The sequence below is a fragment of the Rhodanobacter sp. OR92 genome (assembly GCF_000427545.1).
GTDB lineage: Bacteria > Pseudomonadota > Gammaproteobacteria > Xanthomonadales > Rhodanobacteraceae > Rhodanobacter > Rhodanobacter denitrificans.
Window position 1 is genome coordinate 222,795 of the sequence record NZ_KE386557.1, and the last position, 228,301, is coordinate 451,095.

194 protein-coding genes, 1 tRNA gene and 2 pseudogenes are annotated in these 228,301 nt (G+C 67.1%); 81 read left to right on the forward strand and 116 right to left on the reverse strand.

Annotated features, from left to right (window positions below):
• Positions 1-14: 14 nt before the first annotated feature.
• From fliP to RHOOR92_RS0115430, 30 genes are all read right to left on the reverse strand, one after another.
• Entirely contained in the window at positions 15-764 is a 750-nt protein-coding gene (fliP, locus tag RHOOR92_RS0115285; protein WP_027490649.1) for a flagellar type III secretion system pore protein FliP, read from the reverse strand.
• Positions 761-1,171, reverse strand: coding sequence for a flagellar biosynthetic protein FliO (gene fliO, locus RHOOR92_RS0115290; protein ID WP_231378404.1), 411 nt, complete (start codon positions 1,169-1,171; stop codon positions 761-763). The genes fliP and fliO overlap by 4 nt, the downstream gene beginning before the upstream one ends.
• Positions 1,172-1,175: 4 nt before the next feature.
• On the reverse strand, positions 1,176-1,523 hold the full coding sequence (gene fliN, locus RHOOR92_RS0115295) for a flagellar motor switch protein FliN (RefSeq protein WP_027490651.1): 348 nt from the start codon (positions 1,521-1,523) through the stop codon (positions 1,176-1,178).
• Complete coding sequence (gene fliM, locus RHOOR92_RS0115300; protein ID WP_007515028.1) at positions 1,520-2,536, reverse strand: flagellar motor switch protein FliM; 1,017 nt, start codon at positions 2,534-2,536, stop codon at positions 1,520-1,522. Before fliM ends, fliN begins: the two co-directional genes overlap by 4 nt.
• A 16-nt stretch (positions 2,537-2,552) precedes the next feature.
• Positions 2,553-3,053 (reverse strand): flagellar basal body-associated FliL family protein, encoded by a 501-nt coding sequence (locus RHOOR92_RS0115305; RefSeq protein ID WP_037115604.1) that lies wholly within the window; start codon positions 3,051-3,053, stop codon positions 2,553-2,555.
• Positions 3,054-3,317: 264 nt separating this feature from the next.
• The gene (locus tag RHOOR92_RS0115310) at positions 3,318-4,418 is read right to left on the reverse strand and encodes a flagellar hook-length control protein FliK (protein WP_037115561.1); all 1,101 of its coding nucleotides are present in this window, start codon (positions 4,416-4,418) and stop codon (positions 3,318-3,320) included.
• Between the two features lie 91 nt (positions 4,419-4,509).
• Positions 4,510-4,935, reverse strand: coding sequence for a flagellar export protein FliJ (fliJ, locus tag RHOOR92_RS0115315; RefSeq protein WP_015448501.1), 426 nt, complete (start codon positions 4,933-4,935; stop codon positions 4,510-4,512).
• Complete coding sequence (fliI, locus tag RHOOR92_RS0115320; RefSeq protein WP_027484467.1) at positions 4,932-6,299, reverse strand: flagellar protein export ATPase FliI; 1,368 nt, start codon at positions 6,297-6,299, stop codon at positions 4,932-4,934. The genes fliJ and fliI overlap by 4 nt, the downstream gene beginning before the upstream one ends.
• 115 nt (positions 6,300-6,414) lie before the next feature.
• Positions 6,415-7,035 carry a FliH/SctL family protein gene (locus RHOOR92_RS0115325; RefSeq protein ID WP_027484468.1) on the reverse strand — a complete coding sequence of 207 codons (621 nt, stop codon included), beginning with the start codon at positions 7,033-7,035 and terminating at the stop codon, positions 6,415-6,417.
• Positions 7,035-8,051 (reverse strand): flagellar motor switch protein FliG, encoded by a 1,017-nt coding sequence (fliG, locus tag RHOOR92_RS0115330; RefSeq protein WP_015448503.1) that lies wholly within the window; start codon positions 8,049-8,051, stop codon positions 7,035-7,037. The genes RHOOR92_RS0115325 and fliG overlap by 1 nt, the downstream gene beginning before the upstream one ends.
• Entirely contained in the window at positions 8,041-9,744 is a 1,704-nt protein-coding gene (gene fliF, locus RHOOR92_RS0115335; RefSeq protein ID WP_027484469.1) for a flagellar basal-body MS-ring/collar protein FliF, read from the reverse strand. Before fliF ends, fliG begins: the two co-directional genes overlap by 11 nt.
• A 47-nt stretch (positions 9,745-9,791) precedes the next feature.
• Positions 9,792-10,118, reverse strand: coding sequence for a flagellar hook-basal body complex protein FliE (gene fliE, locus RHOOR92_RS0115340; RefSeq protein WP_007511357.1), 327 nt, complete (start codon positions 10,116-10,118; stop codon positions 9,792-9,794).
• A gap of 161 nt (positions 10,119-10,279) precedes the next feature.
• A complete protein-coding gene (locus RHOOR92_RS0115345; protein WP_027484470.1) occupies positions 10,280-11,704 on the reverse strand; it encodes a sigma-54-dependent Fis family transcriptional regulator in 1,425 nt (474 codons plus the stop codon).
• Positions 11,705-12,054: 350 nt separating this feature from the next.
• Complete coding sequence (locus RHOOR92_RS0115350) at positions 12,055-12,669, reverse strand: PilZ domain-containing protein (RefSeq protein WP_015448506.1); 615 nt, start codon at positions 12,667-12,669, stop codon at positions 12,055-12,057.
• Positions 12,670-12,842: 173 nt separating this feature from the next.
• Positions 12,843-13,121, reverse strand: coding sequence for a flagellar protein FliT (fliT, locus tag RHOOR92_RS0115355; RefSeq protein ID WP_007511363.1), 279 nt, complete (start codon positions 13,119-13,121; stop codon positions 12,843-12,845).
• 2 nt (positions 13,122-13,123) lie between these two features.
• Entirely contained in the window at positions 13,124-13,531 is a 408-nt protein-coding gene (gene fliS, locus RHOOR92_RS0115360; RefSeq protein WP_027484471.1) for a flagellar export chaperone FliS, read from the reverse strand.
• 12 nt (positions 13,532-13,543) lie between these two features.
• Positions 13,544-14,938 carry a flagellar filament capping protein FliD gene (gene fliD / locus RHOOR92_RS0115365; RefSeq protein ID WP_027490654.1) on the reverse strand — a complete coding sequence of 465 codons (1,395 nt, stop codon included), beginning with the start codon at positions 14,936-14,938 and terminating at the stop codon, positions 13,544-13,546.
• 65 nt (positions 14,939-15,003) lie between these two features.
• The gene (locus tag RHOOR92_RS0115370; RefSeq protein WP_007511368.1) at positions 15,004-16,446 is read right to left on the reverse strand and encodes a flagellin; all 1,443 of its coding nucleotides are present in this window, start codon (positions 16,444-16,446) and stop codon (positions 15,004-15,006) included.
• Between the two features lie 123 nt (positions 16,447-16,569).
• Positions 16,570-17,772: a flagellar hook-associated protein FlgL gene (flgL, locus tag RHOOR92_RS0115375; protein ID WP_007511370.1), complete on the reverse strand. Its 1,203-nt coding sequence runs from the start codon at positions 17,770-17,772 to the stop codon at positions 16,570-16,572.
• A gap of 3 nt (positions 17,773-17,775) precedes the next feature.
• The gene (flgK, locus tag RHOOR92_RS0115380; RefSeq protein WP_027490655.1) at positions 17,776-19,650 is read right to left on the reverse strand and encodes a flagellar hook-associated protein FlgK; all 1,875 of its coding nucleotides are present in this window, start codon (positions 19,648-19,650) and stop codon (positions 17,776-17,778) included.
• Between the two features lie 72 nt (positions 19,651-19,722).
• Positions 19,723-20,799, reverse strand: coding sequence for a flagellar assembly peptidoglycan hydrolase FlgJ (gene flgJ / locus RHOOR92_RS0115385; protein WP_007511375.1), 1,077 nt, complete (start codon positions 20,797-20,799; stop codon positions 19,723-19,725).
• Between the two features lie 15 nt (positions 20,800-20,814).
• The gene (locus RHOOR92_RS0115390) at positions 20,815-22,038 is read right to left on the reverse strand and encodes a flagellar basal body P-ring protein FlgI (protein WP_231378406.1); all 1,224 of its coding nucleotides are present in this window, start codon (positions 22,036-22,038) and stop codon (positions 20,815-20,817) included.
• Entirely contained in the window at positions 22,038-22,718 is a 681-nt protein-coding gene (gene flgH, locus RHOOR92_RS0115395; RefSeq protein WP_007511379.1) for a flagellar basal body L-ring protein FlgH, read from the reverse strand. Before flgH ends, RHOOR92_RS0115390 begins: the two co-directional genes overlap by 1 nt.
• Before the next feature lie 11 nt (positions 22,719-22,729).
• Positions 22,730-23,515 carry a flagellar basal-body rod protein FlgG gene (gene flgG / locus RHOOR92_RS0115400; protein WP_007511381.1) on the reverse strand — a complete coding sequence of 262 codons (786 nt, stop codon included), beginning with the start codon at positions 23,513-23,515 and terminating at the stop codon, positions 22,730-22,732.
• 50 nt (positions 23,516-23,565) lie between these two features.
• Positions 23,566-24,306 (reverse strand): flagellar basal-body rod protein FlgF, encoded by a 741-nt coding sequence (gene flgF / locus RHOOR92_RS0115405; RefSeq protein ID WP_015448515.1) that lies wholly within the window; start codon positions 24,304-24,306, stop codon positions 23,566-23,568.
• A 146-nt stretch (positions 24,307-24,452) separates the two neighbouring features.
• Positions 24,453-25,676, reverse strand: coding sequence for a flagellar hook protein FlgE (gene flgE, locus RHOOR92_RS0115410; protein WP_007511386.1), 1,224 nt, complete (start codon positions 25,674-25,676; stop codon positions 24,453-24,455).
• 37 nt (positions 25,677-25,713) lie between these two features.
• The gene (locus RHOOR92_RS0115415; RefSeq protein WP_231378407.1) at positions 25,714-26,352 is read right to left on the reverse strand and encodes a flagellar hook capping FlgD N-terminal domain-containing protein; all 639 of its coding nucleotides are present in this window, start codon (positions 26,350-26,352) and stop codon (positions 25,714-25,716) included.
• A 34-nt stretch (positions 26,353-26,386) separates the two neighbouring features.
• Positions 26,387-26,803 (reverse strand): flagellar basal body rod protein FlgC, encoded by a 417-nt coding sequence (gene flgC / locus RHOOR92_RS0115420; protein WP_015448518.1) that lies wholly within the window; start codon positions 26,801-26,803, stop codon positions 26,387-26,389.
• Positions 26,803-27,207 (reverse strand): flagellar basal body rod protein FlgB, encoded by a 405-nt coding sequence (gene flgB, locus RHOOR92_RS0115425; protein WP_007511392.1) that lies wholly within the window; start codon positions 27,205-27,207, stop codon positions 26,803-26,805. The genes flgC and flgB overlap by 1 nt, the downstream gene beginning before the upstream one ends.
• Before the next feature lie 168 nt (positions 27,208-27,375).
• Positions 27,376-28,314, reverse strand: coding sequence for a chemotaxis protein (locus RHOOR92_RS0115430; RefSeq protein ID WP_007511394.1), 939 nt, complete (start codon positions 28,312-28,314; stop codon positions 27,376-27,378).
• Between the two features lie 196 nt (positions 28,315-28,510).
• Between RHOOR92_RS0115430 and RHOOR92_RS0115435 the strand changes: the two genes are divergently transcribed.
• The 5 genes from RHOOR92_RS0115435 (at position 28,511) to RHOOR92_RS0115455 (ending at position 32,808) form a co-directional block, all read left to right on the forward strand.
• Positions 28,511-29,815 carry a methyl-accepting chemotaxis protein gene (locus RHOOR92_RS0115435; RefSeq protein ID WP_007511396.1) on the forward strand — a complete coding sequence of 435 codons (1,305 nt, stop codon included), beginning with the start codon at positions 28,511-28,513 and terminating at the stop codon, positions 29,813-29,815.
• A complete protein-coding gene (gene flgA, locus RHOOR92_RS0115440; RefSeq protein WP_027490657.1) occupies positions 29,812-30,543 on the forward strand; it encodes a flagellar basal body P-ring formation chaperone FlgA in 732 nt (243 codons plus the stop codon). The genes RHOOR92_RS0115435 and flgA overlap by 4 nt, the downstream gene beginning before the upstream one ends.
• 109 nt (positions 30,544-30,652) lie before the next feature.
• Complete coding sequence (gene flgM / locus RHOOR92_RS0115445) at positions 30,653-30,976, forward strand: flagellar biosynthesis anti-sigma factor FlgM (RefSeq protein WP_007511401.1); 324 nt, start codon at positions 30,653-30,655, stop codon at positions 30,974-30,976.
• Positions 30,973-31,419, forward strand: coding sequence for a flagellar protein FlgN (locus RHOOR92_RS0115450; protein ID WP_027490658.1), 447 nt, complete (start codon positions 30,973-30,975; stop codon positions 31,417-31,419). The genes flgM and RHOOR92_RS0115450 overlap by 4 nt, the downstream gene beginning before the upstream one ends.
• Positions 31,420-31,524: 105 nt before the next feature.
• A complete protein-coding gene (locus tag RHOOR92_RS0115455) occupies positions 31,525-32,808 on the forward strand; it encodes an HDOD domain-containing protein (RefSeq protein ID WP_007511404.1) in 1,284 nt (427 codons plus the stop codon).
• A gap of 28 nt (positions 32,809-32,836) precedes the next feature.
• Here RHOOR92_RS0115455 and RHOOR92_RS0115460 read toward each other — a convergent pair whose 3' ends face one another.
• The 7 genes from RHOOR92_RS0115460 to rsmD all read right to left on the reverse strand — a co-directional run bounded on the left by RHOOR92_RS0115460 (position 32,837) and on the right by rsmD (position 38,646).
• Positions 32,837-33,871 carry a TMEM43 family protein gene (locus RHOOR92_RS0115460; RefSeq protein ID WP_027490659.1) on the reverse strand — a complete coding sequence of 345 codons (1,035 nt, stop codon included), beginning with the start codon at positions 33,869-33,871 and terminating at the stop codon, positions 32,837-32,839.
• Complete coding sequence (locus RHOOR92_RS0115465; protein WP_027490660.1) at positions 33,871-34,743, reverse strand: MBL fold metallo-hydrolase; 873 nt, start codon at positions 34,741-34,743, stop codon at positions 33,871-33,873. Before RHOOR92_RS0115465 ends, RHOOR92_RS0115460 begins: the two co-directional genes overlap by 1 nt.
• A gap of 166 nt (positions 34,744-34,909) precedes the next feature.
• A complete protein-coding gene (ggt, locus tag RHOOR92_RS0115470; RefSeq protein WP_027490661.1) occupies positions 34,910-36,634 on the reverse strand; it encodes a gamma-glutamyltransferase in 1,725 nt (574 codons plus the stop codon).
• Entirely contained in the window at positions 36,631-36,891 is a 261-nt protein-coding gene (locus tag RHOOR92_RS0115475; protein ID WP_007511409.1) for a YfhL family 4Fe-4S dicluster ferredoxin, read from the reverse strand. The genes ggt and RHOOR92_RS0115475 overlap by 4 nt, the downstream gene beginning before the upstream one ends.
• 94 nt (positions 36,892-36,985) lie before the next feature.
• The gene (locus RHOOR92_RS0115480) at positions 36,986-37,489 is read right to left on the reverse strand and encodes a hypothetical protein (protein WP_007511410.1); all 504 of its coding nucleotides are present in this window, start codon (positions 37,487-37,489) and stop codon (positions 36,986-36,988) included.
• Positions 37,482-38,021, reverse strand: a complete 540-nt coding sequence (gene coaD, locus RHOOR92_RS0115485; protein WP_015448529.1) for a pantetheine-phosphate adenylyltransferase — start codon at positions 38,019-38,021, stop codon at positions 37,482-37,484. The genes RHOOR92_RS0115480 and coaD overlap by 8 nt, the downstream gene beginning before the upstream one ends.
• A 43-nt stretch (positions 38,022-38,064) precedes the next feature.
• Entirely contained in the window at positions 38,065-38,646 is a 582-nt protein-coding gene (gene rsmD / locus RHOOR92_RS0115490) for a 16S rRNA (guanine(966)-N(2))-methyltransferase RsmD (protein WP_007511412.1), read from the reverse strand.
• An 89-nt stretch (positions 38,647-38,735) separates the two neighbouring features.
• Between rsmD and ftsY the strand changes: the two genes are divergently transcribed.
• From ftsY to RHOOR92_RS0115525, 7 genes are all read left to right on the forward strand, one after another.
• The gene (gene ftsY / locus RHOOR92_RS18855) at positions 38,736-39,890 is read left to right on the forward strand and encodes a signal recognition particle-docking protein FtsY (RefSeq protein ID WP_081660251.1); all 1,155 of its coding nucleotides are present in this window, start codon (positions 38,736-38,738) and stop codon (positions 39,888-39,890) included.
• A 23-nt stretch (positions 39,891-39,913) separates the two neighbouring features.
• Positions 39,914-40,981, forward strand: coding sequence for a hypothetical protein (locus tag RHOOR92_RS0115500; RefSeq protein WP_007511414.1), 1,068 nt, complete (start codon positions 39,914-39,916; stop codon positions 40,979-40,981).
• A complete protein-coding gene (mutY, locus tag RHOOR92_RS0115505) occupies positions 40,978-42,039 on the forward strand; it encodes an A/G-specific adenine glycosylase (protein WP_027490662.1) in 1,062 nt (353 codons plus the stop codon). The genes RHOOR92_RS0115500 and mutY overlap by 4 nt, the downstream gene beginning before the upstream one ends.
• Before the next feature lie 53 nt (positions 42,040-42,092).
• Complete coding sequence (locus RHOOR92_RS0115510; protein WP_015448534.1) at positions 42,093-42,371, forward strand: oxidative damage protection protein; 279 nt, start codon at positions 42,093-42,095, stop codon at positions 42,369-42,371.
• A gap of 81 nt (positions 42,372-42,452) precedes the next feature.
• A tRNA-Phe gene (locus RHOOR92_RS0115515) sits at positions 42,453-42,528 on the forward strand.
• A 423-nt stretch (positions 42,529-42,951) separates the two neighbouring features.
• Positions 42,952-43,692 carry a PEP-CTERM sorting domain-containing protein gene (locus RHOOR92_RS0115520; protein ID WP_027490663.1) on the forward strand — a complete coding sequence of 247 codons (741 nt, stop codon included), beginning with the start codon at positions 42,952-42,954 and terminating at the stop codon, positions 43,690-43,692.
• 425 nt (positions 43,693-44,117) lie between these two features.
• Entirely contained in the window at positions 44,118-44,825 is a 708-nt protein-coding gene (locus RHOOR92_RS0115525) for a hypothetical protein (protein WP_015448549.1), read from the forward strand.
• Between the two features lie 206 nt (positions 44,826-45,031).
• Here the strand turns inward: RHOOR92_RS0115525 and RHOOR92_RS0115530 are convergent, their stop codons facing one another.
• Positions 45,032-45,880, reverse strand: coding sequence for a hypothetical protein (locus RHOOR92_RS0115530; RefSeq protein WP_231378408.1), 849 nt, complete (start codon positions 45,878-45,880; stop codon positions 45,032-45,034).
• Positions 45,881-46,393: 513 nt separating this feature from the next.
• Here RHOOR92_RS0115530 and RHOOR92_RS0115535 point away from each other — a divergent pair.
• From RHOOR92_RS0115535 to prsT, 7 genes are all read left to right on the forward strand, one after another.
• Entirely contained in the window at positions 46,394-47,449 is a 1,056-nt protein-coding gene (locus RHOOR92_RS0115535) for a hypothetical protein (RefSeq protein ID WP_027490664.1), read from the forward strand.
• Between the two features lie 628 nt (positions 47,450-48,077).
• Positions 48,078-48,887: a PEP-CTERM sorting domain-containing protein gene (locus RHOOR92_RS0115540; RefSeq protein WP_027490665.1), complete on the forward strand. Its 810-nt coding sequence runs from the start codon at positions 48,078-48,080 to the stop codon at positions 48,885-48,887.
• 279 nt (positions 48,888-49,166) lie between these two features.
• On the forward strand, positions 49,167-50,093 hold the full coding sequence (locus RHOOR92_RS0115545) for a ThiF family adenylyltransferase (protein ID WP_231378409.1): 927 nt from the start codon (positions 49,167-49,169) through the stop codon (positions 50,091-50,093).
• Positions 50,094-50,214: 121 nt separating this feature from the next.
• Entirely contained in the window at positions 50,215-51,489 is a 1,275-nt protein-coding gene (wecB, locus tag RHOOR92_RS0115550) for a UDP-N-acetylglucosamine 2-epimerase (non-hydrolyzing) (protein WP_231378410.1), read from the forward strand.
• 67 nt (positions 51,490-51,556) lie between these two features.
• Complete coding sequence (prsK, locus tag RHOOR92_RS0115555) at positions 51,557-53,638, forward strand: XrtA/PEP-CTERM system histidine kinase PrsK (protein ID WP_015448555.1); 2,082 nt, start codon at positions 51,557-51,559, stop codon at positions 53,636-53,638.
• Entirely contained in the window at positions 53,635-54,996 is a 1,362-nt protein-coding gene (gene prsR / locus RHOOR92_RS0115560; protein ID WP_027490667.1) for a PEP-CTERM-box response regulator transcription factor, read from the forward strand. The genes prsK and prsR overlap by 4 nt, the downstream gene beginning before the upstream one ends.
• The gene (gene prsT, locus RHOOR92_RS0115565) at positions 54,986-57,841 is read left to right on the forward strand and encodes an XrtA/PEP-CTERM system TPR-repeat protein PrsT (RefSeq protein ID WP_231378411.1); all 2,856 of its coding nucleotides are present in this window, start codon (positions 54,986-54,988) and stop codon (positions 57,839-57,841) included. The genes prsR and prsT overlap by 11 nt, the downstream gene beginning before the upstream one ends.
• Before the next feature lie 27 nt (positions 57,842-57,868).
• Here prsT and RHOOR92_RS0115570 read toward each other — a convergent pair whose 3' ends face one another.
• Both RHOOR92_RS0115570 and RHOOR92_RS0115575 read right to left on the reverse strand, forming a co-directional pair.
• Positions 57,869-58,066 carry a hypothetical protein gene (locus RHOOR92_RS0115570; RefSeq protein ID WP_007511439.1) on the reverse strand — a complete coding sequence of 66 codons (198 nt, stop codon included), beginning with the start codon at positions 58,064-58,066 and terminating at the stop codon, positions 57,869-57,871.
• Positions 58,063-58,752 carry a phosphatidylserine decarboxylase gene (locus RHOOR92_RS0115575; RefSeq protein WP_007511440.1) on the reverse strand — a complete coding sequence of 230 codons (690 nt, stop codon included), beginning with the start codon at positions 58,750-58,752 and terminating at the stop codon, positions 58,063-58,065. Before RHOOR92_RS0115575 ends, RHOOR92_RS0115570 begins: the two co-directional genes overlap by 4 nt.
• 529 nt (positions 58,753-59,281) lie before the next feature.
• Here RHOOR92_RS0115575 and RHOOR92_RS0115580 point away from each other — a divergent pair.
• Positions 59,282-61,573 (forward strand): hypothetical protein, encoded by a 2,292-nt coding sequence (locus tag RHOOR92_RS0115580; RefSeq protein WP_081491647.1) that lies wholly within the window; start codon positions 59,282-59,284, stop codon positions 61,571-61,573.
• A gap of 145 nt (positions 61,574-61,718) precedes the next feature.
• Here RHOOR92_RS0115580 and RHOOR92_RS0115585 read toward each other — a convergent pair whose 3' ends face one another.
• A complete protein-coding gene (locus tag RHOOR92_RS0115585; RefSeq protein ID WP_027490668.1) occupies positions 61,719-63,446 on the reverse strand; it encodes a hypothetical protein in 1,728 nt (575 codons plus the stop codon).
• A 176-nt stretch (positions 63,447-63,622) separates the two neighbouring features.
• On the reverse strand, positions 63,623-64,486 hold the full coding sequence (locus RHOOR92_RS0115590) for a hypothetical protein (protein WP_027490669.1): 864 nt from the start codon (positions 64,484-64,486) through the stop codon (positions 63,623-63,625).
• 613 nt (positions 64,487-65,099) lie between these two features.
• Here RHOOR92_RS0115590 and RHOOR92_RS0115595 point away from each other — a divergent pair.
• Positions 65,100-66,002 carry a polysaccharide pyruvyl transferase family protein gene (locus tag RHOOR92_RS0115595; RefSeq protein ID WP_027484494.1) on the forward strand — a complete coding sequence of 301 codons (903 nt, stop codon included), beginning with the start codon at positions 65,100-65,102 and terminating at the stop codon, positions 66,000-66,002.
• Positions 66,003-66,116: 114 nt separating this feature from the next.
• Here RHOOR92_RS0115595 and RHOOR92_RS0115600 read toward each other — a convergent pair whose 3' ends face one another.
• From RHOOR92_RS0115600 to RHOOR92_RS0115705, 22 genes are all read right to left on the reverse strand, one after another.
• Positions 66,117-67,076 carry a glycosyltransferase family A protein gene (locus tag RHOOR92_RS0115600; protein WP_037115567.1) on the reverse strand — a complete coding sequence of 320 codons (960 nt, stop codon included), beginning with the start codon at positions 67,074-67,076 and terminating at the stop codon, positions 66,117-66,119.
• A 155-nt stretch (positions 67,077-67,231) separates the two neighbouring features.
• Positions 67,232-68,023 carry a phosphotransferase gene (locus RHOOR92_RS0115605; protein ID WP_231378412.1) on the reverse strand — a complete coding sequence of 264 codons (792 nt, stop codon included), beginning with the start codon at positions 68,021-68,023 and terminating at the stop codon, positions 67,232-67,234.
• Positions 68,024-68,206: 183 nt separating this feature from the next.
• Positions 68,207-69,688 (reverse strand): lipopolysaccharide biosynthesis protein, encoded by a 1,482-nt coding sequence (locus RHOOR92_RS0115610; RefSeq protein WP_027490671.1) that lies wholly within the window; start codon positions 69,686-69,688, stop codon positions 68,207-68,209.
• A gap of 347 nt (positions 69,689-70,035) precedes the next feature.
• A complete protein-coding gene (locus tag RHOOR92_RS0115615; RefSeq protein WP_027484978.1) occupies positions 70,036-70,680 on the reverse strand; it encodes a class I SAM-dependent methyltransferase in 645 nt (214 codons plus the stop codon).
• Positions 70,681-70,789: 109 nt separating this feature from the next.
• Positions 70,790-72,010, reverse strand: a complete 1,221-nt coding sequence (locus RHOOR92_RS0115620; protein WP_231378413.1) for a glycosyltransferase — start codon at positions 72,008-72,010, stop codon at positions 70,790-70,792.
• A gap of 32 nt (positions 72,011-72,042) precedes the next feature.
• Positions 72,043-73,368 carry a putative O-glycosylation ligase, exosortase A system-associated gene (locus RHOOR92_RS0115625; protein ID WP_007511461.1) on the reverse strand — a complete coding sequence of 442 codons (1,326 nt, stop codon included), beginning with the start codon at positions 73,366-73,368 and terminating at the stop codon, positions 72,043-72,045.
• 2 nt (positions 73,369-73,370) lie between these two features.
• The gene (locus RHOOR92_RS0115630) at positions 73,371-74,486 is read right to left on the reverse strand and encodes a beta-L-arabinofuranosidase domain-containing protein (protein WP_037115569.1); all 1,116 of its coding nucleotides are present in this window, start codon (positions 74,484-74,486) and stop codon (positions 73,371-73,373) included.
• Positions 74,483-75,688, reverse strand: a complete 1,206-nt coding sequence (locus RHOOR92_RS0115635; protein ID WP_027490673.1) for an FAD-dependent oxidoreductase — start codon at positions 75,686-75,688, stop codon at positions 74,483-74,485. Before RHOOR92_RS0115635 ends, RHOOR92_RS0115630 begins: the two co-directional genes overlap by 4 nt.
• The gene (locus tag RHOOR92_RS0115640) at positions 75,685-76,983 is read right to left on the reverse strand and encodes a TIGR04063 family PEP-CTERM/XrtA system glycosyltransferase (protein ID WP_027490674.1); all 1,299 of its coding nucleotides are present in this window, start codon (positions 76,981-76,983) and stop codon (positions 75,685-75,687) included. Before RHOOR92_RS0115640 ends, RHOOR92_RS0115635 begins: the two co-directional genes overlap by 4 nt.
• A complete protein-coding gene (locus tag RHOOR92_RS0115645; protein WP_027490675.1) occupies positions 76,980-78,299 on the reverse strand; it encodes a glycosyltransferase family 4 protein in 1,320 nt (439 codons plus the stop codon). Before RHOOR92_RS0115645 ends, RHOOR92_RS0115640 begins: the two co-directional genes overlap by 4 nt.
• Positions 78,296-80,245 (reverse strand): XrtA/PEP-CTERM system amidotransferase, encoded by a 1,950-nt coding sequence (locus RHOOR92_RS0115650; protein WP_027490676.1) that lies wholly within the window; start codon positions 80,243-80,245, stop codon positions 78,296-78,298. Before RHOOR92_RS0115650 ends, RHOOR92_RS0115645 begins: the two co-directional genes overlap by 4 nt.
• A gap of 1 nt (position 80,246) precedes the next feature.
• Positions 80,247-81,443: a TIGR03088 family PEP-CTERM/XrtA system glycosyltransferase gene (locus RHOOR92_RS0115655; protein ID WP_027490677.1), complete on the reverse strand. Its 1,197-nt coding sequence runs from the start codon at positions 81,441-81,443 to the stop codon at positions 80,247-80,249.
• Positions 81,440-83,074, reverse strand: coding sequence for an exosortase A (gene xrtA, locus RHOOR92_RS0115660; RefSeq protein WP_231378414.1), 1,635 nt, complete (start codon positions 83,072-83,074; stop codon positions 81,440-81,442). Before xrtA ends, RHOOR92_RS0115655 begins: the two co-directional genes overlap by 4 nt.
• Entirely contained in the window at positions 83,005-84,258 is a 1,254-nt protein-coding gene (locus tag RHOOR92_RS0115665; protein ID WP_027490679.1) for a TIGR03087 family PEP-CTERM/XrtA system glycosyltransferase, read from the reverse strand. Before RHOOR92_RS0115665 ends, xrtA begins: the two co-directional genes overlap by 70 nt.
• 3 nt (positions 84,259-84,261) lie before the next feature.
• On the reverse strand, positions 84,262-85,323 hold the full coding sequence (locus tag RHOOR92_RS0115670; protein WP_007511479.1) for a FemAB family XrtA/PEP-CTERM system-associated protein: 1,062 nt from the start codon (positions 85,321-85,323) through the stop codon (positions 84,262-84,264).
• Between the two features lie 13 nt (positions 85,324-85,336).
• Positions 85,337-86,248, reverse strand: a complete 912-nt coding sequence (locus tag RHOOR92_RS0115675) for an XrtA system polysaccharide deacetylase (RefSeq protein WP_007511481.1) — start codon at positions 86,246-86,248, stop codon at positions 85,337-85,339.
• Entirely contained in the window at positions 86,245-87,309 is a 1,065-nt protein-coding gene (locus tag RHOOR92_RS0115680) for an XrtA/PEP-CTERM system-associated ATPase (protein ID WP_015448572.1), read from the reverse strand. Before RHOOR92_RS0115680 ends, RHOOR92_RS0115675 begins: the two co-directional genes overlap by 4 nt.
• 7 nt (positions 87,310-87,316) lie before the next feature.
• Entirely contained in the window at positions 87,317-88,858 is a 1,542-nt protein-coding gene (locus RHOOR92_RS0115685) for a TIGR03016 family PEP-CTERM system-associated outer membrane protein (RefSeq protein WP_015448573.1), read from the reverse strand.
• Entirely contained in the window at positions 88,859-89,773 is a 915-nt protein-coding gene (locus RHOOR92_RS0115690) for an AAA family ATPase (RefSeq protein WP_027484989.1), read from the reverse strand.
• The gene (locus RHOOR92_RS0115695) at positions 89,770-91,359 is read right to left on the reverse strand and encodes an XrtA system polysaccharide chain length determinant (protein ID WP_027484990.1); all 1,590 of its coding nucleotides are present in this window, start codon (positions 91,357-91,359) and stop codon (positions 89,770-89,772) included. The genes RHOOR92_RS0115690 and RHOOR92_RS0115695 overlap by 4 nt, the downstream gene beginning before the upstream one ends.
• Before the next feature lie 55 nt (positions 91,360-91,414).
• Positions 91,415-92,077: an XrtA/PEP-CTERM system exopolysaccharide export protein gene (locus RHOOR92_RS0115700; protein ID WP_231378415.1), complete on the reverse strand. Its 663-nt coding sequence runs from the start codon at positions 92,075-92,077 to the stop codon at positions 91,415-91,417.
• Positions 92,067-93,467 (reverse strand): TIGR03013 family XrtA/PEP-CTERM system glycosyltransferase, encoded by a 1,401-nt coding sequence (locus tag RHOOR92_RS0115705; protein WP_027484992.1) that lies wholly within the window; start codon positions 93,465-93,467, stop codon positions 92,067-92,069. Before RHOOR92_RS0115705 ends, RHOOR92_RS0115700 begins: the two co-directional genes overlap by 11 nt.
• A 316-nt stretch (positions 93,468-93,783) precedes the next feature.
• Here RHOOR92_RS0115705 and RHOOR92_RS0115710 point away from each other — a divergent pair, with 316 nt between their 5' ends.
• Both RHOOR92_RS0115710 and RHOOR92_RS0115715 read left to right on the forward strand, forming a co-directional pair.
• Positions 93,784-94,059: a hypothetical protein gene (locus RHOOR92_RS0115710; RefSeq protein ID WP_015448576.1), complete on the forward strand. Its 276-nt coding sequence runs from the start codon at positions 93,784-93,786 to the stop codon at positions 94,057-94,059.
• Positions 94,060-94,998 (forward strand): LysM peptidoglycan-binding domain-containing protein, encoded by a 939-nt coding sequence (locus RHOOR92_RS0115715; RefSeq protein ID WP_027484993.1) that lies wholly within the window; start codon positions 94,060-94,062, stop codon positions 94,996-94,998. It begins immediately after the preceding gene.
• Positions 94,999-95,007: 9 nt separating this feature from the next.
• On the opposite strand, the gene RHOOR92_RS0115720 is transcribed toward RHOOR92_RS0115715, so the two are convergent.
• Positions 95,008-96,711, reverse strand: coding sequence for a protein kinase (locus RHOOR92_RS0115720; protein WP_027490680.1), 1,704 nt, complete (start codon positions 96,709-96,711; stop codon positions 95,008-95,010).
• Positions 96,708-97,214, reverse strand: coding sequence for an FHA domain-containing protein (locus RHOOR92_RS0115725; protein WP_027490681.1), 507 nt, complete (start codon positions 97,212-97,214; stop codon positions 96,708-96,710). Before RHOOR92_RS0115725 ends, RHOOR92_RS0115720 begins: the two co-directional genes overlap by 4 nt.
• Before the next feature lie 205 nt (positions 97,215-97,419).
• Here RHOOR92_RS0115725 and RHOOR92_RS0115730 point away from each other — a divergent pair, with 205 nt between their 5' ends.
• Positions 97,420-97,854 carry a PepSY domain-containing protein gene (locus RHOOR92_RS0115730; protein ID WP_007511504.1) on the forward strand — a complete coding sequence of 145 codons (435 nt, stop codon included), beginning with the start codon at positions 97,420-97,422 and terminating at the stop codon, positions 97,852-97,854.
• A gap of 83 nt (positions 97,855-97,937) precedes the next feature.
• Complete coding sequence (locus RHOOR92_RS0115735; RefSeq protein WP_015448580.1) at positions 97,938-99,590, forward strand: M28 family metallopeptidase; 1,653 nt, start codon at positions 97,938-97,940, stop codon at positions 99,588-99,590.
• 94 nt (positions 99,591-99,684) lie between these two features.
• Here RHOOR92_RS0115735 and RHOOR92_RS0115740 read toward each other — a convergent pair whose 3' ends face one another.
• Both RHOOR92_RS0115740 and RHOOR92_RS0115745 read right to left on the reverse strand, forming a co-directional pair.
• Complete coding sequence (locus RHOOR92_RS0115740; RefSeq protein ID WP_007511507.1) at positions 99,685-100,686, reverse strand: alpha/beta hydrolase-fold protein; 1,002 nt, start codon at positions 100,684-100,686, stop codon at positions 99,685-99,687.
• Positions 100,686-102,308 (reverse strand): alpha-glucosidase family protein, encoded by a 1,623-nt coding sequence (locus RHOOR92_RS0115745; RefSeq protein ID WP_007511509.1) that lies wholly within the window; start codon positions 102,306-102,308, stop codon positions 100,686-100,688. The genes RHOOR92_RS0115740 and RHOOR92_RS0115745 overlap by 1 nt, the downstream gene beginning before the upstream one ends.
• Positions 102,309-102,740: 432 nt before the next feature.
• Between RHOOR92_RS0115745 and RHOOR92_RS0115750 the strand changes: the two genes are divergently transcribed.
• The 13 genes from RHOOR92_RS0115750 (at position 102,741) to RHOOR92_RS0115810 (ending at position 122,781) form a co-directional block, all read left to right on the forward strand.
• Entirely contained in the window at positions 102,741-105,653 is a 2,913-nt protein-coding gene (locus RHOOR92_RS0115750; RefSeq protein WP_015448583.1) for a TonB-dependent receptor, read from the forward strand.
• 115 nt (positions 105,654-105,768) lie between these two features.
• On the forward strand, positions 105,769-107,316 hold the full coding sequence (locus RHOOR92_RS18860; RefSeq protein ID WP_015448584.1) for a tryptophan halogenase family protein: 1,548 nt from the start codon (positions 105,769-105,771) through the stop codon (positions 107,314-107,316).
• Complete coding sequence (locus tag RHOOR92_RS0115760) at positions 107,313-108,866, forward strand: alpha-amylase family glycosyl hydrolase (RefSeq protein WP_027490682.1); 1,554 nt, start codon at positions 107,313-107,315, stop codon at positions 108,864-108,866. The genes RHOOR92_RS18860 and RHOOR92_RS0115760 overlap by 4 nt, the downstream gene beginning before the upstream one ends.
• A 146-nt stretch (positions 108,867-109,012) precedes the next feature.
• Positions 109,013-111,262: a TIM-barrel domain-containing protein gene (locus RHOOR92_RS0115765; protein WP_037115573.1), complete on the forward strand. Its 2,250-nt coding sequence runs from the start codon at positions 109,013-109,015 to the stop codon at positions 111,260-111,262.
• 88 nt (positions 111,263-111,350) lie between these two features.
• Complete coding sequence (locus RHOOR92_RS0115770) at positions 111,351-113,378, forward strand: glycoside hydrolase family 13 protein (RefSeq protein ID WP_027490684.1); 2,028 nt, start codon at positions 111,351-111,353, stop codon at positions 113,376-113,378.
• Between the two features lie 163 nt (positions 113,379-113,541).
• Entirely contained in the window at positions 113,542-115,098 is a 1,557-nt protein-coding gene (locus tag RHOOR92_RS0115775) for a glycosyl hydrolase family 39 (RefSeq protein WP_027490685.1), read from the forward strand.
• 246 nt (positions 115,099-115,344) lie between these two features.
• A complete protein-coding gene (locus tag RHOOR92_RS0115780) occupies positions 115,345-117,534 on the forward strand; it encodes a hypothetical protein (protein WP_027490686.1) in 2,190 nt (729 codons plus the stop codon).
• Positions 117,531-119,048, forward strand: a complete 1,518-nt coding sequence (locus RHOOR92_RS18865) for an MFS transporter (RefSeq protein ID WP_037115575.1) — start codon at positions 117,531-117,533, stop codon at positions 119,046-119,048. The genes RHOOR92_RS0115780 and RHOOR92_RS18865 overlap by 4 nt, the downstream gene beginning before the upstream one ends.
• Positions 119,045-120,730 (forward strand): alpha-amylase family glycosyl hydrolase, encoded by a 1,686-nt coding sequence (locus tag RHOOR92_RS0115790; RefSeq protein WP_027490687.1) that lies wholly within the window; start codon positions 119,045-119,047, stop codon positions 120,728-120,730. Before RHOOR92_RS18865 ends, RHOOR92_RS0115790 begins: the two co-directional genes overlap by 4 nt.
• 418 nt (positions 120,731-121,148) lie before the next feature.
• Positions 121,149-121,715 (forward strand): GNAT family N-acetyltransferase, encoded by a 567-nt coding sequence (locus RHOOR92_RS0115795; protein ID WP_027490688.1) that lies wholly within the window; start codon positions 121,149-121,151, stop codon positions 121,713-121,715.
• Positions 121,712-122,059, forward strand: a complete 348-nt coding sequence (locus RHOOR92_RS0115800; protein WP_007511530.1) for a GFA family protein — start codon at positions 121,712-121,714, stop codon at positions 122,057-122,059. Before RHOOR92_RS0115795 ends, RHOOR92_RS0115800 begins: the two co-directional genes overlap by 4 nt.
• 80 nt (positions 122,060-122,139) lie before the next feature.
• Positions 122,140-122,313 (forward strand): hypothetical protein, encoded by a 174-nt coding sequence (locus RHOOR92_RS0115805; RefSeq protein ID WP_015448593.1) that lies wholly within the window; start codon positions 122,140-122,142, stop codon positions 122,311-122,313.
• A 57-nt stretch (positions 122,314-122,370) separates the two neighbouring features.
• Positions 122,371-122,781 carry an ACT domain-containing protein gene (locus RHOOR92_RS0115810; protein ID WP_027485001.1) on the forward strand — a complete coding sequence of 137 codons (411 nt, stop codon included), beginning with the start codon at positions 122,371-122,373 and terminating at the stop codon, positions 122,779-122,781.
• 18 nt (positions 122,782-122,799) lie between these two features.
• On the opposite strand, the gene RHOOR92_RS0115815 is transcribed toward RHOOR92_RS0115810, so the two are convergent.
• The 5 genes from RHOOR92_RS0115815 to RHOOR92_RS0115835 all read right to left on the reverse strand — a co-directional run bounded on the left by RHOOR92_RS0115815 (position 122,800) and on the right by RHOOR92_RS0115835 (position 130,344).
• On the reverse strand, positions 122,800-125,298 hold the full coding sequence (locus tag RHOOR92_RS0115815) for an EAL domain-containing protein (RefSeq protein WP_027490689.1): 2,499 nt from the start codon (positions 125,296-125,298) through the stop codon (positions 122,800-122,802).
• A 94-nt stretch (positions 125,299-125,392) separates the two neighbouring features.
• Positions 125,393-126,415 (reverse strand): LacI family DNA-binding transcriptional regulator, encoded by a 1,023-nt coding sequence (locus RHOOR92_RS0115820; protein WP_015448595.1) that lies wholly within the window; start codon positions 126,413-126,415, stop codon positions 125,393-125,395.
• A 144-nt stretch (positions 126,416-126,559) separates the two neighbouring features.
• Positions 126,560-127,984, reverse strand: coding sequence for a sugar porter family MFS transporter (locus RHOOR92_RS0115825; protein WP_015448596.1), 1,425 nt, complete (start codon positions 127,982-127,984; stop codon positions 126,560-126,562).
• Between the two features lie 114 nt (positions 127,985-128,098).
• Complete coding sequence (gene recQ, locus RHOOR92_RS0115830; RefSeq protein ID WP_027490690.1) at positions 128,099-129,928, reverse strand: DNA helicase RecQ; 1,830 nt, start codon at positions 129,926-129,928, stop codon at positions 128,099-128,101.
• A gap of 74 nt (positions 129,929-130,002) precedes the next feature.
• A complete protein-coding gene (locus RHOOR92_RS0115835) occupies positions 130,003-130,344 on the reverse strand; it encodes an MGMT family protein (protein WP_027490691.1) in 342 nt (113 codons plus the stop codon).
• A 69-nt stretch (positions 130,345-130,413) separates the two neighbouring features.
• Here RHOOR92_RS0115835 and RHOOR92_RS0115840 point away from each other — a divergent pair, with 69 nt between their 5' ends.
• A complete protein-coding gene (locus tag RHOOR92_RS0115840; protein ID WP_027490692.1) occupies positions 130,414-130,818 on the forward strand; it encodes a hypothetical protein in 405 nt (134 codons plus the stop codon).
• A 9-nt stretch (positions 130,819-130,827) separates the two neighbouring features.
• Here the strand turns inward: RHOOR92_RS0115840 and RHOOR92_RS0115845 are convergent, their stop codons facing one another.
• Positions 130,828-131,940 (reverse strand): inorganic phosphate transporter, encoded by a 1,113-nt coding sequence (locus RHOOR92_RS0115845; RefSeq protein WP_027490693.1) that lies wholly within the window; start codon positions 131,938-131,940, stop codon positions 130,828-130,830.
• Positions 131,941-132,018: 78 nt separating this feature from the next.
• A complete protein-coding gene (locus tag RHOOR92_RS0115850) occupies positions 132,019-132,648 on the reverse strand; it encodes a hypothetical protein (protein WP_007511546.1) in 630 nt (209 codons plus the stop codon).
• 145 nt (positions 132,649-132,793) lie between these two features.
• On the opposite strand from RHOOR92_RS0115850, the gene RHOOR92_RS0115855 reads away from it, so the two are divergent.
• Positions 132,794-134,116, forward strand: coding sequence for a hemolysin family protein (locus RHOOR92_RS0115855; RefSeq protein ID WP_007511548.1), 1,323 nt, complete (start codon positions 132,794-132,796; stop codon positions 134,114-134,116).
• A gap of 178 nt (positions 134,117-134,294) precedes the next feature.
• On the opposite strand, the gene RHOOR92_RS0115860 is transcribed toward RHOOR92_RS0115855, so the two are convergent.
• Positions 134,295-135,053, reverse strand: a complete 759-nt coding sequence (locus tag RHOOR92_RS0115860) for an RNA methyltransferase (protein WP_027490694.1) — start codon at positions 135,051-135,053, stop codon at positions 134,295-134,297.
• A 113-nt stretch (positions 135,054-135,166) separates the two neighbouring features.
• Here RHOOR92_RS0115860 and RHOOR92_RS0115865 point away from each other — a divergent pair, with 113 nt between their 5' ends.
• A complete protein-coding gene (locus tag RHOOR92_RS0115865) occupies positions 135,167-135,970 on the forward strand; it encodes an inositol monophosphatase family protein (RefSeq protein WP_007511552.1) in 804 nt (267 codons plus the stop codon).
• A 52-nt stretch (positions 135,971-136,022) separates the two neighbouring features.
• On the opposite strand, the gene hda is transcribed toward RHOOR92_RS0115865, so the two are convergent.
• The 3 genes from hda to RHOOR92_RS0115880 all read right to left on the reverse strand — a co-directional run bounded on the left by hda (position 136,023) and on the right by RHOOR92_RS0115880 (position 138,955).
• Positions 136,023-136,721: a DnaA regulatory inactivator Hda gene (gene hda / locus RHOOR92_RS0115870; protein WP_015448601.1), complete on the reverse strand. Its 699-nt coding sequence runs from the start codon at positions 136,719-136,721 to the stop codon at positions 136,023-136,025.
• Positions 136,718-137,887, reverse strand: coding sequence for an AI-2E family transporter (locus RHOOR92_RS0115875; protein WP_015448602.1), 1,170 nt, complete (start codon positions 137,885-137,887; stop codon positions 136,718-136,720). The genes hda and RHOOR92_RS0115875 overlap by 4 nt, the downstream gene beginning before the upstream one ends.
• An 87-nt stretch (positions 137,888-137,974) precedes the next feature.
• A complete protein-coding gene (locus RHOOR92_RS0115880; RefSeq protein ID WP_007511557.1) occupies positions 137,975-138,955 on the reverse strand; it encodes a DUF2066 domain-containing protein in 981 nt (326 codons plus the stop codon).
• Between the two features lie 167 nt (positions 138,956-139,122).
• Here RHOOR92_RS0115880 and purM point away from each other — a divergent pair, with 167 nt between their 5' ends.
• Genes purM through RHOOR92_RS0115895 form a run of 3 tightly spaced genes read left to right on the forward strand, consistent with a single transcriptional unit; the run spans position 139,123 to position 141,567 of the window.
• The gene (purM, locus tag RHOOR92_RS0115885; protein WP_015448603.1) at positions 139,123-140,151 is read left to right on the forward strand and encodes a phosphoribosylformylglycinamidine cyclo-ligase; all 1,029 of its coding nucleotides are present in this window, start codon (positions 139,123-139,125) and stop codon (positions 140,149-140,151) included.
• An 8-nt stretch (positions 140,152-140,159) separates the two neighbouring features.
• Positions 140,160-140,825: a phosphoribosylglycinamide formyltransferase gene (gene purN / locus RHOOR92_RS0115890; RefSeq protein WP_015448604.1), complete on the forward strand. Its 666-nt coding sequence runs from the start codon at positions 140,160-140,162 to the stop codon at positions 140,823-140,825.
• Positions 140,826-140,859: 34 nt separating this feature from the next.
• Positions 140,860-141,567 (forward strand): DUF3108 domain-containing protein, encoded by a 708-nt coding sequence (locus RHOOR92_RS0115895; protein ID WP_007511563.1) that lies wholly within the window; start codon positions 140,860-140,862, stop codon positions 141,565-141,567.
• A 46-nt stretch (positions 141,568-141,613) separates the two neighbouring features.
• Here RHOOR92_RS0115895 and RHOOR92_RS0115900 read toward each other — a convergent pair whose 3' ends face one another.
• The gene (locus RHOOR92_RS0115900) at positions 141,614-142,450 is read right to left on the reverse strand and encodes a DUF2182 domain-containing protein (protein WP_015448605.1); all 837 of its coding nucleotides are present in this window, start codon (positions 142,448-142,450) and stop codon (positions 141,614-141,616) included.
• Positions 142,447-143,355, reverse strand: coding sequence for a thioredoxin family protein (locus RHOOR92_RS0115905; RefSeq protein ID WP_231378416.1), 909 nt, complete (start codon positions 143,353-143,355; stop codon positions 142,447-142,449). The genes RHOOR92_RS0115900 and RHOOR92_RS0115905 overlap by 4 nt, the downstream gene beginning before the upstream one ends.
• A 102-nt stretch (positions 143,356-143,457) precedes the next feature.
• Between RHOOR92_RS0115905 and RHOOR92_RS0115910 the strand changes: the two genes are divergently transcribed.
• Both RHOOR92_RS0115910 and RHOOR92_RS0115915 read left to right on the forward strand, forming a co-directional pair.
• Positions 143,458-144,678, forward strand: a complete 1,221-nt coding sequence (locus RHOOR92_RS0115910) for a hypothetical protein (protein ID WP_015448607.1) — start codon at positions 143,458-143,460, stop codon at positions 144,676-144,678.
• Between the two features lie 31 nt (positions 144,679-144,709).
• Positions 144,710-145,393: a hypothetical protein gene (locus RHOOR92_RS0115915; RefSeq protein WP_027490695.1), complete on the forward strand. Its 684-nt coding sequence runs from the start codon at positions 144,710-144,712 to the stop codon at positions 145,391-145,393.
• 117 nt (positions 145,394-145,510) lie between these two features.
• Here RHOOR92_RS0115915 and murA read toward each other — a convergent pair whose 3' ends face one another.
• Positions 145,511-146,770 (reverse strand): UDP-N-acetylglucosamine 1-carboxyvinyltransferase, encoded by a 1,260-nt coding sequence (murA, locus tag RHOOR92_RS0115920; protein ID WP_007511573.1) that lies wholly within the window; start codon positions 146,768-146,770, stop codon positions 145,511-145,513.
• 84 nt (positions 146,771-146,854) lie between these two features.
• Entirely contained in the window at positions 146,855-147,094 is a 240-nt protein-coding gene (locus tag RHOOR92_RS0115925; protein WP_007511575.1) for a BolA/IbaG family iron-sulfur metabolism protein, read from the reverse strand.
• Positions 147,095-147,298: 204 nt separating this feature from the next.
• Here RHOOR92_RS0115925 and RHOOR92_RS0115930 point away from each other — a divergent pair, with 204 nt between their 5' ends.
• The 13 genes from RHOOR92_RS0115930 (at position 147,299) to RHOOR92_RS0115990 (ending at position 158,418) form a co-directional block, all read left to right on the forward strand.
• A complete protein-coding gene (locus RHOOR92_RS0115930; protein ID WP_007511577.1) occupies positions 147,299-148,309 on the forward strand; it encodes a KpsF/GutQ family sugar-phosphate isomerase in 1,011 nt (336 codons plus the stop codon).
• Positions 148,310-148,375: 66 nt separating this feature from the next.
• Positions 148,376-148,924, forward strand: coding sequence for an HAD hydrolase family protein (locus tag RHOOR92_RS0115935; RefSeq protein ID WP_007511579.1), 549 nt, complete (start codon positions 148,376-148,378; stop codon positions 148,922-148,924).
• Positions 148,921-149,517 carry an LPS export ABC transporter periplasmic protein LptC gene (lptC, locus tag RHOOR92_RS0115940; RefSeq protein ID WP_007511581.1) on the forward strand — a complete coding sequence of 199 codons (597 nt, stop codon included), beginning with the start codon at positions 148,921-148,923 and terminating at the stop codon, positions 149,515-149,517. The genes RHOOR92_RS0115935 and lptC overlap by 4 nt, the downstream gene beginning before the upstream one ends.
• Positions 149,480-150,058: a lipopolysaccharide transport periplasmic protein LptA gene (lptA, locus tag RHOOR92_RS0115945; protein ID WP_015448611.1), complete on the forward strand. Its 579-nt coding sequence runs from the start codon at positions 149,480-149,482 to the stop codon at positions 150,056-150,058. Before lptC ends, lptA begins: the two co-directional genes overlap by 38 nt.
• Positions 150,059-150,061: 3 nt before the next feature.
• Entirely contained in the window at positions 150,062-150,781 is a 720-nt protein-coding gene (gene lptB, locus RHOOR92_RS0115950; RefSeq protein WP_007511585.1) for an LPS export ABC transporter ATP-binding protein, read from the forward strand.
• A 96-nt stretch (positions 150,782-150,877) separates the two neighbouring features.
• Complete coding sequence (locus RHOOR92_RS0115955; RefSeq protein WP_007511587.1) at positions 150,878-152,341, forward strand: RNA polymerase factor sigma-54; 1,464 nt, start codon at positions 150,878-150,880, stop codon at positions 152,339-152,341.
• A gap of 150 nt (positions 152,342-152,491) precedes the next feature.
• Complete coding sequence (gene raiA, locus RHOOR92_RS0115960; RefSeq protein ID WP_027485014.1) at positions 152,492-152,815, forward strand: ribosome-associated translation inhibitor RaiA; 324 nt, start codon at positions 152,492-152,494, stop codon at positions 152,813-152,815.
• A 149-nt stretch (positions 152,816-152,964) separates the two neighbouring features.
• Positions 152,965-153,930 carry an HPr(Ser) kinase/phosphatase gene (hprK, locus tag RHOOR92_RS0115965; protein ID WP_027485015.1) on the forward strand — a complete coding sequence of 322 codons (966 nt, stop codon included), beginning with the start codon at positions 152,965-152,967 and terminating at the stop codon, positions 153,928-153,930.
• A gap of 4 nt (positions 153,931-153,934) precedes the next feature.
• The gene (gene rapZ, locus RHOOR92_RS0115970) at positions 153,935-154,840 is read left to right on the forward strand and encodes an RNase adapter RapZ (protein ID WP_007511593.1); all 906 of its coding nucleotides are present in this window, start codon (positions 153,935-153,937) and stop codon (positions 154,838-154,840) included.
• Between the two features lie 37 nt (positions 154,841-154,877).
• Positions 154,878-155,270, forward strand: a complete 393-nt coding sequence (locus tag RHOOR92_RS0115975) for a PTS fructose transporter subunit IIA (RefSeq protein ID WP_007511595.1) — start codon at positions 154,878-154,880, stop codon at positions 155,268-155,270.
• 8 nt (positions 155,271-155,278) lie between these two features.
• Positions 155,279-155,548, forward strand: coding sequence for an HPr family phosphocarrier protein (locus tag RHOOR92_RS0115980; protein WP_007511597.1), 270 nt, complete (start codon positions 155,279-155,281; stop codon positions 155,546-155,548).
• 150 nt (positions 155,549-155,698) lie between these two features.
• Positions 155,699-157,444 carry a phosphoenolpyruvate--protein phosphotransferase gene (gene ptsP, locus RHOOR92_RS0115985; protein WP_027485016.1) on the forward strand — a complete coding sequence of 582 codons (1,746 nt, stop codon included), beginning with the start codon at positions 155,699-155,701 and terminating at the stop codon, positions 157,442-157,444.
• 170 nt (positions 157,445-157,614) lie between these two features.
• Positions 157,615-158,418 (forward strand): hypothetical protein, encoded by an 804-nt coding sequence (locus tag RHOOR92_RS0115990; RefSeq protein WP_231378417.1) that lies wholly within the window; start codon positions 157,615-157,617, stop codon positions 158,416-158,418.
• Between the two features lie 39 nt (positions 158,419-158,457).
• Here the strand turns inward: RHOOR92_RS0115990 and RHOOR92_RS0115995 are convergent, their stop codons facing one another.
• The gene (locus RHOOR92_RS0115995; RefSeq protein WP_007511601.1) at positions 158,458-159,351 is read right to left on the reverse strand and encodes a LysR family transcriptional regulator; all 894 of its coding nucleotides are present in this window, start codon (positions 159,349-159,351) and stop codon (positions 158,458-158,460) included.
• 100 nt (positions 159,352-159,451) lie between these two features.
• On the opposite strand from RHOOR92_RS0115995, the gene RHOOR92_RS0116000 reads away from it, so the two are divergent.
• Positions 159,452-160,474: a YeiH family protein gene (locus RHOOR92_RS0116000; RefSeq protein ID WP_027490697.1), complete on the forward strand. Its 1,023-nt coding sequence runs from the start codon at positions 159,452-159,454 to the stop codon at positions 160,472-160,474.
• A gap of 100 nt (positions 160,475-160,574) precedes the next feature.
• Here the strand turns inward: RHOOR92_RS0116000 and RHOOR92_RS19735 are convergent, their stop codons facing one another.
• From RHOOR92_RS19735 to RHOOR92_RS0116035, 7 genes are all read right to left on the reverse strand, one after another.
• On the reverse strand, positions 160,575-160,892 hold the full coding sequence (locus RHOOR92_RS19735; RefSeq protein ID WP_155950260.1) for a hypothetical protein: 318 nt from the start codon (positions 160,890-160,892) through the stop codon (positions 160,575-160,577).
• Between the two features lie 271 nt (positions 160,893-161,163).
• A complete protein-coding gene (gene tsaB, locus RHOOR92_RS0116010; RefSeq protein ID WP_015448618.1) occupies positions 161,164-161,856 on the reverse strand; it encodes a tRNA (adenosine(37)-N6)-threonylcarbamoyltransferase complex dimerization subunit type 1 TsaB in 693 nt (230 codons plus the stop codon).
• Positions 161,853-163,208 carry a cell envelope integrity protein CreD gene (gene creD / locus RHOOR92_RS0116015; RefSeq protein ID WP_027490699.1) on the reverse strand — a complete coding sequence of 452 codons (1,356 nt, stop codon included), beginning with the start codon at positions 163,206-163,208 and terminating at the stop codon, positions 161,853-161,855. The genes tsaB and creD overlap by 4 nt, the downstream gene beginning before the upstream one ends.
• Before the next feature lie 160 nt (positions 163,209-163,368).
• On the reverse strand, positions 163,369-164,073 hold the full coding sequence (locus RHOOR92_RS0116020) for an alpha/beta fold hydrolase (protein WP_027490700.1): 705 nt from the start codon (positions 164,071-164,073) through the stop codon (positions 163,369-163,371).
• Positions 164,070-164,879: a class III extradiol ring-cleavage dioxygenase gene (locus RHOOR92_RS0116025; RefSeq protein ID WP_027490701.1), complete on the reverse strand. Its 810-nt coding sequence runs from the start codon at positions 164,877-164,879 to the stop codon at positions 164,070-164,072. The genes RHOOR92_RS0116020 and RHOOR92_RS0116025 overlap by 4 nt, the downstream gene beginning before the upstream one ends.
• 63 nt (positions 164,880-164,942) lie before the next feature.
• Positions 164,943-165,332 (reverse strand): DoxX family protein, encoded by a 390-nt coding sequence (locus tag RHOOR92_RS0116030; RefSeq protein ID WP_027490702.1) that lies wholly within the window; start codon positions 165,330-165,332, stop codon positions 164,943-164,945.
• A 33-nt stretch (positions 165,333-165,365) separates the two neighbouring features.
• A complete protein-coding gene (locus tag RHOOR92_RS0116035; RefSeq protein ID WP_027490703.1) occupies positions 165,366-165,998 on the reverse strand; it encodes an NAD(P)-binding domain-containing protein in 633 nt (210 codons plus the stop codon).
• Positions 165,999-166,122: 124 nt separating this feature from the next.
• On the opposite strand from RHOOR92_RS0116035, the gene RHOOR92_RS0116040 reads away from it, so the two are divergent.
• Positions 166,123-167,040 (forward strand): LysR family transcriptional regulator, encoded by a 918-nt coding sequence (locus RHOOR92_RS0116040; protein WP_027490704.1) that lies wholly within the window; start codon positions 166,123-166,125, stop codon positions 167,038-167,040.
• 26 nt (positions 167,041-167,066) lie between these two features.
• On the opposite strand, the gene RHOOR92_RS0116045 is transcribed toward RHOOR92_RS0116040, so the two are convergent.
• Positions 167,067-167,816, reverse strand: a complete 750-nt coding sequence (locus RHOOR92_RS0116045) for a methyltransferase domain-containing protein (protein ID WP_027490705.1) — start codon at positions 167,814-167,816, stop codon at positions 167,067-167,069.
• A gap of 383 nt (positions 167,817-168,199) precedes the next feature.
• Positions 168,200-168,469: a metal/formaldehyde-sensitive transcriptional repressor gene (locus RHOOR92_RS0116050; protein WP_007511623.1), complete on the reverse strand. Its 270-nt coding sequence runs from the start codon at positions 168,467-168,469 to the stop codon at positions 168,200-168,202.
• 55 nt (positions 168,470-168,524) lie between these two features.
• On the opposite strand from RHOOR92_RS0116050, the gene dmeF reads away from it, so the two are divergent.
• Positions 168,525-169,478: a CDF family Co(II)/Ni(II) efflux transporter DmeF gene (gene dmeF, locus RHOOR92_RS0116055; RefSeq protein WP_027490706.1), complete on the forward strand. Its 954-nt coding sequence runs from the start codon at positions 168,525-168,527 to the stop codon at positions 169,476-169,478.
• Positions 169,479-169,508: 30 nt separating this feature from the next.
• On the opposite strand, the gene RHOOR92_RS0116060 is transcribed toward dmeF, so the two are convergent.
• Both RHOOR92_RS0116060 and RHOOR92_RS0116065 read right to left on the reverse strand, forming a co-directional pair.
• Positions 169,509-169,877 (reverse strand): VOC family protein, encoded by a 369-nt coding sequence (locus RHOOR92_RS0116060; RefSeq protein ID WP_027490707.1) that lies wholly within the window; start codon positions 169,875-169,877, stop codon positions 169,509-169,511.
• A gap of 105 nt (positions 169,878-169,982) precedes the next feature.
• Positions 169,983-171,917 (reverse strand): ATP-dependent DNA helicase, encoded by a 1,935-nt coding sequence (locus RHOOR92_RS0116065; RefSeq protein ID WP_027490708.1) that lies wholly within the window; start codon positions 171,915-171,917, stop codon positions 169,983-169,985.
• Positions 171,918-172,028: 111 nt separating this feature from the next.
• Here RHOOR92_RS0116065 and RHOOR92_RS0116070 point away from each other — a divergent pair, with 111 nt between their 5' ends.
• From RHOOR92_RS0116070 to RHOOR92_RS0116080, 3 genes are all read left to right on the forward strand, one after another.
• On the forward strand, positions 172,029-172,577 hold the full coding sequence (locus tag RHOOR92_RS0116070; protein WP_027490709.1) for a redoxin domain-containing protein: 549 nt from the start codon (positions 172,029-172,031) through the stop codon (positions 172,575-172,577).
• A 72-nt stretch (positions 172,578-172,649) separates the two neighbouring features.
• Positions 172,650-173,039, forward strand: coding sequence for an MAPEG family protein (locus RHOOR92_RS0116075; protein WP_027490710.1), 390 nt, complete (start codon positions 172,650-172,652; stop codon positions 173,037-173,039).
• Positions 173,040-173,127: 88 nt separating this feature from the next.
• Positions 173,128-174,771, forward strand: a complete 1,644-nt coding sequence (locus tag RHOOR92_RS0116080) for a hypothetical protein (RefSeq protein WP_027490711.1) — start codon at positions 173,128-173,130, stop codon at positions 174,769-174,771.
• Here RHOOR92_RS0116080 and RHOOR92_RS0116085 read toward each other — a convergent pair.
• From RHOOR92_RS0116085 to RHOOR92_RS0116105, 5 genes are all read right to left on the reverse strand, one after another.
• A complete protein-coding gene (locus RHOOR92_RS0116085; RefSeq protein WP_027490712.1) occupies positions 174,765-175,298 on the reverse strand; it encodes a tetratricopeptide repeat protein in 534 nt (177 codons plus the stop codon). The genes RHOOR92_RS0116080 and RHOOR92_RS0116085 overlap by 7 nt on opposite strands.
• Before the next feature lie 2 nt (positions 175,299-175,300).
• Entirely contained in the window at positions 175,301-177,634 is a 2,334-nt protein-coding gene (gene mrcB, locus RHOOR92_RS0116090; RefSeq protein WP_007511637.1) for a penicillin-binding protein 1B, read from the reverse strand.
• Between the two features lie 211 nt (positions 177,635-177,845).
• Entirely contained in the window at positions 177,846-178,685 is an 840-nt protein-coding gene (locus RHOOR92_RS0116095; protein ID WP_027485020.1) for an NAD-dependent epimerase/dehydratase family protein, read from the reverse strand.
• Between the two features lie 7 nt (positions 178,686-178,692).
• A complete protein-coding gene (locus tag RHOOR92_RS0116100) occupies positions 178,693-180,381 on the reverse strand; it encodes a hypothetical protein (protein WP_027490713.1) in 1,689 nt (562 codons plus the stop codon).
• 86 nt (positions 180,382-180,467) lie between these two features.
• On the reverse strand, positions 180,468-182,600 hold the full coding sequence (locus tag RHOOR92_RS0116105) for a bifunctional (p)ppGpp synthetase/guanosine-3',5'-bis(diphosphate) 3'-pyrophosphohydrolase (protein ID WP_027490714.1): 2,133 nt from the start codon (positions 182,598-182,600) through the stop codon (positions 180,468-180,470).
• A 150-nt stretch (positions 182,601-182,750) separates the two neighbouring features.
• On the opposite strand from RHOOR92_RS0116105, the gene RHOOR92_RS0116110 reads away from it, so the two are divergent.
• On the forward strand, positions 182,751-183,230 hold the full coding sequence (locus RHOOR92_RS0116110) for a hypothetical protein (RefSeq protein WP_007512752.1): 480 nt from the start codon (positions 182,751-182,753) through the stop codon (positions 183,228-183,230).
• A 20-nt stretch (positions 183,231-183,250) separates the two neighbouring features.
• Here the strand turns inward: RHOOR92_RS0116110 and hrpA are convergent, their stop codons facing one another.
• Positions 183,251-187,321, reverse strand: a complete 4,071-nt coding sequence (gene hrpA / locus RHOOR92_RS0116115) for an ATP-dependent RNA helicase HrpA (RefSeq protein WP_027490715.1) — start codon at positions 187,319-187,321, stop codon at positions 183,251-183,253.
• Positions 187,322-187,457: 136 nt separating this feature from the next.
• Between hrpA and RHOOR92_RS0116120 the strand changes: the two genes are divergently transcribed.
• Entirely contained in the window at positions 187,458-187,925 is a 468-nt protein-coding gene (locus tag RHOOR92_RS0116120; protein ID WP_027490716.1) for a Dps family protein, read from the forward strand.
• A 93-nt stretch (positions 187,926-188,018) separates the two neighbouring features.
• Here RHOOR92_RS0116120 and RHOOR92_RS0116125 read toward each other — a convergent pair whose 3' ends face one another.
• From RHOOR92_RS0116125 to RHOOR92_RS0116140, 6 genes are all read right to left on the reverse strand, one after another.
• Entirely contained in the window at positions 188,019-190,682 is a 2,664-nt protein-coding gene (locus tag RHOOR92_RS0116125) for a pitrilysin family protein (protein ID WP_027490717.1), read from the reverse strand.
• A gap of 113 nt (positions 190,683-190,795) precedes the next feature.
• A complete protein-coding gene (locus RHOOR92_RS0116130) occupies positions 190,796-191,125 on the reverse strand; it encodes a hypothetical protein (RefSeq protein ID WP_027490718.1) in 330 nt (109 codons plus the stop codon).
• A 143-nt stretch (positions 191,126-191,268) separates the two neighbouring features.
• Positions 191,269-192,144, reverse strand: a complete 876-nt coding sequence (locus tag RHOOR92_RS19740; protein ID WP_155950261.1) for a glycosyltransferase family 2 protein — start codon at positions 192,142-192,144, stop codon at positions 191,269-191,271.
• Positions 192,145-192,561: 417 nt separating this feature from the next.
• A complete protein-coding gene (locus RHOOR92_RS19745) occupies positions 192,562-192,798 on the reverse strand; it encodes a hypothetical protein (RefSeq protein ID WP_155950262.1) in 237 nt (78 codons plus the stop codon).
• 326 nt (positions 192,799-193,124) lie between these two features.
• Positions 193,125-195,299, reverse strand: coding sequence for a peptidase domain-containing ABC transporter (locus tag RHOOR92_RS0116135; RefSeq protein ID WP_051281244.1), 2,175 nt, complete (start codon positions 195,297-195,299; stop codon positions 193,125-193,127).
• On the reverse strand, positions 195,292-196,560 hold the full coding sequence (locus tag RHOOR92_RS0116140; protein ID WP_231378418.1) for an HlyD family efflux transporter periplasmic adaptor subunit: 1,269 nt from the start codon (positions 196,558-196,560) through the stop codon (positions 195,292-195,294). Before RHOOR92_RS0116140 ends, RHOOR92_RS0116135 begins: the two co-directional genes overlap by 8 nt.
• 116 nt (positions 196,561-196,676) lie before the next feature.
• On the opposite strand from RHOOR92_RS0116140, the gene RHOOR92_RS0116145 reads away from it, so the two are divergent.
• The 5 genes from RHOOR92_RS0116145 to RHOOR92_RS0116165 all read left to right on the forward strand — a co-directional run bounded on the left by RHOOR92_RS0116145 (position 196,677) and on the right by RHOOR92_RS0116165 (position 207,956).
• Positions 196,677-197,090, forward strand: a complete 414-nt coding sequence (locus RHOOR92_RS0116145) for a hypothetical protein (protein ID WP_007512727.1) — start codon at positions 196,677-196,679, stop codon at positions 197,088-197,090.
• Positions 197,091-197,276: 186 nt separating this feature from the next.
• Entirely contained in the window at positions 197,277-199,898 is a 2,622-nt protein-coding gene (locus RHOOR92_RS0116150) for a glycosyltransferase family 2 protein (protein ID WP_027490721.1), read from the forward strand.
• Positions 199,899-200,056: 158 nt separating this feature from the next.
• Positions 200,057-201,829 carry an autotransporter assembly complex family protein gene (locus tag RHOOR92_RS0116155; RefSeq protein ID WP_027490722.1) on the forward strand — a complete coding sequence of 591 codons (1,773 nt, stop codon included), beginning with the start codon at positions 200,057-200,059 and terminating at the stop codon, positions 201,827-201,829.
• Positions 201,830-202,041: 212 nt separating this feature from the next.
• A complete protein-coding gene (locus tag RHOOR92_RS0116160; RefSeq protein ID WP_027490723.1) occupies positions 202,042-205,800 on the forward strand; it encodes a translocation/assembly module TamB domain-containing protein in 3,759 nt (1,252 codons plus the stop codon).
• A gap of 104 nt (positions 205,801-205,904) precedes the next feature.
• Positions 205,905-207,956, forward strand: coding sequence for a M13 family metallopeptidase (locus RHOOR92_RS0116165; protein ID WP_027490724.1), 2,052 nt, complete (start codon positions 205,905-205,907; stop codon positions 207,954-207,956).
• A 103-nt stretch (positions 207,957-208,059) separates the two neighbouring features.
• On the opposite strand, the gene RHOOR92_RS0116170 is transcribed toward RHOOR92_RS0116165, so the two are convergent.
• Positions 208,060-208,470, reverse strand: a complete 411-nt coding sequence (locus tag RHOOR92_RS0116170) for a DUF1801 domain-containing protein (protein WP_027490725.1) — start codon at positions 208,468-208,470, stop codon at positions 208,060-208,062.
• A gap of 132 nt (positions 208,471-208,602) precedes the next feature.
• On the opposite strand from RHOOR92_RS0116170, the pseudogene RHOOR92_RS19750 reads away from it, so the two are divergent.
• Positions 208,603-208,716 (forward strand): annotated as a pseudogene (locus RHOOR92_RS19750) (AbrB/MazE/SpoVT family DNA-binding domain-containing protein); the annotation flags it as partial.
• A 212-nt stretch (positions 208,717-208,928) separates the two neighbouring features.
• Here the strand turns inward: RHOOR92_RS19750 and murD are convergent.
• From murD to RHOOR92_RS0116205, 6 genes are all read right to left on the reverse strand, one after another.
• Entirely contained in the window at positions 208,929-210,302 is a 1,374-nt protein-coding gene (murD, locus tag RHOOR92_RS0116180; protein WP_027490727.1) for a UDP-N-acetylmuramoyl-L-alanine--D-glutamate ligase, read from the reverse strand.
• The gene (murL, locus tag RHOOR92_RS0116185; RefSeq protein ID WP_027490728.1) at positions 210,302-211,642 is read right to left on the reverse strand and encodes a UDP-N-acetyl-alpha-D-muramoyl-L-alanyl-L-glutamate epimerase; all 1,341 of its coding nucleotides are present in this window, start codon (positions 211,640-211,642) and stop codon (positions 210,302-210,304) included. Before murL ends, murD begins: the two co-directional genes overlap by 1 nt.
• Positions 211,639-212,043, reverse strand: a complete 405-nt coding sequence (locus RHOOR92_RS18870) for an endonuclease domain-containing protein (protein WP_037115585.1) — start codon at positions 212,041-212,043, stop codon at positions 211,639-211,641. The genes murL and RHOOR92_RS18870 overlap by 4 nt, the downstream gene beginning before the upstream one ends.
• Before the next feature lie 85 nt (positions 212,044-212,128).
• On the reverse strand, positions 212,129-214,690 hold the full coding sequence (locus RHOOR92_RS0116195; protein WP_027485032.1) for a bifunctional aspartate kinase/diaminopimelate decarboxylase: 2,562 nt from the start codon (positions 214,688-214,690) through the stop codon (positions 212,129-212,131).
• A 325-nt stretch (positions 214,691-215,015) separates the two neighbouring features.
• On the reverse strand, positions 215,016-216,533 hold the full coding sequence (locus RHOOR92_RS0116200) for a fumarate hydratase (RefSeq protein WP_015448656.1): 1,518 nt from the start codon (positions 216,531-216,533) through the stop codon (positions 215,016-215,018).
• Between the two features lie 215 nt (positions 216,534-216,748).
• Positions 216,749-217,420, reverse strand: coding sequence for an outer membrane beta-barrel protein (locus RHOOR92_RS0116205; protein WP_015448657.1), 672 nt, complete (start codon positions 217,418-217,420; stop codon positions 216,749-216,751).
• 113 nt (positions 217,421-217,533) lie between these two features.
• Between RHOOR92_RS0116205 and RHOOR92_RS0116210 the strand changes: the two genes are divergently transcribed.
• Positions 217,534-218,412 (forward strand): PhzF family phenazine biosynthesis isomerase, encoded by an 879-nt coding sequence (locus tag RHOOR92_RS0116210; RefSeq protein WP_015448658.1) that lies wholly within the window; start codon positions 217,534-217,536, stop codon positions 218,410-218,412.
• Positions 218,413-218,476: 64 nt separating this feature from the next.
• Here the strand turns inward: RHOOR92_RS0116210 and RHOOR92_RS0116215 are convergent, their stop codons facing one another.
• Positions 218,477-219,058: an outer membrane beta-barrel protein gene (locus tag RHOOR92_RS0116215; RefSeq protein WP_007512697.1), complete on the reverse strand. Its 582-nt coding sequence runs from the start codon at positions 219,056-219,058 to the stop codon at positions 218,477-218,479.
• Positions 219,059-219,268: 210 nt separating this feature from the next.
• Here RHOOR92_RS0116215 and RHOOR92_RS0116220 point away from each other — a divergent pair, with 210 nt between their 5' ends.
• The 3 genes from RHOOR92_RS0116220 to RHOOR92_RS0116230 are packed head-to-tail and all read left to right on the forward strand — an operon-like array spanning position 219,269 to position 223,476.
• Complete coding sequence (locus RHOOR92_RS0116220) at positions 219,269-220,636, forward strand: amino acid permease (RefSeq protein ID WP_027490729.1); 1,368 nt, start codon at positions 219,269-219,271, stop codon at positions 220,634-220,636.
• Between the two features lie 51 nt (positions 220,637-220,687).
• Positions 220,688-221,224: a (2Fe-2S)-binding protein gene (locus RHOOR92_RS0116225; protein WP_007512693.1), complete on the forward strand. Its 537-nt coding sequence runs from the start codon at positions 220,688-220,690 to the stop codon at positions 221,222-221,224.
• Positions 221,221-223,476: a molybdopterin cofactor-binding domain-containing protein gene (locus RHOOR92_RS0116230; RefSeq protein WP_027490730.1), complete on the forward strand. Its 2,256-nt coding sequence runs from the start codon at positions 221,221-221,223 to the stop codon at positions 223,474-223,476. Before RHOOR92_RS0116225 ends, RHOOR92_RS0116230 begins: the two co-directional genes overlap by 4 nt.
• A 58-nt stretch (positions 223,477-223,534) precedes the next feature.
• Here the strand turns inward: RHOOR92_RS0116230 and RHOOR92_RS20010 are convergent.
• Positions 223,535-223,803, reverse strand: a pseudogene (locus tag RHOOR92_RS20010) (hypothetical protein); the annotation flags it as partial.
• Between the two features lie 600 nt (positions 223,804-224,403).
• Between RHOOR92_RS20010 and RHOOR92_RS20015 the strand changes: the two are divergent.
• The 4 genes from RHOOR92_RS20015 to RHOOR92_RS0116250 all read left to right on the forward strand — a co-directional run bounded on the left by RHOOR92_RS20015 (position 224,404) and on the right by RHOOR92_RS0116250 (position 227,780).
• Entirely contained in the window at positions 224,404-224,730 is a 327-nt protein-coding gene (locus tag RHOOR92_RS20015; protein WP_231378419.1) for a hypothetical protein, read from the forward strand.
• A gap of 146 nt (positions 224,731-224,876) precedes the next feature.
• Entirely contained in the window at positions 224,877-225,932 is a 1,056-nt protein-coding gene (locus RHOOR92_RS0116240; RefSeq protein ID WP_027490731.1) for a carboxymuconolactone decarboxylase family protein, read from the forward strand.
• A gap of 43 nt (positions 225,933-225,975) precedes the next feature.
• The gene (locus RHOOR92_RS18880) at positions 225,976-227,073 is read left to right on the forward strand and encodes an NmrA family NAD(P)-binding protein (RefSeq protein WP_051281240.1); all 1,098 of its coding nucleotides are present in this window, start codon (positions 225,976-225,978) and stop codon (positions 227,071-227,073) included.
• Positions 227,070-227,780 (forward strand): hypothetical protein, encoded by a 711-nt coding sequence (locus RHOOR92_RS0116250; protein ID WP_051281242.1) that lies wholly within the window; start codon positions 227,070-227,072, stop codon positions 227,778-227,780. The genes RHOOR92_RS18880 and RHOOR92_RS0116250 overlap by 4 nt, the downstream gene beginning before the upstream one ends.
• The last annotated feature ends 521 nt before the right edge of the window (positions 227,781-228,301 follow it).

Genomic DNA, 228,301 nt, shown 5'->3' on the forward strand with positions numbered 1-228,301 from the left:
CAGCCGATGCGCGGTCACGTGTAGAAGCTCCCGGCCAGGGTTCCCAGCAGCAGCGTCCACCCATCCACCAACACGAACAGCATGATCTTGAACGGCAGCGAGATGATCATCGGCGAGACCATCATCATGCCCATCGACATCAGCACGCTGGCCACCACCAAGTCGATGATCAGGAACGGGATGAACAGCAGGAAGCCCATCTGGAACGCGGTCTTCAGCTCGCTGGTGAGGAACGCCGGCATCGCCACCTTGAACGGCACGTCCGCCTTGGCCGCATAGGGCTTCTCGCCAGCCAGCCGTGTGAACAGCGCCAGGTCCGCTTCGCGGGTCTGGTCGAGCATGAACTGCTTGAACGGCGCCGACGCCGCCGGCAGCGCCTGTTCGGCGGCCAACTGGCCGTCCATGTACGGCTTCACGCCGTCGGCGTAGGACTTGTTCAGCACCGGCGACATCACGAACAGGGTGAGGAACAGCGCCAGCCCCAGCAGCACCTGGTTCGGCGGGGTCGATTGCGTGCCCAGCGCCTGGCGCAAGAAGCCGAGCACGATGATGATGCGGGTGAACGAGGTCATCATCAGCGCGATCGCCGGCAGCAGGGTCAGCGCGGTCATCAGCGCCAGCACCTGCAGCGACAGCGTCCAGCTCTGTCCGCCGCCGGGCACGTTCTGCACGTTGACCAGCGGAATCCCCGGCGGCGGCGCCGCCAGCGCCGCCAGCGGCAACAGCAGCATCGACGCGGCCACGATCCAGCGCCAGGCCCTCATGCGCCGCGCTTCCAGCGTGCCAGCAGCTCGCCGAACGCGGGCAGCGGCGCCGGGGCGGGTTCGGCCGCCATCGGCTCGGCCGACGTGCCGTCGTAGACGTGCAGCGTGCGCATGCCGCCCGGGCCCACGCCGACCAGCAGGCGCTTGCCGTCGGCGTCGAGCAGCAGCACGCGCTCGCGCGCGCCCACCGCCATCGCCTCCACGCAGCGGATGCGCCGCCCGCCGGGCCGACTGCGCGCCTGCAGGCGCCGGCTCAGCCAGCCCGCCACGAAAATCAGCGCCACCACGGCGGCCAGGCTGAGCAGCACGCGCACCAGCTCGCCGCCCACGTTGACGTCGGCGGCGGGCAGCGCTACCGGCGCCAACGCCGCGACGATCCGGTTCCCTATTCCCGATTCCCTGTTCACGGCTTCAGCGCAACTTGCGCACGCGTTCGGCCGGGCTGATCACGTCGGTCAGGCGGATGCCGAACTTCTCGTTGATCACCACCACCTCGCCATGCGCGACCAGGGTGCCGTTGACGAACACGTCCAGCGGCTCGCCGGCGGCGCGATCGAGCTCCACCACCGAGCCCTGGTTCAGCTGCAGCAGGTTGCGGATGCTGATGCGGGTGCGCCCGACTTCCATCGCCAGGGTCACCGGCACATCCAGGATCATGTCGAGGTTGACCTCGCCGCTGCCGGCGGCGAGGCCATGCAGCGGATCGAACTCGACGCGTTCGCCGGCAATGGCGGAGGCAGCTTCTGTGGACTGGTTCATGCGGGAGTCTTCTCTTTGAAATGATCGCCGGCCGCGCGCTTTTCGCGGCGCCCGGCCTGGGCATGGAAACGCACGGCGTTGCGGCCGCCGGACTGGCCGTAGTGGCCGCGGAACACCGGCACGTCCTCGGCGTAGACGGTGGCCAGCTCCGGCAGCTGCACGGGAATCACGTCGCCCGGGCGCAGGTGCAGGAACTCGCCAAGGCTGAGCTGCACGTCGAGCAGCAGCGAACTCAGGTCCACCTCCGCGTCGAACACCTCCTCCTGCAGCATCTCCGCCCAGCGGTCGTCGCGGTCGGCGCGGTCGCTCTGCACGCCGGCGTCGAGCAGGGTGCGGATCGGTTCGACCATCGCGTACGGCAGGCTCAGGTGGATCTCGCCGCCGCCGCCGTCCAGTTCGACGTGGAAGCGCGACACCACCACCGTCTCGGTCGGGCTGACGATGTTGGCGAACTGCGGATTGATCTCGGAGTTCTGGTATTCGAACTGCAGTTCCAGCACCGGCGCCCACGCTTCGGTCATCGCGCCGAACAGCTCCTCCAGCATGATCTGGATCACGCGGTTCTCGGTGGCGGTGAAGTCGCGGCCCTCGATGCGCGCGTGGTAGCGGCCGTCGCCGCCAAAGAAATTGTCGATCACGGTGAACACCAGGCGCGGCTCGAACACCACCAGCGCGGTGCCGCGCAGCGGCTTGATGCGCACCAGGTTCAGGTTGCTCGGCACCGCCAGGCTGTGCACGTACTCGGCGAACTTGACCATCTTCACGCCCAGCACCGAGACCTCACAGGTCTTGCGCAGCACGTTGAACACGCCCAGCCGGAAGAACCGCGCGAAGCGCTCGTTGACCATTTCCAGCGTGGGCAACCGCCCGCGCACGATGCGGTCCTGCTGGGTGAAGTCGTACGCGATCACCGCATCGCTCGGCGGCGGCTGGTCGCCGCCGGTGGCCACCGCGCCGCCGCTGACGCCGTCCAGCAGCGCGTCGATCTCGTCCTGGGAAAGCAGATCGCTCATGCCTGCGGCCTCTTCGTTACTGCATCACGAAACTGGTGAAGTACAGCGCGTCGACGCCGGGCCGGCCGAGCCGAGCCTTGACGATCTTGCGCACGGCGGCCAGCGCATCGGCCTGCAGCTTCTGGCGTCCGGCGGCATCGCCGATGATCGCGAAGTCCTGGTTGCTGAACAGCGCCACCAGCGCGTCGCGGATCACCGGGTCGGCGGCCTTGGCCACCTCGATCGCCGCGGGGTCGTGCGACATCAGGGTGACTCCGACCTGCAGATAGCGCAGCGAACCCGCGTCGCGGAAATTCACCACGAAAGCCGGGTCCAGCGGCAGGTAGAGTTCGGCCTGGGCAACCTTCGGCGCCACCTTGCCGGCCTTGCCCGGCACGGACTGGCGCGATTGCCAGACATAGCCGCCGATGCCCAGCGCCAGCAGCAGCGCCACCGACACCGCGATCACCAGCGGCTTGCGGCTCTTGCGCTCGGGCGTGGCATCGGCCACCTCGCCAGCTTGTTCCTCGTCGACCATGGAAACCTCGATCTGCAGATAGTTGAAAGGCATGCGGTGCGCGTGCCCTGCAGCAAAAGCAAACCGCGTGCCATCGACGGAAAGCGTTGCCCCGGCTCGCCTGGCGGCGGACGCGCCAAGTGCGCGGCGCTTTCTTGACGCCCGCCGGCGCATCGACGCGACGCGATCACGGCGGACTTCTGCCGGGCGAAGATCCGCGCGCCCGTGCCGCGGCGAAGCCATGGCGCGGACGTCAGGCTGGCGAAGGAACGGGAGCGGGCGAACTCAGGCGAACGCGTCGAGCAGGCCGACCTTGCCCAGGATCACCGACACGCCGCCGTGGCTGTCGGCGACCTCGTCCAGCGCACCGGCGCCGCCACTGCCGGCCGGCCCGCGGCGGTCGCCGCGATCGCGCTGGCCGACTTCGGTGTGGCCGAGCGAGAGGCCGTGCCGCGCCAGCATCTGGTCCAGCTGCGGCAGGCTCTGCTGCACCGCCGGGATCGCCGCCGCGTGCTGCGCGCTGAACACCACGTCGACGCGCCCGTGCGTCACGCTGACGCTGACGTCGAGCGAACCCAGTTCCTCCGGATGCAGGCGGATTCGCGCCTGCTTGATGTTCTGCCCGCTCAGCCAGGCCACCTGCTGGCCCAGATCCTGGCCGAACGACGGACTTGCCGGCGGTGTGGGCAGTTGCAGCTGGTGCGCCGCGAGCGGCGCGGCAGCCGCAGGCGGCGCTGCCAGCACGGCGGCGGCCGCGGGCGCCTTCGATGCCTCCTTGTCGAGGAGGTTGGCGGCCGGTGGTGCCGCCTGCGCCGCGGCCAGCATGCTGGCCGCCAGCGGCACGACGTTGACGGGCGCGGCCGCCGGGCCGGCTGCCGCGGCGAGCTGGAGCATGGCGGCGGCCCCGGCGTTGACGGCCACGCCCTTGCCGGTCTGCGCCAGCGCGCCCCTGGCGCCGTCGGCGACGGGCGCCAGCACGCCGGCCACCGACGAGCCGAGCAGGGCGAACATGGCATCCACCACGGCGGTCGCCGGCTCGTCGCCCGGCTCGCGCCGTGGCGCCGGGGCGTCCGCTGCCGGCACGTCGACCGGCTCCGCTGGCGCGGCCGCGGATACCGGTGCAGCCGGCATGACGCCCGGCTTCGCCGCCGGCGCGGGATCCGTTGGCGGATCGAGTGGCGCGCGTGCTGCCGGCGTCGGCCGGTGCTCGTCCTTCGACCCGCTCGACGCGTCGTTCGCGCTGCTGGCGTCGTGCTGCTGGCGCGCGGCGTGCAGCTGGCTGTCGAAGCCGGCCGCCGCCGTGTCGTCGCGCGGCTCGGCCACGGCGCCGGGCCGCGCGGCGGACGGCACGGCAGCGTTGGATGCAGCAGGGACGGAAGCGGTCATGGGGTGGACAGTCCTTCGGCGAGGAATCCGCGCGGCTGGCGGCGGCACGGCCCGGCGACCCGGGCGGACAACGGCGGGGCGGGCGTGGCGCTCATCGCAGCCGCCGGTACTGCATGCGTTCGTCGAGCTCGGCCTGCTCGTGACGGTCGGCGGCGCGACGCTCTTCCTCGCGGTGCTGCGCGACCACGCTGCTCAGCGCGCTCTCGCGGGCATGTGCGCGCCGCCAGTGCTCGCGCAGCTGGGTGAGCTGGCGGTGCTGCCGGGCCAGCTCGGCCTGCTGCTGCACGATCGCCTGATCGATCCGTTCCACGAATTGCTGCCGGTTGAGCAGCGCCGTCACGCTCTGCGCCCCATCGGCGGCCGCCGCGTACTCCAGCCGGTAGCGCTGCAGTTCGCCGAGCTGGTGCTCGGCCCGGGCCAGCACCTGCTGCTGGGTCGCCAGCTGGGCCAGCGCATCCTCGCTGCGCTGCCGGGCCTGCTCCACTGCGGGCTCCAGTTGTTCGGCGCGCGAACTCATGCGGCCACCTGCTGGGCGAGGGCGTCGAGTTTCCCGACCGCCGCCTCGAGCGTCATCGGTTCGTCGACTTCCTGCTGCAGGAAGGCGCGCAGCTGCGGCCACAGCTCGATCGCCTGGTCGACCTGCGGGTCGGAGCCTTTCTGGTAGGCGCCCACCGCGATCAGGTCGCGCTGCTGGCGGTAGGCGGAATAGACCTGGCGGAAGCACTGCGCCGCACGCAGGTGTTCGCGCGCCACCACCGCCGGCATCACGCGGCTGATCGACGCCTCGATGTCGATCGCCGGGTAGTGGCCGGCTTCGGCCAGGTCGCGCGACAGCACGATATGGCCGTCCAGAATCGCGCGCGCGGCGTCGGCGATCGGGTCGTGGCGGTAGTCGTCGCCCTCGGTCAGCACGGTGTAGAACGCGGTGATCGAACCGCGGCCGTCGGCGTCGTTGCCGGCGCGCTCGACCAGCGCCGGCATCATCGCGAACACCGACGGCGGGTAACCCTTGGTCGCCGGCGGCTCGCCGATCGCCAGCGCGATCTCGCGCTGCGCCTGGGCGTAGCGGGTCAGCGAATCCATCAGCAGCAGCACGCGCTGGCCGCGGTCGCGGAACCATTCGGCGATGGCGGTGGCGTACTGGGCGCCGCGCAGGCGCTTGAGCGGCGGCGCGTCGGCCGGCGCGGCGACGATCACCGCGCGCCGCCGCCCTTCTTCGCCCAGCGTGTGCTCGACGAATTCCTTCACCTCGCGGCCGCGTTCGCCGATCAGCCCGACCACCACCACGTCGGCGTTGGTGTAGCGGGTCATCATGCCGAGCAGGGTCGATTTGCCCACGCCGGAACCGGCGAACAGGCCCAGCCGTTGGCCGCGGCCGACGGTGAGCAGCGCGTTGATCGCGCGCACGCCGACGTCCAGCGGCGCGTCGATCGGCTTGCGCGCCATCGGGTTGATCGGCTCGCGCTTGAGCGCGGCGTGTTCGTCCGCTTCCAGCGCGCCGAGTCCGTCCAGCGGCACGCCGTCGGCGCCAATCACGCGGCCGAGCAGGCCCATGCCGACCGGCAGGCCGCCGCTGCGCGCATACGGGCGCACCCGCGCGTTCGGCAGCACGCCGTGCATGTCGCCCACCGGCATCAGCAGCAGGCGCTCGTCGGCAAAGCCGACCACTTCGGTCTCCAGCGTGGCGCCGTCGGCGGTGTCGACCAGGCAGCGCGCGCCGAGCGCGGCCTCGCAGCCCTCCGCCTCCAGGGTCAGCCCGACCACCCGGCGCAGGCTGCCTTCCACCACCAGCGTGCGCGCCGCCTGCGCGCGCGCGCCCTGCCGCGCGAACTGGCGTTGCCAGTTAGCCTGCCGCGCGGCAATGAGCGCCTCGGTGTTCATTGCGCGACACCAACCGCTGCAGGAGCCCGCTGGCGGGCGATGCTCCTGCATATCCCGAGTCCCGGCCTTGAAAGCATCGCCCGCCAGCGGGCTCCTACGGGGGCGGTCGGGTGGATCATTCGGCGAGTCCCATGCTGTCGCCGAGCACGGCGTCGATCATCGCGGCCAGGCGGGTTTCCACCCGCGCGTCCAGCCGCGAACGTTCGCTTTCCAGGCGGCAGTCGCCGCGCGCGAGCGTCGCATCGGCCAGCAGCTGCCAATGCGTTTCGGCCACACCCGATTCGCGCAGCAAGGTCAGATCGGCCGGGTGCAGGTGCACGCGCAACTCGCGCGTGGCCGCCGGCAAGGCGTCAGCCGCGTGGCGCACCGCCTGGACGACCAGCGCCGGCGACAGCTGCAGTTCCTGCGCGATCACCCGCTGCGCCACGATCATGGCCAGCCGCGCCAGCTCCTGCCCGGTCTGCTCGTCGAAGGCCTGCAGCGGGCGCGCCGCCGCGTCGTACAGCGCGTCGAGCTCGGCCATGCGCTGACTCAGCAGTTGCTGCGCGGCGGCCGCGCCTTCGGCGTGGCCCGCCGCAAAACCTTCCTCGCGCGCCTGCTGCTCGAGCGCCGCCAGCTCGCGCACGGTCGGCTGCGGCGTCGCGTTGGCCGCCGGCGACGCCGCCGAGCGGGTGCCCACGTTCGGCAGCTCCCAGCGCTGGAACTCCGCCGCCACGTTGTGGATGGTGGCGGCCATCAGACGAACTCATCCCCGCTGGAGGCCAGGCTGAGCTGCCCGGCGTCGGAAAGCTTGCGCGCGATGCCCAGCACCTCCTTCTGCGCCGCGTCCACTTCACTCAGGCGCACCGGTCCCTTCACCTCGAGGTCGTCGCGCATCATGTCGGCGGCGCGCTTGGACATGTTGGCGAAGATCTTCTCGCGCACCGCCGGCTCGGCGCCCTTGAGCGCCGTGATCAAGGTGCCCGACGGCACTTCGCGCAGCAGGATCTGCATGCCGCGATCGTCCAGTTCGGCCAGATCCTCGAACACGAACATCAGGTCCTCGATGCGACCGCCCAGGGCCTCGTCCTGGCTGCGGATGGCGGTCATCAACTCGGTCTCGCGACTGGTTTCCATCGCGTTGAGGATGTCGGCGGCGGCCTTCAGCCCACCGACGCTGGCGGACTTGAGTTTCTTGGTATTGCCGGAGAACTGCCGCTCCATGATCTCGTCCAGTTCGTTCAGCGCGTGCGGCTGCACGCCGTCGAGCGTGGCGATGCGCATCACCGCGTCGGAGCGCACGCGCGGCGGCAGGTAGCCGATCACCTCGGCGGCCTGGTCGGGCTCCAGGTGCGCCAGCACCAGCGCGATGATCTGCGGGTGTTCCTGGTTGATCATCTCGGCGATCGCGCGGCTCTCCATCCACTTCAGCGATTCCAGCCCCTTGCTGGAGCGGCCAAGCAGGATGCGGTCGATCAACCCGCCGGCCTTGGTCTCGCCCAGCGCGTTGGTGAGGATCTTGCGGATGTATTCCTCGGTGCCGACGCCCAGCGAGGTCTGCTGGCCCATGTCCTGGTTGAGCCGGGCCAGTGCGAGCTCGACATGCTCGCGCGAGACGCTGGTGAGCCCGGCCATCGCCGTGCCGACCGCCTGCACGTCGCGGGCACTGAGGTGCTTGAGCACCTCGGCGGCGTCCTGCTCACCCAGCGTCAGCAGCAGGATTGCCGCGCGCTGCGCGCCGTTGATGGGCGCATCGGAACGATTAGTTGCCATCTTCGCTCACCCAGTTCCTCACCACTTGCGCCACCTGTTTGGAGTTTTCGCCGACCATCCGCCGGGCCTGGCCGACGCGCTGCTCGTACGAAAGCGTGGGCATGGCGCCGCCGAGCCGGGCCGGTTCGTTGGCCGCCAGCTCGTCATCCACGCGCACCGAGATCTGCGGCATCGGCGAAGGCAGCGCGCGCGCCGCCGGCTCGCCGCGCAGCAGGCCCTTCAGCAGCGGACGCAGCAGGCCGAACGCCACCAGCAGCGCGATCAGCACGCCGGCGCCCTGCTTGAGCAGGTCGAGCACGCCGGGCCGGCCCCACAGCGGGGTTTCCGGCAGCGCCTCAGGCGCCGCGCCACGCTGGAACGCCTGGTTGACCACGCTGACGCTGTCGCCGCGGGCGGCGTCGAAGCCGACCGCGTTCTTGGTCAGCTCGGTCAGATGCTGCAGTTCCTGCGCGCTGAACGGCACGCTCTTGGGCGCTGCCGTCGCATCGTCGGCGCCGGCGTCCGGGTTGGCCGGGACCGCCAGCTTGTCGTCCACCACCACCGCCACGGTCAGCCGGGCCAGCCGCCCCGCCGGGTCGCTGACGTGGCTGATGGTGCGGTCCAGTTCGTAGTTGCGGGTGGCGCTGCTGGAACTCTCGCCCGGGTTGGTCGCCGCCGCCGTGGCCGTCGCCGCGGCGGCCTTGCCGGCATCGGGCTTGGCCGCGGTGGGCTGCGCCACGGTGACCGGTGGCTGGTTGCTGAGCGCGCCGGGCACGCCGCCGCCGGCGGCATCCGCGCCACGTTGCTCGCTGCTGGTCTGCTCGCTGCGCAGCGCCGGGTGATCGTGGCCGAACGTCTCGGTCGCTTTCTCGGTGCGGCTGAAATCCAGGTCGGCATGCACCTGCGCGTGCACCCGGCCGGGGCCGACCAGCGGCATCAGCAATTCCTCGATGCGCTGGGCGTAGGTGTTCTCGATCCGCGTGGCGATGCGCAGGCGGTTGTCGCCCACCGCACCCGGGCTTTCCGGATCGGTGGTCAGCAATTGGCCCTGCTGGTCGATCACGGAAACCTGGCGCGCTTCCAGGTTCGGCACGCTGGCCGCCACCAGGTGCACGATCGCCGCCACCTGGCCGGCGTCCAGCTGGCGGCCCGGGTACAGCGTGACCAGCACCGAAGCGCTGGCTTCGCGACTGTCGCGGATGAAGGCGGAGGGTTTCGGCAGCGCCAGGTGCACGCGCGCGGCGCGCACCGACTGCAGCCCGCCGATGGTGGCGCCCAGGTCCGCTTCCAGCAGTTGCTGGTAGCGGGTGCGTTCGGCCAGGTCGCTCATGCCGAACGGCGAGTCGGCGGCCGGCAGCGCACTGCTGCTGGCGCTGCCCTGGGGCAGGCCCTTGGCCGCCAGCTTCAGGCGCAGCGCGGCCAGGTCGGCGGCCGGCGCCATGATCGACGAGCCGTCGCTGCTCAACTGGTAGGGCGTGTTGCCCGCCTGCAGTTCCTGCGTGATCGCCGAGGCGTCCTTCTGTTCCAGGCCGGCGTACAGCAGCCCGTAGTTCGGGCCGCGCGACCACAGCACCACGGCCACGCCCAGCGCCACCGCCGCGGCCACCGCCACCAGCAGCACCAGCTGCCGCGTCGCCGGGTTGCGGGCGAGCTGCTTGAAGGGGTCCAGGCGCGTACCGTTGTTGGCGGTCGTCGCGATGGCGTTGTCGGCCATGCTGCTGCTCTTTGGCTAGGGGACGGAACCGGCTCGGCGCATGCGCGTCAGACCGGCATGTTCATGATTTCCTTGTAGGCATCGACCAGCTTGTTGCGCACCTCGACCACCGTGCGCAGGGACAGGTCGGCCTTCTGCACCGCGATCATCGTGCGGCCGAGGTCGGCGCCGGGGTCGCCGCGCTCGAAGCTCGCCGCCAAGCGGCCGGCTTCCAGCTGGTTGCGGCCCACGGCGGACAACGACTGCTTGAGCACGTCGGAGAAATCCGCCTGCCCGACGGCGGCTGCCGGCTTCACCGCCGCTTCCGGCGCACGCACCTGCGCGGTCATCTGGCGCATCTGGGACAGCAGGTTGTTGACGTCGATGGTGCTCATCGCGATGCGTCCTCATGACGGATTCCCGACGCGTGACGGGGTTTCGAGTGAGTGGTTGCACGAGGCGTGCCAGTTTTTCCGGGCATAGGGAATGGGGAGCAGGGAATCGCAAATGCAAAGGCTGACGCGCTTCCCGACTCCTCATTCCCCATTCCCGGCCCTCACGCCGCCAGGCTGTTCTGCAAGCCGTACTTGCGCAGCTTTTCCACCAGCGTGGTGCGTTGCATGTGCAGCAGCCGCGCGGCATGCGCCACCACGCCGCCGGTGACGTCGAGCGCCTGGCGGATCAGCCCCACCTCGATGTCGGCCAGGTGGTCCTTCAGGTCCAGGCCCTGCTCCGGCAGCGTGCGCAGCGCCTCGGCTACCGGATGCACGCCGGCTTCGCACGGCGGCAGCTCGTCGTCCATCAGCGCCAGCAATGCCGCACCGTGCACTTCGTCGACGGCCTGCTGGCCGCGGTACTTCTTCGGCAGGTCGCTGCCGCGCACCTCGCCGTGCGGGAACAGGATCGCCATGCGCTCGACCAGGTTGGAAAGCTCGCGCACGTTGCCCGGCCAGGCATGCTCGCGCAGCGCCTGCATCGCGCCGGCGCTGAAGCGCACCACGCCGAGCCCGCGGCGGGCGAGGCGCTGGTTGAACTCGCCGATCAGCACCGGCAGGTCGTCCAGCCGCTCGCGCAGCGACGGCAGTTCGAGCGGGAACACGCTGAGCCGGTAGAACAGGTCCTCGCGGAAGCGGTCGCTGGCGATCGACTCTTCCAGGTTGCGGTGGGTGGCGGCGATGATGCGCACGTCGCAGCGCAGGGTCTTGCTGCCGCCGACCCGCTCGTAGGCACGCTCCTGCAGCACGCGCAGCAGCTTCACCTGCATCGGCAGGCTCATGTCGCCGACCTCGTCGAGGAACAGGGTGCCGCCTTCGGCCATTTCGAAGCGACCCTTGCGCGCGCTGATCGCACCGGTGAAGGAGCCCTTCTCGTGGCCGAACAATTCGCTCTCCAGCAGCTCCGCCGGAATCGCCCCGCAGTTGATCGCCACGAACGGCTTGTCGCGACGCGGCGAATGCTCGTGGATCGCCCGTGCCACCATTTCCTTGCCGGTGCCCGACTCGCCCAGCACCAGCACGGTGGAATCGAACGGCGCGACCTGGCGGATCAAGCCGTTGACGCGGATCATCGGTGCCGAGTTGCCGACGAAGCGCAGCGCGCCGGACTGGCCGCCGAGCAGGCGCGCATAGATGTTGCGCATGGCCTCGGCCATCTTCTCGTAGCGCAGCGGAAACTCCAGCGTGGCCATCCGCGCGGCAAACGGCGACGACGCCGTGCTGAAGCGCTCGACCCAAGGCGAATCGCCGGCCAGCAGCACCGGCACGTGCGACACGGCGGCGCCCAGCAGGGCGAACTGGCGCTCCGCCTCGGCGGCGTCGGCAACGCTGCCGATGTACACGGCGCGCCATGCGTGGGTGGATTCGTCCACCTCGCCGCAGGCGGCGCCGTGTTGCGGCCGGTAGCCCAGGAAGTGAAGTGCCGAGAGCACGAAATCCACACGCGCCTCATCGGATTCGATGACCAGGAAGTCGAATTTCTGCATCGCTCTCTCCTTATCCACACTGCTCGTTTTGGCGGCCCCATGCTTCCAGCGGGAGCGCTTTTTCATCGGTGCCGGGCTTCCGCTGCCGGCCTGATGAACCATGAGCAATTAGGAGGCCAATGTTTCCGGCCATCGCGACGACAAAATGTCACCTGTCGGAAAAACTGCCACCGCCGCGTCGACAAACATGCGTAACCGTGTTCCCTAACTGCATGAAACATGGACGATTTACACGACGTTCGCGGCATGGCCTGGCGCACATGCCAAATGTGACCGGCGTCGAGAGAAGCGCCAGCGGAGTTTCGCAATTGCGAACTGCATCACATCCGATGCATCGACCGGATCCCGCCTCACGCCACCGGCTGGCGCGCCCCTGCCACTTTGCGTCGGTGATGGCGGAAAACCAGACGCTCAATTGCGTCACTCAGTGCCTCGCCCAATGGCGCAAAAATCACGAACACTCGACCATCGTCGAATTGACGCTGCACCTGCGCGGCGAGTTCGAGCGGCAGGCTGCGGCACAGGTCGAAACGGATGCGCAGCAGCAGCCCGCCGCCGGCCGGCGCCAGGCCGGCGGGCAACAGCGCGCCGATCGCATTGAAGCGCAGCAGCTGCCGCGGCGGCAGCACGCTGTCGGGCACCAGCAGGCTGTTGACGATTTCCACCAGTACGTTGAGCTTGGCGTCCATCCGCAGGATTTCCTGCATCAGCGGGCTGTCGTCCTCGCCGCTGTCGGCGCGGCGCTCCTCCAGCGCGGCGATCGCCGCCAGCACGTTCGCGTTGCGTTCGGCCAGCTGCTGCAGCAACGCCGGCGAGGGCGGCCAGGCCAGCGGCTCGCCGTCGGCATGCAGGCTCTCCTCGCAGCTGACCCGTTGCTCGAAATCGTCCCAGCCGGCCACTGCCGCGCCGCCCGATGCCGTAATGCCGGAGGTCGTCTTGCCCGGGGACGTGCTGTCTGAGGTCATGGCGTGGCTCCGCGACGCGGTGAAGCCGAAACCGCCACGCCGGCGGCTTTCGGAAGGGGAAGCAAGGCGCTGATGAAAAAAACCGCTTCCTGCGGCCGTTTCCCTCGCCAGTCCGACACACGTCCGGACTGGCCCATGCGCCCGTTGCACAGACCCTCAGCCGCCGCCGGCGATCACGGCCGGGCGTAGGCGGCGATCGCGCGGGCGCGGTCGGTTTCCTGCTGCCATTGTTCGGCCGCCGAGTCCCGCGCGCGGCCGACGATGGCCTGCAGCTGGCGATCGTACGCCAGAATCTCGTCCAGCCGGGCCAGGCTGTCCGGGTCGGACGCGTGCCGGCGCAGCAGCAACGGTTCACGCTCGGCCTCCAGCTCGATCAGCCGCGGCCACTCCTGCGCCTGCGCAGCGGCCAGCATCGCGCGGGTCAGCCCGAGCGCGAGTTCGAGGACGTCCATGCTCACGCGCCTGCCACCCGCTGGCTGGCGGCCGGAGCGATCTGCACCCAGCTGTCGCGGACCGGCTGCAGCAGGTTGCTGACCTCGTCGATCAGGCTGGCGTCGTCGCGCAGGTTGGCCTGCAGCAGGCGGCGGCTCATGTAGTCGTAGAGCGAATCCAGCCGGCCGACCAGCACCGGGTCCGCCTTGGGATCGAGGCTGCCGCGCAGGCCGCCGATGATCTCGATGCAACGCGAGATCGCCTCGCCCTTCGCCGCGACCTCGCCGCGCAGCATGTGCGCGCGGGCCTTCACCAGGCGCTCCAGCGCGCCATCCATCAGCAGCGTGATCAGCCCGTGCGGATCGGCCGACTCCACCCCGCCGTGCGAGCGGACTTGCTGATAGGCGCCTGCGCCGTAGCCGAATCCCATGACCGTGTCCTCTTACTTCTTGCTGCTGTTGGTAAGCGCGTCGAACTGCTGCTGCAGGTAGGTGCTGGTGCTGTTGAGCTTGGACATCAACGTGTCGAGCGCGGTGAATTGCGCCTGGTAGAGCGCGGTGAGGCTGTCCATGCGGCTGTTCAGCGCGGTCTGCTGGTTGGCCAGGTCGCTCAGCTGCTGGCCGATGCTGCTGGTGCGGCTGGCCAGCACGCCCTGGCTGCCGACCCAGCTGGTCAGCGGAGCATTGAGCTTCGCCGCGAAACCGTTGGTGCCACCGAACAGGGCGCCCACCTGCTTGCCGCCGTCGCCGAGCGCGGTCGCCAGCTTGCCGCTGTCCAACTTCAGCGTGCCGTCCACCTGCAGCGAGATGCCGATCGAGGACAGCGAGGCGCCGTTGGCGGTGCCGCCGACGATGCTCGACAAGGTGTTGTTGATGCCGTTGAGCGTGGCGTCGCCGAGCAGTGCGCCGGCGGTGCCGCTGGTGGCGTCGTACCTGGTCAGGTTCTGGTAGATCCCGACGAAGCTGTTGTAGGTGTTGACCAGGTTGGTGAGTGCGCCGGTGGCCTTGCTGCTGTCGCTGCTCACGCTCAGCGTGCTGCTGCCGGCCTTGACCAGGTTCAGGGTGAGGCCGTCGATCGCGCTGCTGACGGTATTGCCGGCGCTGCTGGCGGCCAGGCCGTCGATGCTGTACTTCGCGTCGGCCGCCGCGGTGACCACGCTCAGCCCGTTGCCGGTGGTGGCCGCCGGATCGTATTTCAGCGCCGCCAGTCCGCCGTCGCCGCCGCTGCTCGATACCGAGAAGCCGTTGGCCGCGCCGGTACGGGTGCCGCTCAGCACCAGGTGCGCGCCGTCGGTGCCGGTGACGATGGTGGCGCTCACGCCGGGATTGCTGCTGGAGCCGTTGATCGCGTCGCGGATCGCCGCCAGCGAGTTGTTGGTGCTGTCGAGGGTGAGGCTCATCGACTGGCTGCCTACCGCGATGGTCAGCGTGCCGGTGCCGACCGCGGTGGTGCTGCTGGCGAATGCGCCGGACGACGCCTTCAGCGCGCTGGCCAGCTGCGTCACGACGATGTTGTAGCTGCCGTTGACGGGAGTGCCGGTGGCGCTGGCGCCGAGCACGGTGGTGTCGCTGCTGCCTACCGTGCGCGCGGTGAAGGCGCTGCCGTCGGTGAGCGGGGCCATCGCCGACTGCAAGGCGGAAAGCGCAGCGCTGACCTGACCCAGCGCCGAGAGCTGGGTGTTCGCCGCGTTGGCCTGGCTGGTGATCTGGTTCTGCTGCGGTGCTTTCTTCGCGGCGACCAGCTGGCTGACCAGGCTGGCCACGTCGAGCCCGGAACCCACACCCATGGAGGTCAGCAAACCCGAAGTGGGTGTGGTGGAGCCTACGGTGATCGCCATGGGTGTGGGTTCCTGAAATGAAGGGAACGGCCGCGAACTGCTCGCGGCCGTTCCGGGTTACCTCGTTACTGCAGCAGCTTGAGCACGCTCTGGGTGGAGGCGTTGGCCTGTGCCAGCACCGAGACGCCGGCCTGTTGCAGGATGTTTGCGCTGGACATGTTCGCGGTTTCCGCGGCGAAGTCGGCATCCTGGATCTGGCTGCGCGACGAGCTGAGGTTCTGCGAGATGGTCTGCAGATTGGCGATGGTGGACTGGAAGCGGTTCTGCACCGCGCCGAGGTCGCTGCGCATCGAACTGACCGTGCTCAGCGCGGCGTCGATGCGGCTGATGGTGTCGTTGGCGCCGGCCACCGTCTTCACATCGCTGCCGGACAGGCTGCCGCCGGTGGCGATCGCGGTGGCGCCCGCGCCGGTGAAGCCCAGGTTGCCTGCGCCCGCGCCGGACTTGGTGCCGTTCACGGTCAACGCCGACTGCGAGTTCAGGTGCACCATGTGGCTGGTGCTGTCGTAGTAGGCCGAGACGCCGGCGACGCCCTTGGCGTTGATCGCATCGACCAGGTTCTGCGCGCTGTTGTAGGTGCCGTTCATGTCGACGGCGGCGCCGCCACTTGCCGACTGGATCGTCAGGTCACCGGTGGCCAGCGTGAGGATGCCGGTGGAGGCCGGCGTCTGCGCGGCGACGCTGGTGGTGCTGAAATAGGTCGCCTGCTTGGTGCCGGCAATCGCCACCGCCGCCGCGGTGGTGTTGCTGATGGTGATCTTGTTGCTGGTGCCGTCGAAGGTCGCGGTGACGCCGGCGCCGCCCGCGGTCTGGATCGCGGCGGCGAACTGGGCACCGGTGTAGGTGCCGGCGGCCACGGCGGTGCCGCCGATGGACAGGTCGCCCGCGGCGACGGTGGTCGAGGCGCCGACCGCCAAGCTGACCGCCGTGCCCGGCGCCGCCGCACTGGCGGTGAACATCGCGCCCAGGTCGACGCTTTGCGTGTTCGCCATCTGGCCGACCTGTTTGGCGCCCGCGCCCTGGCTCAGGTTGACCGAGATCGTCTCGCCGACGTTGGCGCCGATCTGGAACGCGGCGCTGCCGAAGCTGCCGTCGAGCACGTGGCGGCCGTTGAACGTGGTCTGCTGCGAGATGCGGGTGATTTCCGACAGGCGCTGCTGCACTTCGGCATCCAGCGCGGCGCGGTCGCTGTCGGAGTTGGTGGCGTTGGCCGACTGCACCGCCAGCGTGCGGATGCGCTGCATGTTGTTGGTCACCTCGTTCAGCGCCGACTCGGTGGTCTGCGCCAGCGAGATGCCGTCGTTCGCGTTCGACACGGCCTGGTTCAGGCCGTTGATCTGGGTGGTGAAGCGGGTCGAGATGGCGAGGCCGGCAGCATCGTCCTTCGCGCTGTTGATGCGCATGCCCGAGGACAGGCGTTCGATCGCGGTGGCGAGTTTGCTCTGCGACTTGGCCAGGTTCTGCTGGGCATTCAGCGAGCTGATGTTGGTGTTGACGCTCATGACCATGGGAGTATCTCCAGAAGGGGTCGTAGGTGCCGGTGGCCGGCGGTGGTAGCCAGCGGGGATTCCGATGGGAACACCGCCGCCTCAGACACTGTTTCGACCCCCACCATGGAAACTTGAGCCTTGTCAACGCAAATAGTCGAACAATTTTGAACCCTGGATCTTGGTGAACGTCTGCTGTGACGCCTGCAACGCCGTGGTCTGCGCACCGAGCTGGCTGATCGCGTCGTAGTAGTTCAGGTCCTGCACGTCCGACAGCGCGCCCTTGTACTGCAGCGTGAGGTCGTCGTTGAGTCCGCGTTGCTGGTCGAGCGCGTTCATGCGCGCGCCGACCATGCCGCGCGTGCGGCTGATGTTGTCGATCGCCTGGTCGAGATTGGCGAACTGCGTGTTGATGCTGTTCTGCATGTCCGCGCCGCCGCCGTTGGGCTGGCGCAACGTGGCGATGATCTTGTCCAGCGTGGTGAACACGTCCTGCCTGGCTGAGGCGCCCAGCGCGAACGCGTCGCCCGCATTGGGCTTACCGCTGAACGCTACCTGCGCACCGCGAAAGTTGATGCTGCCGCCGATGGTGGCGTCGTAGCTGCCGCTGTCCAGCACCGTGCCGGCGCCATCGCGCACTTCATACGCATTGGCCGCGGTGAACACGATGCGATAGCTGCCGCCGCCCCACGCCGAGGGATTCGCGTTGGGGTTGCTGACGCTGCTGGCGCCGGCCACCGCGCCGCCCGTGTTGGCTGCAGCGGCACTGACCGCGAACGTGCCGTTGCCGGTGGGGATGTCGGCGAACACCGTGCTGCCCGGATCGCCGGTGGCCACCTGCAGGCCGGGGCCGGCTGCGACCATGCGCTGGCCGTCGTCGCCGACGTAACTCACGCCGTTCTGCGCGACGAACGGCATCGTGCCGGTGCGGTTGCCGGCGAACAGGTAGTCGCCCTGGCCGTCCTTGCTGTTGGCTTGGCCGAGCAGTTGCTGGCGCAGCTGCAGCATCTCGGCGGCGATGTCGCCGCGGGTCTGATCGGTCTGCGAACCGTTGGCGGCCTGCAGCAGCAGCGTGCGCACGCGGCCCAGCACGTTGCTGACGTTGGATAGGGTCTGGTCTTCCAGCCCCAGCCGCGCGTTGGCGCTGGTGATGTTGCGCTGGTACTGCGCGGCGTCGGCGGTGAGATGGGTCAGATCCAGTGCGCGCGCTGCACCTACCGGATCGTCGGACGGCTGGTTGATGCGCTTGCCGGTGCTCAACTGGATGTTGAGGTTGGACAGGTCGCTCTGCCGCTCCATCATGCTGCCGACGGACTGCTGCTGCATCCAGCTGGTGGAAACGCGCATGGCTTACCCCTTCACGGCGCTGAGCAGCGCGCCGAAGATGTTGTTGGCGGTGCTGATGACCTGCGCGGAAGCCTGGTAGGCCTGCTGGTAGCGCAGCAGGTTGGCGGCTTCCTCGTCCAGGTTCACGCCGGACACGCTCTGCTGCGAACTCATCGCCTGGTGGTACACCGCGGTCTGCGTGGTCAGGTCGTCCTTGGCCAGCGCGCCGGCGCTGCCGACCTGGCCGACCAGCTGGCTGTAGGCACGGCCGGCGCTGGTGACGCCGCCGTCGAGCACGCCGAGATTGGCCACCTTGCCCAGCATCAGCGCGTTGCTGTTGTCGCCCTGCGCGTTGCTGTTGGCCTGCACGCCGAAGCTGTCGCCGGCCTGCGGTGCGCCGCCGAACTGCAGGCTCCAGCCGTTGTGGACGATCGGCTGACCGGGGGTGAAGACCTGCGCCGGGCCGCCGTCGATGCTGTAGCTGGTGGTCGAGGCGAACACCACGGAGCTGCTGTTGAACAAGTTGGGGTTGCTGCCGTCGCTGACGCTGACTGCCGCTGCTGCGGTGCCGGTGTTGCCGGCCGCGGCAGTGGCCTTGAGCGGCGCGGCGGCGGCGACCTTGTCGGGGTCGTCGATTGCCATCGAGAAACTCGCAGCGGCGTTGCGGCTGGGCTGCACGCGGAAGCTGTCGCCGGCGTTCGCGCTGCCGCCCACCACCAGGCTCAGCCCGGCAGCGACGAACGGATCGGCGCTGGTGCCGCTGCCGCTCAACGCGACGCTGTTGCCGCTGGTGTCACGCATGCGCCAGCTGCTGCCGTCGTAGCTCAGCACGTAATCCTTGCCGGTCAGCGCGCCGATGGCGCCGATGGCGGCACCCAGCGTGCCGCTGCCGCTGTTGGTACTGGCCGCCTGCACGGTCGGGCCGGCCACGTCGAAGAAGGTGCCGCCGAGCTCGCCGCGCAGGTCCATGCCCTGCGCGTGCTGTGCGTTGAACGCACTGGCCAGCGCCTGTGCGGCACGGCCCAGCTGGTTCTGCGCGGGATCGAGCACGTTGCCGCGAAAATCCAGCAGCGCGCCCAAGGTGCCGCCGCCGATGCGCCCGCTAAGCACGGCGCCGGACGCCGCGCCCACCACTTCCAGCCGGGTGGCGTCGTACATGTTGGGCGCGGTGCCCAGCGCGTGCGCCTCGGTGCCGGTGACCAGCGCCTGGCCGTTGCCCACGAACACGCTGAGGGTGTTGTCGTTCTGCGGCACCACGCTGATGCCGACCTGGCCGGCCAGCTTCTTCACCAGCGCATCGCGCTGGTCGAGCAGGTCGGCCGGCGGCGTGCCGTCGGTGGCCTGCGAGGAACGGATCAGCCCGTTCAACCTGGCGATCGACTGGCTGTCGCTGTTGATCGCATCGACCGCCTCGCCGATCTGCTGCTGTACCTGGCCGGAAAGCTGATTGAACTGGCCGGACAGCGCCCTGAACGTGCTGGCCAGCCCGCCCGCGCGGGCCAGCAGCACCTGGCGCGAAGCCGCGTCCGACGGTGCGTTGGCCATGTCCTGCACGGCGCCGAAGAAGCTGTCCAGCGAGGTCTGCAGGTTGCTGTTGCCGGACAGCTGGTCGTTGAGCTGGCCGGTGAGGCTGGCCATGCTGCTGGCGCGGCCCTGCGCCGAGGTGGCCGACCACAGCGAGCTGTTCAGGAACTGGCTGTAGGCGCGCTGCACCGCCACGGTATTGACGCCGGTGCCGACGTAGTAGTTGGCCTGCCCCTCGGGCAGCCGCGCGGCGTACGACACCAGCTGGCGACTGTAGCCGTCGGTGTTCGCGTTGGCCACGTTGTGGCTGACCGTGCTGAGCCCGATCTGCGCGGCAAGCAGCCCGGACACGCCGGTCGAAAGCATGTCAGCCATGGATCATCCTCGACACCTGAAGCGCCGCCGGAACGGCACGGCACGTGATCACGGTAACGGCCGGGCCCGCGTTCACTTGAGTTCACCCGACGACCGCAGCGCCGCCAGCGCCTCGCGCATCTGCGGGCTGTTGGCGATCGCGGTGATCTTGGCCGCGTACGCCGGGTCGGTCGCGTAGCCGCCGCGCACCAGTGCACGCGCAAAGCCGGCGATGTTCTCGCCCTGGCCCAGCGCCTGCGCATAACGCGGGCTGTCGGTCAGCAGGCGGGCATAATCGGAGAACGATTCCGATGGCGAGTCGTAGGCACGGAACTGGTCGCGACGGCGCACCGCCACGCCGCCCTCGTACTCCAGCGTGGGCACGCTGACCTTGTCGCCATCCCAGCTGCCGCCGGCCTTGATGCCGAACAGGTTGAAGCTGCTGCTGCCGTCGCGGTGGCTGGGCAGGTGCTTGCCCCAGCCGGTTTCCAGCGCGGCCTGCGCCAGCAGCGCGCGCACCGACACGCCCAACTGCTTCGCCGCCTGCTCGGCGTGCGGCGCCAGCGCGCGGACGAAACCCACCGGGTCGCCGCCCGGCAGCAGCTGCGCCGCGCTGCCGGCCGCCTCGAGCGCGCCCTGCGCCATGCGGTCCAGTGCCTGGCGCCATGCCGAGCCGGCGTCGGCGGTCGAGGGCATGGCCATGATGCCGGTGCTGCCGGCCGCCTCGTCGGCCCCGTCAGCCGCGCCGCCACCGGCGCCCAGTTGCAGCAGCGCTCGCACGTTGGCGTTGGCCACATCGGCAGTGGGCGGCGGCAACCGCCCATGGGCATCGACGGCGGCCGTCGGCGGCTTGCCGCCCAGCTGGCGCACCAGCATCTTCGCGATGCCGAGGCCGTTGTTGCCGTTGGCCAGGCTCAGTGAGAGCTGCTGGTCGAACAGTTGGCGATAGGAGTCGACCTGCTCGCTACCGGCGAAGTCGCTGCCCATGCTGGCGTTGGCGTCGCGCATCGACTTCAGCATCATCTGGGTGAAGATCGCCTCGAACTGCTTCGCCACTGCCGGCAACGCACCCTTGCCGCCATCGCTGCGCGCTTGCGCGCGCAGTTGCTGGAAGCCGGACAGTTCGGTCCAGGTGTCGAGCGCGGGCGCGGGGCTGTTGGTCGGCGTCATGGTTCCGTCGCTCGGTCAGATCACCACGAGGTCTGCATGAAGCGCGCCAGCCTGCTTCAGCGCCTGCAGGATCGAGATCAGGTCGCTCGGCGTGGCGCCGACCTGGTTCACCGCGCGCACGATGGTGTCCAGGCTCACGCCCGGGCCGAACTTGAACATGTGCGCGCCCTCTTCGCTGACCTGCACGCTGCTGCTGGGCACCACCGCGGTCTGCCCGCGGCCGAACGGCGCCGGCTGGCTGACCTGGGGCTGCTCGCTGATGGTGACCTGGATTGCGCCGTGCGCCACCGCGGCGGCGCTGACCCGCACGTCGGAACCGATCACCACGGTGCCGGTGCGCGAGTTCACCACGATGCGCGCCGGGGCATCGCCCGGCTGCACGTCGAGGTTCTCGATCGCGCCCAGCCATGCCACTTTCTGCGCCGGATCCTGCGGCCCGCGCACGGATACCGAGCCGCCGTCGAGCGGCTGCGCGGTGCCGGCGCCGTAGGCCCGGTTGACCGCCGTGGCGATCCGCGTGGCGGTGGTGAAGTCGGCGGTGTTGAGGTTCAGCATCAGGTCGCCGCCGCCGGCGAACGACGAGGGCACGATGCGCTCCACCGAGGCGCCGTTGGGGATGCGCCCGCTGGCGGAGATGTTCACCTGCACGCTGGAGCCGCTCTTGCCCTGCGCGCTGATGCCGCCGACTACCACGCTGCCCTGCGCCACCGCGTAGACGTTGCCGTCGGCGCCGCGCAACGGCGCCATCAGCAACTGGCCGCCGCGGATGCTCTTGGCGTTGCCGATCGAGGCGACGGTGACGTCGATGGTCTGGCCCGGCTTGGCGAACGGCGGCAGATCCGCCGTCACCATCACCGCCGCGGCGTTCTTCAGCTGCGGCCGCGCGTTGGCCGGCACCGTGATGCCGAACTGCTGCAGCATGTTCTCCAGGCTCTGCGTGGTGAACGGCGCCTGCGTGGTCTGGTCGCCCGAGCCGTCCAGGCCCACCACCAGGCCGTAGCCGATCAACTGGTTGCTACGCACGCCCGCCACCTGCACCAGGTCGCGGATCTTGTCGGCATGGGCCGGGGCGATGGCGCCGAGCAGCAACACCAGTAATGCGGCGATAGCGCCCCTCCCCCTGCCTGCAGGGGGAGGCTGGGAGGGGGTAAAGCTTTTGATCTTCCGGCGAAGAGCACCCCACCCCAGCCCTCCCCTGCAAGCAGGGGAGGGAGCAGAAATGCGCGGTGTGGTATTCATCAGAACGGCATCCACTTGGAATTGAAGAAGCGCGACAGCCAGCCGCGCGTGTTCGCGTCGGCCAGGGTGCCGCGGCCGGTGTAGCTGATGCGCGCGTCGGCGACGCGGGTGGACGGCACCACGTTGTCCTGGCCGATGTCCTGCGGGCGCACGATGCCGGAGATGCGCACCAGCTCCTGGCCCTGGTTGATGGTCAGCCACTTCTCGCCGCGCACCAGCAGGTTGCCGTTGGCCAGGCGCTGCGCCACGGTGACGGTGATCTGCCCGGTGAGCTGGTTGCTCTGCGTGCTGGAACCGGCGCCGTCGAAGCTGCGTTCGCCGTCCAGCCCGATGTTCGCCGCCTTGCCGCCGATCGAAATGCCCTGGCCGAGGATGGTGGGCGACGCGATCTTCGCCTTGTCGGTCTTGCTGGTGGTGGTGGTGGCCTTCTTGCTGGCCTGGGTGCTTTCCACCAGCGCCACGGTGAGGATGTCGCCCACGCGGTGCGCGCGGGGGTCGGCGAACAGCTCCATGTTCTGCTGGTCGTGGTAGATCGAGCCGTCGGCCTGCCCCGGCGCGATCTGCGCCGCGGGCGGCGGCGTCGGCGCCCATTCGGCATCGTCGTGCGCGCGCGGGCCGCTGGCGCAACCGGCCAGCAGGGCCAGCGCGCACAACGCGAAGGGATAGCGACGAACGGACATCACGGCGCGCCTCAGGTCTTGTTGGTGAGGAACTGCAGCATCGAGTCGGCGGCGGACACCGCCTTGGAGTTCATCTCGTAGGTGCGCTGGGTCTCGATCATGTTGACCATCTGCTCCACCACGTTGACGTTGGAGCTTTCCAGCGCGCCCTGCGCCAGCGTGCCCAGGCCGTTCAGGCCAGGCTGGCCGATCTGCGGCGAGCCGCTGGAGGCGGTTTCCAGGTAGAGGTTGTCGCCGTTCGGCTGCAGGCCGGCGGGGTTGATGAAGTCGGCCAGCTGCACGGTGCCGATCTGCTGCGTCGCGGCCTGGCCCGGCACGCTCACGCTGATGGTGCCGTCGCTGCCGATGGTGATGCTCTGCGCGTTGGCCGGTACGCTGATGGCCGGATCCACCGCGTAGCCGTTGGCGGTGACGATCTGCCCGTTCTGGTCCATGTGCAGCGAGCCGTCGCGGGTATAGGCGATGCTGCCGTCGGGCATCGTCACCTGCAGGAAGCCGCGGCCTTGCACGGCCACGTCCAGCGAGTTGCCGGTCTGCTCGATGTTGCCCTGGGTGAACAGCTTCTCGCTGCCGGCCACGCGCACGCCGGTGCCCAGCATCAGGCCGGACGGCGCCTGGGTCTGCTCGGTGGTCTGGCCGCCGGGCTGGCGCAGGTTCTGGTAGACCAGGTCCTGGAACGAGGCGCGCGCGCTCTTGTAGCCGGTGGTGTTGGCGTTGGCGAGGTTGTTCGAGATCACGTCCATGCGCGTCTGCTGCGCATCGAGGCCGGTCTTGGCTACCCACAGGGATGAGAACATGTCGATGGACTCCGTCTGGACGTCTGGATGTCTTTATGAAATTCGTGTGATCAGGTCATCTGCAGCAATCGCGAGGCCGACTGCGCGTTTTCGTCGGCGCTGTGGATGGCGCGGATCTGCAGCTCGTACTGGCGCGAGAGCTGGATCATCTGCACCAGCGTCTGCGCCGGGTTGACGTTGCTGGATTCGAGCACGCCGGACTTCAGCGTCACCGCGGGGTCGGCATCCGCCGTGGCGCCGCCGGCCAGGTGCATCAACCCGTCGCTGCCCAGCGCGAGCTGGTCGGCGGCCGGGTTGACCAGCTTGATGCGGCCGACCGCGGCGATCGTCTCCGGACCCTGCCCCATCGGCACCACCGACACCGTGCCGTCGGCGCCGATGTTCACGTGCGCGCTCTGCGGCACGCTGATCGGGCCGCCGTCGCCGAGCACCAGGTTGCCGCGGGCGTCGGTGAGCAGGCCGTCGGGGGTCAGCCGCAGCTCGCCGGCACGGGTATAGCCTTCGCTGCCGTCGGCGCCCTGCACCGCGATCCAGCCGGCGCCCTGCACCGCCACGTCCAGCTCGCGGCCGGTCTCGATCTGGCCGCCCTCGCGCAGGTCCACGCCCAGCCCCTGCGCCACGCCGTTGATCCGCGTGGGCAGGCCCGGACCCTGCACCGCCAGCGGCTGGAACGCCGACAGCTGCGCCTTGAAGCCGACCGTGTCGGCGTTGGCCAGGTTGTGCGCCACCTCCGACTGCCCGCGCATCATCTGCGTGGCGCCGGTCATGGCTACATAGAGCGAACGATCCATGGAAAACCTCGAATGGTTTTAACTCGTCATTCCGGTGCAGGCGGAATCCAGCGTGTTGCCTTGACGTTGTGTCCCGGCTTCCGCCGGGACGGCTCTTTCACTGGATCCCGGCCTGCGCCGGGATGACCTCACGCATTCGCGTGAGGTCAGTTGCGGATGTTGATGATGGTCTGGGTCAGCTGGTTGTCGGTGGAGATCACCTGCGCGTTGGCCTGGTAGTTGCGCTGCGCCTTGATCATGTTGACCAGCTGCGCGGTGAGGTCGGCGGTGTTGGAGGCCTCCAGCGCACCGGCCTGCACGCTGCCGAAGGTGCCGTTGCCGGCCGCGCCCATCACCGGCGTACCGGAATCGTAGGAAGCGGCCCAGTTGGTGTTGTCCAGCTGGCGCAGGCCCTGTTCGTTGGAGAACTGCGCCAGCGCGAGCTGGCCGAGCGCGGTGGTCTGCCCGTTGGAATACTTGGCCTGCACCACGCCCTCGCGCGACACGTCGATGCTGGACAGGATGCCGGTCGGATAGCCGTCCGGATTGATCGCGCTGGCCGCGTAGGCGTTGCCGAACTGGGTGGCCTTGCTCATGTCCAGGCTGAGCTGCATCGGGTCGGCGCCTGGGCTGACCGACACCGCCGGGAAACTCAGCTTGCCGTTGGCTGGCGCGACCAGTGCGCCGCTGCTGTTGAAGGTCAGCTGCTGCGACGCGCCGGTCGACGTGCCGTCGATATACAGGCTCGCGTTCCACACGTTGGCAGCGGCACCCTTGACGAAATAGACCACGCCGTTGTGGGTGGCGCCGAGCGAATCGTAGGCCGTGAACGGCGTGGCCTGGTTGTAGCTGGCCGGATCGTTGAGCGGGTCGAACGCGGTGGCCGGCGGCGTGGCGTCCGACGGCAGGTTCAGCGACATCTGCACGGTGCCGGTGGCCTTGGCCGCGTTCTGCGAGGTGAGCAACTGAAGGTCGGTCAGCGTGCTGTTGTCGAAACCGCCGTTTGCGACCGGCGGAAACACCTGCAGGCGCTGGCCGTTGGCATTCATCACGTAGCCGTTCTGGTCCTTCTGGAACGCGCCGGCACGGGTGTAGGAATAACCCTTGCCGTCACGCATGGTGAAAAAGCCGTCGCCGCTGATGGCGAAATCCAGGCTGTTATTGGTGGTCTCGACGCTGCCGGCGGTGAATTGCTGCGCCACGTTGGTCAGCCGCACGCCGCTGCCGGTCTGGCTGGAGCTGAGGTTCGGGCCGGCGGCGTTGAACAGCTCGGCGAACTGGGTGCGCGAGCCCTTGAAGCCGGTGGTGGCGGTGTTGGCGATGTTGTTGGCGGTAACCTCCAGATCCTTCGAGGCCGCGTTGAGACCGCTCAAGGCAATGTTGAAAGCCATCGGATAATTCCTCTGTGTTGAAGCCCCCGCGGGGCCATCAGTTGATCTGCGCGACCTGGCTCAGCAGGGCACCGCCAAAACCGTCCACATCCAGATAGACACCGTCGCTGCCGGTCATGCCCACGCCGGTGACCTTGCCGCTCGCGTAGGTGGCCACGGCGGTATTGCCGGCCTGCGCCGCCAGGCCATAGGCTCCCGCCGGCAGCGCCTGGCCGTTGTCGCCCGTGCCGTCCCAGTGGAACCGCACCAGGCCCGCCGCCGGCGTGCCCAGGCTGATCGTGCGCAGCACGTTGCCGTGCGTGTCGCTGATCTTCACCAGCACCTGGCCGCCGCCGTCGGGCACGTTCACCGCGCCGTCCAGGCCGCCGTCGCGCAGCGTGCCGGCCGCGGACGGCACCACCACGTTGCGCCCCACCATGCCGCTGGCCTGCAGGATCTGATTGCCCTGCAGCGCGGCGCTGAGTCCGTCGAACGAGCTCTGCAGTGCCTGCGTCGCCGAGACCTGGCTGATCTGCGCCAGCTGGCTGACCATCTGCGAGGAATCCATCGGCTTGGTCGGATCCTGGTTGCGCATCTGCTGCGTCAGCAGGCTGAGGAAATCGGCCTGGCTCAGGGTCTTGTCCTTGCCCGCGCTGGCCGCCTGGCCGGCGCTGGCACCCACGTTGGAAACATTCATGCCGCTCATGCCGTCTGCCTCATGGTTCGCCGCCTCACTTGCCCAGGTCCAGCGTCTTCTGCATCAGCTGGCGGGTGGAATTCATCACCTCGACGTTGTTCTGGTACGAGCGCGAGGCGGAGATCATGTTGACCAGCTCGTCCACCGGGTTGACGTTGCTGCTGTAGACGTAGCCGTCGGCGTCGGCCAGCGGGTTGCCGGGTTCGTAGCGGCTGGGGATCGCCGCCTGGCTCTCGGTGACGCCGAGCACCTGCACGCCTTCGCCCGGCGCATCGCTGCCGTCCAGCCGGCTCTTCACCGCGGCGAACAGCGGTTCGCGCGCGCGATAGGCCGCTTCCGGCGTGGTCGCCACGCTGTCGGCGTTGGCGAGGTTGCTGGCTACCGTGTTCAGGCGCAACGACTGTGCCGCCATGCCGGAACCGGCGACGTTGAAGATCGAGAAGAGCGACATCAGCCCTGGCCTCCGGTGATGGCGGTGCGCAGCATGCGGATCTGTGCGGTGATGAAGGACAGGCTGGCCTGGTAGTGCACGCCGTTGGCGGCGAAGGCGGCCTGTTCGGCCTGCGCATCGACGGTGTTGCCGTCCATGCTCGGCTGGGTCGGCACGCGGTAGGCGAGCGCGCCGTCCGCCGCCGGCCCGGCCGTGCCGATCTGGCCGGCGGCCGTGGTCTGCAGCGGCAAACTGCCGGCGCCGCCGCTGGCGTCCGCCAGCACCTTGCGGAAGTCGACATCGCGGGCGAGATAGCCCGGCGTATCGGCATTGGCCAGGTTGTTGGCGAGCACTTCGGTACGGCGCTGCCACAGGTCCAGTGCCTGGGTATGTATGCCGAACAGGTTGTCAGTGGTCAGGGACATCGCTTCGCTCCGCGTGCAGTTGCCGCACGGAGCTGGAGGCAAATTGCATGCCACCCCGGGGGAAACCTTGCTGCGACTGGGCTGGCGAAGCCATGCCCGCGACGCCACGAAGGCGGCGTCGGCGAAAAGACGGATTGTTGACGCCCCTGCGCGCGAACCGCGCCGGAGTCAGCCCGCCGGCGTTTCCGCCGGCTCCGGCAACAGCTCCAGCACCGCCTGCGCCAGCAGGTCCGGCTGGAACTTGGCGACGAAACCGTCGGCCTTGACCTCTTTCACCATCGCCTCGTTGAAGATGCCGCTGAGCGAACTGTGCAGCACCACCTTGAGCTGGCGCAGGCCTGGCGCCTCGCGGATCGCGCGGGTCAGCGCGTAGCCGTCCAGCCGTGGCATCTCGATGTCCGACACCACCAGCCTGACGCCGTCGGCGGGGTCGCCCACGGCGAGTTCCTGCAGGCGCTCGAGCGCCTCGCGGCCATCCGTCGCCACCACGCACTCGATGTTCATCTGCTTGAACAGGCCGACCAGCCGACGGCGGGCGATCAGCGAATCGTCCACCACCATCACCCGCCGCGGCGACAGCGCGCGGGTGTCGGCGGCGCGCTGCATCTGCATGGACAGCTCGGCCGGCGCGGCGTCGATACTGGCCAGCACATGCTCCACGTCGACCACCGCCATCAGCGCGCCGTCGATGCGGGTTACCGCGTTGACCCGCGCGCCGAAGCCCAGGTTGCTCGGCGGCGCCACCAGCGTTTCGCCTGCGCACTGCACCATGCGCTGCAGGTCCGCCACCAGGAAGCCCTGCACCGAGCGGCTGAACTCGGTCACCATCAGGTGCGCCGATGCCACCTCGCGCAGCGGCGCGTAGCCCAGCGCGGCGGCCAGGTCGATTACCGGAATGGTCTGCCCGCGGTAGTCGCAGCTGCCGGCCAGCAAGGCGTGCACGCCCGGCATGCGCTCCAGCGGCGGCCGGCGCAACACCTCGCGCACCTTGAACACGTTGATGCCGAACAGCTGCTCGTCGCCCAGCCGGAACAGCAGCATCGCCACGCGGTTGTGCCCGGCCAGTCGGGTGTGCTGCTCCACTTTTTCCAGCAACGTGCCGCCCATGCGGTCTCCTCGGGTGGGTTGCCGCCGTGGCGGCCGTACGCGGTGGCTATCGGCCGCGGCCTGCCGAGCTTGAGCGGCGCCGGCGAAGGGGCCGCCCCGCCTCGGGCTGGCATGCGACTTGCTTCCTCAAGTTTCGAAGGTTGTTGTCGATGCAGCGACTGCACTCCCGCGCCATAACCAAGGTGATCTCCGCCCCATGAGCCTGATCTGGAACCAGCACCTCACTGCCCTGGTGGAGGCCGCCGCCGCCGGCGACGACGCGAAGGTCGCCGCGCTGCGGCGCCGCTACCCGCGCGCGGCGCAGGCGCTGGCGCCGCTGCTGGCCCGCGTCGTCGGCCGCCCGCCCGCCTCGGTGGCGCTGCAGACGGTGGAACAGCAGAGCCTGGTGCTCGGCGCAGTGCAGCAACTGTCGCGCGAACAGGCGGCGCTGGAGAAGGCCGCCAGCGAAGGCCGCGGCAGCGTCGATCGTTTGACGGATGGCAGCGCCGGTATCTCGACGGCGCTGCAGCAGATCGGCGCCGACCTGGACCGGGCCGGCCAGGCCGGGCAGGCCGGCGAACGCAGCGTCAGCGAACTCGACGGCCAGTTGCGGCTGCTGCGCAGCGCGCTGTCGGCGATGAACCGCAACCAGAGCAAGCTGGCCGAGCAGGTTGCGCAGATCCGCAAGCTGATCGGCGTGGTGCAGGAGATCGCGCACCAGACCAACCTGGTAGCGCTGAACGCGGCGATCGAGGCGGCGCGTGCCGGCGAGGCGGGCCGCGGCTTCGCCGTGGTCGCCGACGAGGTCAAGCAGCTGGCGGAGAAGACCACGGCGGCCACCGCCGAGATCGAGACCGTCACCGGTTCGATCGGCGACTTCTCGCTGCAGCTGGACGGCGACGTGCAACACGGACTGCAGCAGCTCGAGCGCGCGCAGGCCGGCGTCGGCCAGTCCGGCACTACCCTGCGCGAGGGCAGCGAAGTGCTGCAGGCCGCCAGCGGACGCATCCACAAGCTGCAGCAGAACCACGACGTGCAACACGCGCGCGCCACCGCGGCGCAGGCCGCGCTCGGTGCGCTGCAGCGCCGCGGCAACGAGGCGCGACGCCAGTCCGACTCGCTGCACCGCGCCGCCCTGCTGGCCCATCGGCTGGGGCTGGACTGGCTGGAAGGCGAAAGCGGCCGCGACCCGGCCAGCCTCAGCCTGACCCTGCGCGAAGCATCGCTGAGCCTGCGCCAGGCGGCGGAGCTGGCGCTGCTGGAACCGGGCGCGCTGGACCGGCGCTGGTTCGACACCCACGCAATCAACCGCAGCGTCGACCGGCTGGGCGCCCTGTACCAGGGCCACCCCGCCAGCGCCGGCCTGAGCGACAGCGGCAGCCGCCTGTGCGAACAGGGCAGCCGCTTCGTCTCGCTGCTGTGCGATGGCCAGCTCGAACAGGCCGCCGCGCTGTCACAGCAGATGGAATCCGGACGTGAAGCCCTGCTGGGGCAACTCGGCGCCCTGCTGGCGGACGCATGAGGAAACCCCGGCTCATCGCTCTCGGTGTGCTGGTCGCCGCGCTGGGCAGCGGTGCGGCGTGGCCGCAGCGGGCCCGTGCCGACACCGCGGCCACCGCGACGCAATCGCCCGACAGTGTGCGCAGCGCGGCCGAGCAGGCCGTGCGCGAGCACTACGCCCTGCCCGGCGGCCGCGTGGTGGTCAGCGCCGCGCCGCTCGACCTGCGCCTGCGCCTGGACGCCTGCCGCGAGCCGCTGCGCGCGGTGATCCCCGCCCACGCGGCAACCTCATCGCGCATGACGGTGCCGGTGCAGTGCCCGCAACCCGGGGGCTGGACCGTGCGGGTGCCGTTGCGGCTCGAGCTGTTCCGCCAGGTGCTGGTGACCAGCCGGCCGCTGCTGCGTGGCGACGGCCTGGGCGCGGCGGACGTGCACGCGGAAGAGCGCGACGTCACCCGGCTCGGCTACGGTTATATCGACAATCTCGCCCAGGTGGCTGGCCGTACGCTGACCCGCGCGCTGGCCAGCGGCAGCGTGCTTTCGCCCGGCGCGCTGGGTGGCCGCCGCATGGTACGCGCCGGCGATCGCGTGGAAATGGTGGCCCGGCTCGACGGCATCGAGGTGCGCGCAGCCGGCGTGGCGATGGGCAGCGGCGACAACGGTGCCCGCCTGCGGGTGCGCAACGAGAGCTCGGGCAAGGTGGTCGACGCAATGGTCAGCGCCCCCGGCGTGGTGGTCGCACTGCCATGAGCCGGACAAACCGGTGCCCACGCCGCTACGCTCGCCATTCACCCCTAAAGTTTCCGCGACAGCGGCCGATCTGACGGTTACAGGGCCACCCCCCAGCGAGCACGGACCCATGAATACGACCATTCCCAACAACGGCTTGCCGAAATTCACGCAGACCACCGGCAGCTCGGGCAACGGCCCGGCGGCGACGGCCAGCGGCCCGGCGGATGCCGCGGCGTCCGCGCCCAAGGCCGGCGACCAGCTCAAGCTGACCGATTCGGCCCTCGCGCTGCAGGAAGCCGCGCGCACCGGCGACAGCTCCGCGATCGACGCGCCGCGGGTGGAACGGCTGCGCCAGGCGCTGGCCGACGGCAGCTACACGATCGACGCCAACCGCATCGCCGAGCGCATGCTCGCGCTGGAACAGCAGCTCGGCGGCACGGGCAAGGCATGAACCGACGCCTGCAGCACGACCTGGACGATGCGCTGGCCGCGGTGCTGGGCGACATGCAGCAGGCGGTCGACCGGCTCGCGCAGGTACTCGAGTCCGAACGCTCGGCGCTGGACGCCAGCGACAGCGACGCGCTGGACCAGGCCGGCACGCGCAAGCAGGCGCTGATGCTGCAACTGGAGCAACTCGATGCCGAGCGCCAGCAGCTGGCGTCCGAACAGCCGGCCGTGGCAGCCGCGGCAGCGGCCGGCTGGAGCCGGATCGTGCAGCGCCTGCAGTATTGCCACCTGCTCAACCAGCGCAACGGCAGCGTGGTCAGCCAGCGGCTGAACCAGACGCGCCGGGCGCTGGCCGTCCTGACCGGGCATGCCGGCGACAACGAACTGTACGGCCGCTCCGGCGAACTGCAGGCCAGCCTGCGTTCGCAGGTACTGGCGGCGGTATGACAGCGCGATGAGAGGCGGCACCCCCAGCTGCCCACGCAGACGATCTTCCCACTGACCGCGAAGCAGCCTCCCCGGCATGCCCAGCGTTAACCACGACGACTGATCATGAGCCATCCGAACGCCTCCACCGCTGTCACCCCCACCATCGGCGCGCCGGGTCGCGACGGCGTGCCGACCTCGGTGCCGCTGCCGGTGTTGCGCGTACCCATGCTCGACCGCGAGCGCCAGCTGTTCGCCTACGAAATCGTCTTCCATCGCGAGCCCGGCGACGAACAGACCCTGCTGCAATGCGTGCTGTCGACCATCACCGACGGCGCACTGACCCGGCTGGTGCGCGGCAACCGCGCCTTCCTCAACATGCCGGCCGAGCTGCTGCCGGAAGACTCCGACGTGCTGCTGCACCAGCCCCGCCTCGGCGTGGTGCTGCAGCCCCACGTGGCCAGCGACACGGCGCTGATGAAGCGCCTGCAGCAGATGGCGCAACGCGGCTGCCAGTTCATGCTCGACGTGGCCGGCGCCGACCTGCAAAGCAGCCTGCCGCTCGAGACGCTGCTGCAGATGGTGCAACTGGTGCGGCTGGACGCCAGCCATCTGAGCCCCGAGCGGCTGAAGGAGCACGCCGAGCAACTGCACCTGCGCGGCATCCAGGTGGTGGCCGGCCACGTCAACGACCACCCCACCTACGAACGCTGCCTGCAACTGCCGCTGGAGGCGATCCAGGGCCGCTACCTGCTGATCCCGCAGCCGGTGGCCGTGCCCGTGCTCACCGCCAACCGGCTGAGCATGCTGCGCCTGATGCGCGTGCTGCAGGAAAGCAACCCCGGCCCGGTGGAACTGGGCAACATCGTGCGCGACGACGCGGTGCTCAGCTACAAGCTGCTGAGCTGCGTCAACTCGGCCTACTTCGCGCTGCCGCGGCAGCTGAAATCGGTGCAGCAGGCAGCGATCTTCTTCGGCGTCACGCGCATGCGCAACTGGATCGACACCATGTCCATGTGCGGCATGGACGACCGCCCGCCGGAGCTGCTGCGCGCCGCGCTGATCCGCGCCCACATGTGCGAGAAGCTGGCCACCGGCATGCCCAACGGCCATCCGGAGATGGCCTTCACCGTGGGCCTGTTCTCCCTGCTCGACACGCTGATGTGCGCGCCGATGGAGTTCCTGCTGACCCACCTGCGGCTGGTGCCGGAGATCAGCGACGCGCTGACCGGCCGCGGCGGCCCGTTCGCGCCGTTGCTGAAACAGATCCTCGCCTGGGAGGCCGGCGAGCTGACCAGCGAACACGCCGTGCCGCAGCGCATCCAGCGCATGGCCACGATCTACCTGGGCGCCACGCAGTGGGCCGATCAGGTGTTCGCCTCTGCCGGCGGCAAGTCGGCCACGGCGTAAGGAGTCCGCACGCAAGGAGCGCGCGCATTCAGCGCGCGCGGCGCAGCCGCCAGCCGGTGAGCAGCAGGCCGCACAGCGCCAGCGCCAGCCAGCCGAACATGGTGCGCGTATCGTCGCCGAGCCACAGCACGCTGGCCACGATGCCCACGACCAGGGCGCCCAGGCCCAGCGCCAGCAGCGGGTCGCGCCGGTCGCGCTGGGTCGCCAGCAGCACGAACGCCCCCAGCGAAGCCAGCAACACCGCCAGGACCCGCCAGCTCAGCACGAACTCCGGCGGCACCGGCAAGTCCGGAAAGATGTCCAGCACCGGCACGTCGCCGACCTGCACGACGTAACCCTTGCCGTCGGCGGCATCGGTGGCCGCCACCAACCGGTCGCCGTCGATGCGTCCGACCACGGTCAGCTGCTGCAGCGGCACCTCGTTCCAGCTCACCCGCACGTCGCCCAGGCGCGGGTCGCCCGGCCGCGCGCTGGTCACCAGGTAATCCTGGTAGCGGCTGAAACTGGCCGCCAGGTTCGCCGGCAGCGCGCCGGGATCGGGCGTGACCCGCTGCGTGCCCGGTATCGCATGCAGCAGCACCGGCCCCAGCTCGAACCCGCCCAGCCGCACCAGGCCGGCGTCGAACTGCTTGCCGCTGAGCGGGAAGCTGGCCGGGTTCGCATGGCCCTGCGGCTCCTCGAAATGGCCGGCATCGAGCAGGTGGTCGACCCAGTCCAGTTCGTAGTGCACGCCGCTGCCGACGCGCACCTCGCGCCACTGGAACATCTCCACGTGGCGCACCAGCACCGGGGTATCCGCCCGCAGGTTGAAATCCGGATCGCGCGGCGCCTCCACCACGGTCGGCGTGCCGACCACGCGCGCCATCGCGCCGTGCTGGCCGCCGCTCGGCGGCGAGTTCGTGCCGAGGTCAATCACCTCGCCGCCGTGCAGGCTGGCCACCGCGCGGTAGTTCAGCAGGCTGCGCGCGGTAGTCGCCACCAGGCCGATGCCGGCCAGCACCAGCAAGGCGCCGACGACGTTCAAGGCCAGCGCCTGCAGGGAGACCCCTTTGCGCCGTACCATCAGGCCGCTCCCGCCTGATGGTACGGCGGCATGCCGCGCACGACCTGCTGCTCGTCGGCCGTGCCGAAGCGGCCGCGCTCGTCGCGACTCACCCGTGCCAGCGCGCAATCGTGGTCGTGCGTGAAGAACAACCGCACGTCGCGCGCCAGCTTGTCTTCCAGGAACACGCGCTTCTCGTCGATCAGCTTCTCCGGCCAGCGGTCGTAGCCCATGGTGATCGGCAGATGCACCCAGAAGCGGCCCGGGATCAGGTCGGCGCAGAACACCACGCCGCCGACTTCGGCCAGCATCAAGCCCGGCGTATGGCCGTCCGAAAAGAAGAAGCGCACCGACTTGCCCAGCGTCCGCGAATATTCGCCCTCGACCAGCTCCAGCCGGCCGCTGGCCTGCAGCAGCGGCTGCAGCTCGGGCACGAACGAGGCGCGGTCGCGCGGGTGCGGGTGGGTGGCGCGATGCCAATGCTCCGCGCCCACCACGAAACGCGCGTTCGGGAACAGCAGCCGCGGCGGCTGGCCGTCCTCCCATGCCGCCAGCAGGCCGCCGGCATGGTCGAAGTGCAGGTGCGACAGCACCACCACGTCGATGTCTTGGTGAGAAAGACCCACTTCGGCCAGCGAATCCAGCAGCACATGCTGCGGCTCGACCACGCCATAACGTTCGCGCAGCGCCGGCTCGAAGAACGCGCCGATACCGGTCTCGAACAACACGTTGCGGCCGTCCAGGCCCTTCACCAGCAGACAGCGGCAGGCCAGCGGAATGCGGTTCTCTGCGTCCGGCGCGATCCAGCGCGACCACAGCGCCTTGGGAGCGTTGCCGAACATGGCGCCGCCGTCCAGTTGCTGCGAATTGCCGGGCAGGGACCAGAGTTCCATCTCAGATACCTCGCGTTGCCGACGGATTCGCCGGGAGCGAATCCGGACGCCGCAGGCGGCCCCGCGCAGCGCGCGGGGTGAGGCCCACGGATGGGCCGAACCACATGGCGCCGCCATCGAGTTGCTGCGAGTTGCCGAGTATCGAGAACAGTTCCATGGCCCGACCTTACTGCACCTTGCCCAGCCCCGACGGCCGCCGTGGGTCGCTGGCGGCGTCGAGCTTGTTGGCCTTGCGGTCCCAGGTCACCACGTTCATGAAGCCCCACGACTCGCGCGGCTTCAGCGTGTAGCCCATCTTCGTCAGCGCCTCGTCGGTGGCGGCGTCGAACGTGCCGTCCTCCACCATCACCACGTCCGGCAGGTACTGGTGGTGGAAGCGCTTGTGCGCGGCGATCTGCTGCGCGCTCTCGCCGTCGATGAAATGCAGGATACCTTCCAGCACCTGGGTAATGATGGTCGAGCCGCCGGGCGAGCCGATCACCGCGGTGCGCTCGGCACCGATCACGATGCTGGGCGACATCGACGACAGCATGCGCTTGCCGCCCCTGGGCGCATTCGCCGCGCTGCCAAGCAGGCCGTACACGTTGGGCTTGTTCGGCACCAGCGCGAAGTCGTCCATCTCGTCGTTGAGCAGCACGCCGGTGCCGGCGGCGACGAAGCCCGAACCCATCGTGTAGTTCACCGTGGAGGTCACCGCAGCCATGTTGCCGTCGGCGTCGATGATCGAGAAATGGGTGGTGTGCATGCCAGGCTCCGGCGCCTCGGCGCGCGGCAGCATCGACGACGGCGTGGCCTTGTCCGGCAGGATGCTCTGGCGCAGGCCGGCGGCGTAGTACGGCGACAGCAGCATGTCCAGCGGCATCTGCACGAAATCCGGGTCGCCCAGGTAGTCGTTGTGGTCGCGGAACGCGCGGCGCATCGCCTCGACGATGTAGTGCACGCGCGTGGCGGCATCCATCTTCGTCAGGTCGTAGCCGGACAGGATGTTGAGGATCTCGGCGATCGCCACGCCACCGGACGACGGCGGCGGTGCGGTGATGATCTGGTAGCCGCGATAGTCCACGCTGATCGGCGTGCGCTCCTTCGCCTGGTAGTTGGCCAGGTCGGCCAGCGTCCAGTTGCCGCCGGCGGCGTGCACCGCCTTGACCAGTTTCTGCGCGGTCTCGCCCCGGTAGAAGCCGTCGCGGCCGTGCGCAGCGAGCAGCTCCAGCGTGCGTGCCTGGTCCGGGTCGCGCCAGGTCGCGCCCTCCGCCGGCGGCTTGCCGCCCGGCAGGTACTTGGCGGCCGAGGCCGGCCAGCGCTTGAGGTCCTTCTGCGTGCCGGCGATCGCGCCGCGCAGGCGCTCGTCCGGCTGGAAGCCGTCGCGGGCGATGCGGATCGCCGGCGCCAGCGACTGTGCCAGCGGCAGCCGTCCGTAGCGGCTGGACAGCAGCACCAGTCCGGCCGGCTGCCCGGGAATGCCGGCCGACAGCGGCCCGCGCAACGCGGTGTCGCGGTTCGGGCTGCCGTCCGGGTTGAGGTAATCCTTCGGGTTCACCGCCGCCGGCGCGGTCTCGCGCGCGTCGATGAAGATGTTGCGGCCGTCCTTCGCCCGGTGCAGCACGGCCATGAAGCCGCCGCCGGTGCCGGAACTCTCCGGTTCCACGATCGACAGCGTGGAGGCGACCGCCACCGCCGCGTCGAACGCATTGCCGCCCTTGGCCAGCACTTCGAGGCCGGCTTCGGTGGCATGGAAATTCGCGCTGGCGACGGCCGCGTGGCCGGGGCGCAGTGGCGCGACAGGGGTCGCTGCGGTCGGCGCCGCCGACGGCGCGCCGTCGGCGGCGAACGCCGCGCTGCCGGCCAGCAGAAGGCTCAGCGAGAGCACTGCCCAGTTCAGGGAAAACCTCATGCCGCGGACTCCTTCGCCATCAGCTGGCGATACTTGAGTTCAAGCTGTTCACGCGATTCGACGTGGTCGGGGTCGCTGACGATGCATTCGACCGGGCACACCACCACGCACTGCGGCTCGTCATGATGACCGACGCACTCGGTGCACAACGCGGGGTCGATCACGTAGAACTCCTCGCCCAGCGAGATCGCCTTGTTCGGGCAGGCCGGTTCGCAGACGTCGCAATTGACGCAGGTGTCGAGGATCTTCAGGGACATGGGATCGAAACAGAAGCGAGGGAGCAGTAGCGGGAAAGGCGAGGAGGCGAAGCCGCCTCTCCCAGCCCACTGCTCTCCACTCGCTCCGGCTTTCTCACATCGCGACGAAACGCACCGTGGCGCCGGTCGGCTTCAGCACGGCATCGACGCGCTGCTGGTCAGCCTGGTCGCCGATGAACAGGATGATCACGTCCTTGAACGAACCGGGCTTGGCATCCTTGAACGCCGCGACCACCAAGTCGGCGGTCTTGGCCGAATCCGGACCGGCGAACACCAGCATGTTGCCCGGCAGCACGCCGCGCGCCACGGTGTCCTGCACGTTCGACAGCTGGCGGCCACGACCGGCCACCGCCTCCTCGGAATCGCCGGCCGGCACCAGGTACGGGTACGGACGGTCGGCCTTCATGCCCTGCATGTTGTTCTGCACGATCTGGCCGAGATAGGCGTTCCACGCCTTGGTGTCGTTCGGATCGGTCGGCTTGGTCGCCTGCTGGCTGGCCTGCTGGCCGGCCTGCTCGGCGGATTCGTGCTTGCCGCAGGCGCTCAAGGCCAGACTGGCGGTCAGCGCGAGGGCAGCGATGAGAACGAACTTACGCATGGTGGTCACCTTCCGTTTCGGGTTGCTTGTTGTGGCCGGTCCGGCCCTTCTGCCAGCGCTGCCGCATGGCCTGTTGTACCGCCGGATGCACGAAACCGGAGATATCGCCGCCGAGGCGGCCGATCTCGCGCACCAGCGAGGAGGAGATGAAACTGTATTGTTCCGCCGGCGTCAGGAACAGCGTCTCGGCCTGCGGAATCAGATGCCGGTTCATGCTGGCCAGTTGGAACTCGTATTCGAAGTCCGACACCGCGCGCAGCCCGCGGATGATCACGCCGGCGCCGATATCCTGCACGAAGGTGGCCAGCAGGCAGTCGAAGCCGCGCACCTCCACGTTCGGCAGGTCGGCCAGCGCCAGCCGCGCCAGGGTGATCCGCTCGCCGATGCTGAAGCCGGGCCCCTTGCTGGAACTGTCGGCCACCGCCACCACCACCTTGTCGAACAGCGGTGCCGCCCGCGTCACCAGGTCGGTATGGCCGTTGGTGATCGGATCGAAGGTGCCCGGATAGACGGCCAGGCGCGGATTGCCCAATGGTTTGCTCACAAGACGGAGGAAGGCGGTAGCGGAATTGACCCTAGCTTAACGGAAGCGCGCGCCGATAGAGCGCAAAGCGCACCTCGCCGGCCTGGCCTTCGCGATGCAACTGCCAGTTCGGCGGCAGCGCCGGTGCGGGGCCGCGCGGCGACTCCACGTAGATCCAGGCCCGCGCGGCGAGCCAGCCACCCTGCTCCAGCTGCCGCGCCAGCGCCGGCCACAGCTCCAGCGCGAACGGCGGATCGAGGAACACCAGGTCGCAGGGCTGTGCCGTGCCGCGCAGGAACGCCTCCGCCTCCAGTGCCGCCACCTGGCCGCCGTCGGCCTTGAGCCGCGCCAGATTCGCGCGCAACGCCTGCGCCGCGCGCGCATCGCGCTCGACGAACTGCACGGCGGCCGCGCCGCGCGACAGCGCCTCGATGCCGAGCGCGCCGGTACCCGCGCACAGGTCCAGGCAGCGCGCGCCGTCGATCACCGGCGCCAGCCAGTTGAACAGGGTTTCGCGCACCCGCTCGGCGGTGGGGCGCAGGCCGGGCAGGTTCGGCACCTCCAGCCGCGAATTGCGCAGGCTGCCGCCGATGATGCGGATGCGCCCCGGCGCGGCCCGGCGCATGTCGTTCATGCCGCCGTGCCCTCGGCGAACGGACCCTCAGCGGGCAGTACGGGTTGGGGTGTTAGCATGCCGCCCATTGTCTTCGAATCACGCCCGCAATGCTCAAGTTCTGGAAGAAAAAGCCCGCTGAAACGGGGCCTGCCGACAAGGAGGAGAAGCACGCCGTCGTCGTGACAACCGCCGACGCCGTCGCACCGGAGAGCGGCGATGGCCCCCTGCACGAAGCGCTGGCAGAAATCGCCGCGCCGGCGGAAACCCAGCTCGAAACCGAACGCTTCGCGGTGCCGGCCGGCGATGACGTCGCCGAAACGGCGACCCCGGCCAGGCGCAGCTGGCGCGAACGGCTGTCCGGCAGCGCCTTCGCGCGCAGCCTCGGCTCGCTGTTCGTGCGTCACCCGAAACTCGACGACGACCTGCTCGACGAACTGGAAACCGCCCTGATCAGCGCCGACGTCGGCATCGAGGCCAGCACCGAGCTGGTAGAGAGCCTGCGCAAACGCATGCACAAGCGCGAGTTTGCCGACGCCCCGACGCTGCTGGCTGCGCTGCGCGAGGCGTTGCTGGCCCTGCTCAGGCCGGTCGAGCAGCCGCTGCAGGTGGCCGGCCGGCAACCGTTCGTAGTGCTGGTGGTCGGCATCAACGGCGCCGGCAAGACCACCACCATCGGCAAGCTGGCGCGCCGCTGGAGCGATGAGAAACGCGCGGTGATGCTGGCCGCCGGCGACACCTTCCGCGCCGCCGCGGTCGAGCAGCTGAAGACCTGGGGCGAGCGCAACGCGGTGCCGGTGATCTCGCAGGGCCAGGATGCCGACGCCGCCAGCGTGATCTTCGACGCGCTGCAGGCGGCACGCTCGCGAGGTGCCGACGTGCTGATCGCCGACACCGCCGGCCGGCTGCACACCCAGGGCGGCCTGATGGACGAGCTGGGCAAGATCGCCCGCGTACTGAAGAAGCTCGATGCCGACGCGCCGCACGAGGTGCTGATGGTGATCGACGGCACCACCGGCCAGAACGCGGTCAGCCAGGTGCGCCAGTTCCGCCAGATCGTCGGCGTCACCGGGCTGGTGGTGACCAAGCTCGACGGCACCGCCAAGGGCGGCGTGGTGTTCGCGCTGGCGCGCGAGTTCGGCCTGCCGATCCGCTTCGTCGGCCTGGGCGAGAGCGCCACCGACCTGCGCGTGTTCGAAGCCGCGGCGTTCGTCGACGGCCTGCTGCCGGCCAGCCTCGGCGGCGAGGCGCCGGGCCATGACTGAACCGCAATGGCGGAGCTGAGCGCATGTCGCGCCGACTGCGGCTGACCCTGCTGGCCCTTGGCGGCGTCGCGCTGACGCTGCTGCTCGCCGCGGTGATCGCGGTCTACATCCTGCTGCAGCCGGAGCGCTTCACCCGCATGCTGCAGACCCAGGCGCGCAGCGCCGGGCTCGAACTGAACCTGGCCAGCCCGGCCAGCCCGACCCTGTTCCCGCGACCGGCACTGGACCTGGACGGCATCACGCTCAATGCCGCAGGCGCCGGCGCGCCGATCCTGCTGGCTGCGCACGGCCAGCTGGTGCTGCCGTGGCATACCGTGCTCGGCGGCCCCACGGTGATCTCGCAACTGCAGATCGAATCGCCGCGGGTCGACCTCGACGCGCTGCAGGACTGGCTCGCCGTGCTGCCCGCGCAAGCCGAGGGCGCGCCGCCGAACATCCCGCGCATCGACACCGGCGTCAGCATCAGCCGCGGCAGCGTGGTGCGCGGCAACCAGGTGCTGCTCGGCAATGTCTCGCTCGAAGCCGGTAGCCTGATTTCCGGCCAGCCGTTCCCGCTCGCGCTGTCCGCCGTCACCGCCGCCGGTACGCCGCTGCGGCTGCGGCTGTCCGCCACGCCGCGCATCGAGGGCAACGCGCTGCAGCTCAACAACATCACCCTGCACCTGTCGCAGGGCAGCACCACGACGCTCGCGCTCACCGGCCAGGCACGCTGGCACGGCGCCGCCGACGCCGCCGCCAGCCTTGCCGGCAAGCTCGACCAGGCCAGTGCCGGCCAGTACGACGTCTCGCTGCAGCTGACCCCCGCCGACCAGAGCAACCCACTGCTGCTCACGCTGAAACTCGACGGCCCCGCCAACCACGCCGATCTGCGCCTGCCGCCGCTGGCGCTGGCGCACTGGTGGAGCCAGCTGGGCGACCCGCAGGGGCCGCAATTGAGCGTGCCGCCGGGCAGCGGCCATGCCGAGATCGCGCAGCTCGACGCCGGCGGCATCCATATCGAGGGTCTCGCCATCCGCGCCGGCGACGCCGTGCCCGCGCCGGCCGGAACGGTAGCCGCACCGGCGAAACCCGCCGGCAAGAAGCAGCCATGAATGCATCCCTGGCCCCCCGCCTGCTGCGCTGGTTCGACCAGCACGGCCGCAAGGACCTGCCATGGCAACGCGCACTCGATGACGGCCGGCGCGACGCCTACCGCGTGTGGCTGTCCGAGGTGATGCTGCAGCAGACCCAGGTCGCCACCGTGCTCGGCTACTTCGAGCGCTTCGTCAACGCGCTGCCCACCCTGCGCGCACTGGCCGCTGCCGACGAGGACACCGTGCTGGCGCTGTGGTCGGGCCTCGGCTACTACCGCCGCGCGCGCTTCCTGCATCGCGCCGCGCAGCTCTGCGTCGAGCGGCACGGCGGCGAACTGCCGCGCGACTTCGACGCGCTGGCCGCGCTGCCCGGCATCGGCCGCTCCACCGCCGGTGCGATCCTGGCACAGGCGCACGGGCTGCGCTTCGCCATCCTCGACGGCAACGTCAAGCGCGTGCTGGCGCGCCACCACGGCATCCACGGCTACCCCGGCGACAGCGCAGTGGAAAAGCAGCTGTGGCAACACGCCGAGGCGCACACGCCGGCCGCGCGCGTCGCCGACTACACCCAGGCGATCATGGACCTGGGCGCCACCGTCTGCGTGCGCGCGCGCCCGCGCTGCGCGGACTGCCCGCTGGCCGCCGACTGCGTCGCCCGCCGCGACGGCCTCATCGCGCAGCTGCCCGGGCGCAAGCCGGCGAAATCCATCCCCACCCGCGCCACCGTGATGCTGGTCCTGCGCGACCGCCGCGGCCGCGTGCTGCTGGAGCGGCGCGGTCCGCAAGGCGTGTGGTCCGGCCTGTGGAGCCTGCCCGAAGCCAGCGACCCGGACGGCGCCTGGCGCCTCGCGCAGCAGCACGCGCGGATCGACGACGCGCAGGCGCTCGCCCCGTTCACCCACGTCTTCAGCCATTACAAGCTCGCCATCGAGCCGCTGCTGTTCGACCACGCGACAGCGCAGCGCGGCATCGCCGATAATCCGCAGCTGCGCTGGTGCGACGCCGACGAACTGGGCGCACTCGGTCTGCCCGCGCCGGTGCGCAGCCTCCTGCTGCAGATCAACGACAAGCCTTGAGCCGCCCCGCAAGCTGCACGCCGCATCGCGACCGCCCCATCAGGATCCGAACCATGAGCCGTACCATCCACTGCGCCAAGCTCGGCACCGACGCCGAAGGCCTCGACTTCGCCCCCTGGCCCGGGCCGCTCGGCCAGCGAATCTACGCCGAGATTTCCAAACCCGCCTGGCAGCAATGGCTGGCCCACCAGACCACCCTGATCAACGAATACCGGCTCAACCCGCTCGACCCGAAGGCTCGCAAGTACCTCGGCGAACAGATGGAGAAATTCCTGTTCGGCGGCGACTTCGACCATGCCGCCGGCTTTACCCCGCCCAACCTCGAGTCTTGACGAAAAGCCGTGCATTCGGTCTAATGCGCGGCTCCACGCATCATCGGCAAGCTTCATCGCTGCCCTGATTGCCAGGTTCCCGGCCGGGTAGCTCAGTTGGTAGAGCAGGGGATTGAAAATCCCCGTGTCGGCGGTTCGATTCCGTCCCCGGCCACCATTTCATGCGGGTTTCCAGCCATCGGCTGACGCGCTTCGCATCTGACTGGGCGCTGCCAGTCTCCCCCGCTGTTCCGCCAGCCCCCGGGCCCGTCCTCTTGGGGTACAAAAACCGGGCGTGCCCCACGTGCGCGATACCGACTGGGTCCGCCTGCCCCACCTGTTCCTCACTTCAGGAAGTTCCCCCCGCAACGGGCGGGATCGGGTCACGAGCGCACGCCAGATTCGGGTATTTCTCCGGCAGCAGGCGAAAGCAGCCATCGCCCATGCTGCGTCCGGAAAATCGTCGGAGAACCTTACATTTTTCGGCGTGTAACCCACTCGCGGACGATCAGCCCTCTGATCTACAAGCCATTTCGTTTTTGGCATAGGTCGTGCTCTCAAAACGTGCCGGGGGGCTTTCATTTCGACGGAGGCACTACACATGAACCTGCTGACAAGACGTTGGAGTACGGCAATCCTCGCGGGGCTGTTCGCTGCCGGAATGATCGGGGCCGCGCACGCTTCGACCACCACCTTCGCCGGGCAGGACGATGGTGCGCCCACGACCGGCCCATTCACCAACTCGGACGCCGCCCAGACCAGCTTCCTCGCCGCGGCATCCGTGTTCGGCCCCACCCACACGATCACCTATGAGAGCCTGGCCACCGGCTACTATTCACCCATCGCCGCCGCGCCGGGGGTGTCGATCACCCTGACCGGCCCGGATTTTGGGTCCGGGTTTTCGGGGATCAGCAACACCACGTTCGGCAACCTCTACGGCTTCAATACGACCTCCGCTGGCAGCCAGTGGCTCGGCTTTGCCGGAGGCTCGGCCACCTTCAACTTTGCCACGCCGACGTATTCCTTCGGGACGTTCCTGACCGGTCTGCAGACAACTTTCAGCGGCACCAACGCCCTCCAGGTCACCTTCAACGACGGCACCAGCCAACTCTTCACGCCGGCGATCAACGTGGACGGGGGAGCCGCGTATTTCGGCTTCACCGACACGTCGCCGTTCAGCTCCCTCACGCTGACCAACTTGACCACCGACGCCTGGGGTATCGACGACACGACATACAACGGGCGTTCGACCTCCGTGCCGGAGCCTGGCTCCCTTGGCCTGTTGGGCATTGGGGCGCTGCTGATCGGGGCGTTCGTGGCTTTGCGTCGCCGCTTTGCCTGAAGCGTTGCTGGGTTCGACTTGGATAAGCCCCCCGGCAACGGGGGGTGTGCTTTTGTGCGACGCGCAGTGCCGAGTCTGGTCGCATGCATGAGCAGGTGCGCAGGTGGCCCGTCCGGACACTGCATGGCGTCGCAACAGGGTCATATCCTGGTCGGCCGCCTCCATTTCCGGGTGATAGGGGAAAGGAGGGCGTTTCATGTCGCCAGCGGCGGGATTGTCGGAAAACCTTACAAAGCTACAGTATTTATGGATGGAAACTGATAAAAAACGCAATAAAATAAATAACTTGCGAGTTTGGCCCGAAGTGTGCTTATAAAAAACTGCTAGTGAGGTGTGCTTGCTGGTAGCGACGAATACCAGGCATTCGAAAAATCCCGGACTGCCTGGCTACGGATGATGACAAGTCTCGATGGGAGTCAAACAACATGAAAAGAATCCCGGCTCTGACAGGCATTGCCCTGGTAGCACTGACGGTGCTGCCCTTGCAGGTTGCCGCGACCCCCATCTCGACCACCATTGCCCTGAACACCGTTTTTTCTGGAAACACACCGGATGGCCCTGCGCCCTGGCTCATTGCCGAGTTCACGTCCTCGACGGGTTCGAACACGGGAACGCTGGTACTGTCCTCCCACACGACCGGCCCGGATTTCATACAGGGCCTGAGCAGTCAACAGTCCACCGTCGGCTGGGCCTTTTATCTCAATCAGGCGATCTCCCTCTCTGGCGCCACCTGCACCGCCGGTACTTGCGCGGACCAGGGCGCGTCGTACAAGGCCGGTGGTTTCAATACGGGCCCGGTGCCGGGCATGTTCAACCTTGCCTTCGGCTGGTCGCAGGGCAACCGGTTCATGATCGGGGATTCGGCGACCTATGCTTTGACGTTCACGAGCCCGCTGACCGGGAATCCGTTTGTGGAGAACGACAGCAATTGGTCATCGGTGGCGCACATCCAGGGCATCGCCAACAACTGCAGCGGCTGGATCGTGTCGGGGGACGGAACCGGCGCCGAGGGCAGCGGGCCCTGCGGCGACCCTCCGCCGGTGACGGTGGCGGAGCCCGGCGAGCTGGGCATGCTCAGCCTCGGCCTGTTGTTTGTCGGACTGTTGCTGGGTCTGCGTCGGCGTTACAGCTGACCGGCCCGCTTGTGTGAAGTCAGGCGCAGGCGACGCGAGAGCCTGCCGGGGCGTAGCGGGCCGATCATGGTCGCCGCGGCGGCGCCAGTCAGGCGCGGACGCCCCGTTCCTCGCCGGGCCACCGACTTCTGCGCGCAGGGCTCCTTCGCCGAGGGAACCCTACTTCCGATTGGCTCACATCCTCGCATCAGCGAGGACACCTCAACCTAGGCTGCCGACCAGGCGAGACCGCGGCCCGCCAGACCGGTGCCGGCCGTCCGGCACGGATCAATACCGTAGCTGGCTTTCAAAAGGCCCGCGATCAGGGAACCACGCAGCTGCTCGGGCTCAAACGCGAAGCGATGCGAGAACTTGCTGGCGGGCAGTGGATTGTCACGCGCATCAGCGAGACCTCGTGGCAACTCGTCTTTCGCCAGCCCCTCAATCAGGCGAAGGCGCAAGGGCACCACGGGATTGTTCCGCACCATGGGGTAGCTTGTCGGTGGCGCGAATTGCTCGAAGCCGTAACAACGCACGTAGAACTGGGCATGCCGCGGATGCACACCGATGACGATGTCAGTCACGCCGATGTGCAACCCATAGTGCACGGCCCAGCGCATCATGCTGAACAAGGCCGCGACACCACGTGATGCGCACTGGCGACGATCCGCCAGCATCCCCACCTCCAGCAGGCGACGCCCTTTTCGGCGCAGTTCACCCAGAGGTCCCGCATATACGCTGTCCAGCGCGAGCCCCTTGGGGTTGTCACGAAACAGCGTCATCGTATAGCCGACTTCCGCTCCTTCTGCTCCCCATATCACGCATGCATGCTGTCCCACGGCAGAGGGAGCGGCATGCAGGCCATACGGGTTTTCGTCAATCAGCCCCATTTGCGTATAGCGCTCATATACCAATCGCCAGGCCGATTCAACCTGTTCAAGACTGGTCGCGCAGGAACAAGGCTGTTCATTGCCGCGCACTGTTGAACGATTGAGACGCGCCGTAATGTCGACAACTGTCTCGGGCATTTCTGCCGATCTGATTATATTCATGTTCCAATCGCCGATCAGGGACACGTTGTTTCAAGGCATACTGCTTTCTTGGCAACACGGAGTTGGCTCCGTATTTGTCGACGTCGTCCCAGACGGGTATCGGTGCTGTGGGTGTGTCATCACCACGCAACCTGCAGCGCAGCGGCCGTTTAGATGCAACGTACCGCGGACTGGGTCCGATTGTACAACCTCGGGTACGATGGTTGTGTGAACGGCGTCGCCATATGCACAAGCCCCCAGGAGCCCGGATCGGCCCCAATCCACGTCGAAATCGGCAACGGGGCATCGACACGCCGGGCAGCCGCCACCAGCCCGCGTGCCCCGGCCTTGAGCTTGAAGCGCGGGTGGAAGCGGCAGTGGATTTCGGTGGCGAATCGACTTTCCGAGTCGAACTAGACTGGTTTCGCTTCTTGAAATGGCCTATTTTGGTACATGCTTTTATCCATGAATAATATGCTTGTGCGGGCAAGCTGATTGCCAGCCCCACAAAACCGTAATCGGCCGAAATCAGTTGCCATATCGGGACAGACGCGAACCGTGGACCGGTATACGAAAACTGGCATTCTTTGTGCAGGCATCGCCGCGCCCTCGGCAGATAATTCGCAGCCGTGGCGTTTCGAATGGCGCGGCGACGACCTGGACCTCCGAATCGACGCGAGCCGTAGCGGCCACGTATCCGATACCCGATATGTCCTCAGTGACCTGGCCGCCGGCGCGTGCCTGGAAAACATGATCATCCACGCCGGGTCGCTAGGTTATGTGGCGGACCTGCAGCCCTTCCCGCAACCCGACGACGAGCTGTGGGTCGCGCGCATCCGTTGGCGCCGCGACCGGGAGCGCGCCCTCCCCGAGCCGCTGGCTGCTGCCATCGAGCAGCGTCACACCGATCGCCGTTTCCCTTGGCGCGGCCCGATCACCACCGCTACCCAGGCGCGCCTGGACGCCCAAGCCCGGCTGATTCCAGGACAGCGGCTCTGGTGGCCACAGACAGCGCGTGAGCGAAATGCCGCACGAAGCGTCATCAGGCAGGCCGAGACGCTGCGTTTCAAGAGCCCGACGCTGCACGCGGAACTGTTTTCGAGTATCCGCTTTGCCGCTGGCTGGCACACCACCTGCGAGGAAGGCCTGGCCCCAATGACACTCGCCGTGGAGCCACCGTTGCGCCCGGCCTTTCAGGCGATGCGTCGCCCCGCGGTGATGAGCGTGCTCAATCGGCTGGGCGCGGCGTCGGTCCTAGGGTGGCGCTCGGCCTGGCTGCCCATCCGGCTGTCGCCGGGACTCTGTCTGCTCGTCATTCCGTCCACGGCGCGATCCGATGTACTCGCCGGTGGCCGCGCCTTGCAGCGCGTGTGGCTTCAGGCCACCCTCGATGGGCTGTCGGTCCAGCCGTATGCGGCGGCGGGAGTTCTCAGCCTGGCGTTCGTACCCGTCGAGCCGGCCTTTCAGCAGACGCTCTCGCGCCTGGGCTCGGCCCTGCACGACCTGCGCGCGCCGGGGTACGGCCTCGTGTTCCTGCGGCTTGGCCATGCGCAATCCGCACCGCGTGATCGTAGTGGGCGGCGAGCGCCCGCAAGTTTCGGCGCTTTCCCATAGGGGCCACGCGCGATATGCGTTTGTGCGCGATGGCCTCAGGCACTGCGCGACCTTGTTCCTCGCCATCCGCTACGGCCTGCCGCAGGCACCCGGCGATGGGGCGTCGAAACAAAAACACGCCGGCCGCGTCTTCCGTTGCCCTCGGGTTTCACATCCCGAGGGCAACGGACATGCCTGTGTCGAAATCCTTTACAAACGCGGCTTGCAGTCGGCACCACCGAATAAACTGTAACTGAAACAAATTGTTACAGTCATGCCGGGCTGCACGGACACCCGGCGGAACAGCCGAGAAACTGGTTCGGCGGTAGGCCCCAAGGGACGGCTTGCTACTTAAACCCGTTTTTATTCAAGAAGTTAAAGCCATGCTGATGAGGCGGACGCCGACGACACGATGGCGGAGACATCTGGTTGAAGCACACGTAGCCTTGTGCATGGGCTGGCGCGGCACAGCGCCGGAATGTCTTACAAATATTGAGTGAACTCGCCAGCTCTGAATAAATAACTAAATAAAAAACAGCATGTTATATCCATGGCATGCCTGTTGCTTTGAGAACCCTGCAGGGCAACGTCAATCGGGGCGCCACAGCCGTTGCGATTGTCTGGGTTGGTTCTCGATGGAGGAAAAATCATGTTGAAGAAGAAAAGCATCGGAGTCGCACTCGCATGCGCGCTGGCGCTGGGTGCATGGAGTGGGTCGACGCTGGCGACGCCCATCAACGTGAACGGCGTCCACTGGGATAGCAGCAATCAGTTCGACCTGACATTTCAGTCGCTCAATCTCCGCGAAACGCCGGTTTCGATAGTGGGCGACATGCTGCACGGCTACGGGCAGATCGGCTCGATCAACGGAGTCAACAGCTTTTGCACGGGTTGCGACCTCACCTTCACGTTCACCTACACGGTAAAAAGCATCATCGGCAACCAAGTCGCGTTCAACATGGGAAGCTTCCAATTTTACACGCAGGCTGCCGGTAGCTTCGACTTTGGTAACCCCACCTCGGTCGGCGGTACGCCGTGGCTGACCTTGATCGGCCATACCGCTCCGCGTGCGGGCTTTGCAGATCCCTCCGCGCAGCTTTACGCCATGGTTAACGGCACCATCAGCGCTCCGACGGCAGGCTCCGGCGGATTCGGCTTGGTCGATGCGACGGGAGGCCCGGCGAAGTTCTTTGTCAACACCAACAGCATTGCTGACGGCATCGGCGGTTTTGCGGATTTCAACCTCGCTTCGTCGTTTAGTTTCTTCCCGTCTAGCAACTGCTCAACCGTCACTACCAACTTGAGTCTCATCTGCAGCTATCCGATCGAGGGCAACGGTAGTTTGGTCGGCAGGTCCACAGTACCCGAGCCGAACGAGATGGGCCTGCTGGGCCTTGGCTTGGCCTTCTTGGGCTTGCTTGTCGGGCGGCGCCGCAAAGAGACTGAAGGGCGCGTATAGAGCACGCACTTCATGCATGCGGTTTAACGATTGATGGCGCCGCTTCTCGCGAAGCGGCGCCATTGTCCGTACGTTTGCGTTGAACCGGTTGGCTGGCCGCGTAGCGAGTTGTCCTTCAAGCGGCGACCGCCATTTGAGCCGCAAAACCAAGCCATGGGGTGGTTCGGGACCACCTGACCGGCACCACCTCCCGGCTCGGTCATTCCCTAATTTGTCCAACCAACGCCGCAGCCCGGCGCCCGGCAATGTTTCCAAGCGAGCTGGTGTTACCGTAATGGCTTGGCAACGGCTTTACGCAATCATGCCGAGGGCAGATGCCTCATGATGTCTGATGCACCGGACACAACTGGGCCGTTCGACTACGCCACGGCATTCAGCCGGACGATCGGCTGGATCACCAGGGCCGAGCAGGCGAAGCTTCGCTCCAGGCGCGTGGCGATCGCCGGACTCGGCGGCGTTGGCGGCAGCCATCTGCTGACCCTGACCCGACTCGGCATCCAGTCGTTCAACCTCGCCGATCTCGACCGATTCGGCACGGAAAATTTCAACCGCCAGGCCGGGGCGTTCCTGTCGACTGTGGGCCAGCCCAAGGTCGACGTGGTATCCCGGATGGCGCGGGACATCAATCCGGATCTGGACATCAACAAGTTCCCCGGCGGCGTCACCGTCGACAACATGGAGCAGTTCCTGTCGGGGGTGGATCTGTACGTCGACGGACTGGATTTTTTCGTGCTCGATATCCGCGCCAGGCTGTTTGCCCTGTGCGCCGAGCGCGGCATTCCGGCGATCACCGCGGCGCCGTTGGGCATGGGCGCCGCGGTACTGGTGTTCCTGCCGGGGCAGATGACATTCGAAGAGTATTTCCGGCTGGAAGGGAAAACACTCGACGAGCAATTGCTGCGCTTCATGGTGGGCTTGGCGCCCGCCGTGCTGCATCAAGGCTATCTGGTCGACCCGTCGGCGGTGGACCTGGTCAACCATCGGGGACCATCGACGCCCATGGCCTGCGAAATCTGCGCCGGGATAGCCGGCACCCAGGCGCTGAAGATCCTGCTGGGCAGGGGCAAGGTACTCGCGGCGCCCCACGGCCTGCACTTCGATGCCTACCGCAACAAGCTCGCCCGCACGTGGCGACCGGGGGGCAACAACAATCCGCTGCAACGCTTGCTCCTGTCCGTGGCGCGCCGCCGTTTCATGCGCCGGTAAGGGGCCCATTGGCGAGTCACTTTTTGGTTTTCCCGCATGACCCGATACAGGGGAATCTCCCCGATGGACTCGACCCGCCAGCGGCGAAGTTACGACGGCGTGAACGCCGAACAACGCGCAAATGCAGATACCCGCAAGCAAGCCGGTTTACTCACGCAAAACCACGCCGGCATGCGGCAACGTCTTGCTACACTCAAGCCACCACGGAACCGGGGGGTGTCCCGTCATGCAGCGGCTCAGGATTGATTTGATCGCCGCCGCGCGACCCAATTTCATGAAGGTCGCGCCGCTGTTCCACGTGCTGCACGAACAGCCGTGGTGCCGCCTGCGACTGGTACACACCGGCCAGCATTACGACCAGAACATGTCGGAGGCTTTTTTCCGTGACCTGAAGTTGCCGCCGCCGGACCTGCACCTGGGCGTGGGCAGCGGCAGCCACGCGAAACAGACCGCCGACGTGATGCTCGCCTACGAAGAGGCCTGCGCTGCGGATCGGCCGGACCTGGTCGTGGTGGTCGGAGACGTCAATTCAACGATGGCCTGCGCCCTGGTCGGCGCGAAGCTGCACATTCCGATCGCGCACCTGGAGGCCGGGTTGCGCAGCGGCGATCGCCGGATGCCCGAGGAAATCAACCGGCTGGTGACCGACACGCTGGCGGACATCCTGTGGACGCCGTCGCCGGACGCGGACGAACACCTCGCCGCCGAAGGCGTGCCACCGGAAAAGATCACCCGCGTCGGCAACATCATGATCGATTCCTACGAACTCATGCGTGAGCGCATCGACGCCAGTGGGGAGCGGCGCCGACTCGGGCTGGAGAACCATGCATACGCGGTGGTGACCCTGCACCGCCCCTCCAACGTGGACACGCCCACGCCGCTCACGGCGCTGGTCGACCAACTGATCCGCATGGCGGCCAGATTGCCGCTGGTGTTTCCGGTGCACCCGCGCACCCGCAAGAATCTGGAAGCCTTCGGCCTGTGCTCGAAACTGGCCGACGCGCCCAACCTGCAAGTCATCGAGCCGCTCGGTTACGTGGATTTCATGAACCTGGTCTGCGGTGCGCACCTGGCCATCACGGATTCGGGCGGCATCCAGGAGGAAACCACCTATCTCGGCATACCCTGCCTGACACTGCGCACCACGACCGAGCGGCCCATCACGATCACGGAGGGCACCAACCGGTTGGTGACTGCCGCCGGGCTGGTACCGGCGGTGGACGAGATTCTCGCCGGCCGCTGGCCGCAGGGACGCAAGCCCCGACTCTGGGACGGACATACCGCGGCACGCGTTGCGGCCGACATTCGCCGTCGCCTGCTGCGCGCACCGCCCCACGTCGCCGAAGCAACAGCAGTTCCCGCAACCGCCCACCAGCGTACGCGGGGCAATGCCTGAATCCGGGAGCGGACATATGCCCGATTGAGCGCAGACAACCGCGTTGCACGTCGGGGATCGTCCAGATATGCACGTCATCATCATCGCCAGTTACCTGACCGCCGCCGCCGCGTTTCTCGTCGGTACGGCACTGCTGGGCGCCGGTTGGCGCGGTCAGCGCACCGGGGCCTTGCTGGTCCTGGCCACGATGATCTCGATCCTGTGGGGCGTGTTTCTGGCTTACGCCGAGTGGCAGCGCACGGTGGCGGTCCACTGGATACTGCTGGCCGAGGTTCTGCACTACGGCGCCTGGATCGTCTTCGTAAGCGCCCTGTTCAGCACCTGGCCGATGTCCGGCATGCTGCGTGGCCTGCACGTCGTCGCGCATGCACTCTGGGTCGTGCTCGCGCTCTACTGCCTGGGGCCGCTGACGGGTTTGGCGCAGGCAGCCGGGTTGCCGTTCAGTGTCAACGTACCGCTGGTCGGCGTACTGGTGCTCGCCCTCACCGGATTGGTGTTCCTCGAACAGATCTACCGCAACGTGCAACGGGAACAACGCTGGGCGCTCAAGTTTCTGGTGATCGCGCTCGGCCTGCTGTTCGCCTACGGCATCTTCCTGTATTCCTACGCGGTGCTCTACCGGCAGTTCAACGCCAGCGCATGGGCGGCGCGCGGCTTCATCGATGCCCTGCTGGTGCCGCTGTTGCTGGTGGCGGCGGCGCGCAACCCGCAGTGGTCGCTGGATGTGGGGGTGTCGCGACGCGCGGTGTTCTATTCCACCAGCCTGCTGGTGGTCGCGCTGTACATCATCGCCACGGCGATCGGCGGTTATTACGTGCGCTTGTACGGGGGCGACTGGGGCCGGGTGGCGGAAATCACGCTGGTCTGCTTCGCGCTGTTGCTGGTGCTGTTGATCGCATTCTCCGGCCAGGCGCGCTCGCGTCTGCGGGTATTCCTGCACAAGAACTTCTTCAGCTTCCGCCACGACTATCGAGAGGAATGGCTGCGCCTGACCGCGACACTGTCCGCCGGCGACACGGAGTTGCCGCAGCGCGCGGTGCACGCGATCGCGCAGATCATGGACAGCCCGGCCGGCGCCCTGTTCACGCGCGACGACGCCGACGACTTCGTGGCGGAAGCGCGCTGGAACATGCCAACGCCAGCCGGCCTGAAGCTTCCGGCCAGCGTGCCGGCGTTCGGGCTCATGCAGACGCGCCGGTGGATTTACGACTTGAGCGAACCGCCGCCGCTGGGCGACGAACAACTGCGGGCGCCGGCCGAATTGACCGGCCTGCCGCACGCCTGGCTGCTGGTGCCACTGGTGCTGGAAGACCGGCTCGTCGGTTTCGTGGTGCTGGCGCATGCACGCGCGCGTCGCGCGTTCGATTGGGAGGACATCGACCTGCTGCGGGCAGCCGGCAGCCAGGTGGCCGGTATCCTGGCGCAGGCGGTCGATGCCCGGCGCCTTGCCGAGGCGCGCCAGTTCGAAGGCTTCAACCGGCTCACCGCGTTCCTGATGCATGACCTCAAGAACCTCGCGGCCCAGCAATCGTTGCTGCTGCAGAACGCCGAGCGCCACCGGCACAACCCGGCGTTCGTGGATGACATGCTCGCGACCGTAGCCAATTCGGTACAGCGCATCTCGCGCCTGCTCGAGCAGTTGCGCGGCGATGCAGCGCCGGCCAGACACGGCCGCGTGCCACTGGCGGCGGTGCTCGACAAGGCGCTCGACGAGTGCCACGCGCAGTCGCCACGGCCGCAGTACCTGCCGGCCACGGATGAGCTGTGGGTGCAGACAGATACCGATCAGCTGGCCACCGTGCTCGGGCACGTGATCCGCAACGCCCAGGATGCAGCGCAGGCCCACGGCCATGTCACGCTGAGAGTCAGGCACGAAACCGGGCATGCCACCATTGAAATCGAGGATGACGGAGCAGGCATGGACGAGGATTTCATCCACAACCGGTTATTCAAGCCGTTCTTCACCACCAAGGCCAGCAAGGGCATGGGCATCGGCGCCTATCAGGCTCGCGCTTACGTGCACTCATTGGGTGGAACGATGCGTGTGGACAGCACCCCCGGCCAAGGCAGCGTATTCACGATCCAGCTGCCGCTGGCCGAACCCGCCGGGGCCGCCGTGGTGACCGGCAAGCCGCAGGCCGCGCCATGAGTCAGAAGCAGCGCTGCCTGTTGATCGTCGAGGACGATGTCGGCCTGCAGCGCCAGCTGCGCTGGAGCTTCGAGGATTACGACGTGGTCATGGCCGGTGATCGGCCGACCGCGCTCGCCCTGCTGCGCCGCCATGAACCGGCGGTGGTGCTGCAGGACCTGGGCTTGCCTCCCGACGCCACCGGTACCACCGAGGGCTTCGCCACGATCGCGGAAATCCTGCAGGACGCACCGCACACCAAGATCGTCGTGGTCACCGGCAACGGCGACCGTGGCAACGCGGTCAAGTCCATCGGCTGCGGCGCCTACGATTTCTGCTCCAAGCCACTGGAACTGGAAGTCCTGCGCCTGATCGTGGATCGCGCCTTCCGGGTGCATGAGCTGGAGGCCGAGAACCGCAAGCTCAGAAGCCAGTCGTCCACGGTGCTCGAAGGCATCATCGGCAGCAGTGAAGCCATGCTCGACGCCTACCGGCTGATCGAGAAGGTCAGCCCTTCCAGCGCCACCGTCCTGCTGCTCGGCGAGACCGGCACCGGCAAGGAGGTGTTCGCGCGTGCGGTGCACCGCCTGAGTACGCGGCGCGACGGGCCGTTCGTGGCAATCAACTGCGCGGCCATTCCTGAAACCCTGCTGGAAGCCGAGCTGTTCGGCCACGAAAAAGGCGCCTACACCGGTGCGCACAAGCAGACCAGGGGCAAGATCGAACTGGCCGTCAACGGCACCCTGCTGCTCGACGAGATCGGCGACATGCCGTTTGCGCTGCAGGCCAAACTGCTGCGGTTTCTGGAGGAGCGGGTGGTCGAGCGCATCGGCGGCCGCGAACTGATTCCGGTGGATGTGCGCATCATCTGCGCGACGCACCAGGACCTGCCCGCGCTGATCAGCGCAGGGCGCTTCCGCGAGGATCTGTTCTACCGCGTCAGCGAAGTGACCATCCGGCTCCCGCCGCTGCGTGAACGCGCCGGCGACATAGCGCCCCTGGCACGGCATTTTCTCGAGCAGGCGGCCAGCCGCCACGGCCGCGCAGTCCATGGCTTTACTGCCAAGGCGCTCAGGGCCATCGAGGCGTGTCCGTGGCGCGGCAACGTGCGCGAGCTGGAGAACGCCGTCAACAGCGCCGTCATCATGGCGGACGGGAAGCAGATCGACCTGGAAGAGCTGCGTCTTGGCGCGGCCGGCAGTGATATTCTGGACCTGCGCCAGGTACGAAACGATGCCGAAAAACGGGCGATCCAGCGGGCCCTGACCCAGGCTGGCGGCAACCTCTCGCATGTCGCGGGCCTGCTCGGGATCAGCCGCCCGACGCTCTACGATCTTCTGGACAAGCATGGCTTGAAAAAGCCTGCCGATGCAGATTGACCCCGCGCGCCGCGCGTGGCGAACTGAGGGTGACGATATGCGCTTGATCAGGTTGAACACGCGGGTCGTTCGTTGCGCCCTGGCGCTGTTGTGCGCCGCCTTGTCACTGGGCGGCTGCGGCCTTGGCAGCCGACACGGCAGCGTCGAGGCCGGCGCCAGATACCAGGCCAACGGGGAATATCGCGCGGCGTACATCGAGGCCAAGAAGGTCCTGCAACGCGATGCCAAGAACGGCGAGGCCTGGCTGCTGCTCGGGCAAGCTTCGCTGATGCTCGGCAATCCAAAGGACGCCCTGAGCGAACTGCAGAACGCCGAGGCGAACGGGGTGCCGGCAGAACGTTGGGCGGTACCCATGGGCCGGGCGCTGCTGATGACACGCCAATACGACCAGTTACTCGCAACCCTGACTCCCGACAAGCCCTACGAGGCCGCCACCAAAGCGCGTGTAGCCGTGCTGCGGGGCGACGCCTATCGCGGACTCAGGCAGTTCGACCAGGCCCGGCAGGCGTACATGGCCGTGCTGTCGGGGGACCCGAAGAACCCGGGTGCGCTGGTGGGACTGGCCCAGTTGGCGGTCATCGCCGGCGATCCGGATGCCGCCGGCAAGTACGTGCAGCAGGCATTGGCCGCCGCGCCAGACAATCCGCAGGTCTGGGTGACGAAGGGCGATCTGGCGTTCGACAACGCCGATTTCGCCGGTGCCGAAGCGGATTACCAGAAGGTGATGGGCTTCAAGAACCCCGACTGGCTGCCGCAAGAGCGCTTCTACGCCTTGGCCCGGCTGGCCAACGCACAGGCGCAGCAAAGCCAGTTCGACAAGGCGCTGGCCAACATCCAGACGCTGGAAAAAATGTTGCCGCAGCACCCGTACCTGCACTACCTGCGCGCCGTGGTGCTGTACAAGCAGGGTCATCTGGACGACGCCGTTTCCGAGCTTCAGCAGGTGCTCAAGGTGTCCCCGGACAACGCCCAGGCGCAACTGCTCATGGGCGCGGTCAACTACGCGCAAGGCAACTACAGCCAGGCGGAAATGTACCTCAGCAACGCCATGGGCATGGACCAGAAAAACGTCAATGTGCGCAAGTTGCTGGCGCTCACGCTCTACCGTGAAGGCCGCTCGCGCCAGGCGCTGGACATGCTTCGACCGGCCGTAGCGGGCGCACCGTCCGACGCCGAGCTGCTGGCGCTGTTGCAGAAATCTGCCGCCACGAATGCCCGTTCACCGGGGACGGTAGCCGCCGCAACCAGTGCAGGCACTCCGTCCGACACCCTGTTTGCACGCGCCGGCAACGCCATCGCGGGCGGAAATGAAGCGGAAGCGATCAACCTGCTGCAGGATATTCCTGCGGGCAGTAGCTCCACCGAGGCGCGGCGCAACAGCCTGCTGGTCATGGCCTACGTGCGCGAGCAACGCCCGGCCGAAGCGGTCAAGGTGGCGGCCGCCTATGCGTCCAGCAATCCGCGCGACAGCGCCGCGCGCCTGCTGTACGGAACCGCGCTGGTCGCGGCCAGTCGGCGCCCCGAAGCACGCGCCCAGTACGCCGAGGCCTTGAAGCTGGACCCGGAAAATCTTGCCGCGCTCCTGAGCTTGGGTGGCCTGGATTCACTGGAGGGCCATCACGAAGCTGCTGCCAGCCGCTACGCAACGGTATTGAGAAAGGACCCGCGCAACGTGGCGGCGATGACCGCGCTCGGCCAGCTCGCCGCGCTGCAGGGTGACAGGGCGGAAGCCGCCAAGCGATTCAAGCAGGCCATCGACACGGCGCCGAAGTCCCCCACCGCGTATATCGCACTGGTGGTGCTATACGGCGAAGACGGCAAATACGACGAAGCAGTGAGCACGGCCAAACAGCTGGTAGCTGCCAGCCCCGACAACCCGGCGGCACTCAATGCCCTCGGGGCGGCGGAACTCAATGCCGGCCATCACGGCGAAGCGTTGAAAGTGCTGCAGCAAGCCGTGAACTTCGCGCCGCAGGTGCCGTTGTACCGCACCAATCTGGCGCGTGCACAGATCCTCGGCAAGGATACGAAGGCTGCCGCAGGCAATCTTGATGCGGTGATCAAGGCCGATCCGGGCCAAGTGACGGCGGTGGTCCTACGGGCGCTGCTGAAATCGCAGGACCATGATCTGGCGGGCGCCACTGCGCTCGCGCAAATGCTGCAGAAGCAACCTGCCACCAAGGCAGCGGGCTTCACGCTGGAAGGCGACTTGTACATGGCGAACAAGTCCTATCGCGAAGCCGCCCAGGCCTACCAGCAAGGACTGAAGCTGCAGTACGACCGGCCACTGGTGGTCAAGAGCTTCCTCGCGCTGAACGAAAGCGGCGCCAACGCTCCAGAAGGCGTACTGCGCGACTGGTTGGCCAAACATCCGGACGACAACGCCACCCACCTGCTGTTGGCCGACTACTACCTGAAGCACACGCAGAACGCGCTGGCTGCCGCGCAGTACGAGCAGGTGTTGAAGACCGATCCGTCCAGCATCGACGCACTCAACAACCTCGCCTGGATTTACACGGAGCAAAACAATCCCAAGGCGCTGGCACTGGCGGAGCGAGCCTACAAACTGGCGTCTGGCTCGCCGGGCATTGCGGACACCTATGCCTGGGCGCTGGTCGCGCACAACCAGCCAAGGACCGCGCTGCCGATCCTGCTGCAAGCGGCCAAGGCAGCGCCCAAGGCACCGGCGATCCAGTATCACCTGGCCGTGGCCCAGGCGCGCACCGGCGACCATGCCGGCGCGCGAAGCACGCTGGTGGCGCTGCAAAAATCCGGTGCCGATTTCCAGGGCAAGCCGGCCGCGGAGAAGTTGTATCGCGAGTTGACCGGCGCCAGCGCCAAGTAGGTGCAAGCTATCGGCGGCCTCGCACTCTTACTCGATACGAAAGCCGAGGAGAATCAGCCCGGCCCCGATAGCCCAGCCGATGGCCAGCGTAACCAGAAGCCGGCTGATCCGGATGTTTTGCAGGCGCCAGTACAGATCGCTCAGCAACCACCATAGGCCGGTGAAAACGGCAAGCGCAAAAACGCCCCAACCCAGATGACCGGACGACCACAGAAAGTCATTCATGGGCAGGTCGCGCCTTCTGCAACCGCCGTTTCGCCGGCCCAGACGCGATCGCCCGTATGCACCAGCAGGTTCACCGCAGCCGGCAGCTCGAGCACCACCGTGCTTCCCAGCAGGATCCGGCCGATCCGCTGGCCGCGCTTGATCTCCTCGCCCTCCTGGACCCAGGTCTCGATACGCCGCGCCGCCAGGCTGGTAATCAAGCGCACCGCAACTTGCCCGGCGCCCGTCCCAATCACCAGACGCTTTTGCACCGGGCAGGATTTCTCGCGCAGAAAAGCAAACTCCCTTCCCTCCCCGTCCATGAAGCCGTCGCCGTGCGACTCCACGGCGAGCACCCGACCGGACACCGGGCTGCGCTGCACATGCATGTCCCAGAAACTGAGCGCAATCACCAGATAGCGCACTCCGCCTTGTACCTGCGCACCGGTCACCAGCCCGTCTGCCGGAGCCAGCATGGCGTTGCCGGGAGGCGCGATGCGCTCCGGATCACTGTAAAAGTGGCGCAGAAACGCACGCTGAAATTCCCCCCGCTTCAGCCATGTGCGGATCTGCGTTTCCGGCCAGCGCTTGCGCGGCGGAAGCCAGCGCCGTATCAGCGGCGACGGGTACGGGAAATAAAACGCCCAGAGCACGATGGCCGCGGCCACCAGGCACAGGATCACGATCTGCAGGACAAGTATCGTCATTTCATTGCGAATCCTGATTGGCGACAACACTCAGCCATGAAAATTGTCGACGGCGCGCAACTAGGCCCTGACCAAGGCTTGCACAGGATCACGACGCGCGCCAGTCGCCGCCGCAGTTCGACCAGGCGAAAGCGGCAGCTGAAGCGGCACCTTGGCTTGAGGCGCGTGTCCCGGATTTTGTGCAAACCGGTCGCGATCAGGCCACTGCTGCCTGATCCGGAGACACGATGGGCCAAAGCAGGCGTGAGGCAACATGAGCCTGCGCAGCATCGGCAAGGAATGGGCGATGCCGATTCATGACTGGAAGGCAGCCTCGAACCACTTGCGATCCGGTCCGGGGAGCGACTTTCTCAACGGCAACTCACATCACGGTGACGCAAAATCATGTATATCCTCGCCCGGATCGGCGACATCGTGGGGGCAACCACATCGTCAGCCACAGGCCGCATATGTCGAGGCGGCCTGACTCGAATGCGGCCAGCACCGGGACATCCGGAGCGGCATCATAAGGTGGCAGGATCACAATCCCATGCATATAAGCGAGCAAGCCGGACGCTTCAACCAAGGCAGCTGGGTTGGCCAAGCCGCTGTGAAGATGCTGTGCGGGTGCGCAAGCTGCGTGCTGATGCTCGACGCGGCGCCGGCGCGAGCGGGAATGGTTGTGACAGACAACGTGATCAGCACAGTCGCGCAGGCGCAGACCCATGTTCCCGTCACTTTCGGCCAGGTCTTCAAGGCTGGCGACATACCCCGGGGCAGGACCGTCACGGTTACCGCCACCCTCAATGGGCAGCCGGTAGCCTTGCAGGTGGACAGCAAAGCTACTCATCCCGACGGCAGCTTGCGCCACGCGGTGCTGACGGCGATGGTTCCGGCACTGCCGGGCAATGCAACGTTGCCACTGACGCTTTCCACAAGCCCATCGCCAACGGTGACCGGACAGGACCAGCCCATCAGCTTGTCGCAACTGCTTGCGACAAACTACGACGCCGACGTATCGCTCGACATCGGCGGCCGCAGATACGCCGCAAATGCCCGCGCACTGTTGCAGACGGCCAACAACACGAATGCATGCAAGCCGTGGAACCGCCACTGCAATGTGTGGCTGTCGGGTCCGCTGGCGAGCGAGTGGGTAGTGAACGGCCCGGTGACGGCTTCCGACGGCACCACCAACCCCAGCCTGCAGATCTACTTTGCAGTCCGCGCATATGCGGGAACGGTACCAGGCAGTGTCGGGCTGGTGCGCACCGACATCATCGTCGAGAACTCCGATGCGTTTTCGCCACAGGCGCAGCCACAGTACACGGCAACCCTGACGTCGGGGAGTGCCAGCTACACCAGCCCCGCACTGACACAGTACGCCTACACGCGCTGGCACCAGGTACTGTGGTGGAACCATGTCCAGCCACAAGTCTATTTGCAGCAGGACACCGGATACATTCAGGCGAGCAAGGCAGTGTCCCGCTACATGCCACTGCAGCCTGACGAGAAGTTTTTGGCCAGTTTGCGCCAGACCTGCGCGCCGCTGGACCACTGTGATCAGACCCAGAAGATGCATATGACCGGGGCACAGGCAGCGATTGGGCCACTGCCGCGCTGGACCAGCGTGTACATCGTCGACCCGGATGTGCGGGCCTACAACTGGATGCTGGCCAACACAGATGCGCTCGGCGCCTATGGCATCCATTACCGGGACCAGGCGACCGGCTGGCCAGTCAGCATCCAGCAACATCCTAACGTCACGACAGTGGGCTGGACCTACGCAAATGGCGTTGCAAAGCAGGCGTTGACAGGGTCTGCGGCCCACCGGGACAAGGTTGCTGCCTACCGGCGGGATCTGCTGCCAACCTGCGTGAACAACACCGTGGTGACGAATTGCACATCGACCTCATATGGGACGGGTAACCCGAACCTGTGGGACAACGCGCACCAGCCGGCACAGTCCTACGTGCCATACATGGTGACCGGTTCGTACTACTACATGTCCGAGCTGGCGTTTGCGGCCTCGCTCAACGAAATCTGGTCAGGCGCGGAGTATCGCGATTATGCGAGGGGATTGATCGACAAAAGTCATAGTCAAGTGCGTGGCAAGGCATGGACGCTGCGCCAGATGGCGGATGCGGCGTGGCTGTTGCCCGATGACTACCCCTTGAAAGCCGAGTTCAAAGCGGATGTGGAGAACTCGCTGGCAGACTGGAACCAGAAGTACACCAACAATCCGAACGCCAATCCGCTGGGGCTGCTGGACAGTGGCCACAGCTACAGCATGCAAGGTGGCACCCGAAACGCGATGGCGCCATGGATGCACAGCTTCTTCACTTGGTCGGCAGGCCACGCGGCGGAGCTCGGTTTTGCGGGAGCCGCGGAGCTGCGCGACTGGTTGGCGAAGTTCGAGATCGGTTTGATGACGGACTGGCAAGCCAATCCAACCCAGGGCTATTGCTGGCTGGAAGCTTCCGCCTACACGCTGGTGGTTACCGATCCCACTGGGAAGACCTACCTGCCCTCACACAGTGCCATATACGCAGCGACGTTCCCGAGTCTAGTCGGACTGGCCTGCAATTCGCCGGCCATGGTGACCGCCATGGGAACGCTGGAGAAGCAACCGTGGCAAGCTGGCAAGATGCATGGATACCCAAACTCGGCAACGGGTTATCCGGCGAATTTGCAGACCGGGCTGGCCGCCGCCGCCGATAGTGCCGTGCCCAAAGCACACGAGGCCTGGAATCTTTTCGAGTCGCGCAGCGTGAAGCCAAGCGGCACCACCGCCTACAACAACTATCCCAATTTCGCCGTCATGCCGCGCCTTGTGCCGCAATGACATGCCGATCTCCGTTCTAGCGAGGGCAACCGCCTGGCGCAGCCATTGCTTTGGTCCGATGCAATCAGGATTGTCTCCAGATCTTGCTCCGACACTGCGCGCTTCGGCCGCCGAACCTCGTGCGCAGGATGCCGCGCATTGAGCACTAGAGCAGCCGCCGCCATACGACCTCGACGGCAAGAGCGCGCCCCAAAGCACGCTCATCCGCCAACTGAATGAGGTCGAGCAGCGAGTCCATGCGCCACTCGCCTGGAAGCAACGCACGGTACCGTTGCCACACCGCAGGCGCTATCCGCATATTCTGCAGACTCCGGCGTGTGGCATTGATCATTGGGCGCAGCCGCACGGGACGCGCGCACGTCGTCCACTCGGCCAGTCGTGCCTTCCAACCCGGTCCAGCATCAAAGCGAAAGCCATAGGTCGAAGGTTGCGCAGCGACCCCCTGATGCAGTGCGGCGACCAGGCGACTTTCCAGGGCCCCTGCGTTCTTCCAGCGCAACGGCACCCGGAGCGCCAAGCGCACGGACTCCAGATCCACCAGCGGCGTCGCGTAGTTACCGTGGCGTACCGCCACACTGTTGTTGAGGCCCATCCAGTAGTGGCAGCGAAACAGAGGGTAGAGCAGCTCCACTTGCTCGCGCGACAGAAGCTCGCTCCCGACTTCAGACATGCCCACGATATTCCGCATCGACGCGGCGAGCCGCGCTTCGTAACTTGCCAAGCCATCGGGGTCGCGAAAAACGCTGCGGCTGAATCCGCGATAGAAGGTTCTCACGATGTCAGGAGCGGCAAAGGCACGGTTCGGCAGATGGAAGAAGTTGCGGAAGATCTCGCCGCCGCCACCATTCAGCGCAATGCGCCCGTCGGCAGTTTGCTGCAATCGGGTGTGGCGGTCAGCGCCCGGATCATCGATGCCGTCGCTGGGCAGGCCGTCGAAGAACAGCGCGCTCTGCTCCAGGGATTCGATGTCGGGCATCGGAAAACCACGATTCATCGCGCGTTTGTCGATTGCTTCGAGCGCGAGGTCGGCCGCAGCAGCCACGGTCCGGGCTGCCGCCACGTCGGCGGAGTCGGCATCGCCATATACAAACAACCGAGGCCGCACACCGGCATCAAGCAACCCTGCGACAATCAGGCGTGAATCGAAACCGCCCGACAAAGCCGCATTGACCCGACCCGGAAAGGCCGATGCCACCTCGGACGAAATCGTGCGCAGATGCCCGGTGATGGCCTCCACCGCCTCGTCCAACGAGTGGAACTCAGGCGTCTGCACCTCGAAACCGCGGGGGAAGCGCTGCCACGTACTGCGGCGCCGAAAATCCTGGACACGCCCGAGGGGAAGCAGGTCGACACCGCGCGCGACCGATTGGCATGAATGCGCCGCCCCCAGCAGTACGTATTCAATCGCCGAGGCGGCGTCAGGTTCGACGCGCTGCCCATAAGCGCAGACAGCCAGCCAGCTAGTACTGAAAAAACAGCGATCTGCACTCGTGTAAATGCGTATGAAGCCCAAAGCGTCGTTCAACAGCCAAGTTTGTTCACCCGTGTCGAGGAACAGCGCAAAGTTGCCGCGCAGCGAACCTTCTTCCAGACGCCCCGTCGCGCGAACTTCGTCGAGCAGTGACGCCAACGCCTGCCGGCCGAAATAACCGCGAAACCACAGTGGACCGACGCAGCAAGCTGCCCCCAATGGGCTTTGAACGACGCAATCCTCGACTCGCCGTTGCTCCGGATGCCCCCATGCGACAACGCTGCCTCCGTACCATTCGATCTGCGTGGCACGGATAAACCGTTGCCGCTCCAACGAGCGTGCCGCACGGATTTGCCCGTCGGAATCGCCGCCAACAAGGAATACCGACAGTGCGTTCAGCATGGATATGCGTCGCGTGCCGATACACAACCGAAGGAAGACACATTCAGGCCCATGACCTCACCGTCGATGAGTTACGACCGCCGTTCCTGTCCACGCTGCGATCATGTGACTCCCCTCCGAGTCTATCCGTGTTCCGTTGCAGCACACCGCTCACCCATGACCGCTTCACGGCGAGGTCATTTCGTCGGTATCTCCACCCGCAACACAATATCTTCAACCTCCGACCCGGATCCAAACCGGTGAACCGCCTCAAAATGCCGACCATTCCCCCTGCGAAACAGGGTTCCGTGGCTGGCACGGTCTTCATGTGTGCGCACCACCAGTAGACTGCCCTCGGGTTCGGTCAGGTAGCACCCGATGTTCGCTACCATTGCCGAAAGGACCGTGGGAGAAAAATATCCGCTGTTGAGCACATTAGCTGCACGAACAAAATCAAATCTTGCCTCGAATTCACTGTTGTACCTGCTTATATCATCGGTGCACACGGTGATACCAGACTTGGCCAGCGCTCGTGGGGTAACCAGCTTCACTTCACTGATCCGGGCGTCGTCCGGATTACGCAACATTCGATGCACCTGATGAGTGAATAATGTATTGACGAACTTGCGCAAGATGAAAAGCCCGTTGTAATAATCGTCGCGCGTCACCCAGGGCTTCATGGTGACAAAGGGAAAATCGAACCGAAGCGGAAATCCGCCGGGATCGACCAACGCGTAGCACCGTGGAAACACCTTCACCAAGAAGGCGTCGATCAGAATATCGGTACCGACAACCTCGACTTCGCGCCCGCCCCGGCTCAGATCATCGTATAGCTCGACTGTGCTTATGCCGGAAGAAATCCCGACGTCCAGAACCCTGAGCGTCGGTGGCGCATGGTGCAGGAGGTACTCCTGGAGATACGGATTGATGTCGGAGAAGCGATCGTGAAATGTAGTCTTGTAGGTCCTGTTTCTCGTCATCAGCGAGGTGAAAAAGTCCTCCTCCATGCGTGGAGTAAGACGCTCCGACGGGGTTTCGAAAAAAGTCTTGGCTGCTAGCATGGAGTTCGTATATCGCGATGACATTTTATTGTGGCGGACTACCCCGATGACGTTTCGATTCTACTCGCCCGTGGTTCGGAGCGCTCATCACGAACTCTGCCAGGAAGTCATCTGTTCGCCCATGGATGAAGCCAAAGCATGGCGCTGAGCTCGCAGGAAGGCGAGTGATCGGTCGAAACATCCTTCAGCTGTCAACTGGCGACGCTGCTCTATCAAGACCCGCTTGGTCATTCAATTTTCTGACGAAAAAATCAGGGCGTCCCGGACTCCATGGCGCCATTTCCTGCCGGAGCGCTCGGTGTCCGAGAGAGCGTTGCGGCGGATAGTCGTTGTGGAACTTCGCATAGCGTTCCGCGGCCGGCTCAGCAGCGCACAGCTCGGCGCGAATGCGCGGCGTGGTGCGGGCCAGCGGAGGCAAGGTCAGGAGCATGGATCGGTCCCAAGTTGCTGGTACAGTTGCTTCATCGCCTCACGCGTCCAGGCGCCACGCCATCGCGACCGTGCGCAGACTTCGCCATGTGATCACCAAAATTGACGTCATCCGATCAGGCCTTGCGAGCCATTTGCGCTCGAGCTTGAAATGCGTTGCCGATCACTAAGAGTGTATGCCGCCATGAAGCTCTACTACTACATTGACAAGCATGGAAATTTTGGCGACGACCTGAACCCTTGGTTATGGTCAAAGTTGATACCCGACATAATAGATGACGACGACTCCGAGATCTTTGTTGGAATAGGGACATTGCTAAACAACAACATTCCAGCAGGTCCCAACAAGATCGTATTCGGGTCCGGCGTAGGTTATGGCTCCGCCTTGCCGACAGTGGACGAAAAGTGGAAGTTTTACTGTGTTCGTGGCCCCCTAACCGCCGCAAGGCTCAGACTCCCTAACGAATATGCGATAACGGATCCAGCGGCGCTAGCTCCCACCGTGTTCCGCCCAAACGGTCCGAAACGAGCCGGCATCGCGTTCATCCCTCATCACGTGAGCGCATGGAACCTGGACTGGGAACGCGTCTGTCGAGAGGTTGGTATACGCTATATCGACCCAAGAAAGGATGTCGACACCGTACTCGAGGAGATCTCCAGGTCGTCGGCAATCATTGCAGAGGCCATGCACGGCGCCATTTTGGCGGACTCTTTCAGAATACCTTGGATGCCGGTCGTGCTGTATGACCATATCCTCCAGCCAAAGTGGCACGACTGGGCTGGATCACTTGCTCTGAAATACTCCCCTGCCCAACTGAAGGGCGCGTGGGATCCCGATTACAATTACTCCAAATCGGACAGGCTCAAGATCGTTGCCAAAAGATCCCTTTGCAAGGTCGGGCTTGGTTCCACGACTTGGACACCACCGCCTGCCAAGAGCACAAACAAAGAAATCGAAAGTTTCATCATACAGTTCGAACGATTGACCAAAAACCCTTCGCTGACGCTGAGCAAGGACAGTATTTTCGACGAAGCCTCAAACCGCCTCATGGAGAAGCTGGAGCAGCTCAAAGCGGACTTCTCCTGATTCTGCGCATGACGGGACTCCGCTCTCGATGCACCTGCGAGGCCGGACTCTTTCCCAAGGCAGCGATCACGGAGGCGATCGCTGCCTTGGACACGGCCCACTCAATGTCTTCAGCTAACCTTTTGGCTGGGAAATCATATAGCGTCCCATTGCTTTCAAAAAGCATCCCACAGTTATACGACGTTCCGTCAAGAGGCGATGACCGAGAGCGATGGTGGACCGTGACCGCGTGCGGGATGCCACGTACATCCACTGGGAAGCCAATCTTCGCCGCGCGGTCTGCACGTCGCTAATTTCAGTTGGTGAGAGATTAAGACCATTCTCGCCAGCAACCAGTTTTTGCAATATCAGGTCCGAATACTTTATGGCATTGATCGCGTTGGAAGTACTGGTCTTGTTCTCCGCATGCCGCTGCCATACACCCAATGATTTTTCAAAAAACCCAAGTTTCCCCTTCCTCTTGATAAGTTGAAGGAAGAACAGACGATCTTCATTGAAAAGCAACGTCTCATCGAAGCCGCCAACAGCATCAATGCACGATTTGCGGCATGTGATGGTCATCGGAATGACGCTACCCGCAATCATGTTGGAAAACAGGCCATCGCCCTCCAGTTCGACAAAGCCGCCTCCCATGGTCTTTTTCGCCATTTTCCGAAACACGGGGTGATCCAGGTCGTGGGAGATGAACTTGCCATCCACGTCCACAATATCCCGATCACTGAAGCACGCCGCCCAATCGGGAAATCGAGCCAAACCCGAAACTGTGCGTTCCAGAAACGTCGGGTAGATCAGATCATCTGCGTCAAGGAAAGTAATCAATTCACCAGATGCTTTGCGGATCCCGTTGTTGCGCGCAGCCGAAGACCCTCGGTTCGGCTGGCGCTCCAACATGAGCGCCAACTTCGAATGGCGTGCGAATTCCTCTACCTGAAGCGCCGTGCGATCCGTGGAACCGTCATCGACGACAATTATTTCGTCCGGTTTGAGCGTCTGGCTCTCGATACTGGCCAGTGCACGGATTATGAACTTGTCCGCGTTGTAGGCAGGAATGACGACAGAGATACTCAGGCTCAAGGGCTTCTCTGGGCGACGTTGGCTTCGGCCAATGGCAGTATACGCATTCATTCTGGCATGGGATCCCTGGCCCGCTCCGCGATGCGTATTTTCGTCGGTAGGCTGTGAAGGAATCACATACGGCACCATGCATGCAGCCAAGTCACTTCGTCAGCTCAGGAGACTTCCTCGAGCCGCCTCGCAAGCTCCCGCACCAACGGTCCAATCCGCCATCTCGCATAGTTCGCCGCCAGGCGTCCCTTCTGGCGATAGGCCCCCAGGTAGCACAGCGCGAAATACAACTGAGCCCAGTACACGGCCTGCGGGTCATTCCCATACCCATACCCGGCAAGGAACATTGACTCTCGCTGCAGGTAATGACGATTTGTCAGCAAGCCCCCAAACGTGCGGCAGACAAGCCAGAGATGGTTCAGGAACGGTGCAAGGTCATAGACTGCCGGTCCGATACTCTGCCAATGTATGTCGAGTCCAATGTATCGGGTGCCGTCGCACAACATGTTTTGGGGCTTGAAATCGCCATGCTGGCGCACGCCGGCGAACTCCCTTGCGTCCATACGCAAGCCTGTTTGTTCCAGACATCGGTACGCGGTCCATGTTTCGCGATCACGGCGCAAGACCGCACCATAGGTGACCGCAAGGTAGTCGAGCTTGTCCGCCACACCCAGCATCTGCATCTGTACGTCCGGGTCGCCGCTCTGGTGCAGCTTGCGCAACCAGACCCCCGCAGCACGGCATGCCTCCCGCGCGTCAGGCTCCCCCAACGACCGCAGGTGTTGGGCCAAATTGTCGCCGCAGAAATGGCGCGTGACCATGATCCCGCGTCCCGCGGACTCCAGGTAACCCAGCGACAACAACGTCCCAAAGTGTTCGTCCTGAGGGAACACGCGCTGGAGTGTGCACAGGGTTTCGTACTCACGGCGTGACTCGGCACGGGCATCGCTGCGCAAGTCATCCCTTCGACTCACCTTGGCTACGATCTGCTCCTGGCAACGCACGCATCGCAGCCGCTGGATGCTGGAGTTTTGCCTCGGCAGGGGCCTCGTCACCGCGATCCAACTTCCCGACGCGCGACAACTGGTGCAGATGAACCGCGCGTTGAGTAACCCAGCGACGCCCAGCCCGGTCACGGCCTAGCCTCGCAACAGACGGTAACGCGAGGAAATATGCGAGACGACACGCTTGAGCTCATCCAGCAAGGGGTGGCGTGCGACCACGAGGCCGAGCAACCACCCTGCACCACCTCCGACGACAGCCAGTTCAAACGCCAAAAGCACGTGTCGCGCCGCAAGGCCAGGCCAAAGAACCACCGCTGCCGGTACGGCACAGGCACCCAGCGTGACCACGACGCTCGGAACCAGTGCCTTGGCACATTTGCGAACGGCCAGCGCTTCATAAATTCGCATTTTTCGGTAATAGAGCACTGTAGCAATGATAGAGACGAGAACCTGTGAAGCCGCGACCGCAGCGACGCCATAGAAGGCCGCGCCGATGGTAATGCCGACCCTGACGGTTTGATATTGGAGCTCCACGCAGGTCACGGCCCTTACCCGTCCCAGCGCAACCAGGAACCGGTTGCACTGGAACATCAATGTTCCGATCAACGCAGCGAAACACAGCCACCGCATCAGCGGAATGGCTGCATCCCATTGCTCGCCGAACAAGATGTTGATGACTGGATAAGCAAGAATGACGCTACACGAAAAAAACGGCCAACTGATCCCGGTTGTGTAAACCAGCGCCTTCAGGAACAGGTCCGGCGCGGTGGCGTGCTCCCGGTGCTCGCGTGCGAACGCGGGAAAGGCGACCGCTCCGATCGCACCAAGGACGTTGGTGCGGTACATGTTGACCACGCCATATCCGCGCGAAAACAACCCCGCGTCCGTCATACCCAGCATCTTGCCGATCACGAGGCTGGCGGATTGTTCTCCCAGTTGGCTGGCGACGTCGGAAATGGTGCGATTGGAGCCAAAGTGCAGGACACGTTTCCAATGCATGAAACTCAGTCCCTTCACGCGGTACTGCCAGCCCCAGAGCGTGCAACCGATGATCAGCGCCGAGATGCCAGCCACCGATGCCCACGCGATGCTCATGTACGTGAATCCCGCATACGCAAGCGCAACTGCGGTGCAACTACGGATGATGGATTCGCAGATGCGAATCTTGGCCAGCTTCCCGTACTCCAGTTCGCGGTTCAGCAACGCCATTGCCGTGGTGCCGAACGGGAGCAGAAAAAAAACGAAACCGAGTACCTTCAGCACCCGCGTCACGCCAGGATCCCCATAGAACGTCCCGATCACGCCGCTGGCCGCGACGATGATGCCGCCAAGGACCCATGCGATCATGAGGTTGATCGTGAACACCGTGCGCACCAGCGCCTCATCGAGGGTTGGTTCCTGGACCACGAATTCGCTGACCCCGAAGTCGCGCAGCATGTTGATCAGGGCCACGAGTCCCGCCGCGACCGAAAACACGCCGACTTCCGCTGGGGTCAACAATCGGCTTATGATCACGACTGAACCAAAACTAAAAACGAGTCCGACGAGCCTCTGCACGAAAGACAGCGACAAGGCCTGTCGTACACTGGTCCTCTGTTTTTGCTCGTTATCAGGCACAGCGCATCGGCCTTACTGACCAGCAACGAAACCCTGCTGTGAAAACGTCCTGACCTTCCGGGCCGGCGGGACGACCGCGCAAGACTGCGGCCGGAGGTTGCCTGGCGGGAACAAGCCTGGGAGTTCTCATCATGATAAGTCCTGATTATCCCTTGGCTTCGGCCGCCGCGACTCAATTGTTCGCCAGTCCTGGATCACCCGCGCGGGTGATCCAGCGTTTTTCAGTCAGGAAAATCATGCGTTCCTGGCCGTCGTGCGAACCAAAATCGGTCTTCCTGGGGTTCCCAAATTCGATTAATGATTCGTGTTACTCATGCCGCCCGTCGATCACCCAAAGTTCAAAGGCATCAGACTTTTTCTGCAACGATATACACGGCCTCGCTGATCAACGGAAGTAGACGATGGCGCCCCACCTCACGCAGGCCGGACTTTTCCAACAGTAGCCTGATATCCCCGTTGCTTATCGGATAATTTGCGGGTGGCTGATGTCCCATTAGCCGTTTCAAGCGCCGCCGAAACCTTTGATAGCCCGAATCGAGGCTCTGGTTGATGACTACGATTGAACGACTCAACCTGGCGACCGCAGTCAGGAACTCGATCTGTCCGTCGAGGGGAAAGTGCATCAATACGCGTGCGCACAAAGCACCGTCGCAGATTGGGCTGTTCGGCGGGTCTTTCTTCATATCCGCCACCTCGCAGGTGAAGGTCTCCGCATACGAAACCAGGCGTTGTCGCGCCACACTCAGCATGGCTTCGGAAATGTCGAAGCCGTGGACCCTGTATCCAGCCTCCAGCAGCGCCCCGGCAAGACGCCCGGTCCCGCATGGCGCGTCGGCGATCGTGCTGCCTTTGGATAGCCGGGAAAAACACTTGGCGACGGTCCGTTTTTCGAGGGAGTTGAATACCCGCCCTGGAATACTCGAGAACCGGCTTGCGTCGTAGTCGACGGCAACCGTTTGGCTCTTGTAATGCTCGTCAGGGTTCCAGTTCATTCCCTGCTCCTTGATGCGGCTGTGGAATGGTAACGGGTCCGACGCCCGCGAGGGGTCTGCAATATGTTCGCGAGCGGGCCCGCAAACACCATCCGGATCCGGGAAACGTTCAAGTGCAAACCTGATCGAGCAAGGAGGCCAGTTGTGCCGCCCCGGCGCGCCTTGAATACTGGGCGACCACGGCAGGCCGCTGGGACGGAGCGGTGCCCTTGGTCAATGCGTATAGGAATCGGCGCAGGCCCGTCGCAATAGCGTCGACGTCATCGGCCGCCACGAACTCCGCCCCACCGGACTCTCGCAACAGGGCGGCGGTGTCGCCGTTTGGTCCGACCAGCGCGAAGATCGGCCGTCCGATCCGCAGGTACTCGTACACCTTGGCCGGTATCTGCAGGTCGAACCTGCTGCCCTGGAACAACAGCAATCCATCGGCCGAGACCTGCTCGAACAGTGCTTCGCGGTTGCCGACAGGTGGCGCCAAAGTCACCATCTCTCCCAGTCCCAAACGCTGTATCTCCCGAGTGTAGGTTGCCTCCGAGCCACTCGCCCGCAGGACGACCTTGATCATCCCTGCAGTTACGCCGCCCGAGTCCCTGAGACGCGCGAGTGCAGCAAAGAACGGCAGAGGGCTGCGGCCTTCTGGATACAACAGGCCGCTGTGCAGCAGTACCAACGGTCGCCCGGCTTGTGGAGGCGGGCGTCTGAGGTCGGCGAATGCCTCGTCGTCGTATCCATTGGCGATGACCGTCAAACGGCCGGCACGCCATGCCTCGGGGTAGCGCTCGGCACACCACTGCATCGCTCCGGGCGTCGTGAACACCGAACGCGCCGCGCACGACAGGACGCGACGCTCCCAGCGGGCCTGCGACCTGACCGCCATCGGGTTCTTGCCCGCCGTTGAACTCGCAACCGGGTCGCGAAAATCCGCGATCCACGGGATGCCCGTCAAACGATGCAGGGTGTAGGCAACACAGTGGGAGGTCATGATGGGAAACGTCGACCAGATCGCCTGCGCATGATGGCGCCTGATCAGGCGCAGTCCGTTCCAGACAGCGGCGGGCCACCAACTCGACCACCTGTCGGGTAACGCGAAAATGGACGGATACCTGCCCATGACTGCCATATGGCGCTTGGCGTCCAGCGCAAAGGCACGGTACACATTGCACTCTTTGGGTATGGATCGAACACTGGCGGGATCGGTCAATTCGTACGCGCCCGGGGTTGCGGAAAGGACCACCGGGTCCCAGCCGCGCTCGGGCAGGTATTTCGTAAACGCCAAGAGCCGCAGGTGACCGCTGCTCAGTGCAGACGGCGGGAAATGGAAGCCGGTCATCAGTACACACTTGCCCACCACACGCCCCTCCATCACGGCTTCCCGAACGAATGCTCGGCCTGCCCGCGTCCCAGCAGGTGCGGTTGCGTTGCAGCGGCCCCTGCTGACCCCGCATATGCGACGACTCCTTCCGGTAATAGACCCTTCAGCAACGCACACATCGCCATCAGCTGATAACTGAGGTCAAAGTAGCTCGATGTGGTGGCCAGACCTGCAGTCATGAACGCAAGCAGGCTTACCTGGAGCATTGAAGCAAGGTCGAACGCCCATTTTTCATTTGGTAAATGCCGGCTTTTGTGGCGAACGTATGCACAGCTTCGCCAACTGGCGACCAGCAACCCAACAAAGATGGCAAGTCCAGGAAAGCCCTGTTCGCCAAGCACTCGAAAATAAATACTGTGCACCGCCCGTTGGACAGCCTCCTCGGGTGCGTAGCGGTTCCACAGGGCCTCGCTTTCATAGACTTTGAAGCCACCCCCGGTCAACGGGCGGTGCAACGCAACATTGGTTGCAAACTCCCAAGACTGGACGCGTGACTGCACCGTATTCACATCCTCCACGTGATGGATCGTATCCATGCGCGCAGTCCACTGGGGAGGCATGAAGTGATAAGCGGTGAGCCCAATCGCCATGAGTGCGATCGCGAGCGTCAACCGTTTGCGGCTTTTCAGGAACAGGGCCGCGCTTACCACCATGAGCGCAATGAGCCCGCCACGCGAGTAGGTACCAAGTATCGCGGCGCCGGTAAGGAACATCGCCAGTCCCAATCCGATCCTCACCATTTTTCTTGAAGTCTGGAGCTGTAGGTAGCGCATCAGTGGCAGAACCATGCACAGCGCCTGGGCCAGGTCGTTGTTGTCCCCGATGAAGCTTCCGGCTGGGCCGAACACGCGATTGCCGCCGCCGCTGATGATCGTGAACAAGCCTCCTTTGAGGCCGTAATACCCCAGCGATATCACAATCACCCATATCAACCAATGCATGCGCTCACGGCTATTGATCAGCATCAAGGTCACAAACACCATCACCATGATCTTGGCGAAGGTCTGCCAACTGACCCAGGCCGCATCCGGCAGGACCGCAAAGAAGGTGGTCAATCCAGTCCATAGCAGAAACATCATCAGCAACACACTGACCGTCGACCTGGGGATTCGCTTGTTCTCCTTGCCAACCCCCAAGCTCAGAAGCGTGACGACGGCAATTAGCATCACCCAAGGAAAGCCGTAGGCAAAGCCGAAGGTCAGCCGGTGCGGGTTCATGTAGCCGAGCCACGACCACACCAGCAAGCCGATGTACGGGCGCATCGCGGCCAGGGGGATCAGCCCGAGCATGATCAACGCGAAGGCGATATCGCGCATGGCTAGCCCACTTCCAGTTGCAGCATCAGCGCATCCATGCAGAACTTGGCCGCCCAGTTCGGATACCGATTCCTCATGTAGCCGCCTGAGCGCGGATGCGAGCCGGGTAGCGCGCCGCGCACGCCACCGTCAGCTGCGGCCAGGTTCTGGATCGACAGATTGAACCGGTTGGCGTCCTCGGCCGCCGGCAGCCAGGATCGCTCGCCGGTTTCCCTGGCCAGACGCTGCCAGATGATCGCCATCTGCGCATTGCCGGTCACACAGGTCCAGCGGCTCGCCGCCCGCCAGGCGAAATCCAGACGCCCGGGCAAGGCCCCATCGCGGCGCTGGGTGCGCGCAACGGCTTGCGCCACGCGCGCCGCCGCATTCACAAAGGCGTGGTTGGCGGCGATCAAGCCGACCTCCAGCATGCCGCGTGTGGCATACGCGATGGTGTGCGTGAGCGGCCGCTCGTTGTCTTCCAGATCGTTGTTTTCCAGCCATCCGTTGGGATGCATCTGGGCAAGTGCCCACTGCACATTGCGCACGGCCGCATCGAGATAGCGCGGCTCCTGCAAGACCTGGCTGGCCCTGGCCAGCGCAAACGCCACGCGCGTGTTGTAGGTATTCACGCCGTGGGCGGCAAACGGCGAAGCGTGGCGACGCCATGCGCCATCAGGATCCTGGGCGGCCACCAGCCAGTCGGCCGCACGCATCGCCGAGTCATGCAAGCGCGCATCTTGCGTCTGCTGCCACGCGGCCAGCCAGCCGAACAACACCTGTCCCGTATTGAAGATGGTTGGCACAACCTGCGTTGCGTCCATCGTGCCGGCACGCACGCCCCCTTCAGGAAGCTGGATCGCAGTTTCCCACTCGGCCATGCGAATGGCGCGCTCCCGATACTCAGGTTGACCGGAAAACTGTGCGTAGCGCAGGAAGGTTGGAATGATGTAACCGGTGGTTTCCGGATAGGCGCCAGCCCACTGCCGCTTCGTCGCATCGTAATAGGCGCTGACGCCGCCGCTGCCGGTGGCATCCTGGGCGCGCGCCAGCCATTCGGCGGCAGCCTGCAAGCCAGCCTGCGCATCGACGACAGGGCGCGTCCATGGTCTGGGCAAGAGTCTCGCGACCACGTTCATGACTCGCTCCCGGCCACCGGTGATCCCGGCACCCTCTTCGCAGTTCGGCTGAGCAGCGCGCGACGGACATGCCGCAGGCCTTGCACCAGGCACGGCATGGGATCACGCCACCGGCATACCGCATCGGCCACCTGGCCACCGGGCGGATAGCCCTGGGTGATGCGCTGGCCCTGGGCGACTGCGGACTGTACGTCCTCGGAGCGCACCCGCCAGACGACTGGTCGCCTGCTGGCGGCCGGCGGCGGAAGCGGCAGGCCCAGCGCCGAACACCAGGCCACGTACGGCAGATTGACGCCGTTCAAGGTGGCCACTTCTTCCTGGTAATCGGTACGGCCGATCGTCGGCTCCACCATGCGGAACTCGCCGCTGCGCGTGTCGCGCTTGTACTCCATGCTGGCCATGCCGACCACGCCCGCCGCCTGGAAAAACCGGGTGGTCATGGCGGAAAGCTGCGCATGCACTTCGGGGGCGGCGGTACAGCTGGCCGTGCCGCCCACCTGCGGCGGCCAGGAGCGGATCTTGCGTCCGGCAAAAGACCCGGCTGCCTGCCCGTCCCGATCGACGTACTGCAGACAGAAATGGATACTCGAATCGGGACCCTCGATCCATTCCTGCACCACGACATCGGCCATCACCGGCAGGATGCGGCGAAGCAACGCTGCCGCTTCTTCCGCACTGCCGGCACGGTAGGCCTTCCTGAATTGACGTGCATACGCCGCATCGCGCTCGCCAGGCTTGACCACGACCGGATAGCGCAGCTCGCCGAGTGCGGGCAGGTCCGCCAGCGCGCGGATGTGCACCAGCGGCGGGATGGGACTGCCGAGTTGTTCGGCCCGGCGCTGGAACCCCTCCTTGTGCTGCAGCGTGTCCACGACTTCCATGGGCGGCAGGTTGAACCGATACAGCGCCGACAGGCGATCGCGATGATGCGAAACGGTCCTGACACTTTCCTCCTGGGTCAGGAACAGCACCGGGCGCACGCCGGAAAATTGCGTCGTACCCAGGCGCACCAGGTCTTCGACCAGCGTTTCACCGTGCGTCGCACGGATCCGCAACGGCGTCGCCGCGCGGGTACGCATTTCCGCGCGCCGCGTGTCGGTATCCAGCAGGCAGACCGAAACCCGCGCGTGCGCCAGGCTGCGCGCCACGCCCAGGCCATTGGCTCCGGCGCCCAGTACCACGGCAGGCGTATCGACAGTCATGGGCCCCTCCCGCGCTCTCGCCGGTGCCGGTCGAGCACGTCGGTATAGACGGCGCGATAACGTGCCACGCTCGCCGACCAGGTACGTTCGCGCTCGACGAACTCCCGCCCATGGGCTATCACCCTGCCCCAGCTCGCGGGAGTCTCCAGCAGCTTGATCAAACACTGCGCGAGGGCTTCGGCCGATCCCGCGGAAAATAGATGGCCATTGTGGCCGTCGCGAATCAGCTCGCGGTGGCCGCCGACATCCGAGGCGGCCACCAGCTTGCCCATGGCCATCGCCTCAAGCGGCTTCAATGGCGTCACCAGTTCCGTCAACCGTCGCGAGATGCGCGGATAGACCATGACGTCCATGGCGTTGTAGTACCGGGCGACCTCGCTGTGCGGCACGCGACCGACGAAATGCACGACGTGGTCGAGGCCGAGGCGGGCGGCCAGCGCCTGCAGCTCGGCATCCTGCGGTCCGCCGCCCAGCAGCAGCAGGCGTGCCTGCGGCACGGCGCGCAGTACCAGCGGCATGGCCCGGAGCAAGCCATCCAGCCCCTCATAGGCGTAGAACGAGCCGGCGAATCCCAGCGTGGTCCCGCGGGTGAGCCCATATTTCTCCCGCAGCTCCGCGTCCTCGGCGCTGGCCGTGGATCGAAATTGGGTGGTATCCACGGCGTTGGGAATGACGGTGATCTTGTCGGCGGGAATGCCACGCTTCAGCATGTCGCCGCGCAAGCCCTCGCAGATCGTGGTCACGGCGTCTGCCCGTTGCAGGGCCCGGGTCTCCAGCGCGCGCGTCAACCGATACCGCGCCCCTCCCTCGCGCGCCGTACCGAGGTCGACGGCGGCGTCTTCCCAGAACGCGCGGACTTCGTACACCACCGGAATGCCGGCGGCCCGGCCCACCGCGAGCGCGGGGATCGCGTTCAGCACCGGCGAGTGCGCATGAAGAATGTCCGGATGCACGTTGTCCACCACTTCGGCCAGCCGGGTCTGCAATGCGCGCATCAGGCAGCGATGCCGGACCAGCGGCAGCCTCGCCAGCAGGCCGGATGCCGGCGGGGTGCGGTAGAACATCCAGTCGCCGACGTGTTCCTCGCGCTGCCGGTCGCTGCCCTGCTTGGGACCGGTCAAGTGCATCGTTTCCCAGCCCAGTGCACGCTGCGCCTCGAGGATGGCGAGCGTCCGGAAGGTATAGCCGCTGTGCAGGGGCAGCGAGTGGTCGAGCACGTGCAGGATACGCAACGGCCGCTCGGTCGATGCCTCCGGCCGGGCTTGGCGCGGCGCGACGCTCAGGACGTCGTTCATGGCTCGGCTCCAGCCGTCGCGCCGCCTGCAGCAGCCAACAGTACCCGTGCATAGAGTGCGTGCTGCGCTTCCACGACCGGCTGCCACCCCAGCCGCTCCGCCGCGCCGCGGGTGGCTGCACGCGTCGGCGCCCGGTCGCGCAACCGCAGCCAGGCGGCGGCAAGCGCTTCGGCACTGCGTTCGACGGCGATCTCGCCTGCCTCGGGCGCATCCAGCAATTCGCTGACGCCGGCAAACGGTGCGGCCACCACCGGCGTACCGCAGGCCAGGGACTCCAGCACGGCGTTGGGCATGCCCTCACGGCTCGATGCATGCACCAGCACGTCTGCTGCGTTGTAGTACTCGCACAGCTGTGCGTGGGAGATGGCGCCAAGCATGCGCACGCGCGCGTGGAGACCCAGCTGGCCCACCAGGTCGCGCAGCCTGCGCTGTTCCGGTCCCTCGCCGGCGATCAGCAGCGTTGTATCCGGCACCCGCGCCAGCGCCTCGATGGCAAGGTGCACGCCCTTGAGTGCGACCAGGTGGCCCACCGTCAACCACACCGGACCCGCAAGGCCCAATTTGGCACGAATCAGCGTGCGGTCCCGTGGCCCGAAATGATCAAGATCAACCCCATTGCGCAACACCGCAATCTTCCCGGGATCCACGCCCAAGGCGATGACCTTGTCCTTCAGCGCCCGCGACACGGTCACGATGGCGGCGGCGCACCCTGCGGCCCATTGGATCTGATGTTTGGGTCGCCGATAGCGCGGGATCACGTTCACGTCGGTGCCGCGCGCGGTGATCACCACCGGCCTGCCCAGCGCCGTACCAAGGCGTGCCGCCGCCACGCCGTCCGGGTAAAAGTAATGTGCATCGATCAGATCGAAGTCAGTGCCGCTGGCCTGCAGTTTTCGCAGGACTGGCAGAAGGGCGTGATACATCAGAAATGGTGCGATGCTCATGCCCAGTTTCGGAATCGTCGGATAGCGGGGATGGCTGACCTGGATACCGTAGCGCTGCTCATGCGCGGGCACCCGGGCAAATGCCGAGTGGGCCCCGAAGCGCCGATGCCGAAACGGAAACCAAGGCACCGGCGCTACAACCGTCGCGGTCACCCGGCCGGAATCCACGAGGTGGCGCAATCGCTCCTCGACAAACACGCCGTGGCGCGGCTGGACGGCATTCGGATACAGGCTGGTGAAGACCAGCAGTCGAATCTTGCGCTCGCCACCCGCCTCAACGCCGGTTCCGGCACTTCGCCGCGCGGCGTCGAAAGTTTCTTCTGCTGATGGCAGGACACCACTGGCAGCGCCGTTGGCCGATGCAGTCTTCATGGTTGTGCCCCGGCGGTTGCGACCCTACGCGTCGGCCCGGCGGGAGCCGCGGCAGCGGGCTGCTGCATGCGGCGCAGAAAGGCGTCCAGCATCAGCAGGCTCCACAGCGTCGCGCTGTGATCGCGCCGGCCAGCCGCATGTTGCTGCAGCAGCCGATCGAGCACGGCCGGCTCGAAGTAGCCGCATTCGGCAACAGCACCGGCGAGCAAAGCGTCCCGGGCGCGCCGCGCGAGCGGGCCGCGCAACCACGCTGCCACAGGCACGCGGAAACCCATCTTGCTCCGGTACAGCACGTCGTTCGGCAAGTCCGGTTCCAGCGTTTTCTTGAGGATGTACTTCGCGGTACCTCCTCTCAGCTTCAACCCGGGCGGCAACGAGGACGCCCACTCGACCAGACGGTGATCGAGCAGCGGCACGCGCACCTCCAGGCTGTGCGCCATGCTGGCACGGTCCACCTTGGTCAGGATGTCGCCGGGAAGCCAGGTCTTGAAATCCAGGTACTGGGCCAGCAGCAGCGGATGATCGGTGGGCGCGCGTCTGGCGTGGGCGCGGAACACGGCGAGCGCGTTGTAACCTTGCAGTTCGCGCTTGAAGCCCGCGCTGTACAGTTGCTGGCGCAGCGCCGCCGAGGTGGTGCTGACGGTGTGGAAATAGGCTTCCACGTCATCGCGGCCGAGGGCCTGCAACGTGGTCTTGGCGCGCAGCGGGCGCGGCGCCCAGTCGGCCTTGGGATAGAGACTGCCCAACACACCAAACAGCGGCTTGCGCAACGCCAACGGCAAGCGCGCGCGCATCCCGCTTTCCCACGCATGCAGGCGGTAGCGCCGGTAGCCGGCGAAATTCTCGTCGCCGCCGTCGCCGGACAACGCCACGGTCACCTGGGTGCGCGCCAACCCGCACACGCGATACGTCGGCAGCGCCGAGCTGTCGGAAAACGGTTCGTCGTAAACCGCCGCCAGCGTGTCGAGCAGATCGTAATCATCGGCGCTGACCCGCTGCTCGAAATGTTGCGTATGCAGATGCTCGGCCACGCGCCGCGCATAGGCGCTCTCGTCGAAACCGCCGTGGTCGAAACCGATGGAGCAGGTGCGCACCGGTTGCTGCGACGCCCGGCTCATGCTGGCCACCACGGCGCTGGAATCCACGCCGCCGGAAAGGAACGCGCCGAGCGGCACGTCCGCAATCATCTGCCCCGCCACGGCTCTGTCCAGCAAGCCGTGGAGCTGCGCTGCAGCCTCATCCGCCGTCATGTCGGCGGCCACCTTGAACGGCACGTCCCAGTATTGCCGGGGCACCGGTTCCGGTTCGCCGGCGTGCCAGCTCAACCAATGGCCGGGCGGCAATTTGAAAATGCCGCGATAGATGCTGCGCGGATCCGGCACGTAGCCGAGCGCGAGATAATCTTCCAGCGCCTGCGGATCGAGCCTGCGTTCCACGCCGGGATGCGCCAGCAGTCCCTTGAGTTCGGAAGCGAACACCAGCTCGAAGGTGCGGGTGAAGCCGTAGTACAGCGGTTTGATGCCAAGCTGATCGCGGGCCAGGTAGATGCGCTGCGTACGCATGTCCCACACCGCGAAGGCAAACATGCCAACCAGCCGCGTCAGGCAGGCTTCGCCCCACTGCTGCCAGGCGCGCAGCAGCACTTCGGTATCGCAGCGGCTGCGGAACACCACGCCGCGTGCCTCCAGTTCGGCCTTGAGCGAAGGGAAGTTGTACAGCTCGCCGTTGTAGATCAGTGCCAGACCGGCCGTTTCATCCACCATCGGCTGCTGCCCATGGCCCAGGTCGATGATGGACAGACGGCGATGCCCCAGACCCACGCCCTTGCCGAGATACAGCCCGGCCTCGTCCGGTCCGCGGTGAAGCTGCGCATCCCGCATGGCCAGCAGAGCCCTTTCATCGACATCGACATGCCGCGACGAGACGATACCGGCCAGACCGCACACGTCAGTGCTCCTTGTGCCCGGTCAGGCCGGACATCATGCGTGGCTGCACGGCGTTCATCGGCCGACCCAATAGTTCGTCGTACAGCGCGACATACGCGGACACCATGCTGTGCAAACCGAAACGCGCAGCGACGCGCTCGCAACCAGCCTCGCCATGTCGGCGTCGCAGTTTCTCGTCGGCGACATAGGCGCGCAGAGCCGCCGCCATGGCGTGCGGATCGCCGGCCGGCACCAGCGTTCCGGTCACGCCGGCCACCACCACTTCGCTTACTCCGCCGACATCGGTGGCCACCACGGGCAAGCCAGACGCCATGGCCTCCAGCAGGACGCCGGGCATGCCTTCGGCGATGGAGGAAAGCGCAAAGACGTCGAACTCAGCGAGCAGCGCCGCCACATCGCTGCGATTGCCCAGCAGCCGGACTTGCGTCGAAAGCCCGCCACGCTCGATCTGCGATTCGAGCGCAGCACGCTGCGGCCCTTCACCCAGCAGGACCAGGCGCAACTGCTCGCGCTGGTGCGGCCATGCTTCGCACAGGATGCGGAAGGCGGCTATCAGTCCGGCATGGTCCTTGACGGCATCCAGTCGCCCGACTGTGCCGATCAGCACGGTTCCGGGAGGCGCGAAAGCTCCCAGCAAGCGCCGCGTGCTTTTTTCATGTGCCGTGCCGGCAAACGCTGTTACGTCAATACCGTTGGGAATACACGCAACGCGCGAAGAGGGTATGCCCACCTTTTCCATGAGCCAGTCCTGCAGGTCCCTCGAAACCGCCAGATAACGGTCGATGAACGGCAGGAGACCACGCCGCAACAGCCGATACTTCCGGCTTTCACCGCGCGGGTCGGCGGCATCCCGGCCTCGTTCCGCATGCACGACGCGACGGACCCCTGCAAGCCGGGCGACCGGCGCCACGTCCACGGCACCAATGTTGTACGTGTGGACCAGGTCCGGCCCCAGATCCCGCAAGGCCCGCCACAACCTGAAATAGCAGCGCCAATCCTTGCCGGACCTTTTGCCCAAAGCCACGCATACAACGTCGCCGGACTCGATTTGATCCCGAAGCGCACCGTAGCCTTCCAGACAGATCACCGCGTGGCGGTAGCGCTGGCAGGTCTGGTTGATCAGGGTCACGAGCATGTGCTCCATGCCGCCGGTATCCAGCCGGAACAGTACGTGCACGATCAGCGGCCGCTCGTTCATGGCTGGCTCCCGGCAAGAACAGCCGGCTGCTGCGCCTGCACCCCGGACGCACCGGGCACGGGCAGCGCCTGCGCAAAGGCGTGCAGCTTCGTCCGCACCCGATCGGCATCGTCGCCGGCAACCGACGACGACAACGCCCATACCGAAGATCGCGGTACCTGTCCCTGCAGCACGCTCCACGCCTGCAGCAACTTGGTCAACGCCGGCGAGCGGGTGCAGCGGCGATCCACGCAGTACCAGTACCACACCAACCGCGACCCGGTTGCACCGGCCAGTCGCAACTCTCCGACCGTCGTGCTCCGCCCGTCGGCCAGCTCGACCCGTCGGCTGGCGCTGCTCAGGATTTGCGCGTGCGCCGAATCGTAGAGGTCGTTGCCGTAGGTGATCAGGGTATGCCCGCGGCGCGGCTTGCCGGTATAGACGGCATGAAACAACTCGACCACGTCGCCGCCGGTGACCGATTGATAGGACACGCGCACCTGCCCCGCCGCTCCCCTGAAGATTGGCCGCCAGCCGTCTGCGGCAGCCTGTGGCCCGCTCCAGCCCGCGATCGCTGGTGCGGTCAGGCGCATGGTCTGCGGCGGTGCCGGTGGCGCCAGTCCCGAGGCAAGAGACGGCCCTGCAATCAACAGCGCGAACGCCACCAGCCAAACCACGGTGCGCGCACTGGCAGGCATGCCGCCATGCGCGGGGGGCTGCTCCGGCGCCACCAGCGGGTCGCGGAAGAACCAGCCGGCCAGCAGCAACAGCAGCAGCACCGTGCCGAAGAACTGCCAGCCAAAAATCATGTGGTCCGTGCCGGTCGCGTATTTCAAGCCCCAGGTCTCGCCAATCAGCACGGTGAAACACACCCGCAAGCCATTCGCGACGACCGGCGTCACTGCCGCCAGTACCACGAAAACCGCCCGCTTCCACCAGCGTCGGTACATCAGGTAGGCGTACAGACAACCGAGTGCGGTGCAGGCGATGAAAAACTTCACGCCGCTGCATGCTTCGGCCACCAGCCATACCGCCGAGGGCGTGAGGATCTCCCGGCCGTTGAGAAGCACCGGGACGCCGATCAACTCCAGCGCGCGTACCGAGAAATGCGCCGTGATGTCCTGCAGCGGACCGACCAGCGCGTCGCCCCAGGGAACCGCGAACACCACCAGATAGCCGAGTGGGAACGCCAGCACCCACAAGGCGCGCCACCCCCAGCAGGCCAGCACCAGCGCCGGAAACAGCGCCACGAACGCGAAATGCTGCGCCAGATTGACGTCGAGCAGGCGGCCGGCATACCAGACGAACACCAGCGCCGCCATCGCTGCCAGACCCCAGACACTCGGCACCGGCGGGTTCGCCTGAAGCTGATGGCGCAGACCGAAGGCCGTCCACAGGCTCAACGGAAAAATCAGGAAGGCGTATTGGTAAGTGCCATCGTGTGCCCAGGCCCACGCCAGCGATTGCACGGTCCGCCAATAGCAGGCCAGCAGCACGGCGACGGCGACGGCGAACGCCGCCACAGCCGATACCCAGCCCGTAATGCGCATGGAATAGACGGGCACGGCGGCAAGCGGCCTGCTCATGAGCACGCCTCCAACCCGGCAGTGCCTACGGCATCCGCGCGGGCTGCACCGCGCTGCGCATTGCACAGCACGCTTTCGTACGCATCGAGATGGCGCGCCCAGTCATGGCGCGACAACACCTCGACGCGGGCCGCCGGCACCCGCACCGCCTGCGGCGCATCCAGCCAGCGCAAGGCTTCCGTCGCCATGGCCTCGGGCGATGCATCGATGCAGCCCTGGCGACCTGCGAAATCCCTGATGCCCTCCCAGGCCTCGGGCGTTGCCAGCAACACCTTCTCCATGGCCAGTGCCTCCAGCACCTTGTTCTGGATGCCGCGCGCAATGCGCAACGGTGCCGTCACGGCATGGGCGTATGCCAGGTACGGGCGCGCATCCTCCACCCGCCCAGTCACGGTAATGCCCGCGAGCTGACCCAGCGCGCGGACCGCCGCGGTGGGCCGGCTGCCGACAATGTAAAAACGGGCGTCCCGCTGCCGGGCGGCGATCCGCGGCCACACTTCGTGCGCGAACCAGCACGCCGCATCCACGTTGGCGCGGTAATCCATGGCGCCGACAAACACCACCACCCGCTCTCCCAGCCGGTAGGGACTGGAACAGGCCCGCTGTGGATCCCAATACCCGGCATCCACTCCATTGGGGATACCGTGGACCCGGCCGGCCGACTCCGGTACCAGCTGTCGAAAGAACGCCGCCTCGGCTTCCGAGACAAACACGCTGGCGTCGAATTGCGCGGCAATCGTGCGCTCGAACTCGGCCAGTCGCCGCGCTTCGCGCTGGTACAGCATGCGCTTCACGCCGCCACCGGCCTGCTGCGCGTACTGCTGCCATTTGTCGGAATCCACGTCCACGAAATCCATGACCCGGCGCAGCTGGGCGTGCCGCATGACCAACGGCGCCACGCCGGACGAATAGCACAGGGCCAGCTCCAGCTTGTGGTCGGCCAGCAGCCGTTCGACCCAGCGCCGCATCACGCGGTCGCGATAGGCCCCGACGGTAAGCGCATCACCCCGCGTCAGCGCGGCAAGCGCACGCCAGCGGGCACGCCAGGGCGGCAACGGCCGGACACACGCCTCGGCGCACAAGGCCTCGACCTGCGCGAGGTAGCGCCAGTCGGCCGGGTCGTCCACGAACGTGCCGAGATACACGCGGTAGCGTTCGGCGAGTCGCCGCAGCACATGGTACGAGCGGATCTTGTCGCCCTTGCTGGGCGGCCAGGGCAGCCGGTGACAGAGGAACAATACCGATTGCATGGGCTAACCCAGATCCCGCGCAAGCCACGGCCCCAGCGCACGGCTCACCGGCAGCGGCAGCCGCTTCCACGCTTCGATGAACAGGCCGTACTTGCTGTTCGCGGGGCTGATATTGGGAACGGTCCCGGCACGCACCAGGTAATAGGCATAGGGCAGCGGTTGCGGCTCGAAGCCCCAGTGCTTCTTGAAGTGGTAGGAACCGCTGTCCCGTTTGCTGCGGCCGTAGTCGAACAACCGGGCGCCGCGCTCCACCGCACGTTGCATCACCGCCCAGTACATGAAATCGTTGGCCGCCAGATCGCGGCCACGCGCCACGCTGCCGCCGTAGTACGGATGCACCTCGTCGCGAAAGTAGAAGCTCATGACCGCGGCCACCGGCTGCCCCTGGTGGGTGACCACGGTAACCTCGCAATCCTGGCCAAACGCCTGCTGCAGGCTCGCGTAATAGTTGCGCGACAACACCGGCGTACCCAGATTGCGCACGCTCTCGGCGTACACCCGGTAGAACTCGGCGATGCTGCCGTCGTGGCGCGCCTGCAAGCCGGCGCCAACGCCCTTGCGCACCATGGCGCGCTGCTTGCGCGGGATCGCCTTGAGATTCGTGTCGTGGTCCGCACAGATTGCCTTGCGGAAGCTGACGTACAGATCCTTGACCGGCCACGCGGGGTGGCGCAGTTCGCGGTCGCGCAGTTCGAGATAATCGACACGCAATTCGTCGGCGAGCGCGCCAGCGGCCTCGGTGAGCTGTGCCTCGCTGTCCGGGTCGTCCGCCACCACCCCGCCGTACACGCAGAATGGCGTCGAGATCAGCGCGTGACCGAACAGCCGGCTGCGCATCTCGGTGAGCGGCAGCACGCCCGTGATCGCCCCGTCCCGTTCCGCGTACAAATAGTGGCAACGATGGCCAAGCACCTGTTCGAGGATTCCGCGCCAGGCCACCCGGTGGAAAAACGTGGCCCGCGAAGCGCCGCCGACAAACGCGTCCCAGCGCTGCTCGTCGCCTCTTTCCAGGCGCTTGACGACGCAAGGATTGGCGGAATGGCTGTCGTCCGCGCGGTCGAGCATGTCGCATCCCCCGTCAATGCGCATAGAGTTCGACGGCCTGCAGCGCCACCACCGGGTAGTCGGCGTGGCTGCGGGCGAGAAATACCCGATCCATGCGGTCGAAACGGAAATCGCGCACGAGCCGCTCGAGTCGGGGCGTCGTGCGGCTCAGGTTCAAATAGTGGCGCACCCGATTCCTGAGCGTCGCGCCGGGCACCCGTGGCTGCTGCGGATCCACTTCCCATGGATGGAAATAGAACACTCCGGCGCGCCGCTCGCGCCGGTTGACGCGTCGCAGGCCGCGCCTGAACAGCGCATACGGCAGCAGGCGAAAATAGCCGCCGCCGCCGCACGGCCAGTTGCGCCCGCACAGGCGCACCGTCGTCACCGGGATCTCGAGCAGGCCGGAACGCTCCGCGAAAAACGGAAATCTCGGCGCCGCCGGCATGCCGTACAAATCGTGATGAATCGGCACGATGCTGGAACTGTAGCGGTAACCGGCTTCGTGCAATTCGTCGTGGGCCCACATCGTGGTGGGTCCGATCGAATAACTGGGTGCCCGATAGCCATGCACTGCAGTGCCGGTAACGTCTTCCAGCAGACGTTTTGTACGCGTGATGCTGTCGCGAAACTCCGCCCGGCTCAGATGCGTCAAACGCTCGTGGCCGAAACCGTGGCTCGCTATCTCATGGCCGGCGGCGCTGATGTCGCGCACCAGCGCAGGGAAGCGCTCCGCCACCCAGCCCAGCACGAAGAAGGTGGCATGCACACCGTTCCGCTCGAAAAGCTCCAGCACGCGCCGGGTATTGCCTTCGACGCGGACGGGCCAGTGCGGCCAGTCCTCGCGCCGTATGCACTCCTCGAAGGCTGCCACCTGGAAATAATCCTCCACATCCACCGTCATGGCGTTGGTGACCGGATCGCGCGGTGGCGGCAAGGCGCTCATTTGCCTTCCTGGCTCGAACGCGGATAGCGCATGTCGGTGATCACGGCCTCGTCCACGGCCGGTGCCATCGACGACGCAGCCAGCAGCACTTCCCTGCGCCGGACCTCTTCGCGCAGCAGCTGCAACATGAATTTGCTGCGTTCGAGATCCATCGAGGCGAGCCCGCCATCCCGTTGCGATGACGCGGCGTCACGCGTCAGGTCCAGGTCCTGGAGCGCGGCGGATACTTCCAGTGTCGGCGGCACGCCCGGCATCTCGTCGCGGATCTCGTCGAGCACGACGGTGAGCGCCGCCTGGTCCAGGTCGTGCAGTTCTTCCAGGTAACCGTGCAGCAGCAGCCGGTCCATGATGAGGTTGATCTTGCGCGGGATCCCGCGGCTGGCCCGGTAAACCCCGGTAAAAATTTCGGGTGCCAAGTCCGGATCGTTGCTCCAGCCGACGGTATGCAGGCGGTGCAGGATGTACGCGCGGCTTTCCTCCTCGCTCATCGGCTCAAGCCGATGGGAGGCGATGATGCGCTGACGCAACTGTTCCATGTGGTTGCTGACCATGACGCGCCGCAGTTCGGTCTGGCCGACCAGGAATATCTGCAGGAGCGCACGGCCCTTGAACTCGAGATTCGACAGAATGCGCAGCATCTCCAGTGCCGCCGCGGTAAGCGTCTGCGCCTCGTCCACCACCAGCAGGGCATGCGCCTGACGGGCGTGCAGCGAAATAAGGTGCCGCTTCACATCCTGCAGCAGGGCCTCCTTGCTGCGTCCGTCATAGGGCAGGTCCAGCGCCGAAGCCACGGCCGGCAGGATGTCGTCGCCATCGAGATTGGCCGAGGCGATGCTGGCTACGGCAAGGTTGCGATGCGAGAGTTCCTCGAACAGCTTCTGGATGAGCAGCGTCTTGCCGGTGCCGACTGCACCGGTGATCACCACGAAGCCTTCGCCCTGCTCGAAACCGTAGAGCAGGTACGCCATGGCGCGCTTGTGGCCCTTGCTGGGAAACAGCATTCCCGGATCCGGGGTCAGCTGGAAAGGCTTGCCGCGCAGCTTGTAGAACGCCTGATACATGCCGCCCTCAGAACAGGTGGGTGAACTGCAGGAAAATCACGTTGGCGCGGTACCCGCGCACATCCGACGCCGCCGCACGCACACGGCGGGAGTCGCGGCGCAGCCGCAGGCTGGCGAAGTCTTTCGGGTCGAGTTGATGCACGAGCTCGAGTTGCGCGTACTGGCTGTAGTTGGTTTGCCCGTCCTGGTAGCGGTAACGCTGCCAGCCATAAGTGGGAGTCAGGGTGGTCAACGCGCCGATATCGAACAGCCAGCTGACATGCGCATTCGCCACTCTTTCCTTGGCGCTGTTCAGCAGAAAATAGATGCGCCGCTCGTCGTACAGCATCACCCTCAACATGCCGATGGGCATCTCGTAGGCGGCCGATGCGGTGGCGCGCTTCATGAGGTAAACCCGCTGCTCCCTGAGTGCGGGAATCCCGGGCAGTCCGATCGACGGGATCGCGTCCAACCCCTGCCCCAGCAACTGCTGGTTGATGTCGGTGGGTCGTTCCACGTAACTTGCGGACGTCGTCAGCAAGGCGGCGGTACGCGTCCAGGACAACTGGTAGCTGCGGCCATAGAACCGGTGGCCGACCAGTACCTTGAAATCATTCAGCGTACTGGACCAGTCGACGCCGGCGTCCCAGAAGCTTGCGCCCAGCCGGTCCACCGTGCCATCCGCGAGGTACTTGTTTTCCTTGCCGACGTCGGCGATCAAGCTGACGTTGCCATGGACCGGCACAGCGGCTCCCAGCCTGGCCATCGAAAAACGCGAGCTGCGCCCGGCATCGGATTCCAGACGCTGGTCGAAATAGCCGAAGTTCCAGCTCCATGTTTCGTACTGCGGGCTCACCAGGCTGAGCTGCAGGGCGTTGCTGGTGATGTCGGACACGCCGGTCAACGAATCGTTGTTTTGCGCGGCAATGCCCCTGGTGTTGTACAGCACGCGCCCATAGCTGTAACGCAGCATCGCGGTGCCCACGCTGCCGAGATCCTGGACCCAGTACGGACTGAGCGTGGCGCGCGCAATATTGGCGCGGTTGTTGTCCAGGAAAAACGTGCCCGACCCGGCCGGCAATTCGCTGTTGATGACCGCGCGCCCGTACAGCGCACTGCCGTCGAGGAACAAATGCCGCGGAAGCAGGGTGAGCGTGCCGTGGGCGTCGAGGTTCTGCGCCACCTGGTTATGGCGCGATTGCCCCGAATACAGATATCCGGTGAGCGCGTAGTTCAACACTCCGGAAAACCGCGGCCCGCTGTAGGCCGACTTGATGAACGGCTGGACCTCGGTGATCCAGCTGCTCTGTTTCGGTTTGCCGCTGGGCGCCAGCATGAGGTTGTCGGTGTACAGCTCACCGAGCGTGACGCCCATGACCACTCCCGGAGAGTCGATGCTCGGCTGCGGGATGACGCCCGGCGGCAGATTCTCGGAACTGTCGGCGAATCCGCCGGCAGCCGAATCCAGCACGGGCGGCGCCTGCGGATCCGCGCTCTGGGCCGCCGCCCCGGTCAGCCAGCCTCCGAGGGCGATCGACGACAAGACGACCGACGCCGACAGCGCACGCATCTAGGCTTCCCCGGCAAGGCGGCCCCGGGGATACAGGCCATAGTAGCTGTAGTAGTAGTTCTCGCTTGCCGGCAGGCAGCTCATGTTGAGAATCAGGCCGACATATGGCGAGCCGTTCAAACTTTGCAGCGCCGAATGGACCGCATGCTGGCCCGTCTGACTCGCGGCGACCACCATGACAACCTGGCCCATGTGGGAAGCCAGCACCTGCGATTCCGAGGTCGCCAGCAAGGGCGAAGAGTCGAACACCACCAGGCGGCGCAGATGGCGGCCGCCAAGTTCTTCGAGGACCTGCTCCATGCGCAGGCTGCTGAACAACTCGGCCGTCAGCGGATGGCGTTTCCCTACCGGCACCACCAGCAGATTCGGCACATCGGTCCGCACGATGACCTCGGCGGGCTGGCGCCGTTCGTCCACCAGCACGTCCATCAGGCCAGGCTGCCCGTCGAGTCCCAAGGCGCGGGTGATATGGCATTTCGGTATGTCGCCGTCCACCAGCAACACCTCGAAATCCAGCTCGCGCGCCAGACTCAAGGCCAGGTTCACTGCGGTAAAGGTCTTGCCTTCTCCAGGCAACGCGCTGGTTACCACAATGCGCTCTGCGTGCGCCAATACCTTGGCGCCTTTTCCGATGGCATTGTCCATCAATGGCCGTTTGACGCGGCGAAGCTCATCGGCAAGCCGATCGTTCGCCTCATCACCCGTCGGGAGCAGACCGGCGCGCTCGAGCGCGCCTTGATCCACGTGCCAGAGCGGCGTGGTTTCCGCGGCCTGATCCACCGTCCGCGCCCTGCCGGACAAACGCTCGATCGTCGACGCCGGATGCGCTGGCTCCTCCACGTCGACCAGTGGCGGAACCGGCGGCTCAGGCTGCAGGGTCTTGAGCTTCTCGACCGCCTTCTCAACGATGCTCATGCGACCCCCACCACGAAGAAGTGCTGTACCAGCTGGGTAAGCTGTCCGTCAAAGGCGAACCCCAGCGCCAACACCACGGCCAGCAGGCCAGCCCCGGTGCAAAACCCGACCACTTCGCGGCGTTGATCCTGGCGCCGCGACGGCGACTCGATCAAGCTGAGCGCACCGAGCACGGGATAATCGCCGGACTCCCGCAAAGTCTTGAGGCTCACGAACACCGGATTCACCTTATGCAGGAGATATGCAAACGCGCCGCCGATAGCCAGCGCCAGCGTGAGCACCAGCAATAGCAGCAGTCCGCGCTTCGGGCTCACCGGCAGCAGCGGAACGACCGGCGGATTGATGACACGGAATTTCAGATTGTTGCCGCTCTGCGTTGCGTCCTGGGACAGCTCGGCCGTGTTCAGACGCTCCACCAGCTGGTCGTACTGCTTCTTGGTGACGTCGTAATTGCGCATCAACCGCTGCAAGGTGGCCTGCACGTCGGAAATCTTGTCCACATTGCCCTTGAGGTCGGCAATCTGCCGTTTCTGCAAGGCGACTTGCGTGGCCAGCGTCTGGATGCTGACCTGGGTGGAATACATGGACTTCTGCATTTCCTGGTACACCGGATTATCCGAGACCACGCCCATCACCGAGGTCCCGGGGGCATTCTTCTGCATGGCTTTGCGCCGCTCCTGCAGCTGCGCGATCATGCGCCGGGCGGAAATCACGTCCGGGTATTCGTCCGTATAACTCAGCAACAGCTGGTTGAGCCGTTGCTGGTAAGACGCAATCTGCGTGTCGATCTCCTGGGTGCGTGGATCGATTCCCGACGAAGTCGGGCCGCTGCTCGCCAGGGAGCGCATCTGCTGCTGGATGGTCGCGCGGCTGGCGACGGCCGTGTCGTACTGGTCCTGCAGGTTCTGCAGCTGGGTCTCGGCCGCCTGCAGCCGCGTGGAATAGCTGCTGCCGCCCTGGTTCGGGATGTAGCCGACATTGGCCTTCTGGAAATCCGCGAGTTTCTGCTCCGCCTCGTTCAGACGATTGCTGTAAGCCTGGACCTGCTGCTGCAGGAAATTCTGCGCCGTGTCGGTGGACACGGTATTCGCGCCCAGCGTGTCGTTCATGAGTATCTGCAGGAACGCCTGGACCACCTTCTGCGCCATCTTGGGGTTGGGGTCGGCATAGCTGAGGTTGTAGAGGTCCTTGGGGCCAGCGCCCTTCACCGTGACGGCAGCGCCGAGGTTCTCCAGCAACTCGTCCTTGTCCGCCGGGGTGGTGGCGCGCAGGGACAGCCCGGTCTTATCCGCCACGGCCTCGAGATTGGGGCGCGAAAGCAGGGTCTGGGTAATGATCTGGAGGCGCCCCCGCACATCGGGCTGCACCGCCACCCCGCGCAGCAGCGGATTCGTCAACGCCTCGGTGTCGGCATACACCTGGGCACTGGCCGCGTACTTGTTCGGCAGGCTGAACACCAGCATCGCGCCCACGATCGCCACGCACCACGCGACGATCAGCGCATGCCAGCGATAGCGCCAGGTGGTGCGCGCCTCCAGCAGCACATGCTGAAACAACTCACGCAAATCGATCGATTGTTTCTGCATCACTTGCCTTCCCCGATGTCGTCGACGGTTGCCATGTATTCGTGCGCGTCGCGCGTCAAAGCAATGACTGCGGAATGATCAGGATGTCGCCGGGGTGCATGACCATGTTGTACTTGATGGCACCGTTCATCAGGTCGCCGAGCCGCACCGGGATGGTCTGCTCGCTGCCGTCGGGCAGGCGACGCGCCACCTTCGCGTCGTTGCCAGCGGCGAATTTGGCCAGGCCACCGACTTCGATCATCACGTCGAGCAGGGTCATGCCGCTGCGGTACGGGACCGCCTTGGGCATCGCTGCCTGCCCGACGACGCGCACCTGCTGGCTATAGGCGCCGACGAAACTCTTGACGATCACGGTCACCAGCGGCGAACGGACGTAGCGGCTCAACGCGCTTTCCAGGTCGCCAGCCAATTTTTCCGGGGTTTCGCCGGCGGCCACGATGGATTGCACCAGCGGGATGGAGATACGTCCGTCAGGGCGCACCGGCACCGTGGTGCTCAGGCTGGGATTGTCGCGCACGAAAATTTCCAGCGAGTCGCCCGGACCGATGATGTAGTGCTCCGTCGTCGTCGGCGGCGCCGCGGCCGACCCATCGATGACCGGTGCACTTCTGCAGCCGCCAAGCAGCAAGGCAGCCGCCATCATCAGCCAGAAGACGCAGTTTCCCGGGAGCGGTCTCATCGCTTGTTCTCCTCTGTTCCCTTCGATGTCAGCGTGCACCACGCCCGAACAGCACCACTTCCACGGTCTGGACCAGGATGGCCAGATCAAACACGAGGTTGTGGTTCTTCACGTAAAACAGGTCGAAATTCAGCTTCTGCTCGGCGTCCTCCAGGGACGAACCGTACGGGTAGCGCAGCTGGGCCCAGCCGGTCAGCCCCGGCTTCACGCAATGGCGCAAGCGGTAATAGCAGATGCGCGTGTTGAAGTCGGCCACGAACTGCGGTCGCTCCGGGCGCGGGCCAATGATGCTCATGTCGCCGCGCAGCACGTTCCAGAGCTGCGGCAGCTCGTCCAGCCGGGCGTTGCGGATGAAATGCCCGACCCGGGTCACCCGGCCGTCGTTCTTGCTGGCCCAGCGGGCCACCCCGTCGCGCTCGGCGTCGATGCACATGCTGCGGAACTTGATCAGCGAAAACAGCTCGCCGTTTTCGCCTACTCGTTCCTGGTGGTACAGGATCGGCACGCCGCGACCTGACTCCAGCCGGATGGCCAGGGCCGTCAACAGCATCAATGGCCACGCCACCAGCAAGACCAGCGCGGCGACGACCACGTCGAAAGCCCGCTTGATCGTGCGCCGCACCGGCGAGCTGTTGAAGCCATCCGAAAAGACCAGCCACGAGGGGTTGGTGAGATCCATCTTGATCCTGCCGGCCTCGCGCTCGAAAAACTCGGTGAGCTCGGTCACTGCCACGCCGCGCTGCTTGCATTCCAACAACGCGTCCACCGGCAAGGTGCCGCGGCGATCGTCCGGCCCCACCACGATTTCGTCCACGCCAAAGCGGGCCGCCCATTCGTACAGGGCGCCGTCGGGATGCAGCAGCAAAGGCGCGGAAATGGACACCGGATCGGTACCGACCGGCACGTAACCCAGGACCTTGAACCCGCGCTGATCGGTCCTGCGACGCATCTTGTGGCTCACCTCGACGGCGCACTCGCCGGCACCGAACATCACCACCCGGCGCTTGAACAGGTCGGCGTCCACGAACTCCAGGAATGCCGCCCGCCACAACGCCACAACGACGTAGCCCACTACCAGCGTGATGCCCAGAACCCCGCGACCCAGATAGGCCGGAGGAGCCATGTAGTACACCACGGTAAGCGCAATACCGCCCAGCAAGAAGGCAACGCCTTGCCGACTGAGCCGCCCGAGCCAGCCCGCCCGCAGATGGATCTGGTACAGCCCCAGCGCCGTCATCGAGACAATCAGCATCGCCGCCACCAGCAGCCCCCGCCAGTGCAACGCTTGCCTGAATGCATCCTGGGCGCCGGCATCGCCCAGGTAACGCAGCACCACCGCGGCATAGACACTCGCCAGCAACAGTACAAACTCGACCGAGACCAGCAACAATTGCCAGTGCAGTGCACGAAATCGGAATAATCCGTACATGCTTGAGCCTCCCCTGCATCCCCGCAGCGGCCAGTCCTTCCGTCGACAAAACTGCGACGTGAGTCACAATCTTAGGCTTTGCACAAGTGACCTTCCCGTGAAAACGCTGAAGGCTGGTTTGCGCACTGCAAGCCGGGGCGTCGGCATGACGAGTGGCGGGCTGCGGGCGCCACAATCATTCCAATCAGCGCTCGGGTCCGTCATGCCCACACGCCGATCGGCGAAAGGCCGGCCCGGAGCAAGGCGAAGGACGGCACGACTGCGCGGCATGGCCTGACGTGCGAAAATCGGACCAACCACCGATACCCTCTACTTCATGACCACCCAGAAATACGATTTCCGCCAGTTCCAGGAAGAACTGACCAGGCTCGAACGCCAGGCCGAACCGCCGCCGGCCAAGCCGCTCGGCAAGAAGGCCGTGGCGGCGCAGCGGTTGGCGCGGGCGCGCGAGGAATTCCTCGCGTTGCGCCGACGGCATGAATTGAGCGTGGCCGACGTGGTGGCGTTCTTCCCGGAAGAGGAAGGCATCACCTACCTGCAGCAACTGATCGCGGCGGCGCAGGCGAAGCCCCGGCGCACACGGAAGGCCTAGATGAATGCCGCCAGAGCGAAGCTCCACACGATGAACACACCGATCGACGCCCACGCCCTGCCGTCTGACACCACCGGCCGATGGCGAAAGCTGGCGCTGATGGTGACGATGCTGGCCACGCTGGGCGCGGGCGGCTGCAGCTCGCTGCGCGGCGCGCATTCCTCGGTGGTGACCACGCCATCGTCCCCGCCGACGGCGACGGCGGCGTCAACGGCGGCCAGTGCGTCCGGCGGGCGGTCACTGGCCGCGATCGGCAACCAGCTTCAGTCCGGACACTACGCCGAAGGCGAAAAGGCCCTGCGGCACTACCTGGAACAGCATCCGGGCGACCGTGCGGCGCGCGCCATGCTGCGCCAGCTCACCGCCGATCCGCGGCAACTGCTGGGCGAGCGCTGGCGCGCACACGTGGTGCAGCCGGGCGACTCCTACAGCACCCTGGCCGAGCGTTATCTCGGCGACGCGAACCAGTTCCTGATCCTGGCCCGCTACAACGGCTCGACCGACCCTTCGCGGCTGCGCGTCGGCGAGACGCTGCACATGCCGCTGTCTGCCGATGCCGCGGCCGCGGTGCCGGCGGACGCCGTGCTGCCGACGGCGATCGTGCGGGCCAGCGAATCGCCGGCAACGGCGGCGCGCCGACTGCAGGAGGAGAGCGTGTCCCTGCTCGGCCAGGGCCATCGGCAGCAGGCGCTGGCCCGCCTCGACCAGGCGTTGACCCTCGACCCCGGCCTGAAGCCGGCCGGGACCGGCGCGGCGGCGCTGCGCAAGCAACTGCTGGACTCGTACCACGAGCGCGCGATCGTGCTGTACCGCGACCAGCAGCTGGACCAGGCCATCGCGCTGTGGGACCGGATCCTGGCGATCGCGCCGGACTACGAGCCGGCGATCGTCTACCGCACCCGCGCGCGCGAACTCAAGCAGCGGCTCAAGCAATACTGAGCCGCAGCTTCAGGACTCGCCGGCGCCCTCTTCGCTGGCCGCCGACATGATCCGCGTCGGTCGCGTGACGTCCTCGACGGCAGCCGGCGCGGCCATTCCGGACCGGTGCTGGCGGGCCTGCAGCGCGCCGTTCATCAGGTTGAAGGCGGCGAACAGGCGGCCCAGCTCGTCGCGGCGGGCCAGCCGGATGCGATGGCGAAAGTCGCCGCGCGCCACCTTCAGCAACGCGTCGCCCAGCAGGTCCAGCGTGTTGAGCGGGCGACGGAACAGCCAGTAGGCCGCGCCGACCACGGCCGCCAGGGTCAGCACCAGCACCACGGCGATCACCCACAACGTGGTGCGCTGTGCCGCACGCAGCGCCGCATTGCTGATGCCCAGGCGCAGGTCGCCCACCGTCTTGGCCTGGTAATGGATCGGCACGTCGAACAACAGCATGCCGCCCTGCTCGCGCCCGCCCGCGGTGCGGCTGAGGTAGCTCTGGATGTCGCCCGATCGCGGCAGGTACTTTTCCCCATCCGGCGCGGACAGCCGCTGGCCGACCTCCTGCGGCTGCGTGCTGGCGATGACGCCGCCGTCGCGGTCGGCGATCGCCAGGTAGCGGATCTGCCGGTTGCGCGAAACGTCGGTGACCAGCGCGCGGGTGGCGGCCTGGTCGCCGAGCAGCAGGTTCTCGGCCGACTCGCTGGCGATCATGCGCCCCATCGAGCTGCCGAAATCCAGCGCCACGCCGGTCACTGCGGCGCTCTGCTTGGCGTAGATCGCGGCCAGCCCCAGCACCAGCACCAGGCTCAGGATCGCGCCCAGGCTGCTGGCCCAGCGCAGGCGCAGGGAAATGATGCGGGTCGCCAGCGGGTCTTCCCGCTCGCGCTCGTACTCGCGCGCGGCCAGGCGCAGGTCCTCGATGACCTCGGCGCCGCGCTGGTAGCGCGACTCCGCCGCGGGCGCCAGCAGGGTGCGCACGATGCTGACCAGGATCGACGGCGTGGCCGGGTCGCGCGGGCGGATCGGCGGGCGCGGCGAACGCAGGCGCTTCCTGACCAGTTGCTGCGGGTTGCCGATGTCCGGCCACGGCAGCTTGCCGGTGAGCAGCCAGTACAGCACCACGCCCAGCGAGAACAGGTCGCTGCGCGCGTCGGTGCGCTCGCCGCGCAGGCGCTCCAGCGCCATGTAGGCCGGGGTGCCGCCGACTTCCGCGGATACCCCGCCGGCATCGCGCAGCACGCCGCGGCGCTCGGCGATGCCGAAGTCGCTGATCTTGGCGTAGCTCCAGCCGTCGGCCAGCATGATGTTCTCGGGCTTGACGTCGTGGTGCAGCACGCCGCGCGCATGCGCATAGTCGAGCGCCGCGGCGAGCTGACCCACCAGGTCGATGATCACCGGCAGCGACGGAAAGCCTTCGCGGGTGACCGCGCTGGCGAGCGTCTCGCCCGAAAGCCGCTCCATCGCGATGTACGAACGGCCGTCGTCGGTCTCGCCGACGTCGAAGATGGTGACGATGTGCGGATGGGTCAGGTGGCCGGCCGCACGCGCCTCGACCAGGAAGCGGCGCCGGTAGACGGGATCGGCGGCAATCTCGCGGTGCAGGCACTTGATCGCCACCTTGCGCTCGATGTCCGGGTCGAAACCGGCGTAGACGACCGCCATCGCGCCTTCGCCGAGGACACCCTCGATGCGGTAGCGGCCGACCTGCTGGGGAATGACGTCCTCGCTCACGGCAACCCGAAGAACCACCACGCCAGCGCGGCCAGCGCGCCCACGGCGGCGAGCAGCACGGCGACTACGATCCGGCGCCGCGATGCCGGTTCCGGTTGGCCGTGCTCGCGGGTCAGGAACACGAACTCCGCCTGCCCCAGCCGGATGTGGTCGCCGTGGCGCAAGGCCGCCTCGTGGATGCGCCGGTCGTTCACGAAGGTGCCGTTGGTGGACAACGTGTTCACGATGACGCAGCGGCCGCGCTGATTGGTGATCCAGGCGTGGTTGCCGGATACGCTGAGGTCGTCGATCACGATCTCGTTGTCGGCGCGGCGGCCGATCGCCTGCCGGCCCGGCCCCAAGGCAAATCGATGGCCTTCGATGCCGAGGCTGCTGCCTTCCAGCACCGGCTCGCGCACACTGATCGGGCGCTCCGTCGCGCTTTCGGCGTCGCTGGCGTACCGCCGCAACGCCTCGGTGGAAAAAAACCGGGTGCCCTGCGGTCCTGAAGATCGCTCGCTCATCGAAACCTCGTCCCCCCTGTCCAGCCGGCACTATAGCCAACTGGTGGCTGCCGGGCACGAGCACAAGATATCGGCGCGCCCGGGAAAAGCTTGACGCCAGCATCACCTGCCTGAACGCGCGCTGCCGCCGGCAGGCCGCATTCACTGCCGGTTGAGCGGGTCGACCCGAGACTCGGGTTTCCCGCAAGCAACGAGGTGCCCCGCCATGACCCACAAGCTCGCCCCACTGACCCTCGCCCTGGCGCTGGCAACGCCGGTACTGGTACTCCCCACCGCTGCGGCGGCGCAGCAGGCGATGACCGAACCGCAGGTGCAAAGCCAGCTCACCGCGCAGGGCTACACCAAGGTGCACGACCTGAAGTTCAGGGACGGCATGTGGTACGCCGAGGCCAGGAGCGCAAACGGCAGCCGGGTGGACCTGCGCATCGACGCCGGCACCGGCCAGGTGTATCCGGATGAACAGGTGTCGCGGCTGAGCAAGCAGGACGTGCGCGCGGCGCTGGAAACCCAGGGCTACACGCACGTGCACGACGTGGACTTCGAGGACGGCATGTGGACGGCCAAGGCCAGAAACCCCGCCGGCAACCACGTCAAGCTGAAGATCGACCCCACCAGCGGCAAGGTGATCGGTACGTACTAGGAACATGTCGCCCGGCACCGGATAGACCTGTCGGCGGATGCTCACTACCATCGGGGAACCTCTTCCCCGACCGGTGACTGCCCGTGAAGCGATTGCTCCTCTCCGCCCTGATCATCGCCGCGTGCTCTGCTGCGCAGGCCGCCGACGTCCCGGCCTTCAGCACCGAACGCCTTTCCGCCGAAGTGAAGACGCTGTCCTCGGACGCGTTCGAAGGCCGCGGTCCGGCCACGCCGGCCGAGACGAAGACGATCGACTACGTGGTGGCGCAGATGAAGGCCGCCGGGCTGCAGCCCGGCGGCGACCTCAAGGACGGCAAGCGCGGCTGGACCCAGGCGGTGCCGCTGCGACGCAGCCAGATCATCGGCACGCCGAAGCTCACGCTCGCCCTCGGCGACAAACACGAAGCCCTGAGCCAGGGCGGGCAGATCGCCGTGCGCGCACCGATGGACGGCTCGACCGCGGTGGCGATCGAGAACGCCCCGCTGGTGTTCGTCGGCTACGGCGTCAAGGCGCCGGAGCGCCATTGGGACGACTTCAAGGGCGTCGACCTGCACGGCAAGATCGCCGTGGTGCTGGTCAACGACCCCGACTTCGAGACCGGGCACGGCGACTTCGGCGGCAAGGCGATGACCTACTACGGCCGCTGGACCTACAAGTACGAGGAAGCCGCGCGGCAGGGTGCGCTGGGCCTGCTGATCGTGCACGAAACCGCGCCGGCCTCGTATGGCTGGGCCACGGTGAAGAACTCCAACACCAACACGATGTTCGATATCGTGCGCGACCAGCCCTCGGCCGTGCATCCGCAGCTGGAGGCGTGGATCCAGCGCGACCTCGCGGTTGCGATGTTCAAGCACGCCGGGCTGGACTTCGACGCGCTGAAGAAGCAGGCGCAGACGCGGGCGTTCAAGCCGGTGACGCTGAAGGGCGAGAGCCTGTCGGCCAGCTTCAAGGTCGACAAGAGCGTGATCACCTCGCACAACATCGTCGGCCGCATCGAGGGCAGCAAGCACCCGGAGCAGACGGTGATCTACAGCGCGCACTGGGATCACCTCGGCGTCGGCCAGCCCGACGCGAAGGGCGACCGCATCTACAACGGCGCGGTCGACAACGCCACCGGCACCGCGGCGCTGATCGAGCTGGCCCGCGCATTTGCACACGCACCGCGGCCCGAGCGCTCGGTGGTGTTCCTCAACGTCACCGCCGAGGAGAAGGGCCTGCTCGGCTCCGAGTACTACGCCGCCAACCCGCTGTACCCGCTGGCCACCACCGCCGGCGTGCTCAACATGGACGCGCTCGACCCGCACGGCCCCGCGCGCAACTTCACCATTTCCGGCAGCGCCAAGCTGGGCCTGCTGGACGACCTGATCGCCGACGCGAAGCAGTACGGCATGAGCTACACCGCCGACCCGAAGCCGGAGGCCGGCCACTTCTTCCGCTCCGATCATTTCTCGTTCGCCAAGCGCGGCGTGCCGGCGATCTCGTTCGGCTCCGGCAACGACTGGGTCAACGGCGGCCTGAAGGCCGGCAAGGCGGCCGAGGACGAATACGTCGCCAAGCACTACCACCAGCCGTCCGACGAATGGCAGGCCAGCTGGTCGTTCACCGGCATGGCGCGCGACCTGCAGCTGCTCTACGCCGTGGGCAGCCAGCTGGCGAATTCCGGCCAGTGGCCGGACTGGAGCAAGGACTCCGAGTTCCGCGGCATCCGCGACGCCAGCGCCGCCGAGCGGAAATAGGTTCGCGGTCTGTCATCTGCATGTAGGAGCCCGCTAGCGGGCGATGCTTCTGCTCCGGAGATTCAGAGCAAGAGCATCGCCCGCCAGCGGGCTCCTACAACGGTTTTTGCCGGGGCCGGGCGTAGGCCCAGCGCAGGAACGGCGGCAGCATCCGCTTCCATGACGCCTGGTTGTGCTGGCCGCCAGGCAACAGGAACAGCGAGGCATCTGCCCTGCGCGACGGATGTCCCGCGTAGTCCAGGTTGATCGAATAGCCGAGCTGCTTCAGGCCACGTGCGCGAAAGCCGTCGGCGCCGCGATAGCCTTCGAGCAGGTCCTGCACGTCGTCGACCGTATCGTTGATGCCGTCGCCGTCGCGGTCCGCGGTTTCCTCCGTCGTACCCGCCGCGAACCAGAATTTCAGGCCCGCGCGCCCGGGCCCATGATCGACCATCGCCTGTGCCAGCCGCGTGTGCTGGATCGCAGTGGCGCTGCTGCGGTCCGCAGCCAGCCAGAACGAGGGCGAAAACGCGCCGACCTGACCGAATACCTCCGGGTACTGCCAGCCGAGGTTGAACGCGTTCAACGCGCCGAGCGACCAGCCCAGCATCGTGCGCCCGCGCGCGGACCGGCGCGTGCGGTAGTGCGTGTCCACATACGGCACCAGCGCGGTGGCGACCCATGCGGAATAGTCCTGCGCGCGCATACCGATCGGGCCGATCCGCGAACCGCCGACCAGGCTGCGCGCCGCGGCACGGTCGGACAGGCCGTAGCCGCTGGCGCGGTCGTCGAGCATGCGGATCGCCACCACGATCAGCGGCTCGATCGCCTGGTCCCGATACAGCTGCGCCAGGGTCGGCTGCAGGCCGACCGCCGTCATGTCCTGGCCGTCGTTCGCGTACAGCACCGGGTAGCGGCGGCCGGATGCCCGTGCGTAGCCGGGTGGCAGATAGACGGCCACCTTGATTCGCTGCGGCGCGAACGCGGGTGCATCGAACTGCAGTTGCACCGGCTCGTCGCCGGCAACGGCATCCGCCGCGAGGGCGGGCGCGCAGCCGGCAAGCAGCAGCACGCCAAGCAGCCACCACGACACGAGCGGGCGGCGGCGCGGCGCCATTACGCCACGCGGGCGAACCACGCGCCGTGGCCGGGCAATCGCAACCGGCCGCCGTCGAGACAGCCGCTCGCCAGGCCATGGCCATCCAGCGGTTGCAGCTCGCCGGATGCGGCGGGCAAGTCGACGTCGACGGCGGAGCCATCCAGGTTGAACACCACCAGCACGGCCTGCCCGTCCAGGCGGCGGGTGAACGCCAGCACCGGCTCGGCGGTGTCGATGAAGGCGATGTCGCCCCAGCGCAGCGCCGGCTGCGACTTGCGCCAGTGCATGAAGGTGCGGAAGCCGTGCAGTACCGAATGCGCGTCGGCTTCCTGCCGGTTCACCGCCAGCGCGCGGTGCTCCGGCGGCACCGGCAGCCACGGCGTGCCGCGGCTGAAGCCGGCCTGCGCATCGGCGTCGTGCCACGGCATCGGCGTGCGGCAACCGTCGCGGCCCTTGAACTGCGGCCAGAACGCGATGCCGTAGGGGTCCTGCAGCGCCTCGTACGGCAGCTCCGCTTCGGTCAGCCCCAGTTCCTCGCCCTGATAGACACACACCGAGCCGCGCAGGGAACACAGCATCGCGGTGAGCAGGTTGGCCAGTTGCCTGGATGGCTGGCCGCCGCCCCAGCGGGTCAGCACGCGCTCGACGTCGTGATTGGAGATCGCCCAGCACGGCCAGCCGTCGGTCATCTGCGCTTCCAGCGCCTGCACCGTGCCGCGGATGTGCGCGGCGCTGAAGTCGTCGGTGAGCAGCTCGAAGCTGTAGCCCATGTGCAGCCGCCCGGGGCGGGTGTACTCGGCCATCGTCGCCAGCGAATCCTCAGAGGAGATCTCGCCCAGCGTGGCTGCGCCCGGGTAGCAGTCCATCAGCGCGCGCAGCTCGCCGAGGAAGGCCAGGTTCTCCGGCCGCGTGTTGTTGTAGTAGTGGTACTGGAACGCGTACGGGTTGTCCGGGCTGAAGCCGCGGCCGGTGCGCTTCTCCTTCGGCTTGGGCGGGTTGTCGCGCAGTTGGGCGTCGTGGAAACAGAAGTTGATCGCGTCCAGGCGGAAGCCGTCCACGCCCTTGTCCAGCCAGAAGCGCACGCTGTCGAGAATGGCCGCGCGCACGTCGGGATGGTGGAAATTCAGGTCCGGCTGCGAGGTCAGGAAGTTGTGCAGGTAGTACTGGCCGCGGCGCGGCTCCCACTGCCAGGCGCTGCCGCCGAACAGCGACAGCCAGTTGTTCGGCGCGCTGCCGTCGTCCTTCGCCTCGGCCCACACGTACCAGTCGGCGCGCGGGTTGTCGCGGCTCTGCCGGCTTTCGCGGAACCACGCGTGCTCGGCCGAGGTGTGGCTGAGTACCTGGTCGATCATCACCTTCAGCCCCAGCGCGTGCGCCTTCGCCAGCAGCGCGTCGAAATCCGCCAGCGTGCCGAACAACGGATCGACGTCGCGGTAGTCGGCGATGTCGTAGCCGAAGTCGGCCATCGGCGACTTGAAAAACGGCGCGATCCAGATCGCGTCCACGCCAAGGCCGGTCACGTAGTCGAGCCGCTCGATGATGCCCGGCAGATCGCCCACGCCGTCGCAGTCCGTGTCGAGAAAACTGCGCGGATAGATCTGGTAGGTGACGGCTCCGCGCCACCAGGGTGCATCACTCATTAGGACGTGTCCCCGCGATGAGGCGGGCACATTTGCGCACCCGTCATGGAATGGCGATCAGCTTAGCCTCAGCCCTGTTGCGATCAGCACGGGTGTGCATACGTATTCATTCGTGCTGCAGTTGCCGCATGCCGCGCCTGCGGGGCGATCGGCCGCGGCGCATACGCTGCGGGCGAAGGTCGAGTCGCATCGCGGCTCGCGCCACCGGGAGCCGCTGTCGGGACGCGCGGTGCTGCAACGCAATAACCGCTATACGGCGCCCGCCATGAATACGTATGCAGGAAATGCTTCGCTGCGGAACTGCCGGCCTACCATGCAAACACGCCGCCGAAAACCTCGGCAGCGCACCTGCCGACGGTCGTCGCCGACGGAAGCGCGGGGGAATCCAATAACTGAGATCGACGGCGACACACCTTTGTGGGAGGGGATTTCATGGTTCTGAAACACAACATGCTGGCGATGGCGATTGCATCGGTATGCTTTGGCATGTGCGGCGCGGCCTATGCCGCCACCGCGCCCGCGGCTGGCCCGCAGCAGAGCACGCAGGATCAGGCGCCGACCACCTCGGCCGAGCAGTCCAAGAAGGACGAAAAGGACAAGCACAAGACACAGATGCAGGCAGTCGAAGTCAACGGCTTCATCAGCAGCATCGAGAACTCCACCGCGCTGAAGCGCAACGCCAGCACCATCGTCGAGGCGGTGTCGGCCGAGCAGGTCGGCAAGCTCCCCGGCGTGAGCATCGCCGACACCCTCGGCCGCCTGCCCGGCCTCGCCGTGCAGACCTTGAATGGCCGCCCGCAGGTGCTGACCATCCACGGCCTGGGCCCCGACTTCTCTACCGCGCTGGTCAACGGCGGCCAGCAGGTCTCCACCTCGAACAACCGCGACGTGCAGTTCGATCAGTACCCGTCGAGCTGGTTCGACAACGTGGTGGTGCACCTGTCGCCCTCCGCCAACCTGATCGGCCAGGGTCTGTCCGGCACGGTCGACATGCACACCATCCGCCCGCTGGAGAAGAGCGGCCCCGAGGCGGCGGTGAACGCCAAGTACATCTGGAACAGCATGTCCGAGCTGGCACCGGGCAAGGGCGTGAGCAACAAGGGCTACAACTTGAACGGCGTGTGGGTGAACCAGTTCGCCGACCACACTGTGGGCGTGACCCTGGGCGTGGACCTGGAGAACAACCCCACGCAGATCCAGCACCAAGGGCCGTGGGGCTATCCGAGCGATAGCAACGGCGACGCGGTGATCGGCGGCTCGAAGAACTTCGGCATCACCGATTCGATGAAGCGCAACGGCGCACTGGCCACCGTGCAGTGGCAGCCGAACGAGCACTACACCGGCACCATCGACCTGACCTACGACAACTTCAAGGAAGTGCAGCAGGCCAAGGGCATGGAGTTTCCGCTGTGGTGGAGCTCGGCGCAGCTGCAGCCCGGCGGCGTGGTGATACCGGATCCCCACGTCAGTGGCGGCGGCTTCGTGCAGAGCGGCACCTACGCCAACGTGACGCCGGTGATCCGCAACGACTACAACAGCACCAGCGCCGGGGTCACCAACTTCAACTGGGAAAACAAGTTCACCATCAACGAGAACTGGACGATCAACGCCAACGCGAACTACTCGCGCGCGACTCGTCGTGACGTCAATCTCGAAAGCTATTCCGGCACCGGCTACAACAAGACCGGAGCCACCGACACCGTGGGCTTCAACGAGCTCGGCAACGGCATGCTCTTCCTCAACCCATCGCTGGACTACACCAATGGCGTGGTGCTGACCGACCCGCAGGGCTGGGGCGCGGGCAGCGACGTGGTGCAGGCCGGCTTCATCAATGCGCCGCGCACCGTCGATTCGCTCGCCAACGTGCGCATCGCGGTGGAACGCAGCTTTGCCAGCGGTCCGTTCTCCAGCATGGAGTTCGGCGTGAGCAACAGCCGTCGCAACAAGTCCTACCACATCGACCAGAGCTTCCTGACCCTGGGCGGCGGCACCATCAGCGGCGGTAGTGCCGTCACCACCGCAGCGATCCAGGGTGGCAGCAGTTGCGATCCGCTGTCGTGGATGGGCGTCGGCTCGCAGCTTTGCTACAACCCGTTCGCCCTGATCGGCAACGGCAGCTTGGCCAACGTGCCGACATTCGGCTCCAACACCGGCACGCCGCCGGATTGGAAGACGCATGAGAACGTCTTCACGCCGTACGTGCAATTCAACATCGACACCCAGTTGGGTGGCGTCAGCCTGCGCGGCAACTTCGGCATCCAGGCGCAGCGCACCTCGCAGCGTGCGAGCGGCGAGCGCGTGGCGCCGGACAGCGCCACCACCGGCAACAACATCGTGCTGATCCCGGTAACCGGCAGTACCAGCTACACCCGTTACCTGCCCAGCGCGAACCTGATCTTCGGATTCACCGACAACGATGACCTGCGCGTCAGCGCCGCCCGCACCCTGGCCCGCCCGCGCATGGACCAGATGAACGCCGGTCTTGGGGTTAGCGGCGACAACTCGCACCTGCAAAGCACCGACCCGAACCAGGCCTACTTCAGCGCCAAGGGCGGCAACCCGAAGCTGCGGCCAACCATGGCCGACAACTTCAATGTCAGCTACGAGCACTACTTCAGTGGCGGCAACAGCTACCAGTGCAACTCCGCCGACCAGAAGAATTCCGACCTGTGCCGCAGCGGCGGCGGTGGCTACTTCTCGGTGTCGGGCTACTTCATCGGCCTGCACGACTACATCAACCCGAACGCGTCCTTCCTGTACGACTTCAGCCCCTTCCTGCCGTTCAAGCTGTCCGCGCAGCAGTTGCCCCTGCTGGGTACCCCCTACGGCATCGTCACCGGGCCGACCAACGATGGCCGCGGCTACGTGAAGGGTCTTCAGGGCACCCTGAACCTGCCGTTCAACCTGATCGCGCAACCGCTGGACGGCTTCGGCGTGATCCTCACCGGCAACCGCACCAAGAGCTCGCTGGTCTACCCCGGCAATCCGACGCCGATCACCGTGCCGGGCCTGTCGAAGTGGGTCGCCAACGCCACGCTGTACTACCAGCACAACGGATTCGAGGCGCGTATCAGCGACAACTACCGCTCCAACTTCCTGGGCGAGGTGTCGGGCATCAGCGCCACGCGTGTCGAGCAGACCTTGAGGGGCGGCAGCAGCTACGACGCGCAGGTGAGCTACACGTTCGACAGCGGCAGCCTGAAGGGCCTGACCTTGATCGCGCAGGGCTCCAACCTGTCGAACAAGATCTTCACCACGTTCCAGAACAACGACCCGCGCCAAGTGCAGACCTGGGAACGCTACGGCCGCACCTATTCGCTGGGCGCCTCGTACAAGTTCCAGTAAGTCGTATCGACCTTACCTCCCCAAGGTGCCCCGCTGTGTGTTGTCCGGCGGGGCTTTTTTTTCATGACCCGCGACGGCGTCGCGCCGCGCACACCGGATGCCGAGGAGCCATGACATGAACGATCCCCGCATCCGCCGCATCGTGATCGTCGGCGGCGGCACCACCGGCTGGCTGGCGGCGGCGCTGCTGACGCAGGCGCTCGGCTCGCAGGTGCAGATCCGGCTGGTCGAATCGGCCGAGATCGGCACCGTCGGCGTGGGCGAGGCCACCATTCCGCAGATCCGCCACATCAACCGCTTCCTCGGCATCGACGAGGACGAGATGCTGCGCTTCGCCCACGGCACCTACAAACTGGGCGTGCAGCTCAACGGCTTCACCCGCCCCGGCGATTCCTACCTGCACGCCTTCGGCGACCTCGGCCTGCCACTGGGGCTGACCCCGTTCCACCATTACTGGTTGCGCGCCGTGCAAGCGCGCGGCGGCGCCGCGGACGCGCCGGACCTGTGGGCGTATTCGCTCAACGCCGCAGCCGCCGCGGAAAACCGCTTCGCGCCGCTGGAGAAGATTCCCGACAGCCCGCTCGGCGGTCTGCGCTACGCCTACCACTTCGACGCCTCGCGCTACGCGCAATACCTGCGCGAGCGCATCGCGCCGGGCGCGGTGCAGCGCATCGAGGGCAAGGTGGTGGAGGTGCGCCTGCGCGAAGGCGACGGCTTCATCGAATCGCTGCAACTGGAGCACGGCGAACGCGTCGACGGCGACTTCTTCATCGACTGCTCCGGCTTCCGCGGCCTCTTGATCGAGGGTGCGCTGCACACCGGCTACGAGAACTGGCAGCACTGGCTGCCCTGCGACCGTGCGCTGGCGGTGGGCAGCGCGCCGGGCGGCCCGATGCGCCCGTACACCCAGGCCAGCGCGCGCACCGCCGGCTGGCAGTGGCGCATCCCGCTGCGCCATCGCACCGGCAACGGCCACGTGTACTGCAGCCGCTTCATCAGCGACGACGAGGCCGCCGCGCAACTCGTGGCGAACCTGGAGACCGAGCCCTTGGGGGATCCGCGCCCGCTGCGTTTCGTCACCGGCATGCGCCGGCTCGCGTGGAACCGCAACTGCCTCGCGCTGGGCCTGGCCGCCGGTTTCATGGAGCCGCTGGAATCGACCAGCATCCACCTGGTGCAGTCCGGCGTCAGCCGCCTGCTGGCGATGTTCCCCGACCGCCGCTGCGACAGCGCGCTGGCGGACGAATACAACCGCCAGACGCGCTTCGAGTACGAACACGTGCGTGACTTCCTGATCCTGCACTACAAGGCCACCGAGCGCACCGACACGCCGTTCTGGCAGCAGTGCGGTGCGATGGAGATTCCGCCCTCGCTGGCGCGCCGGATCGAGCTGTTCCGCCGCACCGGCATGGTCTTCCGCGAAGGCGAGGAGCTGTTCGCCGAGACCGGCTGGGTGCAGGTGCTGCTGGGCCAGCGCATCGTGCCGGAGCGCCACCACCCGCTGGCCGACGCACTGACCGACACGCAACTGGACGGTTTCCTCGCCGACATCCGCACCCTGATCGGCCGCGCGAAGAACACGCTGCCGCTGCACCACGAGTTCGTGGCGCGCGCCGGCGGCGCCTTGGACGTTGCGCAGCGCACCGCGGCGGCAGCGCCATGATCCGTCGACTCCTGACATCCATGCTGCTGGCCCTGTCCGCACTCGCGTCGGGCGGGTTCGCCCCGGCGCTGGCCGCGCCCGCCGCGCCGGCTGCGTCGGCGCCCTCCGGCGTGTGGTACGAGATCTTCGTGCGCAGCTGGGTCGACACCAACGGCGACGGCATCGGCGACCTGAACGGCGTCACCGCCAAGCTCGACTACCTGAAGTCGCTTGGCGTCAGCGGCATCTGGCTGATGCCGATCAACCCCTCGCCGACCTATCACGGCTACGACATCACCGACTACTACGCGATCAACCCGCAGTACGGCAGCATGGCCGACTTCGAGCGCCTGCTGCGCGAGGCGCACAAGCGTAGCATCAAGGTGATCATCGACCTGGTGATCAACCACACCAGCAACCAGCACCCGTGGTTCAAGGCAGCGCGCGATCCCGCCGACCCTCATCACGACTGGTACAGCTGGGCCGGCCCGCACACCGACCTGCACGCCGAGGACGCCGCCGGCGCACAGGCCTGGCATGCGCTCGGCAAGGCGCATTACCTGGGCGACTTCTCCCGCGAAATGCCCGACCTCGACTACGACACGCCGGCAGTGCGCCGGGAGATGGTCAAGCTCGGCCAGTACTGGCTGAAGAAAGGCGTGGACGGCTTCCGTCTCGATGCCGCGCAGCACATCTACTACGACTTCAAGGCGGACATCCACAACCCGCTCACGCTGCAGAAGAACCTCGCCTGGTGGTCCGAGTTCCGCCGTGGCCTGGACCAGGTCAACCCGGCGGCCTACGTCGTCGGCGAGGTGACCCGCGACTCCGCCGACGAGCTGGCGCCGTACTTCAAGCCGCTCAGCGCGGTGTTCGATTTCCCGCTGGCGGTGCAGTTGATCGACAGCGCGCGCAGCGAGCGCGCCGGCGACCTCGGCGCATTGCTCGCGCACACCGACGCCGCCTACCGCCAGGTCGCCGGCAGGTCCGGCGTGGACGCACCGTTTCTGTCCAACCACGACCAGGAACGCGTGATGAGCCAGCTGGGCGGCAACCCGCAGCACATGCGCATGGCCGCCGCGATGCTGCTCACCCTGCCCGGCCAGCCGTTCGTCTACTACGGCGAGGAGCTGGGCATGCGCGGCAGGAAACCGGACCCCGACCTGCGCGAACCGATGCGCTGGAACCGCGTGCCGGACGCGCCGGGCGAAACCACCTGGAAAAGCTTCACCGCGCACGACGGCCCGCAGGTGTCGGTCGAGGCGCAGCAGGCCGATGCGGATTCGCTGCTGCACTACTACAGCATGCTGATCCACTGGCGCAGCGAGCTGCCGGCCCTGCGCGACGGCGCGATCCGGCCATGGATCAGCGACAACCCGCACATCGCCGCCTGGCAACTCGACGACGCACATGGCCGCATGCTGGTAGTGCACAACCTGTCCGGCCAGCCGCAGTCACTGGCGCTGGATGGCCAGCCGTTCCACCGCGTGCGGCTGCGCAGCGGGCCCGGCGCCACGGTGCAGCACGAGCGCCTGCAGCTGCCGGCGTACACCACCGCGATCCTGCAGTGACCACGGAGTTCGATGCGATGAGCAAACCCGTTTCCCCACGCCGACGCCACCTCGCCGGGCTGTGCCTCGGCCTTGCCCTGGCTCCGCTCGGCGCCGGCATCGCCCAGGCGCCTGCGTCCCCCGCAACGACTTCACCGGCACCGCTCATGGATACGACTGTCAGGCACGGCATCAGCATCGACACCCAGGGCGGCCAGCTCATCGTGCGCTTCGTCGCGCCCGGCATCGTGCACGTGCAGCACCCACACGCCGCCGCAGCGCCCGCGCTGGTGCTCGACCCCGCCGCCCGCCCGGGCACCTTCGATGCCCGGCGCAGCGACGACGGCGCGAACGGGCCGGTGCTCGCCAGCGAGCGCGGCTCGGTGCGCTGGGACCGGCAGCAGCGCCAGCTACGGATCGACGACGCGCGGCAGCGGTCACTGCTGCAGATTGACCTCGACGCCGCACCATCCGGCGCACTGAACCTGCGCCACGACCCGCGCGATGCGCTGTACGGCATCGGCGGCTACAACGCCACCGAAGATGCCTCGGCCGGCATGCTGCGCAACGGCAAGCAAGTGGCCATGTCCGGCGAGCAGGGCCACGCCGGCGCGCCGTTCGTGTGGAGCAGCGCCGGCTACGGCGTGCTGCTGGACAGCGACGGCGCCAGCTTCACCCTGGCGCCGGGCACCATCAGCGCCGTCGACGCCGCGCACCAGCAGGCCGACTACTACATCCTGCTCGGCACGCCCGCGCAGATCTTCGCCGAACTGGCCCAACTCAGCGGCCGCAGCCCGCTGTTCCCGAAGTGGGCGATGGGTTTCACCAACAGCCAGTGGGGCATCGACCAGCAGGAACTGCTGCAGATCGTCGACACCTACCGCGCCAAACACATTCCGCTCGACAACATCACGCTGGACTTCGACTGGAAGGCGTGGGGCGAGGACGACTACGGCGAGTTCCGCTGGAACCCGGCCAAGTTCCCCGACGGCCCCAGCGGCGCCCTGAAGAAGCAGATGGACGCCCGCGGCATCCGCCTGACCGGCATCATGAAGCCGCGCATCCACCTCGACACGGTGGAGGGACGCTACGCCAGCGCGCACGGTTTCTGGGTGCCGGACGAGAAGGTCAGCGACGACTACTTCTCGCACAAACCGGTGAAGGACATCGACTTCGACCTCCCCGCCGCGCGCCGCTGGTTCGGCGAACTGGCGATCAAGTACGGCTACGACCACGGCATCGCCGGCTGGTGGAACGACGAGGCGGACACCGTCGGCAGCGATACCGAGTTCATGAACATGCAGCGCGCGCTGTACGACAGCCAGCGCGCCGTCTCGAACCTGCGCGTGTGGTCGATCAACCGCAACTTCTGGCTGGGCTCGCAGCGCTACGCCTACGGCCTGTGGTCCGGCGACATCCCCACCGGCTTCGCCAGCATGGCCGGCCAGCGCGCGCGCATGCTCAGCGCGATCAACGTGGGCGCGATGCAGTGGGGCATGGACGGCGGCGGTTTCAAGGACGGCACGCCGACGCCGGAGAACTACGCGCGCTGGATCCAGTTCGGCGCATTCACGCCGATCTTCCGCGTGCACGGCGAGCTGGGACAGAAGCGCCAGCCGTGGGTATACGGCCCGGTTGCTGAAAAAGCTGCAACCGATGCGATCCGCCTGCGCTACGCGCTGATCCCGTACATCTACAGCTACGAGCACGCACGCCGCGCCACCGGCGTGGGCCTGGTGCGCCCGCTGCTGTTCGACTGGCCGCACGACCCGAAGCTGCGCAACGACGTCGACAGCTGGCTGTTCGGCGACTGGCTGCTGGCCTCGCCGGTGGTGGCCGAGGGCCAGACCGCCAAGGACATCTATCTTCCCGCCGGGCGCTGGACCGACTGGTTCAGCGGCAAGACGTACGACGGCGGCCAGACCATCCGTCTGGCGATCGACAGCAAGACGTGGAGCGATATCCCGCTGTTCGTCCGCGAGGGCGCGATCATCCCCACCCGCCCCGATCCGGTGGACTACGTGGGCGAACGGCCGCTGACCCGGCTCGACGTCGACGTGTTCCCCGCCGCGCAGCGCAGCACCTTCGACTACTACGACGACGACGGCGCCAGCTACGACTACGAGCGCGGCGCGTACTTCCTGCAGCCGCTGTCGGTGCAGCGCCAGGGCGCCACGGTACAGCTGGACATCGGCAAGGCGAGCGGCAGCTTCAAGCCGGCGCTGCGCTTCTATCTGTTGAAGATCCACGGCGGCGCGGCCGCCCGCGTCAGCGGCAAGCTGAAGTCGTTCCCGGACCTGGAGGCGCTGCAGCAGTCCGGCGGCGAAGGCTGGGCGAGCGGCCGCGACCGCTACGGCGAGGTCACCTGGGTGCGGGTGGCGGCAGGGCGCGCCACGCGGATCACGCTCGCCATGTAGGCGGCGAAGCGCCCTGGTTTCCTGAAAGCGCAAGAACCCCGGCTTGCCTGCGGCAGGCCGGTTCCATCCACCTGCGGAGGGGCGTTCGATGGGCAATCAAGGCAAGGCAACACACGGCTCGGTATCCACCCTGGCATGCGCGCTCGCTGCGGCGCTGGCGCTCTATGCACTGCCGGCCATCCATGACCAGGCACGCGCCGCCAGCAACGACAACAACGTGGAATGGAACGGCCTGTTCCACGACCAGGGCCCGCTCTACGACAACCACGTCGAGCCGACCGCCGCGCAGGCGGTCACGCTGACCCTGCGCACCTTCAAGGGCGACATCGGCAGCGCCAACATCAAGTACTACGACAGCGCCGACGGCGCGTTCCACTGGGTGGCGATGAGCTGGTCGGCGAACGACGCCACCGGCAACTTCGATTTCTGGAAAGGCACCATCCCGGCCAGCGCCTCGAAGAAGTACTACCGCTTCCAGATCAACGACGGCAGCGCGACGGCCTGGCTCAACGCCGCGGGTACGACCTCCGCCGAGCCGTCCTCCGGCGACTTCTTCATCCTCCCGGGCTTCACCACGCCGGCATGGATGAAGAACGGCGTGATGTACCAGATCTTCCCGGACCGCTTCTACAACGGCGACGCCGGCAACGACGTGGGCAACGGCCAGTACACCTACGCCGGCTGCGCCACCGAGAAGCATGCCTGGGGGTCGAGCGTGGTGGCCAACGTCAGCGGCTGCAACACCGCCGTGTTCTTCGGCGGCGACCTGGCCGGCATCGACCAGAAGCTGGGCTACATCAAGAACACGGTCGGCGCCGACATCGTCTACCTCAACCCGGTGTTCCTCTCGCCGAGCAACCACAAGTACGACACCGAGGATTACCTGACGGTGGACCCGGCGTTCGGCAGCAACGCCACGCTGCAGACGCTGAGCGCGGACCTCCACTCGACCGCCAACGGGCCGAAGGGCTACCTGATCCTCGACGGCGTGTTCAACCACACCGGCGACACCCACAAGTGGTTCGACCGCTACAACTGGTGGACCGGCCTCACCGGCGCCTACGAGTCGCAGTCCAGCCCGACCTACGGCTACTACACCTTCCAGAGCTGGCCGAACACGTATTCCGCGTTCTTCGGCTTCTCGTCCATGCCCAAGCTGGACTACGGTGCCAGCGGCTCGGCGATACGCAACGCGATCTACGGCGGTACCGGCTCGGTAGTGCAGACCTGGCTGAAGTCACCTTATTCGATCGACGGCTGGCGCCTCGATGCGGCGCAGTATCTCGACGCCGGCGGCGGCAACGGCAGCGACACCGCCAACCACCAGATCATGGCCGAGCTGCGCAGCGCAGTGAAATCGGTCAACGCCAACGCCGACATCCTCGGCGAGTTCTGGGGCAACGCCGGCCCGTGGACCGCCGGCGGCGACCAGTGGGACGGCGCAATGAACTACGACGGCTTCACCCAGCCGGTGTCGGAGTGGATCACCGGCCGGGACTACGGCGGCAATGCGGCGAGCATCCCGGTCTCGCAGTTCGACAGCTGGCTGCACGGCACCCGCGCGAACTACCCGACCAACGTGCAGCAGGCGATGAGCAACTTCCTCTCCAGCCACGACATCACCCGCTTCGGCAACCGCGCCGGCGGCGACATCTGGAAGACCTACCTGGCGCTGTTCTTCCAGATGACCTACGTCGGCACGCCGACCATCTACTACGGCGACGAGTACGGCATGCAGGGCGGCGCCGACCCGGACAACCGCCGCACCTTCGACTGGAGCGTGGGCACCGCGACCAACAGCGCGGTGGCGCTGACCAACAAACTGGTGGTGATCCGCAACGCCTACCCGGCGCTGCGCACCGGCTCGTTCATGACCCTGCTCACCAACGACACCAGCAAGCTGTACGCCTACGGCCGCTTCGACGCGAGCAACCGCATCGCGGTGGCGCTCAACAACGACTCGGTGACGCATACGGTGACGGTACCGGTGTGGCAGCTGAGCATGACCAACGGCAGTACGGTCACCGAGCTGATCTCGGGCACCCACTACACCGTGCAGAACGGCCAGGTCAGCGTGGCGGTGAACGGCCATTACGGGGCGATCCTGGCGCAGTGAAGGCGGCCCACGGCGGCGCCGCGCGTTTGCCGCGCCGCCGCTGGACGCCGCCGCTCGCGTGTAGGACACTGCCGCACGATGTAAACGTTTACATCCTGACGGTTGCGGGCTTGGCCCGCTTCCCCGCCCCGCGCCATCCAGGCGTCGAACCGGAGATCCCGCCATGACTTTTCCCGCTTCGTTTCGCCAGCTGGCCCTGGGGCTTGCTGCGGCCGCGCTGCTGCTCGTCGGCACCGCCAACGCGGCGCCGCCCGCCGCGGCCACCGTCAAGCTGAGCGTCGACGCCCGCGCGCAAGGCACGCCGTTCCCGCATTTCTGGGAACAGATGCTGGGCTCCGGCCGCGCCGCGCTGGCGCTGCGCGACGACTACCGCAAGGACCTGGACGCGGTGCACCAGGCCACCGGCGTCGGCTACATCCGCTTCCACGGCATCCTCGACCACGACGTGGGCCTGGTGCAGCGCGACGCGCAAGGCAGGATCTCCTACAACTTCTCCTACGTCGACCAGATCTACGACGGCCTGCTCGAGCACGGCTTCAAGCCGTTCGTCGAACTCGGCTTCATGCCGCCGGAGCTGACTTCCGACCCCGCCGCGCTGCACCCGTTCTGGTACCACCCGAACGTCGCGCCGCCGAAGGACTATGCCGAATGGGACGCGATGATCGGCGCGCTCGCCAGGCACCTGGTCGAGCGCTACGGCATCGACGAGGTGGCCAGCTGGTACTTCGAGGTGTGGAACGAGCCGAACATCGGTTTCTGGACCGGCCAGCCGGCGCAGGCGAGCTACTTCACCCTGTACGACCACACCGCGCGCGCACTGAAGGCGGTCAGCCCGCGCCTGCGCGTGGGCGGCCCGGCCACCGCGCAGGCGGCGTGGGCCAGCGACTTCCTCGCACACGTGCACAAGAACAAGGTGCCGGTCGACTTCGTCAGCAGCCACGTCTACGGCGACGACACCGCCGACAACGTGTTCCACAGCGACGAGAAGATCCCGCGCGCCGACATGGTCTGCCGCGCGGTGGACAAGGTGCACCGGGAAATCGCCGCCTCGCCCTACCCGCACCTGCCGCTGATCTTCAGCGAGTACAACGCCAGCTACGCCAACCTGCCGAACGTCACCGACACCGTGTTCATGGGGCCGTGGCTGGCCAACACCATCCGCCAGTGCGCGGGCAAGGTCGAGGCGATGAGCTACTGGTCGTTCTCCGACGTGTTCGAGGAACAGGGCATCGTGCGCAACCCGTTCTACGGCGGCTTCGGCCTGATCGCCGCCAACCGCATCGCCAAGCCCGCGTTCAACGCATTCGCGCTCCTGCACAAGCTGGGCGAGCGGCAGCTGGCGACCAAGTCCGATTCCGCCCTGGTCACCCGCCGCGACGACGGCACGCTGGTGATCGCGCTGTGGAACTACGCAGCGCCGGTCGGCGACACCGCCAGCTACACCCCGGGCAAACCCGCCGGCACGCCGAAGCGCTTCGACGTCGCCGTGAAGCACCTGCCCGCCGCCGCCCGCGCCACGGTCTGGCGCGTGGACGAAACCCACGGCAACGCCGTCGCCGCGTTCGACCGCATGGGCCGCCCCGACTCCCCCAGCCGCGCGCAGATCGCCCAACTGCGCGCGGCCGGCGCGCTGGCCGCGCCGGAGACGATGGATGTGCACAGCGGCAAGCTCGCGATCGACGTGCCGGTGCAAGGACTGGTGGTGATCGAGTTGCGCTGAGGCCCGCGGGACGCCCGGGGGCGCGGCCCGGCCGCCGCGCGCCCGCACGCGCCGCCCTTCCGCGCGGCGCATGAATACGTATGCATGGGCTGGTTGCTGCAGTGCGACGCTATCTACCATGCATTGGCAACCCGCACGAACCGCCCGACCGCAGCCGCGGGCGGCGTGCCGGCGCGACACCACAGCTGCAGGAGGGGACATGCCGATCGAGCACATCACCCAGCACGGGCCACGTACGGCACGCGCATGTTGAGCATCGCCCTGGCCGCCGCGCTGGCAGCGGGCGCAGTGGCGCCGGACTGGCACGACGGACTGGACTGGCACGGCGTGCACGTCGCCATCAGCCGCGACGCGCAGCAGGGTTACACGCTGGCGTGGCCCTACGGCCAGCGCACGATCGCGGCGCAGCCGCTCGCCACGCAAACCGCCAGCCCGCTGTTCGACGGCCTGTTCACGATGGCGCAGGACGACCTGAAGCAGGATTCGGTCAGCGCGATCCGCGACGGCGCGTTCGACCACGGCCAGCCGATCCCCTGCCAGTGTTTCGAGACCGGCCTGAAGTGGCCGTACGTGTGGACGCGCGACCTATCCTACGCGATCGACCTGGGCCTGTGGCGCTTCGACCCTGCGCGCTCGCGCAACGGGCTGAAGTTCAAGCTGTCCGGCGTGCGCGTTGCGTCCGCGCCGCAGGGCCTGTACCCGATGCAGGACACCGGCTCCGGCGGCAGCTGGCCGATCAGCACCGACCGCGTGGTGTGGTTCCTCGGCGCGCGCCACCTGCTCGACGACCAGGCCTTTGCCGACGACGTCTACCGCGCGCTCGACGCCACCCTGGCGCAGGATCGCCAGTACGCGTTCGACGCCGGCTTCGGCCTGTACCGCGGCGAGACCTCGTTCCTCGACTGGCGCGAACAGAGCTACCCCGCGTGGACGGCGGACGAGGTGACCTTCATCGCGCAGTCCTACGCGCTGTCCACCAACGTGCTGCATTACCAGGCGCTGCAGCTGGCCGCGACCCTGGCCGATACCCATCACGACGCGAACGCCGCCGCCGGCTACCGCGCCGACGCAGCCGCGCTGAAGGCGGCGATCAACGCGCACTTCTGGCGCGCCGAGCGCGGCATGTACATGAGCTACATCGGCGGTGACGGCACGCCTTACGACAGCTACGACCTGCTCGGCATCGCGCTGGCGATCGACAGCGGCGTGGCCGGCGGCGAACGCGCGAAGCAGACGCTGGCGAACTACCCAACGTGGCCCGCCGGCAGCCCGGTGATCTGGCCGGAACGTACCGACCAGCCGATCTACCACAACCGCGCGATCTGGCCGTTCGTCAGCGCCTACGCGCTGCGTGCCGCGCGCATCACCGAGCAGCCCGCGCGCATCGCGCACGAGATCGAGTCGGTGCTGCGCGGCGCCGCGTTGTACGGCTCGAACATGGAGAACTACGAGCTGCTTACCCAGGGCCAGCACGTGGACGAAGGCCGGCTCAGCGGTCCGGTGGTGAATTCGCCGCGCCAGCTGTGGTCGGTGGCGGCCGCGCTGGCGGTGGTGACCGAGGGCGTGTTCGGCCTGAACGCGGACGGCAGCGTGCAGCCGAAACTGCCGACTGCGCTGGTGCCGATGCTGTTCGGCCGACGCCACGCGATCACGCTGGACCTGCATGACCGGCAGATCACCCTGCAACTGCCGGAAAAAATCGCCGGCAACCTGCTGGTCGCCGACCACGCCCGCACGCAGGGCACGGCGACCACGGTGACGTTGAAGGCGGTGCAGGTACCCGACCCGCCGCTGCGCACCGACGCGCCGCTGTACGCCCCGATCGCCCCTGCCGCGCCCGTCGTGCAAGCCGCCGGTGACGGCTGGCGGGTCAGCGTGGACGGCAAGGCGCGGCTCTACCTTGACGGCCGCGCGCACGGCGATCTCGACGGCAGCACCCGACTTCCGCGGCAGCCGGGCCTGGCCTGCTTCAGCGCCACGCGAGTGGATGCGCACGGCCTGGAATCGCTGCACAGTCCCGACACCTGCGTGGGCGACACGGCGAAGGTCATCGGAAACTGGCCGCGCACGTGGACCGCGCCGGTCAGCGGCCGCTATCGCGTCGCGCTCGACTACGCCAACGACCACGGCCCGATCAACACCGGCATCACCGCGGCGGTGAAGATGCTCGAGGTCAGCTGCACCGGCAGCGACGCGCAACGCCTGCCGATGGTGATGCCGCACAGCGTGCGCGCGCAGCCATCCACCTGGGGCAGCTTCACCGCGAAGGCCGGCAGCACCTGCCGGTTCACCCTCGACGACGGCTTCAACATGAGCTACCTCGGCCACTTCGCCCCCTACACCGGCGGCAGCGGCGGCAGCGATGGCGCCTTGAACCGGGCCGACGTGCACGCCCTGCTGATCGCCCCGCTCGCCACCGGCCACGCCACCCCATGAAGGACGGCACCCTCTTGAACAACAAACCGGCGCTGTCGTTCTGGCAGATATGGAACATGTGCTTCGGCTTCCTCGGCCTGCAGTTCGGCTTCGCGTTGCAGAACGCGAACGTCAGCCGGATCTTCCAGACCCTGGGCGCCGACGTGAACGACATCCCGGCGCTGTGGATCGCCGCGCCGCTGACCGGGCTGATCGTGCAGCCGATCATCGGCCACTTCTCCGACCGCACCTGGAACCGGCTGGGCCGGCGCCGGCCGTATTTCCTGGTCGGCGCGCTATTCGCCTCGCTGGCCCTGCTGTGGATGCCGAACGCGCCGGTACTGTGGATGGCCGCCGGATTGCTGTGGATCCTGGATGCGTCGATCAACGTGTCGATGGAGCCGTTCCGCGCCTTCGTCGGCGACCAGCTGCCGACGCAGCAGCGTCCGAGCGGCTACGCGATGCAGAGTTTCTTCATCGGCATCGGCGCGGTGGTGGCCTCGGCGCTGCCGTGGATCCTGGCGCGGTTCGGCGTGGCCAACGTGGCCGCGGACGGCGGCATCCCCGACACGGTGAAGTACGCGTTCTACGCCGGCGGCGCGGTGCTGCTGGGCGCGGTGCTGTGGACCATCCTGCGCACGCGCGAATACCCGCCGGAGCAACTGCAGTCGTTCAGCGACAGCGTCGCCAGGCAGCCGGCGACGGATACGTCGCAGGCGTGGCGCTGGGGCGTGCTGCTGCTGGTGGTCGGCGTCGCCGTGCTGTTCGCGATCCGGCACTTCGCGCTGGAGAAGGAGCTGTACCTGCTGGCCGGTGGCCTGATCGTGTTCGGCCTGCTGTTCGTCTGGCTCAGCTTCAGCCGCGGCCGCGGCATGCTGCGCGAAGTGATGGGTGATCTCTACAGCATGCCCGTGTCGATGCGGCAACTGGCGTGGGTGCAGCTGTTCTCGTGGTTCGCGCTGTTCGCGATGTGGATCTACACCACCTCGGGCGTGACCGAGACCATCTACGGCACCACCGACGTCCACTCGGCGCTGTACAACGAGGGCGCCAACTGGGTCGGCGTGCTGTTCGCCGCGTACAACGGTTTCGCCGCGCTGGCGGCGGTGGTGATCCCGCTGATGGTGCGCCGCTGGGGCCTGCGCATCAGCCACCTGCTGAACCTGGCCCTGGGCGGCGCGGGACTGCTGTCGTTCCTGGTCATCCGCGACCCGCAATGGCTGCTCGCCTCGATGGTCGGCGTGGGCTTTGCCTGGGCCTCGATCCTGTCGCTGCCCTACGCGCTGCTGTCGGACAACCTGCCGGCGGCGAAGATGGGCGTGTACATGGGCATCTTCAATTTCTTCATCGTGATCCCGCAGCTGCTCGCCGCCAGCGTGCTCGGCCTGCTGCTGCGCCTGTGCTTCCACAACCAGCCGATCTGGGCACTGGCGCTGGGCGGCGCCTGCCTGCTGGTGGCCGGCCTGTTCACCCTGCGCGTACGCGAACCGGTCTACGCGCCGCCCGCAGCCCTCGCTACCGGAAACCCGACATGATCAACCGAACCGCCCTGCTGGCCGGCGCACTGACGCTGGCCTGCGGCTGCGCGCAAGCCGCCACGACCGCCACGCCGGACTTCGTCGGCAGCGACGCGCCGTTCGCCGCCAACGCGATCTACTTCGTGATGACCGACCGCTTCGTCAACGGCGACCCGTCGAACGACCAGCGCGACCAGGGCGGCACGCACCGCACCTTCGACATCCCGGTACCCGGCGCGCCGAAGGGCGAGAGCGCGAACATCGGTTATCTCGGTGGCGACTTCAAGGGCGTGCTGGACAACGCCGGCTACATCCGCGGCATGGGCTTCGGCGCGGTGTGGATCACCCCGATCGTGGACAACCCCGACCAGGCGTTCACCGGCGGCGACCCGGTCAGCTGGGGCTCGAAGTTCACCGACCGCGGCAAGACCGGCTTCCACGGCTACTGGGGCGTCAACTTCTACAAGCTCGACGAACACCTGCCCAGCAAGAATCTCGACTTCCGCCAGTTCACCGCGGCGATGCACCAGGCCGGGCTGAAGGTGGTGCAGGACATCGTGGTCAACCACGGCTCGCCCGCCTTCAGCATGCCGGTGCGCCAGCCGCAGTACGGCCAGATCTTCGACAAGGACGGCAAGCTGGTCGCCGACCAGCAGAACCTGCCGCCGTACCGGCTCGACCCCGCACGCAACCCGCTGCACCGCTTCTACCACGCCTACGACGACCTGGTGCAGCTGTCCAACAACGACGACCAGAGCCCGGCCGTGCTCGACTACTTCGTGGGCGCCTACGACCAGTGGATCGGCGAGGGCGCCGATGCCTTCCGCATCGACACCATCAGCCACATGTCCACCACGTTCTGGAAGCAGTTCAGTGCGCGCATCCGCGCGAAGCACCCCGGCTTCTTCATGTTCGGCGAGGCGTTCGACTACAGCCCGGACAACATCGGCCAGTACACCTGGCCCGAGAACGGCGCCATCAGCCTGCTCGACTTCCCGCTGCGCGGCCGCGTCGCCGAGGTGTTCGAGCATCCCGGCAGCGACTACGCGCAACTGCTCGACCGCCTCTACCTCACCAACGGGCCGTACCAGAATCCGTACGAGCTGGTCACCTTCTACGACAACCACGACATGGCGCGCCTGAACGCCAGCGACGCCGGCTTCATCGACGCCAACAATTTCCTGTTCACCGCGCGCGGCATTCCCGCCATCTACTACGGCTCCGAGACCGGCTTCGAACGCGGCAAGGCCGAACACCAGGGCAACCGCAACTACTACGGCCAGCAGCGCATCGACGCCGCGCCGAAAAGCCCGATCTACCAGCACCTCAAGCGCATCGCCCAGCTGCGCGAGAAGACCCCGGCGCTGCAGCGCGGACTGATGCTGCCGCTGCACTTCGCCGGCAACCAGGCCGCGTTCTACCGCGTGTACCAGCAGGGCGGCACGCACCAGATTGCGCTGGTGCTTTTGAACAAGGGCGATGCGACCGCATCATTCGACGTCAGCGACTACCTGCAGCCCGGCCGCTGGACACCGGCGCTTGGCGGCACCGCGATCGACGTGGCCGAAGGGGGCCGCCTGCACGCCAGCGTTCCCGCGCACGACGTGCAGGTCTATCTGCTCGATGCAGCGGCGAAGCGTGCGGACTTGGTGGCGGAGTTGACGCGGTTGATGCAGAAGCGTGGGCATCCGGAGCATTGAGACCGGCGCCTGTCCTGCGAAACGCGGCGATAAAGATAGCGCCTCGTTCTGTGCGATATGCAACGAAGCCGCGCCCCCTGCTCGTGCCGGCGACCAGACAAAGTGTTGACTACACTCGTCCCTCTTCTTGACGGTCAACTGCTCTACGACAGATCAGCTGTGCATATGTCCCGATGCGCTGGCACCTTTTCTAGTTGCCGGAATGATCGCGGCAATGACTTGGCTTTTGGTGTCACTCGTGGTGAGAATGTCGCCTGGATAGTTTCCACGGTTTGGCGGACACCCTGACCCGACGTTTCAGGCGTGCCCCATGCCCAAGTCAGGCCCGCGAGCGACCACCCACTCCAAGGCTACCGTCATACGCCTGAGCCACTTGCTGGCTACGTCTACCAAGCATCCAGCGCCCCCGGAGGCCCCATTGCCCGTCATCCGAACCGCCGACCGCAGCGACGCAGGGCCGCTCTCGCGGCTTGCAGAGGCGACCTTCAGAAGTACCTTCGGCGCCGTGAACTCGCCGCAGGACATGGCACTCCACTGCCAGGTCAGCTACAGCGAGGCGATCCAGGCAGGCGAGATTGCCAACCCGGACATGCTTACCTTGCTGTGCGATGGCGACGAAGGGTTGGTCGGGTTTGCCCAACTGCGCTGGGATGGCGCCCCGCATTGCGTTGCGGCCCAATCCCCGGGCGAGATCCAGCGGCTGTACGTCGCCGATGCGTGGCATGGCAAAGGCATCGCGCAGGGCCTCATGCACGCCTGCATCGAAGCATTGCAGGCACGCAACTCGGACGTGGCCTGGCTGGGCGTATGGGAACGCAACCCGCGGGCGATCGCGTTCTACCGGAAGTGCGGCTTCGTCGGGGTCGGCGACCACGTCTTTCCTTTGGGCAGCGATCCGCAGCGGGATATCGTCATGGCACGATCCATCGCAGGCCCATCGTCCAACATCGCACCACAACGCGGAACATCGGGAGAACGGCCATGAACTACAAAGGCAGCTGCCACTGCGGCAGGGTGGCGTTCGAGGTGGAAGGCGAGATCGGGGAGGCGCTGGCATGCAACTGCTCGATCTGCCAGCGCAAGGGTTCGCTGCTCTGGTTCGTCCCGCGCGAGAAGTTCCACCTGCTCACGCCCGAGGACGCGGCGAGCAGCTACATGTTCAACAAGCACGCCATCAAGCACCGCTTCTGCCCGGTCTGCGGCATGCATCCGTACGGCGAAGGCACCGACCCGAAGGGCAACGCGATGGCTGCGATCAACATCCGCTGCATCGAGGGCATCGAGCTTTCGGCCATCCCGGTCCGGCACTACGATGGCCGCGCGCTGTGAAACGCGGGCCGGCCGTTGCTGCCACGAAGCGGCCGGCGGCCCATCCATGAACGCCACGCACCACGCAACGAGGTGAAGCCATGCGCCACCTGATCACGTTCGCCATCTTCCTCGCGGCCGTCGCCGCCTATGCCCTTGGCCTCGGCCCGCTGTTCTTCGGCGCCACGCTGGTCGGCAGCGTGCTGGTACTCGCCGGCGTGCTGTTCGAGCTGGCGTTCTGGCTGCGGCTGTTCCGCCGGGCGCCGTCGAAATAGGTCGACGGCGGCGGCTGGCACGCCGATCGATCACGCCTGTTCCAGGGATTCGCTGCCATGAGCCACGCCGTCTCGAACCTCGCCGAACTGCTGCACTCGATGCACCCCGTGCTGAACCGCGGCGTGTATGCGTTCGTCGCGCTGCCCGGCGGCAGCGTGCCGGATCGGCTCGCACCGATCGCCACGTTCCGCGAGCGCGAGGGACTCACCCTGATCGTCGAGGAGCAGCAGGCGAAGGATGCCGGGCTGGCGCTGCTGTTCCGCGCCGCGTGGATCACCCTGAGCGTGCACTCCGACCTGCAGGCCGTCGGCCTGACCGCCGCCGTGGCAACGGCGCTGGCCGAGGCGGGCATCAGCTGCAACGTGGTCGCCGCCGCGCACCACGACCACCTGTTCGTGCCCGTCGAGTCGGCCAGCCACGCGCTCGCCACACTGCAGGCGTTGCAGGAACGTGCCGGCAACGCCTGAGCGAACGCCGCCGATGCGCTACGCGTACCCGTCGTCGAAGCGCTCCCCGGCCTGCAGCACGGGCAGGGCCGGACCGAGGTGGTTGCCCTGCAGTTCGCCGCAGCCGGCGGCGGCGAGGAAATCCGCCTGTGCCGCGGTCTCCACGCCTTCGGCGGCGACATGCATGCGCAGTTCGTGCGCCACCGCGATGATGGTGCGCACGATCGACGCGTCGGCGGTGCCCGCCGGCAAGGCACGCACGAAGGCCTGGTCGATCTTCAGCTTGTCGATCGGGAACTGCTTCAGGTACGCCAGGCTGGAATAGCCGGTGCCGAAGTCGTCCAGCGACAGCCTGATGCCCAGCGCCTTCAGCTCGGCCAGCGTGCGCTGCACGCGCCACACGTTTTCCATGAACGAGCTCTCGGTGATCTCGATGTCCAGCATCGCTGCCGGCACGCCGTGCCGCTGCAGGGCCGCGCCGACCCGCGCGGCCAGCCCGGGGCGCTGTACCTGCTGCGCGGACATGTTCACCGCTACGGTGAAGTCGCCATGGCCGCGGTCCAGCCATGCGCGCAGTTGCCGGCAGGCCGCATCGAGCACCCACTCGCCGATCTCGGGCATCAGGCCGAGCGCCTCGGCGATCGGGATGAAGCGGGCCGGCGGCACCCGGCCGAGCTGCCGGCTGTTCCAGCGCAGCAGCGCCTCGAAACCGGTCAGCCGGCGGTCGGCGGCACGGTATTGCGGCTGGTAGTGCAGCTCCAGTTCGTCGTGCCGGATCGCATTGCGCAGCTGGTTGCCCATCACCAGGCGGTCTTCCAGGTCGCGCATCTGCTCGACCGAGAACATGGACACCCGGTCGCGCCCCTCCCGCTTGGCCTGGTTCATCGCGGCCTCGGCCCGGCGCAGCAGGTCGTTCGGGTCGGTGCCATGGTCGGGCGAATGACTGATGCCGATGCTGGCGGTCAGCAGCAGGCGGTAATCGCCGCCCTCGAGCGGTTCGGCCACGGCGGCGCGCAGGCACTCGGCCAGCGCCAGTGCGCCATCGGCCGACAGGCCGGTTGCCGTCACCACGAACTCGTCGCCGGCAAAGCGTGCGACCCGGCCCTGCCCGGCCAGCGCCGCCTGCAGGCGGCCGGCCAGCTGCCGCAGCACATCGTCGCCGGTCAGGTGGCCCACCGATTCGTTGACGCCCTGGAAGCGGTCCAGTCCGATCACCAGCACCCAGACCGGCTCCGTCGAGTCCTTCAACACGTCCCCCACCTCGCGCCCGAGCAGCAAGTGCTGCGGCAGGCCGCTGACCGGATCATGGCTGGAGGCATGCGCCAGCTCGGCCTCGACCCGGCGCCGCTCGGTGATGTCGCGCGCCACCGCATAGACCAGCCCGTCGGGCGCGGCGAACGAGACCCACTCCAGCAGCCGTTCGCTCCCGTCGCGACAGCGGCAGCGGTTGACGAATTCGTGGACCTGCTCGCCGGAGCGGCCCAGCACCACCATCGGGTCGGAGCTATCGCGGGGTTCTTCCGGCTGCAGGAATTCGCGGTAACTGCGCGAGGTCAGCTCGCTGGCGCCGTAGCCGGTAATGCGCGGCAACGACGGGTTGAACTGCACCAGCCGCTCAGTATGCGGGTCGAGGATGCAGAAGATTTCCTGCGACATTTCGAAGAAGCGGTGGCGCTCGTGCAGGCGCTCGACCAGGCGCGCGCTTTCGATCGCGATGCCGGTGATCGGCAACATGCGGTCGATGCTGCGCAATTCTTCTTCTCGCGGTTCGCGCGGCTCGCGGAAATACACCGCAAAGGTGCCCAGCACTTCGTGATGGCTGCCGAACACCGGCGTCGACCAGCACGCCTTGAGGCCATGCGCCAGCGCCGGCCCGCGGTAGTTCTCCCAGTACGGGTGGCCGGCGATGTCGGCCACCACCACGCGCTCGCCGCGCCACGCGGCGGTACCGCACGAACCGTGTGCCTCGCCGATCTCCAGCCCATGCAGGGTCCGGCTGTACGCTTCCGGCAAACTCGGCGCGGCGCCGTGCAGCACATGCCGGCCGTCTTCGTCGAGCAGCAGCAGCGAGCACAGCGCGCCGGGGTTCATCGTTTCGTGCAGGCGCGCGATCCGTTCGAGGCTTTCCACCAGCGGCCGCTGCACCGCGATCCCTTCGAGGATTTCGTGCTGGCCGGCCGCCAGCTGTTCGGCACGCTTGCGCTCGGTGATGTCACGGAAATAGATCGTCAGCCCGTCCGCCGACGGGTAGATGCGGTTCTCGAACCAGCGGTTGTACGGCGGATAGAACGCCTCGATCTGCTGCGGGCATTGCTCCGCCATGGCCTTTTCGTAGGCGCGGTGGAACGGCTGCCCGACGCCCTCCGGAAACTCGGTCCAGATGTGCCGGCCGATCAGCTCCTCCGCGCGGCGCCCGAACAGCTCGCAGGCCGTCGCATTCAGGTAGGTGTAGCGCCAGTCCCGATCCAGCGCCACGTAGGCATCGGTGACCCGCTCGAACACCTGATGAAAATCCAGCTCCAGCCGTGGTTGGTCCATGGTGCGAGCGTCCCCTCGCGCAAGTGGCTATGGCAGCGCTGTCAGATTAGGCGATCGTGCGCGCAGGGGGTAGTGGCGCCGCGCGGCCGGCATCTCAGCGCAGGCTGGAACGCCGCACCACCAGCTTCACCGGCAGCACCTCGCTGTCCACCGGTCCGCCGCGGATCAGCCCGAGCAGGCTGTCCACCAGCACCTCGCCGGCCTGCTTGGTGTCCTGCAGCACGGTGGTCAGCGGCGGGTTGACGAAGCTGGCCATGGGGATGTCGTCGAAGCCGGCCAGCGCCACGTCCTGCGGCACGCGCAGGCCGTGGTCGCTGAGCGCGCGCATGGCGCCGATCGCGATCAGGTCGCTGGCGGCGAATACCGCGTCGAAGCCGGCCTCGCGCAGGATCAGGCTGCGCATCGCCTCGTAGCCGGAGCGCTCGGTGCTCTCGGCGTTTTCCTGCAGCGCCGGGTCCACCGCCACGCCGGCCTGCTGCAAGGCGTCGACGTAGCCGCGGTAGCGGCCGAAGAACTCCGGATAGTGGCTGGAGGCGTCGCCGAGGAAGGCGATGCGGCGGCAGCCGCGTTCCAGCAGGTGCCCGGCCACCGCCTGGCCGCCGCGGAAGTTGTCGCAGCCGATCGACACGCCGGGCTGGTCCGCCAGCACCGCGCCCCAGCGCACGAAGCGGGTGCCTTGGGCGACCAGTTTTTCCAGCTTGTCGGTATAGGCCAGGTAGTCGCCGTAGCCGAGCAGGATCAGGCCGTCGGCCTTCTTGCTGTCGGCGAAGTCGGCGTGCCAGTCGTGCGAGAACTGCTGGAACGAGATCAGCAGGTCGTAGCCCTGCAGCGCGCAGGCACGGGTGATCGAGCCCAGCATCGACAGGAAGAACGGGTTGATGTGCGACTCGTCGGCGGTGGGGTCCTCGAAGAACAGCAGCGCCAGCGTGCCGGAATGCATCCGGCGCAGGTTGGAGGCGTTCTTGTCGACCTTGTAGTTGAGCTGTTCGGCGGCGGCCTGGATACGCCGCCGGGTTTCCTCATTGACCAGCGGGCTGCCGCGCAGCGCGCGCGACACCGTGGCCTGGGATACCCCGGCCAGGTGGGCAATGTCGATCGATGTGGCTTTTGCCTTCATCCGCAGCGCGACCCGCAAGCTTTTGCGACGACGCCATGCCGTCCGTGCCAAATCCTAGCCGGTTTGCACGCCGCTTGTCGTAAACCGCCTGCCGCTGATCGAGGCAGGTGCATGTCGCCACCGACGCTGGCCGAGAGACGATCCTCATGCGCGCATGTCCTCCAGCTCGATGCCCTTGGTCTCGCGCACGCCGGCCAGCACGAACAGCAGCGACAGCAGCGCGAAGCCGGCGTACAGGCCGTAGGCGAAGCTGAGGCCCAGCTCGGCCAGCGCGGGGAACGTGCTGGTGATCGCGAAGTTCGCCAGCCACTGCGCGGCCGCGGCCACCGCCAATGCGGTGGCGCGGATCCGGTTCGGAAACATCTCGCCCAGCAGCACCCATACCACCGGGCCCCAGCTCACTCCGAAGAACACCACGTAGGCGTTCGCCGCGACCAGCGCCACCATGCCGGTGGCGCCGGGCAGGCTCAGCGTGGCGCCGCTGCCGGTAGCCTGCGAGAAGCACCACGCCATCAGCCCCAGGGTGATCGCCATGCCGGCCGAGCCGACCACCAGCAGCGGCTTGCGCCCGATCTTGTCGACCAGCGCGATCGCCACCAGGGTCACCAGCACGTTGACGATCGAGGTGACCACGGTGATGGTGAACGAGTCGGCCTCGCTGAAACCCACCGAATGCCACAGCGTAGACGAGTAGTAGAAGATCACGTTGATGCCCACGAACTGCTGGAACACCGACAGCAGGATGCCGATCCACACCACCGGCAGCAGCCCGGCGGTCTTGCCGCACAGGTCGCGCAGGCGCGGCCGGTGTTCCGAGCGCAGGCTGTCCTCGATGTCGCGCAGCTTGTTGTCCAGCGCTGTCTCGCTGTGCATGTTCAACACCTTGCGCAGCACCACGCGGGCCTCGTCGAGGCGGCCCTTGGCGACCAGGTGCCGCGGCGACTCCGGCACGCCCAGCACCAGGGTGCCGTAGACCAGCGCCGGCAGCGTCGCCACCAGGAACATCCAGCGCCACGCCGCCAGCCCGAACCACAACGGCTGCGCCGCGCCGCCGGCCACGCCGGCCAGCCACGCATCGCTGAGCAGCGCGGCGAAGATGCCCAGCACGATCGCCAGTTGCTGCATCGAGCCGAGCCGGCCGCGAATGTGCGCGGGCGAGACTTCGGCAATGTAGGTGGGCGCGATCACCGAGGCCACGCCCACGCCGATGCCGCCGACCAGCCGCCACAGGATCAGGTCCCACACCGCGGTCACCAGCCCCGAACCCAGCGCACTGGCGACCAGCAGCACCGCGGCCACCTGCATCGTGCGCACGCGGCCGAAGCGGTTCGCCAGCATGCCGGCGTACCAGGCGCCCAGCGCCGAGCCGAGCAGCGCGCAGGACACCGCGAAGCCGATCTGCGCCGCGTCCAGCGCGAAGCCGCCGCGAACCGCGTCGACCGCGCCGTTGATCACCGCCGTATCGAAACCGAACAGGAATCCGCCCAGCGCCGCCGCCGCCGAGATCAGCACCACCCGCGCGGTGGCTCGCTGGCCCAGCCCGTCGCCCGTCATGTCCATCGTGCTCATCGCGTCTCCCCAACGTCATGGCATCAAGATGCGCCCGAGTCTGCACTGCGGATCCCGACCGTGTCCGATTGAATACGTATGCAGTCGCCCGCGGGCAAGCCGATGGCGCCGAGCCTATGCCGGCGCGTTGATCACGGCCAGGAAATCGCTGCCATAGCGCTTGAGCTTGGCCTCGCCGACACCGCTGATGGTGGCCAGCTCGTCTTCGTTGGCCGGCATGGCGCGCAGCATCGCCAGCAAGGTGGCGTCGTGGAACACCACGTACGGCGGCACGCCCTGCTGCTTCGCCAGTTGCGTGCGCAGCGCGCGCAGCGCATCCCACAGCTCCTGCTCGTAGGCCTCGATGCCAAGGCTGCCGCCGCTGCCTTTATCCGACGTGACCAACTTGCTGTCGCGCCGGCGCCGGCTGGCGCGTTCGGGGCGGGCATCCTCGCGCAGCTTCAGCTGGCGGCCGCCGCTGAGCACGCTGCGGCTGGCGGCGGTCAGGCGCAAGGTGCCGTAGCCTTCGGCATCCGCTTCCAGCAGGCCGGCGGCGAGTAGCTGGCGGAACACCGAGCGCCACTGCTTCTCGTCGAGATCGGCGCCGACGCCGAAGGTGCTGAGCCGGTGGTGGTCGAGGGCGCGCACGCGCTCGGTTTCCTCGCCGCGCAGCACGTCGATCACGTGGCCGGAGCCGTAGCGCTGGCCGGTGCGGTACACCGCCGACAACGCCTTCTGTGCCGGCACCGTAGCGTCCCAGGTCTTCGGCGGCGCGAGGCAGTTGTCGCAATGACCGCAGGGGCCGGGATAGACCTCGCCGAACGCGCCCAGCAGCAGCTGGCGGCGACAACCGGTGGCCTCGGCGTAGGCCAGCAGCGACTCCAGCTTCTGCCGCTCCACCCGCTTGCGCTCGTCGGCCGATTCGGACTGCGCGATCATCTGGCTCATCGTCACCACGTCGGACAGGCCGTAGATCATCCACGCCTCGGCCGGCAGCCCGTCGCGGCCGGCGCGACCGGTCTCCTGGTAATAGCCCTCGATGCTGCGCGGCAGGTCCAGGTGCGCCACGAAGCGCACGTCCGGCTTGTCGATGCCCATGCCGAAGGCGACGGTGGCGACCATCACCACGCCGTCCTCGCGCAGGAAGCGCTGCTGGTTCTTCGCGCGCGTCGCCGCGTCCAGCCCGGCGTGGTACGGCAGCGCCTCGACGCCCGATTCGGCCAGCCATGCGGCGGTGTCGTCCACCTTGCGCCGGCTGAGACAGTAGACGATGCCGGATTCGCCCTGATGGCCCTGCAGGAATTCGGTGAGCTGGCGCTTCGCGTTGTGGCGCAGGCCGACCCGGTAGCCGATGTTCGGACGGTCGAAACTGGACACGAACTGCCGGGCGTGCTGCAGCGACAGCCGCTCGACGATCTCCTCGCGCGTGCGCGGGTCGGCAGTGGCGGTGAGCGCGATGCGCGGCGCGTGCGGGAAACGCTGGTGCAGGATCGCCAGCTCGCGGTATTCCGGGCGGAAATCGTGGCCCCACTGCGATACGCAGTGCGCCTCGTCGATCGCGAACAGCGCCACCTCGATGCTTTCCAGCAGGCCCAGGAAACGCGACGTGAGCAGCCGCTCCGGCGCCACGTAGAGCAGGTTCAGTTCGCCGGCCAGCAGCTGCCGCTCGACCTCGCGCTGCGCTTCCGCGCCGAGGCTGGAGTTGAGATAGGCAGCCGCCACGCCCGCCTCGCGCAGCGCGTCGACCTGGTCCTGCATCAGCGCGATCAGCGGCGACACCACGATGCCGGTACCCTGGCGCAGCAGCGCGGGGATCTGGTAGCACAGCGACTTGCCGCCGCCGGTGGGCATCAGCACCAGCGCGTCGCCGCCCTCGCCGAGGTGCTCGACCACCGCCTGTTGCTGGCCGCGGAAACTTGGATAACCGAAAACGCTTTGCAGCAGCTCGAGGGCGGAGGCATTCATCGGCCGCATGGTAACAAACCGGCCCGATCCGGCCGTCGGGAAAATCGGCGACGACCCGTCGGCGGCGCCACCGCTCAGGCGTCCGGCATGCCCCACAGCGCGTGGTCGAGGTCACCATCCAGGCCGAACCGCGACAGCGGCACGCGGCCATTCTTCACCTCGACACCTTCGGCGCGCAGCCGCCGCGACTGCTCGCGGAACCCGCGGCTGCCCGGCGGCATCGCGATGTGTCCGCTGGAGCGCAGCACGCGGTACCACGGCAGTTCCATGCCGTCGGGCACCTCGCCGAGCAGCCGGCCGACCAGCCGCGCGCGCCCCGGCAACCCGGCACGCACCGCGATCGCGCCGTAACTGGCGACGCGGCCGCGCGGAATCGCGGCGATGGCGGCGTAGATACGGGCGGCAGCCTCATGCATGGGTTCACGCGACGCTAGCGGAGATCCGTGGCAGAGTAGCTGCCGATCCTCGCCGAAGGAAGCCGCTGCATGCGCCATTTCGAAGCCGTGCGTTCCCACGTCGGCAGCCTGCACGAGCTGCGCCAGAACGACCCTTACCTGATCAGCTTCGATCTGAAACTGGCGCCGGACCGTTACCAGGGGATCTACCTGGCCGAACTGGAGGACGAAGCGGGATTGCGCTACCTGCGCGTGTCCACCCCGATCGGCCCGCTCGCCGGCACCGATCCCATCCGCTGCCTGCGCTTCAACTGGCAGCAACGCACCGGCTTTCTCGCGGTGGCCGACCTAGACGGCTCGCCCTATCTGCACCTGTGCGAAAACCGCCCCTACGAATTCCTCGACCGCGCCGAACTGCAACGCGTGATGCGCGAACTGGGCGTGCTCGGCGACCAGCTGGAGCGGCTCATCGGCGTCGGCGACGACGCGCTGTAACCGCCGCGCTCAAGACACCAGCCGGAACACCAGCACCAGTCCGTAGGCCAACAGCGCGGTGATCGGCAAGGTGAGGATCCACGCCCACACCATGCGCTCCACCACCGACCAGCGGATCGAGTTGAAACGCTTGGCCGCGCCCACGCCCATGATCGAGGCGGACACGTTGTGGGTGGTCGACACCGGGATGCCGAACGCCGAGGCGGCGAGGATGACCGCCGCCGAGCTGGTCTCGGCGGCGAAGCCGTTGATCGGGTGCAGCTTGACCATCTTGTGGCCGAGCGTCTTGATGATGCGCCAGCCGCCGCCGGCGGTACCGGCGGCCATGGTCAGCGCGGAAACCACCTTCACCCATACCGGGATCTCGAAGCCGCCGGCCGGGTTGCCGTCGATGCGCAGGAAACCCAGCCACGCCGGCAGGTGATCGAACTGGTGCGCGGTGGTGGCGCCGGCCAGCGCCAGCGCGATGATGCCCATGCTCTTTTGCGCGTCGTTCATGCCGTGCGCCACGCCCATGGCGCTGGCCGAGACGATCTGCGCCTTGCCGAAGAAGAAATTGACGAACGGGGTGCGCCCGAACCGGCGCGACCAGCCATGCCGGTTCGCGAACCAGGCCAGCAGTGCATACAGCGAGCCCATCAGGATGAAACTGATGATGAAGCCGGCCAGCGGCGACAGCACCATCGGGATGACCACTTTCGGGATCACGCCGTGGCCTTTCAGCCAGCTGCCCTCCACCCAGATCACCGAGGCGAAGTTGTTGTCCGAGGCGGCCAGCGCCGCGCCCACCAGCGAACCGACCAGTGCGTGGCTGGAACTGGACGGCAGGCCCAGCCACCAGGTGATCAGGTTCCACACGATCGCCCCCAGCAGCGCGCAGATCAGCAGCTGCGAGCTCATCTCGACCACCCCGGCGTTGATCAGCCCGGAGGCGATCGTGGCCGCCACCGCGGTGCCCAGGAACGCGCCGATCAGGTTGGTGCCCGCCGCCATCAGCACCGCCTGGCCCGGGGTGAGCACCTTGGTCGCCACCACCGTGGCGATCGAATTGGCGGTGTCGTGGAAACCGTTGATGTAGGTGAAGACCAGCGCGATCACCACCACCGCGATGACGATGCTCATGCGCGGCCCCCGGCCATGGACGGGCGGCGGACGCGCGGCGCCGGGCAGTGCGGAATGCGCAGGGTCACGGGCCCGGCCTCAGGAGTTCTTCAGCACGATCGAATAGACGATGTTGCCGACGTCGCGGCACTTGTCGATGGCCTTCTCGATCAGCTCGAACAGGTCCTTGGCCAGCATTGCCCGCATCACGTCGCCGCCCTCGACGTACAGCGTGCGGTACGGCGCCAACAGCATGCGGTCGCCTTCCGATTCCAGTGCCTGCAGGCGGTCTTGCAGCTTCTTCACCGGGTCGATGCGCAGGCCGCGGCGCAGCTCGCCGATCATCTCGACCACCACCTCGCTGGAACGCTGCAGCACCAGCGTGCGCTGGGTGAAATCCACTCCGGCCAGGCGGTCGGCCACGATCTCGTAGCGCTCGGCGAACTTCTCGATGGTCTTGGGAATCTTGTACAGCGCCGAATTCAGCGCCTCGATGTCCTCGCGGTCCAGCGCGGTGACGAAGGTGTTCACCAGCTCCTCGCTGATCTGCGCGGCCAGCGTCTTCTCGCGCGCGCGGGTGGCGGTGAAGGCCGCCATCACGGGGCCGCGGTCGGGCTGGGTCAGCAGTTCGTGCAGGGCCTTGGCGCTTTCGCTGACGGTGGCGGCGCTCTGTTCGAGCAGGCCATAGAACTTGTCGCCTTTGCCGAAAATCGTCTGCAGTGAAAACATGCGGGCCATGCCTGAGGGAACGGGATGACGGGAATGTTACAGGACCGTCGTGCTGCCCTGCATCAATGCCCGGCCCTGCCGGGGTGATGCGAAAGCCCCGCAACCCTTACACTGCGCCCATGCACCCTCCTCCATCATCACCGCGATGCTGACCGAAATCGCGCTCGTCCTCGTGCTGACTCTGTTCAACGGCTTCTTCGCCCTGTCGGAGATGGCGCTGGTGGCCTCGCGCAAGAGCCGCCTCAAGCAGATGGCCCGGAACAGCCGCAAGGCCGCCTCGGCCTTGCGGCACGCCGAGGCGCCGGAGCACTTCCTGTCCACCGTGCAGGTCGGCATCACCCTGGTGACGCTGATCACCGGTGCGGTCGCCGGCGACGCGCTGGGCGAGCACATCGCTGCCACCTTGCGGGGCGAACAGCTGGCGTGGCTGTTGCCGTACTCGCGGATCATTGGCATCGTGCTGGGCTTCGTGCTGATCTCCTTCATCCAGATCGTGATCGGTGAACTGGTGCCCAAGCGGCTGGCGCTGGCGGCACCGGAAAAGGTGTCGTCGTACGTGGCGATCCCGATGCTGCTGCTGTCGCGGCTGACCGCGCCGTTCGTGTGGCTGCTGAACGCGTCGAGCAACCTGCTGCTGCGCCTGCTGCGGGTCACCCGGCAAGGCAGCGCCGTGGTCACCGAGGAGGAGATCCGGCTGCTGGTCGCCGAGAGCGCCGAACAGGGCGTGCTCGACCCGGACGAACACAACATGGTCAACCGCGTGCTGCGCCTGGGCGACCGCACGGTCGACAGCGTGATGACCCCGCGCATGCGTATCGCCTGGCTGGACATCGCCGCGACCCGCGAGGAGAACATCGAGGTGCTGCGCGCAACCCCGTACTCGTGCTACCCGGTGTATCGCGGCGACGAGAGCGAGGTGGTCGGCGTGGTCGAGGTGAAGCGCCTGCTGCACAGCTTCGCCGAAGGCACGCCGGAACTGTTCGGCCACCTGGCCAAGCCGCTGTTCGTGCCGGCCACCGCGCGCGCGCTGGATCTGCTGGAGGAGTTCCGCGATGCCGAGACGCCGCTGGCGCTGGTGGTCGACGAGTACGGCGACATCGAGGGCGTGGTCACCGTCAACGACCTGCTGGCGGCCGTGGTCGGTGCCAGCCAGATCGGCCATGCCGGCAGCAACGAGGCCAGCCCGATCATGCGGCGCGCCGACGGCAGCTGGCTGATCGACGGCAGCCTGTCCACCGACGACCTGCGCGAGCTGCTGCAGATCGGCGAACTGCCCGGCGAGGACGAGCACGAATACCGCACCGCCGCCGGCATGGTGATGACCGCGCTCGGCCACATCCCGCAGACCGGCGAGGTGTTCGCCTGGCGCGGCATCCGCTTCGAGGTGGTCGACCTCGACGGCGCCCGCATCGACAAGCTGCTGGTCACCCCGGCGCCGTCGCTGGAACCGTCCGACGACGAGCAGTAGCTGGACATTGCCCGCTGCTGCGCAGGGAAGGGGCAAGGTAGCGCGTGCCCTGCGGGTTCGGTCCCTCCCCCTGCTTGCAGGGGGAGGTCAGGAGGGGGTCAGGCTCCTCGCTCTGCCTTGGCGAAGAGCACCCCACCCCAACCCTCCCCTGCTACGCAGGGGAGGGAGCAAAAGCCGGCTACTTGTGCTTCGCCAGCCCCGCCATCCGCTGCGCATCGGCGAGGATGCCGTGCAGCACGCGCAGCTCGCGCGCGTCCGGCTGCGCGCGCTGGAACAGCTTGCGCAGGCGCAGCATGATCGTGGTCGGCTCGCGCCCCTTGTGGAAGTCGATGTCGTCCAGCGTCTGCGCCAGGTGGCGGTAGAACTGTTCCATCTGCACCGCGTCGGCAGGCGGCTCGTCATGCTCCGGCGGTGGCGCCGGCGATTCGTCGCCGAGCATCGCCACGCGCAGCTCATAGGCCATCACCTGCACCGCCTGCGACAGGTTGAGCGAGCTGAAATCGTCCACGCTGGGAATCCGCACCATCGCATGGCAGCGCGCCAGTTCCTCGTTCTCCAGCCCGGTGCGCTCGTTGCCGAACACCAGCGCCACCTGCTCGCCGCGGGCGGCGGCGGCCAGCGCCTGCTGCGCCGCCTCGCGCGGGGAGAGCTCCGGCAGGTTCACGCCGCGCCGGCGCGCCGACAGGCCCAGCGCCAGGCTGCTGCCGGCCAGGCCGTCGACCAGTTCGCCATGGATGCCGGCGCGCTCCAGCACGTCGTCCGCGCCGGCCGCCAGTGCGTTCGCCTCCGGGTCGGGAAAGCGATACGGGCTGACCAGCTCCAGCCGGGTGAAACCCATCGTGCGGATCGCCCGCGCCGCGCTGCCGATATTGCCCGGATGCGAGGTGCGCACCAGCACGTAGCAGATGCGGTCGGCGAGCTGCGGAAGATCGGTCATGCGAAGGACGGCCTGGCGACAGGGATCGACAAGGATAGTGGACGCGGGGCGGTCCGCACCCGCCTCTGCTAGAATCGCCGGCCGCAACCCCGCTCTCTTCCAAAGTCGAAACCATGGCCAGACCACACGTCACGATCGCGGCGCGCGCCGCGCGTTCTGCAGGCAATGTGATCCTGCGCTACATGAACCGCATCGACGGCCTCAATATCGTCGAGAAGCAGCAGATGGACTTCGTCTCCGAAGTCGACAAGCTGGCCGAGGCGGAAATCATCAAGGAACTGCGCCGCGCCTACCCCGACCACGCGATCCTCGCCGAGGAAAGCGGCGCGACCGGCAAGGGACCGCTGACCTGGGTGATCGACCCGCTGGATGGCACCCACAACTACCTGCGCGGCATCCCGCACTTCAGCGTGTCGATCGCGCTGCTGGAAAAGGGCGTGCCGATCCACGCCGTGGTGTTCGACCCGCTGCGCGACGAGCTGTACACCGCCAGCAAGGGCGATGGCGCCTACCTCAACGACCGCCGCATGCGCGTCAGCAAGCGCGAGAACCTGGGCGGCGCAATGATCGCCACCGGCTTCCCGTTCCGCCAGCGAGGGCACCTTGCCGCGCAGCTGGACATGACCCGCGCCATCCTCGGCCAGGCCGAGGACATCCGCCGCTCCGGCTCCGCCGCGCTGGACCTGGCCTACGTCGCCGCCGGCCGCTACGACGGCTACTTCGAGATCGGGCTGAAGCCGTGGGACATGGCTGCCGGCGTGCTGCTGGTGCATGAAGCCGGCGGCCGCTACTGCGACTTCGCCGGCCGCGACGGCATCCCCGAAAGCGGCAACCTCGTCGCCGGCAATCTCAACGTGGCGAAGGCGATGGTCGACGCGATCGGGCAGCAGGCGACGCCGGGGCTGCTCAAGGCCTGAACGGTGCGCCCGCTCGAAACGCAAGAAGGCGCCTGCGGGCGCCTTCGTCCTTTCAGGATGCCGCCTCGCGCAGGAACCCGCGCAGGAACGGAATGGTGATCCGCCGTTGCGCCGCCAGCGAGGCCACGTCCAGCTTGTCGAGCAGGTCGAGCAGCGCGCCGAGATCACGCGCGTAGCGGGCGAACAGCCAGTCCAGCACGCCGTCGTCCAGTTCGATGCCGCGCGCGACGGCCTGCGCCTTCAGCACGGCGCGGCGCTCGGCGTCGTCCAGCGGTTTCAGCGCGAACTGGGTGCAGGCGCCGAGTCGCGAGCGCAGGTCAGGCAATTCGATGCCGAGCTGGGCCGGTGCGGTATCGGCGGCGAACAGCAGCGCGCTGCCTTCGGCTTTCGCGCGGTTGTAGAGGTCGAACAGCGCGTGCTCGGCTTCGCGCTTGCCGGCGATCGCGCCGAGGTCGTCCAACGCCAGCAGTTCGCTGCCGGCGACGCCGCGCAGGGCAGCGGCATGATCGGACAGGGTAGCCAGCGGCAGATACTGCACGCACCGTCCCGCCGCGCTGGCCGCCTGGCAGGCGGCCATCAGCAGGTGGCTGCGGCCACTGCCGCCGGCACCGTGCAGGTAGATCCATGGTGCACTGGGCTCGAGTGCCAGTGCCTGCACCGCGACCAGTGCGGCGGCATTGGCGCCGGCGTGGAAATATTCGAAACGCTGGCGGCGCGGCCAGCGCAAGGCCAGCGGCAGCTGCGGAATCATGGTTCGGCCCGGTCGTCCTGCGGCGGCTCGACCGTGGCCTCGACCCCGCCATCGCGACGCGCGGCAACCTCCACCTCGGCGACCACCGGGTCTTCCGGCCCTGCCTCGTTGTACAGCTCGCTCATGCGGTAGCGTTCGATCAGGTAGCGCAGCAGCACCATGATCACCGACGCGGCCGGCAGCGCCAGCAGCACGCCGAGGAAGCCGAACAGGTAGCCCCCGGCCAGCACCGCGAAGATCACCGCGACCGGGTGCAGGCCGATCTTGTCGCCGACCAGCTTGGGTACCAGCACGTAGCCTTCCAGCAGCTGGCCGACCGCAAACACGCCGCAAACCAGCAGCACGTGGGTCCAGTCGCCGTACTGCACCAGCGCGGCGATGATCGCCGCGACGAAGCCGATGATGAAGCCCAGGTACGGCACGAAGCTGAGCAGGCCGGCGACCATGCCGATCAGCAGCCCCACCGACAGGCCGACCAGGCCCAGCCCGGCGCCATAGAACACGCCCAGTGCCAGCATCACCAGCAGCTGGCCGCGCACGAACGCGCCCAGGATCTTGTCCGATTCGCTGGCCAGATGCGCGATGGTGGGCTGGATCGAGCGCGGCAGCATGCCGTCGACCTTCGCCACCAGCCGGTCCCAGTCGCGCAGCAGGTAGAACGCCACCACCGGGATCAGCACCAGGTTGGTCAGCCACATCGCGATGCCCAGGCCGCCGCGCGACACCTTGCCCAGCACCGCGGTGGCGACGCCGCCGATCGAGCCAATGTGCGCCTTGATCGCGGTCAGCAGGCGGTCGCTGTCGAAGGTGTGCGGGTCCAGGTGCAGGCGCGCCTGCAGCCATGGCCACACGGTGTTCTGCGCCCAGTCGCCGTAGCGCGGCAGGTTGCTGACCAGATTCTCGACCTGGCGCGCGATCAGCGGGATCAGCAGCAGCAGCACACCAACCACCGCGACCATGATCACCACGAACACGATGGTGGCCGCCCACATCCGGTTCAGCCCGAGCCGCTCCAGCCGGTCGGCCAGCGGATCGCCCAGGTAGGCCAGCATGGCGGCCACCGCGAACGGCATCAGCACCGGCGCCAGCAGCCAGACCAGGTAAACGATGACCGCGGTGATGGCGAACAGCTGCCAGCGACGCGAGATGTCCTTGTCGTGATTCACGCGGCACGCCCCAGCCAGGATTGGTTATGCGTTACTTGAATAGTCCGCACAGGGATGTACGGGGTTTTGCGAGGGACTCGCATCCAGTCACCTCAGCCAGCGCAGGTTCGCATCCGCGCCCGGATGCGGCTCGCCCTGCAGCAGCAGGTGGCCGCTGGCGGCAAGGTTCGCGGCCAGCGCGCTGATCGGCGCGGACGCCTTGACGTACAGCAGCACGCCGTCGTTCTGCGCGCCCAGGGTCTGCACCAGCTTCACCGACGGATCGTCCTCAAGGGTCGCCACCAGGTTCGCGTAATCCATCGCCGAGTCCAGCCCGCTGACCCACAGCTTGCCCTCGCTGGGGCCCGCGCCGATCACATTGAGTTGCCTGCCGAGGCGATCGACCAGGCCGTTGCCGGCGTCGCCGAGCAGCGCCGCGTCGCTCGCGCCCTGGCCGCTCCAGCGTTGCGCCTGGCCGCCCGAAATCAGCGTCCAGTCGGCGCCACCCTCGCGCAGCTTGCCGAGCAGCACCAGGCCGGTGTGGTATTGCCGGTTGACCGCCATCAGCGCAGCCGGGTCGGCGGCGGCCACCTTGGCCGGATCGGGCACGTTGCCGTCAGGGTAGACCACGTTGGTGCCGCGCGCGCCGGCGGTCGCGGCCAGGCTGGCCAGCGCCGACTGGTCGAGCAGGCGGCCGTCGCTGCCCCGCACCAGCAGCAGCACCGGCGGCTTGATGCCGGCGCTCTGCACGCCCAGCTTCGACACCAACCGGCGCACCGAGCCCGGCTCGAACTCCACCTCCAGCACCAGCCCGGTCGCGGCACGCTGGTACTGGAATTTCTGCACCATCGAGGCCGCCTTGCCCAGCGCGTCGCCGTAGCCGGCGTTGCCGCGCAGGTCCTGGCCGCCGGCGACCCGCGTCAGCACCTGGCCCAGCGCGGTGGCGAACGCCTGGTCGCGCTGCGCGTCGCTGGTGTCGGCGACCGGCACGACCACCGCATACGGCGAGCTGGCAACCTGCGCGTGCGCGGCGGGCAACGTGGCAAAGACCAGCAGCAGGGTGACGATCAACAGACGGAACAGGCGCATGGCGTGGGTATCTTCTGGGGAAAGCTCGCCGGCAGTCTGCCCAATCGCGCCCCCTCCCGTCCATCGCGGTCGCCGCCGGGGCCACCGTGCCCGGCCGGCAGCGGCGCCACAAGCTGGTAAACTTGCGCGTTTCACCCACGCCGCAGATCCTGATCAAGGTCCTCGCCATGTCTGACGCCCTCACCTACCGCGCCGCCGGCGTCGATATCGACGCCGGCAATGCGCTGGTCGAACGCATCAAGCCGCTGGTCAAGCGCACTTTCCGCCCGGAGGTGATGGGCGGGCTGGGCGGTTTCGGCGGCCTCTTCGACCTGAGCGGCCGCTACCAGGAACCGGTGCTGGTCTCCGGCACCGACGGCGTGGGTACCAAGCTCAAGCTGGCGCAGACGCTGAACCGCCACGACACGATCGGCATCGACCTGGTCGGCATGTGCGTCAACGACGTGCTGGTGCAAGGCGCCGAGCCGCTGTTCTTCCTCGACTACTTCGCCACCGGCAAGCTGGACGTGGATACCGCAGTCGCCGTGGTCGGCGGCATCGCGAAAGGTTGCGAACTGGCGGGCTGTGCACTGATCGGCGGCGAGACTGCCGAGATGCCCGACATGTATCCTCCGGGCGAATACGACCTGGCCGGCTTCACCGTCGGGGCGGTGGAGAAGTCGCAGATGCTCAGCGGTGAAGGGATCGTCGCCGGTGACGTGATCCTCGGCGTGGCCTCATCCGGCCCGCACTCGAACGGTTATTCGCTGGTCCGCAAGATTCTCGAACGCGCCGGCAACCCGTTGGATCTCGATCTCGGTGGCATCAAGCTGGCCGACGCGCTGATGGCACCGACCACGATCTACGTGAAGTCGATGCTTGAACTCCTGAAGTCGGCCCCGGTGCACGGCATGGCCCATATCACCGGCGGCGGCCTGAAGGAGAACATCATCCGCGTGGTGCCGGACGGCCTCGGCATCGCACTGGATGCCGGCAGCATCGTGCTGCCGCCGGTGTTCGACTGGCTGATGCGCGAGGGCAACGTGGCGCGCGAGGAAATGTGGCGCACGTTCAACTGCGGCGTCGGCTTCACCGTGATCCTGCCGCGCGACGCGGTGGCCGGTGCCTCCGCGCTGCTGGCCAAGCACGGCCTGGCCAGCTCGGTGATCGGCGACATCGTGTCCGCATCGGGCGACCAACGCGTGCATATCGGCTGATCCGTTCCGTGTCGACCACGCCAGCCAAAGTCGCCGTGCTCGCCTCCGGCCGCGGCAGCAACCTCGCCGCGCTGCTGGAGGCGCAGGCGCGCGGCGAACTGCCGGTCGAGTTCGTGCTGGTCGGCAGCGACAAGGCCGGCGCCGGCGCGCTGCGGCTGGCCGAGGCAGCGAACATCCCGACCCTGGCACTGGACCCGCGCAGCCACGCGGACCGTCGCGCGTTCGACCAGGAACTGCTCCGGCGCGTCGCCGCCAGCGGCGCCGACTGGCTGGTGCTGGCCGGCTTCATGCGCGTCCTCGACGGCGCGGCGCTGAAGCCGTGGATCGGGCGCATCATCAACATCCATCCCTCGCTGCTGCCGAAATACCGCGGCCTGCACACCCATCGGCGCGCGCTGGAGGCGGGCGACGCCGAGCACGGCGCCAGCGTGCATTTCGTCACCGCCGAGCTGGATGGTGGTCCGGTCATCGCGCAGGCGTACCTGCCGATCGAAGCCGGCGATGACGAAGACCGACTGGCGCAGCGCCTGCTGCCGCTGGAACACCGGCTGCTGCCGGCCGTGCTCGGCCTGCTGGCCAGCGGGCGCCTGCAATGGGACGGTCGGGCGGCGCGCTTCGACGGCCGGCCACTGGCCGCACCGCTGCGCCTGGGCGACGACGGACTGCGGCCTTAGAGCCGGTTCAGCCCGCTCTGGGCAGACTCGGCGCATGACCATCCGACCCCTGCTCGCTCCCCTGCTCGGCCTCGGCCTGCTGCTCGGCGCCCGCGCCGCCACCGCCGCCGTGCCTGCCGCGTTCACCGCCACCTACGACGTCTCGCAAGGCGGCCAGCCGATGGGCCAGGCCACGATCAGCCTGCGCGCCGCCGGCCACGGCGAGTGGATCTACCGCAAGGACGTCAAAAGCACCGGCGGGCTGGCCGCGCTGCTCGGCGCCAGCGTCACGGAAAGCTCGCGCTTCCGCTGGAAGGGCGACGTGCCCGAGGCGATCAGCTACGACTACCAGCTGCAGACGGCGGTCAAGCAGAAGCAGCGCCACCTGGTGGTCGACTGGGCGAAACAGCAAGTCACCGTCGATGAGGGCAAGGGTGCGCAGACCTATCCGGGCAGCCCGGGCATGGTCGAGCGCAACACCCTGGCGCTGGCGCTGGGCCTGGCCTTGCGCGACGGCAAGCAGCAGCTCGCGCTGCCGGTCGCGGTGCGCCAGCAGGTGCAGGTACAGAACTTCAGGGTGACCGGCAGGGAAACCGTCAAGGTGCCCGCCGGCCGCTTCGACGCCAGGCGGGTCGACCGCACCGACGCCGACCGCGGCTTCAGCGCATGGTACGCACCCGATCGCTATCCGCTGCCGGTGAAGCTGTCGCAGCATGATGGCGGCGACATGGTGATGGAGCTGGTGAGTTACCGGCAGCCCTGAGCGACGGCGGCGGGCCACCCGCCTTGCCGCCGACCGCGGCACGCTGTCACACGCGCCCGATCGCCTGCGCGAGCAGGACCGCCCCGGCGCCGACGAGAACCACCCCGACGACTCGCGCCATCCGCTCGCCGGCCGGGGCCAGGCGCTCGAGGGTGATCCCCGCAAACACGGCACCCATCGCACGCAGATCCATCACGCCGATGACCAGCAGACTCGCGGTCAGGCCGACGCCGCAAAGGTTGCAATGCAGACCGAACCGAAGACCGCGGCGCCAGGCCCGGCCCGCCGATCGCGGCACCGCCTGCGCGAACCCCGGCGCCCCGCGACAGCAGGCGAGATGGCGCGCCTTCCACCGGCTGAACTGCAGAGCGCCGGCGGCCAGGACGACCATGCCGGCGAGAACGGGGACGGCGCGAGCCAGCAACGGCAGGCGCATGGCCAGCGTGGCCAGCATGCCGCCCAGCGGAAACACGGCGACGCCGCACACCAGCCACGCCGTGAAGTAGCCGGTGGCCACCGCTGCCGTCAGTCGCCCCGGCCTCGCCACCCCGTTGTCGCCGAATGCCTGATGGCAGCGCCACAGCACCGGCATCAGCGAGGGCAACATCATGGCCACCATCATCGCCATCCACATGCCGAGGAACGAAACGGCCGCAGCCGGCCAGCTGCGGCCGTCCAGTTGCAGCCATACCATCGACATCGTCCAGCCGCCGGGCATCGGCATCCCGTCCATCGTCGACATCATTGCGCCACCGGCGATCGTCGCGGCCACGCTGGCGAGGAACAGCAGCGTAACCACGGCGAGAAAGCCCTGCCCGCGGCGGATGCGCCGCGGAACCGCCCTCGCCGCGACGTCCGCCGGACCGCTCGCGAGCGGCCTCATCGCGGCTCGTACTCGTCGTGCCGGCGCCACCACATGCCTGTCTCGTTGCGCCCCGCCGGCGCGCGGTCCAGCCACTGATACATGCCCCAGAGGCCGTCCAGTCCGCGCGCGTAAGTGGAATAGGTGTGATGGACGACGCCGTCTTCCAGCGAGAACGCGCTCAGGCCCGGCCGCTCGCGCAGGTAGGTGTTCACGTCGGTCCCGGTCATCATGGCGTTGTGCACCGGCGGTGCCGCGTCGCCGGCATCCTTGCCCATCTGGAAAGCTATCTGCGACGCCGGCGGTTCGCGCAGGTAGTTGTAATCGATGCCTCCTTCGCGCTGCTGCTGTTCGGTGAACGAGACGTTGAAATCCGCGTTGAAATCGCCGCCGGACGAGGACGCCCACGGGAACGTCCATCCCATCCGCCGCTTGTACGCCTGCAGCTTGGCGAGCGGCGCGCGCGAGACCGCGCACAGCATCACGTCATGGTTCGCCAGATGAATCGCAAACCCGTTGAAGCCGTCCGCGATCGAGGAACAGGTCGGGCAGCCCGCCGTGTAGTCCGGTCCGAACATGAAGTGGTAGACGAGCAGCTGCGAGCGCCCCCGGAAGAGCTCCGCCAGCGAGGCCTCGCCCTCGTCGGTGGCAAATCGGTAGGCCTTGTCGATGCGAACCCATGGCAGTTCCCGCCGCCGCCGCGCCAGCTCGTCGCTGCGCCGGGTCAGCTCCTTCTCCGCCTTCAGCAGTTCAAGCCGTTGTTCGAGCCACTGCTCGCGGGTTCCGATGGCATGTGTCGTCATGTCGTTCTCCTGTGCCTGGTCGCGCCGGATCGGGCTGCGCGATGGGTCATGGGTTCTGTCCGCGTCGCCTGGCGCGTCGCGGTGTCGGGTGGGTGTCGGCACGCTTCGCTCGAAGTCGGCCACCGGCTCGTCCCGCGTTGACGAGAGGGCCGGGCGATAGACTACGCAGCAACCCTCGAACGGCGGGAGTGACAAGCGTGGCGCGATTGAGATGAGGGAGCGGCGATGGACTCGCTGATCACGGCCGCGGCGCAGGCACTGGCGACGGGCGATCCGCTGGGCGCGTTGAAGCGCGTCGCCCTGCGCGACGATGCGCCGGCGCTGGCGCTGCGCGGCATCGCCATGGCGCAGCTCGGCGATTTCGAGCGGGCGAAGCTGTTGCTGAAGCGCGCGGCACGCGCCTTCGGCGCGCGGGAGGCGGTGGCGCGCGCCAGGTGCGTGGTCGCCGAGGCCGAAGTCGCACTGGCCTCGCGCGAGCTGGGCTGGCCGGCCAAGGCACTGGACGCTGCGCGCGCGACGCTGGAAGCACACGGCGACCGCGTGAACGCGGCACATGCGCGATACCTCGAGGTACGTCGCCAGCTGCTGCTCGGCCATCTCGACGACGCCGAACGCCACCTCACCGAACTCGATGACGCCACCTTGCCGCCCGCGTTGCAGGCTGTCCACGCCTTGGCCAGCGCGGGGATCGCCCTGCGCCGCCTGCGCACCACACCGGCGCGCATGGCACTGGCGCACGCCGACCGTGCGGCGCGCCGCGCACGCATTCCCGCGCTGCTGGCGGAAGTGGAAAGCACCCGCCTCATGCTGGACGCGCCCGCGGCACGCCTGCTCGCCGAGGGCCGCGAGCGACCGGTCCGGCTGCACGAGATCGAGGCACTGCTGGCCTCGAAGACCCTCGTGGTGGATGCCTGCCGGCATGGGCTGCACGGGCCCGATGCGACCGTGGCGCTGGCGAGTCGTCCGGTGCTGTTCGCGCTCGCGCGCGCACTGGGCGAAGCGTGGCCGGCCGAGGTGCCGCGGGACGTGCTGATCGCACGCGCGTTCCGCACGCGGTTTGCGGATGAGACGCACCGGACCCGGCTGCGGGTCGAGATCGGGCGGCTTCGCGGCGCAGTGCGCCAGCTGGCCGACGTGCGCGCGACGAAGCACGGTTTCGTGCTGGCGCCGCGGCGCGTCGACAAGGTCGCGGTGCTGCTGCGCGCCGTCGAGGAACCGCATGCCGCGGTGCTCGCCCTGCTCGCCGATGGCGAATCATGGTCCAGCTCGGCCCTGGCGCTGGCCCTGGGCAGCAGCCAGCGCACCGTGCAGCGGGCGCTCGACGCGCTGGCCGCCGCCGGCAAGGCGCACGCACTGGGTCGCGGGCGCTCGCGCCGCTGGGTCGCGCCACCCGCCCCGGGTTCCGCGACGAGCTTGTTACTCCTCGCCCCGCTGCCGGGCGATTAGGATGTCGGCATCGACTGACGGGAGTACGGGCATGAAGCGTTCAGCAGCACACGTTGTCCGCGAATACGGCCCCTTCACGGGTGTCCGCAGCGTGGGCGGGGTCAGCCATGACGGCAGCCGGGTGTGGATCGCCGCCGGATCGACGCTGCAGGCCATCGATCCGGCGAGCGGCCAGACGGTGCGCACGCTGGAGGTCGCCGCGCACGCCGGCACCACGTTCGACGGCGAGCACCTGTACCAGATCGCCGAGGACCGCATCCAGAAGATCGACCCGCAGACCGGCCGCGTGCTCGCCACCATCCCGGCGCCCGGTGGCGGCGGCGATTCGGGGCTGGCCTGGGCCGAAGGCACGCTGTGGGTGGGCCAGTACCGGGATCGCAAGATCCACCAGGTCGACCCCGACACCGGAACCGTCCTGCGCAGCATCGAATCCAACCGTTTCGTCACCGGCGTCAGCTGGGCCGACGGCGAGCTCTGGCACGGCACCTGGGAAGGTGACGAGAGCGAGTTGCGGCATATCGATCCGCAAACGGGCGAGGTGCTGGAAACGCTCGACATGCCCACCGGCATGGGCGTGTCCGGGCTGGCATCCGATGGCGGCGACCAGTTGTTCTGCGGCGGCGGGGACAGCGGCAAGCTGCGCTGCATCCGCAAGCCTGCACGCGGTCCCGCGACGGCCGGCCCTGCGGAAGCTCACGCCGTCGCGGGCGAGTAGTGGCGACGACGGCGGACGATAGCCGACGACCGCGATCGACCGGCCTGCGGCTCGCCCGGCGACGCACCAGGGTTGATCCGCAGGGCGTTGCGGCGCCCCGGCAACGCCGTGGTTGCCTCAGTTCGGCAGGCGCCTGATCTTCGCGCCCAGCACGCCGAGCTTCTCTTCGATGTTCTCGTAGCCGCGATCGATGTGGTAGACGCGGTCGACCACGGTATCGCCCTTGGCCACCAGCCCGGCCAGCACCAGGCAGGCCGAGGCGCGCAGGTCGGTGGCCATGATCGGTGCGCCGCTCATCTGCGCCACGCCATGCACCACCGCGGTGTTGCCTTCGAGGCGGATGTCGGCACCGAGCCGCTGCAGCTCGTGCGCGTGCATGAAGCGGTTCTCGAACACCGTCTCGGTAACCACGCCGGTGCCTTCGGCGACGCAGTTGAGCGCGGTGAACTGCGCCTGCATGTCGGTGGGGAACGCCGGATACGGTGCGGTGCTGACGTTGACCGCCTTCGGCCGGCGCCCGCCCATGTCCAGCTCGATCCAGTCGTCGCCGGTGGAGATGTGCGCGCCGGCATCTTCCAGCTTGGCCAGCACCGCGTCGAGCGTATTGGCCCGCGCGTGCCGCGCGCGCACCTTGCCGCCGGTCATTGCCGCACCGACCAGATAGGTGCCGGTCTCGATGCGATCGGGCAGTACGTCGTGTTCGGCCCCGTGCAACCGCTCGACGCCATGGATCACCATGGTCGAGGTGCCGGCGCCTTCGATCTGCGCACCCATCGCGATCAGGCAGTGGGCCAGGTCGACCACCTCGGGTTCCTGCGCCGCGTTTTCGATCACCGTGGTGCCCTGGGCCAGGGTAGCCGCCATCATGATGTTCTCGGTACCGGTGACGGTGACCATGTCCATCACGATGCGGGTGCCCCTCAGCCGCGACGCCTTCGCCTTGATGTAGCCGTTCTCGACCGTGATCTCGGCGCCCAGCGCCTGCAGGCCGCGGATGTGCTGGTCGACCGGACGCGAGCCGATCGCGCAGCCGCCCGGCAGCGACACCTCGGCCTGGCCGAAGCGCGCCACCAGCGGGCCGAGCACCAGGATCGAGGCGCGCATCGTGCGCACCAGGTCGTACGGCGCCACGCAGGTGCTGGTGGTGCGCGGGTCGACGTGCATCTTCATGCGGTCGTCCAGCACCAGCTGCACGCCCATCTGGCCGAGCAGTTCGATGAAGGTGGTGACGTCATGCAGGTGCGGCACGTTGCCGATGCTGACCGGCTCGTCGGCCAGCAGGCAGCCGGCAAGAATCGGCAGCACGGCGTTCTTGGCGCCGGAAATGGCAACCTCGCCATGGAGCGGCGTGCCGCCGCTGATCAGAATTTTGGCCATAAGTCAGGGAATCGGGAGCCGGGAATCGGGAGTCGGGAATCGGGAGAAGCAGTGAGGGCGCGGGTGGAAGGCTTTCGCCATTCTCTACTCCCTATTCCCTGCCTCCTCGGGTGTCAGGGTCTTCAGCGCCAGCGCGTGGATCGCGCCGCCCATCTGCTCGCCCAGCGTGGCGTACACCAGCCGGTGCCGCGCCAGCGGCAGCTTGCCGGCGAACTGGCTGGCGACCACGGTGGCCTCGAAATGCACGCCGTCGGCGCCGCTTACCTCCACCCGGGCGCCGGGCAGGCCGTTTTCGATCATCGCCTGGATGCGGGCTGGGTCCATCGGGAAAGGTTCCATGCGGGAGTCTGGGCAGGCGGCGGCTTCCGCGGCGAGCGGAACCCATTGCGCGGGCTTATGACGTTAAAATGCGAACATGCCATGGTAATGGAAATCCGCTGGCGCAGAAATGACAGCGGTCCCAGGCCGGCCCGGACACGCGGCACGCCGTGGCCACCCGGGCACCTTCCGCCCCTTCATCGAGCCTCCATGAACGCACGCATCGCCCCCACCACTCCGATCAACCTGCACCCGGATGTGATCATCCGCAGCGCACGCACGGTGATCGCCACCGAAGCGGCCGCCGCGCTGGCGCTGGAGCCGCGGATCGGGCCGGCGTTCGTCGAGGCCTGCCGGCTGATCCTGGGCTGCCGGGGCCGCGTGGTGGTCAGCGGCATGGGCAAGTCCGGCCACATCGGGCGCAAGATCGCCGCCACGCTGGCCTCCACCGGCACGCCGGCGTTCTTCGTGCACCCGGGCGAGGCCAGCCACGGCGACCTCGGCATGATCCTGCCGCAGGACGTGGTGCTGGCGATCTCCTACTCCGGCGAGACCGACGAGCTGCTGTTCATCCTGCCGGTGATCAAGCGCCAGGGCATTCCGCTGATCGCGATCACCGGCCGCCCGACCTCGTCGCTGGCGACCCAGGCCGACGTGCACCTGGACGGCAGCATCTCCAGCGAAGCCTGCCCGCTGGGCCTGGCACCGACCACCAGCACCACCGTGGCGCTGGTGCTGGGCGACGCGCTGGCGATCGCGCTGCTGGAGGCGCGCGGCTTCACTTCCGACGACTTCGCCCGCTCGCACCCGGCCGGCGCACTGGGCCGGCGCCTGCTGCTGCACATCAGCGACGTGATGCACAGCGGCGACGAGGTACCGCGGGTCGCGCCCGACGCCAGCCTCACCGCCGCCCTGGTCGAGATGACCCGCAAGCACCTGGGCATGACCGCCGTGGTCGACGCCGACCAACGCTTGCTGGGGGTCTTTACCGATGGCGACCTGCGCCGCGCGCTGGACGACGACGGCGTGGACCTGCGCGGTGCCACCGTGGCCGAACTGATGACGCGCGGCCCGAAGACGATCGGCGCCGACAAGCTGGCGGCGGAAGCGGCGCAGCTGATGGAAAAGTACCAGATCCACGCGCTGCTGGTGGTCGACGACGAGCAGCGCGTGGTCGGCGCGCTGAACATTCACGATCTGCTCCGTGCGCGTGTTGTCTGATACGGCTTGCCGCATCAGACCAATCAAACACGCCGCTCTTGATCCTGCTCTCCCAGAATCCCGCCCGTGCCCACTGATTACCTGACCCATCTCCCCACCGAGCTCCTGACCCGCGCCGCGAAGGTCCGCCTGGCGGTGTTCGACGTGGATGGCACGCTGACCGACGGTCGCCTGTGGTACGGCGAGGATGGCCGCGAGACCAAGGTGTTCCACGTGCACGACGGGCTCGGCCTGAAGCGCTTGCAGGCGAACGGCATACAGGTGGCGCTTATCACCGCGCGGATCAGTCACCCGGTCGCGCTGCGCGCCGAGGAACTGGACATCGCCCACGTCTACCAGGGCCAGGGCGACAAGCGCGCCTGCCTGCGGGAATTGCTCGACGCGCTGCAACTGGCGCCCGAGCAGGCCGCCTTCACCGGCGACGACCTGCCCGACCTGCCGCCGATGCGCCTCGCCGGCCTCGCCGTGGCGGTGGCGAACGCGCACCCGTGGGTAGCCGCGGCGGCGCACTGGCAGACCGCCAAGAGCGGCGGCATGGGCGCGGCGCGCGAGGTGTGCGACCTGATCCTGCACGCGCAAGGCAAGAGCGCCGTCGAGCGGGAGCATTGGCAGTGAACCTGCGCCTATGGCTGCGCGACCGGCGCCTGCCGGCCGCGACCATCGCCATCGCGCTCGCCGCGGGCGTGGCCCAGCTGCTGCTGTGGTGGTTCGGGCCGGCGCCAAAGGCCAGCGATTTCGTCGGCCCGCCGCGTTCCAGCTACACCCTGACCGACGCGCGGATGACCGAGTTCAACGCCGCAGGCCAACCCGGCTTCCACCTGCAGTCGCCGCACCTGGAGCGACGCGAGGGCGACGATTCGCTCTACCTCAACGCCCCCACCTTCCAGCTGCCGGCCCACCAGGCCGGCGTACCGGACTGGCAGGGCCAGTCGCTGTACGGCTGGGTCAACAAGGATGGCAGCCAGCTCAAGCTGCAAGGCCCGGTGGAGATGCACCGCGAAGCGTTCGACGACACGCCGGCGACCCGCATCCAGACCGCCGACGTCACCGCTTGGCCGAAGCAGAACCGGCTGGAAACCGCCGCCCCGGCGCAGATGGTGCAAGGCGGCACTAGAATCAGCGGTATCGGCATGCGTGCCGACCTCAACGACAAACACCTGGAGTTACTCGATGACGTCCATGCCACCTTCCCGCCGCGCCAGCGCTAGGTTCGCGCTTGCCATCGCGGTCCTGGGCCTGTTCGCGGCCCAGCCGGCGCTGGCCAGGAAAAGCGACCGCCAGCAGGAAATGCAGGTCGCCGCGAAGCATTTCGATGGCTTCCAGAAACCGAACAGCGTCAGCACGCTGACCGGCAACGTGGTGATCACCCAGGGCACGCTGAAGGCCACCGGCGCGCAGGCCAAGGTGTACTTCGACGCCGACACCCAGATCAGCCGGGTCGTCATCACCGGCAGCCCGGCCCATCTCGAGCAACTGGACGACAGCGGCAACCTGATCCTGGGCGACGCCGCCACGCTCGACTATGACAACCTCAAGGGCATCGCGGTGCTCAGCGGCAACGCCTCGGTCACCCAGAAGGGCCGCGGCGACGCGCGCGGCGACCGGCTCACCTACAACACCGAGACCAGCCAGATGACCGGCGAGAGCGCCGGCGACGGCCTGGTCCACATGACCTTCAAGCCCAAGCCGCAGCCGGCCGCCGCGCCGGTCCCGGCCACCAGCAGCCCGACCCCGCAGGGACAGCCGTAACCGATGCTCTCCGCCGAAGGTCTGCAGAAGAGTTTCAAGTCGCGCCAGGTCGTCAAGGATTTCGGTTTCTCGATCCGTGAAGGCGAAGTGGTCGGCCTGCTCGGCCCCAATGGCGCCGGCAAGACCACCTGCTTCTACATGGTGGTGGGCCTGATCGAGGCCGATGGCGGCACGATCAAGCTGGACAAGCTGGACATCACCGGCGCGCCGATGCATGCGCGCGCAAAACTGGGCATCGGCTACCTGCCGCAGGAGGCGTCGGTGTTCCGCCGGCTCAGCGTGGCCGACAACATCATGGCGGTGCTGGAACTGCGCGACGGTCTGACCGCATCGCAGCGCGACGCCGAACTGGAAAACCTGCTGGACGAACTGAAGATCGCCCACATCGCCGGGCAGAAGGGCATCAGCCTGTCCGGCGGCGAGCGGCGCCGGGTGGAAATCGCCCGCGCGCTGGCCGCCAACCCGCGCTACATGCTGCTGGACGAGCCGTTCGCCGGGGTCGACCCGATCTCGGTCGGCGAGATCCAGCGCATCGTGCGCCACCTCAAGGAACGTGGCATCGGCGTGCTGATCACCGACCACAACGTGCGCGAGACGCTGGGCATCTGCGACCGCGCGTACATCCTGAACGAGGGCGAGGTGCTGTCGCGCGGCACCCCGGCGCACATCCTCGCCGACGAAAAGGTGCGCGAGGTCTACCTGGGCCGCGAATTCCGCCTCTGAATTACCTGCCGCGGCCGTTTTCGACCCGGGCCGCGGCTATGGCCGCGCCCGCGGGCACGGGTTAGGATTGAGACGATCCCCCTCGACCCGGCTGGCATGAAACCCGCACTGCAGTTTCGCCTCCACCAGCAGCTGACCCTGACGCCGCAACTGCAGCAGGCGATCCGCCTGTTGCAGCTGTCGCAGCTGGAGCTGGAAGCCGAATTGCGCCAGATCGCCGAGAGCAACCCGTTGCTGGAGTTCGCCGAGGAAGTCGAGGACGACGAGACGCTCGAGAGCAGCGAGCCCGAGAGCGACTACCCCAGCGTCGAAGCGGTCGCCGCCAGCAGCAGCGACGACGGCGAGGCCAGCGACTGGTCGGACGGCGGCGTGGCCGAAACGCCGATCGACTTCTCCAGCAGCAGCGTCGGCAGCAGCGGCAGCAGCGGCAGCGGTACGCGCGGCGACGAGGATTTCGAGCCGCAGAACGCCGCGCCGGAAACCCTGCAGCAGCACCTGCTGTGGCAGCTCAACCTGGCCTCGTTCAACCCGCGTCAGCACCTGATCGCCACCGTGCTGATCGACGCGCTGAACCCCGCCGGCTACCTGGCCGAAGGGCTGGAAGCCATCCTCGCCGCGCTGCCCGCCGACCTCGACGCCAGCATCGCGGAGATCGAGGAAGTGCGCCGCCGCCTGCAGGGCTTCGACCCTGCCGGCGTGGGCAGCATCGACCTGCGCGACTGCCTGCGCGTGCAACTGGAACAGTTCGACCCGGACACGCCGCAGCGCGAGCTGGCGCTGCGCATCGTCGACGACGAACTGGACCTGCTCGCGCGCAACGACATCGCCCGGCTGGCGCGGCGCCTGCGCGCCGGCGAGGACGACGTGGCCGCGGCCGCCGTGCTGATCCGCAGCCTCGACCCGCGCCCCGGCGCGGCGCTCGACGCCACCCCGGTGGAATACGTGGCGCCGGACGTCTACGCGCTGCGCGACGGCAGCCGCTGGCGGGTCAGCCTGAATCCGGACGCGCAGCCGCGGCTGGGCCTGAACCAGCACTACTGCGGCCTGATCGCCCAGGCCCGCGGCGAGGATGCCAGTTGGATGCGTGGCCAGCTGCAGGAAGCGCGCTGGCTGATCAAGAGCCTGGAATCGCGCGCCGAGACCCTGCTCAAGGTCGCCGAGGCGATCGTGCGGCGGCAGAGCGCCTTCCTCGACTACGGCCCCGAAGCGATGCACCCGCTGGTGCTGCGCGAGGTGGCCGAGGAAGTGGGCATGCACGAATCGACCATCTCGCGTGTCACCACCCGCAAATACCTGCACACCCCGCGCGGCACCTTCGAGCTGAAGTATTTTTTTTCCAGCGGCGTTTCCACCGAGGACGGTGGCAGCGCCTCGGCCACCGCGATCCAGGCCATGCTGCGCAAGCTGATCGAGGCCGAGGACGTGCGCAAGCCCTTGTCCGACCTGGCGATCGCCGAAGAACTGCAGCGCAAGGGCATCCAGGTCGCCCGCCGCACCGTCGCCAAATACCGGGAGGGGCTGCGCATACCTACGTCCAGCGAACGCCAACGCGCGGGCTGATTGTCGCAGGGCCGCCCGCGGGAACTTGCCTATCGCCAAAGTGTTCCCATAACAGCAGCAGGATGATTGACGATGCACCGTCGCCACCCCAGGCGCGGTACGTCCACCCCGCCGCGAAACGCGGCACTGCACCACCAGAGGAGGCGCCCCATGCAATTCCAACTCAGCGGCCAGCAGATCGAAGTCACCCCGGCCCTGCGCGACCACGCCACCGCCAAGCTCGACCGCCTCACCCGCCTCGACGACAAATTGAAGAGCCTCGCCATCGTGCTGTCGGTCGACAAGCTGCAGCACCGCGCCGACGGCACCTTGGGCGTGGTAGGCGCCACCTTGCACGCGGAAGCCACCGAGGCCGACATGTATGCCTCCATCGACATGCTGTTCGACAAGCTGGTCGCCCAGTTGCGCAAGTACCGCGAGAAGGTCGCCGACAAGCACCAGCGCGAGGCGCGCGACGAGCGCCAGTACGGCTGATCGAAACCACCTTCGGCCGACCGCGGCCCGCCCGTTCCAGGGCGGGCCGTTTTTCCCTCTGAACACGCGTATCCGTCCAAGCTGGCACAATGGCCGTGCCGCCGCCAACGCCCGTCGGGCACCGACATGCGGCGCAAGGGACCCAAGGTTTGGACCGGATCAGCGCGCGACAACTCTACGACGGCGTCCACGAACGCATGGCCCTGCGCTGGGTATCGGGCATGCGCGGGGAATCGCGCGCGCTCGAACCGGGCGCGGCACAGGCGCGCCGGCCCTCGCTGATCGGCTACCTCAACATCATCTACCCGAACAAGATCCAGATCATCGGCTCGGAGGAACTGAACTACCTCGACGGGCTGGATTCGCGCCAGCGCTGGGAAGTGATGCACAAGATCGCCGCCTACCAGCCGGTGGCGCTGATCGTGACCAAGGACCAGGCGGTGCCGGCCGACCTGCGCGAGGTCGCCGAGGAAACCAATACGCCGCTGTGGATCAGCCCCAAGCGCGGCCACGAGCTGCTGACCTACCTGCAGTACCACCTGGCGCGCACGCTGGCGGCGAAGATCACCCTGCACGGCGTGTTCCTGGAGGTGTTCTCGATCGGCGTGCTGATCACCGGCGAGGCCGGCTCCGGCAAGAGCGAGCTGGCGCTGGAACTGATCAGCCGCGGCCACCGGCTGGTCGCCGACGACGCCACCGAGTTCACCCTGATCGCGCCGGACGTGATCGACGGCAGCTGCCCGGAACTGCTGCAGGACCTGCTTGAAGTGCGCGGGCTGGGCGTGCTCAACGTGCGCGAGATGTTCGGCCACATGTCGGTCAAGGCCTCCAAGTACCTGCGCCTGGTGGTGCACCTGAAACCGCTGCGCGACGGCGAGCTCAACCCCGACGACGGCGGCGACGCGCTGACCCGCCTCACCGGCGACATCGGCCATCGCGAGGTGTTCGACGTGAAGGTGCCGATGATCACCATCCCGGTGGCCTCCGGCCGCAACCTGGCGGTGCTGGTCGAGGCCGCGGTGCGCAGCCACGCCTTGAAGAGCAAGGGCATCGACCCGGCGCAAACCTTCATCGACCGCCAGGCGCACCAGCTGCGCCGCCTGCCCCCATGGTGAAAGCATGAGCGACGACACCCGCCCGCCCGGCACGCTGGCCGACCCGCACGAGATCCACCTGATCGTGCTGACCGGCATGTCCGGCGGCGGCAAGACGGTGGCGCTGCGCGCGCTGGAGGACCTGGAGTTCTACTGCGTCGACAACCTGCCGTCGGTACTGCTGCCGCAATTGGTCAACGCCGCCACCAGCGGCGACCGCCGCGGTCGGCCGCGGCGCATCGCGGTGGGCGTGGACGTGCGCAACCGCGGCACCGATTTCGCGCACATGCCGACTGTGCTGTCGGAGCTGGCCGGCGCCGGCGTGCAGGTGCACCTGATCTTCCTGGACTGCCGCGACGACGTGCTGATCAAGCGCTATTCGGAAACCCGCCGCCGCCATCCGCTGGCCACCCGCGGCGTGTCGCTGGCCGACGCGATCGTCGAGGAGCGCCGGCTGCTGCGCCCGCTGATCGCGATCGCCGAGAAGGTGATCGACTCCAGCGAGCTCAACGTGCACCAGCTGCGCCGGCTGGTCGCCACCGGCTACGCGCAGGCCACCGAAGGGCTCACGCTGATGTTCCAGTCGTTCGCGTTCAGGCGCGGGCTGCCGCTGGACGCGGACTTCGTGTTCGACGCACGCTGCCTGCCGAACCCGCACTGGGAGCCGCGCCTGCGCCCGCTGTCGGGCAAGGACGCACCGGTGCGCGAGTTCCTCGACGCCGCGCCGCTGGTCGGCGAATACTTCGCCGACACCGCGCGCTGGCTGGACGCCTGGCTGCCGCGCTTCGAACAGGACGACCGCAGCTACGTGACCATCTCGATCGGTTGCACCGGCGGCCGCCATCGCTCGGTCTACCTGGTCGAGAAGCTCGCCGCGCACTACCGCAGCCATCGCGAAGGCGTGCTCACCTTCCATCGCGAGCTGGAGTGACGATGACGACTCCTGCAAACACTTCGGGCCGCCGGCCATGAGCGTCGGCGTACTGCTGATGACCCACGAGGCGGTCGGCCAGGCGCTGATTTCCGCCGCGCACCACGTGATGCCGCGGCTGCCGCTGCAGGTGGCGGCGGTGGAAATCCCGCCCGAGTCGGACCCGGACGTGATGCGCCAGCTCACCGCGCGCCACGCGCGCGAGCTCGACACCGGTGCCGGCGTACTGGTGCTGGCCGACTTGTACGGCGCCACGCCGTGCAACATCGGCCTGTCGCTGGGCGCGCTCGGCGTACACCTGCGCTGCGTCTCGGGCCTCAACCTGCCGATGCTGCTGCGCGTACTCAACTATGCGGAAAAACCACTGGACGAACTGGCCGAGATCGCGGCCAGCGGTGGCCGCGGAGGAATCTTCATCGACCATGCCTGACTGCCATCATGCTTGAAAAGGAGATCGTCATCACCAACCGGCTGGGTCTGCACGCCCGCGCCTCGGCCAAGCTGGTACAACTGGTGCAGGGTTTCAAATCCACCGTGTGGCTGCTCAGCAAGGGCCGCGAGGTCAACGCACAGAGCATCATGGGCGTGATGATGCTGGCCGCCGGCCTCGGCAGCCCGCTGACCGTGCGCGTCGAGGGCTCCGACGAGGAGGCCGCGCTGGATGCGGTGGTCGCGCTGTTCGAGCGCAAGTTCGACGAGGGAGCATGAGATGCAGGGAATCGGAAACAGGGAATCGGGAATCGGGAAAAGCAGGGGGCGCGCGAGCACCCCGCTTCCTGCAGGCACCGTGCTGTCCGCTTTGCCTATTCACCGTTCCCTGCTCCCTACTCCCGCGCCTGGTCCCCACGGAGGCCAAGCGTGAGACACCTCCTCACCGGCACCATCGCCGCGCACGGCATGGCGCTTGGCCGGGCACGGCTGGTGCAGCCCAGCCGCTACATCGTCGACACCCGGCCGCTGGCCGAGGAAGAGATCGAGGGCGAGCTGGCCAAGCTGCGCCAGGCGCTGGACACCGCGCGACAGGAACTGCGCGAACTGCGCGGCAAGCTGCACGGCGCGCTGGCGCGCGAGGTCAACGAATTCATCGACGCGCACAGCCTGCTGCTGGACGACGCCGAGCTGTTGCGCGGACTGGACGATCTGGTGCGGATCGGCCGCTACCGCCCCGGCGCCGCGCTGAAGAAGCAGCGCGACCGGCTGTCCGCAGTGTTCGAGGCGATGGACGACCCCTACCTGCGCAGCCGCAAGGAAGACGTCGAGCAGGTGATCAACCGGGTGATTTCCGCGCTGCAGCGGCAGACCAGCCCGGAGGAGCGCAAGCTGGCCGCGCGCGTGGGCGAGATCCTGATCGCCGACAGCATTGCGCCGGGCGACATGGCGCAGCTGGCCGGCAACGGCCTGCTCGGCGTGGTCGCCAGTTCCGGCAGCGCGTACTCGCACAGCGCGATCCTGGCGCGCAGCCTGGGCCTGCCGATGCTGGTCGGCACCCGCGACGCGCTGTCCAACATCCACGACGACGACCTGATCCTGCTCGACGCCGAGCGCGGCGAGGCAGTCGTGCATCCGGCCGCGCAGGACCTGTCGCGCTACCGCGCCTGGCAGCGCGAGGCGGCGGCCGAAGGCCGGCGGCTGGCGAAGCTGGCGAATGCGCCCACGCGCACCCGCGACGGCGTCGAGATCGCCCTGCTGGCGAACGCCGAGACGCCGGCCGACGTGGCGCTGGCGCGCGCCCGCGGCGCCGACGGCGTGGGCCTGTACCGCACCGAGTTCCTGTTCCTCAAGCACAAGGGCCTGCCGTCGGAAGACGAGCAGTTCATCGCCTACCGCGATCTGGTGATGGGCATGGGCGGCCTGCCGGTGACCATCCGCACGCTGGACCTCGGCGCCGACAAGGCCGACGCCGCCGGCCTCACCCTGCGCGGCGAGGACAACCCGGCGCTCGGCGTGCGCGGCGTGCGCCTGTCGCTGCGCTACCCGGCGGTGTTCACCACGCAGATCCGCGCGATCCTGCGCGCCGCCTGCTACGGTCCGGTGCGCGTGCTGGTGCCGATGGTGACCCAGCCGGACGAACTGATCGCGGTGCGCACGCTGTTCAAGCTGGCGCGCCAGGACCTCAAGCGCGAGGCCATCGACCTGCCGGAGAAATTGCCGCTGGGCGCGATGATCGAGGTGCCGGCGGCGGCGATCAACGTGCGCGCCCTGCTGGAGCATGCCGACTTCCTGGCAATCGGCACCAACGACCTGGCACAGTACGTGCTCGCCGCCGACCGCGGCAACGACGCGCTGGAGAACATCTACAACCCGCTGCAGCCGGCGCTGCTGCGGCTGATCTCGCACGTGCTCACTTCCGGCCGTCGCGCGAAGAAGCCGGTCAGCCTGTGCGGCGAGATCGCCGGCGACGTGAACTTCACCGCGCTGCTGCTGCTGCTCGGGCTCGACGAATTCAGCATGCACCCGGCGCAGATCCTGCAGGTGCGCGACCGCCTCGCCACGCTCGACTACGCCCACCTGCGCCGCCACCTGCCCCGGTTGCTGCAGGCGCCTACCCACGAGCAGGCCGAGGCGATGCTGAACCAGATCGTGGACGCGGCCACCGCGCACTGAAACCCGGCCGCGCCGCCGCTTCGTCACGCATCGTTGTCCCGCGTTTTACATCCGCCGGCGCAGGCTCGCTGGTTCAGGGGCAGTCGTTGTGTGCCATGCGTCGCCGCCCGGAATCGGCACGACAACTCCGCATCTCATCGAACCGATCCATGGCCATGGGGAGTGTCATCATGAACAAGTCACTTGCCGCTGCAGTTCTGGGCGTATTGCTGGGAGCAAGCCTGATGCCCGCACCGGCGCTGGCGCAGAGCGCCTTCGACGGCACCTGGAAAATCGATCTGAACAAGGTCGAGATGCCGAAGAAGCCGGACGTCCTGCTGCTGCAGGACGGCATGTACCACTGCAAGAGCTGCGTTCCGCCGGTCAGCGTGAAGGCCGACGGCAGCGACCAGCCGGTCAGCGGCCATCCGTACTACGACACGATGGCGGTCAGCATCGTCGACGATCATGCGATCCACGAGATCGACAAGAAGGCCGGCAAGGTCATCGCGGACTCGACCATGACCGTGGCCGCCGACGGCAAGACGGCAAACTTCGAGTTCACCGAAAACCGCGGCGACAGCACCGCCCCGGTCACCGGCAACGGCACCATGCTGCGCGTGGCGAAGGGGCCGGCCGGTGCGCACGCGATTTCCGGCTCGTGGCGCACCAAAAGCTACGGCAGCGTCTCGGACAACGCGCTCACCCGCAGCTACAAGGTCGATGGCGACACACTCCACATGCATACGCCCACCGGCGAGTCGTACAGCGCGAAGATGGACGGCAGCGACACGCCCTACCAGGGCGATCCCGGCACCACCAGCGTCGCGGTGAGGAAGCTCGGCCGGCGCACCGTGCAGGAGACCGCCAAGCGCGACGGCAAGGTCATCAGTGTGGCGAAGATGACCGTCGCCGCCGACGGCAAGAGCATGACCATCGCGGTCGACGACAAACTCCACGACAGCCATATGTCGTTCGTGGCGATGAAGCAATGAGTCCCGGCGCGCGCAGGCCAGGGATGGCCTGCCGCCGGCTCAGCGGCCACGGCTCGGGTCGATCCCCTCGAGGAACGCGTCCAGCAACGCGCCGCGGTACTGGCGCCGGTGCAACAGCAGCGAGAGCTTGCGGCGCAGGTCGAGGAACGGCGTCTTCAGCGCCTTCAGCCGTCCGGTCGCCAATGCATCGGTCACCGCCACCGCCGGCAGGCAGGCGATGCCGAGGCCGGCTACCACGGCCTGCTTGATCGCCTCGATCTGATCGAGTTCCAGCACGGTTTCGCCCGGCGGCAATTGCGCCAGCACGCGTTCGCTGGTGGCGCGCGTGGCCGAGCCAGGCTCGCGCAGCACCCAGCGTGCGCCGGCGAAATCCGCGGGCTTCAGGCCGCGCCGGCGCGCCAACGGGTGTTCCGGCGGGGCGCACACCACCAGTCGGTCGTCGCGCCACGGGCGCACCTCCAGCAACGGATGCGCCACCGGACCTTCGACGCAGCCGATGTCCAGGCTGTGCTCGAGCATGGCGGCGGCGATCGTCTCGGTGTTCGCCACGCGCAGGCGGATCGCCACCTGCGGATGCGCACGCACGAAACCGCCGAGCAGTTCGCCGACCAGGTAATTGCCCACCGTGTTGCTGGCGCCGACGCGCAGCTCGCCGGAGAGCGCCGCGCCTTCCTCACGCCCGCGACGGCCGAATTCCGCGTGCCGCTCCAGCAGCTCCTGCGCCAGCGGCAGCAGTTCGCGGCCTCGCGCATTCAGGCGCAGGCGGCCGCGTTCGCGGTCGAACAGCGGCGCATCCAGCTGCCGCTCCATCTCCGCCAGCGCCATGCTGGCCGCCGGCTGAGTCAGGTGCAGGCGTTCGGCGGCGGCGCGCACGCTGCCGTGCAGCGCGATCTGCACGAACACGTCCAGCTGGCGCGGGCTGATGTTGACCATCGACCGATATTATCAGCTTGCCTTATACATTCGATCATATATTCCAAATTTTCCTGATCGCCATGCGGGCGGACAATGGCGCGATTGCCGGAGCCCACGCATGAACACCTCGACCCTGCCCACTCCTTCTTCGCTGCTCAGGCAACGCACGCCCGGCCTGCTGCTGGCGCTGGCGATCGGCCTGCTGGCGCTGTGGCTGGGGCGCCTGGCGCCGCTGATCGGCGGGCCGGTGATCGGCATCGTGCTCGGCATCCTGGTGCGCAACCTGCTGTCGCCGGGCGAACGCTTCAACCCGGGCATCGCGTTCGCCGGCAAGAAGGTGCTGCAGTGGTCGATCATCGCGCTGGGCTTCGGGCTCAGCCTCGACCAGGTGGCGAAGACCGGCCTCGAATCCTTGTCGGTGACCCTGGTGACGATGAGCGTGGCCTTTCTCGCCGCGTGGGGGCTCGGCCGCTGGCTCGGCGTGCACGACAAGCTGATGGTGCTGATCGGCGTCGGCACCGCGATCTGCGGCGGCTCGGCGATCGCCGCGGTGACGCCGATCATCAAGCCCGACGAGCACGACACCGCATTCGCGATCTCGACCATCTTCCTGTTCAACCTGGTCGCGGTGCTGCTGTTCCCGCCGCTCGGCCACCTGCTGCACCTGTCCGACCTGGGTTTCGGCCTGTGGGCCGGTACCGCGATCAACGACACCTCCTCGGTGGTCGCCGCCGGCTACAGCTACAGCCACGCCGCCGGCGACTACGCCACCATCGTCAAGCTGACCCGTGCCACGCTGATCATCCCGGTCTGCCTGGTGCTGGCCTTCGCGGTGGCCGCGCGCGAAAAGAAGCACGGCGCCGCCGACTTCAGCCTGCGCCGCATCTTCCCGTGGTTCATCCTGTGGTTCCTGGTCGCCTCGGCCGTGCGCACCGCCGGCCTGATCCCTGTCGCGATCCAGCCCGCGCTGCACATGCTGGCCGAATTCCTGATCATCGTGGCGCTCACCGCGATCGGCCTGTCGGCGAACCTGCGCCGAATGGTGTCCAGCGGCGCTCGGCCGATCCTGCTGGGGCTGGGCGTGTGGGCGGCGGTGTCGGTCAGCAGCCTGGCAGTGCAGTTGGTGATCGGGAGGCTTTGATGCTTCGCCGGGGATGCTGCACGCGGCGCAGCATCCCCGGAATACGTGCTGCCAGGCCGTAGGCAGCCGCCAAGCTGGATGTGCCCGACAACAACCGCGACTATCGAACCTGGCGAAGACAGGTCTTCGAAGCAACCAGTTTCGTGGCTTCTGCCGCACTGCCATCGACAATTGCCGAATCCGGCAACCACCTTATGGAGTGCGGTCTTTTCAGCAGGATTCCGTCGTTGAAGCGGACGGCGGCAGGATAGGTTGACCATTCCAGCTTCGACCGGGACTGGTTGCCATCCACTTCGACACCGGCATCCGAAATCGACACTGCCACCGCGGCCCCAAAACCGGGCTTGCGTCGAAATTTCATCATGAGGCTCTGTTTGGTCGCCCAGACTCCAACCGCGGCGACCAGGCCGAGGATCATGACGAACAACCCGGCCCGCGATGCCATGGAAGTGTCGGCTCTTGCGGCAAAAGCCGTTGCGCATGCCAAGCCGATCACGCCGAACTGAACGGGCAGCCTGAATAGCCAAAGGCCTTGCCGATACTGCCGATCAATCACGGCCCTGAAGTATTCGACATCACATCGATACTGATACCTGACTTGCATACGCCCCGTTCCGACAGTCCAGGATCATCTGCCCCGACACGTATTCGGCTTCGCTACCAGCTCGGAATCGAAACCGACAGATGGCTCAAGCCTTGCCCTGCTCCACCAGTGTCAACGCCACCTTGTCGCGCAGATAGACCGGCAAGGCCAGTTCCGGTGCCTGCGTATGACCCGCCTCGAACTCGCGCAGCGCCAATTCGGCAACGTGCGCGGCCTGCGGGTAGCGCAGGCCGTCGGCGGAATGCAAGGTGCCGGTGAGGCGCTGCGACAGCGCGGTGGCGTAGCTGGCCCAGCCGCTGCCGACGACCTGCCAGGCGCCGGCTTCGGGCAACACCAGCGTCTCGGCGGTGCAGATGCGTTCCTCGTCCAGCGCGAGCAGACCGCCGCCGTCGTCGCGGCGGTAGCAGGCGGCGTAGATCTCTCCCATGCGCGCGTCGATCACGGCGAGGATGGCGGTGCCCGCTTCCTCCGGCGCTTCCAGCGCCAGTGCGGCCAGCGAGGAGACAGTGATCACCGGCAGGTCCAGCGCCAGCGCCATGCCCTGCGCCAGCGAGACGGCCAGGCGCACGCCAGTGAACGCGCCGGGGCCGCGGCCCACTGCGATCGCGTCCAGCGCATGGCGGCCGATGCCGGCTTCGGCCAGCAATGCGTCGGCCATCGGCAACACCAGCTCGGTGTGCCGGCGCGGCGCGATCTCGCTGCGGGCGATCAGTTCGTCGCCGTGGATCAGGGCGACGGAGCAGGCTTCGGTGGCGGTTTCGATCGCGAGCAGGTTCATGATCGCTCCATGATAGCGGCTGGCGGCTCGGTCGGTTCGGATGACGTCGTTACGTACGCGTACCAGTCGATGCGGCGGGTCAGGTACATCATCAGCGCAACCATCGCCAGCAGCACCAGCGCGCCGATCAGCAGCGCGTACTGCTCGGCCGCGATCAGCCCGTACAGCATCGCGTAGATCAGCCCCAGCACACCGCCCAGAAGCAGTCCGGCGCGCCGCGCACGCAACACCGCCATCGCGTAACCGCCCACCAGCACGGCCACCGCAGCGGCGGCCAGCGCGTAGGCCGGACCGAAACCGATCTGCTCGGACAGCGCCAGCAGCACCACGTAGAACGTGGCCAACGCCGCGCCCACCAGCAGGTACTGCACCGGGTGCACGCGCAGCCGCTTGAGCACCTCGAACAGGAAGAACGCCACGAAGGTCATCGCGATGAACAGCAGCCCGTATTTCCCCGCGCGCACGTTGCGCTGATACACGTCGACCGGCTGGTACAGCTGCACGCCGAAGGTCGACGCCTGCAGCGCCGGCTGCATGTTGTCATCATCGCTCCAATGCTGACCGTAGCTGCGGTTGAGGTCGAGCAGATGCCAGTGCGCGCTGAAGCCATGGCCGTCGATGCTGCGCGCCAGCGGCAGCGCCGCGCCGACGAAGCTGGGATCACGCCACGGCGCGCGTATCGTCACGTCGGTGCTGCGCGCCAGCGGCAGCAGTTGCAGCGCCTCGGTGCCGGCCAGCTTCAGGCCGATCTGCACGTCGATCGGCTGCTCGCCCAGCGCATCCAGGTCGATCGGCACCACCACGTTCGGCCAGCTGCCGAGCCGGTCGGCCGACGATTCGAAGCGTGCCGGCTGGCCGTTGATGCGCAGCTCAGTGACCTCCTGCAGGCCGCGCAGGTCGCCGACCGGCAGCCGCAGCTCGGCCTTGCCGCCCTGCCACGTCGCATTGCTGGCGCGGCGATACTGGGCGATGTCCTGCGCGCGGAATTGCGCACCGAGCTTCACCGTGGCGACGAACACCGGCGCCGCGTAGATGCTGTAGCTGCGCGTCTCCACTGCCATCGCCACGTCCAGCTTCAGCGCGTCGGCCAGCACGCTCTCGCTGCCCGCCTGCCAGCGCGGCGCCGCCTGCCCATCCGGCGCCACCTGGCGCAGCGTCGGCACCACCAGCACCGGGCCGCCCAGCACCTGCTGGCCGCCCCAGCCCTGCGCGATCTGGGTGATCGCCCCCTCGCGCAACTGCTGCCGCTCGCCCACCAGCTCGCGCACCTGCAGCAGCGGGATCGTCATCAGCAACGCCAGCACGCCGATGCCCAGCACCTTGGCGGTCACGCTCTGTGTCCACTTGCCCATGTTCGCAGCCCTCCCTTGATCCGGAGTGCCGATCACAGCAGCGCCCGCGGCGCGGCAGCGGGCAGGTGCGGGCGAAACGCGGGCAGCCGGGCGACCATGGCCTGTCTGCACGCCACGCATGCCGCCACGCGGGACGGTGGAGGTTCTTGCCCGGCCCGGCTTATTGCCCCGCGGCGGGCCGGTTCCAGCGCTGGTCGTCGCGGGCCAGCCAGGCGAGGAAATCGGCGCGCATCGCCGCGCCCAGTTCGTGCCCGGCCGGATAGCGCTTCGTCTCGTGCGCGACGCCGAGACGAGTGAGCCAGTCGCTGGCCCGCTGCGCCCAGCCCACCGGCAGCTTGTCGTCGTGCGTGCCATGCGCGATGTAGCCGCGCAGCGTGGACAGGCGCGGCGCGTCGGCGAGCTGCGCTTCGAGTTCCGGCAGGATCCGGCCAGCCAGCACGGCGAATGCGGCGACACGTTCGGGCGCGGTCAATGCCACGCTGGCGCTGAGGATGCCGCCCTGGCTGAAACCGGCGACGACGGTGTGCGCCGCGTCGATGCCGTGCGCCTGCTGCAGTTGCCCGATGAAGTCGATCAACGTGCGACGGCTGGCGTCGGCCTCGCTCGCCACGATCTGCGGGCCGCTGCTGCTGAAGGCGACGCGGAACCAGCCGAACGCCTGCGGCCCCAGCGCGATCGGGCCGCGCGGCAGCACCACCAGGGTGTCGCCGCCGGCCTCGGCGCCGAGCGCGGCGAGGTTGCCCTCGTTGCCGCCCACGCCGTGCAGCAGCACCAGCAGCGACGTCGGCCTGGCCGGCAGCGGTTGCAGCGTGCGGAACGCCAGCGCAAAGGCGGGATCGACCGAGAGTGGTGACAAGGTCTTCATGCGGCAGGCTCCTGCGGGGTATGGGCCGCGTCCGGCAGGCCGAACGCGAACGAATCCATCGACAGCACACCGTAGGTCATGCCGCCTTCGACCAGGCGCGTCGCGTCCGTGCCGAAGCTGGCGCCCGCGGCCACCAGCAGCGGCAGGTAGTGTTCCTCGGTCGGGTGCGCGCGCTCGGCATGCGGCGCGCGGTGGCGGTAGTCGACCAGCGCCTCAATATCGCGCGCGGTCACCGCATCACGAACCCAGTCGACGAATTGCTGCGCGTACTCGGGGTTGCGGATGGCCTGGCGGAATTCGTACAGGTTGTGGGTGAGGCTGCCCGAGCCGACCACCAGCACGCCGCACTCGCGCAGCGGCGCCAGCGCCTGGCCCAGCCGCAACGCGCCGGCCGCATCGATGTGCTGCGGCAGCGAGACCTGGAACACCGGCATGTCGGCCTGCGGAAACAGGTAGCGCAGCGGTACCCACGCGCCGTGATCGAGGCCGCGGCGTTCGTCGAGCGCCACCTCGAAACCGGCCTGCGCGAGCAGGCGCGCGGCGTCCTGTGCCAGCGCCGGCGTGCCCGGCACGGGGTACTGCAGTTGATACAGCGGCGGCGGGAAGCCGCCGAAGTCGTGGATCGTCTCCGGTGCGGCGCTGGCGCCGACGCGCACGCCGCGGGTCTGCCAGTGCGGCGACACGACCAGCACGGCCGTAATGCCATGCAGCGACTGGCCGATGGCACGCAGGTTCGGGCCGAGCCGGCCCGGTTCCAGCGCGAACATCGGCGAGCCGTGGGAGATGAAGATCGAGGGAGCGGTCATGGCGATTCCTGAAAAGGGCAGCGGGCGCGGCTGCGCCCGCTGCATCGAACGGCACGGTGAAAGTCAGGCGTTGCGGCGCTTGCTCCGCAGATGATCGAGGCTGAGCGTGCCGGCACCCTGGGCGGCGAGCATCAGGAAGCCGCCGGCCATCGCCACGTTCTTCCAGAAGTTGATCGCCTGTGCCGCGTCGCCGAGATGGGCATGGAACAGCGCGGCGCTGGCGAGCGAGAACACGGCGAGCGCCAGCGCGATCCAGCGCGTGAATGCACCAGTGAGCACGGCCAGGCCGCCGCCGAGTTCGAGCGCGATCACCAGCGGCAGCAGGCTGCCCGGCAGGCCGGCGGATGCCATGTACTGCTGGGTGCCGGCGTAAGCGGCGATCTTGCCCCAGCCGGAAATGATGAAGATGAGCGAGAGGCCGACGCGGCCGAACAGCGTGAGTGGAGCGTTCATGGGGATTCCTTGGAAGTGGAGTGAGTGGACAGGTCAGGCCTTGCGGATCCAGGTCGGCGCGATCGAGGTGCCGAGACCGGCGCCGTAGCCGAGATAGATGTTCAGCGCGGCCAGCGGCTCGAGATAGCGCGCGTTCTTCAGCGGGCCGGCATCGATCGCCGCGAAACCGAGGCTTTCGATCAGTGCCTTCGCAGTCTGCTTCGCCCGTTCGCTGTCGCCGGCGAAGAACGCGGGAGCCACCTGGCCGTCGGCAAACTGCGGGCCGTCGGCCAGTACCTGCGCGAACAGCGTGTTGAACGCCTTGACCACCTCGGCTTCGGGCAAGGCCTTGGCGATCTCCTCGGCGGCCGAGGTGTCGTGGCCGAGGGTGAGGCCCATGTAGTCGGCAGTCAGCGGATTGGTGATGTCGATGACCACCTTGCCCGCCAGCGAACCCAGCGAGCGCAGCGCCGGCACCGCATCGGCGTAACCGGTGGCCACGATGACGACATCCGAACCGGCCAGCGCGTCGGCCGGTGCCGCCGCCACCGCGCCGGGGTTGGCGGCGGCCAGCGCCTGCGCCTTGGCCGGGTCGCGTGCGGTGATGCGCACGGCGTGGCCGGCGCGGGTGAGTTGCTTGGCAAGGGCCGAGCCCATGTTGCCGGTGCCGATCAGGGTGATGTTCATGGAGGTCTCCGTGGGGTGCCCGGGGCATCCGGGCATGGGGAGTACTCTATTGACCTACTGGATGTGGATAAACTGTCGCTTAATTGACTGACTGTCTCGTAATTCGATACAAAAGGAAGGCGCCGTGGACAAATTCCAGGAAATGGCCAGCTTCGTCGCCGTGGTCGAGGCCGGCAGCTTCGTCGGCGCCGCGGAGGCGAGCGGCCTGTCCAAGGCGGCGGTGTCGCGCCACGTCGCCGAGCTCGAACAGCGCCTGGGTGCGCGCCTGCTGCAGCGGACTACGCGGTGGCTGTCGCTGACCGACGACGGCCAGCTGTTCTTCGCCCGCGCGAAGGAGATGCTGGCCGCGATCGACGAGGCGGAATCGGAAATCAGCTCGCGCAGCGGCGAGCCCAGCGGGCGGCTGCGCATCAATGCACCGCTCAGCTTCGGCATCCTGCAGCTGGCTCCGCTGTGGCCGCGCTTCGCGCGGCTGTACCCGAAGGTGTCGCTGGACATCGAACTCAGCGACCGCGTCGTCGACCTGGTCGAAGAGGGTTACGACCTGGCCGTGCGCATCACCAACCTGCCCAGCTCGCAGCTGGTCAGCCGGCAACTCGCCTCGACGCGCATGATCGCGTGCGCGTCACCGCCCTACCTGGCCAGGCACGGCACGCCGCAGCACCCGCAGGAGCTGGCGCAGCACGAGGTCATCTCCTACAGCTACTTCGCCGCCGGGGACGAATGGACCTTCATCGCACCCGACGGCGGTCCCGCCGTGGTGCGCACCCACGCGCGCATCCACGCCAACAACGGCGACACCTGCCGCGCCGCCGCACTGGAGCACCAGGGCATCATCCTGCAGCCGGACTTCATCGTCGCCGACGACCTGCGCCGCGGCGACCTGGTCGAACTGATGCCGACCTGGCGCGCGATGACGCTCGGCATCCATGCGGTGTATCCCTCGCGCAAGCATCTGCCGATCAAGACACGGCGGCTGGTGGATTTTCTGGTGGAGGCGCTGGCGGAGCCGGGGTGGACTGTCCGCCGCGCGCCCGGTTGAGCGCGGCGCCCATGGCCCGTCCGGACTCAGACGATGCCCGTGCGCATGTTGATCGGCCAGGTCACCGACCGCCTCGTTTCCGGGTCGCCCCAGCGGGTGGCCAGATCCATCACGAAACACTCGATCACTTGGCCGTGGCCTTGCTTCACGGCGTGCTTCACGGCCGACCAGGTCGAGGCGTAGCCGACGAGCTCGGCGAGCGACCACGCCTTGCGCATCGCCATCGCGGGCGGCGCGAACTCCGCGAAGGGAAAATCGAGGTCCGCGTAGCCATGGTCGACCCGCTGTCGCTCCGGTGGCCAGAAAGGACCGATCTCGCTCCGGTAAAAATGCGCGAAGCGCTCGTCCAGTTCCTCGTCCAGCTTCGGCACGCCGTAACTGACGAGGGCCAGCACGGCGCCTGCCCGCGCGATGCGCCTGACCTCGGCGTAAAACGCGGGAAGGTCGAACCAGTGCGCGGCCTGCGCGGCCGCCACCAGGCTCGTGCTGCGGTCGGACACCGGCAGGTGTTCGGCGGGTGCCTGAGCATACCGCACAGGTTCGCTGACGGGCTTATGCACGATCTGGTCGGCGCTGGGATCGAGGCCGAGCACGCTGTCGAAATGCGCGCCCAGCTGGCCGGAGCCGCCACCGACATCGACGGCGAAACAGGTGCCGGGCGAGGCCGCCGCCAGGAAGGCGGCCAGGGCGGGTGGGTGTTCCGGGCGGAACCTCGCGTAGTGCTGCCCGCCGGCCTGGAACCAGTTGATGACGTGATCGCCTCGTTCAACGGGCATGCCTGGTCTTCCGGGTTCGTGCCTGGGTTTCCAGCGAGCATCTGCGATAACAGGGTCGATAGCGGAGTCAGGCTGACTTCTCGCCTGGCTAGAGTGAACTTGACTCCGTTCCTGACCCGGATCCTGCTGCCGTTCCTCGGGTTTGGCTCAGGGCATTGCCGCCTTCGTAGCCGCGTTGCCCCGCTCCATGCCCAGCCTGGAGGCCAGCCATGCGGCCTGCCGCGCGAGGGATCCACGCGCTCGCTTGCCCTGCGCTGCTCTCTCCGCTCGGACTATTCGTCGCTCGTGCAGAGCCTATGCGACCGGTTCGGTTGGGTGGCGTTTGATCAGACCCCCATGATGTTCCAGCCACACCGCATACCGACGGCAGTGTAGAGCACCCGCTACTTGAGGTAGCTCCTCAGCACGGCGAGCACCGGCAGCAGCTCGTCCTGCTGTTTCGCGTTGCCGTTCCCGGCCACGTGGGCGCGCAGGTGGCCTTCCATCACCTGCAGGATCAGGCCGTTGACTGCGCCGCGCACGGCGGCGAGCTGCTGCAGCACCGCGCCGCACTCCTCGTCGCCTTCGATGGCACGTTCGAGCGAGGCCAGCTGGCCGCCGATGCGGCGCACGCGGGCAACCAGTTTCCGGCGGTTTTCCTGCACGTGGGACATGGCGGCGGCCCGTCGGTCGTATACTGCGGGGTAGTATACGACCCGAGAACGCACCATGCCCGCTCCCGACATCGCCCCGTTCATCCACAGCCACCAGTTCAACCACATCGACGCGAAGGCGGAGCGCAACACCCGGCACGTGGTGTTCATCACGGCGGCGATGATGGTGGTGGAGATCGTGGGCGGCTACTGGCTGAACTCGATGGCCCTGCTGGCCGACGGCTGGCACATGAGCTCGCATGCGCTGGCAATGGGGCTGTCCGTCATGGCCTACGTGCTGGCCCGGCGCTACGCGAAGGACGGCCGCTTCGCCTTCGGCACCTGGAAGATCGAAATTCTCGGCGGCTACAGCAGCGCCCTGTTGCTGGCCGTGGTCGCCGCACTGATGATGGTGCAGTCGCTGGAACGGCTGTTCGTGCCCGCGGCGATCCAGTACGACGACGCCATCCTGATCGCGGTGCTCGGCCTGGGCGTCAACCTGCTGTGCGCATGGCTGCTGAAGGGGGAACACCCCCACGAGCACGGGCACGCGCATGGACCCGATCACGGGCATGCCCATGGGCACGGGCATGCCGGCCACCGTCACCACGACGTGAACCTGCGCGCGGCCTACCTGCACGTCATCGCGGACGCGGCCACCTCGGTGCTCGCCATCGTCGCGCTGGTCGGCGGCAAGCTTTACGGCGCGGCGTGGCTCGATCCGGCGATGGGCATCGTGGGTTCGGTGCTGGTGGCGCGCTGGGCCTGGGGGCTGCTGCGCGAATCCGGCCGGATCCTGCTGGACGCCGAGATGGACCAGCCGGTGGTGGAGGAAATCCGCGACGTGGTGCGGCAGCGCTTCACCACGGCGGCGGTCAGCGACCTGCACGTCTGGCGCGTCGGCCGCGACAGCTACGCCTGCATCCTCGGACTGGTCGCCAGCTCGGCCATCCGCGCGGAGGATGTCCGCCGGGAGTTGGCCATCCACGAAGAGCTGGTGCACGTGACGGTCGAGGTCGCGGTGGCTTGAGCCAGCCTCACGACCGGCGAAATCGCGTCGCTACGCCGGCGGCTGCCACAGCTCGATGCGCGTGCCTTCGGGGTCGACGATCCAGCCGAAGCAGCCGAACTCGCTTTGCTCGACGCGCTCGTCCACTTCGACGCCAGCGGTGCGCAACTGCGCCAGCAGCGCGTCGAGGTCGTCGACGCGGAAGTTGATCATGTACGGCTGCGCGCTGGGGCCGAAGTAGCCGGTGTCGGCGGCGAACGGCGACCACAGCATGTAGCCGGGGCGTTGTTCGTTTTCGTCGAAACGGGCGCCGCCCCATTCCTCGGCGGCGAGGCCGAGGTGTTTCGCGTACCACGCCGACAGTGCAGCGGGGTCACGTGACTTGAAGAAGATGCCGCCCAGTCCGGTGACCTTGGCCATGGTTGCCTCGCGCTTGTTGGATGGCAGGAGCCCGCTCGCGGGCGATGCTTTGAAAGCTGGGATTCGGGATTCGCAAGATCAGCAGCATCGCCCGCGAGCGGGCTCCTACGCATCATCGAAGAATGCTTGCACATCCGCCAGCTCGCGCGTGCGCGGCATCGGCGGCACGCTGGCGAGGAACAGCTTGCCGTAACCCTTGCCGGTGAGGCGCGGGTCGCACAGCACCAGCACGCCGCGGTCGTGCACGCTGCGGATCAGGCGGCCGGCGCCCTGCTTCAGCGCGATCACCGCGCTGGGCACCTGCCAGCCCATGAACGGATTGATGCCGGATTGTTCCAGCGCGGCGAGGCGCGCCATCAGCACCGGATCGTCGGGCGCGGCGAACGGCAGCTTGTCGATCACCACCACGCTGAGCGCCTCGCCGACCACATCGACGCCTTCCCAGAAACTGGCCGCACCGAGCAGCACGCCGTGGCCGCTGGCGCGGAACTCCTCTAGCAGCCGCGGCCGCGGCGCGCTGCCCTGCACGAACAGCGGCCACGGCGCCTTGTCCTGCAGCAACTCGGCGGCGCGGCGCAGCGCGCGGTGCGAGGTGAACAACAGGAAGGCGCGGCCGCGGGAGGCGTGCAGCACCGGCAGCACCGCCTCGATCACCCGCTCGGTGTAGTCGCGCGCGTTCGGATCGGGCAATCCCGACGGCAGGTAGCACAGCGCCTGGCGGGCGTAGTCGAACGGACTGTCCAGGCAGAGCGTCCGCGGCTCGTCGAGGCCGAGCTGGCGCGCGAAATGATCGAAGTTGCCGGCCACCGACAGCGTGGCCGAGGTGTGGATCCACGCCGCCTGGGTGCGCTCGCGCAGGCCGCGCATCGGCGCGGCCAGATCCAGCGGCGTGGCGTACAGCGCGAAGCCGCGCGGGAAGGTTTCATACCAGCGCACGTCCTGGTCGCCGTGCGTTTCGACGACGCGCTGCAGCCGCTCGGCGAACAGTTCGGCGCGCTCATGCAGGTTGGCAAGGCCGCGCGAGCGCTCGGCCTGCGAGGCAAGCAGTTCGGCCAGCGTCGCCAGCAGTTCGCCCAGCTCGTGCAGCGCGGCGCGCACCTCGGCGCGATCCTCCAGCAGCGCGAACGCACCACGCGAGGGCAACGGATCCATTGCCAGGCGCAGCTTGCGCAGCGCGTTCTGCAGCGCTTCGACCGGTTCCAGCAGCAACCCGATCGCGCCGGTGACGCCGCTGCATTCGGTCAGCGTGTCCTGCGCCATGTCGGTGAGTTGGCGCGCGCTGACGCTCTGCGAGAAGAACTGGCCGGCCAGTTCGGGAATCTGGTGCGCCTCGTCGAGGATGAAGGCGGCCGCGCCGGGCAGGATCTCGCCGAAGCCCTCCTGCTTCAGCGCGAGGTCGGCGAACAGCAGGTGATGGTTGACCACCACCACGTCCGCCTCCATCGCCTCGCGGCGCGCCTTGAACACGTGGCAGTCGTCGTAGAACGGGCACTCCACGCCGAGGCAGTTTTCCGCGGTGGAGGTGACGCGCGGCCACAGCGGCGATTCTTCCGGTACCTCGGCCAGCTCCATGCGATCGCCGCGGCGGGTGCGTGCGGACCACGCACGGATCGTCGCCAGCTGCGCCGCCTGCGCGCGATCGAGGCTGGCGCCCTCGCGCACGGTCTGCTCGAGCCGGTACAGGCATAGGTAATTCGCGCGGCCTTTCAGCAGCGCCGTCTTCAGGCGCGCGCCGAGCACCGAGCGCACCTTCGGCAGGTCGCGGAAGTAGAGCTGGTCCTGCAGCGCCTTGGTGCCGGTGGAGATGATCACCCGCTCTCCCGACCGCAGCGCCGGCACCAGGTAGGCGTAGGTCTTGCCGGTGCCGGTGCCGGCCTCGGCGACCAGCGTGTCGCGCCCGACGATCGCCTGCTGCACCGCCCGCGCCATTACCTGCTGGGCGAGCCGCGGCGCGAAGTCCGGCAGTTCGCGCGCGAACGGGCCGTCGGCACCGAGCAGGGCGCCGGCGTCGTCGGACTCGGTCTCGTCGAGGTTATGCATCGGCCAAGTATGGCGGAGCGGCCACGTGCGACAAAGCGGCGGGGGAACCCCGACCGGTGTCGGCACATCCATTCGTCGACACCGCGCCCGCGCCCACCAAGGAGAACCGACGTGAGACTGTTCGCACCCGAGCTGGCACCCGCGCTCGACCTGGTCGACATCCACGGCCAGCCGATCATGACCAGCAGCCGCGGCCGCCTCACCCTGCTGTCGTTCTTCCGCGACGCCGCCTGCCCGTTCTGCAATTTCCGCATCTACGAGTTGACCAATCGGTACGCGGAACTGGCCGCGCGCGGACTGGACATCGTCGCCGTGTTCAGCGCCTCGCAGGCGGACGTGCTGCGCTTTGCCGGGCACCGGCCGCGCCCGTTCCAGATTGCCGCCGACCCCACCTCGAGCGCGCACGAGCTCTACGGCATCGAGCGCTCGCTGTGGCGCAAGCTGAAGGCAGTCGTGACGCGCGTGCCGACCCTGTGGAAGGGCATGCGCCTGGTCGGCCTGGCCGGCCTCAACACCGGCAACCTGATGCCGGCCGACTTCCTGATCGACGAGCGCGGCTGCATCGTGCAGGCGTACTACGGCCACGATGCTGGCGACCGCATCCCGCTGGAACGGGTCGAGCAGTTCCTCGCCCGCCCCCGCACCAGGCACGCAGCGTAAGCGCTTCCGGCGGCCACTGGCGGCCGCCGCGTGCATGCGCCACCATGCCGGCACCACCAGGGGAGAAGTGCCGTGACGACTGAACTGTGCATGCTGATGTGGAGCGTGGTGCTGGGACTGGTGCAGGTCGCGCTTGCCGCCACCTGCACGGTCGGCCAGCGCGGACTGGGCTGGACCGCCAGTCCCCGCGACGAAGCCAAGCCGCCGCTCAGCGGCATCGGCGGCCGCCTGCAGCGCGCCAGCGCGAATTTCCTGGAAACCTTCCCGTTCTTCGTCGCCGTGGTGCTCGCCGCGCATCTGCTGCAGCGCCACGACCACCTCACCGTGCTGGGCGCGCAGCTCTACTTCTGGGCGCGCGTGGCCTACCTGCCGGCCTATGCCGCCGGCATCCCGTACCTGCGCACGCTGATCTGGGCGGCGAGCATCGTGGGCATCGTGCTGGTACTGGCGGCGTTGTTCTAGGTTGGCCACACTCCATCGTGTGGAACTCCCTTTTGAAAGCCGGTCCTCCATCTCCATATGGCGCCCTTCCTTTCTGTACGCCCAAGCTATGACCATACGGCTTCTTACGCAAAGCTGGCGCAAAAAGCTGCTGAACGCAGCGTCTCCCACCCACAGGGCACTTACCGAACTACGTGCCCAATGGAGCAAGCCGAGGGCGAAAGGTAGCTGGCTCGCCAGCCAATACTTCAACCTTGTCCGTGATGAATTTGCCGAGGCTTGCGTTGACGATAAGACCTGGGCAGATCTCGAGTTCCCAAAGATATTTTCATCCCTGGATTCGACTGTCACGCCGCTGGGAAGCCAATCGCTCTTCCGCTGGCTTCGCGAGTACATCAAGGATCCAAACGAACTGACGAAACGGCACGCCGTGTATGAGGAGTTTCAATCCGACGCATCGCTTAGAGAAACCATCCAACTTCAGATGGTCCGCCTGAAAGACGAATCTAACGCCCATCTTGCCGACCTGATATTCGGCACCGCACCGAAAGAACTTTCTCACAAGAACATGCTGTGGCGGTGGAGTCTCGCATCCATCGCACTTCTGGCGGCTGTTATTGCATTTTCGTGGCCTGTCTGGATCTGGCTCGCGGTACTGCCGATCAACGGTGTCATCATCCTGCGGACATACTGGCATGCGCACCGTGACAGCGAGGCACTGAAGGGTTGCCTGCAGATGTTGAATGTGGCTGATCAGCTTGGATCACTGCACAAGCGTTACCCATCACTTCCACAACTGGCGAAGCTGGCCGACGATAAAGCGGCGCGTGCCGAGGTGCGAAGATCGTTGATCTGGCTCTCGGTTTTGAATTTGCCCCTGATTCCCTATTTCTCGATGTGGTTGAATCTGGCATTCCTTCTGGAACTGATGGTGTATGTGCGCACACGCGATCAATTTTTTCGCTTGCGTTCGCAGATCGCCCCAACGTTCGAGCTAATCGGTCAGCTCGATGCAGCCATTGCCATTGCCTGCTATCTCAAGCACGGTCCGGTTCATTGCCAACCATCGTTGGTGGATAGGCCGTTGCTTGATATCCGGGATGGACGTCACCCCCTGCTGGCTAATGGCGTCAGCAACTCCATTTGTCTGGATCAACGATCAGCACTGATCACGGGATCCAACATGGCCGGCAAGACAACCTTCATAAAGATGCTTGGCATCAATGTCATTTTCGGTCGCACCATGGGTTTCTGCCTGGCCTCCGAAGCGGCCATTCCAGGATCGAATGTAATGGCGTTGGTTCATGGAAACCATTCCGTGGAATCCGGTAAAAGCCATTATTTCTCGGAAATCGAAACGATTCATTCCTTCATCGAGAAGGGCAATCGCGGCGATTGCAATATTTTTGTGATCGACGAGCTTTTCAACGGCACCAACACGATTGAGCGCGTTGCCGCTGCCCGAGCGGTACTGGAATTGCTCGGCCGGCATTCGCTCGTCCTGGTCACTACGCATGATGTCGAGCTGCAGGCGTTTCTGCGCGATCACTTCGACCTTTATCACTTCCAGGAAGACCCTGACGTGGACGGTTTTTTTGATTACCGGTTGAGGACGGGTGCAGCCACGGAACGCAATGCCATAAGACTGCTGGGTCGGATGGGCTTTCCGGTCGAAGTCGTTGCAAATGCGACAACTTACGCGATGCAGGACCTGAGATCTGGCCGCAATCCAATCGAGTCACTGCATCAGTAGCGCGGAATTCCCGCTTTGTGGCACTGCCCCACCCACTTGCGCGCCGTCGCGGCACCGGCCGGGTCGCGCGCCTGCAGGCGCATCTCCACCACGGTCTGCCAGTTGCGCGCGCACAGCGGGCCGAGCCTGGGGCCGAGCGACCACGATTTGTGCGCCAGCTTCTCGGCGACGGAGAAATCCTTCAGGTGCACCGCCACCTCGGCGCGTTCCTGCAGCAGGTCGGGCGAATCCGGGTTGAGCCTCAGCGCCTGGTCCAGCGTGGCCGCGGCATCGGCGTACTTGCCGGCCTGCTCGTCGCGGCGGGCGGCATCCTGCAGCGCGCTGATGCCGGGGTCGCGCAGCGGGTTCACGTCGATGACGGATTTTTCGCGCTCGCCGGCGGCACGGATCGCGGCCACCGGGTCGTAGCTCGGCGGCGACGGGCGCGTGTCCGGCGGCGGCGTGGTGGCGAGCATGCCGCAGCCGGCCAGCAGGCTCGTCGCCAGCAGCAGCGGTGCCAGGAAGGAACGTTGGCTCGGGTACGGCATGATCAGTTTCCGCTCGGTACGTCGGGCACGGCGGTGGCCGCGCCGGTGGAAGGTGGATTATCGCCGCCACCGAACAGGCTTTGCCAGAAGCAGCCCTCGGTGTCGGCCGACACGGTGCCGGCAATCACCGGCACCTGCTGCGCGCCTTCGCATTGCGGCTCGGTGCGCCTGCCGCTGGACGGGTTGATCCAGGCCATCTCCAGTCCGTCGCCCGGCGCGGCCGACAACGGCCGGCTCGGCAGCTTGGCGAACAGGTCGCGCCACGCGCGCAGGCCGCCGCTGGCGCCGAACAGGGTGGTCGGCTTGTTGTCGTCGCGGCCCATCCAGAACACCGCCAGGTGCTCGCCGGTGAAGCCGGCGAACCAGCTGTCGCGCATGTCGTTGCTGGTGCCGGTCTTGCCGGCGGCGTGCAGCGAGGCCAGCGCGGAATTGCCGAGCGCGCTGGCGGTGCCGTACTCGGCCACCTGCTGCATCGCCCAGGTGGTCAGCCGCACCGCCTCCTGGTATTCGCCAGGCCCGCCCTGCACCTGGTAGCGCTTGATCGTGCGGCCGTTGCCGTCGAGCACGCCGCGCACCGCCACCAGCGGCAGCGCATGGCCATCGGCGGCGAGGTACTGGTACAGCTGGGTCAGCTGCAACGGCGCCAGGTCGAGCGCACCGATCAGCAGCGACGGGCTGGGGTTGATGTCGCCGATGCCGAACGATTTCAGGAACGCCTGGATCCGCGGCAGCCCCACCTGCAGCCCGAGATGGATGGTGGCCAGGTTCCACGAGTGCGCCAGTGCGTCGACCATGATCAGCGGGTCGTGGCTGCGATGGTCGTCGTTCTGCGGCGTCCAGTAGCTGCCGTCCGGCTGGCGCAGGCTGACCGGGCTGTCGTCCATCAGGCTGGCCAGGTTCCAGCGCCCGGGCTGGGTCAGCGCCACCAGGTAGACAAACGGCTTGATCGTCGAGCCGATCGGCCGGCGCGCGTCCAGGGCGCGATTGAAGCCCTGCTCACCCGGCGTCTTGCTGCCGACCACGGCCAGCACGCTGCCGCTGTGTGCATCGGTCACCACCGCGGCCGCCTGCACGCCTTCGCCGCGCTTGCCGAGACCCTTCAGCGAGCTGGTGATCGCCTGCTCGGTGTACAGCTGGGCGGCCGGGTCGAGCGTGGTGAAGATCGACAGGTTGCCCTCGCGCAGCGCCTGCTCGTCGAAGTCGGCGGTGATCTGCTTGCGCACCAGGTCCATGAAGGCGGGGAAGCGGTTGTGCGGCAGCTGGCCGTTCTTGACGATGTCCAGCGGCGCGGCCTGCGCGGCATTGAGCTGCGTGGCGCTGATCAGCTGGGTCTCGAAGAATTCCTGCAGCACCAGGTTGCGCCGGGTCAGCGCGCGCTGCGGCGAGCGGCGCGGGTCGTAGTAGCTCGGCCCCTTCACCATGCCCACCAGCAGCGCGATCTCCTGCGGCCGCAGGTCTTCCAGCCGGCGCCCGAAGTAGAACTCCGACGCCGCCGCGAAACCGTGCACCGCCTGGCCGCCCTGCTGGCCGAGGAACACGTCGTTGACGTAGGCCTCGAGGATGCGCCCCTTGCTGTAATGCGCCTCCAGCAGCAACGACATCAGCGCCTCGTTGATCTTGCGCGTGAGGTTCTGGTCGCGGCTGAGGAACAGGTTGCGCACCAGCTGCTGGGTCAGCGTGGAGCCGCCCTGCACGGTGTGCCCGGCACGCAGGTTGGCGAACGCAGCGCGCGCGATCGCGCTCAGGTCGATGCCGATGTGGTGGTTGAAGTCGCGATCCTCGACCGCCTGCAGGCCGCTGACCAGCAGCGGCGGCACGTCGGCCAGGCGCACGAAGCGGCGTTCCTCCTGGCTGGCGCCGTACAGCGTGGCGATGCGTGCCGGGTCCAGGTGGGCCAGCTCGATCGGCTTGCCGCTGGTCGCGTCCTGCACCGACCGCACCGTGCCCTGGCCCAGCGTGACGCGGATGCGCTTGGGCAGCTCGCCGCCGTCCGGACCGGCGTAGCCGCGCGAGGCGATGGTGTAGCGCGCGCCCTGCTTCACCCAGCTGCCGGCGACCTGGCCCTTGCCGTCGTTGCTGTAGCCGGCGAAGGTCAGTTCCAGTTCCAGCGCCGCGTTCGTCATCGGCGTGCCGGCCGCCAGCGGCAGCGGCCGCGCGTAGACCCGGGTGGGGATGGCGAACACCAGCTCGTTGAAGCGGTCCTGCACCCGCTTGTTCAGCACCAGCGTGTACGGCAGCACGAAGCCGAACAGCAGGCCCATGCCGATCCAGAACGGGATGCGCAACCACGGCCAGCTGCGGCGCGCCAAGGCGCGAGTACGGGTCAAGAAGGCCAACGCGGGGGAATCCGGCTATCGAGTGGTTCGATCATAGGGCCTGCTACCCCGCGGGCATATGAACGCAGCGGGCGGTTTCGTGGCCGAACGCGGGCAATCAAGGTATTGGAGAACCCGCAGCAGCGCACCCTGTGCGCGAGGCTCTTGGCCCCGTTCGACACCGGAACATCGCGCGCGACCGAAGGAAGGCCCTGGTGGACAGGGTGCGCTCCTACGCAGGCGGCTGCCACATCGCGGCGTCGGGGCGGAACGGGCGCGGACGCATGCCGAGCAGGCGCTGCAGCTCGCCGTTGTCGGCGACCAGGTCGCTGTCCAGCCGGCTCAGCGGACCGCGCAGCGGCGGCAGCGCGCGCTGGCCCAGCCGCAGCAGCCAGGCCGGCAGCGGCAACGGCACGGTGGCCCGCGGCAGGCTGCGGCGCACCCGCGCGAACATCTCGCCGGAACGCAGCCGCTCGCCGCCGCCGATCGGCAGGATGCGCCCGGCCGCCGCCGGGCACTCCAGCGCGGCCAGCACCGCCTGCGCGATGTCGTCCGCGTGCACCGGCTGGCGCAGGCCGCGCCCGGACGGCAACGGAAACAGCCGCAGCCGCATCGCGCGGCGGGCGATCGGGGTGAGGCTCTTGTCCAGCCCGGCACCGTAGACCAGGGTGGGCCGCAGCACGGTCCAGGCGCAGCCGTGGCGCTCGCAGGCGGCCGCCAGCGCCGCCTCGCCGTCGCGCAGCCGGCGCGCCAGGGCGCGCTCGGCCGGTACGCCGGAATCGCGCTTGCTCTCGGCGCTCATCGAGCTGGTCGCGACCACCCGCGGCGCGTCGGCCAGAGTCGCCTGCGCCAGCCAGTCGGCCAGCCCCTGCAGCGGGCCGAAGCTGATGATCGCCGACAGCGCCGGCAACCTCGGCATGCGGTCGGGCAACGTGCCCTGCAGCCAGGTCACCCCGGCCTGCGCGGGCCGTGGCTGCCGGCTCAGCGCGAGCACCGCCTCGCCGCTGGCGAGCAGGCGCGGCAACAGGAAGTGGCCGATCTGGCTGCTGCCGCCGAACACCAGTACCGTCATGCCGCGCTCACCCGCCACCTTGCAGGCGGGCGGCCAGGTCGAGCACGCGCGGGTTGGAAGGGGACAGCTTGCGCGCGCGTTCCAGCGACTGGCTGGCGCCGATGCGGTCGCCGCGCGCCAGCTGCTGCTCGGCCTGGTCCAGCCACGCGCCGGACAGCCGGTTGCCCAGCGCGCCCAGCGCGGCGTCGCCCGGCGCCAGCTCGGCCAGGTTGGCCAGCATGTCGCCGGCCTTGCCCAGGTTGCCGGCGGCGAGCGCCCGGTCGAACTGCTGCTCGACCTGGTGGGGCAAGGCCTGCAGGCCCTGCAGCGCCGTCGCGCTGTTGCCGTCGATCGCCAGCGCGCTGCGGTAGAGGTCGTAGGCACTGTCGCCGGGCGGCATCATGATGTCGCCGTTGTTGGTGGCCGTCTGCGCGCGCAGCACCAGCTGCGCCACCGCCGCACTCTGCTGCGGCGTCACACTGGGCGGGGCGACCGGCATCGGTGCGTTGTCCGCGCCGGCGGGTGCAGCCGGCGCCGCCGGCGTCCGCTCCAGCCGCGCGCGTGCGGCGGCAAGATCGGCCGATTTCGGCGCCAGCTCGGCTGCCTGGTCGAGCAGCTTCGCCGCCTGTGCGGCGTCGCCGTCATCGAGCGCGGCGCTCGCCTGCACGGTCAGCGCCTGCGCCACCTTGCCGAGGCCGGCGTGCGCCTGCGCGTTGTCCGGGTCGAGCTTGAGCGCGGCCTGGAAGTGGACCAGCGCGGTGTCGTCGCCATCGCCGGCGATGCGGCCGGCGCGCAGCGCGTCCTGGCCGGCTTTCAGCGCCGCCTCCAGTGCGCTGCTGTCCTGCCGGCGCGCCTGCGCCTGCAGCGCGCGCAGCGCCGGCAGCGCGCCGTTGTTCGGCTGCAGCACGGCCAGCTGCTCGATGCGCGCATCGGCCGTGGCGGCGTCCTTCGCGTCCAGCGCCGCGCGCGCCTGTACCGCCAGCGCGTAGCCGACCTGGTCCAGTCCGTGCGCAGCCACCGCATTGTCGGGATCGGCGCGCAGCACGCGCTGGTACAGCGCGCCGGCCCCGTCGGGGCCATCCAGCTTGCCGGCGGCCAACGCCTGCTGCGCCTGGTCGACCAGATCCACCGTGTGCACCTGCGCGGCGCGGGCGGCGGCGATCGCACGATCGAGCCGGTCGATGTCGCTGCCGCCGCCGAGCAGTTCGCGGGCGACCGTGGCCTGCTGCGTGGCCTGCGCCAGCTGGCCGGCCTGCAGCGCGGCGTCGGCCTGTGCCAGCATGGCCTGGCCGACCTGGCGCAGGCCGTCGCGGGCGCGGTCGTTGTCCGGTTCCAGCGCCACCGCAGCCTGGAACAGCTCGCGTGCGCTGCTGCCGTCCTGGCCGTCCAGACGGCCATCCTGCAAGGCCTGCTGCGCCTGCGCCAGCACCGTGTTGAAATCGGTGCGCGGCAGCATGCCGCGCAGGCGATTCTGGTTGAGCCAGAGCCCACCGGCCAGCGCGAGCACCAACAGCAAGAGCAGGACAAGCCAGCCGCGGCGACGCTTGCGCTGCGGCGCGGCGGTCGCCCGGCCATGCGGACGGCGCGGCTCGACCACGATCTGCGGCAGGCCGTCCGCGGCCGGCGCGGGCGGGGCATCCAGCCGATCGAGGTCGCCCAGGGTGGGCTCGGTGCGAATCGGTGGATGTGCGTCGTGCTGGTCTCGGCGTCCGCTCATGGTCCATGGCTGTGAAGGCTGTCGCTGCAGCTTAGCATCGGGCCGCCAGCCGCCGTTCCGCCCGCCGGCCGGCATTGCGCGGTCATTCAGCCGGTACCGACCCGACGCACGTCGAGCACGTTCGGCAGCGCCAGCAGCTTGCCGAGCAGGGTCGACAGCTGTTCGAAATCGCGCACGCGCAGGGTGAAGCGCATCTCCACCTCGCCGGTGTGCACGAACAGCCGGCTGGACGAGGCGATGATGTGGGTGCCGGCGTTGCTGACCACGCTGGTGACGTCCTTCTGCAGGCCCTTGCGGTCGTAGCCGCGCAGCTCGATGTCGACCTCGTAGGCCTGTGCCGTGGCGCTGCCCCAGCTCACTTCGATCACCCGGTCCGGATCGCGCCGGGCCAGCCGCGCCAGGCTGCCGCAGTCGGCGCGATGCACCGACACGCCGCGGCCCTTGGTGACGAAGCCGCGCACCGGGTCGCCGGGCAGCGGCTGGCAGCAGCGCGCCAGCGTGGTCAGCAGGTTGCCGATGCCTTCGATGCGCAGCGCGCTGTGGTCGAGCGTGGCATGGCGCGAGGCCACCGGCGCACTCGACTGGGTGACCACAGGCTCCGCCGGCTGCGCCGCTTCCTGCAGCACGCGGGCGATCTGGCCGGGAGTGACCTCGCCCAGCGCCAGCGCCACCAGCAACTCGTCGTGGTTCTTCAGGTGGAAGTGCGCCGGCAGTTTGCCCACGTCGGCGTTCGACAGCGCCAGGCGCTTCAGTTCGCGCTCGAACATGCCGCGACCGACCGCGAGGTTGGCGTCGTGGGCAATCTTGCGGAACCATGCACGCACCTTCTCCTTCGCCCGCGCCGTGTTGAGGTAGCCGTGGTGCGGCGACAGCCAGTCGCGGCTGGGCTCGGCCAGCTTGCCGGTGAGGATCTCCACGCGGTCGCCGCTCTGCGGCTGGAAGGTCAGCGGCACGATGCGGCCGTTGACCTTGGCGCCGCGGCAGCGGTGGCCGACCTCGGTGTGCACCAGATAGGCGAAGTCCAGCACGGTGGCGCCGCGCGCCAGGTCGAACACCTCGCCCTTCGGGGTGAGCAGGTAGACGCGGTCTTCCAGCAGCTCGGTCTGCAGCTCGGCGGCCAGCGCGCTGTCGTCCTCGCCGCGCGGCTCCAGCAGCTTGCGCATCCAGGCGATCTTCGCCTCGAACTCGGCGTCGGCGCTGCCGCCTTCCTTGTAGCGCCAGTGCGCGGCCACGCCCAATTCGTTCGCCCGGTGCATGGCGTGGGTGCGGATCTGCACTTCCAGGGTCTTGCCCTGCGGCCCGATCACCGCGGTGTGCAGCGACTGGTAGCCGTTCGCCTTGGGCCGCGCGATGTAGTCGTCGAACTCGCCCGGCAGGTGCGGCCACAGCGCGTGCACCACGCCCAGCGCGGCGTAGCAGTCGGTGATGTTGTCCACCAGCACGCGCACCGCGCGGATGTCGTACAGGTCGGAGAAGTCCAGCGACTTGCGCTGCATCTTCTTCCAGATCGAATAGATGTGCTTGGGTCGCCCGGCCAGCTCGGCCTGGATGCCGGCCGCCTCGAGCGCACGCTGCAGCTCGGCCAGCGAGTCGCGGATGAATGCCTCGCGGTCGGCGCGGCGCTCGTCGAGCAGGTTGGCGATGCGCCGGTAGGTGTCCGGCTGCAGGTAGCGGAACGCCAGGTCTTCCAGCTCCCACTTCAGCTGCCAGATGCCGAGCCGGTTCGCCAGCGGCGCATGGATGTCGCGGGTGAGCCGGGCCAGCGCCTGCCGCTCGCCTTCAGGCCGCGCCGGTGCCGCGCGCATGCGCGCCAGCTGCCGCGCCAGCAGCACGAACACCACGCGCAGGTCACGCACGATCGCCAGCAGCAGCCGTCGCAGGCCCTCGGCCGCGCCCTGCGGCGGCCGCTGCGCATGCAGCGCCCACACCCGCTCGGCCGCCTGCTGCCCGTCGACCAGGCGCTGCAGTTCGGTCGGCAACGCCGCGCGGCGCTCCGCCCACAGCGCGGGATCGATCCGGGCCAACTCGAACCACAGCGCGGCCGCCTGGGTCTGCGCGTCGCAGCCGAGCATGCTGAGCAGCTCCAGCACGTCGGCGCAGCCGGCCTGGTCCACTGCGCGGGTGGCGCAGGCCTCCAGCGCGTCGGCCAGCAGCGGCGGCAACGCGCCGGCGCGTTCGCGCCAGCGGGACAGAGGGGGCGGTTCGACGATCGGGGCCATGGGCAGTCAGCTCGGGTCTTGCCCTGCCATGGTAGCCGCTGCCGGGGCGTGCCGGCCGCGCTGCGCGCGAATCGCCGCGTGCCCCTTGGCGGCAGGCCGGCCTGCCGCGCAGAATCAGCGCTTCCGTTCCGTTGCCCCGAGGATGCACCCATGTCGATCCGCCCCCACCACCTGACCTTGCCGCTGCTGCTGGCGCTGTCGCTGGGCTGCCTGTCCGCGCAGGCGCAGCAGGCCAACGGCCTGCAACAGCGCATGAGCGCCGCCGAATTCAAGGCCGCCGGGCTGGACAAGCTGTCGACGCAGGAGTTGCAGAACCTCGACGACTGGCTGCGCCAGCACGGCAAGACCACTACCAAGATGGTCGACACCAGCGGCCAGCCGGTGTTCTACGAACCGAAGCAGAAGCGCAGCAAGTTCAACGCCCGCCTGGTCGGCCATTTCAGCGGCTGGCACGGCCACGACGAATTCACCCTGGACAATGGCCAGTCGTGGAAGCAGATCGGCTCGGATGCGCCCGTCTGCATGAGCGCCGACAACCCGGCAGTCAAGGTCAAGCCGTCGCTGTTCGACAGCTGGCTGATGTACGTGGACGGCTGCAACGGCAGCGTGCACGTGCGGCGGACGCGCTGAGCGGCCGAAATCACCCGCTCTCAACCCAGCGCCGCCAGTGCCTTCGCCAACCGTTTCGGCGACACCGGCTCGGCGGTCTTCAGCTCCTGCGCGAACAGCGATACGCGCCACTCCTCGATCAGCCAGCGCAGCTCGGCCAGCGCCGCGGGATCGGTGCCGACCGCGCGCTGCTGCAGGTACGCGCGCCAGTACGGCAGCACCTGCAGCAGGCGCTGCTGGTCCTTCGCCGGGTCCTGGCGCAGCCGCTCGCCGCGCAGGCGCATCGCTTTCAGGTAACGCGGGTAATGCGCCAGCCGCGCCAGCGGCAGGTCGCGCAGGAAACCGGGCACGAGCAGTGCGTCGAACTGTTCGCGCAGGTCGTCGTAGCTGGCGCGGGCGAAGCCCAGCAGCGGCGGCTCCAGCCACGGTTTCAGCTCGGCCTGCGCTTCGACCACCGGTTCTGCCAGCTTCAGCCGCTCGACGCCGGCGCCGAACAGTTCGCGCGCGCACTGCGTGCGCAGCGCCTCGAACGCGCCGGCGCTGCGCACGTCCAGTTCATGGCGTTCCAGCAGGTCGGCGAAGCCGCCTTCGAGCAAGTCCTCGCGCAGGCTGTCCACGCTGCCCAGCGGCGCGTACTTCAACGCCAGCGCGTTGCCGATCGGCAATCGCCGGCGCGCCTGCTTCGCCTCGGCGGCCAGCGCGTTGCGCAGCAGGCGCACCACGCCGCCGGCATGCGCCGCGCGCGCCTCGTCGGCGCGCTCGAACACGCGCAGCGCCACCGTCTCGCCGAGGTCGACCAGCGCCGGGAACGCGGCGAGGCCGCTATCGGAACGCACCTGTGCGGGGATCGCCTCGAAATCCCAGTGAGCCACGTCCTCGCGGGTCAGCTCGATGTCGGTCTTGCGCGAGAACGCCTCGCGCGCCTGGCCTTCCCACTGGCCACGCAAGGCGGCGAGGTCGCGGCCGCTGGCCAGGGTCTGGCCGCGCTCGTCGTGCAGGCGATAACGCATCAGGAAGTGTGGCGACAGTTCGACGCCGGCGAATTCGCCGGCAGTGATGTCGACGCCGGTGGTGCGTTTCAGGAACGCAGCCAGCGCCTTCGCCAGCGGCTCGTCGCGCGGCGATTCGGCTTCGACGAAGGCGCGCGCGAAATCCGGCGCCGGCACGAAGTTGCGGCGCAAGGCTTTCGGCAGGCCGCGGATCAACTCGGCCACCTTGTCGGCGAGCAGGCCAGGCACCAGCCATTCGCAGCGGGCGGGCGGCAGCGCGTTCAACATCGCCAGCGGCAGCTGCAGGGTGACGCCGTCGGCTGCGTCGCCGGGGACGAAGCGGTATTCGAGTTTGTACCTCTGCGGTGGAATCTCCAGCACCGCGGGGAACGCCTTCCCATCCAGCCCGGTGCCACCGGCCAGCACGTCGTCCAGCGACCAGCGCAGCGCCGCCTGCTCGGCCGGGTGGGCCTTGCGATACCACGCGTCCAGCGCGCGACTGCTGGCGATGTCTTGCGGCAGCTTGCTCTCGAAGAACCCGACCAGTTCGTCCTCGTGGCGGATCAGCCCCTCGCGGCGCTGCTTCGCCTCGATGCCCAGCGCCTCTTCCAGCACGCGCTGGTTGGCGCGCACGAAATCCGCCTTGGTGTCGATGTCGCCGCGTACCAGCGCCTCGCGCAGGAAGATCGCATGGGCCAGCGCCGGGTCCTGCGCCTGGAACGTGACCGGCCGCTTCTCCACCAGCACCAGCCCGAACAGGCTGACCTGCTCGTACGCCACCACGCCACCGCGCTTCCTCGACCAGTGCGGGTCGCGGCAATGCGTGCGCAGCAGATGCGCTGCCTGCTGCTCGATCCACGAGGGCTCGACCCGCGCATTCATCATGCCCCATACGCGCCCGCCCACGTCGAGGATCTGCGCGCTGAAGACCCAGTTCGGCGGCGCCTTCGCCAGCGCCGAGCCGGGAAAGACCTGGAACTTGCGTTCGCGCGTGCTCTGATAGATACCCTTCTCGTCCTTGCGGCCGACCTGGGTGGGCAGGCCGGCGAGCAGGGAGCGATGGACGGATTCGTAAAGGCGATCGGCATCGCTCTCGCTCCCTCCCCTGCTCGCCCCACGGGGACTTCCTTCGGTCGCAGAGGAGGACTGGGCTGGGGTTCGCTTTTGATCTTGTGCCGCGACGCGAAGAGCTTTACCCCCTCCCAACCTCCCCCTGCCAGCAGGGGGAGGAGCAGAACGTGCTTCGTCACGAGCGGGAATCTGCGCTTCCAGCTTCCACCCCAGTTCCTCCACCACCAGCAGCAGCTGCCGGTGCAGCTCGCGCCACTCGCGCATGCGCATGAAGCTGAGGAAATGCCGCGCGCACCAGTCGCGCAGCTTCGACTGGGTCAGTTCCTCGTGCGCGTCGTGGTAAGCGCGCCACAGATTCAGCACGCCGACGAAGTCGGATTTCGGGTCAGCGAACACGGCGTGCGCGGCGTCGGCCTGCTGGCGTGCATCCGACGGGCGCTCGCGCGGATCCTGGATGCTGAGGAAGGCGACGATGACCAGCAGCTCGCGCAGCGCGTGCAGCTGCTCGCCCTCGACCAGCATGCGCGCCAGCTGCACGTCGATCGGCAGCCGCGCCAGCGTGCGGCCGATCGCGGTGAGTTGGCGCGTCTCGTCGATCGCGGAAATCTCGCTGAGCCGGCGGAAGCCGTCGGCGACCACGCGCGGGTCGGGCGCCTCCAGGAACGGGAACGCGTCCACCTCGCCCAGCTTCAGCGCCAGCATGCGCAGGATCACGTTGGCCAGCGAGGAGCGCAGCAGCTCCGGATCGGTGAACGCGGCGCGGCCGGCGAAATCGGCCTCGTCGTACAGGCGGTAGCAGATGCCCGGCCCGACGCGGCCGCAGCGGCCCTTGCGCTGGTCGGCCGCCGCCTGCGAGACCGGCTCCACGTGCAGCCGTTCGAGCTGGCTGCGCTGGCTGTAGCGCTTGACCCGCGCGGTGCCGGTGTCGATCACGTAGCGGATGCGCGGCACCGTGAGCGAGGTCTCGGCCACGTTGGTGGCCAGCACCACGCGGCGCTTCACGCCGGGCTTGAACACGCGGTCCTGGTCGCCGGCGGAAAGCCGCGCGTACAACGGCAGGATCTCGGTCTCGCGATATTGCCGCCGCGACAGCAGCTGGTGCGCGTCGCGGATCTCGCGCTCGCCGGGCAGGAACACCAGCACGTCGCCGCGCGGGTCGTCGCGGCTGATCTCGTCGAGCACTGCGGCGATGTGCTCGGCGCTGCCCTGCTGCATGTCCTTGCTGCGGCCCTGCCGCGCGGCGATCTCGTCCAGCGAGCGCCAGCGCAGCTCGACCGGGTACGCGCGCCCCTCCACTTCCACCACCGGCGCGCCGTCGAAGTGTTCGGCAAAGCGCGCCGTATCGATCGTCGCCGAGGTGACGATGATCTTGAGGTCGGGACGCCTTGCAGCGAGCCGCTTCAGGTAGCCGAGCAGGAAGTCGATGTTGAGGCTGCGCTCGTGTGCCTCGTCGATGATCAGGGTGTCATAGGTGCTCAGCCACGGGTCGCCCTGAGTCTCGGCGAGCAGGATGCCGTCGGTCATGAACTTGATCAGGCTGCGCTCGGAGACCTGGTCGTTGAAGCGCACCTGGAAGCCGACGATGTCGCCGACCTGCGTGCCTAGCTCCTCGGCCACGCGGCGCGCCACCGAACGCGCGGCCAGCCGGCGCGGCTGGGTGCAGCCGATCATGCCGGCTTCGCCACGGCCGGCGGCCAGGCACAGCTTGGGCAGCTGAGTGGTCTTGCCCGAGCCGGTCTCGCCGGCGATCACCACCACCTGGTGCTCGCGGATCAGCTTGACGATGTCCTCGCCGCGCGCGCTGATCGGCAGCGATTCGTCCAGCTGGATCGGCGGCTTGGCGGCGGCGCGGGCGCGGCGTCTGGCCGCGGAGCGCTCGATATCCCCGCGCAACGCCGCCAGCTTGCCTTGGTCGGGTCGGCGCGACAGCGCACGCCAGCGCCCCAGCAGGCGACCGAAGTCGCGGCTGGACACCGTCTCCAGTTGCCGGCGCACGTCGCGCAGGCCGGGGTCGGCGGAAGAATCGGGCGTTGGCGGGGAGCTGTCGTTCATCGGACCGCACATGATAGCCGCAGGCGGAGCACCGACCCGATAGCCGCCGACTATCGGCGGCATCCGAAGGATTCATTTCACCACCGCCGCAGCACCCATTATCGTGAGTCCATCCACCCACCGGAAGGAGCACGACATGGCCATTTCCATCGGCATCGCCAAGAAAGACCGCGAAGCGGTCGCCAAGCACCTGTCCAGGCTGCTGGCCGACACCTATTCGCTGTACCTGAAGACGCACAGCTTCCACTGGAACATCACCGGCCCGCAGTTCAACAGCCTGCACGCCATGTTCGAGACCCAGTACAACGCACTGTGGCTGGCCGCCGACGAGGTCGCCGAGCGCATCCGCACGCTGGACGTGTTCGCGCCCGGCTCCTACAGCCAGTTCGCCAAGCTCAGCTCGGTCAAGGAAGAAGCCGGCGTACCGGAGTGGAAGGCGATGGTGGGCCAGCTGGTCGAAGGCCACGAGATCGCCGCCGCCACCGCCCGCGACACGCTCAAGGCCGCCAACGCCGCCGGCGACGACGGCACCGCCGACATGGTCACCGGGCGCCTGAAGGAACACGAAAAGACCGCGTGGATGCTGCGCTCGCTGTTGAAGTAAGCAGACCCATCAAACGCATGAAGAAACGGCACTGCCGCGAAAGCAGTGCCGTTTCTTCACAGGCAATGCCAGGTTACCAAGTCACTCAGCCTCTTATCCCTTCGGCGCCGCCCCCTTCACTGCCGTGACGAACGCATCCGGCCGGATGTGTTTCGCATACGCCTGCTGCACGTCCTTCGCGGTGAGCTGGAGATAGTGCTGGCCGGCAATCGTCATCGCGTCGAGCGGCTTGTCCTCGACCGACAGAGTCAGCAATTGACCGCCGATCGCGCCGAAGCTGGATTCGCCCAGCGGGATCTGCCGTAGCAGGATGCCCTTGGCGCGCTTGAGCTCGCTGTCGGTGACCGGCGTTTGCTGCATCTGTTTCAGATCCTGCACCACGATGGCGCTGGCGGCAGCGACCCTGTCCGGATCGGCACCGAACGACACCGTATAGGTGCTGCGATGCTTGTCCAGATCGAACCTGGTGCCCACGGTGTAGACCAGCCCACGGGTATCGCGCAGATCGTGATAAAGCCGCGACGCGTAGAAGCCACCGCCGAGCACCTGATTGCCAATGTTCAGGGCGAACCGTGCCGGATCGTTCCGGGTCACGTCGATGGTCTGCGCCATCTGCACGCTGTCCTGACTGACGCTGGCGTCGGGCACGTTGAACTGGCCGGGCTTGTTCGCCGGCACCGCGGCGTAATCGACATCCGGTTTCGGGCCGTCGGCTTTCCACGCGCCGAACGCCTGTTCCACAACCTGTTTCGCCTGCGCCGGATCGACCTTGCCGACGACGACGATGATGGTCATGTCGGGGCGGAAGGTCTGCCTGTAGTAATGCTTCACCCGAAACATCGTCAACCGCATCACGCCCTTGGGCGTGGGGTAACGAAGCTGCGGGTCATTCGGCGGCAACAGCGCCATGCCCAGGCCCAGTTGGGTGAGGAAGGCCGGCGACTGCAGCTGACCCGCCACGACGCGCGCCGTCTGCCGCTGAACCACGGAAAAAGCCTGCGGCAGCAGCGCCGGATGCAGTTCATTGTCAGCCAGCAGCGCGATGCCTTCGGCGAAATGCACGGACGGTACCGCCAGCGAGAAACTGCTGCCAGCCGACTCCCGTGCACTGATCGCGTCCAGCGCCTGCTGCAGCTGCAGCCGGTTCATGCTGGCGGTGCCGTAAGGAAACATGCCGCCGAGCACCTGCGCCACACCCTCGTCGTCTTTGCCTGCCTGCAGATCCTGGTTGGTCTTGATCTTGCCAAACACTTCGACCGTGTCGCTGATCGACTCGGGCTGCACGATCAGCTTGATGCCGTTGGACAGCGTGGTCGACATCGGCTTGAGGGTGGAACGCGGCAATTCAAGCTTGGCGAACGCCTGGGCAGCCCAATCAGGCAAAGTCACCGGCTTGTCGGGGCTGGACGCGAAACTCTCCGCACCGCCGAAACCCTTGCCGGCGACCGGCTTGCCCGAGCTTTCCGGAGTGAGGATCGCGGTCACCGCGTGCGCCGGGTCGAACGTGGCCCTGGCCAGCGCATTCACCGCCGCTGGTGTCACCGCCTCGATCGCCTGCTTCATCGCGTCGGGCGAGTCCAGCCCCTGGAACGCCAGCGCCTGCGACCACGCATTGGCCAGCCCGTCGACCGAGTTTTTCTTGAACTCCAGTTCGGCGATCGCCTTGCGTTTGGCCGCATCTACCAGCACCGGGTCGATACCCTTGCTGGCCGCTTCGGCCAGGATCGACTGCATCTTCGCCAGCACCGGCTGCGGGTTGCCATCCTTCGGGAAAATGCCCACAGCCATGCCGAAGCCGGCTTGCGGCATCAGGTTGGCGCCGAACGTACCAAACAGCGCGGTACCGTCCATGCCCATGCCGAACAGGGCGGCCCGCTGCGAGGCCAGCGCGCTGCCCAGCACCAGCCCGGCAGCGTAATCCTTCGACTGCGTTCCTGGCATGCGATAGCCCAGATAGATCGAACCATACGGGCTGTCGGTGGGCAGCGTGATCGTCTTCGCCTGCACCGGCTTGAACGCAAACGCCGGTCGCGCCGGCAGCGCCCTGCGTGCGATGTTGCCGAACTCGCCCTTCACCTTCGCCAGCGTGGCGGCCGGATCGACGTCGCCCGCAATCACCAGGATCGCGTTGTTCGGCGCATACCACGTGTCGTGAAACGACTTCAGCATCGCCGCCGTGGTCTTGTCGAACGACGCGCGCGTACCCAGCGCTGTGTGCGCATACGGCGTGCCTTCAAACAGCTGCGCCTGCAACTGCTCGTAAAACTTGTAGGACGGATTGGACAGGTCGCGCGACACTTCCTGCTCGATCGCGCCACGCTCCTTCGCCCACGCCGCCTCGTCCATGTCCACGCCGCGCATGCGCAGACTCTGTACATGCAGCGCTACGTCTAGATCCTGCGACGGCGCGACAAAGTAATACTGGGTCACGCCCTGCGTGGTATCGGCGTTGAACGCACCGCCCATGTTCGCCGCGATCGCGGCCAGCTGATCCTTCGACAGCCCTGGACTTCCGCGAAACATCATGTGCTCCACCGCATGCGCCGTCCCCGGAAACATCGCTGGCACCTCATCCGAACCGGCCAGGTAATTCATCTCCGTCGTCACCACCGGCGCCAGCGCGTCACGCACGATCACCACGCGCAGGCCGTTGTCGAGCGTGGCGCGAGTGACGTCGTTCGCTCCACTGGCAGCGGCCGTCCCAGCGGCGAAGGCCAGCGCAATCGCGGCAGCCAGTTGCATGACTCGATGCTTCATTCGATCTGTCCTTAGTGGATAACGCGGGTGAAAACCTACGCGCGCGCCGCGCCATGAACTGCCTGCGCTTCGATGTCGCGCAGGCATGGGTAGTGAAATGCAGACCTCGCGCATCAGGCAGCAGCGTGCGGACCTGCGTTCCCGTGGGTTTGCTGGGCGCGGGCCGCCGTCAGGATCAGCTCGCGCGAGGCACATGCGCTCAGGTAGCGCTGCGACAGGATCAGCGGCAGCACTGCGAGCGGTATCCAGTATTGCGCACCATGCGGCAAGTGGGTACCGGTAAGGATCAATCCGGCAAATATCAGCATGCCACAAGAAAACAATACGCCGAGCATCCGATAGCGCTTGCGCGCCAGTCGGCTCTGCTCACGGATGATCCCGGCCGCCGTCGCATACGACAGCCCGAACTCGCGCTGCAGCTTTCTGATGGTGATGAGCGCCACGACTTCCCTCCCTCAACGGGTCAATTCGGCAGAAACGGATGCGGTTGTTTGATCACGCCATGCTGAATTATCCCCGGCACCTTTTCCCAGACCACGACGACGGGGGTCGCTGAGGTTTACCTATTGCAAGTGAATCAACGGCCCTACACTTCGCCCGTAACAACGGCATTAAAAATTTCATTCCCGTAATGCGACTTCAACTTAGAAATTGCAATATCGTCATTTCCACCTCTATACATGTTTTCCTTGAACATCCCAACCGACTGTGTGTCAGGCCAAAAGATCGGGTGCAATCTGTTGCCAACCTTAACTGGAAGGAATCCATTTAACCTGGACATGACAAAAAGCCAAAGATCGTCTCCTTTAGGACATAGTTCGCTGAAACGTGACTCGTCAGTCACATCAGCATGCAAGCTGCCGGACGGGTACAACACTCCACCTACGCCAACAGCCATTGTGTCTGAGCTACGTGTACGCGCCCTATTGTCCTGAACATCGAAGCTCCAGTCGTAGTAAGGGGCCAGTTCGCCGTTCGGCAAAAAGTGGAATCGATGCATCATATGCGCCAATATAGCTCTTCTGTTACTAACCAACCCACACACAAGTTCCTCAAGCCAGTGCCTTGGATAATAAATATCGTCATCGCATATCACAATGTGAGCATCATGATACATATGTAGAGTGGGAATTATTTTTTTATAGGAATAGATATTCTTTGTCGGCCGAATATTAACTTTGTCGCTTAGTTCATTAACGGAATCTGGAAGATTTTCCATTTCTTCTTCAGAAATCCATAAGACAAGCATATCTGGAACGACAGTTTGCTCAAGAAGGCTATGTATCGTTAGGTGTAGCCACCTGAACCGCGGCCCATAAGATGTCATAGATATTATTAACTTCTTATCTAGACCATGATGTTTGGAATGGATTGGGGCAACGAGCTTCTGATTTTCATAGAAAAGAAGAAGTTTACCCATAGGTGTATCATAAAATTTTGTTGTAGCGGCCACTTTATACATCCAAATGAAGGCTGAAATCGTCGTGAATTACCTAAGCATCTATCCAGCGCCCGCTGCAAGATCTACTCACGTTAACCACACCAGACGCGAGAGAGCCCGTTTTAGTACTGGCGCGCTTCTACTATTTTTTTATAGCTTCCGGCGCCGGATCCAAAATAGAACGAAAGATGCGGTAGCCGCTGATGCAATAAAAAACGCCAAAGCGTAGATTATTTCGTTACCGCCATGGTTGGGAAACCAAGAACGCCAAATGAGCACGAGCCCAGTCGACATTATTGCAGGGATCCATAATACCACTAGAACGGCAAGCGCTAACCGGACATTTGATATACGTTTCATAAACGTTCCTCAGTAATACCCAGTCGCATCAACCACATCGCAATGTGCTTCGATGCGACTGGGAAAGCAGTCACCAACTCACATCCCGAGGAGAGAATTGATTCCCACAAAACCTAATCCTATTACGTCACTGACCGCTATGCCAACTAGAACGCCACCTGCAGGGGTGAGTACCGCTGAGGAAACAACGCCGGCGATCACTCCCATGCTCGTGGCTCCCAATGCCTCCGCTGCGTAAAGCGGTGCATACCCACATCCGGCCACTTCAGTTACTTCATATTGGTTCAGTTCACGCATGGCTTCACAAAATGACATTTCGTTCTCCTAGATTTTAACTTCCAAATTTGCACCATTTTCTGGTGCGCCCATGATCAAACTGATTATTCGGACGCTACAGTTTGACCAAATCCTATATTTTTTCCTAGCATCGCTTTTGCACGGATATCACAACGCCGAGTGGCTTCACCTTTTAAAGTCGCTCCAATGCGCTTATGGTAATACCCTGCGTGCTGCCATATTCTCCGAGAGACGTTAATGGCTTAAGGTAATTTCTCAATGAATAGGTACAAGTCATTCGGCAACTCCGATCTCAATTGATGTGGCAGCCCGGATGAGGAAGCCGATTTTTTTGCAACCGTCTGCTATCCCATCACCTCCACTTCGCGTGAATGTGACGGGATGGGTTGCGCTGTGCCATTGGCGACTACCAGCACCTGCTGTGCATTGGCAATAGTCTCGGTACGATGCGCAATCACCAACCGGGTGACCGCCAAACGATTAACCGCAGCGATGACCTGCTGCTCGCGGTTGATATCCAGATGACTGGTCGCCTCATCCAGCACCAGCAGCTTCGGTCGTCGATACAATGCCCGCGCCAGAATCACCCGCTGCTTCTGCCCGCCCGACAAACTGGACCCCATATCGCCCACCAGGCTCTGGTAGCCCATCGGCATCACCACAATGTCCTCGTGGATCGCCGCCAGCCGTGCCGCCGCCTCGACTCTCACCGGCGTGGCCTCGGGATCGAAGAAGCTGATGTTGTCGGCGACGGAACCGGCAAACAGCTGGTCGTCCTGCATCACAGCGCCGATCCATTGGCGATAGGTTTCCAGGCCCAGCTTGCGGATGTCGATGCCGCCGAAGTGCACTTCGCCTGCGGTCGGTTGCAGCAAGCCCAGTACGATCTTGGCCAGCGTGCTCTTGCCGCAGCCGCTTGGACCAACAATGGCAACTGACTCACCCACCTCGATGCGCAGGTTGCAGTCCTTGAGGATCCACGGCTCGCCCTCGGCGTAGCGAAAACTGACGCTGTGCAATTCGATGCTGGCCTCGGGGATCGGGCCAGCCCATGCGGCCTCGGCACTCTTCTCCGGCGCCGTCAACGCGATGTCCGCCACCCGCTCCGCGTGCAACTTCAGCATGCGAAAATCCACCCACTTGTCGATCAGGCCGGCGGCACGGCTGGTGAACTGGTCGGCGTAGGCAATGAACGCGATCAGCATGCCGGCGGAGAACTTCCCGTCGAGTGCCAGCGTGGCGGCGATCCAGATCATCGCCACTCGACCGAGGCCGAACATCAACTGGTTGCTCAGGGCGAAGGCGATGCCGAGCCGCTGAATGCCGATCTCGCGATTGGCGGTGGACACCGTGGCATTGGCATAGCGCGAGAGTCGCTCATCCTGCTTGTTGGCCAGCTTGATCGGCATGGCTCCCCGAATGGATTCCAGCAGCTCGCTCTGCTGGCGGGCGCCATAGACGATCTGCTCCTCGTTGGCACGGCGCAGCGGGTTGAAGAAAGCCCAGCGGATCAGGCCGTAGGCGAGGAACAGCCCCACCACCAGCACGGTGAGCCACAGGCTGTAGAACCCCATCACCACCAGGGTGACCAGCGACATCAGCCCGTCCAGCAGCGAGCCGATGAACTGCGTGGTCAGCGTGCGCTGGATGGTCTGGATGGAACCGAAGCGCGATACCACGTCGCCCACATGGCGCTTCTCGAACCAGTCCAGCGGCAGGTGCATGAGATGGCCGAACAGGTTGCTGGCCCATTGCACGTTGAGCGTGGCGCCCAGCCAGGTCACGGCCCACGAACGTGCCGCGGTGATGACCGCCGAGAAAATCGTGATGCCGATGAAACCCAGCCCGAGTAGGGTCAATAGATCGCGATCAGCCGATACCAAGACCTGATCGAGTACCCATTGCAGATAGAACGGCGCGGCCAGCGCGAACACTTCCAGAGCCAGCGCCAGCAACAGGATCTGCGACAGCGCGGGCACGAGACCACGTACCGTTCCGGTCAATGCCCGCAGCGAGACCGCCTGGCGCTCGCGCACCGGCGCGAAATCGGCCGACACGCTCAACTCCAGCGCCACGCCGGTAAAGTGACCGGACACCTCTTTCAGACTCAACTTGCGCAGACCGCGCGCCGGGTCGTGGATCACGACGCCGTGCTTGCCGGCAAGCTTGAGCACCACGAAGTGGTTGAGATCCCAATGCAGCAGGCACGGCATCTTGAGCTGGCTCAGTTGCTCCAGATCCAGCTTGAGCGGGCGACAGACGAAGCCAAGCTGAGCGGCCATCGCCATCACCTGCGCCAGCGTGGCGCCCTTGAGCGAGGTGGAGAAACGCCGCCGCAGGCCGGCCAGGTCCACATCGTGACCGTGGTAGCTCGCCACCATCGCGAGGCAAGCCAGGCCGCATTCGGTAGCCTCGGTCTGCAGCATCATCGGCAACGGCCGATGCCAGCCGAATTGCAGCGCCGCGCGATAACCGCGTACCGGCGAAGCCGCCGACCCGTGCGGGGCGCCGTCAGCCATGCGCGGCATCTCCCGCCAGATGATGCGCCATGCCGTACAGCGGCTCGAACACCCATTCGATCAGACGGCGGCGATCCATCAGGATGTCGGCGTCCAGCGCCATGCCGGGTTTCACTGGCTCTTCCCGCCCGTAAGCCAACACATGCTGGCTGTCGAGCGCCACTTGCACCCGGTACAGCGGTTCCTGCTGCTGCGACGACTGCCCCACCAGTGCCACGATATCGGCGGAGCTGAGCGCACTGCGCGAAATGTCAGTCACCCGGCCGTATTGCTGACCGAACTTCTGGTAGGCAAACGCCTGATAGCGCAGCACCACGCGACTGCCCGGCTCGATGAAGCCGATCGCGCGACTGGGTACCAGCAGTTGCGCCCGCAGCGTCGAGCCGGCCGGCAGGATCGACAGCAGCGGCCGGCCGGCGCTGACCATCTGCCCGTCCTTCAACAGCACCGTAGACACCACACCATCACGCGGCGCGCGCAGCACCACGGCGCGCTGCATTTCGTTCTGTGCCATCGACTGGGTCAGCGAGGCAAGTTGCCGCTCTGTATCATTGCGTTTGGTCACATCATCCAGCGGCAGCTGCGCCAGTTGTTGCTGGGTGGCTTCGAGCTGCTGACGCATATCCAACTGCTGGCGCACCAGCGCCTTGTATTGCGCCTGCGCGTCCAGCACGGCCGTTTCCTGTTGCTGAATCTGCACCGCCGAGACAAAACCCTTGGCGGCGAGTGGCTCGATTTTCTCCAACAACTCCTGGTTGCTATTCACCTGCTTTTGTTGGATCGCCAACTGCCCGGCGATCTGGGTCAGTTGCGAACGCAACAGCGCGGTTTTGGCCTGGAACGCATCGGCCTGCTGTTTCGACCATTGCTTCTGATTGAACAAGTCGGCTTGCAGGCGGGAACGCTGGATATCCAGTTGCTGCCCGACCAGTGCATGGGTGTCGCCCAGTGCTGCGCTGTCCTGTTCGCTGGAGAGCTTGAGCAACACGTCGCCTGCCTTGACGACCTGACCATCGTGTACCTCTACGCGGGCAACCGTACCGGCACTGGGCGCAGCGATATTGAGCAGCCCCGCGCTTGGCACCAGCTGCCCGGTGACGGTTTCGCGGCGGGTGTAATGACCGAAGAAGAGGAACAGCAGGATGGCTGCAGCCAGCGCCAGCACCAATGCGGTAAGCAGCCAGCGTGACAGCGGCGCGGCCACAATGATCGAGCCAAGCCATTCCCCACGCCGCGCATCCACGACTTCCTGTCTGAACAACGGTGTCCCTACCACAAGCTACTCCCCAGTCGCTTGACGATCTCTGCGCCGGGTTAAGATGCCGGGGCAGACGGCTTTATACTCAGGCTGAGTAGATAAATCAACAGGGTGAGGATATGCAGGCAACCCTCGAATTGTTCGAACGATACAAATTACGCATCGGCGCACACGCCGACAGTGCAGGCGCGGCGGCGCTCGGCGTGAAAAGCCAAACCGTAAGCAACTGGCGCACGCGCGGCAGTCAGGCCGAGCCGTGGCTGATCGAGAAGATGTGCAACGCGCTCGGCATTGATACCGCCGAGTGGTTACTGCGGGTGCAGATGGAGCAGGCACCCAGCGCCTCGAACAAGCTGGTATGGCGCCGTGTCGGGGAACGACTGGGTTACAAGGTCGCTGGCATCGGCGTGGTGCTGGTTTCCAGCGTCACCTCCCTTGAAGGATGCTTCACGCAGTCAGCGGTCGTCCTCGCTGAGCCGTTGATGCAGGCTGTGCGATTGTTTGCCCAGTTGGCGGAAGGGCTGCCTGGCTGAGCTTGTGGTGGCAGAGCAGCTTTCTCCGCGAAAACCGAAGCGTGCAGAATCCGCATGCCCGCAAATCACCTCGCGGCTGACCTTGCGCTGACCGCGCCCGACCATCTTTATTGAGCCCGATGCCATGGATTGGTTAAGCTCCTAGAGCTCTACCGCCTGTTGCGCAGGCTTCCTCCGGGGATCTTTTTGAGCGCCACCGCAGCAAACCACAACAGCCGGTATCCGCTGCTCACGGCAATCGTGCTCGCCCTGATCGTGGCCGCGATGAACATCGGGCTGTGGTGGTGGGGCAACTACCCGCGCGGGCCGGAGGATTGGCACGGCAAGGTCGGCGGCTATGCGCTGTCGGTGTTCCAGCGCTACCAGAGCCCGTTCAAGCTGGATTACCCCAGCGACGAGGAGATCGCCGCCGACCTCAAGCTGCTGCACCGGTACACGGACCACATCCGTACCTACACGATGCAGCAGAACCCGCAGCTGTATCGGTTGGCGCAGAAGGAAGGCCTGAAGGTGATGGCCGGCGCCGAGATCGACAAACGCCTGGACAACAACGAGCGCGAGCTCGACCTGCTGATCGCCAAGGCGCGTGCCTACCCGGACACCGTCACCCGGGTCATCGTGGGCAACGAGGTGCTGTTCCGCAACGACCTCGCGCCCGAGCAGATGATGGCCTACCTGGACCGCGTGCGTGCCGCCGTGCACCAGCCGGTGTCGATCGCCGAGCCGGACTACATCTGGCTGAAGTACCCCGAGCTGGCCGAGCACGTGGACTTCATCACCATCCACCTGTTCCCGTTCTGGAACGGCGTGCCGGTCAGCGGTCCCTCCGGCAACCCCCATCCGGCGCTGGACCAGGCGCTCGGCGCCTACCAGCAGATCCGCCAGCGCTACCCGGACAAGCCGGTGATGGTCGGCGAAATCGGCTGGCCGTCGAACGGCGACCGCCACGAGTACGCCGACCCGTCGGTTTCCAACGAGGCGATCTTCATCCGCGACTGGATGAACGCGGCCAAGGCCGCGCACATCGACTACTACCTGCTGGAAGCGTTCGACCAGCCGTGGAAGGAAAACCTCGGCGAAGGCCGCACCGGAGCGTACTGGGGCATGTTCAACGCCGATCGCCAGCTGAAGTTCCCGCTGACCGGCCCGGTGGTCGAGGACACCTCATGGCCGTGGAAGGCGATCGCGGCGAGCCTGTTGGCGCTGCTGCCGATGATCTTCTTCGCGCGCCGTTTCAGCCGCTTCAAGCTGATGGGGCGGTTCTTCTTCGCCGCGCTGATCCAGCTGGCCTGCGGGCTGATCGTGTGGTCGGCCACGTTGCCGTTCAACTTCTACCTGAGCTGGGTCGACTGGACCATGCTCACGCTGCTGTTCCCGGCGCAGATCGCGATCCTGGCGATCCTGCTGATCAACGGCTTCGAGTTCACCGAGGTGCTGTGGCGGCGCGACTGGATCCGCCATGCCGGCATGCTGACGCCCGATCCGCCCGAGAAGCAGCCATTCGTGTCGATCCATCTGGCCTGCTACAACGAGCCGCCGGAGATGGTGATCGTCACGCTCGATTCGCTGGCCGCGCTGGACTACGCGAACTTCGAAGTGCTGGTGATCGACAACAACACCAAGGACCCGGCGGTGTGGCAGCCGGTGCAGGAATACTGCGAGAAGCTGGGCAAGCGCTTCCGCTTCTTCCACCTGGCGCCGTGGCCGGGCTTCAAGGCCGGTGCGCTGAACTTCGGCCTGAAGGAAACCGACCCGCAGGCCGACGTAGTGGCGGTGATCGACGCCGACTACGAAGTGCGCGCCGACTGGCTGGCCACCCTCACCGGCCATTTCCACGACCCGAGGGTGGCCGTGGTGCAGTGCCCGCAGGCGCACCGCGAGTTCGAGCACAACCGCTTCCGCCGCATGACCGCGTGGGAGTACGACGGCTTCTTCCGCATCGGCATGCACCACAGGAACGAGCGCAACGCGATCATCCAGCACGGCACCATGACGATGGTGAGGCGCAGCGCGCTGGAAGGCACCGGCGGCTGGTCGGAGTGGACCATCTGCGAGGACGCCGAACTCGGCCTGCGCCTGATGCATGCCGGCTACGAGCTGGTCTACGTCGACGAGCTGATGGGCAAGGGCCTCACCCCGGCCGACTTCAAGGCGTACAAGAGCCAGCGCTATCGCTGGGCGTTCGGCGCCATGCAGATCCTCAAGGGCCGCTGGCGGTGGATGACGCAGAAAGGTCCGCTCTCGGCCGGCCAGCGCTTCCACTTCCTCACCGGCTGGTTCAGCTGGTTCGCCGACGCGCTGCATTTGATCTTCACTCTGATGGCGCTGTTCTGGACCGCCGGCATGGTGGCCTTCCCGCAGTACTTCAGCCTGCCGATGCAGCTGTTCCTGATCCCGGTGATCGGCTTCTTCTTCGCCAAGGCGATCTTCGGCATCGTGCTGTACCGTGCCCGCGTACCCTGTGGCTGGTACGACACGCTGATGGCCTCGCTGGCCAGCATGGGCCTCAGCCATGCCATCGCCCGCGGCATCCTGCACGGCCTCACCCGCGAGAAGACCTCGTTCGTGGTCACCGCCAAGAGCCGGCGCCTGGGCGGCAGCAACTTCGCCGCGTTCGCGCCGGTACGCGAGGAGCTGCTGATGGCGGTCGCGCTGATGCTGTGCATCGTCGGCATGGCGCTGGGCTACGGCACGCGCTACATCGAGGGCACCTTGTGGATGTTCATCCTCGCCGCACAGTCGATCCCGTACGTCTCGGCGGTGATCGGCGCATGGATCGCGCACAAGTCAGGCGACAAGGCCGGCTGATGCCGCCCGTCGGGGCGGCCGTGGCCGCCCCGGCGAAGCCGCCTCTGGCCCTTCGACGCCGATGCCGCGGCAACCGGCCCGCGTTCATGCCAAGCCGACCTCGATCTGGCTAAGCTGCCCTCCCCCCGTGAAGATGCCCCGAGGATGGAACCCCACGCATGCGCCGTCCGCGCCGACGCCCGAGCTTCCTGCTACCGCTGTTGCTGCTGGCATCGCAGGCCCATGCCGGGGTGCAACTGGTGGTGGACGGCGTCGCCGATCCGCTGAAGGCCGCGGTGATCGCCGGCGTGGAGCTGTCGCAATACGCTGGTCGTGACGTCAGCGATGCGCAGGCCAAACGCCTGTATGAACGCGCGCCCGGCCAGGTGAAGTCCGCGCTGCAGCCGTACGGCTACTACGACGCCAGCGTCACCGGCGAGCTGCAGCCGATCGGCAGGGACTGGCGGGTGACCCTGCACGTGCAACCGGGCGAGCCGGTCAAGGTCACCGCCGTCGACGTGCAACTGGACCCGGAAGCGGCCGCACTGGCCCCGATCCGCCAGGCGAAGCGCGCGCTCGAACGCCTCAAGGACAAGCCGCTGAACCATGGCGCCTACGACGCGGCGCGCGACGCGCTCGGCGCGCAGCTCACCGCCAGCGGCTTCCTCGACGCCCGCCTGCTCACCCACCGGGTCGAAGTCACCCGTGCCAACCACAGCGCGGCGATCAAGCTGGCGTGGCAGGCCGGCCCGCGTTACCGCTACGGCCGGCTGCACTTCGACGGTTCGCAGTTCGAGGACGGCTTCCTCGACCGCTACGTGCCGTTCAAATCCGGCGACTACTTTTCGCAGAGCCAGTTGCTGGAGCTGCAGCAGGCGCTGAACGGTGCGGACTATTTCGCGGTGGTCAACGTGCTGCCGGACGTGGACGCGGCGAAGGGCGGCGTGGTCGACGTCACCGTGCAGCTGGCGCCGGCCAAGCGCACGATCTATACCGGCGGCCCGTTCATCGGCACCGACACCGGCTTCGGCGTGCGCGGCGGGATGGAGCGGCGCTGGGTCAACCGACGCGGGCACAAGTGGAAGAACGAGCTGGTGGTCGCGCAGAAGCTGAAGACGCTGTCCACGCTGTACTCGATCCCGCTGCCCGGCGACAACCAGCGCAGCTACAACGTCGGCGCGAATTTCCGCGACGCGAACACCGCCACCTCGCAATCGCGCACGCTGGAACTGGTCGGCAACGAGACCCGCCAGTGGCACGGCTGGACCCGCAGCCTGGGCGTGCATGCGCTGTCCGGCACGTTCACCGTGGGCAAGCGCGGCAGCGAGCCGGACAACGCGCCCGGCATCGAGCACGGGCGAAGCACGCTGGTGTTCGGCGAGGCCGCGCTGACGCGCAAGCAGGCCGACAACCCCGATTTCGTGCGGCGCGGCTGGCTGCTCAGCGTGGCCGCGCGCAGCACCGCCGGCAACCTGCTGTCCGACGCCAGCTTCAGCCAGGTCACCGCTGACGCGAAATGGATCCGCGCGCTCGGCACGCGCAGCCGCAACCGGCTGATCCTGCGCGGCGGCGCCGGCATGACCTGGACCAACGACTTCACCGCGCTGCCGCCGCAACTGCGCTTCTTCGCCGGCGGCGACCGCTCGGTGCGCGGCTACGGCTACCAGTCGATCGGCCCGCGCAACAGCACCGACCGCGTCATCGGCGGCCGCCACCTGCTGGTCGCCAGCACCGAGCTCGAGCATTACTTCACGCGCAACTGGGGCATGGCTGCCTTCGTCGACGCCGGCAACGCATTCAGCGGCACCGACTACCGGCCGAAGCTCGGCGCCGGCCTCGGCCTGCGCTGGCGCTCGCCGGTGGGCATGATCCGCGTCGACCTGGGCACGCCTATCCACGACGATCGCGCGCACGGCATCCAGCTGCACCTGGTGATCGGACCGGATCTGTGAGCGGTTGCCGCAGGCGGCTGCTCACAGGCGATCCACGGATGGATCGCACGCGCATCGACCACAACGTGGTCGATGCGGCGGAGCCGGGTCCGTGCAACGGGCCCGGCGAGTTGCAAAAGGGCAGGACTGCCCTTTTGCAATTTTGAGTAAAAGGCTGGGTCCCGAAAAGCAAAAAGCGCAACGACTGAGGAAAAACGGAAGGCATCGGATTCATGAAGTGGTTCAAGCGCATCGCCATCGCATTCGCCGCACTGCTGCTGCTCGTGGCGGCAACGCTGTGGTGGCTGCTCGGCACCGGTTCCGGCCTGCGCTTTGTGCTGGCGCGGGCGCAGGCCGCTACCGACGGCGCGCTGCATGTGCAACAGGCGCAGGGCCGTCTGCTCGGTCCGCTCGACCTGGCCGGCATCCGCTACGACGACGGCAAGGGCACCGTGGCGACCGTGGCGAAGGCGCATCTGGACCTGCGTTTCTGGCCCTTGCTGGCCAGGCGCCTGCACGTACTCGCGCTGGACGTCGATGGCGTCGAGGTGGCCCTGCCCAAGTCCGCACCGGACAACACCTCCCGCTCCGGCAGCTTCTCGCTGCGGCCGCCGATCGAACTGATCCTCGACCGCGTGCACCTGGGCTCGCTGAAGCTGACGCAGGACGGCCAGCCGCTGTTCGCCTCCCATCGGCTCGACTTGGCCGGCAGCTGGACCGACCACGGCATCGAACTGCGCCAGCTCGTGCTGCTGGCGCCCGATGGCCACGCCAACCTGGATGGCAAGCTGGCGATCGGCACGCGTTACCAGGGCAACGGCAAGGCTGTCTTCGCCTGGAAAATCGGCGACACCAGCTATGCCGGCGGCCTCGGCGCGCGCAGCGACGGCAAGCGGGCGCAGCTCGACCTCAGGCTCACCGCGCCGGCCGTGGCCCGACTGCAGGTGGACCTGATCCAGTCCGGCGACTACGCCTGGACTGGCCAGCTCGACGCGCCGCGCTTCGACCCGGAACCGCTGCTTGGCGACAGTCCGCTGAAGGCGCTGGCGATTGCCGTGCAAGGCCATGGCGACCGTCACGGCGGCACACTCGACGGCCGGCTCGATCTCGACGACTACCCGTTGCTGCTGCAGCCGCTGCGTGCGCAGTTCAGCCCCGACTTCGCCACGCTGACCCTGCAGCAGCTCACGCTCGGTTCGCCGCAGATCAAGGGCAGCGTGGAAGCCAGCGGCACCGTGCAGCTGGCCGCCAAGCCGCTCAGCGCCACGCTGGATATCCGCTGGAACGACCTGCTGCTGCCGGCGGACCTGGCCGGCCAGGCGCTGGCCAGCCGCGGTGCGCTCAAGGCCAGCGGCAGCGCCGACGCGTACCACGCCGAAGGCGACGTCGACATCGGCCCGCCGGGCAAGCTCGCGAAGCTGGCGCTGAACCTGGACGGCACCGCGCAGCTGATCACCCTGCACACGCTGCAACTGAAACAGGCACAAGGCGGCCTGCAGGCGCACGGCACGCTGGCGCTGCAGCCGGATCTGGCCTGGCAGGCCGAAGCGAGTGCCGACCAACTCGACCCCGGCCAGTTGTTCGCCGGCTGGGGCGGCGCCCTGGATTTCGACATCGCCAGCAGTGGCAGCCTGCCCACGAACAGCACCCGCGGCCCGGACGCCACGCTGGAGATCCGCCGGCTGGCCGGCAAGCTGCGCGGGCGCGCGGTCAGCGGCCACGGCAAGCTGCACCTGTCGTCCAATGAAGTTGTCGACGGCCAGCTCGATCTCGCTTCGGGCGGCAGCACGGTGAAGCTGGATGCCCGCCCCGGCGCCAGCAACGATGCCGACCTGCAGCTGGCGATCGCCTCGCTGGGCGACTGGCTGCCGGATGCGAGCGGCCGTCTGGACGGCCATTTCAACCTCCGTGGCATGTGGCCGAAGCTCGACATCAACGGCCAGCTGCACGGGCATTCGCTGGCCTGGCGGCAGCAGAAGGCCGACACGCTGCAGCTGATCGTGGGCATTCCCGACATCAGCCACCCGGCCGGCAAGCTGGATCTGCAAACCGGCAACGTGTACCTGCAGGGCCTGCTGTTCCAGCATCTCGACCTGCTGGCCGAAGGCAGCCAGGGCGACCATCAATTGCGTGTGGATGCCCGCGGCACCCAGCTCTCCGGCAGGCTCGCCCTGCACGGCGCACTGAAGGGCCCGGCCTGGAACGGCACGCTGTCCACGCTCAACCTCGAACCGCAGGGCATGCCCGGCTGGCGCCTGCTGCAGCCCGCGCAGCTGAGCTACCAAGACGGCGCGATGAGCCTGTCCGAGCTGTGCCTGAGCGCCGGCGATCCGCAACTGTGCGTGGCCGCGAAACAGGACAAGCCGGGCAACCTCGACGCCAGCTACCGGCTGCAGGCGCTGCCGCTGGCGCTGCTGCTGAACGCCACCGGCAACGCCGACCTGCCGATGCGCGCCGATGGCGTCATCGAGGGCAGCGGCAAGATCCGCCGCGGCGCCGCCGGCGCGCTCAGCGGCAACGCCTCGCTCAGCTCCGCGCAGGGCAGCGTCAGCTACACCGACCGCGCCGACCAACCGTTGCTGCGCTACGACCAGCTGCGCGTGGACGCCGACCTCGCGCCGGCCGGCCAGCGCATCGCCGTGCACGGCGGGCTCGACGACGGCGGCCGCATCGATGGCCAGGTCACGATCAGGGGCGCGCAGCAGACGCTGGGTGGCCAGCTCGACCTGCGCCTGAACAAGCTCGCCTTCGTCGAGCTGTTCAGCAGCGAGGTGGCCAGCGTCAAGGGCGACGCCGACGGCAACTTCCGTTTCGCGGGCACGCTGAAGCAGCCTGCGCTCAGCGGCCAGGCGAACGTGCACGGCTTCGCCGCCGAGGTGCCGTCGGCCGGACTCAAGCTGAGCCAGGGCCAGCTCACGGTCAGCACCACCGACGCGCGGCAGTTCCTGATCCACGGCAGCGTGCAATCGGGCAAGGGCCGCGTGGCGATCGACGGCAACGCCGGCCTCGGCGCCGACGCCCGGACCATCCTCACGCTCAAGGGCAGCCAGTTCACCGCCGCCGACATCCCCGCCGCCAGGGTGGTGATCTCGCCCGACCTGACCGTGAAGCAGGACGCCGACGGCATCGACATCGGCGGCGCGCTCGGCATCGACAGCGCCGACGTGAACGCCGAGAAATTGCCCGGCGCCGGCGCCACCCGGATCTCGCCCGACGTGGTAGTGGTCGATGAGAAGCAGCAGCAACAGGCCGCCAGCAAGGTGCCGATCCGTGCCCTGGTCAAGGTGGATCTCGGCCGCAAGACGCACGTCGTCGGCATGGGTCTGGACGGCCGCGTCAGCGGCATGCTCACGGTGGTCGAGCGCCCCGGCCGCGCCACCACGGGCCAGGGCCAGCTTGCGGTCGACGGCACCTACAAGGCCTACGGCCAGAACCTGCAGATCCAGCGCGGCCAGCTGCTGTTCGCCAGCACGCCGATCGACAACCCGGGCCTGAACCTCCGCGCGGTGCGCAAGCTCAACCCGAACGCCACCATCGACGAAGGCCAGGAAGTGGGCCTGCTGGTCTCCGGCACCGCGCAGCGGCCGATCCTCAGCGTGTTCTCCAACCCGGTGATGGAGCAGTCCGACGCGCTGTCCTACCTGGTCACCGGCAAGCCGCTGTCGCAGGTGAAGGGCGGCGAAGGCGACATGGTGGGAGCCGCCGCGCAGGCGCTCGGCTCCGCCGCCGGCGACCTGCTGGCCAGGAGCATCGGCGCGCGGATGGGCGTGGACGACATCGGCGTGTCCAGCAACGCGGCGCTGGGTGGCAGCTCGGCGTTCACCGTGGGCAAGTACCTGTCGCCGCGGCTGTACCTCAGCTACGGCGTGGGCCTGTTCGAGCCGGGCGAGGTGATCACCCTGCGCTACCGCCTCAGCCAGCGCTGGAACTTCGAGGCGCAGCAGGCCACCGAGTCCAGTCGCGCCAGCTTCAACTACCGCATCGAGAAGTAGCCGTCGCACGCCTCGCTGGCCCGCCCCGGCGTAGTCCATAGGTCATGCCCACAAGACCGCCGCGGCGGACTATCGTGGACGTTTCCAAAGACCGGGGAACGACCATGCAACGCATCCGATGGGTACTGGCGGCGGCGATCCTGTGCAGCCCCGCGGCATGGGCGGCGACACCGGCCAGCGGGCCTTCCGGCATCGACCTGGCCGGGATCGATCACGGCGTGAAGCCGGGCGACGACTTCTTCCGCTACGCCAATGGCGGCTGGCTGATGACGGCGCAGATTCCCGCCGACCGCTCCAGCACCGGCACCTTCCTCAAGGTGTTCGAGCAGGCCGAGAAGAACACCGCCGAGCTGATCCGCGACGCCGGTGCCGGCTATCCCGCCGCCGGCAGCAACGCGCGCAGGATCGCCGACTACTACGCCGCCTGGATGGACACCGCCACCATCGAGCGGCATGGCCTGGCGCCGCTCAAGCCGGAGCTGGCCCAGATCGGCGCGATCGCCTCGCGCGCGGATCTCGCCCGCGTGCTGGGCAGCCGCCTGCGTGCGGACGTCGACCCGGTCAACGCCACCCATTTCCACACCCAGAACCTGTTCGGCCTGTTCGTGACGCAGGGGCTGGAAGATCCCTCGCACAGCATCGCCTACCTGCTGCAGGGCGGCCTGGGCATGCCCAGCCGCGACTACTACCTGTCCAGCGACCCCCACATGCTGGCAACGCGCGGCAAGTACCTGACCTACATCGGCGCCCTGCTGGACCAGGCCGGCACCGCCGACGCGGCGGCCAAGGCAAAAACCGTCCTCGACCTGGAGACGAAGATCGCAAAGGCGCAGACGGACCTGCTCGACAGCCAGGACATCCACAAGGCCAACAACCTCTGGCGCATGGCCGACTTCGCGCGGAAGGCGCCGGGCCTCGACTGGGCCAGCTACTTCAAGGCCGCCGGCCTGGACGGCCAGCAGCAGATCGACACCTGGCAGCCGAATGCGGTGAGCGGCCTGTCGGCACTGGTCGCCAGCGAGCCGCTGCAGGCGTGGAAGGACCTGCTGCTCTTCCACACCATCAACCAGAGCGCCGGCCTGCTGCCGAAGGCCTATGCCGACCTCAGCTTCGACTTCTACGGCCGCACCCTGCAGGGCACGCCGCAGCAACAACCGCGCTGGAAGCGCGCGGTCGGCGCCACCAGCGGCGACCTCGGCGACGCGGTGGGCCAGCTCTACGTCAAGCACTACTTCCCGGCGTCGTCGAAGGCGGAAATCGAGCAGTTGGTGAAGAACCTGATCGCCGCGTTCAACGACCGCATCGATACCCTGAGCTGGATGACCCCGGCCACACGCGAAAAGGCCAAGGCCAAGCTCGCCACCTTGCGCGTCGGCGTGGGCTACCCGGATACCTGGCGCGATTACGGCTCCCTGCAGATCCGTGCCGACGACGCGCTCGGCAACCACCTGCGTGCGGAAAAATTCGAGTACGAACACCAGCGTGCCAAGCTCGGCCAGCGTGTCGACAAGGGCGAATGGTGGATGACCCCGCAGACCGTCAACGCGGTGAACCTGCCGCTGCAAAACGCGCTGAACTTCCCCGCCGCGATCCTGCAGCCGCCGTTCTTCGACCCGCATGCCGATGCCGCCGCCAACTACGGTGCGATCGGCTCGGTGATCGGCCATGAGATCAGCCACAGCTTCGACAACATGGGCGCGGAGTTCGATGCCGAAGGCCGCCTCGCGAACTGGTGGACGCCGGAAGACCTGGCCCACTTCAAGGCCGCCGGCCAGCAGCTGGCGAAGCAGTTCGACCGGTACGAGGCGCTGCCCGGCCTGCACGTCAACGGCGAACAGACGCTGGGCGAGAACATCGCCGACGTCTCCGGCCTGACCATCGCCTACTTGGCCTATCACAAGTCGCTCGGTGGCAAGCCGGCGCCGGTGATCGACGGCCTCGACGGCGACCAGCGCTTCTTCCTCGCCTACGGCCAGGCCTGGCGTTCGAAGATCCGCGACGCCGCCCAGCGCCAGCGCCTCGCCACCGACGTGCACGCCCCCGCCGACTTCCGCGCGCAGACCGTGCGCAACCTGGATCCGTGGTATCCCGCGTTCGGCGTGAAGCCGGGCGAGAAGCTGTATCTGGCGCCGAAGGATCGGGTGAAGATCTGGTAGGCGTTTTCCAGCCGCTGAAAACGAAGGGCCGCATGCAAGTGCGGCCCTTTTGCGTGGCGCGCGGAAAGTGGCGGCCACCGGCGGCTTCGCCGGAGGCCGAAACCTACTTCTTCCTGGCAATGTTGGCCGCCACCGCCGCTCGGATCAGTTGCCTGAACGCCGCCTCGTCGATCCTGTCCCTTTCGCGCAGGTCGATCGCCCGACGCGTATTGCCATCGAGGCTGGCGTTGAACAGCTTCTTCGGATCCTTGATCGAGGCGCCGCGGGCAAAGGTGAGCTTCACCTTGTCCTTGTACGACTCTCCGGTGCAGACGATGCCGTCATGTGACCAGACCGGCGTGCCTCCCGATGTGGGCTTGGCCCATTTCCATTCCTCGCGGATATCCGGGTCGGCCTCGCGGATCAGCTGGCGGACGTGCGCGAGCACCTCGCCCCGCCAATCGCCGAGCTCGTCGATCCGCGCGGTGATATGGGCGGAAGCATCCTCACCATCGGGTTTGCCTGCTGACTTCATGCATCCTCCGACACTCGTTTCACGTACCGGCCGCACGCCGGCCGGACAAGCATAACTTGGCCCCGGCAGTGCGTCGCGTCCGCGCCGTGCCGCGGCGCGGCATTCGCCATACCCCATTCCCCGGGGCCCGTCATGAAACCGAGGATCACCATCATCGGCAACTCCGCCGGCGTCATCCTGCCGCGCGAACTGCCGGGCTGCCTGCGCCTCGAAAAAGGCGACGAGCTGTTCGCGCTGGAAACCCCGACGGCCTCCTGCCCGCCACCTACGGCCCACCCCGGCCTGGCAGGCGGAAGTGGCCGAGGAAGTCAGAGGTGGGTGACACCAACCCTCCCCTCGCTTCCACTTGTGGGCAAGGCCGACGGCTCAACGCTGGAAGCAGGAAATTGCGCACCAGATATGCCCCTGCAGTTGCGGGCAATTGACGATGTGATCGACGAACCATCCTCGCAAGCGATTCAGTCGTGCGGAGTTCCCTCGATACCCAAACCATCGATGCCGGCAACGCCGGTCGCCTCAAACCCGGCCAGCGCACTGAACTGCCGCCCGCGTTCGGCATAGTCCCTGAACTGGTCGAAGCTGGGTGCGCCGGGTGACAGCAGGATCACGCCATGCGCAGGTGTGCGCGCCCTGGCCGCCTCGACCGCACTTGCGAGATCACTCACAAGCAAGACCGGACAAGCAACCGCAGCCGCACGCAAAGCCGCTTCGATGCGGCCGCCATTGGCGCCCATGCAGACGATCGCGTGCGCCGGTGCGGTGCGCATCGCCTCGACGAACGGTGTCCAGTCCAGCCCGCGATCATGGCCGCCGACCAGCACGGTCACCGCGCGGCCATGCAGGCTTTCCAATGCGGCCAGCGTGGCCAGCGGCGTAGTGCTGATCGAGTCGTTGACCCAGTGCCAGCCCTCGTGTTCGCCCAGCGGCTGCAGGCGGTGCGGCAGCGGGCGGAACGTCGCCAATGCCGGCGCGGCGGCGAGCGCGTCCATGCCGACCGCTTCCAGCGCGGCCAGCGCAGCGCAGGCGTTGAGCGCGTTGTGCAGGCCGGGCGCCGCCAGTGCGGCGCTGTCGAACACCGCCTGCCCGCCGCGGCGGATTGCGCCATCACACACGTGCCAGCCTTCCGGCGTGCCGAACACGAGGCGCCGCGGATGCGCGGCGGTGCGCTCCAGCAGGCCCGGCTGCAGGCCGTTGACCAGCAGCGTACGCGATACGTCGGCCAGCTTCAGCTTGTCGGCCACGTAGCGCTCGCGCGAGCCGTGCCAGTCCAGATGTTCCTCGTACAGGCTGGTGACCACGCCCAGTTCCAGCGGACCCGCTTCACCGGTCTGGAAGCTGGACAGTTCGATCACCCACAGCTCCGCGCGCTGGTCGAGCAGTTCCAGCAACGGCAGGCCGATGTTGCCGGCCAGCGCGGTGCGCACGCCAAGCGCCCGCGCCAGGTGCGCGAGCAGCGCGCTGGTGGTGCTCTTGCCCTTGGTGCCGGTGACGGCGATCACGCGCGCGTCGGGATTCTCGCCGAACCACAGCGCAGTGCCGGAGGTGAGCCGGGTGCCCTGCGCCCGCGCGGCCAGCAACGCCGGCTTGTAGGCCGAGATGCCGGGCGACTTCACCACTACGTCGAAGCGACCCAGCGTGGCGGCATCCGGTTCGCCGGCGACGATGTGCAGCGCCGCGTCGAACGCGCGCGCCGCCTCGACTTCGGCGGCGCTGCAGAACAAGGTCAGCGGTTGTGACGGCAGGCGCTCGCGCAGCGCCTTGAGCACCGCGTGGCCCTCGCGGCCGAAACCCCAGATCGCCACGCGGCGATCGCGAAGCTCGTCGAAGCGCATCAACCGATCGCCGCCAGCGCCGGCTGCAAGCGTGCCGGCACGCGGTGTTCGGGCGACGGCTGCAGCCACGGCTCCAGCGCCAGCTGCGTTGCGTCGAGCTGCGGCAGGATTTCGCTGCGGAAGCGTTCGACCAGCGCATCTTCCTGCCACTCCGGCCGCTGGCTCAGCGCGTACATCGCCGCGCGCGCCTCGGCACCCTCGCCCACGCACTCGAACGGCTTGTGGTCCTGGTATTCCAGCAGCGCGTCGAAGCCGGCGGCCTGGTTCTCGTCATCCAGCAGGTTGCGGCCGAAGATCGCCAGCAGCCGCGGCTTGGGCAGGAACGGCGCCAGTGCGAGGAACACGAAGTGGCACTTCGGGCACTGCCCGCACCAGCGGTCCACCGGCTTGGGGCCGAGCAGCTTGAAGTTGCGGTTGCAGCTGGAGAACACGTCGAAATACGGTGTCAACTTCGCGAACGCGCGGGTGATCGCCAGCTCCGAGTACGGCCGCAGCAGCGAGCAGTAGTCGAGGTCGGCGGCCACGTGGCTGTGCAGCCAGTCGCCGAGCAGCGTCTCGAACGCGAGGCTCTTGCTCCACTGGTGGTTCACCTGCTGGCCGTCGTACTCCAGCGTGGCGGCCGAGGCGGAACGCTCGTTGGCGAACGTAATCGAATCGTAGCCGTACAGGATCGCCGCCACGACGAGGATTGCCGAGTTCACCGCGGTCACCGGGATGTGCCCGTTCCACGCACCCAGCCGGTTCAGCTCGAACAGGCCCGGCGCCAGTTCGCGCTGGATGTTCAGCATGGGCAGGCCAGTGCGTTCGGCGCAGGCCGCGATCAGGGCGGAATTGCCGACCCATACCGCGGTCGCCTCGCCACTGATCGCCTTGATCGCCTCCACCGCGACCAGCGAATCCTTGCCGCCGCCGATCGGCACCAGGGTGCGTTTTGGCAAATCCAGTGTGCCGACCGCGGGCGCGCTGCCGCCACGCGGGAACGTTATGCGCCCGCGCAGATCCAGCCCGTTGCGGTAGGCGAACTCGGCCAAGCCATGCAGGTACAACTGGTCCAGCAGCTCGGCGGTGCCGTCGTCGAGCGGGCCATCGGCCAGCTCGATCTTCGGCGGCACGCCGGCCTTGTAATAGCTGACGCCGGCAACCAGGTGCAGCAGCTTCAGTGCCGCGTCGAACGCCGCGCGCCGCTCGGTGGGCACCGCCGGCGCCTGCGGAAAGCGGATCGTCTCGACCAGTTCCTCGCCCTCGTCGAACGCATACGCCAGTTCGGCCACGCCATCGGCGTAGCTCGCGCGGGTGAAACGGAACACGCGGGTCAGGCGCGGTTGCACGGTTATCGTCATTCTTCACTCTCTGCCGCGACGTGCCCCCTCTCCCCTGCGGGGAGAGGGCTGGGGTGAGGGGCCGGGCTGGCGACGACCTCCAGAATCACCCCGAGCACGCTTTCGATATTCATCAGTGCCTCATTGTTCCAGAAACGCAGCACGCGGTATCCCTTGGCTTGCAGATACCGGGTGCGGCGCTCGTCGTACCCGACCTGTTCCGCATGCTGGCCGCCATCCAGTTCAACGATCAGCATGGCCTCACTGCAAACAAAATCAACGATGTAATGATCGATCTCATGTTGGCGGCGGAATTTGTGGCCATTCAACTTCCGGTTGCGCAAATGGAACCAAAGCTTCTGCTCGGCATCGGTCATGGCTTGGTGCAGACCACGTGCCCGGTCGACGTTCTGGCGTTTCACCCTGAAAAGCTCCTTTGTTGCTGGTCCGCCGCGGCGTGACCCCTCACCTCAATCCTCTCCCCAAAGGGGAGAGGATGCAGAAACCTCAGTCGATGATGACTTCGTCGGCCTCGTCGCGCAGGTTGTAGTGCGAGGACATCACCTTGCCATAGGCACCAGCCTGCGCGATCAGGATCACGTCGCCCTCGGCTGCCTCGGGCAATCGGCGGTCGGTGCCGAGCACGTCGCCGGACTCACAGATCGGGCCGACCACCTGGTACAGCGCGGTGGCCGGTTCGCCGAGCCGGCTCAGGTTGACGATCTTGTGCCAGGCATCGTACAGCGCGGGGCGGATCAGGCTGTTCATGCCGGTGTCCACGCCGAGATAGCGGAAGCCGCCCTTGTCCTTCAGCTGGGTCACCCGCGTCAGCAGCACGCCGGCGTCGGCGACCAGGTAGCGGCCCGGCTCCATCCACAACTGGTACTGCGGATAGGCCGCCTTGACCTCGCGCAGCGCACGGTCGAGCGCGGCGATGTCCAGCGACGCCTCGCCCGGGTGCGCCGGCACGCCGAGGCCACCGCCGATGTTGAGGAACACCACGCTGGCGATGCGCTCGGCCAGGCTGGCCAGCTGCGCATACACCTCGCCCCAATGCGCGGCGTCGAGCACGCCCGAGCCAAGATGCGCGTGCAGGCCGCGCACGGCCACGCCATGCGCATCGGCCAGCTGCAGGAATGTCGGCAACTGATCCAGCGGCAGGCCGAACTTGCTGGCGCTGCCGCCGGTACGCACTTTTTCGTGATGACCCAGGCCGCGGCCCAGGTCGACCCGCAACACGATCTCGCGACCGCGGAACAGCTCGCCCCAGTGCTGCAGCGGATGCAGCGCGTCCAGCGTGACGCTGGCGCGGGTGGCAAGCGCCCGGACGTAGTCCCTGCGCGGCGCGAAGTTCGGCGTGAACAGCAGCGGCACCGACGCCGGCACCACCGCACTGACCGCTTCCAGCTCGCCCGGCGACACGCACTCGAACGCGAAGCCCTCCGCCGCCAGCGCGCGCAGGATGGCCGGGTGGGTGTTCGCCTTCACCGCGTAGTGCAGCCGGTCCACCGCTGCCAGCGACTTCAGTTCGTGTGCCTGCTGGCGCACCGTGGGCAGATGGTAGACATAGCGCGGCGTGGCCGCCGCGGCCAGTTCCAGCAGGCGCGGCCGCTGCGCGACGCGCCACCATGCCGGCACGGCGGGAACGATGTCGCCGCCGCCATACAGCATCTGCCAGCTCGGGCCGAACAGCACGCTGTCGTCGGTGCGCAGCGCGCCGGCGCCGATCAGCAGGTCGTGCAGATGCGGCAGCAGCGCATCGACCACTTCCTCGTCCACCACGAAGGTGAGGTTGAGATTGTTCGACGACTGCGAGATCAGGTGCACGCGCAGCTGGCCGAACTCGGCCAGCACGCCGGACAAGGTGTGCAGCAGCGAGCGCATGCCGCGGCCGACCAGGGTGATCGCCGCACACGGCGCGATCACCTTGACCCGGCACACCTTGGCCAGGTCCGAGGCCAGCGCGGCGATTGCGTCGGAGTCGAGCAGGTTCTCGGTGGGATCGAGCGACACGGTAACGTTGGTCTCGGCCGAACCGATCAGGTCCACCGACAGGCCGTGCGTCTTGAAATGCGCGAACACGTCGGCGAGGAAACCGACCTGCTGCCACATGCCCACCGACTCCATCGAGACCAGGGTGATGCCCTTGCGCGCGCTGATCGCCTTGACGCTGGGTGCGTGTGCGCGCACCTCCGGACCGATCACGGTGCCGTCGAGCTCCGGCCGGTTGGTGTCCTTGATCAAGAGCGGCACGCGCGGCTCGCGCAACGGCGACAGGCAGCGCGGGTGCAGCACCTTGGCGCCGGTGGAGGCGATTTCCTGCGCCTCCTCGTAATCCAGCCGCTGCAGCAGGCGCGCACCGGGCACCTGGCGCGGGTTGGCGGTGAACATGCCGGCCACGTCGGTCCAGATCTCCACCCGCTGCGCCTTCAGCAATGCGCCGAAATAGGCGGCCGAGGTATCCGAGCCGCCGCGGCCGAGCAGCACGGTGCGGCCGTGCTGCTCGCGCGCGATGAAGCCCTGGGTGATGAACACCTCGCCGAGTGCGGCCAGGCGTGCGTTCAGCGCCGGATCGGGCTTCGCCTCGACCATCGCCGACAGCAGCCGGGTGCGCTCGTTCTGGTTCGGCAGCGCCACCGCCGCCAGGCACTCGCGCGCATCCAGCCATTGCGTGGGCAGGCCGCTGTGGCTGAGGAAGGCGGCGCCGAGCGCGCTGGACATCAGCTCGCCGTGCGCCTGCACCTGCGCCTGCCAGGCCAGCTCGCCGCGCGGCGCGGGGCCGTCGGCGGCCAGCGCAGCCAGGTCGGACAGGCGCGAGCCGAGCGTGTCCGGCAACGCCAGCTGCATGTGCTCCAGCAAGTCGTAGTGGCGTTGCGCGACCGCGCCGGCCGCCGCCTTGCGTTTGTCCTGTTCGCCCTCGCCGCACAGCTGTTTCAGCGCGTCGGTGATGCCGGTCAGCGCGGAAACCACCACCAGCACGCGCGCCCCTTCGGCGCGGCGGCTGGCGACCAGTTCGCGGATGTTCTGCCAGCGGGGAAGCGTGGCGACACTGGTGCCGCCGAACTTCATCACGATCCAGGGGGCGTCAGGGGGCAACGGCGCGGAGATTGGCGGAGTCACAGGGGTTCGCTGTAAGGGATGGATATCAGGTCAGTGTTGCGCCGCGGCATTTGAAATGCAAATGGTTTTCCCGGGGATTATTTTTGGACGTATGGACGTCTGAATCCGATGGAAGAAATCGACCTGCGAAGCAGCAGGCGGCCGAGCCCCCTCCCCTGCTTTGCAGGGGAGGGTTGGGGTGGGGTGCTTTTGACTTTGGCGAAGAGCTGACCCCTCCTCAATCCTCCCCTGCGAGCAAGGGAGGAGGCAAACGCGTGCGCTGCGCGCACTGCTTTTACTTGATAAACACGGGGATCTTGCCGATCCTGGCCTGCCATTCGCGCGGGCCGGTCTGGTGCACCGAGCTGCCGCCCGAGTCGACCGCCACGGTCACCGGCATGTCCTCGACGGTGAACTCGTAGATCGCCTCCATGCCCAGGTCCGCGAAGCCGACCACGCGCGAGGCCTTGATCGCCTTGGAAACGAGGTACGCGGCGCCGCCCACGGCCATCAGGTACACCGAGCGGTGCTTCTTGATCGCCTCGATCGCGGCGGGGCCGCGCTCGGCCTTGCCGACCATGCCGAGCAGGCCGGTCTGCGCCAGCACCTGCTCGGTGAACTTGTCCATGCGCGTGGCGGTGGTCGGGCCGGCCGGGCCGACCACCTCCTCGCGCACCGGATCGACCGGGCCGACGTAGTAGATGAAGCGGCCGTTGAAATCCACCGGCAGCGGCTCGCCCCGGTCGAGCATCTCGACCATGCGCTTGTGCGCGGCGTCGCGGCCGGTGAGCAGCTTGCCGTTGAGCAGCAGGGTCTCGCCCGGTTTCCAGCCGGCGACGTCGTCCCGGGTCACGGTGTCGAGGTTCACCCGGCGGCCCTTGGACGCGTCGTAGGTGAGCTTGGGCCAATCCTCCAGCGACGGCGGGTCGAGCATCACCGGGCCGGAGCCGTCCAGCACGAAGTGCGCGTGGCGGGTGGCGGCGCAGTTCGGGATCATCGCCACCGGCAGGTTCGCCGCGTGGGTCGGGAAATCCTTCACCTTGACGTCGAGCACGGTGGTCAGGCCGCCCAGGCCCTGCGCGCCGATGCCCAGCGCGTTGACCTTCTCGTACAGCTCGATGCGCAGTTCCTCGGCGCGATTGGCGGGGCCGCGCGCGATCAGTTCCTGGATGTCGATCGACTCCATCAGCGCCTCCTTCGCCATCAGCATCGCCTTCTCGGCGGTGCCGCCGATGCCCAGCCCAAGCATGCCCGGCGGGCACCAGCCGGCGCCCATGGTGGGCACGGTCTTCAGCACCCAGTCGACGATCGAGTCGGACGGGTTGAGCATGGCGAATTTCGACTTCGCCTCGGAGCCGCCGCCCTTGGCCGCCACGATCACCTCGACCGTGTCGCCCGGCACGATCGACATGTTGACCACCGACGGCGTGTTGTCCTTGGTGTTGACGCGCTTGCCCGCCGGGTCGGCCAGCACGCTGGCGCGCAGCTTGTTGTCCGGGTCCAGGTACGCGCGGCGCACGCCTTCGTTGGCCATGTCCTCCAGACTCATGGTGGCGTCGTCCCAGCGCACGTTCATGCCCACTTTCAGGAACACGGTGACGATGCCGGTATCCTGGCACAGCGGCCGGTGGCCTTCGGCGGCCATCCGCGAGTTGATCAGGATCTGCGCCATCGCATCCTTCGCGGCGGGCGACTCCTCGCGCTCGTACGCGGCGGCGAGGCTCTTGATGTAGTCGACCGGGTGGTAGTAGCTGATGTACTGCAGCGCGTCGGCGACGGACTGGATCAGGTCTGCTTGTTTGATGGCGGTCATGGCGGCTTTCGTGGGTTTCGACGCACCACCTTGCGTGGCGCACAAGCCGTCTATTGTGCCGCAGACTACCGGGCTGGACAAAAAACAACGACCGCGCGAGGCGGCCGTTGCCAGTTCAGGCTGGGGACGCTGGAGCATGCCCTGATCCTGCCCGCCACTCCCGCACATGCGGACGTGGCGGGCAGCGCGCCACTCGAGCGGATCTTCCCTGGGGATCAGAATCGGTACTCGGCCGTCAGCATGTAGGTGCCCACATTGCCGCCGATCGAGGCCTGGTTGTACCGGGCCTTGGCGTGGTAGTTGTCGTAGTTCAGACCGAGGCTGAAGTTGGGTGCGAAGTCGTAACCCACGCCCACGCCGCCATACCAGCCGTCGCCATGGGCACTGCCGCTGGCGTACTCGGTATAGCCCGGCTCGCTGTAGCGGTAGCTGGCGTCCGCTTCCGAGCGGAACCAGCCGGCACGGGCCGTTGCGTACCACGGACCGGCGAAGTTGTACTTGGCATTGCCGCCGAGCAGCCAGCCCTTGGCATGGACGCCGGTCCGGATCGTGCTTCCGTCGCTGTAGCTGTAGCGGGCGACGACCTTGCCCAGGTCCGCGTAGCCGCCTTCGACGCCGAGGTTGAAACCGTTGCCGACGTTCCAGGCATAGCCGAAGCGCAGGGCGCCGGCGGTGTCCTTGTCGTCCACCGAGTAGCCCTGGCCGGCGCTACGGCCGACGTGGTATTGCGCCTGGCCGACGGCGGCATTGATGAAGAACGCGCCTTGGGTTTCGGCGGCGGCGGCCGCGGCGGACGCCACGACCAGCGCCGCGCCGAGGGCGGCGGTCAGGATCTTGTTAATGGGGAAACTCCCTATTTTTTTCGTTGATTGATGGCCGCTGATCATCGGCGGCCGCGCATTCTAGCCGTGCATTCCCGGGCCGAGCTGCAGGGGATCACCTACACTCGGCGCGTTGCGCTAGCCAGCGTTCAGGTCCGTCCGCACCACGAGAGGCACCCATGCCGATCTTTTCGTTTCTGCAACTGGACGTTTTCGCCAGCCGCCTGCTCGAGGGCAACCCGCTGGCCGTGGTGGTCGACGCCGAGGGGCTGGACGAAGCGACCATGCAGTGCATCGCGCGCTGGACCAACCTGTCCGAAACCGCCTTCCTGCTGCCGCCGAGCAGCGCCGCGGCGGACTACCGCGTACGCATCTTCACCCCGCGCCAGGAGCTGCCGTTCGCCGGCCATCCCAGCGTGGGCAGCGCGTACGCCGCGATCGAGTCCGGCCTGGTCGCCGCCGGCAAGAGCGCGCTGGTGCAGGAATGTGCGGCCGGACTGCTGCCGGTGCGGGTCGAAGGCGATGGCCGCGACAGGGTCATCCACGTGCAGGCACCGCCGGCCGCGCTGCGCGCAGTCAGCGCGGCCCAGCCCAGCACGCTCGGCCGGGCCGTGCACGCCGAGCTGGCGGAAGAGCAGTCGTGCCTGATCGACAACGGCCCGTTGTGGTTCGTCTGCGACCTGCGCGAGGAAGCCGCGGTACGCCAGCTCCAGCCGGACCTGGCGGCGATCGGCGCGCTGTGCGAAGCCGCTGGCGCGGTCGGCGTCAGCGTGTTCGGCCGGCAGCGCTCGGGCGGGGCGAGCATGGCGGTGCGCGCGTTCTGCCCGGCCGACGGCATTCCCGAAGATCCGGTCACCGGCAGCGCCAACGCGGCGATCATGGCGTGGCTGGGCGAGCGCGACGGGCGCGACGGCTACGGCCTGCGCTACCGCGCCAGCCAGGGCCGCGAGGTCGACCGCGACGGCTACGTCGAGGTCGAGCGCGATCCGGCCAGCGGCGCCGTCACCATCGGCGGCGCCTGCGCGATCGGCGTGCGCGGCGAACTGCAGATCGACTGAACCGTTGCGCCAGAACGACGGTGGCCGCACGAGACGGCCACCGTGGCGTTGCTGGACCCGAAGATCAGAAGCGGTACTCGGCGAAACCGGAGAACACGCCAATGCTCTCGCCGTACTTGCGGCCATTGAATTTGATGCGGCCGTGATAGTTGTCGAAACCCACGCCCAGGCTGAAGTGCTGGGTGGCGTCGTAGCCCACGCCGACGCCGGCATAGGTGCCGTCGCCGTTGTAGCTGCCCGAACCAAAGCCTCCGGTGTTCATGTCCATCTTGGTGTGGAACCAGCCAGCGCGACCCGAGATGTACATCTTGTTGCGGAACTTGTAGCGGCCATTGACGCCAAGCAGCGGCCCCTTGGCCTTGGCGCTGAAACCGACGACGGTGGTGCCGATCGCGACACTGCCACTGGCCTTTCCGAGGTCGACATAGCCGGTCTCGATGCCGAAATCGGCGGTCTCGCCCTGCCAGCTGTAGCCGGCGCGCAGTGCGCCGCTGGTGTCACTGCGGTCGCTGAAGCCTCTGTCGTGGAAATGCGACTGGCCCAAATTTCCGTTGATGAAGAATGCCCCCTGGTCGGCGGCGAATGCGCCGCTGGAAACCACTGCCATCGCCACGGCGGCGACGGCTGCCTGCATGTACTTTTTCATGTAGCGTCCTTGTTGGTTTACGTCTGTTTCTGCCCTTTGCCGGCGAACACCGGTCGCGCGGCGGTGCATTTTTGTGGATGATTTCACATTATTGCAACATCGTATTTTCTTGCGTCTTCAATAACTTCCGCCAAGCCGTCGGCATCCTGGTCGATCGATACCATGGCAGTTCGATGGTGGCGCCGCTTGCGAGCGCACCGGCAAGCCCGCATGCTCGCCGCCTCGTTCCACCGCCGCCACTACGATCCGATGAACCCATCTTCCCGCACCGCCTATGCGCGCAGCCTGCGGCCCCGGGACGCCGCCCTGGTCGTGGTCGGCGGCATCATCGGCGGCGGCATCTTCCTCAACCCCGGCATCGTGGCGCAGCGCACCGAGTCGGGGCTGGCGCTGCTGCTGATGTGGGTGGCCGCCGGCGTGCTCACCCTGATCGGCGCGCTGTGCTACGCCGAACTCGGCGCGCGCCGGCCACACGCCGGCGGCAGCTACGTCTACCTGCGCGAGGCGTTCGGGCCGCTGGCCGGCTTCCTGTTCGGCTGGACCATGCTGCTGGTGATCTATTCCGGCTCCAGCGCGGCGGTGGCGACCATCTTCGCCAGCTACACCGCCGCGCTGTTCGGGCTGCAGAGCGCATGGGCGCTGCCGCTGACCGTCGGCGGCCTGGTCTTCGTCAGCGCCATCAACCTGTTCGGCATTCGCCTCGGCGCGCAGATCCAGAACCTGTTCGCCCTGCTCAAGCTGCTGGCGGTGGCGGTGCTGGTGGCGTGCGGCCTGTTCCTCGCCGGCGCCGGCGCCGGCCACGGCCAGCTGCTGGCGGCCGATCCGGCGCGCCAGGGCGTGGGCTTCATCGGCGCGGCGTTGCCGGTGCTGTTCGCCTATTCGGGCTTCACCTACCTCAACAACCTCGCCGGCGAGGTGCGTGAGCCGCAGCGCACGCTGCCGCGCGCACTCGCACTGGGCATGGGCCTGGTGATCGTCGCCTACGCGCTGGTCAACGTGGCCTACCTGGCCGTGCTCGGCCACGCCGGCCTGGCCGCCAGCACCGCGCCGGCAGCGGACGTGATGCAGCAGGTCGCCGGCCCGGTCGGCGCAAAGCTGATCGCGCTGGGCGTGGCGATCTCCACCCTCGGCTTCTGCAACATCACCCTGGTCGCCGGCGCCCGCGTGCTGCAGGTGATGGGCGAGGACGGGCTGTTCTTCCGCGCGGTGGCGCGCCTGCACCCGCGCTGGCGCACGCCGAACACCGCGCTGCTGCTGCTCTCCGGCTGGGCCGTCGTGCTGGCGCTGTCGGGCAGCTATGGCCAGCTGCTGGACTACGCCACCTTCGGCGACTGGCTGGCCTGCGCGATCGGTGTGGCCACGCTGTTCTGGTACCGCCGCCACGACCGCGCCTCCGGCGGCTTTCGCGTTCCAGGCTATCCGTGGCTGCCGCTGCTGTTCGTCGCCGCGGTGACCGCGGTGGTGCTGCTGTCGCTGCGCGACAACCCGCGCAACAGCGGCATCGGCCTGCTGATCATGCTCGCCGGCGTGCCGGTCTACGCGCTCTGGCGTCACCTGTTCAGCCGCACGCTGCCCTAAGCGGGCGGCAGCAATGCCACAATGTGCGGATCGACTTCAAGGAGATGATGGATGGCGCCCGTGCAAGCCAAGGTCCTGCCGACCGGCCAGGAAAGCGGCATCGTGGCCGAGAAGGCGCGCGACGGCATCGAGCTTGAAGTCAACGGCGAGCGCTTCCGCCACACCGGCGACCCGCAGATGCCGCTGCTGTGGTACCTGCGCGACGTGCTGCGGCTGACCGGCACCAAGTACGGCGGCGACGCCGGCGAGAACGGCGCCGACCTGGTGCTGCTCGACGGCAAGGCGGTGTCCGCGATCATGCAGCCGCTGTCCCGACTGGCCGGCAAGGCGGTGACCACGGTGGAAGGCCTGGCCGCCAACGACGGCAGCCTGCACCCGCTGCAGCAGGCCTTCATCGACGAGGACGCGATCGGCTGCGGCTACTGCACGCCGGGCTGGCTGATCGCCGGGGTCGACCTGCTCCGGCGCAAACCCCACCCGGACGACGGCGACATCGACCAGTTGCCGAACCTGTGCCGCTGCGGCTGCCAGAGCCGCGTGCGCCGCGCGATCAAGCGTGCCGCCGCCGGCAAGGCGGGCCGGCCATGAGCGGTCACGGCATCCGGCTCTCGCGCCGCCGCTTCCTGCAGGTGCTGGCCGGCGGCGCCGGTGCGCTGGTGGTGGGCATCCGCCTCGCTGACGCCGCCGACGCGCCGCTGCCGCCGGCAATGCTCGGCGACAACCTCTACGACCTCGGCGCCTACGTGCGCATCGACGCCGACGGCAACGTGCTGATCGGCGCGCGCGACCCGGACACCGGCACCGGCGTGGCCACCGCGCTGCCGCGGATCATCGCCGACGAACTGGACGCCGACTGGAACCGCGTCGGCGTGGTGCCGCTCGGACTCGGCGTGGGGAACGACAACGGCAAGCCGCGCTGGAGCTACGGCCGCCAGCTCGGCGGCGTCGGCGGCTCGATCCCTGCCGCATGGAACGACCTGCGCCAGGTCGGCGCGGTGGCACGCTGGCTGCTGCTGCAGGCGGCGGCACGCCGGCTCGGCGTGCCGGCCAGCCGCCTGCGCTGCGAGGCCGGTACGGTGATCGCCCCGGACGGCCGCCGTTTCGGCTACGGCAACCTGGCCGCCGACGCCAGCAAGATCGCACTGCCGTCCAGCGTGCCGCCATTGAAGAACGCCGCGGATTACCGCCTGATCGGCCAGAGCGCCGGCGACGTCGATGCGCGCGCCATCGTCACCGGCACCGTCCTCTACGCCATCGACCACTACTACGGCGACGCGCTGGTCGCCGTACTGGCGCACTGCCCGTGGCCGGACGGCACGCTGGCGCGCATCGATACCACCGACACGCTCGCCGTGCCGGGCGTGCTGAAAGTGGTGCAACTCAAACCCGAGCCCGGCCAGCCGCCGGGCAGCACGGTGATCGCCCCGGCCGTGGCGGTGCTGGCCGAGAACAGCTGGGCCGCGCTGCAGGGGCGCGCCAGGCTCAAGCTCGAGTGGAAGCCCGGCGCCAGCGCCGGCGAGAACAGCACCGCGCTGGAGCAGCAGGCCACTGCCCTGCTCGCCGGCGACGCCGCTCCCACCAGTCGCGTGCGCAACGATGGCGATGTCGAGGCTGCCGGCAGGAAAGCCGCACGCCGCCTCGATGCCACCTACGTGCAGCCGTGGCTGGCGCATGCCACCGCCGAGCCGATGAACTGCCTGGTGCGGCTGGACAAGGACCGCGCCAGCCTGGTCGTGCCGACCCAGGCGCCGCAGCAGGCCTGGGCCGTGGTGCAGCGCCTGACCGGCCTGGCCCCCGACCGCATCGACATCCGCGTGCCGCGTGTCGGCGGCGGTTACGGCCGCCGGCTCGACCACGACTACGTGGCCGAAGCGGTGCTGCTGGCCAAGGCCGTCAACCGGCCGGTGCGCCTGCTGTGGACGCGTGGCGAGGACTTCGGCCACGACTACTACCGCGCCGGCAGCGTGCACCGGATCAGCGCGACCATCGGCCGCAAGCGCCAGCTGCTCGGCTGGGCCCAGCGCATGGCCAGCGCCTCCGCACTGAACGGTCGCGGCGTGGCTGCCGACCGCCTGTGGACGTCCGAACTGCTGGCCGACCAGTTGCCCGCCGCACTGGTGCCGAACTATCGCAGCGACTGGTACGCGCTGCAGTCGGCGATGCCGCGCGGGCCGATGCGCGGCATGCCGCACCTCAGCAACGCGTTCGCGGTGGAAAGCTTCATCGACGAGCTCGCCCACCAGCTGCGCGAGGATCCGCTGAAGACGCGCCTGCGCATCCTCGGCGAGCCGCGCCAGCTGCCGCTGGGCAGCGGCGGCACGCTGGACACCGGCCGCCTGCTCAACGTACTCAAGCTGGTCGCCGACCGCATCGAGTGGAAGAACTGGCTGCGCACCGTCAACGGCCTCGGCATCGCCTGCTGGCACGTCGACGGCGCCTACGTGGCGCACGCGATCGAGGCGTCGATGCAGGGCGAACAGCTGACCATCCAGCGCGTCGTCTGCGCGGCCGACGTCGGCCGCGTGATCAACCCGCGCGGGCTCGAAGGCCAGCTGGCCGGCGCCACGCTGGACGCGCTGTCCATCGCCCTGAATCCCGCCATCACGTTCAAGAACGGCCAGGTGCAGCAGCACGGCTATCGGGACTACCCGCTGGCCAGCATGGCGCAGCTGCCGAACGACGTCGAAGTGATCACCGTCACCGACGACCGCGCGCCCGCCGGCGCCAGCTTCCTCGCCATGCCCACCGCCGCCCCCGCGCTGGCCAACGCCGTGTTCCGCGCCAGCGCCGTGCGCGTGCGTCGGCTGCCGCTGATGAAGGAACTGTTGCGGCTGCTGTAAGCGCCGGGGTCAGGCGCCCCGGCGCAACCGGCGCGCGTCAAGGTAGTTGTCGCCTGACTCATGCCGCCAATCGCTTACTTTCCGCCGCTCGATCAGAGCTGCCGCAGGTTGCAGCGAGCGCGTCACGCTCGGGGTTCAGCGTGACCGGGCCGATCGGCGTCCAGTTTCGTGTCGTGTCGCTCCAGCGGCGCGGATGGCGCTGGCGGGCAACGTATACAGCGTCGCGCGTGCCTGCAGCACGCCATGGTCGTCGCCGGCATGACGCTGAGCCGGGGCGACGAAGCGCAGCGCGCTGTGACGGTGCTCGTGGTTGTACCAGTGCACGAAGCCAGCCGCCCATTGGCGGTAATCCTCCCACAGGTTAGCTGACGCCAGAAGTGGAATTTTCTCGTAGTCTTTCCCGAGGAGGTTCCATGAAAAAATCCCGATTCACCGATTGCCAGGATGCAGAAAGTTAGGCGCACCTTCTAAGCGTTGTAGAGCGACGCGTATGGCCACCGTGATCTCCGCGGCCAGCGTATCGTCATGCACCACCTTCGCAATCTGCGACGCCACCGCTGAGCATGACCTACATGGCCCTGGCACATGGTCACTGCTCGCACTTGACGATAGCGGCAGTTCGTTATATTATGGCTATAATGTTGACTGAAATGACCTAGTAAAAGTATGCGATACCCCCCGAATCAAAAGGCTGAGACACACAGGCAGATCGTCGAGGCAGCTGCCCGGGAATTCCGTGTTCGAGGACTCGATGGAATAGGAATCGCCAAATTGATGGCAGGGGTTGGCCTCACGCAAGGCGGGTTCTATGCCCACTTCAAAGACCGTGACTCGCTTGTCGCCGAGGCGATAACAATTGCAGCTGAGCAAAGCCTATGCCGGTTAGTCGAGGCTGCCCAATCGGCTCGCGGTCGCGAAGTCGAGGCGATGCTCGATTTCTATTTGAGCCCTGAACACCGGGACGATCTTGGCCAAGGATGCGTACTACCGGCAATTACCTCTGAACTGTCGCGCCAGGCGCCCGTTGTGCGCAGCGCATTCACAGATTCACTCAAGTTCAATTTGAACAAGCTTGCCCGCTTCATGCCCGCGCAAACCAGCAAGACCAAGCAAGCCCAAGCTATGGCGTTTATCTCCGGTATGGCGGGTGCCGTAATGCTTGCGCGAGCTATCGATGATCCTAGGCTCAGTCAAGGATTGCTCGAATCGGTGCGCGCCCAGCTTCTTGCCGTTTATGGGCAGGAAAGAGCCTAACGCAGCGGGAAAGTAGGGTGGGAATTCTCATCAATTTTTTTGACCTTTTATATGTCACTCATAATCTCACAATATTATTATTACGTGGAAACTCGGTTCCTCACCGCCGAGACGACGCCACGCGGTCCGAAAAATAGGGGATTTCGATGATCGCCCAATACCTTGAGACGCTCGCGTTCAAGCATGTCGCGCCGCGCGGGATTCGCCACATTGCGCCGGTTAGTCCCGGTAGGGACTCGGAACTCGTTGCCGAGGTCTATAGCCAGATGGAGCGCGAATTTCAACTGGCACCACCAGTCACCATCCACTCTGTCATACCGGAGCTGCTTGCAGGTGTCTGGAGTGCTTCCCGTGAATCCCTGATTTGTGGGCCAACGGACCGCGTTGCGAGAGAGATCGTTGCGGCGACGGTTTCTAAACTCAATGCATGCCCGTACTGCGTCGACGTCCACAGCATGATGTTGGACGGCGCGGGCCGTCGCGATCTTGCCGAGGCGGTTGCCACTGGCCCGAATGCGAGGAGCCTCGATCCAGCAATGGCGGGATTGGTCAAATGGGCGGCCGCGACGCTTTCGCCAGGCGCTGAGATCCTTTCAGCCGCACCTTTCGCCGAACTAGACCAGCCGCAGCTCTTAGGTACCGCAGTGATGTTTCACTACATCAACAGGATGGTGAACGTCTTCCTGGAGGCATCACCGATGCCCGTCCGCATGCCGAAAGTTTTCCAGCGCGCCTTCGGGGCGACGATGACCAAGAGGATTGTTTCAGTCGTTGGCATTCCCGGGGAGTCACTGCACCTCCTCCCAGCGAGCCCTCTGCCGGCGGAGTTTCGCTGGGCCAAGTCGAATCCGGCGGTCGAGGGCGGGTTGTCGCGAATGGCGGCATCCGTCGAACGCGCAGGCCAAGCGGCATTGCCTGCAAATGTGCGAGAGCTGCTGCTCGAACGGATGGCGCTTTGGCGCGGTGAACACTTGGGACTCAGCCGCAGCTGGGTGGAAGAGGCAATTCAGCCATTGAATCCATCGGAGAGGGCTGCGGCACGTCTAGCGTTGCTAACCGCCTTTGCATCTCATCAAGTCGATGACGGTGTGATTCAAGCCTGCCGATCAGTCGGTGCCAACGACGAGGTCCTGGTTGCGACGGCCTCATGGGCGGCCTTTTGCGCCGCCCGCAGGATCGGATCGTGGCTCACGGCGACGTAAGCGTCAGTAGGCCCCTGTTTTATTAACCACCAAGGAAATCGACATGACATTACCACGTATCCTCATCACAGGCGCGACAGGCAAGACGGGCGTTCAGGCGGTCAAGCAGTTGCTGGAAAAAGGCTTCCCGGTTCGCGCCTTGGTGCATCGGACCGACGCACGCAGCGCGTCCCTCCAATCGCTCGGTGCCGAGATTCAGGTCGGTGACCTGCACGACATCGAAGACATGCGCCGAGCGCTCAAGGATGTACAACGGGCCTACTACTGCGCGCCGATGCTTCGCAATGCCTTAGGCGCCAGCATGGTATTCGCTGCAGCCGCACAGGAGCGACACCTGGAGGTGGTCGTGGCGCTCAGCCAGTGGCTGGCGGACCCGCGCCACACCTCTGTTCACACCCGTGAAACATGGCTGGCCGACCAGGCGCTTTCGTGGATGCCCGATGTCGACTTAATCACCCTTAACCCGGGCTGGTTCGCCGACAATTACATGGCAGCAATAGAGCCGATCGCCCAGTTCGGAATGATGCCGATGCCGCTGGGCGAAGGATTGAACGCGCCGCCCTCGAACGAGGACATCGCGCGGGTCGCGGTGACAGCGTTGACCAATCCAGCCGACCACATCGGGAAAATCTATAGGCCAACAGGGCCGGTACTGCTATCCCCTCGGGACATCGCTGCGACGTTTGCTAAGGTGCTCGGTCGGCCTGTGAAGTACTCTGATGCGCCAGCGGGATTGTTCACCAAGGTGGCACGGGCGCTCGGCTTCCCGGACTACGCGATCGCGCAGGTTCTTTGCTACTTCCAAGATTACAAGCGTGGTGCTTTCGCTGTTGGCGCGCCGACGCAAGCGGTGCTCGAAATCACTGGGCAGCGCCCTGAAACGTTCGAGACCATCGTTCGGCGCTATGCGTCCGAGTCGCCGTTCGCACGTCGCACCGCAGGGTCGATGCTGCGCGCCATGGGCGGGATGCTACGCATCATGCTCACACCGTCGCTCGACACTGCCGCCTACGCTCGGAGTCACGACGTACCAACTCTTCGAGACCCACATCTCTCCGCAGATTCGGCCGATTGGCTGGCGTCCCACTCGGAACCTTCGACCAGGCCACATCAGGTGCTCTCGGTGACCCTCGCCACATGACCTTCGACACACAAGCTATGAGCACTCTATTTATTCTGTTTGTTGTCGCCGTCGCAATGATGATTGCATTCAGCATCATGCGCTTTCTGCCACCACCCTACAGGCGTCCCGGCCTGATCGGGTTGGCACTTTGGCTCATTTATGGTGGCACGTTGGGGGTAAGTGGCGTAATTGCAAACGCAACGATCGTTCCGCCCGGCCTCTTCTATCTGCTTGCGCCAATGATCATGCTCGTAATGTTCATGGCTCGTTCAAACGTTGGCCAGACAATTGCATTCAGCATTCCGCTTTGGTTCCTAACCGCGATGGAATCATTCAGGTTGGTTGTCGAAGCGTTCCTGCACGCACTTTGGCAGGGAGGTCAACTTCCACAGATGTTGACGTACCACGGAGCGAACTTCGACATCCTAATTGGTATCAGCGCGCCGGTCATAGCGTGGTTGATTGCGTCACACAGGATATCTGATCGATTAACGCTGGCCTGGCACATAGTGGGTATTGCATTCTTGGCAAACGTCGCAATCAGGGGGGTGCTCACCTCGCCAGGCCCACTGAAATTCCTCGCTACAGAAGTGCCAAATACGGCAATCGGCACCTTTCCGTTCACATTCATTCCGGGTCTCATGGTGCCGTTGGCGTTGGTTCTGCATGTACTGTCGATCAGGGCGCTGCGAAAACGCACGTCGAACATGCAGGCCAATTCCTAAAGGAAGATTTGTGCCCACACTGCTATGCCCCAGATGCCGTGGACTGACCCATCCACGGCGTTAGCAACAAGTGCCACAGCACCTGCCAAGGACAACAAACCACAAATCAAGCGTTGCCAGATTGGTGTACCCATTTTCGTCATCATGTCAGCCTCCATGGCCTAACGAGGTTGTAGAAAAACCTCCGCCCATCCTGCTTCAATAGCCCCACGTGAACAAGGGGGGCGGCATGGCACGCTACCGGCATATCGATATGAGTCCGCGGCTGTTGCCGGTGGATCTGCAGGCGCAGCTGGTGCCGGGATCATTTGCCCATGCCGTGCACCATCTGGTCGATCAGCTGGATCGAGAGTTCCTACGCAAAAGTGGACACTCTTTGGTTAGGCAGCCAAGGCTTCGAACTCGATGGGAGAGCGATAGCCAAGTGCCGAGTGTAAGCGCTTGCTGTTGTAGAAATCGATGTAGCTGCGCACGGCAGCTCGGAGCGTGTGTTCGCTGGTGAAGTTCTGGCGGTGGTACAT

Bases quoted from the DNA above. Each gene is read 5' to 3' on its own strand.
- RHOOR92_RS0116050 (WP_007511623.1), bottom strand. From the start codon at position 168,469: ATGTCCCACGTGCAGGAAAACCGCCGGAAACTGGTTGCCCGCGTGCGC.
- RHOOR92_RS0115435 (WP_007511396.1), top strand. From the start codon at position 28,511: ATGAGCCTGATCTGGAACCAGCACCTCACTGCCCTGGTGGAGGCCGCC.
- fliF (WP_027484469.1), bottom strand. From the start codon at position 9,744: ATGGCCGACAACGCCATCGCGACGACCGCCAACAACGGTACGCGCCTG.
- rapZ (WP_007511593.1), top strand. From the start codon at position 153,935: ATGAGCGACGACACCCGCCCGCCCGGCACGCTGGCCGACCCGCACGAG.
- RHOOR92_RS0115835 (WP_027490691.1), bottom strand. From the start codon at position 130,344: ATGCATGAGGCTGCCGCCCGTATCTACGCCGCCATCGCCGCGATTCCG.
- RHOOR92_RS0116025 (WP_027490701.1), bottom strand. From the start codon at position 164,879: ATGACCGCTCCCTCGATCTTCATCTCCCACGGCTCGCCGATGTTCGCG.
- RHOOR92_RS0115925 (WP_007511575.1), bottom strand. From the start codon at position 147,094: ATGGACCCAGCCCGCATCCAGGCGATGATCGAAAACGGCCTGCCCGGC.
- RHOOR92_RS0116205 (WP_015448657.1), bottom strand. From the start codon at position 217,420: ATGATCAGCGGCCATCAATCAACGAAAAAAATAGGGAGTTTCCCCATT.
- flgL (WP_007511370.1), bottom strand. From the start codon at position 17,772: ATGCGCGTTTCCACCAGCTGGATGCAGCAGCAGTCCGTCGGCAGCATG.
- RHOOR92_RS0115415 (WP_231378407.1), bottom strand. From the start codon at position 26,352: ATGAATGTTTCCAACGTGGGTGCCAGCGCCGGCCAGGCGGCCAGCGCG.
- dmeF (WP_027490706.1), top strand. From the start codon at position 168,525: ATGCCCGCTCCCGACATCGCCCCGTTCATCCACAGCCACCAGTTCAAC.
- RHOOR92_RS0115520 (WP_027490663.1), top strand. From the start codon at position 42,952: ATGAACCTGCTGACAAGACGTTGGAGTACGGCAATCCTCGCGGGGCTG.
- RHOOR92_RS18880 (WP_051281240.1), top strand. From the start codon at position 225,976: ATGACATTACCACGTATCCTCATCACAGGCGCGACAGGCAAGACGGGC.
- flgF (WP_015448515.1), bottom strand. From the start codon at position 24,306: ATGGATCGTTCGCTCTATGTAGCCATGACCGGCGCCACGCAGATGATG.
- RHOOR92_RS0115480 (WP_007511410.1), bottom strand. From the start codon at position 37,489: ATGCGTAAGTTCGTTCTCATCGCTGCCCTCGCGCTGACCGCCAGTCTG.
- fliE (WP_007511357.1), bottom strand. From the start codon at position 10,118: ATGAGCACCATCGACGTCAACAACCTGCTGTCCCAGATGCGCCAGATG.
- RHOOR92_RS0115745 (WP_007511509.1), bottom strand. From the start codon at position 102,308: ATGAGTGATGCACCCTGGTGGCGCGGAGCCGTCACCTACCAGATCTAT.
- RHOOR92_RS18865 (WP_037115575.1), top strand. From the start codon at position 117,531: ATGAAGGACGGCACCCTCTTGAACAACAAACCGGCGCTGTCGTTCTGG.
- RHOOR92_RS0116135 (WP_051281244.1), bottom strand. From the start codon at position 195,299: ATGGCTGACGGCGCCCCGCACGGGTCGGCGGCTTCGCCGGTACGCGGT.
- flgC (WP_015448518.1), bottom strand. From the start codon at position 26,803: ATGTCGCTCTTCTCGATCTTCAACGTCGCCGGTTCCGGCATGGCGGCA.
- RHOOR92_RS18860 (WP_015448584.1), top strand. From the start codon at position 105,769: ATGAACGATCCCCGCATCCGCCGCATCGTGATCGTCGGCGGCGGCACC.
- RHOOR92_RS0115775 (WP_027490685.1), top strand. From the start codon at position 113,542: ATGACTTTTCCCGCTTCGTTTCGCCAGCTGGCCCTGGGGCTTGCTGCG.
- RHOOR92_RS0115500 (WP_007511414.1), top strand. From the start codon at position 39,914: ATGTCGCGCCGACTGCGGCTGACCCTGCTGGCCCTTGGCGGCGTCGCG.
- RHOOR92_RS0116165 (WP_027490724.1), top strand. From the start codon at position 205,905: ATGCAACGCATCCGATGGGTACTGGCGGCGGCGATCCTGTGCAGCCCC.
- RHOOR92_RS0115575 (WP_007511440.1), bottom strand. From the start codon at position 58,752: ATGACGATACTTGTCCTGCAGATCGTGATCCTGTGCCTGGTGGCCGCG.
- RHOOR92_RS0115895 (WP_007511563.1), top strand. From the start codon at position 140,860: ATGACCATCCGACCCCTGCTCGCTCCCCTGCTCGGCCTCGGCCTGCTG.
- RHOOR92_RS0116200 (WP_015448656.1), bottom strand. From the start codon at position 216,533: ATGACCGCCATCAAACAAGCAGACCTGATCCAGTCCGTCGCCGACGCG.
- murL (WP_027490728.1), bottom strand. From the start codon at position 211,642: ATGACGATAACCGTGCAACCGCGCCTGACCCGCGTGTTCCGTTTCACC.
- RHOOR92_RS0115580 (WP_081491647.1), top strand. From the start codon at position 59,282: ATGCATATAAGCGAGCAAGCCGGACGCTTCAACCAAGGCAGCTGGGTT.
- RHOOR92_RS0116220 (WP_027490729.1), top strand. From the start codon at position 219,269: ATGCTCGCCGCCTCGTTCCACCGCCGCCACTACGATCCGATGAACCCA.
- RHOOR92_RS0115995 (WP_007511601.1), bottom strand. From the start codon at position 159,351: ATGGTCAACATCAGCCCGCGCCAGCTGGACGTGTTCGTGCAGATCGCG.
- RHOOR92_RS0115800 (WP_007511530.1), top strand. From the start codon at position 121,712: ATGAACTACAAAGGCAGCTGCCACTGCGGCAGGGTGGCGTTCGAGGTG.
- RHOOR92_RS0116160 (WP_027490723.1), top strand. From the start codon at position 202,042: ATGAAGTGGTTCAAGCGCATCGCCATCGCATTCGCCGCACTGCTGCTG.
- flgM (WP_007511401.1), top strand. From the start codon at position 30,653: ATGAATACGACCATTCCCAACAACGGCTTGCCGAAATTCACGCAGACC.
- murD (WP_027490727.1), bottom strand. From the start codon at position 210,302: ATGCGCTTCGACGAGCTTCGCGATCGCCGCGTGGCGATCTGGGGTTTC.
- RHOOR92_RS0115850 (WP_007511546.1), bottom strand. From the start codon at position 132,648: ATGTTTTCACTGCAGACGATTTTCGGCAAAGGCGACAAGTTCTATGGC.
- murA (WP_007511573.1), bottom strand. From the start codon at position 146,770: ATGGCCAAAATTCTGATCAGCGGCGGCACGCCGCTCCATGGCGAGGTT.
- RHOOR92_RS0115620 (WP_231378413.1), bottom strand. From the start codon at position 72,010: ATGACCGGCTTCCATTTCCCGCCGTCTGCACTGAGCAGCGGTCACCTG.
- purM (WP_015448603.1), top strand. From the start codon at position 139,123: ATGTCTGACGCCCTCACCTACCGCGCCGCCGGCGTCGATATCGACGCC.
- RHOOR92_RS0115865 (WP_007511552.1), top strand. From the start codon at position 135,167: ATGGCCAGACCACACGTCACGATCGCGGCGCGCGCCGCGCGTTCTGCA.
- RHOOR92_RS0115585 (WP_027490668.1), bottom strand. From the start codon at position 63,446: ATGCTGAACGCACTGTCGGTATTCCTTGTTGGCGGCGATTCCGACGGG.
- RHOOR92_RS0115930 (WP_007511577.1), top strand. From the start codon at position 147,299: ATGAACGCACGCATCGCCCCCACCACTCCGATCAACCTGCACCCGGAT.
- RHOOR92_RS0116060 (WP_027490707.1), bottom strand. From the start codon at position 169,877: ATGGCCAAGGTCACCGGACTGGGCGGCATCTTCTTCAAGTCACGTGAC.
- wecB (WP_231378410.1), top strand. From the start codon at position 50,215: ATGCAGATACCCGCAAGCAAGCCGGTTTACTCACGCAAAACCACGCCG.
- RHOOR92_RS0115695 (WP_027484990.1), bottom strand. From the start codon at position 91,359: ATGCAGAAACAATCGATCGATTTGCGTGAGTTGTTTCAGCATGTGCTG.
- RHOOR92_RS0116000 (WP_027490697.1), top strand. From the start codon at position 159,452: ATGAACACCTCGACCCTGCCCACTCCTTCTTCGCTGCTCAGGCAACGC.
- RHOOR92_RS0116080 (WP_027490711.1), top strand. From the start codon at position 173,128: ATGACCATACGGCTTCTTACGCAAAGCTGGCGCAAAAAGCTGCTGAAC.
- RHOOR92_RS0116210 (WP_015448658.1), top strand. From the start codon at position 217,534: ATGCCGATCTTTTCGTTTCTGCAACTGGACGTTTTCGCCAGCCGCCTG.
- flgK (WP_027490655.1), bottom strand. From the start codon at position 19,650: ATGGCTGACATGCTTTCGACCGGCGTGTCCGGGCTGCTTGCCGCGCAG.
- RHOOR92_RS0116215 (WP_007512697.1), bottom strand. From the start codon at position 219,058: ATGAAAAAGTACATGCAGGCAGCCGTCGCCGCCGTGGCGATGGCAGTG.
- creD (WP_027490699.1), bottom strand. From the start codon at position 163,208: ATGGGCAAGTGGACACAGAGCGTGACCGCCAAGGTGCTGGGCATCGGC.
- RHOOR92_RS0115705 (WP_027484992.1), bottom strand. From the start codon at position 93,467: ATGTACGGATTATTCCGATTTCGTGCACTGCACTGGCAATTGTTGCTG.
- RHOOR92_RS0115590 (WP_027490669.1), bottom strand. From the start codon at position 64,486: ATGCTAGCAGCCAAGACTTTTTTCGAAACCCCGTCGGAGCGTCTTACT.
- RHOOR92_RS0116035 (WP_027490703.1), bottom strand. From the start codon at position 165,998: ATGAACATCACCCTGATCGGCACCGGCAACATGGGCTCGGCCCTTGCC.
- RHOOR92_RS0116105 (WP_027490714.1), bottom strand. From the start codon at position 182,600: ATGGCCCCGATCGTCGAACCGCCCCCTCTGTCCCGCTGGCGCGAACGC.
- RHOOR92_RS0116225 (WP_007512693.1), top strand. From the start codon at position 220,688: ATGGCGCCCGTGCAAGCCAAGGTCCTGCCGACCGGCCAGGAAAGCGGC.
- RHOOR92_RS0116240 (WP_027490731.1), top strand. From the start codon at position 224,877: ATGATCGCCCAATACCTTGAGACGCTCGCGTTCAAGCATGTCGCGCCG.
- RHOOR92_RS0115595 (WP_027484494.1), top strand. From the start codon at position 65,100: ATGAAGCTCTACTACTACATTGACAAGCATGGAAATTTTGGCGACGAC.
- RHOOR92_RS0115990 (WP_231378417.1), top strand. From the start codon at position 157,615: ATGAACAAGTCACTTGCCGCTGCAGTTCTGGGCGTATTGCTGGGAGCA.
- RHOOR92_RS0115475 (WP_007511409.1), bottom strand. From the start codon at position 36,891: ATGTCCCTGAAGATCCTCGACACCTGCGTCAATTGCGACGTCTGCGAA.
- hda (WP_015448601.1), bottom strand. From the start codon at position 136,721: ATGATTCCGCAGCTGCCGCTGGCCTTGCGCTGGCCGCGCCGCCAGCGT.
- RHOOR92_RS0116085 (WP_027490712.1), bottom strand. From the start codon at position 175,298: ATGCCGTACCCGAGCCAACGTTCCTTCCTGGCACCGCTGCTGCTGGCG.
- RHOOR92_RS0115805 (WP_015448593.1), top strand. From the start codon at position 122,140: ATGCGCCACCTGATCACGTTCGCCATCTTCCTCGCGGCCGTCGCCGCC.
- RHOOR92_RS0116030 (WP_027490702.1), bottom strand. From the start codon at position 165,332: ATGAACGCTCCACTCACGCTGTTCGGCCGCGTCGGCCTCTCGCTCATC.
- RHOOR92_RS0115715 (WP_027484993.1), top strand. From the start codon at position 94,060: ATGAATGCCGCCAGAGCGAAGCTCCACACGATGAACACACCGATCGAC.
- fliN (WP_027490651.1), bottom strand. From the start codon at position 1,523: ATGAACCAGTCCACAGAAGCTGCCTCCGCCATTGCCGGCGAACGCGTC.
- rsmD (WP_007511412.1), bottom strand. From the start codon at position 38,646: ATGAACGACATGCGCCGGGCCGCGCCGGGGCGCATCCGCATCATCGGC.
- RHOOR92_RS0115540 (WP_027490665.1), top strand. From the start codon at position 48,078: ATGTTGAAGAAGAAAAGCATCGGAGTCGCACTCGCATGCGCGCTGGCG.
- RHOOR92_RS0115455 (WP_007511404.1), top strand. From the start codon at position 31,525: ATGAGCCATCCGAACGCCTCCACCGCTGTCACCCCCACCATCGGCGCG.
- RHOOR92_RS0115810 (WP_027485001.1), top strand. From the start codon at position 122,371: ATGAGCCACGCCGTCTCGAACCTCGCCGAACTGCTGCACTCGATGCAC.
- RHOOR92_RS0116155 (WP_027490722.1), top strand. From the start codon at position 200,057: ATGCGCCGTCCGCGCCGACGCCCGAGCTTCCTGCTACCGCTGTTGCTG.
- RHOOR92_RS0116110 (WP_007512752.1), top strand. From the start codon at position 182,751: ATGTCGATCCGCCCCCACCACCTGACCTTGCCGCTGCTGCTGGCGCTG.
- RHOOR92_RS0115305 (WP_037115604.1), bottom strand. From the start codon at position 3,053: ATGGTCGACGAGGAACAAGCTGGCGAGGTGGCCGATGCCACGCCCGAG.
- hrpA (WP_027490715.1), bottom strand. From the start codon at position 187,321: ATGAACGACAGCTCCCCGCCAACGCCCGATTCTTCCGCCGACCCCGGC.
- fliJ (WP_015448501.1), bottom strand. From the start codon at position 4,935: ATGAGTTCGCGCGCCGAACAACTGGAGCCCGCAGTGGAGCAGGCCCGG.
- RHOOR92_RS0115765 (WP_037115573.1), top strand. From the start codon at position 109,013: ATGGATACGACTGTCAGGCACGGCATCAGCATCGACACCCAGGGCGGC.
- RHOOR92_RS0115780 (WP_027490686.1), top strand. From the start codon at position 115,345: ATGTTGAGCATCGCCCTGGCCGCCGCGCTGGCAGCGGGCGCAGTGGCG.
- RHOOR92_RS20015 (WP_231378419.1), top strand. From the start codon at position 224,404: ATGCTCGATTTCTATTTGAGCCCTGAACACCGGGACGATCTTGGCCAA.
- RHOOR92_RS0115730 (WP_007511504.1), top strand. From the start codon at position 97,420: ATGACCCACAAGCTCGCCCCACTGACCCTCGCCCTGGCGCTGGCAACG.
- RHOOR92_RS0115975 (WP_007511595.1), top strand. From the start codon at position 154,878: ATGAGCGTCGGCGTACTGCTGATGACCCACGAGGCGGTCGGCCAGGCG.
- RHOOR92_RS0115450 (WP_027490658.1), top strand. From the start codon at position 30,973: ATGAACCGACGCCTGCAGCACGACCTGGACGATGCGCTGGCCGCGGTG.
- prsT (WP_231378411.1), top strand. From the start codon at position 54,986: ATGCAGATTGACCCCGCGCGCCGCGCGTGGCGAACTGAGGGTGACGAT.
- RHOOR92_RS0115820 (WP_015448595.1), bottom strand. From the start codon at position 126,415: ATGAAGGCAAAAGCCACATCGATCGACATTGCCCACCTGGCCGGGGTA.
- RHOOR92_RS0115955 (WP_007511587.1), top strand. From the start codon at position 150,878: ATGAAACCCGCACTGCAGTTTCGCCTCCACCAGCAGCTGACCCTGACG.
- RHOOR92_RS0116100 (WP_027490713.1), bottom strand. From the start codon at position 180,381: ATGAGCGGACGCCGAGACCAGCACGACGCACATCCACCGATTCGCACC.
- RHOOR92_RS0115880 (WP_007511557.1), bottom strand. From the start codon at position 138,955: ATGCGCCTGTTCCGTCTGTTGATCGTCACCCTGCTGCTGGTCTTTGCC.
- flgG (WP_007511381.1), bottom strand. From the start codon at position 23,515: ATGTTCTCATCCCTGTGGGTAGCCAAGACCGGCCTCGATGCGCAGCAG.
- RHOOR92_RS19745 (WP_155950262.1), bottom strand. From the start codon at position 192,798: ATGTCATTTTGTGAAGCCATGCGTGAACTGAACCAATATGAAGTAACT.
- RHOOR92_RS0115845 (WP_027490693.1), bottom strand. From the start codon at position 131,940: ATGAGCATCGTCATCGCGGTGGTGGTGATCGCGCTGGTCTTCACCTAC.
- flgA (WP_027490657.1), top strand. From the start codon at position 29,812: ATGAGGAAACCCCGGCTCATCGCTCTCGGTGTGCTGGTCGCCGCGCTG.
- RHOOR92_RS0115525 (WP_015448549.1), top strand. From the start codon at position 44,118: ATGAAAAGAATCCCGGCTCTGACAGGCATTGCCCTGGTAGCACTGACG.
- raiA (WP_027485014.1), top strand. From the start codon at position 152,492: ATGCAATTCCAACTCAGCGGCCAGCAGATCGAAGTCACCCCGGCCCTG.
- fliI (WP_027484467.1), bottom strand. From the start codon at position 6,299: ATGAACACCGAGGCGCTCATTGCCGCGCGGCAGGCTAACTGGCAACGC.
- fliP (WP_027490649.1), bottom strand. From the start codon at position 764: ATGAGGGCCTGGCGCTGGATCGTGGCCGCGTCGATGCTGCTGTTGCCG.
- RHOOR92_RS0115430 (WP_007511394.1), bottom strand. From the start codon at position 28,314: ATGGGCGGCACGTTGCTGGAAAAAGTGGAGCAGCACACCCGACTGGCC.
- RHOOR92_RS0115840 (WP_027490692.1), top strand. From the start codon at position 130,414: ATGCGCCATTTCGAAGCCGTGCGTTCCCACGTCGGCAGCCTGCACGAG.
- RHOOR92_RS0115855 (WP_007511548.1), top strand. From the start codon at position 132,794: ATGCTGACCGAAATCGCGCTCGTCCTCGTGCTGACTCTGTTCAACGGC.
- fliT (WP_007511363.1), bottom strand. From the start codon at position 13,121: ATGGACGTCCTCGAACTCGCGCTCGGGCTGACCCGCGCGATGCTGGCC.
- RHOOR92_RS0116065 (WP_027490708.1), bottom strand. From the start codon at position 171,917: ATGCATAACCTCGACGAGACCGAGTCCGACGACGCCGGCGCCCTGCTC.
- RHOOR92_RS0115370 (WP_007511368.1), bottom strand. From the start codon at position 16,446: ATGGTCATGAGCGTCAACACCAACATCAGCTCGCTGAATGCCCAGCAG.
- RHOOR92_RS0115635 (WP_027490673.1), bottom strand. From the start codon at position 75,688: ATGACTGTCGATACGCCTGCCGTGGTACTGGGCGCCGGAGCCAATGGC.
- RHOOR92_RS0115640 (WP_027490674.1), bottom strand. From the start codon at position 76,983: ATGAACGACGTCCTGAGCGTCGCGCCGCGCCAAGCCCGGCCGGAGGCA.
- fliG (WP_015448503.1), bottom strand. From the start codon at position 8,051: ATGGCAACTAATCGTTCCGATGCGCCCATCAACGGCGCGCAGCGCGCG.
- flgJ (WP_007511375.1), bottom strand. From the start codon at position 20,799: ATGACGCCGACCAACAGCCCCGCGCCCGCGCTCGACACCTGGACCGAA.
- RHOOR92_RS0115690 (WP_027484989.1), bottom strand. From the start codon at position 89,773: ATGAGCATCGTTGAGAAGGCGGTCGAGAAGCTCAAGACCCTGCAGCCT.
- RHOOR92_RS19740 (WP_155950261.1), bottom strand. From the start codon at position 192,144: ATGTATAAAGTGGCCGCTACAACAAAATTTTATGATACACCTATGGGT.
- RHOOR92_RS19735 (WP_155950260.1), bottom strand. From the start codon at position 160,892: ATGATCCTCGGCCTGGTCGCCGCGGTTGGAGTCTGGGCGACCAAACAG.
- RHOOR92_RS0115390 (WP_231378406.1), bottom strand. From the start codon at position 22,038: ATGAATACCACACCGCGCATTTCTGCTCCCTCCCCTGCTTGCAGGGGA.
- RHOOR92_RS0115980 (WP_007511597.1), top strand. From the start codon at position 155,279: ATGCTTGAAAAGGAGATCGTCATCACCAACCGGCTGGGTCTGCACGCC.
- RHOOR92_RS0116250 (WP_051281242.1), top strand. From the start codon at position 227,070: ATGACCTTCGACACACAAGCTATGAGCACTCTATTTATTCTGTTTGTT.
- prsR (WP_027490667.1), top strand. From the start codon at position 53,635: ATGAGTCAGAAGCAGCGCTGCCTGTTGATCGTCGAGGACGATGTCGGC.
- RHOOR92_RS0116230 (WP_027490730.1), top strand. From the start codon at position 221,221: ATGAGCGGTCACGGCATCCGGCTCTCGCGCCGCCGCTTCCTGCAGGTG.
- RHOOR92_RS0116145 (WP_007512727.1), top strand. From the start codon at position 196,677: ATGCAGGCAACCCTCGAATTGTTCGAACGATACAAATTACGCATCGGC.
- RHOOR92_RS0115790 (WP_027490687.1), top strand. From the start codon at position 119,045: ATGATCAACCGAACCGCCCTGCTGGCCGGCGCACTGACGCTGGCCTGC.
- RHOOR92_RS0115710 (WP_015448576.1), top strand. From the start codon at position 93,784: ATGACCACCCAGAAATACGATTTCCGCCAGTTCCAGGAAGAACTGACC.
- mutY (WP_027490662.1), top strand. From the start codon at position 40,978: ATGAATGCATCCCTGGCCCCCCGCCTGCTGCGCTGGTTCGACCAGCAC.
- RHOOR92_RS0115625 (WP_007511461.1), bottom strand. From the start codon at position 73,368: ATGCGCGATATCGCCTTCGCGTTGATCATGCTCGGGCTGATCCCCCTG.
- RHOOR92_RS0115675 (WP_007511481.1), bottom strand. From the start codon at position 86,248: ATGAGCGCCTTGCCGCCACCGCGCGATCCGGTCACCAACGCCATGACG.
- RHOOR92_RS0115665 (WP_027490679.1), bottom strand. From the start codon at position 84,258: ATGCAATCGGTATTGTTCCTCTGTCACCGGCTGCCCTGGCCGCCCAGC.
- RHOOR92_RS0115325 (WP_027484468.1), bottom strand. From the start codon at position 7,035: ATGGCCGCCACCATCCACAACGTGGCGGCGGAGTTCCAGCGCTGGGAG.
- RHOOR92_RS0115465 (WP_027490660.1), bottom strand. From the start codon at position 34,743: ATGGAACTCTGGTCCCTGCCCGGCAATTCGCAGCAACTGGACGGCGGC.
- recQ (WP_027490690.1), bottom strand. From the start codon at position 129,928: ATGAATGCCTCCGCCCTCGAGCTGCTGCAAAGCGTTTTCGGTTATCCA.
- RHOOR92_RS0115630 (WP_037115569.1), bottom strand. From the start codon at position 74,486: ATGAACGTGGTCGCGAGACTCTTGCCCAGACCATGGACGCGCCCTGTC.
- flgH (WP_007511379.1), bottom strand. From the start codon at position 22,718: ATGTCCGTTCGTCGCTATCCCTTCGCGTTGTGCGCGCTGGCCCTGCTG.
- lptA (WP_015448611.1), top strand. From the start codon at position 149,480: ATGACGTCCATGCCACCTTCCCGCCGCGCCAGCGCTAGGTTCGCGCTT.
- RHOOR92_RS0115685 (WP_015448573.1), bottom strand. From the start codon at position 88,858: ATGCGTGCGCTGTCGGCGTCGGTCGTCTTGTCGTCGATCGCCCTCGGA.
- RHOOR92_RS0116020 (WP_027490700.1), bottom strand. From the start codon at position 164,073: ATGAAGACCTTGTCACCACTCTCGGTCGATCCCGCCTTTGCGCTGGCG.
- RHOOR92_RS0115670 (WP_007511479.1), bottom strand. From the start codon at position 85,323: ATGCTCGACCGCGCGGACGACAGCCATTCCGCCAATCCTTGCGTCGTC.
- RHOOR92_RS0115740 (WP_007511507.1), bottom strand. From the start codon at position 100,686: ATGGCGCCGCGCCGCCGCCCGCTCGTGTCGTGGTGGCTGCTTGGCGTG.
- RHOOR92_RS0116095 (WP_027485020.1), bottom strand. From the start codon at position 178,685: ATGACGGTACTGGTGTTCGGCGGCAGCAGCCAGATCGGCCACTTCCTG.
- flgB (WP_007511392.1), bottom strand. From the start codon at position 27,207: ATGTCCCTGACCACTGACAACCTGTTCGGCATACATACCCAGGCACTG.
- RHOOR92_RS0115460 (WP_027490659.1), bottom strand. From the start codon at position 33,871: ATGGTACGGCGCAAAGGGGTCTCCCTGCAGGCGCTGGCCTTGAACGTC.
- RHOOR92_RS0115770 (WP_027490684.1), top strand. From the start codon at position 111,351: ATGGGCAATCAAGGCAAGGCAACACACGGCTCGGTATCCACCCTGGCA.
- RHOOR92_RS0115825 (WP_015448596.1), bottom strand. From the start codon at position 127,984: ATGAGCACGATGGACATGACGGGCGACGGGCTGGGCCAGCGAGCCACC.
- fliS (WP_027484471.1), bottom strand. From the start codon at position 13,531: ATGGGATTCGGCTACGGCGCAGGCGCCTATCAGCAAGTCCGCTCGCAC.
- RHOOR92_RS0115815 (WP_027490689.1), bottom strand. From the start codon at position 125,298: ATGGACCAACCACGGCTGGAGCTGGATTTTCATCAGGTGTTCGAGCGG.
- RHOOR92_RS0115570 (WP_007511439.1), bottom strand. From the start codon at position 58,066: ATGAATGACTTTCTGTGGTCGTCCGGTCATCTGGGTTGGGGCGTTTTT.
- prsK (WP_015448555.1), top strand. From the start codon at position 51,557: ATGCACGTCATCATCATCGCCAGTTACCTGACCGCCGCCGCCGCGTTT.
- ggt (WP_027490661.1), bottom strand. From the start codon at position 36,634: ATGAGGTTTTCCCTGAACTGGGCAGTGCTCTCGCTGAGCCTTCTGCTG.
- lptB (WP_007511585.1), top strand. From the start codon at position 150,062: ATGCTCTCCGCCGAAGGTCTGCAGAAGAGTTTCAAGTCGCGCCAGGTC.
- RHOOR92_RS0115310 (WP_037115561.1), bottom strand. From the start codon at position 4,418: ATGACCGCTTCCGTCCCTGCTGCATCCAACGCTGCCGTGCCGTCCGCC.
- tsaB (WP_015448618.1), bottom strand. From the start codon at position 161,856: ATGAACCTGCTCGCGATCGAAACCGCCACCGAAGCCTGCTCCGTCGCC.
- RHOOR92_RS0115680 (WP_015448572.1), bottom strand. From the start codon at position 87,309: ATGTATCAGGCGTTCTACAAGCTGCGCGGCAAGCCTTTCCAGCTGACC.
- RHOOR92_RS0115860 (WP_027490694.1), bottom strand. From the start codon at position 135,053: ATGACCGATCTTCCGCAGCTCGCCGACCGCATCTGCTACGTGCTGGTG.
- RHOOR92_RS0116045 (WP_027490705.1), bottom strand. From the start codon at position 167,816: ATGCCCGTTGAACGAGGCGATCACGTCATCAACTGGTTCCAGGCCGGC.
- ftsY (WP_081660251.1), top strand. From the start codon at position 38,736: ATGCTCAAGTTCTGGAAGAAAAAGCCCGCTGAAACGGGGCCTGCCGAC.
- RHOOR92_RS0115900 (WP_015448605.1), bottom strand. From the start codon at position 142,450: ATGAGGCCGCTCGCGAGCGGTCCGGCGGACGTCGCGGCGAGGGCGGTT.
- RHOOR92_RS0115725 (WP_027490681.1), bottom strand. From the start codon at position 97,214: ATGAGCGAGCGATCTTCAGGACCGCAGGGCACCCGGTTTTTTTCCACC.
- RHOOR92_RS0115750 (WP_015448583.1), top strand. From the start codon at position 102,741: ATGGTTCTGAAACACAACATGCTGGCGATGGCGATTGCATCGGTATGC.
- RHOOR92_RS0115760 (WP_027490682.1), top strand. From the start codon at position 107,313: ATGATCCGTCGACTCCTGACATCCATGCTGCTGGCCCTGTCCGCACTC.
- RHOOR92_RS0115345 (WP_027484470.1), bottom strand. From the start codon at position 11,704: ATGCAGAAATTCGACTTCCTGGTCATCGAATCCGATGAGGCGCGTGTG.
- RHOOR92_RS0115615 (WP_027484978.1), bottom strand. From the start codon at position 70,680: ATGAACTGGAACCCTGACGAGCATTACAAGAGCCAAACGGTTGCCGTC.
- RHOOR92_RS0115510 (WP_015448534.1), top strand. From the start codon at position 42,093: ATGAGCCGTACCATCCACTGCGCCAAGCTCGGCACCGACGCCGAAGGC.
- RHOOR92_RS0116195 (WP_027485032.1), bottom strand. From the start codon at position 214,690: ATGAAGTTCGGCGGCACCAGTGTCGCCACGCTTCCCCGCTGGCAGAAC.
- RHOOR92_RS0115910 (WP_015448607.1), top strand. From the start codon at position 143,458: ATGGACTCGCTGATCACGGCCGCGGCGCAGGCACTGGCGACGGGCGAT.
- RHOOR92_RS0115350 (WP_015448506.1), bottom strand. From the start codon at position 12,669: ATGACCTCAGACAGCACGTCCCCGGGCAAGACGACCTCCGGCATTACG.
- fliD (WP_027490654.1), bottom strand. From the start codon at position 14,938: ATGGCGATCACCGTAGGCTCCACCACACCCACTTCGGGTTTGCTGACC.
- RHOOR92_RS0116125 (WP_027490717.1), bottom strand. From the start codon at position 190,682: ATGAAGCATCGAGTCATGCAACTGGCTGCCGCGATTGCGCTGGCCTTC.
- fliM (WP_007515028.1), bottom strand. From the start codon at position 2,536: ATGAGCGATCTGCTTTCCCAGGACGAGATCGACGCGCTGCTGGACGGC.
- RHOOR92_RS0115645 (WP_027490675.1), bottom strand. From the start codon at position 78,299: ATGAAGACTGCATCGGCCAACGGCGCTGCCAGTGGTGTCCTGCCATCA.
- RHOOR92_RS0116170 (WP_027490725.1), bottom strand. From the start codon at position 208,470: ATGAAGTCAGCAGGCAAACCCGATGGTGAGGATGCTTCCGCCCATATC.
- flgE (WP_007511386.1), bottom strand. From the start codon at position 25,676: ATGGCTTTCAACATTGCCTTGAGCGGTCTCAACGCGGCCTCGAAGGAT.
- RHOOR92_RS0115655 (WP_027490677.1), bottom strand. From the start codon at position 81,443: ATGAACGAGCGGCCGCTGATCGTGCACGTACTGTTCCGGCTGGATACC.
- RHOOR92_RS0116120 (WP_027490716.1), top strand. From the start codon at position 187,458: ATGGCCATTTCCATCGGCATCGCCAAGAAAGACCGCGAAGCGGTCGCC.
- RHOOR92_RS0115915 (WP_027490695.1), top strand. From the start codon at position 144,710: ATGAAGCGTTCAGCAGCACACGTTGTCCGCGAATACGGCCCCTTCACG.